This window comes from Actinoplanes xinjiangensis, assembly GCF_003148685.1.
GTDB classification, from domain to species: domain Bacteria; phylum Actinomycetota; class Actinomycetes; order Mycobacteriales; family Micromonosporaceae; genus Actinoplanes; species Actinoplanes xinjiangensis.
Window position 1 is genome coordinate 1 of sequence record NZ_QGGR01000020.1, and the last position, 167,035, is coordinate 167,035.

The 167,035-nt window shown below is 70.9% G+C and carries 177 protein-coding genes, 2 pseudogenes and 1 riboswitch; of the genes and pseudogenes, 88 read left to right on the forward strand and 91 right to left on the reverse strand.

Going from position 1 to position 167,035, the window contains the following annotated elements:
* Positions 1-804, forward strand: a pseudogene (locus tag BC793_RS33765) (glycogen debranching enzyme); the annotation flags it as partial.
* A gap of 69 nt (positions 805-873) precedes the next feature.
* Here the strand turns inward: BC793_RS33765 and BC793_RS33770 are convergent.
* The 3 genes from BC793_RS33770 to BC793_RS33780 form a co-directional block, all read right to left on the reverse strand.
* The gene (locus BC793_RS33770; RefSeq protein WP_146246558.1) at positions 874-1,188 is read right to left on the reverse strand and encodes a hypothetical protein; all 315 of its coding nucleotides are present in this window, start codon (positions 1,186-1,188) and stop codon (positions 874-876) included.
* A 70-nt stretch (positions 1,189-1,258) separates the two neighbouring features.
* A complete protein-coding gene (locus BC793_RS33775) occupies positions 1,259-7,318 on the reverse strand; it encodes a polymorphic toxin-type HINT domain-containing protein (RefSeq protein ID WP_109599981.1) in 6,060 nt (2,019 codons plus the stop codon).
* Between the two features lie 166 nt (positions 7,319-7,484).
* Positions 7,485-8,354, reverse strand: a complete 870-nt coding sequence (locus tag BC793_RS33780) for an SAM-dependent methyltransferase (RefSeq protein ID WP_109599983.1) — start codon at positions 8,352-8,354, stop codon at positions 7,485-7,487.
* Positions 8,355-8,806: 452 nt separating this feature from the next.
* Between BC793_RS33780 and BC793_RS33785 the strand changes: the two genes are divergently transcribed.
* Complete coding sequence (locus BC793_RS33785) at positions 8,807-11,371, forward strand: 3-keto-alpha-glucoside-1,2-lyase-like domain-containing protein (protein ID WP_158319436.1); 2,565 nt, start codon at positions 8,807-8,809, stop codon at positions 11,369-11,371.
* A gap of 336 nt (positions 11,372-11,707) precedes the next feature.
* Entirely contained in the window at positions 11,708-12,493 is a 786-nt protein-coding gene (locus tag BC793_RS33790; protein ID WP_203896446.1) for a metallophosphoesterase family protein, read from the forward strand.
* Here BC793_RS33790 and BC793_RS33795 read toward each other — a convergent pair.
* Positions 12,478-13,302 carry an aldo/keto reductase gene (locus BC793_RS33795; RefSeq protein ID WP_109599987.1) on the reverse strand — a complete coding sequence of 275 codons (825 nt, stop codon included), beginning with the start codon at positions 13,300-13,302 and terminating at the stop codon, positions 12,478-12,480. The genes BC793_RS33790 and BC793_RS33795 overlap by 16 nt on opposite strands.
* Before the next feature lie 129 nt (positions 13,303-13,431).
* Here BC793_RS33795 and BC793_RS33800 point away from each other — a divergent pair, with 129 nt between their 5' ends.
* A complete protein-coding gene (locus BC793_RS33800; protein WP_109599989.1) occupies positions 13,432-14,349 on the forward strand; it encodes an SDR family oxidoreductase in 918 nt (305 codons plus the stop codon).
* On the opposite strand, the gene BC793_RS33805 is transcribed toward BC793_RS33800, so the two are convergent.
* The gene (locus tag BC793_RS33805) at positions 14,340-15,305 is read right to left on the reverse strand and encodes a helix-turn-helix transcriptional regulator (protein ID WP_109599991.1); all 966 of its coding nucleotides are present in this window, start codon (positions 15,303-15,305) and stop codon (positions 14,340-14,342) included. The two genes, BC793_RS33800 and BC793_RS33805, sit on opposite strands and share 10 nt — an antisense overlap.
* Before the next feature lie 87 nt (positions 15,306-15,392).
* Here BC793_RS33805 and BC793_RS33810 point away from each other — a divergent pair, with 87 nt between their 5' ends.
* Complete coding sequence (locus BC793_RS33810; protein WP_146246559.1) at positions 15,393-16,016, forward strand: hypothetical protein; 624 nt, start codon at positions 15,393-15,395, stop codon at positions 16,014-16,016.
* A gap of 113 nt (positions 16,017-16,129) precedes the next feature.
* Positions 16,130-18,283 (forward strand): RCC1 domain-containing protein, encoded by a 2,154-nt coding sequence (locus BC793_RS33815; RefSeq protein WP_109599994.1) that lies wholly within the window; start codon positions 16,130-16,132, stop codon positions 18,281-18,283.
* On the opposite strand, the gene BC793_RS33820 is transcribed toward BC793_RS33815, so the two are convergent.
* On the reverse strand, positions 18,284-19,237 hold the full coding sequence (locus BC793_RS33820) for a pyridoxal-phosphate dependent enzyme (protein WP_109600265.1): 954 nt from the start codon (positions 19,235-19,237) through the stop codon (positions 18,284-18,286).
* A 90-nt stretch (positions 19,238-19,327) separates the two neighbouring features.
* Between BC793_RS33820 and BC793_RS33825 the strand changes: the two genes are divergently transcribed.
* From BC793_RS33825 to BC793_RS33845, 5 genes are all read left to right on the forward strand, one after another.
* Positions 19,328-20,335: an AraC family transcriptional regulator gene (locus BC793_RS33825; protein WP_109599996.1), complete on the forward strand. Its 1,008-nt coding sequence runs from the start codon at positions 19,328-19,330 to the stop codon at positions 20,333-20,335.
* A 140-nt stretch (positions 20,336-20,475) separates the two neighbouring features.
* On the forward strand, positions 20,476-21,039 hold the full coding sequence (locus tag BC793_RS33830) for a class I SAM-dependent methyltransferase (RefSeq protein WP_239170434.1): 564 nt from the start codon (positions 20,476-20,478) through the stop codon (positions 21,037-21,039).
* A 719-nt stretch (positions 21,040-21,758) separates the two neighbouring features.
* Positions 21,759-22,124 (forward strand): hypothetical protein, encoded by a 366-nt coding sequence (locus BC793_RS33835; protein ID WP_203896447.1) that lies wholly within the window; start codon positions 21,759-21,761, stop codon positions 22,122-22,124.
* A 252-nt stretch (positions 22,125-22,376) separates the two neighbouring features.
* Complete coding sequence (locus tag BC793_RS33840) at positions 22,377-22,832, forward strand: RNA polymerase sigma factor (RefSeq protein WP_203896448.1); 456 nt, start codon at positions 22,377-22,379, stop codon at positions 22,830-22,832.
* Positions 22,833-22,843: 11 nt separating this feature from the next.
* Positions 22,844-23,803, forward strand: a complete 960-nt coding sequence (locus BC793_RS33845) for a hypothetical protein (RefSeq protein WP_109599998.1) — start codon at positions 22,844-22,846, stop codon at positions 23,801-23,803.
* Between the two features lie 5 nt (positions 23,804-23,808).
* Here the strand turns inward: BC793_RS33845 and BC793_RS33850 are convergent, their stop codons facing one another.
* Positions 23,809-24,762 carry a serine hydrolase domain-containing protein gene (locus BC793_RS33850; RefSeq protein WP_158319437.1) on the reverse strand — a complete coding sequence of 318 codons (954 nt, stop codon included), beginning with the start codon at positions 24,760-24,762 and terminating at the stop codon, positions 23,809-23,811.
* A gap of 124 nt (positions 24,763-24,886) precedes the next feature.
* Here BC793_RS33850 and BC793_RS33855 point away from each other — a divergent pair, with 124 nt between their 5' ends.
* From BC793_RS33855 to BC793_RS33875, 5 genes are all read left to right on the forward strand, one after another.
* Positions 24,887-26,353: a flavin-containing monooxygenase gene (locus BC793_RS33855; RefSeq protein WP_109600000.1), complete on the forward strand. Its 1,467-nt coding sequence runs from the start codon at positions 24,887-24,889 to the stop codon at positions 26,351-26,353.
* Positions 26,350-27,498, forward strand: coding sequence for a zinc-binding dehydrogenase (locus BC793_RS33860; protein ID WP_109600001.1), 1,149 nt, complete (start codon positions 26,350-26,352; stop codon positions 27,496-27,498). Before BC793_RS33855 ends, BC793_RS33860 begins: the two co-directional genes overlap by 4 nt.
* Positions 27,499-27,973: 475 nt before the next feature.
* Positions 27,974-28,429, forward strand: coding sequence for a hypothetical protein (locus tag BC793_RS33865; RefSeq protein ID WP_109600003.1), 456 nt, complete (start codon positions 27,974-27,976; stop codon positions 28,427-28,429).
* Positions 28,430-28,857: 428 nt separating this feature from the next.
* Positions 28,858-29,643, forward strand: coding sequence for a hypothetical protein (locus BC793_RS33870; RefSeq protein WP_146246561.1), 786 nt, complete (start codon positions 28,858-28,860; stop codon positions 29,641-29,643).
* Between the two features lie 387 nt (positions 29,644-30,030).
* Positions 30,031-31,404, forward strand: a complete 1,374-nt coding sequence (locus tag BC793_RS33875; RefSeq protein ID WP_146246562.1) for a hypothetical protein — start codon at positions 30,031-30,033, stop codon at positions 31,402-31,404.
* A 955-nt stretch (positions 31,405-32,359) separates the two neighbouring features.
* Here BC793_RS33875 and BC793_RS51770 read toward each other — a convergent pair.
* Positions 32,360-33,214 (reverse strand): DUF6188 family protein, encoded by an 855-nt coding sequence (locus tag BC793_RS51770; protein WP_239170432.1) that lies wholly within the window; start codon positions 33,212-33,214, stop codon positions 32,360-32,362.
* Positions 33,215-33,684: 470 nt separating this feature from the next.
* On the opposite strand from BC793_RS51770, the gene BC793_RS49120 reads away from it, so the two are divergent.
* The 3 genes from BC793_RS49120 to BC793_RS33895 all read left to right on the forward strand — a co-directional run bounded on the left by BC793_RS49120 (position 33,685) and on the right by BC793_RS33895 (position 35,917).
* Complete coding sequence (locus BC793_RS49120) at positions 33,685-34,047, forward strand: hypothetical protein (RefSeq protein ID WP_146246563.1); 363 nt, start codon at positions 33,685-33,687, stop codon at positions 34,045-34,047.
* A gap of 472 nt (positions 34,048-34,519) precedes the next feature.
* Positions 34,520-35,152, forward strand: coding sequence for a DUF6928 family protein (locus BC793_RS33890; protein ID WP_109600011.1), 633 nt, complete (start codon positions 34,520-34,522; stop codon positions 35,150-35,152).
* Positions 35,153-35,677: 525 nt separating this feature from the next.
* Positions 35,678-35,917: a hypothetical protein gene (locus BC793_RS33895; RefSeq protein ID WP_109600012.1), complete on the forward strand. Its 240-nt coding sequence runs from the start codon at positions 35,678-35,680 to the stop codon at positions 35,915-35,917.
* A 212-nt stretch (positions 35,918-36,129) separates the two neighbouring features.
* On the opposite strand, the gene BC793_RS52885 is transcribed toward BC793_RS33895, so the two are convergent.
* Positions 36,130-36,375: a barstar family protein gene (locus BC793_RS52885; protein ID WP_109600013.1), complete on the reverse strand. Its 246-nt coding sequence runs from the start codon at positions 36,373-36,375 to the stop codon at positions 36,130-36,132.
* A gap of 287 nt (positions 36,376-36,662) precedes the next feature.
* On the opposite strand from BC793_RS52885, the gene BC793_RS33905 reads away from it, so the two are divergent.
* Both BC793_RS33905 and BC793_RS52890 read left to right on the forward strand, forming a co-directional pair.
* Positions 36,663-38,084 carry a hypothetical protein gene (locus BC793_RS33905; protein WP_146246564.1) on the forward strand — a complete coding sequence of 474 codons (1,422 nt, stop codon included), beginning with the start codon at positions 36,663-36,665 and terminating at the stop codon, positions 38,082-38,084.
* A 253-nt stretch (positions 38,085-38,337) separates the two neighbouring features.
* Entirely contained in the window at positions 38,338-38,508 is a 171-nt protein-coding gene (locus BC793_RS52890) for a DUF6193 family natural product biosynthesis protein (RefSeq protein ID WP_373871273.1), read from the forward strand.
* Between the two features lie 296 nt (positions 38,509-38,804).
* Here the strand turns inward: BC793_RS52890 and BC793_RS33910 are convergent, their stop codons facing one another.
* From BC793_RS33910 to BC793_RS33925, 4 genes are all read right to left on the reverse strand, one after another.
* Entirely contained in the window at positions 38,805-39,359 is a 555-nt protein-coding gene (locus BC793_RS33910) for a hypothetical protein (protein WP_109600017.1), read from the reverse strand.
* 235 nt (positions 39,360-39,594) lie between these two features.
* On the reverse strand, positions 39,595-40,272 hold the full coding sequence (locus BC793_RS33915) for a DUF6891 domain-containing protein (RefSeq protein WP_146246565.1): 678 nt from the start codon (positions 40,270-40,272) through the stop codon (positions 39,595-39,597).
* Positions 40,273-40,334: 62 nt separating this feature from the next.
* The gene (locus BC793_RS33920; RefSeq protein WP_109600020.1) at positions 40,335-41,081 is read right to left on the reverse strand and encodes an SDR family oxidoreductase; all 747 of its coding nucleotides are present in this window, start codon (positions 41,079-41,081) and stop codon (positions 40,335-40,337) included.
* 40 nt (positions 41,082-41,121) lie between these two features.
* Positions 41,122-42,300, reverse strand: a complete 1,179-nt coding sequence (locus tag BC793_RS33925; RefSeq protein WP_109600022.1) for a CobW family GTP-binding protein — start codon at positions 42,298-42,300, stop codon at positions 41,122-41,124.
* A gap of 108 nt (positions 42,301-42,408) precedes the next feature.
* Between BC793_RS33925 and BC793_RS33930 the strand changes: the two genes are divergently transcribed.
* The gene (locus tag BC793_RS33930; protein WP_239170433.1) at positions 42,409-43,623 is read left to right on the forward strand and encodes an MFS transporter; all 1,215 of its coding nucleotides are present in this window, start codon (positions 42,409-42,411) and stop codon (positions 43,621-43,623) included.
* A gap of 11 nt (positions 43,624-43,634) precedes the next feature.
* On the opposite strand, the gene BC793_RS33935 is transcribed toward BC793_RS33930, so the two are convergent.
* A complete protein-coding gene (locus BC793_RS33935; protein WP_158319438.1) occupies positions 43,635-44,327 on the reverse strand; it encodes a hypothetical protein in 693 nt (230 codons plus the stop codon).
* 63 nt (positions 44,328-44,390) lie between these two features.
* Between BC793_RS33935 and BC793_RS33940 the strand changes: the two genes are divergently transcribed.
* A complete protein-coding gene (locus BC793_RS33940; protein ID WP_158319439.1) occupies positions 44,391-45,209 on the forward strand; it encodes a GNAT family N-acetyltransferase in 819 nt (272 codons plus the stop codon).
* Here BC793_RS33940 and BC793_RS33945 read toward each other — a convergent pair.
* On the reverse strand, positions 45,188-45,562 hold the full coding sequence (locus BC793_RS33945; RefSeq protein ID WP_109600030.1) for a winged helix-turn-helix transcriptional regulator: 375 nt from the start codon (positions 45,560-45,562) through the stop codon (positions 45,188-45,190). The genes BC793_RS33940 and BC793_RS33945 overlap by 22 nt on opposite strands.
* A 47-nt stretch (positions 45,563-45,609) precedes the next feature.
* On the opposite strand from BC793_RS33945, the gene BC793_RS33950 reads away from it, so the two are divergent.
* The gene (locus tag BC793_RS33950) at positions 45,610-46,338 is read left to right on the forward strand and encodes a Rossmann-fold NAD(P)-binding domain-containing protein (RefSeq protein WP_109600275.1); all 729 of its coding nucleotides are present in this window, start codon (positions 45,610-45,612) and stop codon (positions 46,336-46,338) included.
* Between the two features lie 19 nt (positions 46,339-46,357).
* Here the strand turns inward: BC793_RS33950 and BC793_RS33955 are convergent, their stop codons facing one another.
* From BC793_RS33955 to BC793_RS33975, 5 genes are all read right to left on the reverse strand, one after another.
* Positions 46,358-46,909 (reverse strand): thymidine kinase, encoded by a 552-nt coding sequence (locus tag BC793_RS33955; RefSeq protein WP_109600032.1) that lies wholly within the window; start codon positions 46,907-46,909, stop codon positions 46,358-46,360.
* A gap of 38 nt (positions 46,910-46,947) precedes the next feature.
* Positions 46,948-47,673, reverse strand: a complete 726-nt coding sequence (locus BC793_RS33960) for an STAS domain-containing protein (protein ID WP_109600034.1) — start codon at positions 47,671-47,673, stop codon at positions 46,948-46,950.
* A 25-nt stretch (positions 47,674-47,698) separates the two neighbouring features.
* Positions 47,699-48,058 carry an STAS domain-containing protein gene (locus tag BC793_RS33965; RefSeq protein ID WP_109600036.1) on the reverse strand — a complete coding sequence of 120 codons (360 nt, stop codon included), beginning with the start codon at positions 48,056-48,058 and terminating at the stop codon, positions 47,699-47,701.
* A gap of 81 nt (positions 48,059-48,139) precedes the next feature.
* The gene (locus BC793_RS33970; RefSeq protein WP_109600038.1) at positions 48,140-48,616 is read right to left on the reverse strand and encodes a macro domain-containing protein; all 477 of its coding nucleotides are present in this window, start codon (positions 48,614-48,616) and stop codon (positions 48,140-48,142) included.
* Complete coding sequence (locus BC793_RS33975) at positions 48,588-49,475, reverse strand: CPBP family intramembrane glutamic endopeptidase (protein WP_109600040.1); 888 nt, start codon at positions 49,473-49,475, stop codon at positions 48,588-48,590. The genes BC793_RS33970 and BC793_RS33975 overlap by 29 nt, the downstream gene beginning before the upstream one ends.
* An 82-nt stretch (positions 49,476-49,557) precedes the next feature.
* Here BC793_RS33975 and BC793_RS33980 point away from each other — a divergent pair, with 82 nt between their 5' ends.
* Complete coding sequence (locus BC793_RS33980) at positions 49,558-50,028, forward strand: nitroreductase/quinone reductase family protein (RefSeq protein WP_203896449.1); 471 nt, start codon at positions 49,558-49,560, stop codon at positions 50,026-50,028.
* A 25-nt stretch (positions 50,029-50,053) separates the two neighbouring features.
* Here the strand turns inward: BC793_RS33980 and BC793_RS33985 are convergent, their stop codons facing one another.
* Entirely contained in the window at positions 50,054-50,800 is a 747-nt protein-coding gene (locus tag BC793_RS33985) for an SAM-dependent methyltransferase (RefSeq protein ID WP_109600042.1), read from the reverse strand.
* Between the two features lie 142 nt (positions 50,801-50,942).
* Here BC793_RS33985 and BC793_RS33990 point away from each other — a divergent pair, with 142 nt between their 5' ends.
* Positions 50,943-51,422, forward strand: a complete 480-nt coding sequence (locus tag BC793_RS33990; RefSeq protein WP_109600044.1) for a YfbM family protein — start codon at positions 50,943-50,945, stop codon at positions 51,420-51,422.
* A gap of 10 nt (positions 51,423-51,432) precedes the next feature.
* Positions 51,433-52,587 carry an alpha/beta hydrolase fold domain-containing protein gene (locus BC793_RS52455; RefSeq protein ID WP_282959003.1) on the forward strand — a complete coding sequence of 385 codons (1,155 nt, stop codon included), beginning with the start codon at positions 51,433-51,435 and terminating at the stop codon, positions 52,585-52,587.
* A 1,360-nt stretch (positions 52,588-53,947) separates the two neighbouring features.
* On the opposite strand, the gene BC793_RS34005 is transcribed toward BC793_RS52455, so the two are convergent.
* Entirely contained in the window at positions 53,948-54,193 is a 246-nt protein-coding gene (locus tag BC793_RS34005) for a hypothetical protein (protein WP_109600046.1), read from the reverse strand.
* A gap of 690 nt (positions 54,194-54,883) precedes the next feature.
* On the opposite strand from BC793_RS34005, the gene BC793_RS34010 reads away from it, so the two are divergent.
* A complete protein-coding gene (locus BC793_RS34010; RefSeq protein WP_109600048.1) occupies positions 54,884-57,622 on the forward strand; it encodes a CHAT domain-containing protein in 2,739 nt (912 codons plus the stop codon).
* 25 nt (positions 57,623-57,647) lie between these two features.
* On the opposite strand, the gene BC793_RS34015 is transcribed toward BC793_RS34010, so the two are convergent.
* From BC793_RS34015 to BC793_RS34030, 4 genes are all read right to left on the reverse strand, one after another.
* Positions 57,648-58,856, reverse strand: coding sequence for a S8 family peptidase (locus BC793_RS34015; protein WP_146246567.1), 1,209 nt, complete (start codon positions 58,854-58,856; stop codon positions 57,648-57,650).
* 21 nt (positions 58,857-58,877) lie between these two features.
* Positions 58,878-59,372 carry a hypothetical protein gene (locus BC793_RS34020; protein WP_109600052.1) on the reverse strand — a complete coding sequence of 165 codons (495 nt, stop codon included), beginning with the start codon at positions 59,370-59,372 and terminating at the stop codon, positions 58,878-58,880.
* On the reverse strand, positions 59,362-59,955 hold the full coding sequence (locus BC793_RS34025; RefSeq protein ID WP_109600054.1) for an RNA polymerase sigma factor: 594 nt from the start codon (positions 59,953-59,955) through the stop codon (positions 59,362-59,364). Before BC793_RS34025 ends, BC793_RS34020 begins: the two co-directional genes overlap by 11 nt.
* 101 nt (positions 59,956-60,056) lie before the next feature.
* Positions 60,057-60,701: a hypothetical protein gene (locus BC793_RS34030; RefSeq protein ID WP_146246568.1), complete on the reverse strand. Its 645-nt coding sequence runs from the start codon at positions 60,699-60,701 to the stop codon at positions 60,057-60,059.
* Between the two features lie 94 nt (positions 60,702-60,795).
* Between BC793_RS34030 and BC793_RS34035 the strand changes: the two genes are divergently transcribed.
* From BC793_RS34035 to BC793_RS49860, 3 genes are all read left to right on the forward strand, one after another.
* Positions 60,796-61,902 (forward strand): phospholipase D-like domain-containing protein, encoded by a 1,107-nt coding sequence (locus BC793_RS34035; protein WP_158319440.1) that lies wholly within the window; start codon positions 60,796-60,798, stop codon positions 61,900-61,902.
* A gap of 183 nt (positions 61,903-62,085) precedes the next feature.
* Positions 62,086-62,868 carry a hypothetical protein gene (locus BC793_RS34040; protein WP_109600060.1) on the forward strand — a complete coding sequence of 261 codons (783 nt, stop codon included), beginning with the start codon at positions 62,086-62,088 and terminating at the stop codon, positions 62,866-62,868.
* 61 nt (positions 62,869-62,929) lie between these two features.
* Complete coding sequence (locus BC793_RS49860) at positions 62,930-63,604, forward strand: lipoprotein (protein WP_109600061.1); 675 nt, start codon at positions 62,930-62,932, stop codon at positions 63,602-63,604.
* 43 nt (positions 63,605-63,647) lie between these two features.
* Here BC793_RS49860 and BC793_RS34050 read toward each other — a convergent pair whose 3' ends face one another.
* Entirely contained in the window at positions 63,648-65,444 is a 1,797-nt protein-coding gene (locus tag BC793_RS34050; RefSeq protein ID WP_109600063.1) for a flavin-containing monooxygenase, read from the reverse strand.
* A gap of 192 nt (positions 65,445-65,636) precedes the next feature.
* Positions 65,637-66,263, reverse strand: a complete 627-nt coding sequence (locus BC793_RS34055) for a TetR/AcrR family transcriptional regulator (RefSeq protein WP_109600065.1) — start codon at positions 66,261-66,263, stop codon at positions 65,637-65,639.
* A 134-nt stretch (positions 66,264-66,397) separates the two neighbouring features.
* Here BC793_RS34055 and BC793_RS34060 point away from each other — a divergent pair, with 134 nt between their 5' ends.
* Entirely contained in the window at positions 66,398-67,558 is a 1,161-nt protein-coding gene (locus BC793_RS34060; RefSeq protein WP_239170435.1) for a sensor histidine kinase, read from the forward strand.
* Here the strand turns inward: BC793_RS34060 and BC793_RS34065 are convergent.
* The gene (locus BC793_RS34065) at positions 67,549-68,091 is read right to left on the reverse strand and encodes a hypothetical protein (protein WP_109600067.1); all 543 of its coding nucleotides are present in this window, start codon (positions 68,089-68,091) and stop codon (positions 67,549-67,551) included. The two genes, BC793_RS34060 and BC793_RS34065, sit on opposite strands and share 10 nt — an antisense overlap.
* 188 nt (positions 68,092-68,279) lie before the next feature.
* Here BC793_RS34065 and BC793_RS34070 point away from each other — a divergent pair, with 188 nt between their 5' ends.
* From BC793_RS34070 to BC793_RS34085, 4 genes are all read left to right on the forward strand, one after another.
* Positions 68,280-68,927: a GOLPH3/VPS74 family protein gene (locus tag BC793_RS34070; RefSeq protein ID WP_109600069.1), complete on the forward strand. Its 648-nt coding sequence runs from the start codon at positions 68,280-68,282 to the stop codon at positions 68,925-68,927.
* Positions 68,928-69,062: 135 nt separating this feature from the next.
* Positions 69,063-70,358, forward strand: a complete 1,296-nt coding sequence (locus BC793_RS34075) for a DUF418 domain-containing protein (protein WP_109600071.1) — start codon at positions 69,063-69,065, stop codon at positions 70,356-70,358.
* A gap of 6 nt (positions 70,359-70,364) precedes the next feature.
* Positions 70,365-71,690: a sensor histidine kinase gene (locus tag BC793_RS34080; protein WP_146246570.1), complete on the forward strand. Its 1,326-nt coding sequence runs from the start codon at positions 70,365-70,367 to the stop codon at positions 71,688-71,690.
* On the forward strand, positions 71,687-72,322 hold the full coding sequence (locus BC793_RS34085) for a response regulator (protein ID WP_109600074.1): 636 nt from the start codon (positions 71,687-71,689) through the stop codon (positions 72,320-72,322). Before BC793_RS34080 ends, BC793_RS34085 begins: the two co-directional genes overlap by 4 nt.
* A 101-nt stretch (positions 72,323-72,423) precedes the next feature.
* Here the strand turns inward: BC793_RS34085 and BC793_RS34090 are convergent, their stop codons facing one another.
* The 4 genes from BC793_RS34090 to BC793_RS34100 are packed head-to-tail and all read right to left on the reverse strand — an operon-like array spanning position 72,424 to position 75,004.
* Entirely contained in the window at positions 72,424-73,206 is a 783-nt protein-coding gene (locus BC793_RS34090) for a DUF4253 domain-containing protein (protein WP_109600076.1), read from the reverse strand.
* Positions 73,203-73,577 (reverse strand): DUF7737 domain-containing protein, encoded by a 375-nt coding sequence (locus tag BC793_RS53030; RefSeq protein ID WP_444978761.1) that lies wholly within the window; start codon positions 73,575-73,577, stop codon positions 73,203-73,205. The genes BC793_RS34090 and BC793_RS53030 overlap by 4 nt, the downstream gene beginning before the upstream one ends.
* A complete protein-coding gene (locus BC793_RS34095; protein WP_109600078.1) occupies positions 73,522-73,710 on the reverse strand; it encodes a hypothetical protein in 189 nt (62 codons plus the stop codon). The genes BC793_RS53030 and BC793_RS34095 overlap by 56 nt, the downstream gene beginning before the upstream one ends.
* A gap of 31 nt (positions 73,711-73,741) precedes the next feature.
* On the reverse strand, positions 73,742-75,004 hold the full coding sequence (locus BC793_RS34100; protein WP_109600080.1) for a WD40 repeat domain-containing protein: 1,263 nt from the start codon (positions 75,002-75,004) through the stop codon (positions 73,742-73,744).
* A gap of 42 nt (positions 75,005-75,046) precedes the next feature.
* Between BC793_RS34100 and BC793_RS34105 the strand changes: the two genes are divergently transcribed.
* Entirely contained in the window at positions 75,047-75,601 is a 555-nt protein-coding gene (locus BC793_RS34105) for a GNAT family N-acetyltransferase (protein ID WP_109600081.1), read from the forward strand.
* Between the two features lie 120 nt (positions 75,602-75,721).
* Here BC793_RS34105 and BC793_RS34110 read toward each other — a convergent pair whose 3' ends face one another.
* Both BC793_RS34110 and BC793_RS34115 read right to left on the reverse strand, forming a co-directional pair.
* A complete protein-coding gene (locus tag BC793_RS34110) occupies positions 75,722-76,873 on the reverse strand; it encodes a molybdopterin molybdotransferase MoeA (protein WP_109600083.1) in 1,152 nt (383 codons plus the stop codon).
* A gap of 152 nt (positions 76,874-77,025) precedes the next feature.
* Complete coding sequence (locus tag BC793_RS34115) at positions 77,026-77,850, reverse strand: SDR family oxidoreductase (RefSeq protein WP_109600085.1); 825 nt, start codon at positions 77,848-77,850, stop codon at positions 77,026-77,028.
* Positions 77,851-77,894: 44 nt separating this feature from the next.
* Between BC793_RS34115 and BC793_RS34120 the strand changes: the two genes are divergently transcribed.
* Entirely contained in the window at positions 77,895-78,725 is an 831-nt protein-coding gene (locus tag BC793_RS34120) for a hypothetical protein (RefSeq protein WP_146246572.1), read from the forward strand.
* Here BC793_RS34120 and BC793_RS34125 read toward each other — a convergent pair.
* Together BC793_RS34125 and BC793_RS34130 are read right to left on the reverse strand one after the other, a co-directional pair.
* Entirely contained in the window at positions 78,660-79,364 is a 705-nt protein-coding gene (locus BC793_RS34125) for a nuclear transport factor 2 family protein (protein WP_158319442.1), read from the reverse strand. The two genes, BC793_RS34120 and BC793_RS34125, sit on opposite strands and share 66 nt — an antisense overlap.
* A gap of 22 nt (positions 79,365-79,386) precedes the next feature.
* Positions 79,387-80,130, reverse strand: a complete 744-nt coding sequence (locus tag BC793_RS34130) for a maleylpyruvate isomerase family mycothiol-dependent enzyme (protein WP_109600091.1) — start codon at positions 80,128-80,130, stop codon at positions 79,387-79,389.
* Between the two features lie 64 nt (positions 80,131-80,194).
* Here BC793_RS34130 and BC793_RS34135 point away from each other — a divergent pair, with 64 nt between their 5' ends.
* On the forward strand, positions 80,195-80,578 hold the full coding sequence (locus BC793_RS34135; protein ID WP_109600092.1) for a VOC family protein: 384 nt from the start codon (positions 80,195-80,197) through the stop codon (positions 80,576-80,578).
* Positions 80,579-80,760: 182 nt separating this feature from the next.
* Entirely contained in the window at positions 80,761-82,485 is a 1,725-nt protein-coding gene (locus tag BC793_RS34140; RefSeq protein ID WP_109600094.1) for a hypothetical protein, read from the forward strand.
* A gap of 262 nt (positions 82,486-82,747) precedes the next feature.
* On the opposite strand, the gene BC793_RS34145 is transcribed toward BC793_RS34140, so the two are convergent.
* Together BC793_RS34145 and BC793_RS34150 are read right to left on the reverse strand one after the other, a co-directional pair.
* Positions 82,748-83,098 (reverse strand): DoxX family protein, encoded by a 351-nt coding sequence (locus BC793_RS34145; protein WP_109600096.1) that lies wholly within the window; start codon positions 83,096-83,098, stop codon positions 82,748-82,750.
* Positions 83,099-83,634: 536 nt separating this feature from the next.
* The gene (locus BC793_RS34150; RefSeq protein WP_109600098.1) at positions 83,635-84,207 is read right to left on the reverse strand and encodes a hypothetical protein; all 573 of its coding nucleotides are present in this window, start codon (positions 84,205-84,207) and stop codon (positions 83,635-83,637) included.
* A gap of 410 nt (positions 84,208-84,617) precedes the next feature.
* Here BC793_RS34150 and BC793_RS34155 point away from each other — a divergent pair, with 410 nt between their 5' ends.
* Positions 84,618-85,691 (forward strand): hypothetical protein, encoded by a 1,074-nt coding sequence (locus BC793_RS34155; protein ID WP_109600100.1) that lies wholly within the window; start codon positions 84,618-84,620, stop codon positions 85,689-85,691.
* On the opposite strand, the gene BC793_RS34160 is transcribed toward BC793_RS34155, so the two are convergent.
* Both BC793_RS34160 and BC793_RS34165 read right to left on the reverse strand, forming a co-directional pair.
* On the reverse strand, positions 85,680-86,459 hold the full coding sequence (locus BC793_RS34160; protein ID WP_109600102.1) for an ABC transporter permease: 780 nt from the start codon (positions 86,457-86,459) through the stop codon (positions 85,680-85,682). The two genes, BC793_RS34155 and BC793_RS34160, sit on opposite strands and share 12 nt — an antisense overlap.
* Positions 86,456-87,364: an ATP-binding cassette domain-containing protein gene (locus tag BC793_RS34165; RefSeq protein ID WP_109600104.1), complete on the reverse strand. Its 909-nt coding sequence runs from the start codon at positions 87,362-87,364 to the stop codon at positions 86,456-86,458. The genes BC793_RS34160 and BC793_RS34165 overlap by 4 nt, the downstream gene beginning before the upstream one ends.
* 79 nt (positions 87,365-87,443) lie before the next feature.
* Here BC793_RS34165 and BC793_RS34170 point away from each other — a divergent pair, with 79 nt between their 5' ends.
* From BC793_RS34170 to BC793_RS34190, 5 genes are all read left to right on the forward strand, one after another.
* Entirely contained in the window at positions 87,444-88,190 is a 747-nt protein-coding gene (locus BC793_RS34170) for a TetR/AcrR family transcriptional regulator C-terminal domain-containing protein (protein WP_109600106.1), read from the forward strand.
* Complete coding sequence (locus BC793_RS34175; protein WP_146246573.1) at positions 88,187-89,284, forward strand: hypothetical protein; 1,098 nt, start codon at positions 88,187-88,189, stop codon at positions 89,282-89,284. Before BC793_RS34170 ends, BC793_RS34175 begins: the two co-directional genes overlap by 4 nt.
* A 30-nt stretch (positions 89,285-89,314) precedes the next feature.
* Positions 89,315-89,599 carry a putative quinol monooxygenase gene (locus BC793_RS34180; RefSeq protein ID WP_109600110.1) on the forward strand — a complete coding sequence of 95 codons (285 nt, stop codon included), beginning with the start codon at positions 89,315-89,317 and terminating at the stop codon, positions 89,597-89,599.
* A complete protein-coding gene (locus tag BC793_RS34185; protein ID WP_109600112.1) occupies positions 89,596-90,162 on the forward strand; it encodes a class I SAM-dependent methyltransferase in 567 nt (188 codons plus the stop codon). The genes BC793_RS34180 and BC793_RS34185 overlap by 4 nt, the downstream gene beginning before the upstream one ends.
* A 218-nt stretch (positions 90,163-90,380) precedes the next feature.
* On the forward strand, positions 90,381-90,899 hold the full coding sequence (locus BC793_RS34190) for a GNAT family N-acetyltransferase (protein WP_109600114.1): 519 nt from the start codon (positions 90,381-90,383) through the stop codon (positions 90,897-90,899).
* A 69-nt stretch (positions 90,900-90,968) separates the two neighbouring features.
* Here BC793_RS34190 and BC793_RS34195 read toward each other — a convergent pair whose 3' ends face one another.
* From BC793_RS34195 to lexA, 3 genes are all read right to left on the reverse strand, one after another.
* Positions 90,969-92,609 (reverse strand): ankyrin repeat domain-containing protein, encoded by a 1,641-nt coding sequence (locus BC793_RS34195; protein WP_158319443.1) that lies wholly within the window; start codon positions 92,607-92,609, stop codon positions 90,969-90,971.
* Positions 92,610-92,736: 127 nt separating this feature from the next.
* Positions 92,737-92,871 (reverse strand): hypothetical protein, encoded by a 135-nt coding sequence (locus BC793_RS52460; RefSeq protein WP_275416271.1) that lies wholly within the window; start codon positions 92,869-92,871, stop codon positions 92,737-92,739.
* Between the two features lie 78 nt (positions 92,872-92,949).
* A complete protein-coding gene (gene lexA / locus BC793_RS34200) occupies positions 92,950-93,609 on the reverse strand; it encodes a transcriptional repressor LexA (RefSeq protein WP_109600118.1) in 660 nt (219 codons plus the stop codon).
* Positions 93,610-93,652: 43 nt separating this feature from the next.
* Between lexA and BC793_RS34205 the strand changes: the two genes are divergently transcribed.
* Together BC793_RS34205 and BC793_RS34210 are read left to right on the forward strand one after the other, a co-directional pair.
* Complete coding sequence (locus BC793_RS34205) at positions 93,653-94,180, forward strand: RNA polymerase sigma factor (protein ID WP_239170436.1); 528 nt, start codon at positions 93,653-93,655, stop codon at positions 94,178-94,180.
* Entirely contained in the window at positions 94,177-94,614 is a 438-nt protein-coding gene (locus BC793_RS34210) for a hypothetical protein (protein WP_109600122.1), read from the forward strand. Before BC793_RS34205 ends, BC793_RS34210 begins: the two co-directional genes overlap by 4 nt.
* On the opposite strand, the gene BC793_RS34215 is transcribed toward BC793_RS34210, so the two are convergent.
* From BC793_RS34215 to BC793_RS34275, 13 genes are all read right to left on the reverse strand, one after another.
* Positions 94,576-95,418, reverse strand: coding sequence for an ABC transporter permease (locus BC793_RS34215; RefSeq protein WP_203896454.1), 843 nt, complete (start codon positions 95,416-95,418; stop codon positions 94,576-94,578). The genes BC793_RS34210 and BC793_RS34215 overlap by 39 nt on opposite strands.
* Positions 95,415-96,302, reverse strand: coding sequence for an ABC transporter ATP-binding protein (locus BC793_RS34220; RefSeq protein ID WP_239170437.1), 888 nt, complete (start codon positions 96,300-96,302; stop codon positions 95,415-95,417). The genes BC793_RS34215 and BC793_RS34220 overlap by 4 nt, the downstream gene beginning before the upstream one ends.
* The gene (locus BC793_RS34225) at positions 96,299-97,363 is read right to left on the reverse strand and encodes a hypothetical protein (RefSeq protein ID WP_109600124.1); all 1,065 of its coding nucleotides are present in this window, start codon (positions 97,361-97,363) and stop codon (positions 96,299-96,301) included. Before BC793_RS34225 ends, BC793_RS34220 begins: the two co-directional genes overlap by 4 nt.
* Positions 97,347-97,883, reverse strand: coding sequence for an RNA polymerase sigma factor (locus tag BC793_RS34230; protein WP_203896455.1), 537 nt, complete (start codon positions 97,881-97,883; stop codon positions 97,347-97,349). The genes BC793_RS34225 and BC793_RS34230 overlap by 17 nt, the downstream gene beginning before the upstream one ends.
* An 18-nt stretch (positions 97,884-97,901) precedes the next feature.
* A complete protein-coding gene (locus tag BC793_RS34235; protein ID WP_109600126.1) occupies positions 97,902-98,579 on the reverse strand; it encodes an RBBP9/YdeN family alpha/beta hydrolase in 678 nt (225 codons plus the stop codon).
* A 69-nt stretch (positions 98,580-98,648) separates the two neighbouring features.
* Positions 98,649-98,861, reverse strand: a complete 213-nt coding sequence (locus BC793_RS34240) for a helix-hairpin-helix domain-containing protein (RefSeq protein WP_109600128.1) — start codon at positions 98,859-98,861, stop codon at positions 98,649-98,651.
* Between the two features lie 14 nt (positions 98,862-98,875).
* The gene (locus BC793_RS34245; RefSeq protein ID WP_109600129.1) at positions 98,876-100,303 is read right to left on the reverse strand and encodes an FAD-dependent monooxygenase; all 1,428 of its coding nucleotides are present in this window, start codon (positions 100,301-100,303) and stop codon (positions 98,876-98,878) included.
* Between the two features lie 199 nt (positions 100,304-100,502).
* A complete protein-coding gene (locus tag BC793_RS34250; protein WP_109600131.1) occupies positions 100,503-101,168 on the reverse strand; it encodes a DUF6882 domain-containing protein in 666 nt (221 codons plus the stop codon).
* 90 nt (positions 101,169-101,258) lie between these two features.
* Complete coding sequence (locus BC793_RS34255; protein WP_109600133.1) at positions 101,259-102,785, reverse strand: alpha/beta hydrolase; 1,527 nt, start codon at positions 102,783-102,785, stop codon at positions 101,259-101,261.
* A gap of 364 nt (positions 102,786-103,149) precedes the next feature.
* Positions 103,150-103,377, reverse strand: a complete 228-nt coding sequence (locus BC793_RS34260) for a hypothetical protein (RefSeq protein ID WP_109600135.1) — start codon at positions 103,375-103,377, stop codon at positions 103,150-103,152.
* Between the two features lie 28 nt (positions 103,378-103,405).
* Positions 103,406-103,618 (reverse strand): hypothetical protein, encoded by a 213-nt coding sequence (locus tag BC793_RS34265; RefSeq protein WP_109600137.1) that lies wholly within the window; start codon positions 103,616-103,618, stop codon positions 103,406-103,408.
* A gap of 306 nt (positions 103,619-103,924) precedes the next feature.
* Positions 103,925-104,242: a hypothetical protein gene (locus BC793_RS34270; protein ID WP_109600139.1), complete on the reverse strand. Its 318-nt coding sequence runs from the start codon at positions 104,240-104,242 to the stop codon at positions 103,925-103,927.
* Between the two features lie 146 nt (positions 104,243-104,388).
* The gene (locus BC793_RS34275) at positions 104,389-105,252 is read right to left on the reverse strand and encodes a LysR family transcriptional regulator (RefSeq protein WP_109600141.1); all 864 of its coding nucleotides are present in this window, start codon (positions 105,250-105,252) and stop codon (positions 104,389-104,391) included.
* Positions 105,253-105,321: 69 nt separating this feature from the next.
* Between BC793_RS34275 and BC793_RS34280 the strand changes: the two genes are divergently transcribed.
* The 4 genes from BC793_RS34280 to BC793_RS34295 all read left to right on the forward strand — a co-directional run bounded on the left by BC793_RS34280 (position 105,322) and on the right by BC793_RS34295 (position 108,480).
* Entirely contained in the window at positions 105,322-106,197 is an 876-nt protein-coding gene (locus BC793_RS34280; protein ID WP_109600143.1) for an EamA family transporter, read from the forward strand.
* Complete coding sequence (locus BC793_RS34285) at positions 106,190-107,176, forward strand: phosphotransferase (RefSeq protein WP_239170438.1); 987 nt, start codon at positions 106,190-106,192, stop codon at positions 107,174-107,176. The genes BC793_RS34280 and BC793_RS34285 overlap by 8 nt, the downstream gene beginning before the upstream one ends.
* 147 nt (positions 107,177-107,323) lie before the next feature.
* The gene (locus BC793_RS34290; RefSeq protein ID WP_203896463.1) at positions 107,324-107,956 is read left to right on the forward strand and encodes a class I SAM-dependent methyltransferase; all 633 of its coding nucleotides are present in this window, start codon (positions 107,324-107,326) and stop codon (positions 107,954-107,956) included.
* A gap of 74 nt (positions 107,957-108,030) precedes the next feature.
* Positions 108,031-108,480: a hypothetical protein gene (locus tag BC793_RS34295; RefSeq protein WP_109600149.1), complete on the forward strand. Its 450-nt coding sequence runs from the start codon at positions 108,031-108,033 to the stop codon at positions 108,478-108,480.
* A gap of 42 nt (positions 108,481-108,522) precedes the next feature.
* Here the strand turns inward: BC793_RS34295 and BC793_RS34300 are convergent, their stop codons facing one another.
* The 4 genes from BC793_RS34300 to BC793_RS34315 all read right to left on the reverse strand — a co-directional run bounded on the left by BC793_RS34300 (position 108,523) and on the right by BC793_RS34315 (position 111,744).
* Positions 108,523-109,119, reverse strand: a complete 597-nt coding sequence (locus tag BC793_RS34300; protein WP_109600151.1) for a TetR/AcrR family transcriptional regulator — start codon at positions 109,117-109,119, stop codon at positions 108,523-108,525.
* Between the two features lie 13 nt (positions 109,120-109,132).
* Positions 109,133-110,635: an MFS transporter gene (locus BC793_RS34305; protein WP_109600153.1), complete on the reverse strand. Its 1,503-nt coding sequence runs from the start codon at positions 110,633-110,635 to the stop codon at positions 109,133-109,135.
* A gap of 44 nt (positions 110,636-110,679) precedes the next feature.
* Entirely contained in the window at positions 110,680-111,093 is a 414-nt protein-coding gene (locus BC793_RS34310) for a hypothetical protein (protein WP_146246574.1), read from the reverse strand.
* Between the two features lie 192 nt (positions 111,094-111,285).
* Positions 111,286-111,744 (reverse strand): NUDIX hydrolase, encoded by a 459-nt coding sequence (locus BC793_RS34315; protein ID WP_109600156.1) that lies wholly within the window; start codon positions 111,742-111,744, stop codon positions 111,286-111,288.
* A 130-nt stretch (positions 111,745-111,874) separates the two neighbouring features.
* On the opposite strand from BC793_RS34315, the gene BC793_RS34320 reads away from it, so the two are divergent.
* Positions 111,875-112,372 carry a hypothetical protein gene (locus BC793_RS34320; protein WP_146246575.1) on the forward strand — a complete coding sequence of 166 codons (498 nt, stop codon included), beginning with the start codon at positions 111,875-111,877 and terminating at the stop codon, positions 112,370-112,372.
* A 421-nt stretch (positions 112,373-112,793) separates the two neighbouring features.
* Entirely contained in the window at positions 112,794-113,663 is an 870-nt protein-coding gene (locus BC793_RS34325; protein WP_109600160.1) for a DUF1963 domain-containing protein, read from the forward strand.
* A gap of 212 nt (positions 113,664-113,875) precedes the next feature.
* Here the strand turns inward: BC793_RS34325 and BC793_RS34330 are convergent, their stop codons facing one another.
* Together BC793_RS34330 and BC793_RS34335 are read right to left on the reverse strand one after the other, a co-directional pair.
* The gene (locus BC793_RS34330) at positions 113,876-114,091 is read right to left on the reverse strand and encodes a hypothetical protein (protein WP_109600162.1); all 216 of its coding nucleotides are present in this window, start codon (positions 114,089-114,091) and stop codon (positions 113,876-113,878) included.
* 130 nt (positions 114,092-114,221) lie between these two features.
* Complete coding sequence (locus BC793_RS34335) at positions 114,222-114,467, reverse strand: hypothetical protein (RefSeq protein ID WP_146246576.1); 246 nt, start codon at positions 114,465-114,467, stop codon at positions 114,222-114,224.
* A 443-nt stretch (positions 114,468-114,910) separates the two neighbouring features.
* Here BC793_RS34335 and BC793_RS34340 point away from each other — a divergent pair, with 443 nt between their 5' ends.
* Entirely contained in the window at positions 114,911-115,933 is a 1,023-nt protein-coding gene (locus BC793_RS34340) for a nitroreductase/quinone reductase family protein (RefSeq protein WP_239170439.1), read from the forward strand.
* A 180-nt stretch (positions 115,934-116,113) separates the two neighbouring features.
* Here BC793_RS34340 and BC793_RS34345 read toward each other — a convergent pair whose 3' ends face one another.
* Positions 116,114-116,689, reverse strand: a complete 576-nt coding sequence (locus tag BC793_RS34345) for a TetR/AcrR family transcriptional regulator (protein ID WP_109600166.1) — start codon at positions 116,687-116,689, stop codon at positions 116,114-116,116.
* Between the two features lie 142 nt (positions 116,690-116,831).
* On the opposite strand from BC793_RS34345, the gene BC793_RS34350 reads away from it, so the two are divergent.
* Positions 116,832-117,557, forward strand: coding sequence for an SDR family oxidoreductase (locus BC793_RS34350; RefSeq protein ID WP_109600168.1), 726 nt, complete (start codon positions 116,832-116,834; stop codon positions 117,555-117,557).
* Positions 117,558-117,605: 48 nt separating this feature from the next.
* Positions 117,606-118,670: an aldo/keto reductase gene (locus BC793_RS34355; protein WP_109600170.1), complete on the forward strand. Its 1,065-nt coding sequence runs from the start codon at positions 117,606-117,608 to the stop codon at positions 118,668-118,670.
* A 104-nt stretch (positions 118,671-118,774) separates the two neighbouring features.
* On the opposite strand, the gene BC793_RS34360 is transcribed toward BC793_RS34355, so the two are convergent.
* Positions 118,775-119,083, reverse strand: coding sequence for a hypothetical protein (locus BC793_RS34360; RefSeq protein ID WP_109600172.1), 309 nt, complete (start codon positions 119,081-119,083; stop codon positions 118,775-118,777).
* A 152-nt stretch (positions 119,084-119,235) separates the two neighbouring features.
* Positions 119,236-119,649, reverse strand: coding sequence for a GNAT family N-acetyltransferase (locus tag BC793_RS34365; RefSeq protein ID WP_109600174.1), 414 nt, complete (start codon positions 119,647-119,649; stop codon positions 119,236-119,238).
* A 44-nt stretch (positions 119,650-119,693) separates the two neighbouring features.
* On the opposite strand from BC793_RS34365, the gene BC793_RS34370 reads away from it, so the two are divergent.
* Positions 119,694-120,239: a chloramphenicol phosphotransferase CPT family protein gene (locus BC793_RS34370; protein WP_170167309.1), complete on the forward strand. Its 546-nt coding sequence runs from the start codon at positions 119,694-119,696 to the stop codon at positions 120,237-120,239.
* Here BC793_RS34370 and BC793_RS34375 read toward each other — a convergent pair.
* Genes BC793_RS34375 through BC793_RS34385 form a run of 3 tightly spaced genes read right to left on the reverse strand, consistent with a single transcriptional unit; the run spans position 120,230 to position 121,721 of the window.
* Positions 120,230-120,787: a histidine phosphatase family protein gene (locus BC793_RS34375; RefSeq protein ID WP_203896456.1), complete on the reverse strand. Its 558-nt coding sequence runs from the start codon at positions 120,785-120,787 to the stop codon at positions 120,230-120,232. The two genes, BC793_RS34370 and BC793_RS34375, sit on opposite strands and share 10 nt — an antisense overlap.
* A complete protein-coding gene (locus BC793_RS34380) occupies positions 120,784-121,536 on the reverse strand; it encodes a CbtA family protein (protein ID WP_109600176.1) in 753 nt (250 codons plus the stop codon). The genes BC793_RS34375 and BC793_RS34380 overlap by 4 nt, the downstream gene beginning before the upstream one ends.
* Entirely contained in the window at positions 121,527-121,721 is a 195-nt protein-coding gene (locus tag BC793_RS34385; RefSeq protein ID WP_109600178.1) for a CbtB domain-containing protein, read from the reverse strand. Before BC793_RS34385 ends, BC793_RS34380 begins: the two co-directional genes overlap by 10 nt.
* A 59-nt stretch (positions 121,722-121,780) precedes the next feature.
* Positions 121,781-121,856: riboswitch (cobalamin riboswitch) on the reverse strand.
* Positions 121,857-121,965: 109 nt separating this feature from the next.
* On the opposite strand from BC793_RS34385, the gene BC793_RS52465 reads away from it, so the two are divergent.
* From BC793_RS52465 to BC793_RS34405, 4 genes are all read left to right on the forward strand, one after another.
* Positions 121,966-123,147: a S8 family serine peptidase gene (locus BC793_RS52465; RefSeq protein WP_275416272.1), complete on the forward strand. Its 1,182-nt coding sequence runs from the start codon at positions 121,966-121,968 to the stop codon at positions 123,145-123,147.
* On the forward strand, positions 123,144-123,632 hold the full coding sequence (locus BC793_RS34395) for a suppressor of fused domain protein (protein WP_109600182.1): 489 nt from the start codon (positions 123,144-123,146) through the stop codon (positions 123,630-123,632). Before BC793_RS52465 ends, BC793_RS34395 begins: the two co-directional genes overlap by 4 nt.
* A gap of 65 nt (positions 123,633-123,697) precedes the next feature.
* Positions 123,698-124,267 (forward strand): TIGR03086 family metal-binding protein, encoded by a 570-nt coding sequence (locus tag BC793_RS34400; protein ID WP_109600184.1) that lies wholly within the window; start codon positions 123,698-123,700, stop codon positions 124,265-124,267.
* On the forward strand, positions 124,267-125,043 hold the full coding sequence (locus BC793_RS34405) for an SDR family oxidoreductase (RefSeq protein ID WP_109600295.1): 777 nt from the start codon (positions 124,267-124,269) through the stop codon (positions 125,041-125,043). Before BC793_RS34400 ends, BC793_RS34405 begins: the two co-directional genes overlap by 1 nt.
* On the opposite strand, the gene BC793_RS34410 is transcribed toward BC793_RS34405, so the two are convergent.
* Entirely contained in the window at positions 125,018-125,845 is an 828-nt protein-coding gene (locus tag BC793_RS34410) for a helix-turn-helix transcriptional regulator (protein ID WP_239170440.1), read from the reverse strand. The two genes, BC793_RS34405 and BC793_RS34410, sit on opposite strands and share 26 nt — an antisense overlap.
* 51 nt (positions 125,846-125,896) lie before the next feature.
* Between BC793_RS34410 and BC793_RS34415 the strand changes: the two genes are divergently transcribed.
* The gene (locus BC793_RS34415; protein WP_109600186.1) at positions 125,897-126,481 is read left to right on the forward strand and encodes a class I SAM-dependent methyltransferase; all 585 of its coding nucleotides are present in this window, start codon (positions 125,897-125,899) and stop codon (positions 126,479-126,481) included.
* Between the two features lie 80 nt (positions 126,482-126,561).
* On the opposite strand, the gene BC793_RS34420 is transcribed toward BC793_RS34415, so the two are convergent.
* Together BC793_RS34420 and BC793_RS34425 are read right to left on the reverse strand one after the other, a co-directional pair.
* A complete protein-coding gene (locus BC793_RS34420) occupies positions 126,562-127,026 on the reverse strand; it encodes a MarR family winged helix-turn-helix transcriptional regulator (RefSeq protein WP_158319444.1) in 465 nt (154 codons plus the stop codon).
* Positions 127,023-128,240: an FAD-dependent oxidoreductase gene (locus BC793_RS34425; protein ID WP_158319445.1), complete on the reverse strand. Its 1,218-nt coding sequence runs from the start codon at positions 128,238-128,240 to the stop codon at positions 127,023-127,025. The genes BC793_RS34420 and BC793_RS34425 overlap by 4 nt, the downstream gene beginning before the upstream one ends.
* A 73-nt stretch (positions 128,241-128,313) precedes the next feature.
* On the opposite strand from BC793_RS34425, the gene BC793_RS34430 reads away from it, so the two are divergent.
* Positions 128,314-128,781: a GNAT family N-acetyltransferase gene (locus BC793_RS34430; RefSeq protein WP_109600192.1), complete on the forward strand. Its 468-nt coding sequence runs from the start codon at positions 128,314-128,316 to the stop codon at positions 128,779-128,781.
* Here the strand turns inward: BC793_RS34430 and BC793_RS34435 are convergent.
* Entirely contained in the window at positions 128,759-129,238 is a 480-nt protein-coding gene (locus tag BC793_RS34435; RefSeq protein ID WP_109600194.1) for an SRPBCC family protein, read from the reverse strand. The two genes, BC793_RS34430 and BC793_RS34435, sit on opposite strands and share 23 nt — an antisense overlap.
* 27 nt (positions 129,239-129,265) lie before the next feature.
* Entirely contained in the window at positions 129,266-130,012 is a 747-nt protein-coding gene (locus BC793_RS34440) for a phosphotransferase enzyme family protein (protein WP_109600196.1), read from the reverse strand.
* Positions 130,013-130,228: 216 nt separating this feature from the next.
* Here BC793_RS34440 and BC793_RS34445 point away from each other — a divergent pair, with 216 nt between their 5' ends.
* Positions 130,229-132,316: a galactose oxidase-like domain-containing protein gene (locus tag BC793_RS34445; protein WP_109600198.1), complete on the forward strand. Its 2,088-nt coding sequence runs from the start codon at positions 130,229-130,231 to the stop codon at positions 132,314-132,316.
* A gap of 1 nt (position 132,317) precedes the next feature.
* Here the strand turns inward: BC793_RS34445 and BC793_RS34450 are convergent, their stop codons facing one another.
* Together BC793_RS34450 and BC793_RS34455 are read right to left on the reverse strand one after the other, a co-directional pair.
* On the reverse strand, positions 132,318-133,019 hold the full coding sequence (locus BC793_RS34450; protein WP_109600200.1) for a GNAT family N-acetyltransferase: 702 nt from the start codon (positions 133,017-133,019) through the stop codon (positions 132,318-132,320).
* A gap of 18 nt (positions 133,020-133,037) precedes the next feature.
* Positions 133,038-133,634, reverse strand: coding sequence for a TetR/AcrR family transcriptional regulator (locus BC793_RS34455; RefSeq protein WP_239170441.1), 597 nt, complete (start codon positions 133,632-133,634; stop codon positions 133,038-133,040).
* A gap of 49 nt (positions 133,635-133,683) precedes the next feature.
* Here BC793_RS34455 and BC793_RS34460 point away from each other — a divergent pair, with 49 nt between their 5' ends.
* A complete protein-coding gene (locus BC793_RS34460; protein ID WP_109600204.1) occupies positions 133,684-134,730 on the forward strand; it encodes a DUF2867 domain-containing protein in 1,047 nt (348 codons plus the stop codon).
* Here the strand turns inward: BC793_RS34460 and BC793_RS34465 are convergent.
* Both BC793_RS34465 and BC793_RS34470 read right to left on the reverse strand, forming a co-directional pair.
* Positions 134,690-135,202, reverse strand: a complete 513-nt coding sequence (locus BC793_RS34465; protein ID WP_239170442.1) for an HAD domain-containing protein — start codon at positions 135,200-135,202, stop codon at positions 134,690-134,692. The genes BC793_RS34460 and BC793_RS34465 overlap by 41 nt on opposite strands.
* Entirely contained in the window at positions 135,175-135,900 is a 726-nt protein-coding gene (locus tag BC793_RS34470; RefSeq protein ID WP_109600205.1) for a class I SAM-dependent methyltransferase, read from the reverse strand. The genes BC793_RS34465 and BC793_RS34470 overlap by 28 nt, the downstream gene beginning before the upstream one ends.
* A gap of 58 nt (positions 135,901-135,958) precedes the next feature.
* Here BC793_RS34470 and BC793_RS34475 point away from each other — a divergent pair, with 58 nt between their 5' ends.
* From BC793_RS34475 to BC793_RS34495, 5 genes are all read left to right on the forward strand, one after another.
* Positions 135,959-136,882, forward strand: coding sequence for an aminoglycoside phosphotransferase family protein (locus BC793_RS34475; RefSeq protein ID WP_203896457.1), 924 nt, complete (start codon positions 135,959-135,961; stop codon positions 136,880-136,882).
* Between the two features lie 175 nt (positions 136,883-137,057).
* Positions 137,058-137,408: an S-adenosylmethionine decarboxylase gene (locus BC793_RS34480; RefSeq protein WP_109600209.1), complete on the forward strand. Its 351-nt coding sequence runs from the start codon at positions 137,058-137,060 to the stop codon at positions 137,406-137,408.
* Positions 137,409-137,410: 2 nt separating this feature from the next.
* Positions 137,411-138,253 (forward strand): hypothetical protein, encoded by an 843-nt coding sequence (locus BC793_RS34485; protein ID WP_109600211.1) that lies wholly within the window; start codon positions 137,411-137,413, stop codon positions 138,251-138,253.
* A 189-nt stretch (positions 138,254-138,442) separates the two neighbouring features.
* Positions 138,443-138,859 (forward strand): hypothetical protein, encoded by a 417-nt coding sequence (locus BC793_RS34490; RefSeq protein ID WP_109600212.1) that lies wholly within the window; start codon positions 138,443-138,445, stop codon positions 138,857-138,859.
* Positions 138,856-139,269, forward strand: a complete 414-nt coding sequence (locus BC793_RS34495) for a hypothetical protein (protein WP_109600214.1) — start codon at positions 138,856-138,858, stop codon at positions 139,267-139,269. The genes BC793_RS34490 and BC793_RS34495 overlap by 4 nt, the downstream gene beginning before the upstream one ends.
* 74 nt (positions 139,270-139,343) lie before the next feature.
* Here BC793_RS34495 and BC793_RS34500 read toward each other — a convergent pair whose 3' ends face one another.
* Entirely contained in the window at positions 139,344-140,078 is a 735-nt protein-coding gene (locus BC793_RS34500; protein ID WP_109600300.1) for a phosphotransferase enzyme family protein, read from the reverse strand.
* A gap of 168 nt (positions 140,079-140,246) precedes the next feature.
* Here BC793_RS34500 and BC793_RS34505 point away from each other — a divergent pair, with 168 nt between their 5' ends.
* Positions 140,247-140,753, forward strand: a complete 507-nt coding sequence (locus tag BC793_RS34505) for an NUDIX hydrolase (RefSeq protein ID WP_109600216.1) — start codon at positions 140,247-140,249, stop codon at positions 140,751-140,753.
* A gap of 153 nt (positions 140,754-140,906) precedes the next feature.
* Here BC793_RS34505 and BC793_RS34510 read toward each other — a convergent pair whose 3' ends face one another.
* From BC793_RS34510 to BC793_RS34525, 4 genes are read right to left on the reverse strand one after another with little or no spacing between them, the layout of a single operon-like run.
* Positions 140,907-141,224, reverse strand: coding sequence for a hypothetical protein (locus BC793_RS34510; RefSeq protein ID WP_109600218.1), 318 nt, complete (start codon positions 141,222-141,224; stop codon positions 140,907-140,909).
* On the reverse strand, positions 141,221-141,652 hold the full coding sequence (locus tag BC793_RS34515; RefSeq protein ID WP_239170447.1) for a MerR family transcriptional regulator: 432 nt from the start codon (positions 141,650-141,652) through the stop codon (positions 141,221-141,223). Before BC793_RS34515 ends, BC793_RS34510 begins: the two co-directional genes overlap by 4 nt.
* Positions 141,652-141,996: a rhodanese-like domain-containing protein gene (locus BC793_RS34520; protein ID WP_203896458.1), complete on the reverse strand. Its 345-nt coding sequence runs from the start codon at positions 141,994-141,996 to the stop codon at positions 141,652-141,654. The genes BC793_RS34515 and BC793_RS34520 overlap by 1 nt, the downstream gene beginning before the upstream one ends.
* Positions 141,996-142,340, reverse strand: coding sequence for a P-loop NTPase family protein (locus BC793_RS34525; protein ID WP_109600224.1), 345 nt, complete (start codon positions 142,338-142,340; stop codon positions 141,996-141,998). The genes BC793_RS34520 and BC793_RS34525 overlap by 1 nt, the downstream gene beginning before the upstream one ends.
* 363 nt (positions 142,341-142,703) lie before the next feature.
* Between BC793_RS34525 and BC793_RS34530 the strand changes: the two genes are divergently transcribed.
* Positions 142,704-144,119, forward strand: a complete 1,416-nt coding sequence (locus tag BC793_RS34530; RefSeq protein ID WP_109600226.1) for a sensor domain-containing diguanylate cyclase — start codon at positions 142,704-142,706, stop codon at positions 144,117-144,119.
* Positions 144,120-144,328: 209 nt separating this feature from the next.
* Here BC793_RS34530 and BC793_RS34535 read toward each other — a convergent pair whose 3' ends face one another.
* Positions 144,329-145,894, reverse strand: a complete 1,566-nt coding sequence (locus tag BC793_RS34535) for a trypsin-like serine protease (RefSeq protein WP_109600228.1) — start codon at positions 145,892-145,894, stop codon at positions 144,329-144,331.
* A 503-nt stretch (positions 145,895-146,397) separates the two neighbouring features.
* On the reverse strand, positions 146,398-147,000 hold the full coding sequence (locus BC793_RS34540; protein ID WP_203896459.1) for an SMI1/KNR4 family protein: 603 nt from the start codon (positions 146,998-147,000) through the stop codon (positions 146,398-146,400).
* A 438-nt stretch (positions 147,001-147,438) separates the two neighbouring features.
* On the opposite strand from BC793_RS34540, the gene BC793_RS34545 reads away from it, so the two are divergent.
* Positions 147,439-147,894: a hypothetical protein gene (locus tag BC793_RS34545; protein ID WP_109600232.1), complete on the forward strand. Its 456-nt coding sequence runs from the start codon at positions 147,439-147,441 to the stop codon at positions 147,892-147,894.
* A 259-nt stretch (positions 147,895-148,153) separates the two neighbouring features.
* Positions 148,154-151,153: a Tn3 family transposase gene (locus BC793_RS34550; protein WP_109600234.1), complete on the forward strand. Its 3,000-nt coding sequence runs from the start codon at positions 148,154-148,156 to the stop codon at positions 151,151-151,153.
* A gap of 82 nt (positions 151,154-151,235) precedes the next feature.
* On the opposite strand, the gene BC793_RS52895 is transcribed toward BC793_RS34550, so the two are convergent.
* Both BC793_RS52895 and BC793_RS34565 read right to left on the reverse strand, forming a co-directional pair.
* Positions 151,236-151,772 carry a DUF2510 domain-containing protein gene (locus BC793_RS52895; protein ID WP_109600236.1) on the reverse strand — a complete coding sequence of 179 codons (537 nt, stop codon included), beginning with the start codon at positions 151,770-151,772 and terminating at the stop codon, positions 151,236-151,238.
* 559 nt (positions 151,773-152,331) lie between these two features.
* Positions 152,332-153,465 (reverse strand): hypothetical protein, encoded by a 1,134-nt coding sequence (locus tag BC793_RS34565; RefSeq protein ID WP_109600240.1) that lies wholly within the window; start codon positions 153,463-153,465, stop codon positions 152,332-152,334.
* A 232-nt stretch (positions 153,466-153,697) separates the two neighbouring features.
* Here BC793_RS34565 and BC793_RS51785 point away from each other — a divergent pair, with 232 nt between their 5' ends.
* From BC793_RS51785 to BC793_RS52900, 3 genes and pseudogenes are all read left to right on the forward strand, one after another.
* Positions 153,698-153,880 carry a hypothetical protein gene (locus tag BC793_RS51785; protein ID WP_239170443.1) on the forward strand — a complete coding sequence of 61 codons (183 nt, stop codon included), beginning with the start codon at positions 153,698-153,700 and terminating at the stop codon, positions 153,878-153,880.
* Between the two features lie 239 nt (positions 153,881-154,119).
* On the forward strand, positions 154,120-154,647 hold the full coding sequence (locus BC793_RS51790; protein WP_239170444.1) for a site-specific integrase: 528 nt from the start codon (positions 154,120-154,122) through the stop codon (positions 154,645-154,647).
* A 152-nt stretch (positions 154,648-154,799) separates the two neighbouring features.
* Positions 154,800-154,958, forward strand: a pseudogene (locus BC793_RS52900) (Tn3 family transposase); the annotation flags it as partial.
* A gap of 114 nt (positions 154,959-155,072) precedes the next feature.
* Here BC793_RS52900 and BC793_RS34580 read toward each other — a convergent pair.
* Positions 155,073-156,563 (reverse strand): S1 RNA-binding domain-containing protein, encoded by a 1,491-nt coding sequence (locus BC793_RS34580; RefSeq protein WP_239170445.1) that lies wholly within the window; start codon positions 156,561-156,563, stop codon positions 155,073-155,075.
* 375 nt (positions 156,564-156,938) lie between these two features.
* Here BC793_RS34580 and BC793_RS34590 point away from each other — a divergent pair, with 375 nt between their 5' ends.
* The 3 genes from BC793_RS34590 to BC793_RS34605 all read left to right on the forward strand — a co-directional run bounded on the left by BC793_RS34590 (position 156,939) and on the right by BC793_RS34605 (position 159,400).
* Positions 156,939-157,367: an NUDIX hydrolase gene (locus BC793_RS34590; protein ID WP_109600242.1), complete on the forward strand. Its 429-nt coding sequence runs from the start codon at positions 156,939-156,941 to the stop codon at positions 157,365-157,367.
* 493 nt (positions 157,368-157,860) lie between these two features.
* The gene (locus BC793_RS34600) at positions 157,861-158,382 is read left to right on the forward strand and encodes a P-loop nucleotide/nucleoside kinase family protein (RefSeq protein ID WP_239170446.1); all 522 of its coding nucleotides are present in this window, start codon (positions 157,861-157,863) and stop codon (positions 158,380-158,382) included.
* A 151-nt stretch (positions 158,383-158,533) separates the two neighbouring features.
* Positions 158,534-159,400, forward strand: coding sequence for an ABC transporter permease (locus tag BC793_RS34605; protein ID WP_109600248.1), 867 nt, complete (start codon positions 158,534-158,536; stop codon positions 159,398-159,400).
* Between the two features lie 256 nt (positions 159,401-159,656).
* Here BC793_RS34605 and BC793_RS34610 read toward each other — a convergent pair whose 3' ends face one another.
* Both BC793_RS34610 and BC793_RS49865 read right to left on the reverse strand, forming a co-directional pair.
* Entirely contained in the window at positions 159,657-161,423 is a 1,767-nt protein-coding gene (locus BC793_RS34610) for an FAD-dependent oxidoreductase (protein ID WP_203896461.1), read from the reverse strand.
* A gap of 55 nt (positions 161,424-161,478) precedes the next feature.
* Positions 161,479-161,634, reverse strand: coding sequence for a hypothetical protein (locus BC793_RS49865; RefSeq protein ID WP_158319447.1), 156 nt, complete (start codon positions 161,632-161,634; stop codon positions 161,479-161,481).
* Positions 161,635-161,715: 81 nt separating this feature from the next.
* On the opposite strand from BC793_RS49865, the gene BC793_RS34615 reads away from it, so the two are divergent.
* The gene (locus tag BC793_RS34615) at positions 161,716-162,075 is read left to right on the forward strand and encodes an ArsR/SmtB family transcription factor (RefSeq protein WP_109600250.1); all 360 of its coding nucleotides are present in this window, start codon (positions 161,716-161,718) and stop codon (positions 162,073-162,075) included.
* 16 nt (positions 162,076-162,091) lie between these two features.
* Here the strand turns inward: BC793_RS34615 and BC793_RS34620 are convergent, their stop codons facing one another.
* The gene (locus BC793_RS34620) at positions 162,092-163,465 is read right to left on the reverse strand and encodes an FAD-dependent oxidoreductase (RefSeq protein ID WP_109600251.1); all 1,374 of its coding nucleotides are present in this window, start codon (positions 163,463-163,465) and stop codon (positions 162,092-162,094) included.
* Between the two features lie 200 nt (positions 163,466-163,665).
* Between BC793_RS34620 and BC793_RS34625 the strand changes: the two genes are divergently transcribed.
* The 6 genes from BC793_RS34625 to BC793_RS34650 form a co-directional block, all read left to right on the forward strand.
* On the forward strand, positions 163,666-164,355 hold the full coding sequence (locus tag BC793_RS34625) for an arsenate reductase/protein-tyrosine-phosphatase family protein (RefSeq protein ID WP_109600253.1): 690 nt from the start codon (positions 163,666-163,668) through the stop codon (positions 164,353-164,355).
* Positions 164,348-165,007, forward strand: coding sequence for an arsenate reductase ArsC (locus tag BC793_RS51795; protein WP_109600255.1), 660 nt, complete (start codon positions 164,348-164,350; stop codon positions 165,005-165,007). Before BC793_RS34625 ends, BC793_RS51795 begins: the two co-directional genes overlap by 8 nt.
* 40 nt (positions 165,008-165,047) lie before the next feature.
* Positions 165,048-165,788: an aquaporin gene (locus BC793_RS34635; protein WP_109600257.1), complete on the forward strand. Its 741-nt coding sequence runs from the start codon at positions 165,048-165,050 to the stop codon at positions 165,786-165,788.
* Positions 165,785-166,399, forward strand: a complete 615-nt coding sequence (locus BC793_RS34640) for an arsenate-mycothiol transferase ArsC (RefSeq protein WP_109600259.1) — start codon at positions 165,785-165,787, stop codon at positions 166,397-166,399. Before BC793_RS34635 ends, BC793_RS34640 begins: the two co-directional genes overlap by 4 nt.
* A gap of 11 nt (positions 166,400-166,410) precedes the next feature.
* A complete protein-coding gene (locus tag BC793_RS34645; protein WP_109600261.1) occupies positions 166,411-166,821 on the forward strand; it encodes an arsenate reductase ArsC in 411 nt (136 codons plus the stop codon).
* Positions 166,821-167,035, forward strand: a 215-nt coding sequence (locus BC793_RS34650; protein ID WP_146246577.1) for an NAD(P)/FAD-dependent oxidoreductase, incomplete at its 3' end; no start/stop codon positions are given. The genes BC793_RS34645 and BC793_RS34650, both read left to right, overlap by 1 nt.

Sequence of the window (167,035 nt, forward strand, 5' to 3'; positions counted from 1 at the left end):
GACGGCCGGCGTCCGATCGCGTCGATCAATTTCGTGACCGCGCATGACGGGTTCACTCTGCACGATCTGGTGTCGTACAACGAGAAGCACAATGATGCCAACGGGGAGGGCAACCGCGACGGGGAGAGTCACAACCGGTCGTGGAACTGTGGTGTGGAGGGGGAGACCGAGGACGCCGATGTGATCGTGTTGCGGGAGCGGCAGAAACGCAACTTCCTGGCCACCCTGCTGTTGAGTCAGGGCGTGCCGATGATCGCGCACGGTGACGAGCTGGGCCGGACCCAGCGCGGCAACAACAACGTCTACTGCCAGGACAACGAGATCTCCTGGGTGGACTGGGACGACGCCCGCAACCATGACGTCCAGACGTCCTTCATCGCCTCGCTGACCGCGTTGCGCGCCGACCACCCGATCTTCCGCCGCCGGCGGTTCTTCACCGGCCAGGAGGTGAACGGCTCCCCGATGCCGGACATCGCGTGGCTGCGCCGCGACGGCGACCCGATGACCGAGCCGGACTGGACCGCGGACGAACCCGGGGCGGTCACGGTCTTCCTCAACGGCCACGGCATCCCGGAATCGAACGCGCTCGGCGAACCGATCACCGACGACTCGTTCCTGCTGTTGTTCAACGCCGCGCCGGAGCCGGCCGACTTCACCCTGCCGGACCAGGCCTACGGCCAGATGTGGGAGACCGTCGTCGACACCGCCGACCCCCTGCTGGCCGACGACCGGGGGAGCCTCAAGGCCCAGCAGCAGCTGACCGTCCCGGCCCACACCCTGCTGGCCCTGCGGTGCCGCTACTGACCGACGGCTGCGCAGGCCGCGATCGTTGATCGACCCCCGCCGGCCGCCCCGGAAGGCGGCCGGCGGGGGTCAACTCGTCCGCAGCAGTTCCGCCACCTCGCCGGGGGAGGCCCCGGCGGGCACCTCGACATCGAACGAGTACATCTCGTCGCTGAACCGCACGGTGATGCCGTCCGGCACCAGACTCCGGTACCAGGCCGCGAACCGTGCGGTCAGATCGTCGTCGCCCTCGAGTGAGATACCCGATCCGTCCGTCGCGGACCAGCCCTCGATGTCCGCCCCGTCCTCGGCGTAGGTCCAGCCCACGTCGCGCTGCCGGGTCACCCCCATCTCCGCGGCCGGCACGAGCGTCGCGCCCGGCCAGTCCGTGGAAAGGCGGGTCATCAGGGTCTGCCTCGGTACGCGCCAACCACCGTCGGGCGTCTCGAAGAAGATCAGGTATCTCATCTCGTTCCTACGGTTTGAGTAGTACGGTGCCGGGGATGTTCATGGAGGTGAGCAGGCCACCGAAGTAGTCGGCACTCTCCTGTGTGTTGGTGACGATACGCAGGCTGGTGAACCTCGTGGTCGGATCGTTGATGACCTTCCCGTACCGCTCCATCTCGTCGAGCAGGTCGGCACTGAGGAACGGCGGCGCCGTACCCGTGTAGGGGCTGCTCGATCCACCGTGGTGGAACTTCGTGTCGACCAGGGTGTTCCCGTCGATGCCGTCGGCCCAGATCTTGGCGCCGCCACCCCGGACCTCGAACTCGTAGAGCCCGGTCTCGGCCCGCTGGTAGTCGTACGCCTGCTGCTGTTTGATCTGCCCCTTGGTGACCGGGTTGTAATTCATCGGTGCGTTGCGGATCCCGGTGATGTCGCAGTTGTGGACCAGCAGCGAGGTGTCGCCGGCGCCCACGTAGTACGTGTGCAGGTCGTCGACGGTCAGGTCGTAGGTGCGGTCGCTGCCCTCGTACTTCTTGACTGCCGACAGCTGGACGTACGTCCCGGCGGAGGTGCGCAGCAGCTCACCCTCGCGCAGGTCGCCGGCCTGTACCCACGCCTCGCGGGTGACCGACCAGAACGGGTGGGTCTCCGTCGCGGTGACGGTGTGTTCCGCCCCGTCCTTCCCGGTGATGGTCAGGTCGACGAAGTTCTTGTCGTCGTCGGTCCGGATGGTGTGGGTGACCTGCCGGGCGCCGGTCTCGCCGGTCTGCGGGTCGGTCGCCTGGACGGTGTCGCCGGGCTCGACCTCCTCGATCGGCTTGCTCGTGCCGCCGGCCAGCAGGACCGGGGTGCCCGCGACGAAGCTGTGCGGAGCCGGGCAGGCCGATCCGTCGCCCGCGGACCTCCTGGTCTTGGCCTTGACCTTGTCGGCCACGGCCTTGGCCTTCTGTGCGGCCTTCTCGGCCGCCGCCTTGGCCGCCCGGTCAGCCGCGGCCTTGGCTGCCGCCGCCTTCTCGGCCGCGGCCTTGGCCGCCTTGGCCGCCGCGTCCTTGGCCGCCTGTGCCGCCTTCTCCGCGCCTTGGAGGACGGCCCTGGCCCACTTCACCTCCTCGAAGAAGGTGAACACGGCCTTGCCGGCCCGGAAGATGGCCTCACCGATCTTCTTGGCCTTGAAGATCTTGCCCCACGGCAGCGCCCCGACGACCATCGTGACGCAGGCGACCAGGTCGCCCTTGAGGCAGTTGATGATGTCGTTGATCCCGAGGAACTCCATCAGGACCTGGCCGCCGGCCTCCAGGATCACGTCCAGGGTGCTCTTGGACTGGATCTGGTTGGCCCGTGCGATCTCCTCCGGCGACGGCCCCTGCACGGCCGACGAGCCCGTGGTGGTCGGCCCGGCGTCCGGCACCGCGCCGGTCGGGTCGGTGTAGACCAGCGGGTTGTTGGACGCGTAGGTGTACGCCGAGGTGGCGCCCTGCGAGGTGGGTTGTGGATCCCGGCTGCTGAACCGGCCGGTGCCCGGGTCGTAGTTACGGGCCCGCAGGTAGTAGTTGCCGTCACCGGACGTCGAGTCCTGGTACTGCCCGGTGAACTGCATCGGGTTCGGCACGCTCTGCGCCGGCAGGTTCTGCCCGGCCAGGGTCGGTCCCTCGCGCGGGTTGCCGAACGGGTCGTAGTCGTAGCCCTTCTCGACCGTGCCGTCCGGCTTCAGCAGGTTGGCGATGCCGCCCAGCCAGTCGTGGGTGTAGGAGTGCACCCCGCTCGCCGGGTCGATCAGGCCGAGTGGCTCGTCGTCCGGCCCGTACGTGAAGCCGCGCTTCTCGACCACCGCACCGGCGCTGTTCTCGACGGTGTCGATGCCGATCTGCGGCAGCGTCCCGGCCACGTCCCACGACCAGTGCTGCCTGGTGGTCTGATTCTGCAACGTCGAGGTCGCGGAGACCCGCAGCCCGTCGGCGTCGTAGTTGAACACCGAGGTCTGGCCGTTGTCGAGGGTCGCCTTGGCCAGGGTGTTGTCGAGGTTGTACTCGAGCCGGTCCCCGCCGGCCTTGATCTGGTTACCGCGGGCGTCGTACCGGTACTCCTTCTCCCGCTCCCAGTTCGGGCCCTCGGTCTCCTCCTCGACCAGCTGGTCACCGTCGTCGTACTCGTACTCGGTGACGTCGTTGCCGGCGGTGCCGCTACGCACCTGCTTGGTCCGGTTGCCGTTGAGGTCGTACCGGTAGTCGATCCGGCCCGCCGGTTTGGCGTTCTTGTCGGTGCAGGAGATCACCGCGTAGCACGCCGAGGTGATCCGGTCGGCCTCGTCGTAGCTGTAGGCCACCGACTCGGCGACCCCACCGCGGGTGGTGACGACCCGGCTCGGGTTGCCGACCTCGTCCAGCGTCAGGTCGTATTCGGAGATCGGATCCTGTACGCCCGGAACCGGCTCGCCGGTACGGTCCGCGCCGATCGAGGTCAGCCGGCCCGCGTCGTCGTAGACCCGCTGCTCGGAGATCCCGGTCGGCCCCGGCAGGACGGTGCTGGTGCGACGGCCCGCGACGTCGTAGCCGAAGCTCCACTTCGCGCCCGCCGCGGTCAGCTCGGTGATGCGGCTGGCCGCGTCGTAGCCGTACGAGATCGTGGTCCCGTCCGGGTACTGCCGGGTCTTGACGTTGCCGCGCACGTCGTAGTCGTAGGTGTAGACCTGGTCGGCCCGGCCCGCCTCCTTGCGGGTGACCGTCTTGATCTGGTCCTCGTCGTCGTAGACCACCGCACGCACACCGGTCGGGTCGCCGTAGGACGTGACCCGGTCCTTGCCGTCGTAGCGCCACTGGTAGACCGGCCCGCCGGTGCCCAGCGTGCGCTGGTCGAGACGGCCGACGATGTCGTAGCTGTCGACCACGGTCCGCTTGCCGCGCTCGGCGGCACTGAGCTCGTCGATCTCCTCGTCGTCGCCCAGGGTGATCGTCTGGATCCGGTTGCCGTCCGCGTCGTACTTCGCGTACGTGTTGCGTTCCAGCGCGTCCTGGCTGCGCACCAGCCGGCCGGCCTCGTCGTAGTGGACGGTGGTCCGGTTGCCCTTCGGGTCGGTGATCGAGGTGAGCGCGCCGTCCTCGCCGTACCCGTAGACGGTGGATTCGTCCTCCGGGTCGTCGACCTCCGGCGTGGTCACGCTGCGCGGCTGGTCGTCGTCGTTGTACGTGTACCGCGTGGTGTGCTTCTTCGCGTCGGTGACCGAGACCAGCCGGTTGATCGCGTCGTACTGCGCCGTGGTGACGTTGTCCAGCGCGTCGATCGACCGGGTCTGGTTACCGATCCGGTCGTACTCGAAGTGCGCGGTGAACCGCTCCTTGTCCGCGCCCTCGACGTTGCCGCGCGGCTCGGTGACCGCGGCCAGCAGACCGTCGTCGGTGTACTCGTAGGTGGTCACCCCACCGGTCGGCGAGATCGTCTTGATCTTGTTGCCGGCCGGGTCGTACTCGGTCTTGGTCTGCGAGCCGCCCGCGTCGGTGATGCCGTTCTGCCGGCCACTGGGGTCGTAGGACAGCTTCGTGCTGCGGCCCAGACTGTCCGTGGAGCTGTTGACCAGGCCGCTGTTGGCCCGGTCGAACTTGGTGGCCTTGCCGAACTCGTCGACGGTCTCGACGCTGCGGTCCAGGTCGTCGACCTTGTAGTCGCGGGTCACCACCTGCCCGTTCGGGTACGGCCGCCGGGTCTGGATGATGTTGTCGTTGTTGTCGTAGACGAACGTGGTGGTGAAGTCCGCCCGGTTCGCCCCCGGCAGGTTGCCGCGCGGCGAGGTCGCCGACTGCACCAGGCCCTTGGCGTTGTACGTCCAGCTCGTGACCAGGTCGGCCTCGTGCTTCATGTCGATGGCCGAGGACGCGCGCCGGCCCGCCGCCGTGTAGGTGTAGAGAATCGTGCGCCGGGCCTCGAAGACCGTCTTGAGCAGCCCGTTGGCGAGGTAGGCGTAGGAGATCACCACACCTTCCGGGCTGACCGTCTTCTTCGTCCGGCCGACCGCGTCGTAGTCGGTCGTCTGCGGGGCGTCCTTGCCCGGCTGCCGGACCGCGACCATGCGGTCCAGCGCGTCGTAGGTGGTGCGGGTGGTGTAGTTCTCCGGTCTCGCCCCGGGTACCGTCCCGCGCGGGTCGGTCACCGTGACCTGCCGGCCCACCTTGTCGTAGCCGTACTCCAGGCGCCGGCCCTCGGCCGAGACCGCGGCCCGCAGCAGACCCGCGTTCGGCTCGCCGTCCGGGATGCTCTCCGAGCGGGTCACCTTGCCGCGCTGATCGGTGACGGTCACCATCAGACCGCGGGCATCGTAGGTGTACGTGATCGCGTGACCCTCGGGGTCGGTCGACTTCACCAGTTCGTCGAACTCGTTGTAGTCGTCGGTCCACTTCCGGCCGTCGGCGTCGACGTGGCTCGTCGGGTTGTTCCGCGCGTCGTAGGTCGTCTTCTCCGAGAACCGGCGCTGCGGCGCGAACTGCTCGACCAGGTTCCCGGCCGGGTCGTAGAACGACTCGTGCTGGTTCTGGTTGCCGTTGACCACCAGGCTGCGGTTCAGCGACCCGTCGTACCGGTGGTTGCTGGTGTCGCCGTTGCCGCGCTGCGAGTAGAGCAGCACGTTGCCCTTGTAGCCGTCCCAGACCACGACGTTGTCCGCGTCGGTGGTCTTCGCCTCCTGCTTCCCGGCGTTCCACACGAACGTGGTGGCCGCCCCGATCGCGTCGACCTGCCGGGTCACCCGGCCGCCCGCGTACTCGTTGGTCAGCGCGACCACCTTGTCCGGCTGGACCACCTGGGTCAGCAGACGGCCGGCGTCGTAGGTGTACTGCCAGTACTCACCCGCCGCGTCGCGGACCTTGGTGAGCAGGCCGCCGGTGTAGAAGTACTGCGTCTTACGGCCGTCCGGCAGCGTGATCGACTCGATCAGTCCACCGGCCAGGCTGGCCACCGTCTTGCGCGCCGAGGCGTCGGTGACGGTGACGCTCGTGGCGGTGTGCGCGAACCGCAGCCCGACCTGGCGCGGGTTGAGGATCGAGAGCAACCGGCCCTGCGCGTCGAAGGAGTACACGAGGTTGTTGCGGGTGACCAGCTCCCAGCCGTCGCCCGCCTTACGCAGCGTGGAGCGCACACCCGGCGGGCGTACGTATCCGTCGCCTTCGGCCTTGAAGATCGTGTCCGAGCCGTCCTCGGCCCGCACCAGTACGCCACCCTCGACCGGGGTGACCTTGAGGTCGTAGATCCACGCCCAGCCGGGCCCGAACGCCGAGGCGCCGGTGTTCAGCGAGGAGTAGGACCGGGTTGAGGTGAACGGGACGCCGAACGACGTGGTCGCGAGGTCCTTCTCGGTCCGGGTGAACGCGCCCGTGCCGGTGTTCACGCCGATCGCCCGCGACGCCTGGCTCGCCCCGGTCATGCCCAGGGCGACGCTGCATCCGCATCCGGCGGCCTGCCGGTCCGGGATCGCCGGCGGGTCGATGGTGGTACGCGGCTGCGCGTCCTCCGACCTCGCCGACGGCACCTCGCCGTCCGGGTAGAGGCCGGTGATCGTGACGAAGTAGGTCCGGGCCGCGTCCAGCTGCCAGCCCTGCTCGGCGCCGAGTGACTTGCAGTACTCCCGCAGCTTGCCGCAGCCGTCGTTGCCCAACTGGTCGCGGCCCAGGTCCACGGATTCCTGCCGGGTCTGCGACTCCGCGTCGTAGAGGTCGATCCGCCAGCGGTCGAAGCCCTGGTCCTTGAGGTTGAAGTAGGTGACCAGCGAGGTGTCGCCGACCACGAAACCGGGCCGCAGCAGCACGTCGACGAAGGCCTCGCCCGGTGCCGCCGCGGCGGCGAACCGTGCCGTGACGGCCTCGCCGCCGGCCTGCACCGACGGCGGCACGACCGGAGGCCGCGACTGTTCGGGGACCGCGGTGTCCGCAGCCGCGCCGGCCGGCAGGCCACGCTGCTGCGGATCCTGACCGGCCGAGACGGTCGGAACCTCACCCGGATCGGCGGAGGCCGGCACATCGGCCGGTGGCGCCAGGGTGATTATCAGTAGGAACGCGCAGGCTGTCGCCAGCCAGCGGATGCGCGCCGAAAAGGCAGTGGATGACATCGATGCTTCCCTCCCGCGGGAGAGCCCCCGCGACAAAGACCCCCAGAACAACTGCGCGCAGGCAAGCATGGAAGTACATCGATGCGCGACCCCGCCCGCCGATATGTCGGCTACGACGTCATTCACGCAGGAGCTGACGCCCCTCTGCCCCGTACGGGCGCAAGGGTCAGGGTTTGCGGCCCACCGCACAGAACTGGTCGATGTCCGGGGCGTCGACCTCGGGGCGCCAGCGGGTGACCGGGACCACGCCGGGCTCGACGAGCTCCAGCCCGTCGAAGAACCGGGCCAGGCGGCCCGGGCTGCGCAGGTGATAGGGCTGGGCGGCGGACTCGTTCCAGATCCGGGCCGCCTCGACGTTGGCCGGGGTGACGTCGGCGCCGTCGTAGACGGCCAGGTAGCTGCCCGACGGGACGGCCTCCATCGCCCGGCGCACGATGCCCTGCGCGACGGCGTCGTCCTCGACGTGCCCGAGAACGCCCATGAACAGCACCGCCACCGGCCGGCTCAGGTCCAGCGTCGCGGCCGCCCCGCGCAGCACCAGCTCCATGTCGTGCATGTCGGCGTCGATGTAGTCGGTGACACCCTCCGGGCCACCGGCGAGCAGCGCCCGCGCGTGCGAGAGCACCAGCGGGTCGTTGTCGACGTAGACCACCCGGCTGGACGGCGCGACCGACTGGGCGACCTGGTGGGTGTTGTTCGCGGTCGGCAGCCCGGTCCCGATGTCCAGGAACTGGCGCACCCCGGCCTCGCGGGCCAGGTAGGTCACGGCCCGGATCAGGTACGCCCGGCTGAGCCGGGCGCTCTCGGCCAGCTCCGGCCGGCTGGCGAGGATCTGCTCACCGACCGCCCGGTCGGCGGCGAAGTTGTCCTTGCCGCCCAGCAGGAAGTTCCAGATCCGCGCGGTCTGCGGAACGCCGGCGTCCAGCGTGGGGGGCAGATCCCGGTCGTTCGGCACGATTGCTCCTATGTGGATCCGGTCGGGAGGGGTAAGCCTAGTCGCCGGTCGGTGACCTCGAGAGAATGGGTTCCGCGCCATTCCCGGAATTGCCCGGTAACGTATTCGGGCACGGTTTCACGCCCGGTCGCGAATGGTGCGCGCCGAGCATGGTGAAGCGGATTCCGCGAATTAGGTCATTCGCGATGAAGGGGGAGCGAACCCGGCCGGCCCGGCGTGCCGGGTGGCGCGCCCGGAAAGCCGGGACACGCAGGTACAACAGGTCTCCACAACGATTCCATATGATCAAGCCCCCGCCAGGACATCAGTGGTCGTCGATCGGGAGTGTAACTCAAAGCAGCGACACTCATCGACAATGACGTGCCAATGCGTATGATGCTCATCAATCAATTCGCTTGCCTTCGAACGGGGGTAATGGGCTCATGGGCTCATTGTGGGGGCGTACTGCGCCCTTTTTATCGCTACTTCTGGCCGCGACGGCGACGACTACCGTTTCCGGAACACCCGCCCACGCCGCGGACGAACCACCGCCGGTGATCGAGGACCACGCCTATCCCGGCGCCGACCGGATCCTGGCCGACCACGGGGTGAAGATCCTCACCGGGGACGGTCGGATCCGGTACGTCGCCGACTGCACCGGCCGCACCGACGTGTTCCAGGTCGAGAGACTCGTCGGCTCCAGCCTCGAGACCCACTGCTTCGAGGTCCTCGGCCCGCGCGGGTTCGTCACCATGGACGTGCCGAACGTCTTCCTGGTCAAGGGCGCGAACCGGACCGTCATCGCCAAGGCCACCTACGACGGCGAGACCGAGACGGTCACCGTGCCCCCCGACGGCTACGAACCGATCGGCGGCGGCGACGCCACCCACGCCCTGGTCGAACTACGCGTCGCGGGCAGTGAGCCCCTGCCCGCCGGCCCGGCCGCCGCACAGCCGTACGTCGCGAAGATCGACACCGGTGGCCGCAGCTGCACCGCCGTGCTGGTCGCACCCGAATGGCTGGCCACCACCAGATCGTGTCTGGGTGCGCCGCCGGAATCCGCGCCGGTGATCGTCGGCCGGGCCGATCTGCTGCGCTCCGGCGGTCAGGAACGCACGATCGCCGAACTGCTGCCCCGCGCCGACCGTGATCTCACCCTGGCCCGCCTCGACCAGCCGGTCACCGACATCACCCCGGTCGCCCTCGGCTCCACCGCACCGGCGGCCGGTGCCCAGGTGCGGAGCACCGGATACGGCCGGGCCGCCGACGGCTGGCCGGCGACCGCCGTACGCACCGGCGGGTACACGGTGTCCGCCGTCGACGGCACCACCCTCACCCTGGCCCGCGCCGCCGGTACCGCCACCAGTACCTGCAAGGGCGACGCCGGCGGTCCGGTCCTGCGCACCGTCGACGGCGGTGTGGAGTTGCTCGGCGTGCAGACCCGGTCCTGGCAGACCGGCTGCGTCGGAGTCACCGAGACCAGGGACGCGGCCGTCGCCGCCCGGACCGACGACCTCGCCGGCTGGATCCGGGAGAACACCGCCGACGCCTGCCAGACCACCGTGGAGAGCGGCTTCACCGCCCTGTACGACGGCCGCTCCGCACCCCGCGGCGCGTGGGCACCGGTCGGAGCCGGTGGCGTCGCCGAGGAACGGTGCACCCTCCGTGCCGACGCCGGCGCGACCCTGCTGCGCCACACCGGCGGGCGCACCCCTTCCGCGTACACCTTGCGCGCCGAATGGAAGGCCACCTCGGACCGGTCCGACGCCGGCGTGGTCCTCGGTGCCCCCGCCGGTGGCGACGCCGCCGCGGTCACCGCGCGCGGCGTGGAGGTCCAGATCAGACCGGGCGGCTCCGGAACGTCGGCGACCGGCGCGATCACCGGCCGCAGCGCGCCGTCCACCGACGCGCAACGCCCGGTCGGATCCTGGAACACCTTCGAGATCACCGTCGCCGAACGGCGCGTGACCGTACGGCTCAACGGCACCGTCGTGAACGAGTACCCGGTGACCGACCCGGCGCTGCTGCTCGCCTCCGGGGCGATCGCGGTGCAGTCGGACCCGGCCGAACCGCCGGTGTGGTTCCGCAACATCCGGCTGCGCACCGACGCCGCTCCTTTCAACGCCGGCACCGTCCCGGTCCTCTACGACTACGGCAGCGGCCTGACCCGGCTGTGGCAGCTGCACGGCGTCGGTGGCCAGCAGCCCGCGGTCACCGGGCGGATCGCCTGGGACTCCGGCACCGGCAACTGGGACGGCGCCCGCAGCCGGCCGGTCAGCGGCGACTTCAACGGCGACGGCCACCTCGACCTCGGTGTCTTCTACAACTACGACGGCGCCCGTACGCGACTGTTCGTCTTCGACGGCATCACCGGCTCCGGCGCGGTCGTCGGCCGGCAGGTGTGGGACTCCGGTCCCGGAACGTGGGACTGGAACCGGATCCGGGCGGTCGCCGGGGACTTCGACGGTGACGGCCGGGCCGAGATCGGGGCCTTCTACAACTACGACGGCGCCCAGACCCGCCTGTTCCTCTTCGACGACGTCGCCACCGGTCTCACCGTCCGCCAGACGTGGGACTCCGCTGCCGGCAACTGGGACGGAACCCGCGCCAAGTACGTCACCGGCGACTTCGACGGCGACGGCCGCGCGGAGATCGGCGGCTTCTACAACTACCCGGGCAGCCAGACCAAACTGTGGCTCTTCGACTCGGTCGGCACCGGCGCCATCACCCGCCTGGCCTGGGACTCCGGCGCCGGCAACTGGGACTGGAACCGGTTCAAGACGGTCGCCGGGGACTTCAACCGCGACGGCCGGACCGAGATCGGCGCGTTCTACCACTACGACGGCGCCCGGACCGGGCTGTTCGTCTTCGACACCATCGCCACCGGCGTCACGGTCCGGCAGTCCTGGGACTCCGGTGCGGGCAACTGGGACTGGAACCGCATCAAGGTGGTCACCGGCGACTTCAACGGCGACGGGCGTACGGAGATCGGCGCGTTCTACAACTACGACAACTCCCTGACCCGTCTGTTCGTCTTCGACGGCGCCGCGACGGTCCGCCAGGTGTGGGACTCCACCCGGGGCGGCTGGGACTGGAACCGCATGATCACCGTCACCTGACCGACGCCCGGTCAACAGCGGGGCGGCGGCAGGACCCACCAACCTGCCGCCGCCCCGCCACCTGCCTGCCTGTCTACCTGTCGCCGGGGACCTTCAGATCTTTCCGGCTGGCCCTCACCGCTGTCTCAGACGCGCTGAGACAGCGCTGACAGCCAGCCCGATCCGCCCGGCTGGTCCTCACCGCTGTCTCAGACGCGTTGAGACAGCGGTGGCAGCCAGCCCGATCTTCCCGGCTGGTCGTCACCGCTGTTTCAAAGGTCGTGAGACAGCGGTCAGGACCAGCCGGGAAGATCGGCGGCCACGCCGGGGGAGGGGGCCGCGGCTAGGATCTCGGCGGTGGGTAACTCTCCGGACCGCATCGCGCTGATCTCCGACGTCCACGGCAACCTCACCGCCCTGCAGGCGGTGCTGGCCGACATCGACTCCCGTGGCATCGACCTGATCTACAACCTCGGCGACTACGTAGGCAAGGGACCCCGGGGCCGCGAGGTGATCGACATCTGCCGCGAACGCTGCGCGGTGAACATCCTCGGCAACTGGGACGACTTCCTGCCGAATCCGGAGCGCACCTTCGACAGCGAGGCGCTGGCGTGGTGGCTGGCCCAGCTCGGCGAGGGGCAGGGCGAGTGGCTGCGTGCCCTGCCGTTCAGTCACGACCTGCTGCTCAGTGGCCGTCGGGTACGGCTGTTCCATGCCTCGTCGACGAGTGTGCACACGCGGGTCCGGTTCGACCACGACGAGCGTGAGTTCCACGGCATGTTCGCCAACACCCCGGCCACCGGTGACGGTCCGGCCCCGACGGTGGTGGGTTACGGCGACACCCACGACCCGTTCTACGAGGTGTCCGGCGACGGGCTCACCCTGTTCAACACCGGCAGTGTCGGCAACTCGATGAACGACCCCACCCCGGTCTACGTGATCCTCGAGGGCCGGCTCGGGTCAGCCGGCCCGGCGCCGTTCTCGGTGCAATTCGTCCGGGTGCCCTACGACGCCGAGGCGGAGATCGCGGCCGCGACCCGGCTGGGCATGCCCGAACTGGACGGCTACATCTCCGAGGTGCGCCGCGGCATCTACCGGGGCGCGATGACCGATCCGGGCAGTCCGCGCTACCACCGCCGCTGACCGTCGAGGGCGGCGAACTGGACGGGGGAGAGCCGCACCGTTGCGGCGGCGAGGTTCTCCTCCAGATGGGCGATCCGCGCGGTGCCGGGAATCGGCAGCATCACCGGCGACCGGTGCAGCAGCCACGCCAGCGCGACCTGGGTGGCGGTCGCGCCGGTCTCGGCGGCCACCGCCGCGAACACGGTGTCCGTCCCGGCCGTGCCCGCGGCGACCGGCCGCCACGGCAGGAACGCGATGCCGGCCCGTTCGCAGGCGTCCAGCACCGGTTCGTGCTCGCGGTCGAGTGCGTTGTACCGGTTCTGCACGGAGGTGATCTCGACGACCGCCCGTGCCTGGTCGAGCTGGTCGACGGTCACCTCGGAGAGCCCGATCAGATTGATCTTGCCGGCGTCCCGCAGTTCACGCAGGGTCCCGACCTGGTCGGCGAGGGGTGTCTCCGGGTCGACCCGGTGCAGTTGCAGCAGCTCGATGCGTTCCAGCCGCAGCCGGCGCAGCGCCTGGTCGACCTGGTCACGCAACACCTCCGGCCGCCCGTCGAGCCGCCACTCGCCGCCCGGGCCGGTCCGGGCGACGCCGACCTTCGTGGTGATCAGCAGCCCGTCCGGGTATGGGTACAGCGCTTCGGCGAGGAGTTCCTCGTTGGCGCCGCCGCCGTACAGATGGGCGGTGTCGATCAGGGTGACGCCCAGCTCGACCGCCCGCCGGGCCACCGCCCCGGCCTGCTCGCGGCCGGGGCCGGGGCCCGGCGCGGTCTCCAGATGCATGGCGCCGAACCCGATCCGCCCGGTGGGCAGCGTCGTCGATGTCATCGGCGCCACGCTAGCAGCGTTTCCGGCGGCGGGTGGGCCCACACCGGGCCCCCGTCAGCCCGGTCATCCCGGCGATCATCTTCGGAAACCAGACGTAGGTTGTCAGGTTTTCGCGGAAGTGTCGTGGTCATGACGACGCAACCACTCACCGGGAAAGTGGCCCTCGTGGCCGGGGCGACCCGCGGCGCCGGGCGGCAGATCGCCGTGCAACTCGGCGCGGCCGGGGCCACCGTCTACGCGACCGGCCGCAGCACCCGGGCGGCCCGCTCCGAGTACGGCCGCCCGGAGACCATCGAGGACACCGGCGATCTGATCACCGAGGCCGGCGGCACCGGCATCGCGGTACCCGTGGACCACCTCGACCACGAGCAGGTCGCCGCCCTGGTCCAGCGGATCGACAGCGAGCAGGGCCGCCTCGACGTGCTGGTCAACGACATCTTCGGCGGCGACCCGCTGACCACCTGGAACAAACCGGTCTGGGAACAGCCCCTCGATCCCGGGCTGCGGCTGCTGCGCCTGGCCATCGACACCCACATCATCACCAGCCACTACGCAATGCCGCTGCTGATCCGCAACCCGGGTGGCCTGGTGATCGAGGTCGGCGACGGCACCACCGACTACAACGCGGCCAACTACCGCCTGTCGGTCTTCTACGACCTGGCCAAATGGTCGGTCAACCGGCTCGCCTTCACCTGGGCCCACGAACTCACCGACCACGGTGCCACCGCGGTCAACGTCACGCCCGGGTGGCTGCGCTCGGAGATGATGCTCGACGTCTTCGGCGTCACCGAGGAGAACTGGCGCGACGCCTGCGCGAAGGAACCGCACTTCGCGATCTCCGAGAGCCCGGTGCTCATCGGCCGGGGGATCGCCGCCCTCGCCGCCGACCCCGAACGCGCCCGCTGGAACGGCAGATCGGTGTCCAGCGGCGACCTGGCCCGCGACTACGACCTCACCGACGCCGACGGCAGCCGCCCGGACGCGTGGCGCTACGTCGTCGAGGTGCAGGATGCCGGCCGGCCCGCCGACGTGACCGGTTACCGATAGAGGTCACCGAGACGGCGCGCGGCGTCGGCGAACCGTTCCCGCAGGGCGGGCGGCTCCAGCACCTCGACCTCCGGGCCCAACCTCAGCATGTACGTGTAACCGACGTCCAGTGACTCCACCGGCAGCCGGGTCCGCACCCACCCGTGCCGATCCGGCTCGCCGGCCACCTCGAGCGCCTCCCGCACCGCCGGCGGCTCGGCGACGAACCGCAGCCCCCGTAGCCCGTCCGGGCTGAGCCGGATGGTGATCGTGGTCCGCAGCATCTGCCGTACGAACTCGGCCGCCCGCTGCGCCCAGAACTCCGGCAGGTCGAACTCCGGGTCACGGGTGAATCCGGCGCCGGTCGGCTCGACACCGGTGATCCGGTCGACCCGGTAGGTGCGCAGGTCCGCATCGACCCGGCCGACCAGATACCAGACCCCGCTCTTGAGGACCAGACCGTACGGCTCGACGTCCCGGCCGACCTCCTCGTCACGCCGCCGGTAGCGCATGGTCAGCACCCGGTCCTGCCACACCGCCCGCGCCAGCTCGGCCAGCTGCTCCGGCGGGTCGGCCCGGTCGAACCAGCCCGGCGCGTCCAGGTGGAACCGCTGCCCGGCCCGCTGTGACGCCTCCCGCAGGCCCGGCGGGAGCGCGGCCAGCACCTTGCGGCGTACCGACTGGACCGGCTCGTCCAGGCCCATGTCCCGCGCCGGGCCCGGCAGGCCGGCCAGGAACAGCGCCTCCGCCTCACCGTGACTCAGCCCGGTCAACCGGGTCCGGTAGCCGCCGACCAGCCGGTATCCGCCGGTCCGGCCCTGTTCGGCGTAGACCGGCACCCCGGCCGCCGACAGGGCCAGCGCGTCCCGGTAGACGGTCCGCTCCGACACCTCGAGCTCGGCGGCCAGCTCCCCGGCGGTGAGCATGCCCCGCGACTGTAGGAGCAGAACCATGTTGATCAACCGGGCGGCGCGCATGCCCCGATTCTCGGCGACCTCACGCCTCAGGGGAATTGCGCCACTTTTTGTTTTGCGGGTCGTTGTAGCAGGCTCGAAAGTGAGGGGATGTTCCCACTTTTCAACTTCCGTGCCCTTTTCGGTGCTGTTGTCGGTGTGGTCGCGGTCGTCGCCGGGATGTTCAGCCCGGTCCGCGGCCACTGGGACGTCACGCTGGCCGGGGTCGCCGGCACGTCCGCGGCCGTCCCGGCCGTCGCCGCGCCCACCATGACCCTGACCGGCTTCCAGGCCGCACCGGTCGTGCGCCGCGGCCCCGAACAGCTGCGCCTGACCCCCGGCAGCCGGGTCGACCTCGACTCCCGCGCCCCGGACTGGGGCGCCGGCGGCTGTGCCGAGCGCTGCGACCTCACCCTCGACGATCAGGGGAGTGGCCTGGCGGAGATCGCCGGCGGAGAGCTGGCCGACAAGTCGGCCACCTACCACTCCTGCCTGGCCGCGAGCGAGTACGGGTTCACGATCACCGCCGACCGCGCCGGCACCGGCCTGGAGGCGTGTGCCCGTACCAGCGACGGCCGTCATGCCGGGATGACCGTGACCGGCGTCGAGAAGAGCGGCGACCGGATCGCCGTGCTGGTCGTGACCCTGACCGTGTGGGAGGCGCCGCCGGTGACGATCGTCCGCACCGACGAGGAGGAGCCGCCGCTGTTCCAGGACCTGCCCGACGATGTGTGAACCCCTCAGCCTGCCCGAACATCGGCTCACTCGCGGTGGGTGTTGACCAACACCGCTCACCCTTGGCGCCGAGAGGCGTAGAACCGGAGGAAGGATCCGATCCGGGAGGGTAAGTGCGGGGATTCGTGACATCAGTGGTGCTGGCCGTGCTCCTCACGACGACCGGCGTGCCGGCCCGGGCCGCGGCCCCGACCTGGACCGCCGTCTCGGCCGCGGACGGCACCTGCGCCATCCGCAGCGACGGCAGTCTGTGGTGCTGGGGCACCAATCACCGGGGCACGGTCGGCGACGGCACCACCACCGGCCGCACCCGCCCGGTCCGCGTCGACGACAGCCGGGCCTGGGCTAGCGTGTCGCGTTCCTGGTCACACACGTGCGCGACCCGTACCGACGGCAGCCTGTGGTGCTGGGGTGACGCCTCCGCGGGCCAGCTCGGGCTGGGTGCGGCCGCCGGCACGCAGCCGCGGCCGGCGCGGGTGGGCACCGACACCTGGAAGTCGGTCAGTGTCACCGGGGAGCGGACCTGCGCCATCCGCACCGATGGCAGCCTGTGGTGCTGGGGCGGCAACTGGATGGGCCAGCTCGGCGACGGGACGGAGACCGAGCGGCGGACGCCCACCCGGATCGGCGCCGCCACCGACTGGACCCGGGTGGCCGTGGCCCGCATGCACACCTGCGGTCTGCGCGGCGACGGCACGCTCTGGTGCTGGGGCTACAACGTCAACGGCGTCCTCGGCGACGGGCAGCCCGGAACCGGCCGGAAGACGCCCGCCCGGATCGGGACGGCCGCCTCCTGGACCGAGGTGAGCGTCACGGAGGAGCGCACCTGCGCGCTGGACCGCGACCGGGCGCTGTGGTGCTGGGGTTCCAACCATCTGGGCCGGCTCGGCGACGGGACCGAGATCGACCGCCCGGCCCCGGTACGGATCGGCGCCGGCAGGTCGTGGGCGTCCGTCTCCGTCGGCGCGGACCACATCTGTGCGGTGACCACCGGCGCCGACGCCCTGTGCTGGGGTGACAACACCGAGGGCCGGCTCGGCGACGACACGACGGTGCACGCCCGAAGCCCGGTGCCGGCCAGTCCCGATCTGGACTGGCGGGCTCTCAGCGCCGGCACCGCACACACGTGCGGGCTGACCACCGGCGGCGAGCTGTGGTGCTGGGGTGACAACGGCGGCAACCAGTTCGGCGACGGCACGGACATCTCCTCACCGATGAGCGGTACCCCGGTACGGGCCGGCACCGCCACCGGCTGGGCCGAGGTCTCCGGCGGCGGCGACCACACCTGCGCCCGCCGCACCGACGCCACCCTGTGGTGCTGGGGCGGCAACCGGGCCGGCCAGCTCGGTGACGGAACCACCACCTCCAGGCCCGTTCCGCGGCGGGTCGCCGGCACCTGGAAGACGTTCGCCACGGACACCGACACCACCTGCGGCGTCCGCGACGACGGCACCCTGTGGTGCTGGGGCGCCCTGCCCCGGAAGAAGACCGTCACCGCACCCCAGCGGGTCGGCAGGCTCGCCACCTGGACCGGCGTCACCGTCGGCGAGTCACACATCTGCGCCCGGCGGGACGACGCCACCCTGTGGTGCTGGGGCGGCAACCACGCCGGTCAACTCGGCAACCGCACCACCACCGTGCCCCGCGAACCCGTGCCGGCCCGCCGGGAGATCAGCGCGTCCTGGGCCGAGGTCACCGCCGGTAGCGCACACACCTGCGGCCGCGACACCGGTGGCCGGGTCTGGTGCTGGGGCGACGACACTTCCGGCCAGCGCGGCGACGCCCGCGGCACCTCACCGGCGCAACCGCTCGTCCTTCCGCCGGTGAGCTCGATCCACGCCCGGTCCCGCGACACCTGCGCGCTCGGCGCCGACCGGAGCCTGTGGTGCTGGGGCGACGACGGGGCCGGCCAACTCGGCGGCGGCGACCCGTTCCGGCAGGACGTCCCCCGGCAGCTCACGACCGACCGGGACTGGACCCACCTGACCCTCGGCCATTCGTTCCTGTGCGGCATCCGCGCCGGCGGAAGCCTGTGGTGCTGGGGCGCCAACGGCCGTGCCGAACTCGGCGACATGACCCGCGAATACAAGACCCGGCCCGTCCGCGTCGGTACGGACACCGCCTGGCTCACCGCGGGAACAGGAAGGGTGCACACCTGCGGTATCCGTACCGACCGGAGTCTGTGGTGCTGGGGCGACAACAGCAAGGGTCAGCTGGGCGTGGTACTCCCCGCCCGGCGGGCCGTGCCGGTGCCCACCGGGCCGTGATCAGGCCAGCAGCTGCGCCAGCCGGGCCGCGCCCACGTTGCCGCCGGACAGGATCACCCCGACCCGCGCCGGTACCGGGCGGATCCGTCCGGTGAGCAGCGCGGCCAGGCCCGGCGCGCCACTCGGCTCCAGCACCAGCTTCAGCCGGTCGACGGCGAACCGCATCGCGTCGCGCAGCTCGTCGTCGCTGACCACCACGATCTCGTCGACCAGCTCCTTGTTGATCGCGAACGTGAGGTCACCGGGAACCGCCACCGCGAGACCGTCGGCGATGGTGTGCGGCACGTCGATCCGGACCGGCCTGCCGGCGGCCAGCGACCGACGGGTGTCGTCGGCGGTCTCCGGCTCGACACCGATCACCCGGATGCCCGGATACCGGCCCTTGGCGGCGATCGCACTGCCGGCGATCAGGCCGCCACCGCTGACCGGCACGACGATCGCGTCCAGTTCGCCCGCCTGCTCCAGCAGCTCCAGGGTGGCGGTGCCCTGACCGGCCACGATGTCCGGATGATCGTACGGCGGGATCAGCGCCACCCCACGCTCCGCAGCGAGCCCGCCGGCGATCGCCGCCCGGTCGCCGGTGTACCGGTCGTAGGTGACGATCTCCGCGCCGTACCCGGCGACCGCGTCGAGTTTCGCGGCCGGGCTGTCGGCCGGCATCACGATCACCGCGGAGCCGCCCAGCTCCCGGGCGGCGAGAGCGGCGGCCTGCGCGTGATTGCCGGACGAGTAGGCCACGATGCCGCGGGCCAGTTGATCGGGGGAGAGGCGGGCGATCGCGTTGTAGGCGCCCCGGAACTTGAACGCGCCACCACGCTGGAGATTCTCCGCCTTGAGATGGACCTGCGCGCCGGTCAGGCCGTCGAGAGTCCGGGAGCGGATCACCGGCGTACGGTGCGCGACCCCCTCGATACGGTCGGCAGCGTCCAGGACATCCTGCAAAGTCACCGTCATGCCCCGATCGTAAGGGGCGCCCGCGGCTCCCGGGCCGTACAACGGTGGTCGGGTGTTGACCGTGTGGCCCCGGTTGCCGAGACTGCGACGATGGCGACCGTACGCGCGGCCGGGATCCGCGGTTTCGACGAGGTGGTCCGTGACCTCGGCGCGGACCCGGCGCCGCTGGTGCACGCCGCCGGACTCGACCTCGCCGTCCTCGACCACGACGACCTCCCGATCGAACAGTCCCGCCTGGCCGCCCTCCTGGAGTCGGCCGCGGTCTCGCTGCACTGCCCCGACCTCGGGCTCCGGATGGCCGCCCGGCACGGCCTGGACACCCTCGGGCCGCTCGCCGTGATGCTGGCCAACTGCCGTACCGGCGCCGACGCGCTCGCCGCCACCCAGCGTTATCTCACCGTGCACAGTGACGCCCTGCACGTCGACCAGACCACCGACCCCGACGGTGAACCCGGTGTCATCGCCCTGCGCTACCGGGGCCACCCGCCGGGCCCGCCGCCGGTACAGGCCACGGACGCCGGAATCGGGTTCCTGCACCGGGCGCTGTGCCTGCTCTTCGGCGACGGCTACGGCCTGCTCGACGTGCGCCTGTCCTACCACCCCGCCGCGGACCCCGGCTGCTATCGGAGCTTCTACCGGGCGCCGGTCCGCTTCGGCGATCCCGAGTCGCTGCTGCGCGTCCGGGCGGAACTGCTGGCCCGGCCGATCACCGGCGCCCACGAGGACCTGCGCACCCGCGCCGAGGCCTACCTGCGGACCCTCCTGCCGGACGTCGACGACATGACCGGCCGCATCCGCACGGTCGTCGACGGGATGCTGGTGTTCGGCGCCGTACCGATGGAGGCCGTCGCCCGTGCCCTCGCCCTGCACCCGCGCACATTGCAACGCCGCCTCGCCGCACAGGGCACCACGTTCGCCCACATCGTCGACAACATCCGCCGGGAACGGGCCCGCCACTACCTGACCGAGACGACCCTGCCGTTCGGTGCCGTCTCGGCCCGGCTCGGCTTCGCCGAACAGGCCACCTTCAGCCGTGCCTGCCACCGCTGGTGGGGCGTCCCACCCCGGCGGGTACGCGCCGTCCGGCGTACCGCGTGAGCAGCGCCGACCGCCGGCAGCGGTACTGGGACACCACGGGGGCGACCAAGACCTTCACCCATCCGGTCCACCGGGAGTGGCTGGCCGGAGTCGACCGGGCCGCCCGCGTCCTGGACTACGGATGCGGCTACGGACGGGTGATGGCCGAACTGAACGATCTGGGGTTCGGCGAGGTGTCCGGCGCGGACGTCTCCACCACCCTGATCGCCCGCGGACGCCGCGCCCACCCGGATCTGCGCTTCGAACGGATCACCTCCCCGCCGGTTCTCGATCACCCGGCGGGGAGCTTCGACCTGATCGTGCTGTTCGCCGTACTCACCTGCGTTCCCGACGACGCCGCCCAGCGCGGACTCGTCGCGGCTGCGCCGGCTCCTGACCGCCGGCGGTCTGCTCTACCTCAGCGACCTGGCCCTCCAGCCCGACGCACGCAGCCGCCGCCGCTACGCCGCCCGGGCCGGTACGCCCTACGGGGTCTTCACCACCGACGACGGTGCGGTCTGCCGCCACCACGACCCCGAGTACCTGCGGCACCTGCTCGCCGACTTCCACGTGGCCGCCGAACGCCACATCGAGGTGCCCACGATGAACGGCAACCGCGCCGCCGCGATCCAGCTGCTGGCCCACCGCCCCTGACCGCCACCCGCCCAGCCCACGCACCGCCGACCACCCCCGGCTGGCCCTCACCGCTGTCTCGAGGGCCGTGAGACAGCGGTGAGGGCCAGCCGGGCAAGATCGGCGGCTTCCGGCATTCATCGGGAGCAGTGACTCACACCGGATGTCGTCGCCCGCTTCGACCTACCGGTGCTCAGTGCCGTGGGGGTGTCTTCGCGGGTCGCGGCCCGGCTGGTCGGCCGGTTAGAGCAATTCCGCATAGGCGGACGATCATCTTCGGCCGATCTGGGCGGCCGCCTGTGGGTTATGGCTGCTTCCCCGGCTCGGGAAGCAACCATGACCCACAGGCGGGCGATCGAGTCCTCCGGGGAGCCCGGCCCCATGCATGGGTCGTTACCGGTGCGCTCGTCCGTGAGAGCGGCCTCCGCTCGCCCACGCGCTCATAGGCCCGGCGCTGGTCGAAGCGATGCGGGCCAGCTATTTCAGTCAGGACGCGTACCTGGCCCAGTGCCCGCGCCTGAACTCCGGCGCGCCGGTAGCCGCGTCACGTTGGTGCGGCGACCGACCGCGTCGGCAGCAGCGCCACGGTCGGTGCAGTGTCCGACCGCGCCGGTAGCCGCGTCACGTTGGTGCGGCGATCGACCGCGTCGGCAGCAGCGTCACGGTGGGTGCAGTGACCCACCGCGTCGGCAGCAGCGCTACCGCTGGTGCGGCGACCTACCGGGACGTGGCCGCGCCACCGCCCGACCGTCCTTGTCGGCCCGGCGGGCACATGGAAGACTCGACAGCATGATGATCACCTCTTGGAGCCGTGGCGCGTAAGCCGCCCGCGCACGTCCGTGCCACCCTGCCCCGGCGGCGGGAACCCGGCGTGCGGATCGCCCTCGTCGACGGGGTCTCCACCAAAGGCCTTGCGCGGATCGCCCACCTCGAGCGCACCCGTCTCGGTCCCGGGGCCGCCGCGGCGGCGCTGAAGTCATGGCAGGAATTCGCCCGCGCCTCGACCGACGAGCGGGCGGACCGCCTCTACTACGGTCATGCGGGTTGCTGCCCCGATCCCCTGGCCGACCGCGCGACCTTGGACCAGGTCCTGCGCGTCCTACCGCCCAGCGACGCAAAGGCCCTCCGTCACCGGATCGAAGCCCTGGACGACCGGATCGGTACCCTCGACGACTGACCCACCGGGGTATCAGGGCTGCTCGGTGAGGCAGCGCACGAGCACCGCGGCCCGGTACGCGAACCCGTCCGGCTCACTCACGTCGATGACACCGAGTTCGACGCGCCGCCGATCGGTTCACACGAATCCGGTGCCGGACGGCGCCAGGCAGAGGGCCAGTCCGTCCGGCGCCCCACCCCGATCGGCCGGCGTGTGATTGTCGTCGAACGCACCCAACCGCGGCGGTCCGGCGAGGGTAATAGGGGTGTGAGTGTGACGTTCGAGGACTGGGTGCGGCCGCATCTCGGTGCGATGGCCCGGCTGGCGGCCCGGCTGGCGCCGCATGCCGACCGGGACGACGTGGTGCAGGAGTCGCTGGCCCGTGCCTGGCTCAAACGCCACCAGTACGACGCGGCGCGGGGCACCCCGGCGGCGTGGCTGCTGGCGATCACCGCTGATCAGGCCCGCAAGGCCGCCCGGCGGTTCCGCGGCACCCGCGCCGAGATCCCGGACGACGGTGTGGCCGCGGAATGGGACGCCCGGATGGACGTCCGCCGTGCGATGCGGCAGCTGACCGGCCGGCAGCGGCTGGCCGTCGACTGTTACTACTTCGCCGGCCTGTCGACGGCCGAGACCGCGGCGGTCATGGACTGCTCGGTCGGCACGGTGAAGTCCACGCTGTCGGACGCCCGGCTGCGGCTGCGCGACCTGCTGGCGGTGACGGGATGACAGGGGAGGACATGACCACGAGAGACCCGATCGACGACCTGCTCACCGCGGCCGGCGAACGCTGGCGCGCGGCCCAGCCACCACCGCCCGAGCCGGACACGAGCCGCTGGGTGACTCCGAAGCGACGGAATTGGCTGGTCCCGGTCGGGGCGGCCGCGGCCACGATCCTGGCGGCGGGCGCCCTGGTGTTCGCCACCCACCGGGCGCCGCCGGAGCCGACCCCGGGTCCAGCAATCGTGGCGGCCGACCCGGCAGCAACGCTGATCGTCCGGGACGGCGACCTCGTCGAGGCGAGCGGCCGGGTCGAGGATGCGCAGATGTGTGCGCCGGCCCCGGTCGCGGGTGACTCCTGCCCGTACGGCATCGATGTTCCGGGGGTCGCGCCCACCGATGGCGCCACGCTGCACGGCCGATGGCACCCGGGGGAGTTGTCGGAGATCCGGCAGATGCCGTATTCGCCCAGCTCCGCCGGTTCGGGCGGTTCGGTCTACGATCTCCCGCTGACGCCGCCGTGCGCGGCACCGCCCGGGGGCTGGCCGGCGGACGAGGAATGGGGCACCCCCGAGGTCGAGGACCCGCTCCGCGACTACCTGCGGGCGCATGCCGACCGGTTCGCGGAGCCGTTCGCCACCCACAGCGGGGACGCCCGCATCCTGGTCGTCCGGGTGGTGGATGGCGACGTCGCCGAGGCCCGTGCCGCGCTGGCCGCCGTCTACACCGCGAACCTCTGCGTGGTCGCCGCGCCCGGCAGCCGTACCATCGCCGCCGACGAGGAGCTGCGGGCCACCGTCGGGCAGGCGGTCGGAGCGCTGATGGACGACCGGAGCCTGGGCATCTACTCGGCCGCTCCGGAGGACGGAAAGATGCGGGTGCAGATGGTCCAGCTGACCCAGCCGCTGTACGACCGGCTCGTCACGATCGGCCTGGACCGCCTGATCCTCGACCCGTGGATCCGCCCGGTCGCCCGGTGACCCGGTCAGCCGTGCCGGCGCCCGGCCAGCTCGATGACTGCCACCAGCGTGTCGCGGCAGTCGTCGGCGTTCGTCATCACGGCGACCGCGGTACCCGACGCCGGCCAGGCGTACGAGAAGCAGCTGTAGCCGGTGTTCTGCCCGGTGTGCCCGAAGCACCCGTCGCCGAGTTCGGTGCCGAGACCGAACCCGCCGGGCACCTGCGGCGTGAGCATCTGTGCGGCCAGTTCCGGCGGCAGCAGCGCGGACGTGCCGGCGCTGGCGCGGCAGATCTCCAGTTCCAGCCGCACCAGGTCGGCCGGGGTGCTCCACAGCCCGGCACCGGCCCGCTCCGGCTGCGTGTGCCAGCCGCCGGGCACCGGAACACCACCGGACCGGCCGCGGGCGGCACGGTCCCGATGCTCGTACGGGAAACCCTGGTCGTAGCTGCTGTCCGTCATGCCCACCGGTTCCAGCACGAGCGCCGCCATCAGCTCGTCGAACGGTGTCCCGGTCACGTCGATCAGGAGCTGTTCGAGGACGGCGTAGTGGCTGCCGGAGTATCGGAACCCGGCACCCGGCGGCAGATCACGCCGGACCGCGGGCGTGTTGGCCGGTGGCTCACCCCGCAGGATCTGGAGCAGCGACGGGACCGGCTCGCCCTCGGCGTACCCGGGGAACCAGTTCTGGGTCAGCCCCCCCGTGTGGGCCAGCACCTGGCGCACGGTCACCGTGCCGGAGCCCGGCAGCCGCCAGGTGGACATGTAGGCGTTGACGTCGGTGTCGAGGTCGATCACCGCGTCGGCGACCAGCCGCAGCGTGCCTAACGCCGCGACGTGCTTGCTGATCGAGCAGGCCGGGAACAGCAGGTCGTCACCGTCGGTGCGGACGTCACCGTCGAGCCCGCCGACCGCGATCCCGGCGGCGGAGATCCGGTCACTCCCGGCGATCAGTTCCCGCCATCGATCCTCGAAGTCCACGGTTGCCGAGTATGCCGCCGGACGCCACCGGGCGCACTCCGGCTGATTGTCGGGCTGGGTCAAGTCTTTCGGGGCGCCTGCCGGGCACGATGCGTGAAACACGCTCGTAACGCGAGGGGCCGCCATGTCGGAAACGCACGTCGACGTGCTGATCGTGGGTGCCGGGATCTCCGGCATCGACGTCGCCTACCGGATCCGGGAACGCTGCCCGGAACTCGGCATCACCATCGTCGAGGCCCGCGACCGCCTCGGCGGGACGTGGGACCTGTTCCGCTATCCCGGCGTGCGCTCCGACTCCGACATCTACACCCTCTCCTTCCCGTTCCGTCCCTGGCAGGGCGAGCGTTCCATCGTCGACGGCGACGAACTGCTCGCCTACGTCGAGGACACCGCCCGGCAATGCCGGATCGACGAGCGGATCGAGTACGGGACCCGCGTGCTCAGCGCCGACTGGAACTCCGGCACCGCCCGCTGGACGGTGACCGCCGAACGCGCCGGCGAGACCCTCACCTACGTGACCCGTTTCCTGGCCGGCTGCACCGGCTACTACGACTACGACCACCCGCACGACCCAGGGTTCGCCGGCACCGGCGACTTCACCGGGACGATCGCGCACCCGCAGTTCTGGCCGGCCGGCCTCGACTACACCGGTAAACGGGTGGCGGTGGTGGGGTCAGGCGCGACCGCGGTCACCGTGGCACCGGCGATGGCGGACGACGCCGCCCACGTGACCATGGTGCAGCGCACGCCCAGCTACGTGCTCGCCCAGCCGCGGGTGGACGCGATCGCCCGTACCCTCCGCAGGTTTCTGCCGCCGGACACCGCGCACCGGCTCGCCCGCACCAAGAACACCGCCGCCCAGTGGGCGCTCTTCCAGGCGTGCCGCCGCTTCCCGAACGCGATGCGCGCGCTGCTGCGCAAGGGCGCTGTCGCCGCGGTCGGCGACGCCGGCATCGTCGACCGGCATTTCCGGCCGCCCTACGACCCGTGGGAGCAGCGGATGTGCATCGCCCCCGACGGGGACCTCTATCAGGCGGTACGCGCGGGGCGGGTCTCGATGGCGACCGGTCACATCGACCGGTTCGTGCCCGAGGGCATCCGCCTGACCGACGGCACCGTCGTCGAGGCCGACGTCGTGGTGACCGCCACCGGACTGCGGATCAAACTGCTCGGCGGTGTCACCCTCACCGTCGACGGCGAGCCCGTCGACGTGTCGAAGACCTGCACCTATCACGGGGCCCTGCTCAGTGGCCTGCCCAACTTCGCGGTCTGCATCGGGTACATCAACCTGTCCTGGACGGTCCGGGCCGACGTCACCGCCCGCCTCATCGCGCGGGTGCTGCGCAGACTCCTCGACACCGGCGCCGACGCCGTCGTGCCGGTCGCCCCCGCCGATCTCGGCCCGACCGGCCCGTTCATGGACATGCGCTCCGGCTACCTGGCCCGCGCCGCCGACATCATGCCGCGGGCCGGGCGCCGCTACCCGTGGGCGTTCCGGCAGAACGTGCTCCTCGACGTCCTCGCCACCAACCGCACCGGCCTCGACGACGGACTCGTCTGGAGCCGCATCCGCAGGGAGGCACACGCGTGAAAGCCGTCGTCGTCCATGACGGGACCCTGGAGGTCACCGAGGTCCCGCTGCCCGTCCCCGGCCCCGGACAGGTCCGGCTGCGGGTCAGCCGGACCGGGATCTGCGGCTCCGACCTGCACGTGCGCCACGACGCCGAGGCCAGCGCCGACGTCGCCGCCGAGGTCGGCTACCCCCACTTCATGCGCCGCTCGCACCGGGTCGTGATGGGCCACGAGTTCGCCGGCACCGTCGACGAGTACGGGCCCGGCTGCCGCCGCCGCTGGCGAACCGGGCAACTCGTGGTCTCACTACCGCTGATCATGCACGGCGACGACGTGCACATGACCGGCATGTCCGAGTACGCGCCCGGGGCGTACGCCGAATATGTGCTCGTCTCCGAAGACGCGACCATGCCGGTGCCCGCCGGCGTCGAGCCGGGCCCCGCCGCCCTCACCGAACCCCTCGCGGTCGCCCACCATGCGGTCCGGCGCGGCGACGTCACCCGCAACGACACCGCGGTGGTCATCGGATGCGGTCCGATCGGCCTGGCCGTCATCCTGATGCTCAAAGCGGCGGGGGTACGACGGGTCGTCGCCAGCGACTTCACCGAGGGCCGCCGGGAGCTCGCCCGCAGATGCGGCGCCGACGTCGTCGTCGACCCCGCGGCCCAGTCCCCGTGGTCGGCCATCGCCGGTGATCCCGGCCTGGTCACGTCGGCGACCGACCTCTACGGCGCCGGCATCACGGCCCTGCGTGACCTGCAGAAGGTGCCGGGTGTGCCGTGGTGGACGGTGATGCGGACCGCCCAGCGGTTCGGGGCCGGTCCCCGGGGTGCCGTCGTGTTCGAGTGCGTCGGCCTGCCCGGCGTCATCGAGGACATCGTCACCCATGCCCCGTTCCGGTCCCGGATCGTGGTCGTCGGCGTCTGCATGCAGCCGGACACGTTCCGTCCCACGATGGCCAGCAACAAGGAGGTCGACCTGCGGTTCTCCTTCTGCTACGACCCGGTGGAGTTCCGCGAGGCCCTCCACATGGTCGCCCGCCGCCGGATCGACCCACGCCCCCTGCTGACCGGCGTCGTCGGCCTGCACGGTGTGGCCGGCGCCTTCGACGAGCTGGCGAAGGCCGACCACCACGCGAAGATCCTGGTCGACCCGTCGGTCTAGCTTCTACAGCGGCACCCGGTAGGCGGAACGTATCGATGATCGGCTCGTCGAGCCGGATCGGCTGCATGCCCGGTTCGCGAGCCGGTTCGCGAACCGCTTCGCGAACCGCTTCGCGAGGGAGCAACCACGGCGGCGGGCTCGGCGGTATCCGTCCGGCTGGTCGCCCGCTTGCAACGGATGGCCACCCGCGGAGCAGGCAACAACTCCTCGGCCTCACCGATGATCTCAATCCGGCTGGCACAGCGACGGCAGCCTCCCGGAATCGGAGCGCGAGGCCTTGTTGAACGCCCGCCTCGAAGCGCGGTGGCTCTCCCTCCGGTGAGCACCCTTCCCCAGCCGGCCGGCGGCCGCACCGCTGCGTCAGGTGCACCCCCGCTTCAGCTCACCCAGGCCTGCTGAAGGCGGCCCCGACCGGTTACGGTGCCGCCCGGCAGGCGGATGGACGGAGCCGTCCTCTGCGAAGCATCATCTGCTGATGACTGAGCGCCCGGTTCCCTCCATCGCCGAAGCGGCGGCCTTGCTGCTCGGCATCCTGCTGTTGTCCGGGAGCCTGGTCGCATTCGCCCTTGCCACCGCCAAGGGTCTCACCCAGGTCGGCCCTTATTCCTACGAGGCCGAGTTCTCGAACCCGATCTGGGTCTGGGCCGGGATGCTTCTCATCGTTCCCGTCTTCCTCGCCGCCCGGCGCCACCCGGGCTTCAAAGGATTCTTCGCGTTGGCCGCCTTGATCCCGCAGTTCATAGAGCCCGCCGTGGAGATGGAGCGGTACGCGGTCGCCGGCTACGGCGAGGGCCTACCGGCTCTGGGCTTCATCTGGCCCATCATGCTGACGCCACTCTTCATCTGGGCGGCGACACGCGGCGGCGAGACCGGCGCCAAACGTAGGGCCGTGCCGACTCTGACGCAGACCCGCTCACCCGCCAACGAATGACCGACGCCGACTCAGGACTCCGGCCGGAATGGCACCGCCCGCCACGAATCGTCTCGGCGGCGCCTCTGACAGCTATCAGCCGGGGATGCCGGGCGGGGTAGTCGGCACTGACATGCCGCCGCGAGCGCGATGGACATCGACCTATGAGATGCATGGCAGCGGTGGTCGCTCGGCGAGAACCTCACCAGAACGCACCCGCTGCCGGAATCCGCATCGCGCCCGCGGACCGACCTGCCAGTTGCCTGGACCGCCCACCATCGCACGTGCCTGCCGCCGAGCGTGCGGAGGCGGCTCGCCGGGCCGTTACCCTCCATGACCGGTCTCGACTGCCGACGTGCTGAACTGCCCATGAGCGGACGTTCAGCGGCGATTCCAGCCGCACTTGCGCTGCTTGTGACGGTGGACCGCGAGCGGCAAGATCATTCGGTGTGAGTCTTCTCGACCGGTATCTCAGTGGCGAACGTGACCAAGTATGGGCGGAACTGCGAGCACTCGGGCCGATCGAGCGTGGCCACGCACAATACGACGACGCCCGTGGCGTGGCCGCGGAGACGATGCGGCGAGTGCGCGGAAACGTTGAAAGGGTGCGGGCACGCCTGATTGACTCCGGATATCAGTTGGCCGCGCAAGACCGGGCTCACGTACCACCGGCTGCGGACGCCGGTGCACAACTCGACGCGTTCGAACGGAGGCACGGGCCGTTGCCGTTGTCTCTACGGGCGTTCTACGAGTTCGTGGGCACCGTGAACTTCATGCAGTCGGCGAACCAGTTGGTCCAGTGGCATAAGCGGGAGAACGCACCCGAGCCGGTCCCCGAGCTCAGCTACGCCGGGGAGTACGACCCCCTGGTCGTTCAGTCTCTGGACAACGAGGACGCTGAGTGGGACCAAAGGCAGGGCAGGTCTGCCTGGTACCTGGCCCCGGACGAGTGCCATAAGGCCAATTACAGCGGCGGCATGAACTATCACGTCCTGCTGCCCGACAACGGCGCCGACTTCCAGATCTACGGGATGATCTGTAACGAGGAGGACCAGTTCGGTGACTGGTTCGTCGACTACCTGAGGGAGACGTTCCGCGGTGGCGGCTTCCGCGGCGGCATAGCCATCGACGACGACGAGGTTGCTGGCCGGGAACTTCCAGACCTCGCGTTCACCCGCCGGCTCGCCGCCGGACTTCAAGAGCTCGGCGACGAGCGAAGCACACCGGAGGGCTGATCACGCACGGCATCGACACGCACCGCCCTTTCCGCACCCTGGCCGGCGGAGTCATTACTTGGAGTTCGTCGGCATCCGGATCTGATGCGACGCGCGTGTACGCGCCCCCGCGCTGGAGTAGACAGGCTTGCCGGCAGCCAACATCTCGGTCCGGCCTTGGCAGGAAGGCCATCGGCAACGCTGGCGAATAGCACTACAGCCGGATTTGCCGCCGGTCGTGTGCGTTCACCAAGAGGATCCTGATCACGTTCCGTGGCCGAGGTGACTGGCACTGACATTCTGCTTTCCGAAGTATCACCCGACGCGGATGGTCGAGCCGCGATCCCGGGGCCCGGAGGCTATTTCGGGCTTCCCCTAGGCTCCTCGGTCATGACCGGGGCCTCCGCGATGTCGATGTTCGCCGCCCTCCTGGACCGCTCGTTCGTCCAGATCAGGGAATCGGCGGCCGATGGCCGCTTCTTCGATCGGGAGAAGGTCATCCAGGTCGCGGACGTCTGGGACAACAACACCTACCCGCTGTTCGGCGTCGCGCTGTGCCGTCCGGGGTGGGTGCGTGAGCGGCGTGCGAGAGCGGCGCTGCGCTGGATGGCAGGGCTGGGATCGCAGCGCCGGGCGTGGATGATCGAGCAAGCCGGGGCCGCCGGGTACGGGCTGGAGCCGCTGCTCGGCCCACCGGTTCCCGAGACGGTGCACCACCGCGACAGCCTGGGTCGGGTTTGGCCTGGTGCCGTACCGGTGACCGAGGCGGTCGCGGCGAGCATCGCGGACGACTACGACCTGACCCGCGCCGAGGTCCGGACCGTCCGGGTGGAACGCGCCGGACAGGACCTGTCCGGCTATCTCGCGCTGACGGCCCCGCGCCGCTACGCCAGCCCACCCGATCAGACGGATGCGGTCGTGCAGGTGATGCTCGATGACGTCCGGGCCGTGCAGTTCGACAGCAGCGACGGGGCCGGCGCGACCTTGACCACCGGTGCCGACGGAGTCGAGGTTCGTATCGGCGCCCAAGGTCACCTTCGCGCCGCCTCTGCCGTCGTCACCTTCGACGACCCGTCCTGGCACCTCTCGCGTCGTGGTCGGGCCGCCGACGCGGACACCCCGAGCCGAAGCACCACCACACGCCGGCCCCGGGAGAGTACTGGGCCGAAACCGCGTGGAGCCGCGTGGGACGCCGCGTTCGTGCTCCATCAGGCGATGCTGGAGATTCGTTCGGTGCGCTACGCGAAGCTTGCCGGCTCGGCCCCGCTGCGGGAGCTCTGCGACGCCTTCGCCGGCGCTGGCGACGGAATACTCGCCGCCGCCGCGCAGCCCCGATCAAAACGTGACCATGCGTTTCGCCGGCTTGCCGAGCAATGGATCGGCGCGAGTCCCGAGCTGGCCCGCAGAATTGCGAGATGGCTCCCGGACGGCCACTGGCTCCATCAGCTGTCGCGGACCGGCCCGCACCGGCCTGCCGCCGCGGGCCTTCCGACACAGGCCCAGCTCACCCTGGCTGGCTACACCGCCGCCCACACCTTGTACGGCACACCACGTGATGCCGCCGCGGTGATCAACCTCGCCGCCCCGGACGATGACAACGGCTGGACGCTACAGGCGCTGGAGTTTTCCCGGTCAACGCGCCTCACGCTGGACGCCGCCGCGTTCACCGCCCCCGACACCGTCTCGGGCATCCCGGACACGTCGCTGATCCTCGGTAACGGCGCCCTTACCGTCATCAGCCACAAGCTCGACCCTCGCCATCACGACACCGAAGCACCATGACCTCACTGCGGGCCAGCGGCTCCCGATGCAGCATCCCTCGTCACAACGCGTAATCAGTACGCCAAGGCTCAACGCCCGGAACTGCCGATGAGAATGCGCTGGTTGGTCAAAGTACCGATGACCCCGGCGGATCGTGCTTAAAACACTCACTTACGCGGAAGTGTCGGGTGCACCCACGGGGGAACACCCCGACAACCGCATGGATTTAATAGATTGCAGGTTTCAAATTTATGCCGTCAATGTGGCTCGAGATGCACAACGTCCGTCAATACGCATGCGGTAGCGTCCATACAAGCCCGTGACTGTCCCTTTGGTGAGGAAGCCGCTGTTGATAGTGCCGGATTTGATAGTGACACCGGTATCAATGTCCCAGAACCGGTAACGAGTGGCAGGTGTGTCAACGCAGATTGCGATCGTGGGTTGGGCACTCCAATACAAGCTGTGGTCTGGTGCGCTGATCACTGCGGTTTGGCAACTAGACTCAAGCGTGGAGACAGTACAGGTAACCGAAGAGGCGGCACTCGCAGGAGTGGCGCTGATCATGGGCCCGGCCACGAGTGCGCACAAGACGGTCAGTGTGGCGGTCGCTCGGCGACGAACGAGAGACATTACTATTCCCTAACTTCCGGCCCAGAAGAAACGACTGACATTTTCGAGCTGACCATAGCTCAGCATCTATCGCCAAGCAAGGTTAGCCGCGTAGCGGTCTAGAATCTTGAGGCGTTGGCGAACGCAGCGACGGGCAACGAGGCGTCACGCCGGTCAGAAATCGCAAGGTCGCCCTATCACAATAAATCGAGTTGACCAAGGTGTGACCTGAAGCTGGCCGCCTGCGGCCATCGCGCTCCGGCGGCATTGTGCACAACGCATACCAATGCCAAGTCGCATGAGGCATTGACCACGTTCCTCGGTTGCCAAGCCGTACCCGACGCACGGATCTGCCGCAGTCCGCGCCTCAGTCTGGGTTGTCGCACCTGACGCCGACGCTGGTGATATCACCGCTGCGTACCAGTTCCCGGATCGCCGCGGTCATCGCCGCAACGCCCGGTTCAGGCACGATGAGCTGGTCGACAGCCCAGAAGTAGCTGCCGTTGGCCACCTCGCCCGTCTCCTTCCAGCGCGCCAACAGGCGCGCAACCTCCTCGACGGTGAAAATCGTCAGTGCCCACGTGGCGCCGTCCGGAAGGTCGACGAACGCGTCAACGTTGGCCACCGACGCCGCGGTGTCCGTGCGGGGATCGAGAAGGAACCGGGCCACGAATGTCGACTCGGTGATGGTCGTATACGGATCGCCGGCGCCCATGACGTCAATCATGAGGGACAGCCTGCAACGTCCGGATCTGCCGCCGTCCGTGCGCGTCGGCCGTCGCCGGGACGGCCAGCGACGGTCCGGGCCATCGATTTCGGGGTTCCAGATCGCGAGATCGCCACCAGGCATGCTCACGATCAGTAGCCCTTGATCGGAGCGCATCTGCCAGGTTTCGTACATCTCGTCATAAGGCACCACGAGGTCGACGCTGCCGAAGGTAACTGCCAACGTGCCGTGTGGATCGACCGCTGCCGCCGTGACTGGGGTGTTCAGCAACTGAATGAGCTGCTCGGCCACGTCGAGACTGACGGGTTCGCCATGCCGTTCGGGACCGTCAGCACGGACGAATCGCAGCGAGCCTTCGATCGTGAGCTCGTGAAAGGCATCGTCGTCGAACTCCAGCCGTACACCTCCACCCATGCGGAAGGCCAGTAGCCGGTAGCCGACGACAGCATGTAGCAGCCGATTGGCCAGATCGGCGTCTTCAAGCGCTGGAGGCACGAGCCGATTATGCCTTCTGCGGCTTACTCAACTGCCGCTGATGGGGCGGACTTACAGCCCATCTGCCGTCGGCAGGGCTCCGGTGCCCAGGAGTTGTCTGGCGCCGATGACCTCCATGCCGAGCAAACGGCCATCGGAGCTGAGGTCCAGCACGATACCGCCTCGGCCGACGTGGTGCCCGACGGTCTCGGCCACGTCTGCCGGTGGTGGGTTGCCGCCCGCAGCAGCGGGCCACCGGACGTCACCGGGTGGGGAACCGCCGGAGGTGTCTCGACGGTACGAGCAGCGCCGGGCGCGTGGAATGCCGGTTAGGGTGCGCGCCGAGTGATCGGACAGCACCATACGATCCGGGTGCCACTCACGGTGCGCAGATCGTTCGAGACCGATTTACCGGTCCCGAACCGCCTGCGAAGGCTTGCTCGTGTCAGCGGCGGTAGGTGCGTTTGTCCTTAAACAGTAACGTACCAAGAGTGGAAGATTTTCGATTGGCTCGGATTTCCGAGGAAGACCGCCACCGTTTGCGTTGCGCGCCGGCTTTTAGGCGTTCGGTTTGGGCGCTCAGGTTGCTGGCTTCACTTCCGGCAACTGTAATAGCGATTTTCGTGCTGGCGATACTTAGGGCTCCGCTGGAGGTGGCGGAAGCGATCAGCTATGTTGCTTTCGTAATTTTCCCTATCGGCGTGGGGATTGGCGTGAGTTCGAGAGCTTCGCTGGAGCGAATGAAGAAGGACGTGCTAGATAAGTATGACTTTAGCTCTTACGAGCGTGCCATGCTTCTGAATGTGATGCTCTTGAGGGCTGCTATTTGGAAAGATCGGGAGTCGACAGCCTGAATCGATGATGATATAGCAACAACCGGAGCGTTGCCCCTGGCGCTATCTTAAATTGGATTGAAGCGGTTCCGGTGGCCGATATTGGCCTGGACTCCCGTTGCCGCCAAGAACTTGTCAAGGTTCTCAGGCAGCCGTCTTTGAGCTGTCACGACACCCACCGTACGTAAGTTTGGGATCCGTAATGCGACGCCGCCTACCCTGCGCGAAGATGCACTCAACTGCCGCGATCCGCTCGTTACACCGTGTCATGGCTAACTTCGGGTCCCTCGGGGGTCCTCCGAGACTGCGTGGCGATCGGTAGCACCAACTGCGGGTCTTCCTACCTCGTGCAACGCGAGTGCCCTGAGCGAGGGCTCGACATGCAGCAGCCATGCCAGCGGAAGAGCCGGGCTTAGTACACGCGAATCCAGCCATGCCGGCCCACGGTCGAACCGTCGCATGCACGGTCCGATCGCCGTTAGGCTGAGATGTCATGGGAGCGAAGACGGCGTTGCTGGCTTTCTCAGACGGCGACCTGCGGCCGGCACTCATCAGCGAGATCCCGTCCCTCCAGACAGAGGCCGAGCGTCTGGTTCACGCCGTTCACCCCGGGCGCGAGGTGACGCCGACCGAAGACGAGTTCCTGACGAGGCTGTCATATCCGCCTGCGGATCGGACGTATGCCAGGGTGTTGGCCGGCGCTGAGATTCTGTGCGACCGGCGACTCGTTCTTGACCGGCCGTCAGAACTGCCGGAGCACCTGCTGAAACTGGGTGAGGGCAGACGGATCCTCATGCATGGCATGCACTCCGTCAATGACTTGCTCTGTTTCGCAGTGTGGGAGAACGGAACATTGATCCGCTCGCTGAGCCTCTCCCCAGACGGTGGAATCACCGAGAACATTGGTGAGCCACTCGTGTTCGAGCACCCCTTCTGGGCTGGCGAACATCCGGTTGAAGCGGATCCGGACTGGGAGGACGAGGAGCCGTACCCGTTGTCGTTCCATCCGCTGGAAATGGGCGAGGAAGCGTTGCGCGCGCTGTACGGCTTCGTCCGCGAGGGCTATCCGCAGCCCGACGACATCAACGCTGATGCCGTCCGCCTGCACGGATTCATAGTTCGATAGCGGACGGCGGAACCGCCGCGATCGTTGCGCGGCGCAGCCGCCGGTCGGCCGCCCGCAGCGGGCCTCGCGATTGGAGACATGCTGACGCCCGCGATCCCCACGACAGATGTCCTGGGGTACCGGGGCTCCTTCACCTCCCGACGTACTGATCTGCCGCTGACAATCACGTTCTGCCCCTGCCCCTTGGCGGCACCCGTGTAGGGCCGGCACCGAGCCGGCCGGAACCCACGGAGTTGTCGGCGGCCCACCGACAACGTAGTGCTGAATTCATTTGAGGAAGTGAGGCAAGTAGCCGAGTAACGCCTGGTAGGAACGTGGCTATGATCGAGTTGGCGACACACGAGGTGATGGCTCGCCGGGAGCTTCTGGCGAGAATCGTTCGAGACGCGCTTGCTGCCGCCGGGCTTCCTGACGTGTCTCCCAATATGAGTCGTCAACTCGTCTACGGAGGTGCGGAGGTGCGGGTCGACAAGCTCGCGGACTGCCACGCGCCGGTTCGCATCGAATGGCACCAGCCATGTACTGATGGACGCCGCCATGGCGGCGGGCGTGGGCACGCCAACATTCGACCACTACATGGTGGTCCTTGAGGGAATGCTCCGCGTCATGAAGGAGATACTCTCCTCGGAGGGCTTCGAGACTCGTGACAGCACCAACGACTTCGCGCCGTTCACCATCGAGGTACTCGGTCGCCAAGACGGCACCACTGCCTGGACGACGGCCGGCTATATAAGCAGCCTCGGCTTCCCAGGCGCAACGCACTGATTTGCCGCAGATCGTGCGTCACGGACCATCACGGCTGCCGGCGGGCGCCGACGCGCGTTGGCGCCGATGTCAGGGTGACCTGATCGAGGGTGACTTCATCTCAATCGTCTGTCGCGTTCCGCTTGCCACCCCAGCGTCACGGCTGACGGCCGTTGGCCGGCGGCCGCTCGTGCCGAGTTGAGGGTGGTTCAGACTGTGGAATCGCTATCGACTCATACTCCGCCGACAGGCTGGTTGGAGTGGTGAACTACCAGCCGTGCCCGGCGGCCCGCGAAGGTGCTCCTTAAATCTCTGACCTCACTGTTCTTTCGAGAAAAGAGGCCTGCCGTTCCATCGACGTGGACAACCAGCGTGTCATGCCGGTCGATCAGGCTGGAGATCCCCCTCGTCTGGATCGTGTCGCGCCAGGCGTCGACGTTGCGCCCGAACCAGGAAGGAAGCTCGCACGGGCCGGACACTCTCGCAAGAGAGACACCTGGCCAGCCTCGCCACGATCATCGGCTCGTACATCACGTCCGCGCCACCCGCCGGACGCGCATGTCCGCCATGGATCGACAACTCCGCGACACGCGATCACCACGCTCCCACCGAGTGGAATCCTGTGAACCGAAATGGGAACGAAAAAGCCGCAACCGCTTTATCCACAGGTCACGGCCTTGATCGTTGGTGCGCCCGAAGGGGCTCGAACCCCTGACCTTCTGATCCGTAGGGCGCTGCCCGTTAAGAGACATTTTCACGACATTGAATGCGCGCGCGCCGTGCCCTAGCCTCTACTCGACGCCGGGGAGGCGCAATGACCATCGAGAGCGATCTTGGTCCGAAATTGCCGGTGATCGGGAAACGTGCCCGGGAGCGATTCGCGTACGACATGCGCAGTGTCGGCGAGCTCAGTGACGACGGCCGGGTGGTTCCCATCGAGGGCGGCCACTACAACTCGACCCGCGCGGGGATGCTGCGGGAGTGGCAGAGACATTTCGAGGACCTGGAGAGCCAGGTCACGACGATCTGCGCCAAGCTGCGCGGATTCTTCCCGTACGACACGCTCAGTCTGCGGCTGACCGCCGGCCTCCTGTCCAGCACGGCCAATGCCGGGCCGCGCAGTTCCATCCAGGTGAACACCGGAACGGCCAGCATCACCGGACGGCTTAACTACGCGTCGGTGAACTATCTGCAGAAGGTCGACGCGCTGGTGCACGAAGGCCTCTGGCGGGGCGACGCAGCCGAGGCGTTCCAGCGGGAGTACGTCTATGCGCTCGGCCAGGCGAACGCTCTGCACACCGGCTATTCCTGGGCGCTGGCGGTCATCGTGCAAATGTTTCACGAGGGTCTGGTGTCGCTGGGGAAAGATCTCAACAACATCGTCGATGCCTGCATAGGCAGGCTGCCATCCGGGTCGACCTGGCAGGGGGAGGGCGCGAGCAACCTGAGTTATGCCAGCCTCGCGGCGGGCGCCATGAGCCTCATCCCGTTTCCTCCGTTGGCTATTCCCGCCGGTATCGTCAGCCTCGGGGCCGGTATCGCCGGAACCTGGCTGGGGCTGAACACCCCGGACGCGGGGCCGAATCACCAACCATGGCCGATCGAGGGCGACAGCGCCATCGAGATCCTCGCGGCGACCCACCGGGCCATCAACGGGGTCGACGAGGCGATGAACCAGATCGACTCCAGGATCAGCCAGGTGATCGATGGCTACCTCGACAACCCGGACGGATTCGCCGACCCGGATCTGGAGGTGCAGAACCCTTCGCTGCCGACCTGGACATCGAAGATCGAGTCCGGCCAGCCGGGTCCGATCGATCAGAACCCCTTGCTGGTGCCGGTCCGCGACCTCTACCACGCGGGCTACACAGTGCTGCCGGGCTTCGCGCAGGAGACCGAGGCCGCGGCCGGCATCTGCGGGACGGCCCGGCTCGACTCCAACCTCGGCGAGTTGTATCCCCGCTCGGTCGGCAACTACGAGGCGGCACGCGCACGGCTGGAAAGGATCCTGAGCGAGACCTCCGACACCGCGTACGCGGTCGGCGCGAAACTGGTCACCATGGTGGACAACTTCGAGATGACCGACGCCGAGAACGCCGAGCTGATCCGTCAGACCGCGGAGTTGACCGTGCCCGTCCCCCGCAGCGAGAGCACCCAGGACCCCGACCCGGTGTACCGGGCCTTCTGACCGGTCACCCCGATCCTTCGCTTCTCCGGAAAGCGGGGCAGCGCCGAGCACCGGACTTCGGGTAGAAACTGCCTAGTGCCTCATCATGCGACCTTGAACGGGTAATCCGGGTGGCTGATCTTGGACTTGGTCGCGTATCCGCTTTTCGGGCGGGCGCGCTGGTTGTGCCAGCGGATGTAGTCACCGATCGCCGTGGTTCTTCCCGTTCCCTACTCACGGGACGTTAGCGTTCTGCCGGACACCTCCGGCATCGTTGCCAGTCTCTCCAGAGGATGCGCTGCCGTTCATCGTCAGCGGCAACCCATACCAGGTCTATACCCCTGGTTACGGCAAGGTTCTGGGTGAGGCCGCCACTCCGGACGAAGCCGTAGCTCTCCTGGCCGCGCATCTGCCGAACATTCCTCCAGCAACAGACCCTGCGTAGTGATCTACCGCGCGTAGGGACGCCCAGCCCGTCCATCAACCCGTCTACCGCGGGCGTAGCGCGGTGCATCATGGAGCGGTGACTGACCAGGAGCGGTGGGCGACGCGGCACGGTGGTACCTAGATGTCGTTGCGCTCGGGAGTGCGGATGATGCCTGGCAGGCGCGGGAACGCGGCGATCATCGCGAAGCCAGTTGGCTGCGCCTGTACGAGAACCACCGCAAAGATCGGATAGAGACGCGACTACAGTCCTTTGTCGCACTGGCCTTCCACGAACCGCGGCTACGCCAACCGCTGCTACTCCATCAGCCCACGAAGTTGCCGCATGCTCTCATCAGCGTCCATCGCCGCTTCGGCAGCCTCGATCTCGCGTTCCCAGGCTGCGATCTGCTCCTCGGTCGGCTCCGTGACGAAATACTCATAGGGACCCACCGAGACGCCCTCACAAACGGATCGCGAAGCGCCCTCCCCGGCATCGAGTCCCAGGTCTTGCGCCGTACGCGATCCGACTGAGAACAGCACAAAGCCCACCTCGAACAAGAAGCTCGACGGCTCGTCCTGTTCGTATCGGTAGCCCTTCGCCGCCAAGTCCGCGACCACGTCATCCAGCAACCGCCAGGTCAGCTGCACGCCGTCGAAAAATGCCTCATCGCCTCGGCCTGCATCGTGCGGAAGCTCAACGAGTTCCACGAGATCGTCGTTTGTATAGGAAATCACCAGCAGCCGGCCGATGTCGTAAACCGCCCGGCTCTGCTTCCCGGGATGCATCGGAAGCCCGAGCCGGCTCTCCACCGCGTCCCGGGTCTCACTGATCCGCGCTACGGCTACACCCTTTCCGGGTTCGATCTCCATGGGGGGATCGTGCCAGAACCTCACCCCACCATTCCCGTAGGGAGGGTGATTCATGACCTTGGTCAAGCCTGGCGCTCCGACGTACTGACCTGCCGCAGGTCGCGCGTCACGGAGCGCGAAGGCCGCCCGCCGTGGTGATGCGCGCTCGTGCCCGTTGAGCGGAGGCTTGACGTCACACGCCCACCCAGCGAGCCGACCATCGGTACGCTCCCGCCGATGAGTGCCGTTGCGGTACTCAGACGTCCAGGGGTGCGTACCAGTGGGCGCCGGTGACCAGGATGCGCTTGGCCTGGTCGCGGTTCCAGACGACCTGCATGCCGTGGTTCTCCAGGGTGGGGAAGACCACGGAGTCCATCAGGTGTTCCAGGTCGATCTGGTAGGCGGCCTGCTTCTCCTCGTCGGAGAGTGCCTCGTACGCGTCCTCGTCGAAGTCCTCCGGCGGGTAGACGCCGTAACCCAGGTAGACCGAGCCGCTCGGGTCGGCGATCAGGGAGTCGGTGTCCTGCTGGTGGTACCAGACGTAGCCGTGCCAGTGCCGGGACTCGTCGCGTTCGTCGTGGATCTCGGCGGATGCGCACGTGCCGCAGCAGCTGAAGTTCTCCCGGGCCAGGACACCCCGCGCGTTGAGGTCGTCGAAGGCCCGCGTCAGGTTGCTGCGGACCTCACCCCACGACCGCTGCTGATCCCGGCGGACGGCGAGGGCCTTCTCGTAGGCCGCGGTCAGCTCCGCATCGGTGAGGCCGTGGCGTTCCTCGTCGTCGTCGAGGTAGTCGACGAACTCGGCCGGGTCGTCCTCGCCCCGGACGATCCAGGTCCAGATCTCCTCTTCGATCTCGGTGCGGGCCGGTCCGGTGATCCGGCCGGGCAGGAAGCTCACACCCTCGGGGCGATCGTTGTAGACCCATGCGTTCATGTCGGTGATGATGACACGGCGTGATCGCGGCCCGGCGAGGGCACCGGGCCGCCCGAAACGGATCAGCGCCTGACAGGCGTACCGCCGAGGAAGTCGGACCACCGCTCGCCGTCGGACCGGTGCGCCGGGGTCAGATGTTCGCCGTTGCGGAAGGCGCGGAACGCGGCGCCCGGCAGGCGGACCGGAACCACCCGCCGGCGGCTGCCGATCCGGTCGAGGTAGGAGCGGAACAGGTCGGGGGCCCGCAGCACCTCGGGTCCGCCGAGGTCCTCGGCGCGGCCGGGGACCGGGTTGTCGACGAGTGCGGCGATGCGGGCGGCGACGTCACGGGTGGAGATCGGCTGGACCGGTACGTCGGGCGCGGGCACGAGCGGGAGGCGTGCGGCGATCCGCGCGCCACCGAGGGCGAACTCGTGGAACTGGGTGGCCCGCTGGATCGTGCCGCCGTAGGTGGCGATCAGGCCTTCGACCTCGAGCTTGATCCGGTAGTAGGGGAACGGGATCCGGTCGACGCCGACGATCGAGACGAAGATGACGTGCGGGTGACCGGCCCGGGCGGCCGCGTCGAGCAGGTTGCGGGTGCCCGGGAGGTCGGTCCGCCCTTGCCGGCGGGTGTCGCTGGCGCAGTGCACGACCGTGTCGACGCCGTCGAGAGCGGCGTCCAGGCCCGCTCCGGTGACGAGATCGCCCTGGTGGGCGGCGCCGGGGCGGCGGCTGAGGCCGCGGACGTCGTGGCCGAGCGAGGTGAGCAGTTCGGCCACCGGGCGGCCGAGGGTGCCGGTCGAACCGGTGACGAGGATGCGCTTCATGCCACCAGGACGGACCAGCCCGCCGGAATGTGACAGCCGTTCACCGGGGCGGGAAGAAATCCCGGAACGGATCGGGCAGATCGCGCCATGCCCCGAACCCGTCCGCCACCTCCGCGTCGGTGAGCAGGCACGACGTGAGCAGGGCGATCAGTGCCGTGTCGTCGAGGTTCAGGCCGATCAGGGCGAGGACGGTGTTCCGGTCGCCGTAGTACGGGTCCCAGGACAGCTCGGCCGCGAACCGCCGCTGGTCGCCGGCTTCGGTCCAGCGGGCGGCGGGCAGCGCGTCCAGCCAGTGCCCGAGGCTGCCGAGGCTCACCCCGCCGCCGGCGGACTCGAACGCGATGACCAGGTCCGGGCGGCTGGCGATCCACAGCTGCCCGCGTCCGCGGACCGCGTCGGTGGTCAGTTCGTCCAGGGCGTCGTGCAGGCGCTGTGGATGGAACGGCCGGCGGCTGCGGAAAACGACGCTCGACGCCGGATCGGATACGCCGACGGCCCGGCCCTCCAGCGCGAGCCCGAGCAGTCCGGGCCGTTGCGGATCGTGCCGCCGGGTGCCGCGGACCAGGGCGGACAGGCCGCCGATGTCGAGGCTGCGGGTGGTTCCGGTGGGCACCTGGACGGCCCACGGCGCGAGCCGGTGCACGAGCGCGCCGAGCCGGTCGACGTGCGCGGGGTCGCTGGTACGCCGGCTCCACAGGATCACCGTGTCGCTGAACTCGACCTGGTGCACGACCACGTCGGCGACCGTGCGGTGGTCGTCGTCGGCGGCGTGCAGTCCCCGGTGGCGCAGGTCGTCGGTGCTGGTCAGGTCGTCGAGGAACCGGTCGGTGTCGACGACGGTGACGTACGAGTCGAACCGAATCCCGGTCATCCGGCCGCAGGCGGCGGCGACGGACTCCGGCTCGATCGTGTGCGGCAGGACCAGCAGCAGGTCGCGTCCGGCCGGTCCGGCGGCGAGGCGGGCCAGCGTGGGTACGACGTCCTCGCGCAGGGTGCAGGCGACGCAGCCGTGCTCGACCCGGATGGTCTCGTGTTCCAGCACCTCGGTCGCGGTACGGACGGTGCGCAGCACGGTCCCGTCGCGGATGCCGGTGATGTCGTGGCTCACCGAGACGAGCCGGTCGTCGGCGAGCAGGAGAGCCTGGGCGGTGGCCCGGACCGCGCTGGGGACGAACCCGGACAGCACGGTGACGGCGGTGGTGGTCAGTTGGACGCTCACCGCTCCATCTTGTTGGAAATGGTTTTCATTGTAAAGCGACTCGCCTCATGGCCGTCGTTCGCGCGTACCGCGAAGAGGGCTCCCCGCCGCGCAGCTATGTTCGAGAACATGTTCACCACCGCAAAGCCGGAAACGGTACGGGCGGCCACCACGGCCACCTACGTCGCGTTCATCGGTTCCGGATTCGCGTTCGCCAGCTGGGCCGCCCGCATCCCGCAGGTCCGCGACCAGCTCGGCCTCGACCCGGCCGCCCTCGGCCTGGTACTGCTCGCCATCGCCGCCGGCTCGCTGCTCGCGCTCCCGCTCTCCGGCCCGGTCGTCACCCGGATCGGCTCGTCCCGCACCGTCATGGCGATGGCCGTCCTGCTCGGCGTCGGCCTGACCACCGCCGCCCTCGGCTCGCTCGCCGGGGTGGTGCCGGTGGTGATCGGGCTGTTCCTGCTCGGCTTCGCCAACGGCGCCTGGGACGTCGGCATGAACGTGCAGGGCACCGTCGTCGAACGCCGGCTCGGCCGGTCGATCATGTCCCGTTTCCACGCCGGGTTCAGCCTCGGCACCGTCGCCGGCGCACTGCTCGGCGCCGTGATGGTCGCTCTGCACGTGCCGGTCGCCGCCCACCTGACCGGCGTCGCCGTGCTGGTCGTCGCCGCGGTCGTCCATCAGGCCCGCCTGTTCATCGCCGACCACGATCTCGACGACACCGGCGCGGGTACGTCCGAGACGGCGCCGCGGGTGAGCGCGCTCGCCGCCTGGAAGGAGCCGCGCACCCTGCTGATCGGCGTGTTCGTGCTGGCCTTCGCGTTCACCGAGGGCGTCGGCAACGACTGGATCAGCATCGCCGCGATCGACGGGCACCACGTGTCACCGGCCCTGGGCACCCTCGCGTTCGCCGGATTCCTCACCGCGATGACCATCGGCCGCTGGTACGGCCCGGCCGTCCTGGACCGGCACGGCCGTACCACCGTCGTCCGGGTCCTCGCCCTGATCGGCACCGCCGGGGTCGCCCTGTTCGTCTTCGCCCCCAACCCGGCCCTCGCCTACGCCGGAGCCCTGCTCTGGGGCCTCGGCGCCTCCCTCGGCTTCCCGGTCGGCATGAGCGCCGGCGGCGACGACCCGGCCCGCGCCGCCGCCCGGGTCAGCGTGATCGCCTCGATCGGCTACTGCGCGTTCCTGGCCGGCCCGCCGGTGATCGGTTTCCTCGGCGACCGGATCACCGTGCTGCGCGCCCTGATCGTCGTCGCCGCGCTGCTCGGCCTGGCCGCGCTGATCGCCGCCGCGGTCCGTCCCCTGCCGCCCGCGGAGCCCACCGTCGAATCGCCCTGACCAGCCTGCCGTCAGCCGTTGAAGAACTCCCAGTCCAGGTTCAGCTCGCGCAGCGGGCGCAGGTGGGCCGGGTGACGGGCGCCGACGTAGATCTCGAACACGCCGGGACCGTTTTCGCTGGGACCGGCCTGCACCACGAGTCCCGGGCCGACATACGTGTCGGTCCGCGGGCTCGGCCAGCGCAACGGCCGCAACGGCACCCGCCGCAGCGGCTCCACCACCTTCCGGAACTGCCGGGCGTCGGCGAACGCCATACCGCCGAACGGACCGTCGAGCGCGGCGCGGGCCAGCACGAACAGCAGAAGGAAACCGTGCAGCGGCTCCCGCTCGGCGACCATCTCCTCGCGGAGGCCCTCGTAGTAGACCGGCGGGTTCGCGCCCGCCTCCTCGAACAACAGCCGGAAGACGCCGTCGCCCTCCTGACCGAACACCACGAGCCCGTCGGCCCGATCACGATCGGTACGCGAGGCCGGGTAGAGGAACACCGACCCGCAGTGGCCCGGCGTGCGATGGAACCGGCCCAGCACCGGCGACACGATGCTGATCTCCTCAGAGGGCCCGGCGTCGGGGAACCAGCCGGCGGCGAACCGCTCCATCGCACCCAGCGGATCGCCGGGAAGCAGGTCCAGCCAGGCCGGATCGGGTGGCACCGGCCCGTCCCCGGCGACCGGAACCGCCCGCGCCGGATCCCCCACCTGTCCCATCTGAAGCACCTTAACGGCACCGCTGTCCGCCTCCCACTCCGCGATACGCCTTACAGTTCGGGCATGGCGGGCTATCGGCTGCGGGCGTTCCGGGACGGGGACGAGGTCACCGAAGAGCTCGCGGCCGCGGAATGGTCACTGGTCGCGGACGCTGCGGACGGGACGGTCGCCGGGTGGGCCTGGTTGCGGTCGTGGACCGAGGACGACGGGGTCCATCTGTTTCTGACCCAGGGACACGTGCGGGCGGCGGACCGGCGGCGCGGGCTCGGCGGGCTGCTGCTCGACGCGAGCGAGGCGGCCGCGGTACGGCTCGCCCGGCAGCGGCGGCTCGGCGGAACGGTGATGCTCGGCGGCAACGCCGACGACGGGCAGGACGACCGGGCGGCGCTGCTGACCGGCCGGGGCTACACGCGGGTCCTGACGATGGTCTGGATGCGGCGGGACGCTTCACCCGTACCGCCGCGGGGGTTGCCCGAAGGGGTCGCGGTGCGGCCCGCGACCGTGGACGATGCCGGTGCCCTGTGGCGGCTCGCGCAGCGGGCGTGGGCCGGGCGGCCGTTCGTGAGACTGCCGCCGGAGGACCGGCTGCGGGACTGGCTGCACCGCTCGGATCGGTCGTCGTTCCTGGTGGCCACGGCGGGGGAGCGGATCGTCGGGTTCGTGGCCGTGCAGGGCGACGAGGTCGAGGACGTCGCCGTCGACCCGGACTTCCAACGGCGCGGGCTGGCGTCGGCCTTGCTCACCCGGGCCCTGGTCGATCTCGGCGGGCCGGCCCGGCTGCGGACCGAGGGGCATGATCCGGCGGGGGCCCGCACGCTCTACGAGCAGCTCGGCTTCCGGGTGGTGTCCCGCCACCACCGCTACCGCAAGCCGCTGCGGTAGGCGGCGCGGGCGGCGGCGATCTCGGGGGCGTGCTCGACCGCCCACTCACCGACGGCGAGGATCAGCGGGAGCAGCGAGCCGCCCAGGTCGGTGAGGGCGTACTCGACGTGGGACGCGGTGGCCCGGCGGCTGATCAGCCCGTCCTCCTCCAGACCGCGGAGGGTACGGGTCAGGATGCGCCGGCTGAGCCCCTCGACCGTACGGTCGAGCCGGTTGAAGCCGGACGGGCCGCCGTCGCGCAGGACGACCAGGATCAGGACGGTCCACTTCTCGCCGACGAGCCGCAGCACGTCGGTGGCCGTGCACGTCTCGCGGGAGGCCGTGGTGACGGGCAGCGGCAGGACCGGTGACATGAATGTGCCTTCTTTCGGGCGCGGCCGGCGGCATCGACGATCCCAGTATGCGCACTGTGGTGATCGCGGGCGGGACCCGCGGAATCGGACGGGCCCTGGCCGACTCTCTCGACGCCGACGTCATCAGGCTGGGCAGCGCCGACGCCGACCTGACCTCGGTGACGGAGACCCGCGCCCTGATCGCCCGCCTACCGGACCGGATCGACGCCCTGGTCCTGTCGGCCGGCTGCTTCTCCCGCAGACGGATCGTCACCGGCGAGGGGCACGAGCGGACCTTCGCGATCGGCGTCCTGGCCCGCTATCTGCTGGCGGACGGCCTGCGCCCGGCCCTGGAACGCGCCCCCGACCCGATGATCCTCAACCTGTGCGGGGTCGGCGGCATCCGTGCCGGGCGCGTCCACTGGGACGATCCGACCCTGACCCGCGGCTACTCCCTGCTCACCGCGACGATGCAGGTGGCCCGGTCCAACGACCTGCTCGGCGCCGGGTTCGCCGACCGCTACCCGGGCAGCCCGATCCGGTATGTCCTCTACAACCCGCTGTTCGTCGACAGCGGCATGCACCGCCACTTCGACCAGCCGGCGCGCGCGCTGGTCGGCGGCGCGGCGAAGGTGTTCGGCATGCCGGTGACGAAAGCCGCGACACCGTTGAAGGCTCTGCTCGACGCCCCGCCGCCGGCCCCGCTGACCGCCCTGCGCCGGGGCGTCCCGGTACCACTACCGGACCCGGCGGACGCCGCCCGCCTCTACGAGCTGATCCGCACCACCGTGTACTGACCCCACCCCGGCCGGCGCCTCAGGGGAGGACCACACACCGCCGGCAACGGGCCTCGTACGTGTACGTCCCGTCGTCGGGCAGCGCCGTCGACGGGGCCAGCTCCCGGATCATCGGCTTGCCGTGCTCCAGCACCTGCGTGTGCGTGGCATCCAGCGACCGGCACACGTCACAGACCGCCCGCCGGTAGATCACCTCGGCCGGCGCCAGCTCGAACAGGGCCCGCACCGGCGCGAACAACTGCCCCCGATGGTCCAGGTCGATCCCGGCGACCACGACCTTCACCCCGGACCGCACCGCCGCGCCGAGGAACGCGATGTCGTCGACGGTGAACATGTGGATCTCGTCGACGCCGATCACCTCGACGCCGTCGTCGGCCGCACCGGCCAGGGTGTGCACCTTCACCGTCTGCAGGCTGCCGCCCGACCGTGACGTCACCGCCGTGTCCCGCCCGTGCCGCGCCGACTGGAACACCCGGTGCGGGATGCCCGCATACTGCAACGGCGACAGCAGGCTGATCATCTCCAGCGACTTGCCGCCCTTCATCGGGCCGAGGATCACGGTCAGGTCCATGCCGCACACCGTGCCATCCCACCCGGCCGGGCTTCAAATCATGATCGGGGAAGGGTGGCCCACACCACCTTGCCGTCGCGGGTGGGATGACTGCCCCACCGGGCCGACATGGCGTCCACCAGCAGCAACCCGCGCGGAGCGTCCGGGTCGGTGGAGGCCGGGCAGGGTAGCCGCGGCACCTCGGCGGAGCCGTCGCGCACGGCCAGCAGCAGATGGCGCCCGCTCAACGTCAGCCGCAGGCTCAGCATCGTCCGGGCGTGCACCACCGCATTGGTCACCAGCTCGTCCGCGATCAGGCCGGCCCGCCCGGTCAGATGCTCCAGGGACCAGCGCCCGCACGCGCCGGCGACCACGTCCCGCGCGCGGCGCGGTGCCCCGCTCACCGGCAACATCATGTCGCTGACCGCCGGCAGGCGCGGCCCCGGCGGGGCGCTCATCGCCGCCTCCACCGAGTCGAACACCGCCATCCGGCCGTGACCGCCGCCACCCAGCAGCCGCGACAGCGCCGGCAACGGAGCCGCGAGCAGCAGCGGCGTGCCCGGCCACACCGCCGCCTGCCGGGACACCGCCTGGAACACCGCCGCGGCGGCCGACTCGGACACACCCATGCCGGCCAGGTCCAGCACGACCGCGTCGGGCTGCTCCACCAGGCATTTCATCAGAGCCATCCGGACCTGCGGCGCCGACGACACGGACAGGTCGCCGGTGACCCGCACCAGCAGCCGCGTGCCGAACGACTCGACGTCGCACCGGATGGCCGTCACCCACCCATTGTCGCTCACCGACCGGCTACGGAACCTCGGTCGGCGCGGTCACCGTGACTCCCAGATGGTCCAACAGGTCGGTGATGCTCAGCACCTGGTGCACGATCGGGGACACGCCCTCCACCGACAGCCCGGCACCGGCCCTCTCGGCGAGCTCCCGGCACTCCAGCAGCGCCCGGATGCCGGCGGAGTCGAGGAAGGTCAGGCCGGTCGCGTCCATGGCGACGTGAGCCGGCGCCCACCGCTCGATCGCCCCGGCGACCGTGCTGCGCACCCGCTCGGTCTCGTCATAGTCCAGCTCCCCGATCAGACGGACCCGGAGCCTGCCGGCGCGGGCCGCATCGGCGACGACGGTGAGCCGGTTGATGGAGTGCGCAGATGTCATCGAGGACCCCTGTCAGGCGCGCGGCGGTAGGCCCCTCGCTGCTGAAGGTGTCACCGCCACCCTACGCCCCCACCCCGGCGGTCAGTCGAAGTCGTAGACGGTCACCGGAATGTCGCGTTCGCACAGCGCCGCCACGATCATCGGCTCGATCCGCTCCCACCTGCCGCCGGCCAGCCCACACCCGATCCGTGGCATGTGCACCGACGCCCCCAGCCGGGCGGCGTGCCCGGCGACCGTGTGCAGACACCGCCCGATCGCCTCGTACCGCACCGGCGGACCGCCACTGCCGGTCCTGATGCCGCGCTGACCGACCATGTTGGCCACCCACACATCCGGCTGCACCTGCACGAGCTGCGTCGCACCGAGCCCGAAGTCGTTGCCGGCCCGCTCCCGGTGCCACTGCCGGAACGCCCGCTCCGGCTCCTTCCAGCGCCGGGAGATCGCCACCACGAACCCCTTGCCCCATCCACCGATGTCGTTCGACACATGCGCGATGATCTTCGGCCCCTTGGCCTGCGGACTGGTCGCATCACCCTTGACGACTCTCAACTCCAACACCCGACGATCTTCGCGTACGGACGGCGAGCACCGCGATCGCCATTCCCATGATCAGTAGGCCCTGCCAGCCGCTGAGCCCGGTCAGCCACCCGTCGATCCGGTCCTCCGCCGCCTTGTCGGCCACCACCACCTGCACGAAGCCGAAGACCACGGTGTTGTTGACCGCATGCCCGACGACCGCCGGCCAGATCGACCCCGACGCCAGCCGCAGCCACCCGAGCAGCACCCCGAAGAACACACAGAACACCGTGAACGGCAGCAGCGGCCACAGCCCGTCCACACCGGCCGGCACGAAGAACGGCAGATGCCACACCCCGCACAGCGTCCCGATCAGGATCAGCGCCGGCCACGTGCCCAGCCGATCCCTCCAGCGGTTCAGCAGATAACCACGCCAGCCCCACTCCTCGCAGAACGCCAGCGGCAGGATCAGCACGAACTGCATCAGGTTCGCCACGAGCGCCCGCACGACGAGGTCCCACGGGACACCGGACCGCCCGGCGGTGCCCGGCGCGTAGGCGTCCCGCAGCGCCGAGAAGCCGTCCAGGTCGGCCGGGTAGACGCCGGTCACCGCGTTCAGCGCCACGGCCGCCGCGGACATCGCGAGGAACAGCACGAACGTGAACCCGCACCAGGCCGCCGTCCGCCGCCACGGCCGTACCGGCGTGATCGACGTGGCCGCCGCGACCCCCTCGGCGGGCCGCCACACATACCGCACCGCCACCCACGTCGCGACCGCCACCGACACCATCGCCGCCCAGAACAGGACCCGCACCCCGGTGACCTGCTCGAACCCCCACAACAGCCAGGGCAGCCCGAACGCCATCCCCAGGAACACCCCGACGTCGCCCCGTGACCTCATCGCGCCAGTATCCCGGCTGGCCCACCGGTGACACAGTGGATGGCCAGGGCATCGCAGTCGACTCCCGTACGAGGTGATCGGTGTGTCAGAGAATCATCGTCCGAAACGCCCGTGGCTTCCGCCGCGCTGGTTCATCCGTACCGCCTGGGCGGTGCACCGGGGCCTCTACCGCGCCACCGGCGGCCGGTTCGCCCTCCAACGGGCCACGCCGGAGCGCTGGGGGACCATGCGGCTCACCGTGACCGGTCGTCGCAGCGGCCGGGAACGTCCGGTGATCCTCGCCTACCGCGAGGACGGCCCGAACCTGTTCACCCTGGCCATGAACGGCTGGGGCGAGGGGCATCCGGCCTGGTGGCTCAACCTGCAGGCCAACCCGGACGCCCACGCCGTCTGGCCGGGTGGCGAACGTGCTGTCCGGGCGCGCGCCGCCGAGGGCGCCGAACACGAACGGCTGTGGGCGTTGTGGCGCGAGACCAGCAAGGACCTCGACGCCTTCGCGGCCGGCCGGTCCACCCCGACCGCCGTCGTCGTCCTGGAGCCCCGGGCCGGGTGACACCCACCCGGCCCGGGGCGTGCGGTCAGCGCCGCTTCAGGGCGAAGACTCCCCAGCCCAGGTAGCGCCGCTGGTAGCGGACGTAGTTCAACGGCGCCGTGTCCAGTTCGGCACGGAATGCCGGGGCCAGCTCATCGTCCGGGTTCTCGTCGAGCCAGGCCCGGACGGTGAACCACTGGGCGGCCACGTACCGGTCCCAGCTGTCCTCGTCGGCTAGCACCATCTCCACCAGATCCCAGCCGAGCCGGCCGAACGACTCCACCAGACCCGGCAGGTCCCGGTAGTCGTCCCGCGAACCGGCACCGCTGCCCTCGACCGCCTGCTGATCCGGTGGGTCGAGCCGCCAGAACGGCTCACCGACCAGCAGCGTCCCACCGGGCCGCAGACTGCGCTCCAGCAGGGCGATCGTGCCCTCGACACCGCCGCCGATCCAGGTGGCGCCGACACACGCGGCGACATCCACCGGCTCCGCGGCGACATGCCCGGAGGCGTCACCATGCGTGAACGTCACCCGCTCGGCCACACCCAGCTCCCCGGCGCGGGCCCGCGCCTTGGCCAGGAACACCGTGCTGATGTCGACGCCGCCGCCGGTGATCCCGTGATCCCGGCTCCACCGGCACAGCATCTCGCCGCTGCCACAGGCCAGGTCGAGCACCGACATCCCCGGACGCAACCGGATGGCCTGACCCAGCGTGGCCATCTTCTCGGCGGTGAACGGGTCGTGGATACGGTGATCCCGCTCGCGGACGGCAAAACTACGAGGCAGATCCACTTCTACGATTCCTCACGTCGGATGTACGGATGACCGAAACGACACCGACGAGGACACGCATAGTAGCCACCCCTTCAGGTAGGACCGTGAGGCCGCCAAGGTAGCCGGATTTTTGTCGGAGGGGCGACCTATTATCGGCGCCATGTTGGGAGTGCACTTCGCGATCACCGCCGAGCAGGAGAAATCGCTGCTCGACGCGGATGGCGACGACGCCGCCGTCAGCGAGATCATCGAGAACCTCGAGGAGGAGTGGACCGACGACACCCTCCAGGTCGAGACCGACAAGGCGTGGGACGCGATCCACCGCTGTCTCACCGACGGCAGCCTCGACCCGGACGCCGGCGATCCGCCCCTCTCGCTGACCGTGGCCGGCGGCCGCCACCTGCACGACGAGATCTATGTGGTGCACGTGACCGCCGACGAGGTGCGCGACGTGGCCGCGGCCCTGCTCGACATCGACGAGCCATGGCTGCGCGCCCGTTTCGGGGACTTCGACGACGACTACACCGGCGCCGCCGACGATCAGGACTTCGTATACACCTGGTCCAACTTCGTCGACGTCCGGGCCTTCTACCAGCGGGCCGCCGCCGCGGGCCGTGCCGTCATCTTCACCGCGACATGAGCGAGGCACCGTGACGAGCTGGCAGATGTCCGTGGTGGCCGCCTTCACCAGGCTCGCCTACCAGCGCCGATTCACCACCGAGGCGGCGGGTCTGCGCACCCTCGCCCGCCCCAAGGGCCCGTCCAGGCCGCCTCCGGCGATCCTCCAGGGGTACGCCGTGAGCACCACCCGCGACCACGGCTTCGACCTGCACCGCGTCCGCCCGCACGGCCCCGACACCGGCGTGACCGTCATCTACCTGCACGGTGGGGCGTACACGAGCGAGATCGTCCGCCAGCACTGGTCACTGGTCGCCTTCATCGCCGCCCGTACGGGTCACGAGGTCGCCGTCCCCATCTACGGTCTGGCGCCCCACCACCACGGCCTGGAGGCCCTGGATTTCGTCACCGCCGTGATCGCCGCCGAGACGGCCCGGGGCCGCCGCTGCTACCTGGCCGGTGACTCCGCCGGCGGAGGCCTCGCCCTGCTGGCCGCCCAGGCGACTCACCGCCCTGTCGGCGCCGCCACAGCCCCGATCGGGGCGCCCACCGACCCCGCCGACCCATCCGCCACGCCCGGCTCCGCATCCAGCCTCGTGTCCGGCTCCGCATCCGGCTTCGTGTCCAGTTCTGCGTCCGGCTCCGCGCCAGCCCGGGTGTCAGGCTCCGCACCCGGATCCGCCGGCTCCGCACCCGGATCCGCCGGCTCCGCACCCGGATCCGCCGGCTCCGCACCCGGATCCGCCGGCTCCGCACCCGGATCCGCCCACGACGGATCCGGGGGAGTGGTCGGGGTGACCGCGATGGCGCCCTGGCTCGATCTGTCGATCAGCAACCCCGAGGTCGACGCGGTGGAACCTCACGACCCGTGGCTGCGCCGCCCAGGCCTGCGCCCGTTGGCAGCCGCCTGGGCCGGTGAGGTACCCCTTCAGGACCCTCGTCTGAGCCCGTTGTTCGGTGACCTGACCCGGCTGCCCCCACTGCAGATCCTGGTCGGCACCCGAGACATCACCCTGCCGGATTGCCGCCTACTCCGCGACCGCCTCCCGCCGTCCGTCCCCCTCACCTACCACGAGGAGCCCGGAGCCGTGCACGTCTACCCGCTGCTCCCGGTCCCCGAGGCCCGCCCCGGCCGTCAGGCGATCATCGACCACATCGCAGCAACTACCACCCGCCCACCCACCTGACCGCCGCCCTCAGTCGAAACGCCTGCAGTCACCATCCGTCCGCCTCTCCGCGACCAGGGCTGCGTCACCGGCAAAAGGTGCTCGCCGTGCCTGCCGTCTTGCCGTGCCTGTCGCACCTGTCGAGTTGCCGGACCTGTCGGATTGCCATGCCTGCCGGACCTGTCGCGTTGCTGTGCCTGTCGCGTTGCCGGAGCTGTCGCACCTGTCGGATTGCCGGACCTGCCGTGTTGCTGGGCCTGTCGCGTTGCCGGAGCTGTCGCACCTGTCGCGTTGCCCGGACCTGCCGTGTTGCCGCTCCTACGGCAACTCGCGCGGTATGGGCACTGCCCACATCCGCCGCTGATTTCGCGGGGATCGACGTGACGCGTGTCGGGGACGGCGGCGCGACAACCTTGGTCAACGCACACAATCGCTTAATGTGGGCTCCCACTTCGTCCTGGCACACATAGACGCACACGATCCGCGGATTGTGTGCGTTGAACCCGGTCATGGCGACGATGGGAACTCGCACAAGCGCTGCGTGTGCTCCCATCGTCCTTCGCAGACCACTTGGGCCGGGGCGATGGAGCCGGAGACCGGAGCCGGGCCGCCCCGCCGCGGGCAGTAACCGTCCGTCGCCGCATCTGTGCGGTTCACTTCCCATCCGTGCCCCGAACCCACACGCGGAAGAAAGCCCCAACTTGATCTTGGGGAGTTCTGCGATGGCGATGCGCCGGAATTCCACAACAGGGTGGGTGGGCGGCATGGGCCCTGACTCCGAAGTTCTCTGTGCTTCAACTCGGTCTCGTAGGCCTGAATCTTAAGCAGGGCCAGCATCCGACACCGCAATTACCGGCATCCGACGCCCGCCAGCGACCGGCTGCGGCACTTGGCGGGCCGTTGTGGGCGACCGCGGCGAACCGACAACCGAACCCGCCGCGATCGGCATGCGGCACTTGGTGGGCCGGCCGTTGTGGGTGAGTGCGGCGAACCGGCATCCGAGCCTGCCGTTACCGGCATGCGGCACTTGGCGGGCCGGCCGTTGTGGGTGAGCGCGGCGAACCGGCATTCGGACCCGCGGCTACGGGCATGCGGCACCCGTGGCCCCGGCCCGGCCGAGCCCGCAGGCTCGACCGGGCCCCCTCGATCTGACCGGGCCCCCCTCGGTCTGACCGATCTCCCCCTGGACCGGCCGGCCCGTTACCGGGCCGGCCGTGCTTTCGCCGGGCGGTTGCCTGGCCGCTTCTTCTGGATCGGCCGGTCCGCTACCGGATCGGCCAGCTGCTGTCGGGCGGTTGCCTGGCCGTTTCCTCTCCTGCCTGACCGGGCGTGGCGTCCTGGACGGACGAATGTGTTGTCTTCGTTCGACTCCGTGGCAGGTTCAGCCGATCGGTGTCATCTCGGCGTCGGCGTGGGCGAGTGAGCGGCGTTTGTTGAAGGCCGCGGTCACCGCGGTGCCGGCGGTCGCGGTCACCGCGACTTCGACGAGTTTCACGACGTCGTCGTGGGAGAGGTCGCCGAGTTCGTCGGCGAATTCCGAGACCAGGTCCAGGACGCGCTCAGAGACGTCCGCGGTCACTCCGATCAGCCCGATCAGGATCTTGTCCATCAGATCAGCGTCGATCACTTCTGCTCCTTGGGAACGGTGAAGGTGATGTGCTCCGGCACGCGATGCCCGGTGGGATGTCGTGGGTGGCCCGGTTTCGCCGGTGGCCTCCCGTCCGCGGTTCGCGGCCGGCCGGAACGCGGGGCGCCGACCGGGCAGGTGGTCACTCCCGGCGCTCCGGCCGGCGGCGAACCGCGGACGGTGATCGGTCTGGTCAGCCGCTGAACCAGCCGCTGACCGGCGAAACAGCCATAGATCAGAGGCGCCGGGTGGAATGACCCGGCCGCCTGGAAGAGGTCACGGTTGAGCCTCCGGGGATCCGCGCGCGGACATCAACGCGAACACCGGCACACTGCCTACGTTGACTCCACCCTGGACCACCGATGTGATGATCCAGTTCGCCTTCTCAACCGGTGTCATGTACAGAAGGAGGGGCCAGTGTCCACCCTGATACATCCGGGGGCCGGTGATTTCATGGCCGATCCCACCCCGCCGACTGACACGACGCCGCCGCTCGGTACGCCCGCTCCGGTCGGCACAGCCCCGCCACTCGGTACCGCGGCGGCGGTCGATACGACGCTGCCCGGCGCCACGGCGCCCGTCGCTACGCCGGTCGGTACGACGTCGGCGGCTGACGTCACGTCGCCGGTTTGCCCGACATCGCCGGTTGACCTGACGCCGCCGGCTGGTTCGACGCCGCCCAGTGGCGCCATGCCGTCGATGGGCGTCACGTCGCTGATCGGGATCATGCCGGCGGCCGATTGGGCGTCGACGGGCGAGCGGGAGCCGAAACCCGGCCATACGGCCCCGGCCGGTGACCCGGTGCTGGCGGACGTGGCGGCGGAAGCGATGCGGCTCGTCCACATCGATCCGCGGGTGGCGAGGGGCCAGGCGTTGCGGCTTCGGGCCGCGGCCCGGCGGGTGGGTGACGCCGGGGCCGAGTCGGCGGCGGAACGGGTGCTCGGGCTGGCGGCCCGGGAGAGCAACCGGATGCGGTCGGCGGCGTTGCACCTGCGGCGGGCGGTCGCGGTGGCCGACCAGGCGGGGCTTCCGGTGCCGGCGGCGCGGGCCCGGATGACGCTGGCGCTGGTGCGGGCCGATCAGGGCGACATCCCTGGTGCCGTACGCCTGGGGGAGGCCGCGTCGGCGCATCTCGAAGGGCTCGAAGCCGCCCGCCTGCGTCATCAGCTCGCCGTCGTCGCGCAGCGGCGGGGTCTTCTCGAGGAGGCGCTGCACGAGTACGGCGGGGCGCTGGCCGTGTTCCGGCGTGAGGGTGACCTGCTGTGGCAGGCGAAGGTGCTCAACAACCGGGGGGTTCTCCAGGCGTACCGGGGGCGCCCCGGCCCGGCGGAGGCGGACCTGCTGCGCGCCGAGGAGTTGTACGCCAAGCTCGGCCAGGATCTGGCGGTCGCCGACGTGCGCTGGAACCGTGGGTTCGCGGCCGGGCGGGCGGGGCAGGTCGTCGCCGCGCTCACGCATCTGGCCGCGGCCGAGGAACACTATGTCCGCAACAATCTCTCCGCCGCTCTGATCATGATGGACCGCTGCGACGTGCTGCTCTCCGCGGGATTGCACGAGGAGGCCCGGGAGGTGGCGGCGGCGGCCGTGCGGGAGCTGGCCCGCCGCCGGATGGCCGCCGACCTGGCCGAGGCCCGGCTGCTGCTGGCCGCCGCCGCGCTGGCCTGCGGTGCGACGGCGGAGGCACGTAAGGCGGCGCGACTGGCGGGGCGGGCCTTCGATCAGCAGGGCCGGCCGGGCTGGGCCGCGGTGGCCCGCTACATGTTGATCCGGACCGACTGGGCGGCCGGGCGACACGGGCCGGACCTGCTGCGGGCGGCGGTGGCCGGTGCCGAGGAGTTACGGGCCGGTGGCTGGGCGGTCGCGGCGTCCGATGCCGCGCTGATCGCCGCCCGGTGCGCGCTGGCGGCCGGCCGGACCGCCGAGGCGACCGAGCTGCTGCGGCACACCGGCCGGGCGCGCGGGGCGGTGAGCCCGGCGGCGCAGCGGGTCAGTGCCTGGCATGCTGAGGCGCTGCTGCGGATCGCCGGCGGGGACCGGCGTGGCGCGGATGCCGCGCTGCGGGCGGGACTGCGTGCGCTCGACGAGCACCGGCTCACCCTCGGCGCCACCGAGCTGCGGGTTCGGGCTGCCGAACACGGGCTGGAGCTGGTGCGTACCGCCTTGGACGTGGCGGTGGCGGACGGGTCGGCGCGGGCGCTGCTCACCTGGGCCGAGCGTGGCCGGGCGGCCGCGCAGCAGGCCCGGCCGGCGCATCCGCCGGCCGACGACGGGTTCGCCGCGGAGATCGCCGAGCTGCGGGCGGTGGCCGCCGAACGCGAACAGGCCCTCGCCGAAGGCCGGGACGCCCGCCGGCACAGTCAGCGGCAGGCCCACCTGGAACGGTCGATCCGCGAACGCACTCGCCGGGCCCGCCCCGGCACCTCGGACGCCACCGCTCTCGCCGGGTCGCGCCTGGCCGAGCGGCGGGTCGGGCCGCGGGCGGCCGGCTGGGACGTGGGTGCGCTGACGTCGTGCCTCGGTGACCGCGCGCTGGTCGAGCTGATCACCGTCGGCGACACGATGTATGCGGTGGTGCTGGCCGGTGGCCGGCTGACCCGGCACGAGCTGGGGCCGGTCACGGCGGTGGACGCCGAGGTGCGCGGGCTGCGGTTCGCGCTGCACCGGATGTCGCTGCGGTCCGGCGGGGGAGAGGCCGGCGGGGAGCGGCTCGACACGATCCTGTTCGGCCCGCTGCGGAGCCGGATCGGCGGTGCCGACCTGGTGATCGTGCCGTCGGGGCGTCTGCACGGCGTACCGTGGCGGCTTCTTCCGGCGTGCCGGGACCGGACGGTGTCGGTGGCGCCGAGCGCCGCGGCCTGGCTGCGTGCGGTCGCCGCCGAGCCGTCCGGCGACGGGACGGTGCTGGTGGCGGGTCCGGGACTGCCGGGCGCGGCCGACGAGATCACCTCCCTGGCCGGGCGGTACGGCGCGACGTCGGCGCTGCTCGGCGCCGATGCGCGGGTCGCGGCGGTGCTGCACGCCATGGACGGCGCCGGCCGTACGCACATCGCCGCGCACGGCACGTTCCGGGCGGACAACCCGCAGTTCTCGGCGTTGCGGCTGGGCGACGGGCCGTTGACCGTCTACGACCTGGAGGGCCTGCGCCGGCCACCGGGGCTGGTGGTGCTGTCGGCGTGTGACTCGGGCATGTCGACGGTGCACCGCGGCGACGAGATCATGGGATTCGCCGCCGCGCTGCTGGCGATGGGCACCCGTTCCGTGGTCGCCACCGTCGCCCCCGTGCGCGACGGTGCCGCCCGCGATGTGATGCTTCGCCTGCACGAGCACCTCCGGTCCGGGAGGTCACCGGCGGCCGCTCTGGCCGAGGCCCAGCGGGAGTCCGGCGACGACCCGGCCGCGGCCGCGTACGTCTGTTACGGTGCCGGCTGACCGATCATCGGAGCATGATGATCGGTCAGGGCAGGGTGAACCCCGCCGGTGCCGCCACGTACTTGCCGTAGCCCGGGAACGACTGTTGCAACCCGCCGATCAGCCGGTCCGCGGCCTCCGCGCATGTCTCCTTCAGTGTCGTGGCGGCCGCGATCTGCGCCGCCACGAACGGTGCCGCGAACGACGTGCCGCTCCATGCGACGGCCCCGGTGAAGTCGATCGGGTTGGTCCCGTAGGTCCAGGTGCCGAAGACGTACGGCGCGTGGACCCGCACCCCCGGCGCGCACGCGGTGATCCAGTCACCGGTGTTGCTGAACGTCGCCGGGACCTCGGCCCCGGCCGGGTCGGTGGTGTCGATCGCGGCCACCGAGATGACCCCGGGCCTGCTGGCCGGGTAGAAGTTGGGTGTGGCCGCGTCCACGTTGCCGGCGGCCGCGACCACGACGGTCCCGGCGGGCAGGTCGTCGAGGACCGCCTTGAGTGCGAGTGGTTCCTCGTCACCCACGTAGGTGCCGCCGAGCGACATGCTGATGACCTCGGCGCCGGCGTCACGGGCCCGCAGAATGCCGGCCGCCAGCGTCCACTCGTCGCAGATCCCGTGGACGTTGAGCACCTGGATCGACGTCAGGTGGGCGCGCCGTGCGTACCGCGCGATGATCCCCGCCGCCGCTGTGCCGTGCCCGCCCATGAGACCGATCCGCCGGATCGCCTGGTTCTCATAGACCGCGTCCGGCTCATGCCGGCCGTGCCGCTGGTGCTGGTAGAAGACCGGAAGCGTCAGCGCCGCCGGGTCGAGGCCGGTGTCGATGACCGCCACCCGCACCACGCGACCGTCCGTGGCCTGGTCGCCCACCTCCGGGTTCGGGGCGGGCGCCGGGTCGGTGGCGGTGCCTCCGTGCAGTTTCGGCTGGCCGCTGATCGGGATGGCGTTGGCGGCGAACACGTGGTTGAGCCCGACCCGGGGGCTGTTGCCCAGAGCCCGCAGCTCGCCCACCACCGTCGGCACGACCGGCGGGTCGTCGCCCGTATCCGGCAGCACGTACCGGTGAACGTACTCGTCGATCCCGTCGGGGGCCTCGCTCCGCTGCGCGCCCAGGCCCCGCATGGCGCCGCGGACCATTCCGGCGTCGTCCGCGGCCACCAGGATCTCATTGGCCATGTAGTAGGTGTTGCCAGTGCGCCGGACTCGTGGATCAAGCGCCCACGGGTTCGGGAAGCTGGTCTCTCCGGGCATCGTCGTCTCGCTTTCTCGCGGTCAGCCGAGCGCCACCCAACCGGTGACGATCGGCGCGGATTCGGTGCCCCGCAGCCGCAGCCGGATCGATCGCACCACAGGCAGGTCGCTGTAGAACCTGCCCGCCGTGTCGATCGGCCGGCGGACGGCTCCCCCGTCGTGGAGCAACTCCGCCTCGGTGTGGCCGGCCGGCTCGACGAAACCGTCCACCTCGAACCCCGACGCGGTACGCGAGAGGCCGAGGTGAACCCGGATGCCGTCCGGCCCGGCCGGGCCGAACACCAGCATCCGCACGTCGTCCGGGCCACGGGTGAGGGCCTCGGCGTCGGTGAGCGAATCCCATTCCAGGTCGGCGAAGTCCTCACCGTCGGAGCGGAACGCGAACGCGGCAACCGCATACCGTGCCACCTCGGGCGGCATGGGATCCACCCGTGCGATCAATGCGCTCAATGCCGCGTCCACATTCATGGCGTCGGCCTCCTCCTCGGACGGCGGCAGGTCTTCGTCACCAGTCATGACCCTGCTCCGCCGGCTCTGATACATCCGCGAGTTTGCGAAGTTTCTCCAGACAACGCCGCCGGGTCGGCCCGAGGTAGCCGATCGGCACCCCCAGGGCGGCGGCCGCGTCCGCGTACGACGGCGCCGGCTCGCCCATCAGGACCCTCAGTAACCGCTGGCAGTTGTCGCCGAGCTGGTTGAGCGCCTGCCACAGCCGGCCGGCCAGCGCGTCGCGGCGGACCTCCTCGTCGGCGGCGACGGCGATCTCCTCCGGCGACTCGTCCTCCCGCGCCGGCCCGATCCACGCCAGGTCGCCGGTCGGGACCATCCGGTTGCGGGCCGCGAGCACCCGCAGCGACTCCCGGCGTGCGGTCGTGGACAGCCAGGCACCGGCGTGACCGGGGTCGGTCAGCTTGTCCAGGGAGCGCGCGAACCGCTCCCAGGTGGTCTGGCTGACGTCCTCGGCGTCGGCCCGGCCCAGCCGGTAGGCTCGGGCCACCGACCAGACGAGACCCGCGTACGCCCGGACCAGGTCCTCCCAGGCTGACGCGTCGCCGGCCGCCGCCCGCCGTACGAGCGCCGCCGTCTCCTCAGGCTCCATCGAGCCCTCCTTCGGTCGTTCCGCGTGACCCGGCCCGCACTGGGAATCCTCACCACAATGTCGTCGGCGTCAGTCGATCAGTATGACGTGGGCGCTCCGGGTCAGTTGCTCCAGTGGTCCCGCGCGCCGGGCATCGCCGCATAGAGGCCGGACAATGCGGTGTCGGACTGGGCGCTCACCCACAGCCACACCCCGCCCTCGCCGTGGGTGCGCAGCAGCTGACCGGGCCCGGAATACCAGCGGACCGGCGACTCCTCGACGTCGATCCACATCGGCAGGTCGGGCAGCGGCACCCGGTCGAAGCCCGCCAGCGCCGGGCCGACCAGCGCGGCGGGCAGCTCGGCGGCGTTGCAGAGCTTCTCGTCGTGCTCCTGCACGACCGTGGTCAGGGCGATGTCGACACAGGCCAGGGACACCCGATCGACGTACGGCTGCCAGCCGCCCCCGGTGTTGACGACGACCGGCGGGTCGTCACCGTCGAGGTGATCGAGCGGCACACCCCAGCACGTGTCGGTGATCTGCGAGTCGGCCCAGTGAAAGATCAGGACGCCGTCCTCGGTCTGCGGCCCCGCCCGGTCCAGGACCGTGCCCAGCGCGTACGCCTCCCGCAGCGCCGCCGGCATCGGCCCGCGGAACGAACGGCCCGTGCCGGACAGGCCCCATGCGGCCGCGAACAGGCGCAGGAAATCCCACACCCCGGCCCGGTCAACGATTCGCGGCCGTAGCTGCGCCGCAGTGTCGAACATGAACCGGATCCTAGAGTGTCACCGGGTCGCTCAGCCGATCGGACGATCCGATCAAACGAGGCCGGCCGGGCGGTCCTGGGCCGACACTGAGGGTATGGGCCTGGACCTGGGAAGTGTCGAGTTCTACGCCGGACCACCCGTGCTCGGCGGGCCGGACGACCTGGACGCCGTGATCCGCGAGTTCATCGACGGTGCGGCCGAGACGCTGCTGATCGCCGTGCAGGAGCTGGACTCCCGGCCGATCGCCGAGGCGGTGCTGGCCGCCAAACTCCGCAAGGTCCGCATCCAGATCATCCTCGAGGGCGACTACCTGCGGGAGGATCCACCGCGGGCCGATCCGTGGGCGGTGAGCGGCGACAACGAGTCCAACCGGGTCATCCATGCCGCTCTGCTGCGCGCCGGCGTGGACCTGATCACCGACCTGAACCCGAAGATCTTCCACCAGAAGTTCATCGTCCGCGATCCGGGGCGCGACACCGCGGCGGTGCTGACCGGCTCGACGAACTTCACCCGTACCGACACCGGCATCAACCCGCCGGACAACCCGGAACAGCGCGGCAACAACCTCAACCACCTGGTGATCCTGCGCGGGCAGACCGCCGCGAACCTCTACCTGGCCGAGTTCCAGCGGATGCGGTCCGGCACGTTCGGCGCCCTCCAGGAACGGGTCAACCCGCGCCCCGCGGAGTTCCGCCTCGGCCGGATCCGGGTGAAGCCGATCTTCGCCCCGTACCACGGCCCGGAGATGGAGATCATGAAGCAGATGCTGAAGGCGGCCGAACGCGTCGACTTCGCGATGTTCACGTTCGCCCAGTCGTCCGGCATCGACGACACCATGGAGTGGCTGCTGCGGGCGGGCATCCCGATCCGCGGCGTCCTCGACCGGGGGCAGGGCTCGCAGGAGTGGGCGGCCACCAAGCGGCTGAAGGCGGCCGGTGCCGACCTCTACGAGAACACCTTCGGCAACGGCGTCCGCAAGGTCCACCACAAACTCATGATCATCGACCGGCGGCTGGTGGTCGCCGGCAGCTTCAACTTCACGGCGCCGGCCAACACCCTCAACGACGAGAACATCGTCGTGCTCGGCGACCTGGAGGAGACCGACCCGGCCGCCGAGACCGCCCAGCGCCGGCTCGCCGCCTACGCCCTCGCCGAGATCGACCGCATCGTCACCGACCTCGCCCACCCGGTCCCGGCCTGAGGGCACCGGCACGGCGACGCTTCGGCGCGGTCGAAGCGGGAGCCGGTCGTGACCTCGGCCGACGGGGTGGCCGGGGCGGTGGGTGGGGCTTCGCCCGAGTGGGTGAAATGTGGAATCGGCGTGCGGGTAATGGTGGTGGATTGTCGTTGCCGAAGTGATTACCCGGCTTGAGATGGGGCGGGTGTGCTGCTCGAATGGCTGGCACTGTTCGTCGGGCCGGCTTCTGGGGTGGCTGTGGGGATTGCTGAGAAGTTCGCCGAGAAGTTCATCTCCGCCATCAATTCCATGACGCCGGATCTGGCGGACATCTACGCGGGCAGCCATCGGCAGGCGATGGGGGACTGGCATGCCAGGCAGGTCGCCATGGTCACCGCCTCCGGGGCCGGGTCGGCGATCCTGCCCGGCTATCACCTGGCCGCGATGGTGGCCGACGTCGCGTTCGTGGTGAACAGGCTCGGTGTGGCCGGGCACGGGGCCGGGGCGATCCTCGGGTATCAGGCGGGGCGCGGCGACATCCTCGGTGCCGACGACATGGCCGCGATCGTCCTCTACTGGGTGGGCGCCGACGACTTCACCGCGGCGATGAAGCAGGCCGCGCTGGGTCGTACGGTCGCCGGGTTCATGCCGTTGGTGGCCGGGAATCCGGTCGCCGTCAACAGCGGTGTGCACACGATGATGGGCGGTCTCGGATATCTGGCCGGGCAGAAGGTGGGATCGAAAGCGGGCGCGAAGGCGGGCGGGAAGCTCGGTGCCAAGGTCGCCGGGCAACTCGCGGCCAAGCTGTCGGCGAAACTGTCCGGGAAGGTCCTCTCCGGTTTCGTTCCGATTCTCGGCGCCGTCGTGGCCGGTGGGGTGAACGCCTGGATCGTCGACGGGATCCTGGACGCCGCGAAGGACTACTACACCGATAAGCTCGGGATCCTCGGTGGTGGGGCAGCGGGCCGTGCCCTTCCGGGCGGCGCCTGATCCGCCGGTGGCCGGTCGCTGACCCCACCGGTGTCGTACCCGGCGTGTAAGTTGCCCGACTGTGAAGACCACGTACACATCGGCGGGCGCCGCGCTGGCGCTCCTGCTCGCCGTCAGCGGCTGCTCCTCCGACGACCCGGCCGGGCCCACCGGGGCGGCGCCACCGGCGAGCAGCGCGCCGGCGACCGGTGCGCCGTCCGCCAGCGCACCGGCGGGGGTGCCCGCCGCGGCCGCGGGCGCGTCGATCGGCGCCAAGGGCACGCCGTGTCAGCTGCCGTTCTCCTTCCAGACGGCCGCCGACTGGAAGGCCAAGGCGGTCGACGTGAAGAAGCTGGGGGAGCTGGCCGCACTGGCCAAGGTCGGCGAGTTCACCGTGGTCTGCGAGATCGACGCCAAACCGGCCGGGAGCATCGGGTTCCTGCGGGTGCACGTGGCCGACGGGCTCAGCGGGGCGCCGGCCGAGCACCTCCAGGAGTTCGTGAAGGCCGCGGTCGGCAAGCGGGAGGTGTCCGGCACCGACATCACCGATGTGCAGATCGGCGGGGCGCAGGCCGCCGAGGCGTCGTGGGAGACCTTCGACAAGGAGTACGACATGCGCAGCAGGTACACCGCGTTCGCCATGAACACGAAGGCGGGCATGGTCGTGGTGCAGCTGGCCCCGCTCGACACCGGGGAGTTCACGTCGATGCTGCCGGCCTACGAGCTGGCGCGGAAGTCCGTGAAGATCCAGGCCTAGGAGCGGATCGTCCCGGGGCGGCCGACCGCCCCGGGACGCACCCTCAGTGCAGGACGGCGTCGATGCTGTCGGCCCGCCACTCACGCAGCAACTCGTGGAAGGCGACCGGTCCCGGCCCGTAGGCGAACATGACCGGCCGCGGGTTGCCTTCGCCGTTGTAGTAGCCGGGGGTGCACTCGGACTGGAACTTGAACGTCTTCGGCGCGGTCTGGAAGATGACCGCCGCCCATGCCTCCTCGTCCTCGGCGTTCGGCTCGATCCAGCGGGCGCCGCGCTTCTCGGCCTCGCCGACGACCGCAGCGATGTGGTTGGCCTGCTCCTGGAGCACGTGCACGAAGTTGACGGCGGCGGCGTTCTGCAGCGCTCCGAGGTGGAACAGGTTCGGGAAGCCGTGGCTGTAGAAACCGTGCAGGGTCCGCGGCCCGTTGCGCCAGTGGCCGAGCAGCGGCATCCCGCCCCGGCCGGTGACCGGCAGGGTGCCGGAGAGCACGCCGGAGACACCGACCTCGAAGCCGGTGGCGAAGATGACGCAGTCCACCTCGTATGCGGTGTCGCCGACGACGACGCCGGTGGCGGTCATCCGGGTGATCCCGCCGTGGTCGGCGGTGTCGACGAGGGTCACGTTGGGCCGGTTGAACGTCTGCAGGTAGTGGTCGCTGAACGTGGGCCGCTTGCACATGTACCGGTACCAGGGCTTGAGCAGCTCGGCGACGGCCGGGTCGGTGACGGTCGCGTCGATGCGCTCGCGGATCTCGTCCATCTTGCGGAAGTCGGCCATCTCGTCGAGGTATTCGCGTTCCTCCTCGGAGATGTTGGCGTCGACGCTGCCGGTGAGCATCTGCCGCTGGAGTTTCGCCGTCGACGTCCAGCGGTCGCCGATCAGGTCCTCCTCGACGTGGCCGCCGGTGACCAGGGTCAGGAAGTTGTCCATCCGTTCCCGCTGCCAGCCGGGCCGCACGCTGTCCAGGACCGACTGGTCGGTGGGCCGGTTGTCGCGGACGTCGACCGTCGACGGGGTGCGCTGGAAGACGTAGAGCTGTTCGGCGGACTCGGCGAGGTGCGGGATCGCCTGGATGCCGGTGGCGCCGGTGCCGATCACCGCTACCTTCTTGCCGGCCAGCCCGGTGAGGCCGCCGGTCTGGTCACCGCCGGTGTAGCCGTAGTCCCAGCGGCTGGTGTGGAACGTGTGTCCCCGGTAGTCCTCGATGCCGGGGATGCCGGGCAGTTTCGGCTGGGTCAGCGTGCCCGAGGAGATCACCACGTAGCGGGCCCGGAAGTCGTCGCCGCGGTCGGTGGTGACCTGCCATTCGGCGTTCTCCTCGTCCCAGGTCAGGCCGGTGACGCGGGTGTGGAACATGGTGTCGGAGTACAGGTCGAAACGCTTGGCGATGGCGATGCAGTGCTGCCGGATCTCCTCGCCCGGTGCGTACCGCCACTTCGGGACGTACCCGACCTCCTCCAGCAGCGGCATGTAGACGGTCGCCTCGATGTCGCAGTGGATGCCGGGGTAGCGGTTCCAGTACCAGGTGCCGCCGAAGTCGCCCGCCTCGTCGATCATGCGGATCTGCTCGACGCCGGCCTGCCGCAGCCGGGCACCGGTGAGGAGCCCGCCGAATCCGCCACCGATCACCACCGCCTCGACCCGGTCGGTCTTCGGATCCCGCTCGGCCCGCTCGGTGTAGGGGTCCTTCGCGTAGTAGCCGAACTCGCCGGCGGCCCGCCGGTACTGCGCGGCGCCGTCCGGCCGGATGCGCCGTTCCCGCTCCACCCGGTAACGCTCGCGCAGTGCGGCGAGGTCCTCGGGCTTGAGGCGGTGGGGGATGGGGGGTGAGGGGGACATGCGGGCCCTTTCGCGGGGTTGATCCTGTGCTGCGACCAAACTCAGAGGGCACAATTTAAAGCACTTGTCTTACCAAAAGCGTGCTCCACCACACGGATGTCCGAAAAATCGGCGTGAACCTCAGCCACACCCCAGATCAAAAGCCGCATATCGTACGATCGGCCGCCCTCAGGCCCCGCGAAAAAGGCGTCGTCAGGTCACCGGTGCGGTGAACATCCCCACGATCGCGTCGATCAGCCCGGCCGCCGTCGCCTCCCACCCCGGCGCCGCATCACGTTCCCGCTGGGCGCAGAAGTGCACGAGCAGGGTGTGCGCCATGTGGGTGCGCTCCTGCCGTACCTCCTCGGGAAGGTCCGGAACGCATCGCTGGAGCCCGTCGATGACCGCGAGGAACCCGGACGCGTTCTGGAATTCCTCGGCCGCCACCTCCAGCAGCGCCGGTTCGGTCATCAGCTGCGCCGAGAACCGTGCATACCAGCTCGGATGGCCCAGATCGATCAGATGGTCGGTGATCGGCCGGACCACACACGTCACCCAGTCCCGCAGGTCACTGCTGCCGGAGTGCACGGCCAGCAGCCGCCGGCGGATCCGTTCGGTCGGCACCGAGTGGCGGCGGATGATCGCCCGTACCAGATCGGTCTTGGTCCCGAAGTGATAGGCGACCGCCGCGTTGTTGGCCTGGCCGGCCGCCTCGCCGATCTGCCGGTTCGAGACCGCGTGCACGCCATGCTCGGCGAACAGCCGCTCGGCCGTCGCCAGGATCAGCGCCCGGGTCTGCTCCGCCTGTCCGGCCCGCCCGCGCCGCCCGCCCGTGCTCATCGTCGAACTCCGTGCCGTGGGGAAAGCGCAAGGATAGGGCCTGCACCGGCCCGGGTGGGTCACCGGAGTCGCCCGTTCACTCCCGTGGGCCGCTATATGCTGCCAGAGTTGTGCAAACCGGACCCTTCCGTTTGTTGGGAACCGGGCCGCGGGCCGCGGCCCGGCAGGCGGCCGTGCTCTTCGTGGTGGCCGGGCTGCTCGCCCTCGTCGGCATCCTCAACGACCCGTTGCACACCGGCCGGCTGCTCGTCGTCGCCGCCTGCGATCTCAGCCTGGCCCTGATCGGCCTGCTGGTCCCGTGGCGGCGCTTCGGCCGATACGGCCCCGCCGTCCTCGGGCTCGCCGGCTTCGGCGTGCTCGGTCTGTCCACCTGGTCGTTCGGCGGGGTGGCGGCCGGCACCGGCCCGTTCCTGGTGCTGCTCTACGCCTGGGCGGCCCTGCACTTCCCGCGCTGGATCCTGGCCCTGTTCGCGATCCCGGCGACCCTCGCCTACCTGGTCCCGCTGATCCTCACCGGGCAGCCGCCCCTGGTACTCGGCAGCGCGGGTGTCCTGATGCCGATCGCGCTGGCCGTCGCCTTCCTGATCGAGGCGCAGGCCCGCGGCCTACGCGACGAACGCGACCGGCTGTCCCGCATCGAGCAGTGGCGCGCCGCCATGATCAACACCCTGGCCCATGACGTACGGGCGCCGCTGAGCACCGTACATCTGGTCCTCGAAGATCTCCAGGAAACCGCGACCGGGCCGTACGTCAAGATGATCGCCGCCGCCCTGCGGCAGACCGCGCGCATCGCCCGCCTCGCCGACGGCCTGCTGGACCTGCACCGCATCGACAGCACCGGGCACCTCAAGCTCGACCGGGCGCCGCATGCCGCGCACCTGCTGGTCAAGGACGCCCTGTCCTATGTCCGGGAGGACGCCGACGTGCGCACCGACGTCGACGAGAACCTGATCGTCCACGTCGACAAGCAGCGCTTCGAACAGATCCTGATGAACCTGATCAGCAACGCGCTGCGGTACGGCCGGGAGCCGGTGATCGTCCGGTTCACCCGCGACGCCACCGGCGACCGGCTCGAGGTGCGCGACCACGGCACCGGCATCCCGGACCATCTGCGGCCCCGGCTGTTCGGCCAGTTCGCGGTCGGCGGCGAACAGGGCGTCGGCCTCGGCCTGTGGATCGTCCGGCAGCTGGCCGCGGCCCACGGCGGCCAGGCGGCCGCCGAGGCACGCGAACCCGGGGTGGCGATGGTGGTCACCTTCCCACCACCGCCCGGAACCCCGTCCGATCAGCAGTAACCCGAGGGACACTCGCCGCTGGCCAACAGCTCGTACTGCCGGCACTTGGGGCACCGCGGCGGATCCGGGCGGGGCGCCGGCTTCGCAGCGGCCCGCGTCTTCGCCGCGGTCGTGCCCGCCGCCTTGGGGACCGTGGCCTTCGGCGCCGCCGCCGCACGGGCCCGCTTGACCGGCGCCGGTTTACCCGCCGCCCGCAGCTCGACCGCCTCGGCGGTGGCATCCAGCAGCGCGTCGTAGTTGTCGTCGATGTAGTCCGCCTGCACCGACACCCAGCAGTCCGGATCGTCCGGGTCGATCACGAACGCACCCGGCATGCTCAGCGCCACGTCGTTGGCCCGGTCGCGGTCGACGGCGAAATCCACCCCACCCGGGTGGATGCGCACCGCCACGCCCGTCTTGCCCTGCGGGCGCACCTGTAGCGCCTTACCCAGTGTCTTCACGTCGATGGTCGCCCGGCTGCGCAACTCCAGCAGCAGGCGTGCCACCGAGGGGGCCGCCCCGACCCCGGCGGAATCCGTACCGTACTCGTCCATCCGACCTCCGCTCCGATGCGACCGCGTGATCCTCTTGCCGTATCGACACGTTCGTGCCGCACGTGAGAGCCGTTGCTCACCCTACGACGCGTTTCCCCGGCCACCTCTCACCGGGCCGCAACCTTGCGGCAACCATTTGCGGATAATCTCGCGGTTCGACACGGACGTCGATCTCTGGGGCTGAGCCGATGACATCGCCGCCGACAGCAGCACCGGCCGACGACTTCTACCTGGCCGCACACGACGGCATAGGTGGCCGCTCGCTGCTGCCCTACCGGGTCCTCGGCGTCGGCCTGAGCGCCGCACTGCTCGGCGAGCTGATGTTCTGGCGGCGCCTGCGGACCGACGGGGACCTGGTGTACGTGTCCGACACCACGCCCACCGGCGACCCGGCCACCTCCGCCGTCCTGCACCGGATGGCGGACAGCAGCCCGTACGGCATCGGGCAGTGGATCGGCTACTTCGCCACCGGCGCCGCGCCACTGGTCGAGCGGCGCCTCGTCGCGGCCGGTGTGCTACGACCGGCGACCCGGCGCCGCCTGCTCGGCCCCGGCACCACCACCCTGGTCCTCGCCGACCCGAAACGTCCCGGCGAACCGGCCACCCGGATCCGCACCCACCTCTCCTACAACGACGACCTCGACATCGCCGATCTGATGCTGGCCGGGCTGATCCTGGCCACCGGCCTCGACGAGTTCGTCCTCGGCACCTGCAACCCGCGCGACCGGGCCCGGCTGTCCGACCAGTTCCGCCGCCGGATGCCGCCACCACTCGCCACCCTGGTCGGGCACACCCGCGCCGCGTCCGCCGACCCCGCCCCGGCCGCCGCCCGTTGAGGCACGCGCCCATGGCGGGCGGGGCGGCGCCGGGCCGCATCGACTGATCGGTTGATGCCCGGCCGGTGGCGGTGGACCTCGCAGGCCGGTGGATCGGTCGATCTGCGGGCGGCCCCGCGGCTACAGGCTGTAATCATGACCCTTCACCGAAACACCGCCGGACCGGTCCGGCTGCGGGACCGGGCACTCGCCCCGGACCTCGCCCGCGGCCTGATGCTCGCCCTCATCGCCCTGGCCAACTCGGTCGTCTACCTGCACGCCCGGCCCTACGGCCCGCGCCAGCACATCGTCGAACACGGCCTGCTCGACCGGATCGTCGGTATCGTCACCGTGACACTGGTCGACGCGCGGGCGTACCCGATGTTCGCCGCCCTGTTTGCCTACGGCATCGTGCAGATCCACCAGCGGCAGCGGGCCGCCGGACTGCCCGATGACCAGATCAGGCGCCTGCTGCGGCGGCGCAGCCGGTGGCTGATCGGGTTCGGGTTCGCACATGCGCTGCTGCTGTTCCCCGGTGACATCCTGGGGCTGTACGGGCTCGTCGGCCTCCTGCTGGTCGCCCTGATCCCGGTCGCCGACCGCCGCCTGCTGACCGCCGCCGGACTGTGGCTGATCGTGGTGGCCGCGGTGCAGGGGGCGGCCTACCTGTCACCGGCCACCGGGGAACGGTCGTTCTTCTGGTCGTTCGAGATCTCCGCACCCTGGACCGCACTGATGCTGCGCCCGGCCGAGTGGCTGATGACACCGCTCGGGGTGATCGGGGTGGGCAGCGCCGTGCTCGTCGGGACCTGGGCCGGGCGCCGGGGCGTCCTCACCGAACCCGGCGCCCATCGGGGGCTGCTCGTGCGTACCGCCGCGGTGGGGTTGACCCTCGCCGTCGTGGGCGGGTTGCCGGCCGGGCTCATGGTCGGCCACCTCTGGACACCGGACGGGGTGCTCGCGCAGTGGGCGGTCAACGCCCTCCACGCCATCACCGGGATCGCCGGCGGGCTCGGATACGCCGCGCTGATCGGGCTCCTCGCCCTGCGCTCCGGTGACCGGCCCGGACCGGTGACCCGCGCGCTCGCCGCCGTCGGCCAGCGGTCGCTCACGTTCTACCTGCTCCAGTCGGTGGTGTTCGTGCTCCTGTTGACGCCGCTGCCGTACAGCCTCGGTCTCGGCGCCGAGCTGGGCACCGCGGGAGTCGCCGCGGTGGCCGTGACGACCTGGCTGGCGTCGGTGTTCCTGGCCGCCGCGATGCGGGCCCGCGGCCTGCGCGGCCCGGCCGAGGTCCTGCTGCGCCGCCTCACCTACCGAACGTCCTCGGCTGAGACGTCCTCGACTGGGACGGCGTCTGCTGGAACGCCCTCCGGTGGGACGGCGTCTCTTGGGGCGGCGTCTCCTGGGGCGGCGGCTTCCGGCCCTCCGCCCAGTTCGGCCGGCGCGCGATGATGGGCGGTGACGATTGTGGACGAGCAGCTGGGCCGGTGGAACCGGGCGTGGGCGCTCGCCCCCTACCCGCTGCTCGCCGTCGCCGCCGCGGCCTCCCTGCTCGGCGCCCACCCGTGGACGTATCGCCTGGTCACCCTGGCCGTCGCCGCGGCCTTCGCGGGCTGGCACTGGTGGTTCGTGCTGGCCCACCCCGAGTGGCCGGAACGCCGGTCCTGGCTCAACGTCGGCTACTTCACCGGAGTACTGGCCCTCAGCACCGTGCTGATGCTGCGCAGCGACGCGTTCCAGCTGCTCGTCCCGGCCTGCTATGTGCTCGCGTTCGTGGCACTGCCCGGCCGGCTCGCCTACGCCGGTGTCGTCGCCGCCAACCTCCCCGGCCTGGTGGTGACCGGCTTCGACCTCGACGGTGCCCTGATCAGCGTCGGCGTCGCGACTCCGCTGGCCGCCCTGTTCGGCGCGATGATCCGCACGATGGAACGGGAGGCCGTCCGCCGCCGCCGGCTCAACGACGAACTGCTGGCGGTCAACGCCGAGAACGCCCGCCTCGCCCGCGCCACCGGCATCGCCGACGAACGGGCCCGGCTGGCCCGGGAGATCCACGACACCGTCGCGCAGGGCCTGACCGGCATCATCACCCAGCTGGAGGCGGTCGCCGAGGTGCCACCGGAGATCCGCGGCCGGTGGGACACCGCCCGGGCGCTGGCGCGCACGAGCCTCGACGAGGTGCGCCGGTCCATCGAGGCGTTACGGCCCGGCCCTCTGGAAGGTGCCCGGCTGAGCGAGGCGATCAGCCACACCGTCACGACATGGAGTTCGATGTACGGGATCCCGGCGCGCTACACGATGACCGGAACCCCGGTCCCCGTCCACTCCGAGGTGGAGGTGACCCTGCTGCGGGCCGTCCAGGAGACCCTGTCCAACATCCGCCGGCATGCTCGGGCCTCGCGTGCCCACGTCACCCTGTCGTACATGGAGGATGTCGTGGTGCTCGACGTCCACGACGACGGTGTCGGCTTCGCCGCCGTTGCCCCCGCACCTTCCCCGCCCACCGACGCCACCGTCACCGGGTCTGGTGATCCGCCGGCAACCGCCGCCGTCTCCGAGCTCGGTCGTCCGCTGGCAACCGCAACCGCAGCCGTCATCGGCTCCGGTGACCCGCCTGGAACCGCGGCGGTCGGCGAATCCGGTGGTCCACCGGTGACCGGCGGGTTCGGGTTGACGGCGCTGCGGCAGCGTGTGGGTGCCCTGGCCGGGTCGGTGGAGGTCGAGTCGTCGCCGGGCGGCGGTACCGCGATCAGTGTCACCGTTCCCCTGATCGGGGCCGGATCATGACCGCGCCGCTGAGGGTGGTGATCGTCGACGACCACCCGGTCGTCCGGGACGGGCTGCGGGGGATGCTCGGCACCCAACCGGATCTCGAGGTGGTCGGTGAGGCAGCCGACGGCACCGAGGCCCTGACCGTGGCCGCCGCCACCCGGCCCGACGTCGTCCTCACCGATCTGCGGATGCCGGAGCCGAGCGGCGGCACCCTGATCCGCCTGCTGCTGGAACGCCTGCCGCAGACCCGCATCCTGGTGCTGACCACCCACGACACGGACTCGGACGTGCTGCCGGCGGTGGAGGCCGGTGCTATCGGATACCTGCTCAAGGACGCGCCGCGCGAGGAACTGTTCCGGGCGGTCCGCGCGGCGGCCCGCGGCGAGAGCGTCCTGTCGCCGTCGGTGGCCGCTGTGCTGCTGGCCCGGGTGCGCCCGCGGCGCCCGGCGCCGGAAGCCACACTCAGCGCCCGCGAACGGGAGGTCCTGGCCCTGATCGCCGAGGGCCGCACCAACCGGGAGGCGGCCGCCGCCCTGTTCGTCACCGAGGCCACCGTCAAGACGCACCTGCTGCACATCTACGCCAAACTCGGCGTCCCGGACCGGGCGTCGGCGGTCTCCGCCGCCCACCGCTGCGGCCTTCTGTGATCGTCGGGGAACCGTCGCGGTCTCCTCGCGCCGCCGTCACTGTCATTGTCGGCGTCGCCGTAACCGTCGGCTCGGCGGTGACGGCTCAACCACCGGCCGGGTCAGTCCCACCACATGCGCCAGACCGGGGCGTTCAGTAAACCGGCGGCCAGGTCGGTGAGGGTCTCGGCGCGGTACAGGTCGTACTCGCCGTCGTTGTACTGCCGGTATTTCCAGGCCAGCGCCAGGGCCTCCGGCCGGGTGAGCGGTGGGCGGGTGACCGTGTAGTCCAGGGCCGTCCCGGTCCAGATCATCGGCTCGGCACCGTACCGGTCGAGCCAGTGCCGCATGATGGCGGCATGCTCGGCCGGGTCGGGATATCCGTTCCAGCCGCCGTAGTGCAGGGTCACCGGAACCAGCCACGGCTCGGCGGCGGGCACCAGGGCCACCGTGATCGCCAGTGGCCGGCCGTTCCCATCGTGGCGCAACCCGAGACCGGGTTGTTCCGGCTGCTCAGGCCATCTACCGTCGCTGGCCAGCTCGGCACGGATCTCCGCCGCGTACTCGGGGGAGTAGTCGCGCAGCGAACGGTCGCCGAACTCGGCCAGTAGCGCGGCCCCGTCGAGGGTGTACGCCTGCGCCAGCGACTCCTCGACCGTCGCGTAGGTGTACGGGTCCTCCAGACACTCGAAGGCGTCGTCGTCCATCAGCAGCGGCCACAGCCCGCTCCGCGGATAGGCGTCGCGCAGCCGCCGCCACCAGTCCGGCCCGGTGTCGCTGTCGGCCGGGAACCCGGTGATCTGCGCCCCGGACGGAGTCACCAGGAGAGGCTCGAGGGGCGGCAGGTCCGCGATCTCGGCGGCGAGCACGCCGAGGCCGGGATGGGGCCGGGCGGGTGTCGTCACGTGAGGGCCTTCAACTGCTTGAGGATCGACGGGTCGGTGATGCGGTCGTCCTCGGACAACAGCAGGACCTTGCTGAGGATCACGCTGGTCATCCGGTCCTCGTCGGCGAACGGCAGGAACAGGCGGCGGTGCGCGGTGGCACCGAAACCGGCCGGGACGACGCACAGGTAGCCGGCCGGTCCGACGTGGATGCTAGCCCGGTGACCTGACGGCCCCCGTTGAACAGGACGAACGTGCCGCGACTGAACGCCCGGTGCGCCCGCGCGACCTCCTGATCCACATCGGGTGGGGAGGCCGGCCGGGACGGCATGCGGATCACCCCGGTCGCGGCCTGGGCACGCAGAGCGTCGTCGGAGAGGAACTGCCGGCACGCCGGATCTGCTCCTCGACCGCGCGGCGGATCAGGTCCCGCGCGGTCGTGCTCTCCCCGGCCAGCCGCACCGGCACCGGCGGCAGGCCCTCGGATGTGCCGGTCACCCGGCTGCGCACCTCGACGTCGACCATGCCGGAACCCTAGAACAGGGGTACGACAAACTCAGTGACGCCAGGTCAGCAGCGCCCCGTCGCGGACCGCGGCGAGCAGGCCCGCGTCCCGGTGGTGGTGCGTGGGCACGAACCCGGGAACGCTGCCGGTGCGTTCGCCGGTGAACGGGTCCCAGATCGTCAGGCCGTCCGCACCGGCCGCGTAGAGCCGCCGGCCCGCGCTGAACAGGGCGCCACCCGGCCCGGCGAAATCGTGCAGTTCCACGCCGCTCGCGGCGTCGAAGATCCGCACTCCCGGCAGCATCGCCTCGTCGTCGTCGCCCAGGCCGGCGACCGCGAGCAGGCTGTCACCGATCCAGCACATCGGCTCGTTCCAGAAGTAGAACCGCTGGCACAACCGCTGGCGGCTGGGCCCGTCGTCGGACTCCCACACGCCGGCGCCGGCCCACCGCCGTAGATCCCAGACGTACGGGATGCCGGCCGGTGCCCACGCCCAACTGTCGTCGGCGATCCAGCGCCCGTCCGGGGACACCCGCAGCTCACCGCGGAACAGGCCGGCCAGGCGCCGCTCGCCGTCGGCCTCGTCACGCGCGGTCAGCAGCCGTCCGGTGGCCGGGTCGCTGATGTCGAGACGGTTCCAGGCCGTCCGGTGTGCCACGAGAGTGCTTCCGCCGTACCGGAAGAAGACGAGGGAGAGGGGGACCTGCTCGCAGTGGTAGTCGCCGCCGTCGATCTCGATCGTCGCCTTGCCGGAGGCCAGGTCGTAGACCCGGCCGAACCTGCCGAAATCGCGGACCACCGCGGCGAACCGCCCGTCCGGTGAGGCGTGCAACCGCAGCCGCGTCCGTGGTGTCGTCTCCTCTGCGGGCAGGCGCACCCGGCAGACCCTCCGGTACGCGCCGCCGGCCGCCTGGAAACGCAGCAGCCATCGCCCACCCTCCCCGAGGACCAGCCACGACGGCTCCCCGTGCGGCGACGGCAGAGGCGCCAGATCCAGCACCGGCCCGGGTAGCGGTGTCACCGTGACCGTGGTGTCGACCGGTTCGGGTCGCTCGCTGACGCCCGGTTCGCCCCGCCACCCTTCGAAGTACCCGGACTCGCCGTCGTCGTAGAGGGCGACGCAGCCCTCGCAGACCACCGCGAGTTCCGGATCGCCGTCCCGGTCGCAGCGGGTGCAGCACAGATCGCCGTCCAGGCCGTTCCCGCTGAGCAGGCGGACGTACGCGACGTCCTCGTTCGCGGCCGGGTCCAGCATGTGCGGGCAGACGCGGCGGCGTCCCGGATGGGCGACGTGGCCACAGGCGAGGGTCTCCACGGCGGCCAGTCTGCCCCACCGGCGCCACGGTAGGATCCGTCGATGTCCGATGCGGTGGTTCTGCCGTCCGGTGTCGTCCTGCGCCCGTTGCGGGAGGACGACGCCGCCGCGATGCTGGACGCGCATCTGCGTAACCGCGAGCACCTGGCGCCCTACGAGTTCCCGCGGCCCGAGTCGTTCTTCACCCTCGACGGCCAGCGTGACCGTATGCGGTCGATCGTGGCGAAGGAGCAGGCCGGGGAGGTGGTCTGCCGGGTGATGCTGCGCGGCGACAAGGTCGCCGGGTTCGCCTGCCTCACCCGGATCACCCCGGTGCCGCTGTGCGGCGCCGACCTCGGCTACTGGATGGACGCCGCCGAGCAGGGCCGGGGCCTGGCCAGCGCCGCCGTCGAACACCTGCTGCGGGTCGCGCGGGAGCGCCGCCTGCACCGGATCGAGGCCGCGACCTCGCCGGGCAACGTGCCGTCACAGAAGGTGCTCACCAAGAACGGGTTCGTCCACTACGGCACCGCCCACAGTCACCTGTTCCTCAACGGCGGCTGGCAGGACAGCGTCCTCTACGAGCGGATCCTCTCCGACGACCGGCCGGCGGTGTGAGGGCGGTGGGCGGAGAGACGCGGAACTACGACATCAGAGTATGTAAGAAGGAAGCCCCGCAGGAGCCGCCCACCGCTGCCGACGATCATAGGAACCGGGCCGCCCGGGCACACCCGGTTTTCAGGGGACGATGAGGGTGACGGCCGGGTCGCCGTCGGTCCAGTCGTCCGGCAGCACGGCCAGGGTTCCGGCGGCCGCGGCGGCGTGCAGGCCCACCGGCCCGGCCGCGGCCAGATCACCGGCCGGTCCGGCCGGGACGATGCGGACTCCGCCGGGCATCAGGGTGGCGGGGCCGGTCACCGTCGCGGTCGGCAGGGACGCCGGCGGGCGTCCGGCGAGGGTGGCCACCAGCGGTTCCAGCAGGGTCAGGGCGGCGACCAGGCCGGCGTACGGGTTACCGGGCAGACTGACGACGAAACGACCGTCCGGCAGCACCGCGAGTGCCTGCGGATGCCCGGGACGGCAGGCCACTCCCCGCACCAGCCACGTCGCGCCCACCTCACCCAGCAGCCGGTGCAGGTGATCGGCGGCACCGGCCGACGACGATCCACTGACCGCGATCACGTCGGTGCCCGCCCCGGCCAGGGCCTCGCCGAGCGCACCCGGGTCGTCCGGCAGCCGCCGCGACGTCGCTAGCCGCCCGCCCGCGCGGGTGGCGATCGCGGTGACCAGCCCGGTGAACGTGTCCCGCACCTGGCCCGGTCCCGGTGTACCCCGGGTGATCACCTCATCGCCGGTGACCAGCATCGTCACCGTGGGCGGCCGGTGTGCCAGCACCTGTTCGGCCCCGGCCTGCAACGCGGCCGCCGCCACGGTCGCGGTGACCGTCCGCCCGGCGGCGGCGATCAGCGTGCCGGGGGAGAGCGCGTCACCGGCCCGCCGGATGTGCCGCCGCGCCCCGACCACCCCGATGACCACCCGGTCGCCGATCTGGGCGCCCACGCCGTCCTCGACCCGGCAGTCCTCGTAGGGCAGCACCGCCTCGGCGCCGGCCGGCAGCAGCGCGCCCGTCCCGATCTCCACGGCCGTACCCGGGGACAGCGGCCCGCCGTCGACGGCGGCACCGGCCAGAACCCGTCCCCGGATCGCCCACGGACCGGCACCGGCCACCGCGAAACCGTCCATGGCCGCGTTGTCGAACGCCGGCACCGGCCGCTCACACCGCACCGCCGCCGCCAGCACCCGCCCGGTGGCCTCGACCACCGGGACCAGCTCGGCGGCCAGCGGTTTGGCGGCGTCCCGCGCGGTGGAGTAGGCGTCCGGCCACGACATGTGCACCGCCCGAGTAGACCCGCCCGCTGTGTCCGCGCCATGCCCACCCTGATGCCGGCGTGCGACCAAGACCTCACCCACTGTCCGCTCCCGTTGTGACCGCTGCCCCGATCCTGCCCGCCGGGACGTCCCGGCGGACAGGGTCGTCCGGCCTACCCCGCCGGGTTCCAGACGTCGCGGGCCACGGCGTCGGCCACGTAGTCGGAGAAGTCCCGGCCCGGCCGGTTCAGGATCCTCTCCACCGTGCCGGTCGGTTTCGTGTCGCCGCGGGCCGCCAGGCGCCCGAAGCCGCCGATCAGCATCTCGATCACCTCGTCCGGGAGCCCGTCGGCGCGCATCGCCTCGCGGTAGCCGCCGGCCGTGCCGTCGAAGGTGATCTCGCGGCCGGTGGCGGCGGCGATCTCGGCGACCGCCGCACCGAACGACAGCGCCCGCGGGCCGGTCAGCTCCACCAGCTCACCGAGCAGGTCGTCGCCGGTCAGGGCGGCCACCTCGACCGCGGCGATGTCATCGGCGTCGATGAAACCCTGCCGGGCGTCACCGACCGGGACGCACAGGCGCCCGTCGATCACCGGTTGCCGGAAGAACGTCTCGAAGTCCTGGTGGAACCAGTCGGGGCGCACGATGGTCCATTCGGCGCCGGAGTCCCGTACCTCCTGCTCGGCCCTTTGCAGGTGATCGAGACCCATCACCTCCAGGCCCCGATCGGAATGCAGCACCACCCGCCGCACCCCGGCGCGCAGCGCCGCCGGAAGGAAGCCCTCCGGCATCGCGGTCTGATCAGGAAGAAGAACGAACATCGTGGGTACGCCGTCGAGCGCGGCCGCCCAGGTGCCGGGATCCGCCCAGTCGAACCGTGGCACGGTATGCCGGGACACCGCCCGGACGTCCCGTCCGGCGGCCCGCAGCCGCGCGGCCACCCGGCTCCCCACCGTGCCGGTCCCACCGATCACCAGAATCGTGTTGTCGAGGCCCATACCCCACGCTAACCGCCGGGCGCTTCTACGGCAGAGTCGACCCGGTGATGCTTCCGGTCGGGGCACTGATCCTCGTGCTGGCGTCGGCGTTCGTCCATGCCCTGTGGAACGTGCTGTTCGCCCGGGCGTCGCGGGGGATCGCCGGGCTCGCCGTCACCAACGCGGCCGGGTTCGTGCTGTGGGCGCCGGTCGCCTTCGCCCGCTGGCGGATCGAGACGCCCGCCTGGCCGTACCTGCTGGTCAACGCCGCCTTCCAGGCCTACTACCTGCTGGTGCTGAACCGGGCCTACGCCCGCGCGCCCGCACACACCGTGTATCCGGTCGCCCGTGGGCTCGGCCCGGTCCTGGTGCTGGCGGCCGCGGCCGCGGCCGCCGGTGGCGTCCACCTGTCGTGGTGGGCGGTCGTCGCGGTCGGGCTGATCAGTGCCGGTGTCTGGCTGACCGTCACCGGGACGGTGGACCGGCGGGTGTTCGCCGCCGCGTTCCCGGTGGCGATCTCGCTGGCCGCGTACCCGTTCGTCGCCGCGCACGGTCTGCGGTACGCCGATCCGGCGACCTACCTGTGGCTGTCGCTGGCGCCACTGACCGCCGGCACCCTGGCGATCGCCCTGGTCACCGCCCGCACCGGCCTGCGTGCCGAGATCCGCCCGGCGACGATCGTGACCGGCGCCGGGATGGTCACGGCCGGCGGTCTCGCCATGGCGGCCCTGGCCATGGCCACCCCGGCCCAGGTGCCCGCGATCGCCGCCCTCCGCGAGACCGGCATCCTCTTCATGGTCCCGCTGTCCTGGCTGATCAGCAGGACCTTCTCAGGCCGGGTCGCGCTCGGGGCGGTCGTGGTCTTCGCCGGGGTGGCCGTGCTCGCCGTCCGCTGAGCGTTCCGACGCCTCGAGCCGGGCCCGCACCCGGGCCACCTGATCGGGGGACGGCCGGTCGCCGGCGGCGTCGTTGGCCACCCGGAGCGGATCGCCGCCCAGGAAGGCGGCCACGACCGCGGCCAGGTTCCGGTCGCTGAACTCGTCGTGGAGGGCGGCGAGCAACGGCAGACGGTCGGCGTCGGGAAACCCGTCCGGGTACGCCCGGCGCAGCGCCTCGACCGACGGCCGCAGATGGTCGGGCAGGAACCGGCGGGCGGGCGGCCGGATCGCGCCCGGCTCGGCGTGCGAGTAGTCGCGGGCCTCCACGACCAGCCCGTCCGGGCCGAACAGCAGCACGGTGCAGCCGGCGACGGTTCGCGCCACACCGCCGGGATGGACGATCGCCCAATACTCCACGGTCGCCGTCTGCCCGGTGACGACCGGCTCCGCGAACCACACCTCGGCGGTCCTGGTGTAAGCGTCGAAACAATCGCGGAGGTACGCACGAAGGCCGTCCCGCCCGCGGTGGTACCGCCCGATCCCGGCCCAGTGGTCGCCGTGCGGCGCGTGGAGCGCGGCGATCGCCTCCACGTCACCCGCCGGCCAGGCGCTCCGCCATGTCTGCGCCCAGTGGCGCGCCCACTCCGCCGTCGTCACCCGGCCGATCCTAGGGGTGGGGCTAACTGACGGCGTAGTTGCGCAGCAGCCGCAGCGCGCTCGCCGCCTCCGGGCCGGTGGCCTCCAGTTTCGTGTCGGCGGGCGACAGCCGCTGAGCGCCGACGCGGCAGAAGTCACCGGCCGGGCCGGTGATCACGTTGCCGGCGGCCGGGTCGCCGAGATGCCAGGTCGAGCCGTCCGGGGCGGTCAGCTCGGCACGCACCGCGACCGGCGGCAGGCCGGCCAGGCGGAACGCGTACGGCAGGGTGCTCAGCCCCAGCCAGGCCACATGACGCAGACGGGCCGTGTCCGGGTAGTCGATGCCGAGCGGGACGGTGATATCGAACGCGTGCGCCCAGTGCTCGGCAAGCCGGGTGGTGGCGAGGGTGCGCGGCTTCAGCGGGGTGGCGACCCACCGTACCGGCCGGGCCGGATCCGCCGCCCGCAGCGCCGCGACCGACTCCCGCCGGGCCACCCGCCACCTGGCGAAGATCTCCGGGCCGTCGCCCCGTTCCGCCTCGACGAGAGCACCCATCGCCTCGTCGACGGTGGCGCCCAGCTCGTGCCAGCGGACCGGGTCGCCCTGCTCGCTGACGGTGGCGGTCACCGCCTCCTCGGTCTGTGCCAGGTGCAGCAGCACGTCGGCCACCGACCAGCCGGCCGCCGCCGACGGGGTGGCCCAGTCGGCCGGGCCGAGGCCGGCCAGCACCGTCTCCAGCTGCTGCTGCTCGGCTTCCAGGTCGTCGAACACGTCGGTGTGCGCCACGGCTGATCCCCTAACCAAGCGACTGTGGAGGACCGGTGCAGCATAGACGGCCTACGATCGGCCGATGGCCGACTTCGCCCAGATCTCCCTCGGTGTCAACGACTGCGAGCGCGCCGGCGCCTTCTGGGCCGCCGCGCTGGGCTGGGTACGGCGGCCACCCCGCTGGGACGGCGACGACTGGATCGTCATCGAACCCCCGCCGGGGCGGCCGGGTGCGCCGATCGCGATGGACGACAGTGGGAGTCCCGCCGAGGAGTTCCCCCGTGTCCACCTCGACCTGCTGGCCGGTGATGCGGGGCTGGACGCCGAGGTGGAACGGCTTCTCGCCCTCGGAGCGACCCGTGTGGACTGGCCGTTCTATCCGGAGCCGGGGGAGCGGCATCCGGAGGAGACGCCGTTCGTGGTGCTTGCCGACCCGGAGGGCAACCGGTTCTGCGTCGCCGCCTGAGCGATCACGACTCGGACATCCCCGTCCCCGTCGCCGTCGCCGTCGCCGTGGCTCCCCGTCTCCGTCGTCGTCTTCTTCTGCCGTTGCCGTTCGGCGTTGTTGTCGTCGTCTCCTTCGGCGTTGCCGTTGCGCCGTTGACGTCGCCGGCAGAATTGTCGTAGGGCGTCGTTAGCATCCGCGGCATGAGTTCAGCCATCGTGACGTCAGCCCGTCGGGCCCTTGACCGGTTCCCCGCCGGTGACGGTTCGGGTGCCTCGGCGGCCGCGGTCGTCTCACCGGCCTCGGTTGCCTCTCCCGCCGAGCGTGCCGCGTGGGCCGACGCGCTCATCGACAGCGGTGATCTGGACGCCGCCGCGGGGCAGGTGATCGCCGCGTTGCGGGTCGATGCGCAGGCTCCCGAGACGTTGCTGACCGTGGTGCGCCGCTTCACCGGCGACCACGCGCGAGCCGTGATGGCCGCCGCCATCGACCACGGGCGGGTCAACGCGGCGTCCAACGACTGGACGCCGAGGCCATCGCCGGCGGGTGCGGTCGCGCACCTCGCCGCGGGATCGGACGACGCCGAGGAGGCGCTGCTGCGGGCGGTGCTCGTGGTCCGGGAATACGAGGACCACCCCACCGCCTGGTACCCCCGCAACCGGGCACACCGCATCGGTGAGGTGCTGACCGTGCTGGCCGGCGCGCATCCCGGCGAGCCGGAACGGCTGGACCGCTGGGCGCAGATCCTCGGTGACGCCGACCGTCCCCGGCTGGCCGCTGCCGCCGCCCTGCTGGCGCCGCTCGGCCTGGCCGAGATCGACCGCCGCTGCGGCGGAGTCGACGACGACACCGCCGGTTTCGAGGCCGTCCCCCTGGCACGCGCCCTCGCCGGGTCCGGCCGGACGACGGAGGCCCTGGAACTGGCCGCACGTCTGGAGCCGGAGTGGCGGCAACAGGCTCTCGTCGCCGTGTCAGAGGTTGTGACGGACGAGCGGGAGGCGCGGGCCGTGGTGGCGGCATTCCGGGCCTGTCCCAAGGCCGGCCGCGAACGTGGCCAGCAGCGGGCACACCGATATCGGCTCGCCCGGATGCTGCTCACGTTCGACCGGATCGACGACGCGCTGGCCGAGTTGACCAAGATGCGCGACCCCCGCGCCGTGGGGCACGGTCCCGCCGAACTGGCAGGAGAGATCGTGCAATGGCTCAGCCGGCGACCCGAGCAGGCCACCGGGGAGCGCCTGCGGACCCTGCTCGACGTGCTGGAATCCCCGCACGTCTTCCACCAGGATCTGGGCGAGCAGGTCACCGCGACCCTGCACCGGGTGTTCGTGCTCGCCGACCCGGCACTGCGCACCGAGATCACCGGCACCCGCGCGGCGGCCCTCCGGGCGAAGTCGCGATCCTACGAGCGGGCGCTGGTCGACGCTGGTCTGGCAGCCGGGCTGCTCACCCACGGCCGGCCGGACGAGGCGACGGCCCTCCTGCGCGGCGCCGTGTCGACGGTACGGGGAGCGCGCCTGCACCGGATGGCGGAAACCCTGATCGGGGCCGCAGCAGACGCCGACCTGCCCGAGCGCGATCCCGGCCTGTTCAACGAGTTCCTCGGCGCGGTCGCGGACCTGGCGTTCGCCGGGCCACCGGAGAGCACCGCGGTGGCCGTCCGTCTCGGTCCCGTGGGCCGCGCCACGGCCACGCGGCTGCTCGACCGGTTCCAGAAGGAATACGTCGGCCGATGGGCCGGATGGCTCGCCCGGGCAGCGGCCGAGACCGGTGACTTCGACACCCTGCACACCCTGCTGGAGAACGCGGTCGACCAGCCGACGGCATTGGCGATCGGCCGCCGGCTGGCCGCCGCCCTGACCCGCAACGGCAACCTGACCGACGCCCACGCAGTGGCCGACGCATACGGCCTACGGCTTCCGGGGTGATGCATACGATCTACGGCTTCGCAGGGTAAGCCGGATCCCGCTGTGCCGGGTCGCCCGTCCCCGGGGCGGTTCGGGCCCCGCAGGGAGCCGGAGCGGGGTAGTCGGGCCGTGCAGTGAGCTGGACCGGCGCAGTGCGAACCCCGCAGCGAGCCGGACCGGGGCCAGTGCGGCCCGGCAGCGAGTCGGCCGGCCCCGCGGCGCCCCGGACCGGCCGCGCCGGTGCATGGCGACGAACGATCCGGGGCGGGCGCCGACTTGGTGGTCAGTAATGGTGCAGGAGATTGACCACCAGGTCGGCGACGACGGTGACGAAGAAGATCGCCCAGCCGACGAGGTTGCGGGACCCGACGCGCAGATGAGCGACGAGTGCGCCGGTGAAGTACAGGACCAGGCCGGCGGCGGCCAGCGTGCCGAGCAGGGGCACCGCGAACCCGATCAGCAGCCCGGCCGTGCCTGCCGCCAGCAGCGAACCCAGCACCGGCACGTACCTGCGGGGGATGCGTTTCATGTCCGCCTGGGACTTCGGATATTCGTGGCCGATCAGGTAGAAGACGGCGGCGCTGCCGGTGAAGAAAGCGGTGACGAGCGTGACGACGGTGTATGCCGTGGACAACGGATCCTCCTCGATGGTCGATCGCAGAGGAGGGACGGGCGGGGCGATCAGAACGTGACAGCTGCGGCGGAATCCGTCGCCGTGTTCGAGTCGCGCCGTGGTCGGCGTTGCGGTCGGCCGATTTGACGGTGGCCGCCCGGGACGGCGCCGAGGCAGGGGAGTGTCCTCGACGACCCGTGGAACCGGGCGGCCACCTGACCTGTGGCGGTCTCCGCCGGGACCGGCGCGCTGCCAAGATCGGCGCGCTGCCGACGGCGCGGGCGTGCCGAATCGGCATCCGGCCGAATCGGCGCACTGCTCCCAATGGCGCGTTACCGACGGCGTGGGGTGTGGGCCCAGCCGAACGGGCGCGTTACCAGGACCGGCGTCCTGCCGACAGCGTCGGCCGGCCTATTCGAGCCCACCCGCCTGATGGGAACGGTGCTCCGGGACCATGGGCCCCGATCGGATCGAGGCCCGACGGCCTGCCGGGCCTGCTCATCGGCGGTCTCCGGCTCATCGGCGGCCTGTGGCTCATCGGCGATTCCCTGCGGGAGTCACCGCTTGCCGACAAGGGTCTGCACGACCGGCCGGCCCGCGTCGGCGACCAGACGGGTCAGCAGCGTGCCGAACGGATCCCGCCGGCTGCCGTCGGGCTGTTCGCGCAGGAGGGGCTGCACCCGCATAGGAGGCTGGCCGCTCGGTTTGAGCAGGTAGGCCGATGTCGTCCCGGCCATCAGGTTGCCGTCCCGGATGACGTGCAGTTCCATGCGCTCCATCTCGAGCCACCGGGCGGCGCGGGCGCGGCCGTTGCGGATGTGTACGAGGCCGTTCTCGTAGGCGTACACCGACTGGCTGCCCCGGAACGGGAACACGATCGCCCAGCCCAGGCCGCAGACTCCGATCGCCAGCGCTACGACCGCCACCGGGATCAGGGGCCGGAAGTAGGTGCCGGCGAGGTAGAACAGTGCGAACGCGACGGCGAACGAGACCACGCTCAGGACCAGCGCGAGCAGGGCCGTCCGGGCCGGGCCGCCGTTGTCGCGATGGCCGACCGGCGCGCCGAGGTCGTGGGCGGCGGCGAGCGCGGCGACCTTCGCCGGGATCTGTGTGGTCTCGTCGGTGTCCATGCTGGTCAGCCCCCACGTGCTCGCCTGTCGGAGAGGGCATCATGCGCGTGATCTCTGTCAAAAATCTTGCAGTGTTATTTCAGCGGGTCTCACGACCTGTCGGCCGTTGGCGCAGCGAGTCCGCCCGGTGGCGATGGTCGGCCGCCCACCCGGCGTCGAAGCGGGGAACAGCGGGAAGGCGGCCCGGGCGAGATGAACCGCGGCCGAGTGCCGGCGGCGGTCGCCGAGCGTCCCGGGAACGGTCTCGTGCGCGTCGTCGTCCGGGGCCGGGTCGTTGCGGTGGGAGGGGGCGTAGACCGTACGAGGGCAAAGGTTTTCAAGGTTTCAACACCTGATACAGCAATGTGTCACCGACCTTTCATCCGCCCTGTTGATCATGAATGGACACTGAACGGAAGGTTGGGCAAAGTATGCCGAAGCGCGTATTCGTGCACATCGGTGCACCGAAAACCGGCAGCACCTATGTGCAGAACGTGCTTTTCGGCAACGCCGAGCGCCTGGAGCGGGCCGGCATCCTGATTCCGGCCACGTTCAGTGCGCACGACCAGGCGATGACCGACCTGCGGCAGGTGCCGTGGCGCGACCCGGACCTGTACTGGACGTGGGACCGGCTGCTGGAGCGGTTCGAGCGCTGGCCCGGCGACGTGGTGCTGACCAGCGAGGGTTTCGGTGCCGCCACCGCCGACCAGGCGAAACGGGCCGTGGAGAGCCTGCGGCCGGCCGAGGTGCACGTCGTCGTGGCGGCCCGTGACCTGTGGCGGACCCTGCCGTCGATGTGGCAGCAGAGCATCCGGGCCCGCAGTACCTGGCGTTTCGGGGACTTCCTCACCGCGGTGGAGGAGGGGAAGTTCGAGGGGTTCTGGGAGCATTACACCGCGAACCGGATGTTTCAGCGCTGGGGCGACCTGGTGCCGCCCGCGCAGCGGCACATCGTCACCGTCCCGCAGCCGGGCGCGCCGCACGATCTGCTGTGGAGACGGTTCGCCGGTGTCCTCGGGGTCCCGGACGGCGTCTGTGAACTCGCGGCACCGGAGTCGAACCCGTCGCTGGGTGCGCCGGAGATCGAGGTGCTGCGCCGGGTCAACGGGGCGCTCGGCGACCTCTATCCGCACCGGCTTCCCTACCAGCGGGTCGTGCATCAGCATCTGCTGCGGGCGGTGCTGCAGCAGCGCGACAACGACAAGCGTTTCGGGGTCGGCCTGGACCGGGCGGAGTGGGTCGCCGAACTCGCCGATCAGCAGATCAAGGAACTGCAGGACTATCCGTGCCACATCGTCGGGGACCTCGCCGAGTTGCGCCCGGGCCGGATGACCGAGTCGGCCAGCCCGGACGACCTCGACGACCGGCAGATCCTGGACGCCGCGATCCAGACCATCGTCGGCATGATCACCCACGCGGAGTCGCTGCGGCAGCAGGTGCCGCAGCAACCCGCGGGGATGATGGCCCGCGTCAAGCGCGGCGTGCGCCGCCGGTTAGTCTCGTAGCCTCCGGTACGCCCGCGCCGACAGCGGAATGAAGATCGCGGCCAGCAGCAGCGGCCAGCCCAGTGCCAGCCACACCGCGTGGTCGGCCAGCACGCCGCCGGTCAGCCCGGTCGGATTGCCGAACAGCTCCCGCGCCGCCGTCGCGGTCGCCGACAGCGGATTCCACGCGGCGACCGCGCCGAGCCACGCCGGCATCGTCTCGGCCGACACGATCGCCGTCGACAGGAAACCGATCGGCCACACCAGCACCTGCACGGCCGCGGTCGCGCCGCCCCCGCGGAACGTCAGGCCCACGAAGATCCCGATCCACAACATCGAGAACCTCAGGAGCAACAGCAGGAGTACGGCCAGAGCGGCCGACCCCGGATCCGAGGTGATGCGCCAGCCGATCGCCAGGCCGCCCACGAGAAGCACCGCGAGTTCGGCCGCCGAGTTCGTCATGTCCGCGCCGACCCGGCCGAGCGCCGGCGACGCGCTGCCGATCGGCATCGAGCGGAACCGGTCGGTGATGCCCTTCCCGGCGTCCGCGGCCATCTTCGTGGCCGTCGTCTCGACACCGAACATCATGCTCAGCGCCATCATGCCGGGCAGCAGGAACGCGATGTAGTCGCCGCCGCCGGGCACGTTGATCGCGCCGCCGAACAGGAACCCGAACACCAGCAGCAGCATGATCGAGAACAACAGTCCGAAGACCGGGCCCCACGGTTCGCGTCGCCAGTGGGCGAGTTCCCGCCGGGTGAGGATCCATCCCGCGCGCATCGTGGTCATCGGATCGCCTCCTTGCTGATCAGCTTCAGGAACGCCTCGTCCAGGGTGGGGCGGCGCAGTTGCAGGTCCTCGACGGTGATGCCCAGGTCGTCGAGGGTGCGGACGATGTCGATCAGGCTGGTGGTGACCTCGACGGTGATCGTCCGGTTCTCCTCGTCGGCTTCCGCGCCCAGCCGGCGGGCGGTCTCCGCCAGGCGGTCGTGCACGGTGATCGTCACCCGGTCGCCGCCCACCTCGCGTTTCAGCTTCTCCGGCGTCCCCTCGGCGATCACCCGGCCGTGGTCGACGACGGTGATCGCGGCGGCCAGCTGGTCGGCCTCGTCCAGGTACTGCGTGGTCAGCAGGACCGTGGTGCCGCGCGCCGCGATCTCGCGGATGGTCGTCCACACCTCGTTGCGGGCGCGCGGGTCGAGGCCGGTGGTCGGCTCGTCGAGGAACAGCACGGCCGGGGTCAGGATCAGGCCGGCCGCGATGTCGAGCCGGCGCCGCATGCCGCCGGAGTAGGTCTTCACCGGCCGGTCCGCCGCCTCGGTCAGGCCGAACGTGCCGAGCAGGTCACCGGCGCGGGTCTCGGCATCGGTCCTGGTCAGGCCGTAGAGGCGGCCGAACATCACCAGGTTCTGCCGGCCGCTGAGCACCTCGTCGACGGCCGCGTTCTGCCCGACCAGGCCGATGCTGCGGCGCACCTGCGCGGCCTGGGTGCGCACGTCGAACCCGGCCACGCTCGCCGTCCCCTCGTCGACGTCGATCAGGGTGGCCAGGGCCTTCACCGCGGTGGTCTTGCCGGCGCCGTTCGGGCCGAGCAGGCCGTGGATGACGCCGGCCGGCACGTGCAGGTCGAACCCGTCCAGGGCGGACAGGTCGCCGTATCGCTTGCGCAGTCCTTCAGCGATCAGGGTGTGCACGGGTGCTCCTTAAACTCCGTATGCCTTACGGAAAATTGTCGCGGGCAACACCGTACACCCCACGGGGTAGATTTGGCACATGGAGAAACCGGATGATCTCGCTCGGACGATGACGCTGCTCTGGCGGCGCACCCTCGGCACCCCGCAGGGAGCCCGCGGCCCGAAACAGCGGGTCAGCGTCGACGAGGTCATCCAGGCCGGGATCGCGGTCGCCGACGCCGACGGACTACCGGCCTTCTCCATGCGCAAGGTCGCCGACCGGCTCGGGCTCAAACTGATGTCGATCTACACGTACGTACCGGGGCGCCCCGAACTCATCGGGTTGATGGTCGACGAGGTCACCGGCGAGATCCCGCACCCGCCGCACCACGGGGACTGGCGCTCCCGTCTGACCGCGGTGGCCCGCCACCAGTGGGACGAATACCACCGCCACCCGTGGCTGCTCCAGGTGGAGAGCAGCCGGCCGTGGATCGGCCCGAACGGCTGCGACCGCTACGAATGGCAACTAGCCGCGGTCGACGGCGCCGGACTCACCGACATCCAGATGGACCAGGTCGTCACCATGGTCCTCGCCTTCACCGCCGGGGCCGCCCGGATGTCCGTCCTGGCCCGCCACACCACCGAGGAGTCGGGAATCTCGGATGTCCAGTGGTGGGACGCCAATGCGCCCATCCTGGAGAAGGTGATGCCGCCGGGGGCGTACCCGCTGGCCGGCCGGGTCGGCACCGCCGCCGGCGAGGAGTACAACGCGGTCAGCGACCCGGATCGCTCCTTCCGGTTCGGCCTCGAGCGACTGCTCGACGGGGTGGAGGTACTGCTGCGATGAGAGTCATGGCCGCGCTGACCGCTGTGCTCGCCCTCAGCGCCTGCAACGGGCAGTCCGCCGAGCAGAAACTCCTCGACGACGCGGCGGTCTCCGGGAGCGCGGCCGTGCTCGGTGATGCGGTCGCGGCGTTCTTCGTGGGCCCGACGACCACCGACCTGACCGGGCCGTTCGGGGAGAAGCACGAACCCGGTTACCTGGTCCTCGTCGGCCCCACCGGCGCCTTCCGCACCATCAGGACCGCCCGGATGGAGTCGTTGCGGCCCGCCTGGTCATCGCACGGGCTCTATTTCGCCGACGAGGACAACGACTACCGGCTCACCTCGTCCGGGCTCACCGTCACGGAGAATCCCAAGACGATCGCGCAGAACCTGATGTTCGCCCTGCCGGACGGCGGCGCGGTCGGCGTCTACAACGGCGGTGGCGGCAACGAGATCAGCACCCCGGACGGCGAGTTGTACCAGGTGGCCGGCAACTACTTCACCGGCGCCGTCTGCGGTGACCAGGTCTACGGCATCGCCGAGGACCCCGCCGGTCAGATGCTCGGCCGCCTCTATCCCTCCGGGCAGGAGATCGCCCGGCAGCCGCTGGACACCACCGCTCCCATCGGTCCGGTGCCCTGCCACGACGGCGTGGTCACCTTCCTCAGCTGGGACCGCGGACCCGGAGTTGCGACCGTCGTCGAGTGGGACACCGGCACCGGTGAGCGCCGGGCCCGGCCGATCACCTTCGGTGACGGCACCTACATCGACGGACAGGACTTCGGGTACGCCGTACCCGACCGTGAGGAAGGCATGCTGCACTGGGTTTACGGCGACGGGCGGGTCTTCGCCACCGACATCGCCACCGGTGCGACCACCGTCCTGTTCGACACCGGGCTGCCTACCGGGGCCGGCCGGGAGCGGTACACGGTCTACGCCTTCACCGGCACCCGCCTGCACACGATCAGCGCCGACCGGAGCACGACCGGTTCCCTCGTGCACATCGTCTTCGACCGTGCCGGCGGCCGCCGGCTGAGTGAGGTACGGATCCCGATACCCAACAGCGGCGTGAACATCTCCAGCCTGGCCCTGACCTACATGGCGGCGCGTGATTGACTCGGGGGCAGACCCGACCCTGGAGGACAATTGATCATCATCGCCGGTGAGCTGCGCGTCGAACCGTCCGAACGGGACCGCTATCTGGCCGGCGTCGCCGACGTGACCCGCCGGGCCCGCTCGGCGGAGGGCTGCCTCGACTTCGTGCAGGCACCCGATCCGCTCGACCCGGCCCGGATCACCGTCTACGAGCGGTGGGAGTCCGACGAGGACCTGCACCGCTTCCGTGACACTCCCGGCCCGTCCCCCGAACTGCCCGCCATCCGGTCGGCCGACGTCCACAAGTACCGGATCAGCGCCGTCGAGCAGCCGTGACCGACTACGACGACATCTACCGGGACGGGACCGCCCCCTGGGAGATCGGCATCGCGCAACCGGCCCTCGACCTCGACGTCACCGGGCCCCGGGTGCTCGACATCGGCTGCGGCACCGGTGCCGTGGCCCGGGAACTGGCGCGGCGCGGGCACCGGGTGACCGGCGTCGACATCTCGGCCGTCGCCGTCGACCAGGCCCGCGCCAGGGCCGCCGCCGAGGGCCTGGACATCGACTTCCGCGTCGGCGACGCCCGGAAGCTGTCCCTGGAGCCGTTCGACGCGATCGTCGACTCCGGGCTGCTGCACAGCCTGCACCGGTACGGCGACGTCGACGACTACCTGGACCTATTGCCTCGGCTGGCCGTTCCCGGCGGGAGCCTGACGATCCTGGCCATCTCCGCGGACGGCGGCCACGGCTGGGGCGTCACCGGTGACTACCTGCTCACCACCTTCGCACCACCGGCCTGGACCGGCACCACCGTCACGCCCGTCGACGTGGTCGCGGTCACCGGCACCCTGCCCGGCTTCCTCCTGCGCACCCGGCGACGTCGTCAGACGTCGTGACCCGTGGATACCAGGCGGGCCGAAATCGGCTCGCGAGCGGGGCGATCCCCGCGTTAGGGTGCGCCTCGTGACCTTCCTCTGCTGCTGCACCGCCGCCGGGCGCACCCGCCGCTCCTGAGCGGCGAGCAAACCGTCGACACCTTGCTCCGCCGCTTCCAGCGTCCCCGGCCCGTACGTGTCACGTACCGGCCTTCGCCGTCATGGAAGGGAGCACCCGCATGCCCGAACAGCCCCGTACCACCGTGCCGTCGCCCCAGATCCGGCCGCTCACACCTGCCGACCTGGACGCGGTCGTCGACCTGTCTCTCCTGGCCTGGGAGCCGGTCTTCGTCTCGTTCGCGAACCTTCTCGGATCGTCGATCTTCGACCTGCTGTACCGCCCGCAATGGCAGGTGGCGCAAGCCGCCGCCGTCCGCAGAACCTGTCTTGCGGACGACTCGGAATCCTTCATCGTGGCCACGGCCGACGATGTCCCGGTGGGTTTCGTCGTCCTCCAGCAGGACCCGGACGAGTCGCTGGGGATGGTGGAGATGATCGCTGTGCACCCCGAACACCAGCGTCGTGGTCACGGCCGAACCCTGATGGAGTTCGCCATCGGGCGGCTCCGCGATCAAGGGCTCAGTCTCATCCACGTGGGAACAGGCGGCGACCCCGGACACGCACCCGCGCGTGCCCTCTACGAGGCGGTCGGGTTCACCGGACTTCCGCTCGTCAACTACTACAGGGCAATCGCGTAACGCAGTGGCGGTCGCGACCGGCCCTGCCCGAAGCGCTCCCGCTCGGGCAGGGCCGGTGGCGGCGTGTACTCAGGCCCCGGCGCGGAGGTGCCGCAGAGCGGTCGCCCCGATCTCACGTAGACCCTTGTCGGTGGCCAGGACCAGGGTGCCGGTGACGGGATCGACGGCCGCGGTGGCGACGGAGCCGTCGACCGGCAGCACGGCGAGAGGCTCGCCGTCGTCGGCCCCGATCAGCAGGACCACACCATCGAAGCCGAGTGCGATCCGCTCGCCGTCCGGGGTGACGCACGGCCTGGTGAACCAGCCCATCGGCGCCCCGACCGCCCGCAGTGGTGCCCGCCTGCCGGTCGTCCCGGCGTCGATCGCACGCCGCCAGATCATCCGGCCGGCGGTGTCGCTCAGCGCCACTTCGCCGCGCCGGCCCGCCGCACGCCGCTCGTCGTCGATGCCGGAGGTCGTCCAGATCACCAGGTGCCGGCTGTCCGGGGTGAACACGGCGGCTGGGATCGTCTCGCCCGCCGACAGGTTGATCTCGGTGAGCGGCTCGAGCCCTCCGCCGGCCGTGATCCGGTCGACGCGTACGTGCGCGCCGCCCTGAAAGGAGCAGGTCGTCGCGAGCAGCGAGCCGTCGGGCGAGAAGTCCACGCAGTCGGTGCGTTCGCCGGCCTCGGCATCGGCGGTGATCCGCCGGGTGTCCAGGTCGAACAGGACGACACGTTCGGGGCCGGTGGCCGCAGCCAGCCACCGGCCGCCGGGGGAGAAGGCCAGGGCGGTGACCTCCTCGAGTCCGTGAAGCGGCTCGGGGCCGGCGAGGTCGTCGCCGCGCAGCTCGGCGGGGGCATCGACGGGCGCGACCGCGATCAGCGGGCGGCGCGGATGAACGGCCAGGTCACCGATCGCGGCGTGCTCGGTCGCGACGATCATCTCCGGCCGTGACAGTCGGTCGAGCCGCCACCGGACCAGGGTCGCGTGTCCGGCGACGCTGAAGGCGCCGCGTCCGTCGCGGCTCCTGCGCAAGGCGCTCTGCGCGCTGCCGGCGACGATCAGGGGATCGGCCGGCTCGGCGAGCGATCCGCCCGCCGCCACCACCAGGTCGCGGACCTCCCGCGGTCCGGGGGAACCGGCAAGGTGGCGCGGGCTGCTGCCCCGGTGATCGCGTACGACCGGGTCGGCGCCCTCCGCCAGCAGGAACGCGACCAGCTCGGTGTCGCCGTCCCCGACCGCACCGTGCAGCGGCGTCCGGCCCTGAGCGTCCCGGGCCTTGATGTCGGCACCGGCGTCCAGCAGGACCCGTGCCTTCGCCACGCCCGCATGGTGCAGTGGCGTCATCCCTCGGTGATCCCGTGCGCCGATCGAGGCACCGCATCGCAGCAGGACCGCCGTGACCTCGCGGTCCCGGGCACAGTGCAGCGGCGTCTGCCCGAATTCGTTGTGCTGGTCGGGCGTACCCTCCTGCCCGGCCCGGAACAACATCCCGGCGATCTCTCCGGTCGCCGCACGGTGCAACGGCGTGTCCCCGTTGTCACGTCGGGCCCGCGCGCCGGCTCCCGCCTCGAGCAGCATCCGAACCGCGCCGGCCGACCCCGCGGCGGCGGCGGCGTGCAGCGCTGTCTCGCCCATCCACCCCCGGGCGTTCACCGCCGCCGGATCCTCGTCGAGCAGCCGGCCGAGCGCGGGTAGATCGCCGTCTCGCGCGAGTGTGATCACCATCGGCTCGTACAACGGCCATCGCCCTGTCGTCTCGGTGAGGTCCGGTCGGTAATCACAGACCATCGCATGTCCACCCGGTTCACCCGGCGCCGCCCCGAGCCTCGGCCGACACCGCTGGACCGCACGCCTAACCCGGGCGCACACCCTCGACCACCGCGGACTCCGGCAGTCCGAGCGCCTCCCGCACCCGGCCGGTCAGCGGGCTGGTGACCGGCACCTTTCCCGCGGCCACCAGGTAGTCGGCGACGAGGTTGCGCTTCATGACAGCGGCCGGTCTTTCCTGGGGCGGAGAACTCGCCTGGCACTGTCGGCAGGCCGCCGCCCGGGTGGAGGAAAGACGTCAGACGCGCCGCAGCACCGAGACGACCTTGCCGAGAATCACCGCGTCGTCGCCGGGGATCGGCTCGTACGCGGGATTGCGCGGCTCCAGGAGGACGTGGCCGCCGCGGCGGTGGAAGACCTTCACCGTGGCCTCCTCGTCGATCATGGCGGCCACGATGTCACCGTTCCAGGCCTCGGACTGCTGGCGTACCACCACGATGTCGCCGTCGCAGATGGCGGCGTCGATCATCGAGTCGCCCTGCACGCGGAGGCTGAACAGGGTGCCCCGGCCGACCAGGTCCCGCGGGAGGGTGAGCAGTTCCTCGGCGTGTTCGGCGGCCAGGATCGGGCTGCCGGCGGCGATCGTGCCGACCAGTGGCACACCGACCGTGTCGGCCGGCTCCCGGCCGGTCTCGGCGGGCTCCAGGAACATCCGGATGTCGACCGGGCGGGACACGGTGCGGCCGCGGCGCAGGAAACCGAGATCCTCGAGGGTACGCAGATGGCGGCTCACCGAGGACGACGACAGGCCCAGCGCGTCGGCGATCTCGCGGGACGACGGGGCGTAACCGTATTTCACGGCGGCGTCCCGGATCACCGTCAGAATGCGGCGGAGACGCTCGGGCAGGACGGATGTGTCGAACTCTTCCTCGGGCAGCACCTGGAGATCTTGCTTCATGACAAACGTGAACCCAAATCGCCGCGCCGTGCACTGTTCTGATGTGACGGATGCGGAGCGGGACGCGCTGCTCGTGGTGCGAGCGCAACTCGGGGACCGGCGGGCCCTCGGTGAACTGGTCGGACACTGGCATCTGCCGGTGTGGCGCTATGTGCGGGCGATGCTCGGCGACCGGGGCCGCGCCGACGACGTCAGTCAGGAGGCGTGGGCACGTGCGCTGCGGGCGCTGCCGGGGCTGCGGCAACCCGAGCGTTTCGCGCCGTGGCTGCTCATCATCGCCCGCCGCGCGGTGCAGGCGAATCTGAGGCAGGAGTACGACGAAGGCCCGGTCGCCGAACCGGTGACCGCCGACGAGGTGACCGGTGTGCTGGACCGCGCCCAGATCACCGAGGGGCTCGCCGGGCTGCCGGTCCGCGAACGGGAGGTGCTGATCCTGTTCTACCTGCACGACCTGGCCCTCGACGACTGCGCGCAGATCCTCGGCGTCCCGGCCGGGACCGTGAAGTCCCGCCTCAACCGGGCCCGCCGCCTGCTGCGCGACCAGATGACCGAGAAGGGATACACGACGTGACCGAGGAACCGGGCTACCGCCCCGAACAGTTGATCCGTCCGGTGTCACGGGGGCTGCTCGCCGCCGGGATCGCCGGGTTCACCGGCTCGGCGCTGATCGCGACACTGTGGGCCACCGAGCCGGCGAGCCTGCCCACCCGTACCCGATGGGCCTTTGCGGGGTTGATCGTCGTCGGGCTCGCCTGGGCCGCGCTGGCGGCCTGGACGTTGTGGCGGCGTCCGCTGTTCGCCGTCGACCGGGTGATCGCCGGGCGGCTCGCGGTCGTGTTCACCACCGCGACCACCCTGGTCACGGTGGTGGTCGCCGGCCCGCTCGCGGCCGGGCCCGGCCTGCTGATGATCGCCGTGGCGGTCGTCGTGCTGGTCCGGGCCCGTGCCTGTCGTGACCGGCTGCGGTCACAGATCGCGGCGCTGGAAGGACACGGCGGCCAGTGACAGCACCAGCGCGGTCCAGATCGCCGCCCACAGCAGGTACACGCCGGTGAGCGGCTGCATGCTCAGGAACGGTGACTCCTCCACCCCGGAGCCGATCTGCGCGAGCAGGGCGGGATCCTGGAAGGAGTTCATCGCGCCACGCCAGAGCCCGTCGGTCGGCAGCAGCATCCGCGACACCGTGCCCACCATGGCGACGCTCGGGTTGCCGAGGGCGTCACCGACCGACCCGACGACCCCGGCGATCCACGTCGCCCCGAACAGGCCGACCGCGACGATCCCGGACGCCATCGGCGAGATCGCCGTGGAGAACAGCACACCCAGCGTGAGCAGCGCCGCGGTCTGGCCGGCGAGCAGCGCCAGCCCGGTCACCGGATGCGGCGGCCAGTAGTCGACGGTCAGGTGCACGATCACGAACTGGGCGACCCCGGCGACCGTCACGAACCCGGTACCGAACGCGACGAGTCCCAGCCACTTCCCGGTCAGCACCTGCATCCGCCGGATCGGGCGGGTCATCACCGCCAGCGCCACCCCCGACTCGACCTCGCCGGACAGCGTCGGCCCGGCCAGGAACGCGGTACCCAGGGCGGCGATCAGACTGAACCCGAACATCACCAGGTTCAGCACCGTCGAACCGGCGACCTTGGCCTCGCCGCTGGTCAGGCCCCCGTAGTCGGAGGAGATCTCGGAGAAGCCCCAGGCGCTCAGCGCCAGCAGGACCGCGGTCAGCACCCCGAGGGAGCGCAGCACCTTGCGCCGCGACGCCTCCTGCAGCGTCAGCGCGGCGATGGTCAGCACGATCGTCACGAGTTCTCCCGTAGTACTTCCAGCAGGCGGTCCTCGAGGCTCATCCGGGCCGGTTCCACCGCGTGCACCCGGACACCCCGTTTGACCAGGTCGGCGACGAGCGCCGGGACGTCCTCCGGCAGGGCGACGGTGTAGACGTCGCCGTCCCTGGTGAACGGTTCGAGGATGGCCGCGGCCTCGGCGGTCACGTCCGTCAACGACAGCCGCAGCGAGCGGCGGCCGAGCAACTCGGCGAGCGTCCCGGAGGCCGCGACCCGGCCGTGGTCGAGGATCACCACCCGGTCGCAGACCCGTTCGACCTCGCCGATCAGGTGCGAGTTCAGCAGCACGGCGACGCCACGGTCCTTCAGCGACAGCAGCAGGTCGCGCACATCGGCGCGGCCGAGCGGGTCCAGCGCGCTGGTCGGCTCGTCCAGCACCACCAGCTCGGGGGCGGCCACCAGCGCCACCGCGAGGCCGAGGCGCTGCTGCATGCCCTTGGAGAAACCGCCCACCCGATCCTTCGCCCGGTCGGCGAGGCCGACGAGGGCCAGGCTCTCCCGCCGGTCCCGGTCACCGATCTTCAGACCCGCCAGCCGTACGTGCAGGCGCAGCACCTCGTCGGCGCTGAGCCACGGCTGGTAGCGGAACAACTCGGGCAGGTACCCGACACGGGCCCGCGACCCGGGGTCGGTGTGCGGGCGCCCGAGCAGCATCACCTCACCGGCGTCCGGCCGGACCAGCCCCAGCATCATCTTGATCACGCTGGTCTTGCCGGCGCCGTTCGGCCCGAGCAGCCCGAGCACCTCCCCGCGGCCGACGGTGAACGACACCCCGTCGACCGCGGTCCGGTTCTTGTAGCGTTTCCGCAGGTGGGAAGCCCACACGGCGGGGGAGTCGGTCACTGGGCCGCCCACCGGATCCCGCCGGCCACCCGCAGGACCTCGTCGGTGCTGAGTGATCCGCCGACCGCGTTGATGAAGCCGTCCTGCACCCAGAACACGATCGACACCGCGCCGCCCTCGGTCGACAGGACGGTGGCCGGTGCCTTGCCGACCCCGGTGGTGAAGCTGGTCTCGCTGCCCTCGTTCACGATCAGCGGCAGTGTTCCGCCCTCGTTCGTGAACGCCTTGAGCTGGCTGGACAACGACTGCGGCAGCCCCGGCAGGGCCAGCAGGTAGTCGCGGGCCGTCTCGAACGGGATGCCGTTGGAGAATCCCTTCGGCGCCACCACCCGGCCGACCAACAGTGCCGGTGCCCCGCTGTTGCCCGGCCACACCGCCGCCAGGCCCGGCCCCGCGGTCAGCCGGAACTCGGTCGTCGCCAGCCCGGCCGGCGGTTCCGGGACCGGGCGGCCCAGCGCCTTCTCCGCCTTCGCCCGGTCGAACGTGAACACCCCCACGACCCGGTCACCGACCAGGAACCGGGGCTGCCCGGTCACCCCGGCGGGCAGGTCGGTGACACGCGGGCTGGCCAGGCCGGTCGCCTCCCGCGCGGCCCGGGCGTCGTCGACGTCATGGATCGCCGGGCGGCTCTCCACCCGCATCGTGCCGAACTCCTCCAGCTCCGGCAGCCGCACCAGGTCGGCCTGGGGGATCGTGATCGGGGTGACCTGTTCGGTGCGGAAGATCTGGAACCAGTTCCCGGCCGCGGCCGCCGACGCCCCGCCGAGCAGCGCGAGGACACCGACGACGGCCACCACCGGGGTACGTTTCAGGTGCCGGCGCTGCCGGACCGGCCGGGGTGCCTCGCCGGCGGTCGCGGCGAGCAGGCGCGACCAGGCGTCGTCGGTGTCGACGTTCACGTCGAAACGCAGCGCGTTCTCGATGTCGGCGGCGTCCCGGGACACCTCCGACAGACGCGACAGGCACGCCGGGCAGTCGTCGATGTGCGAGCGGTCATTGTCGGCCACTCCGTCCGGCTCGTCCAGCAGTCGGCGCAGCAGGCCGTCACCGGGATGACGCATCACGGTTCAACTCCTCACGAAGAGCGGACTCGGCGCGCCGCACGGTGGTGCCGACGCTTGCCGGGGAAAGGTCGAGGGCGGCCGCCACCTCGGCGTAACTCAGGCCGCTGTGCCGCAGGACCAGGGCCACGGCCTGCTTGCGGGGCAGGCGGGACAGCGCCGCGCGTACCCGCTGATGTTCGTCTCTGGCCACGACGGTCTCGGCGACGTCCGGGGCGACACCGGCCGGCACGGACGCCGCCTCCTCCCGGGTGGCCCGCCGCCGCCCGGACCGCCGGTGGTTGAGCGCGGTGTGCGCCGCCGCCACGCACAGCCAGCCGAGCGCCTCACCGGCGGGGATGCTGGTCCGGCCGAAGGCCAGGAACGTCTCCTGGGCGACGTCCTCGGCCTCGTCCCGCGAGCCCAGGACCCGGGCGGCCACGCCGACCACTTTCGGGTAGGCCGCCCGGAAGATGTGCTCCAGGTCGGATCGCACGGAGGCCGGCACGGCGCCCTCCCGCTCCTTCAACAGTTGCTTCACACCAGGTAAGCACCGCCGCTAACCCGAATGTGACAACTTCCTGATCGCCTCCGCGACCGCGTCCGGGTCGACGAGCTGATGCAGGTGCTGGCCCGGCAGGTGCTCGACGGGCCAGCCGCACTCCGCGGCGATTCCGTCGTAGGGCGGCGCGAACAGCACGTAGCCGCAGGTCCGGTCGTCCCAGCCGGGCGGCGCCGGAACGAGCTGTTCGTAGTAGGTCAGCGGCAGCTTCGGCTGCTCCGCCTCGACCGTCCGCCGGGTGCCGGCGTCGGGGAACATCGGCGCCACCTCCGCCTCGTCCCACCACGTGGTCCACGGCGGCAGGAGGCCGTCGTCACCGGCCATGGCCCGCAGGAACGGCAGGAACTCCGGCGAGACCACCGCGGTGGGGCCCGGCCGGGCCGGCACCGCGGCGTCCACGAAGACCAGGGCCCCGACGGTACGTTCGGAGGCCGCCACCACGGCCGGAACGAACAGGCCCGCGTTGCTGTGGGCCACCAGGACCACCCGTTCCCCGGCCGGCAGCCGGTTGATCGCGGTGGCGACGGCCCCGGCGACCGCGGGCCAGAACGGTGGCCCCGCCGCGCCGACGTGGGTCAGCGACGGCACGATCGAGCCGGGCAGGCACCGCGCGACAGGTGCCCAGGTGGCCGGCCCGACCGACGGGCTGTGCATCAGTACATACGTGGTCCCCATCGCCCCACCCTGACCGCCGGCCACGTCGTCCGGCGACCCCGTTCTGCTGACGGCCGATCCGCGGAAGCGTCAATCCGCGAACGTGGTGCCCCGCTCGGCCAGCGCGTCGGCCAGAATCCTGATCGCCCGGGGGCCGACGCCGTGCATCGCCAGCAACTCCCGGCGGCCGCGGGCGGCGACCTCATCGAGCGTGGTGATGCCCGCCAGCAGCAGGGCGCTGGTGGCGGGACGGCCGATGGACGGCAGGTCACCGATCCGGGCGGGAACGTCGCGGGTGCTCACCCGCCCAACCTAGTTCAATCGGCGCGCTCACCGAACCAGCGGGCCAGGTGGTCGTCCAGATCCCGCTGATCGTCGCCGATCCAGGCGACATGACCGTCGGGGCGCAGCAGCAGAGCCGGAACGTCCACTGCGGCGGCCGGGTCCCCGACCCGGTCGACCCGGTCCGGCCAGCCGGCGGCGGTCAGGCTCCCGGTACGGTCCAGCAGCAGGCCGCGGCCGTGATGCAGCAGGTCGTAGAGGCGCCCCTGTCGTACGTCGAGGTCGGGCAGGCGGCGGCCGAGCAGATCGGGGCCGGGACCGAAGTCGTAGCGGATCCCGATCGCGGTGATCTTCTCCAGCAGGCGGCGGTTCACCTCGTCGATGTCCATCAGTTCGGTGAGCAGCCGGTGCGCGGCCCGCGGGCCCGGTCCGTCGGACAGCAGTTCGGTCTGTGCGCGGGCGTTGTCCAGGACGTCCTCGGCGACCGGCCGGCGTTCGGCCTGGTAGGTGTCGAGCAGCGTGGCCGGCGCCCACCCGCGGATCCGGGCCGCCAGTTTCCAGCCCAGGTTGAACGCGTCCTGCACGCCCAGGTTGAGACCCTGCCCGCCGATGGGCGGATGGATGTGCGCCGCGTCGCCGGCCAGCAGCACCCGCCCGGCCCGGTAGCGTTCGGCCAGCCGGGTGGCGTCGCCGAACCGCGACATCCAGCGCGGCGAGTGCACGCCGAAGTCGGTTCCGGCGACGGTGCGCAACTGCTGCCGGAAGTCCTCGAGGGTGGGCGGTGCCGCGCGGTCGCCGGCCGCCGGACCCGGGACGATGACGCGATGGATGCGGTCGCCGAACGGCTGCACGCTGAACCGCTTGTCGGTCCGGCGGACCTCGGTCACCCTGGCGGCGATCTCCGCCGGCGCAACGCCCACCTCCATCTCACCCATCAGCGTCTCGTTGCGGCTCGGCTCGCCGGGGAACCCGATCCCGAGCAGTTTGCGCACCGTGCTGTGCCCGCCGTCGCAGCCGACGAGGTAACGCGCCCGCAGCCGCCGCCCGTCGGCGAGGGTGACGGCCACACCGTCGTGATCGGTGTCGACACCGGTCACCTCGTGCCCGCGCCGGATCTGTGCGCCCAGGGCGCTCGCATGCTCCTCGAGCAGACCGACCAGGACCGGCTGCCGGATGCCCAGCAGAAAGGCGTGCGCGGAGTCCAGGCCCGGTGGCGCCGGCCGGTCGATGGCGGCGAAGTAGGCACCGGCCGGGCGCCGCCGCCCGTGTTCCAGGACGCGGTCCAGCAGACCGCGCATGGCCAGCAGTTCGAGGCTGCGGATGTGCAACCCGACGATGCGCACGATCGAGGTCGGCTCGGTGTCCTTCTCCAGGACGAGTACCCGTACGTCGTGCAGCCGTAGTTCGGCGGCCAGCACCGCGCCGGTCGGCCCGCAACCGGCGATGATCACGTCGAAATCCATGGGTGTTGCCTTTCGGGAGTGCCCTGGTGGTGGGGGCGCTCCCGGCGACGACTACCTCAGACGCCCGACCGGGACGGGAGAGGGAGCACCCACATCGATACAGCGTTCATGGGTCTCACCTCCTCGGGTGGTGTCGCGGTCCGCTGCAAGGTACAAGCCCGGACGGCGTCACGTCCAGTCCTCGTGCGCCGGCGTGGCGTCAGCGCGGCTGGACCTGGCCGTTCAGGTCGCTGATGCGTCCCAGGTGGTCGAAGGTGACCCGCATGTGCGAGCCGTCCGGGTGCCGGCCGAGCACACCGGCCTTGCCGTCGTCGACGCGCCAGCCCTGCTGGCGGAGGAACGACACCACGACCGTGCGGTGGTCGACGGCGAACGACTGGAGCACCTGGCCGAGAACGGTGAACGCCCGCTCCGGTGACACCGCGCCCTGCACCTTCGACGGGAGGTTCTCCAGATGGAAGAAGATCGCACCGCCGTTGTAGGTGCCCCGGTAGTAGGGGCGGCCGGTCAACCCGGACGCGACCAGCGACAGCCGGTGACCGTCGATGTTGTCCAGCCGCAGTGACGGCTCGAAGAACTCCCGGATGCCCTCGGCGCGCCCGTGTTCGCGCAACCAGCCGGCCAGTTGCAGCAGCGTCGGGTCCAGGTTGCTGGCGCTGTTGGCCCAGGCCCACAGCCACGTCCGGTCGGCGTGACTCTCGGTGCCCAGCAACTGCACCGGGTACCGCAGATCGTCGCCGAACGTGACCAGCCCGGCGTTCAGGTCGAGTTGCCAGCCGCGATCACCGAGCAGGTCGGCGAGCGCCAGCTGGCGTGCCATGCCGGTGGCGACATGCTGAGCGAACAGGACTTCGAACGTGGACACGGACCGGCCTTTCGATCAAGGGAGCCGGTGCAGTGTGACATGCCTTTGCGCCGGTGCCGACCCCGCGGGTCGGCACCGGCGGGCCAGACTTCAGACAGCCGGGAACGGAACGGTGTCCTGCGTGCACCGGGTGCCGGCCGGCGGCACCTCGCCATTGATCAGATAGCGCGTGTACCAGCTGGTGACACACGCGCTGTAGCGGCTCGCGTGCCCGAACCCGTCCAGCGTCAGCAACCGTGCGTTACCGAGCTGGCGGGTCATCCGGACCGCGAAGTCGTACCGGGTCGCCGGGTCGTACGTCGGGTTGACGACCAGGATCGTCTGCGCGGTGCGGCGGTTCCACGGCCCGTCGTACGCCTCCTTGACGACCGGCCAGTTGGCGCAGCCGACCTCGCTGAAGGCCTCGGCGCGCCCGAACGTCGGGTACGCCTTCTCGAAGACGGCCGCGAAGCCGGGGTACAGCGCGGGGTTGCGGGGAAGCGGCGCGTCCGCGCAGTTCACCGCGTAGAAGGAGTCGTTGCTGTTGTAGGCGTACGCGTCACCGAGCCAGCCGCGTCCCGGTGGGGCCTTCGGCAGACCGGTGCCGGCCGAGCGCAGCGCCGCCGGATCGCCGAAGACGGCGTCGTACGTGCTCTGCAGCGTCCGTGCCGCGGCCGGGAAGTTGCCCATGTTGTAGAGCTGCTGCCCGATGTACCCGACCAGGGCGTCGATCGTGACGGTGCCCTCGCCGGGAATCTCGGCCGGGCCCTGCCGCAGCCGGTCGCGCAGCCTGTCGAACTTGCCGCGGGCGTCGCCGGAGAACGCGCACGCGGCCCCGGCCTTGTCGCATTCGGCGAGGAAACCGGTGAGCGCCAGCTCGAAGCCGCCGGCCCGGCCGAACTTGTTCGCCAGGCGGTGGTTGGTCCGCTGGTCCGGGTCGACGTTGCCGTCGAGGATGACCGCCCGGACCTTCGACGGGTACAGGTTGGCGTAGGTGGCGCCGATCAGTGTGCCGTAGGAGTAGCCGATGAACGTCAGCCGGGAGTCACCGGCGCCCCGGCGCAGCAGGTCGAGGTCCTTGGCCACGTTCAGCGTGCTCATGTGGGTCAGCAGAGGGCCCATGTTCCTCTTGCAGGCCTCGGTGTACTCCCAGTTCGCGGTGAGCGTGTTGCGGATCTGTTCCCTGGTGATCGGCACGTTGGCGATCCGTTCGAGGACGGCCTCCGCCTCGGCGTCGGTCGGATAACACTGGACGGGATCACTGGCCCCGATCCCGCGCGGGTCGAAACCCACCAGGTCGAATCGGGCCAGGACCTCGGGCGACGCGATCCGGGCCGAGGACCGCACCATGCCCCGCCCGGCGCCACCCGGGCCACCCGGGTTCACGAAGATCGTGCCGATCTTCCGGGCCGGGTCGTCGGCGGGCCGGCGGGACAGGGCGATCGTCGTGGTGGGGCCACCTGGCTTGTCGTGGTCGAGCGGCACCTCGTAGGTGGCGCAGTCGAAGCCCAGCAGAGCGGTCTCGGTGCAGGCGGACCAGGCGATCGACGGCGCGGCGGCGGTCGCGGCACTGGGCACGGCGATCGCGGCGGTGATGAGGGCGAGCGCGGTGCCCGCCCGAACGGCGAATCGGCGCATGGACACTCCTTCCGGTGGGAAGCAGGAACCAGCGCATGCTCTCACGTATCCAGATGTATCGCTGCACCCGTTGTCGACGGTGATCCGCGGCTGCCTGCCGTCGCTGCCCGGCGGGCCACGTCGATGTCGACTTCTGCCTTCTGCGCGCCGTCCTGATCCCAACGGCTTGAGCTGCCCGAACGCGGCACCGCCGGCATCCGATGCGCGTGCGGCACAGCCGGTCGGTGCCGCACGCGCCACTGTGGTCCGCAAGCTTGACCAAGATCTACTCACGGGCGCCTGCAGCCGGAGGGCTGGATACCGGCCGCGGGCGGGGGCCCACGGCCGGATTCTCGGTGGATGGGAAGTGTGCCGGGGCCGGACGTTACGACCCGGCGCGGCGGCGTGCGTGGACGGCGGCCCGCAGCGCCGGCCACAGGCGCAGTCGGCGGGAGCTGTCGCAGGCCGCCAGGAGACGGGCCAGCCCGTCACGTTCGTGCGGTGGGACGAACAGCAGGACGATCACCATCGGCAGCACTGCCGCGACGATCTCGGTCAGGACCAGCAGAGCGACCGTGGTGGCCGCGGTTACGGCGAGGGCGTGCTCGAACACGGGCGTGCTCCTGTCTTCCGCGGCGGGCTCACGAGGTGAACGCGGCGACGGCGACCAGCGCCAGAGCCGCCAGGGTGGTGACGGTGACGACGACGGCCGCCGCCACGGCTCGCAGCAGGGGCCCGAGCGGGGCGAGCGCCCGCCTGAGGGACGCCAGCCCGATGAACAGGCATGCGGTGGCGACGGCCAGGTAGGCGATCGGTGTGTCGAGAAGCGACATCAGAGAGGTGGAGAAGGACATGGTCGACCTCCGATCCGAGCGATGCGCCGGATCCCGACGCATGTGCACCGGTGAGGGCCATGACCCCGATGTCAGAGGTTCCGACGCCCCGTTGTCGTTACCTCTCCGTGACCCTCGACCTGAATATGAGGCCTAATCCACATAAAACGCAATATTAATTGGCAAGGTTGAATGGACCAGCTCCGGTGACCGGTCGGGAAACGGCCGGTTCGCGCAGATGTAACCGCCCGCTGGCGGCCGGACGGGATGACCGCGAATTTCCGGGCGATCGGAGCGGGCACCGGCCCAAAGGCCGCGCGGTGCGGATCAGTGGACGGCGGCCACGTGGAAGTACGCGACCGGTTGCGGCCCTTCGGTGACCACCAGGACCGCGCCCGGCGTGACGGTGAACCGCGGGTCGTCCGGCGGAACCAGCCACGCGCCCTCGGCCAGCGAGATCCACGCCTGCGGGTCGGTGATCCGCAGGACGAAGGAGGCCAGGCCTTCCTCGGCCGACTGCGGCGGGACGTAGGCCGTCGCGGCGTAGTCGCCGGATCCCGCAGGCGGGCCCGACGTCCGGCCGCCCTGCTCGGGGGTCAACCAGACGACGCGACCCTGGAACGGGAACGGCTCACCGCAACGCATAACCGAATTGTCCCTGCGGCGACGGCCTGCGTTCCATCGCCCCCGAGCCGGAGGTTTCAACCTATCTTCCTAGGATGACGTACGGGTGGTGACCCGCCCCGCAGAGCGCAGCACCACTCGGCGGGGGAGCGAACAGACGGTTCGGTTCAGGGCGTGGACGGGGTGTAGGCGGCCCGGCTCAGGCGTACCAGATCGGTTAGGTCCGCCGGTGGGTCGTCGCGCCACCAGGCGAGCCAGACGTCGATGCGGGGGGCCTGGCGCAGCGTCCGGTACGCGACCCCGGGGCGGGGGTTCTGGTTGGCGGTGGCCTCCGACGTGATGCCGACCGCCTGGCCGGCGGCGATCAGCAGGAGCCATTCGTCGACACCGTGGGTGGTGCGCACGTGCGCGGGGCTCGGGCCGGGCGCCCACAGGTCGAGCGTGGTGGTCCCGGTGCGGGCGTCGATGGCGACCGGGTAGCGGACCAGGTCGCGGACGTGCAGGGTGCGGCGCCGGGCGAGCGGGTTGTCGGTGGCGACGGCCGCGCACCGGGCCTCGGTGCCGATCAGCGCCGACGCGAACCGGGGGTCCGTCAGGGCGCGGCGGACGACGGCGACGTCGGCGGTGCCGTCGCTGAGCCCGGCACTGGGCGTGTTGGTGTGCACGAACACCAGCGGCGTCCCCGGATGCAGGGCCGCCCAGGTGCGCTGGAGGCGGCGGGTGTGTTTGCCGAGGGCGGCCCACGCGTACCCGATCCGCAGTTCGCTGCGCCGGCCCTCGGCGAGCCGGCTGAGGTGGGTGACCTCGTCCAGGATGCGGCGGGCGCCGGCCAGGACCTGCGTTCCGGTGCCGGTCAGCGTGACGTGGCGGGTGGTGCGCTGCAGCACGCGGACGCCGAGCGCCGCCTCCAGCGCCGCGATCGACCGGGACACCGCGGCCTGGGAGACGCCGAGTTCGGTGGCGGCGTCGGTGAACGTACCGGTGTCGACCACCGCGACCAGGGCACGCAGGTGACGCAGCTGAAGATCCATGCGCTCAGCGTATAAGTCCCGCACCGGGCGTATTTCTCTCCTCCGTGCCGGGACGCCGACACTCATCACATGACGGTTGCGCTCGAGGACAGAACGGTGACGCGGCGGGGCTCGCGGCTCGCCGGGCTGGCGATGATGATGGGCGGCGCCGCCAGCAACCAGACGGGCGCGGCGATCGGCGCGCACGCGTTCGATCTGATTGGCCCGTCCGGTGTGGTCGCGGTGCGGCAGTTCGTCGCCGCGTCGGTGCTGCTGCCGGTGGTACGCCCGAACTTCCGCCGGTTCACCTGGGCCCAGTGGTGGCCGACGATCCTGCTCGGCACCGTGTTCGTGGCGATGAACCTGACCCTGTACACCGCCATCGACCGGATCGGGCTGGGCCTCGCGGTCACGCTGGAGTTCCTCGGCCCGCTGGCGGTCGCGCTCGCCGCCTCCCGCAGCCGCCTCGACCTGCTGTGCGCGGCCGGGGCGGGCGCCGGCGTGTACGTGCTGGTCCTGCCGTCGGGCAGCAGTGACTGGGTCGGCATCGGCTGTGGGATCGTCGCCGCGTGCTGCTGGGCGTCCTACATCCTGCTGAACCGGCTTCTCGGCCGGCGCCTGCCCGGTCTGCAGGCGACCGCGGCCGCCACGACGGTCGCCGCGGTGCTGACCCTCCCGCTGGTGATCATCCTGGTGGTGCAGGGCCGGATGACACCGGCGGCCCTGGCGTACGGTCTGGCCGCCGGGCTGATGGCGTCGGTCGTCCCCTACGTGATCGACCTGCTGGCGCTGCGCCGGGTGCCGACCGGCTACTTCGGTGTGGTGATGAGTGTCCACCCCGTCTTCGCGGCGCTCGCCGGGCTGGTCCTTCTCGGACAGGTGCTGGCGCTGCACGAGTGGATCGGGATCGCCGTCGTGGTGGCGGTCAACGTGGTCGCGGTCCGGCAGAATGCGGGACGTGGCTGAGCAACTGGTTCACTCGACCGCCAACGAGGTCACCGGCGGCGTCTGGCGGATCCGGCACGGCGACGGCACGGCGATCCGCAAGATCGTCAACGCGCGGCGGGACGGGGCCGCCGCCCATCTCGCGGCCAGCGATGAACCGGGGCATTTCAACTACTGGCGACGCGAACCGCTGGTCTACGAGACCGGGCTGGCCCAGTCGGCGTTCGCGGCCGGCGGACTGCGGGGGCCGGCGCTGATCGCACTGAACCCGATGGGGGACGACGCGATCGAGATGATCCTCGAGGACGTCACGGGCACGGCCGGGATGTCCCTCGGCACCGAGGATCTGGGCGGGTGTGCGTACCAGCTCGGGGTGGCGCAGAGCGGATGGGCCGGGAACCCGCCGCCGCTCGCCTGGCTGGCCCGCGATTTCCTCACCGACTACACCCTCGCGCAGCCGGTGCCGGACGACCTGCGCTGGGACCATCCGGCGGCGGAGGCCGCCCTGCCCGTGGCGCTGCGCGCCGGGCTGCGGCGGTTGTGGGAGCGGCGGCACGAGCTGATCGAGGCGTCGGCCGCGCTGCCGCGCACCCTCTGCCACCACGACGTCTGGCCGATGAATCTGATCGGTTCCGGTCGCGGTCCGGTTCTTCTCGATTGGGCGTACGCGGGACCGGGCGCCCTGGGCGAGGACGCGGCGAACCTCGCCCTCGACACCTTCTGGGACGGCTACGTCGACGTGGCCCGCCTGCCGGCCGTGGTCGAGGCGGTGATCGGCGGTTATGCCCGCGGTGTCGCCGACGTCCTGGCGCCCGGCGAGGTGCGGCGGGCCATCATGGTGACCGGCGCCACCAAGTACTTCTGGCTGCTGCCGCGGATGCTGGCGTCGGCGTGGAGCAGCCCGCACGGCCGTGGTTACGACACCCGGGACTGGGAGTCGATGTTCGCCGGCCGGGCCCCGATGTTCCAGCTGATCGCCGACTGGTCCGAGGCCGTCTGACCGGCTCAGCCGCCCTGCTCGACGATGCGGACCGGATTGCCGAACGGATCCCGCAGGGCCACGTCGCTGGCGTCTCGGGCCCGTAGCAGGCGCCGGTGGAGCAGCTCGGTCTCCCGGCTCACGACGGCTCCCCTCCCCGGTGCGACCATTATCGACATGGATGTGCGGTACGACGAGGTTCTTCAGCCGCTGCGCGAGGCGTACGACAACGGTGCGGCCTGGCGCGACGGGATATCCAAGGAGCCGTGGAAGCTGGTGGAGCGCCAGGCGTTCCGCGACCGGCTGGCTCCCGGTGTGCGCCTGCTGGAGGTGGGCGCGGGCACCGGGCAGGACAGCCTGTTCTTCCAGCAGCAGGGCCTGTCGGTGGTCGCGGTCGATCTGTCGCCGGTGATGGTCGGGCATTGCCGGGACAAGGGCGTCGAGGCGCACGTGATGGACTTCCTGCACCTGGACTTCCCGGCCGGCTCGTTCGACGCGGTGTTCGCGATGAACTGTCTGCTGCACGTGCCCAACCGCGACCTGCCCGCGGTTCTGGCGGCGATCCGGGCGCTGCTGCGCCCCGGTGGCCTGCTGTTCGTCGGGGTGTACGGCGGCGCCGAGAGCGCCGAAGGGCCCATCGAGGGTGACCAGCACGTGCCGCCGCGGTTCTTCTCGCGGCGCACCGACGAGCAACTGGCCGGCTTCGCCACGGACGCGGGTTTCGACGTGGTCGACTTCCATCCGGTCGACACCGGGCGCGGGTTCCGGTTCCAGTCCCTCACCCTCGGCGCCGGCGGGTAGACCGGGCGGGTGATCCGGGCCAGTGCCCGCGCGACGGCCGCGGGACGGCCCGCTGCTCGGGTACGGTGCCTCTGATGGCCGGGCGGGAACGGTGGCTGAGCTGGCTGCGCGGTCGCCGCGGCCTGGTCACCTGGTGGGTGCTGATCAGCTGTACCGCGGTCAACGGCCTGGTGGTCGGCTACGGATCCCTGCACTTTCTCCAGTTCAGCCTGAGCCGGGGTGACCACCTGGTCTCCGGCGGCGGGTATGCGGCCGCCGGTGCCGTGCTGGCGGTGGCCGCGGCCGGTGCGGCCGGCTGGCGGGCACCGGTGTCGGTGGTCCTCGGGTCGGCGGTGCTGGCCGTGGGGTCGGCGGCGTGCGCCGTGTGGTCCTTCGGCGTCGCGGCGCGCTTCCCGCCCGATGCCGGCCGGGACGGCCCCTGGGACGGCGTGGGTGGCGTGCTGGCCGGGCCGTGGACGTGGCTTCTGCTGCTGTGCGGCAGCCTCGGGGTGATCCGGCTCATCGGCCGGCGCCGCGGACCCTGAGCCCGCCGCGAACCGACGGGTGCGCCACGGTGCGGCACCCGGTCAACTCCCGGCTTGCGACGGCGGCCAGGGAAGCGACTCCCACCACTGCGGGTGGCGGGTGAGGTGCAGCAGCCGCTCGGCGACGCGGCGGTCGGCCGGCGTGTTGGTCGAACCACCCCACAGCGGGGCGCTGCTGATGCCGTCGGCGGCGGCGACCACCAGGGCCAGGACGTCCTCGGGCAGACCGTCGGCGGCCAGGGCGGCGTCGATGCGCTCGGCGTCGGCCCTGGCCACCTCGGCGACCGCGGGCAGGGTCATCAGCTGGGTGATCAGGGCCAGCGATTCGCGGGCCTCGTCGTCGGTGCCGGACAGCACGGCCCGAATGTAGGCGCGGGTCAGCCGGCCGGGGGCGGTGTCGGCCGGGTCCAGCTCGGCGTCGATGGCGGCCTGGAAGGCGGCCAGCTCGGTGCGGACCAGCGCCGTGATCAGCTCGTCCTTGCTGGCGAAGTGGTAGATCAGGCCGCCCTTGGACACTCCCGCGAAGCGGGCGATCTCGTCCAGGGAGGCGTGGATGCCACGCACCCGGATCGCCTCGGCGGCGGCCGCCAGCAGCGCCCGCCTCGTCTCCTCCGGTGACCGGCCCGCTGTGCGTCCCACGACGACAACCTACCTACGGCCGGGTCGCGCGCGGCGACGGGATCAGGCGCCACGCCAGCAGGGCGGCGGCGAACGTCAGGACCGCCGCGACCACGGACGTGACCTGCATGCCGGCGATGAACGCGTCGCGGGCACCGTCGGCGGCCGGTGACTGCGGGCCCAGCACCTGAAGGGCGGGGCCGAGCGAGTCGCGTACCGTCGCGGTGTCCTCGGCCGACAGGCCGGAAGGGATCGTCACGGTGCTGCGGTAGACGAACGAGACCAGCGAACCGAGGACCGCGATGCCCAGGACGACACCGAGCTCGTTGGCGGCCTCGGTGATCGCCGACACCGAGCCGGCCTTGCGCGGCGGCGCGGCCGACACGATGGCGTCGCCGGTGAGCGTCATCGCCAGCCCGATGCCCAGACCGATGGGCACCAGGGCAAGACCGAGCCAGAGGTACGGTCCATGGGCGGCCGCCGCGACCAGGGCGAGGCCGCCCGCGGCCGTGGCCAGACCGAGGGCGATCGCCCGGCCCCGCCCGAGCCGGGTCACCGCGACGCCGATCAGCGCGACGACCGCGATCGAGGCGATGGTCGCCGGGAGTTCGGCCAGACCGGCCCGCAGCGGGCTGTGGCCGCGGGCCAGCTGCAGGTACTGGGAGAAGAAGAACAGCAGCCCGGTCAGCGCGAAGATCGCGATGACGTTCGCGGCGACGGCTCCGGAGAACGCGGGGGAGCGGAACAGTTCCACGTCGAGCATCGGCTGGTCGAGACGCCGTTGACGCTGGACGAACAGGACACCCGCGGTCACGCCGGCCAGCACGCAGCCGATCGTCACCGCGTCGGCGCCGTGCCCGGCGACGTGCTTGATCGCGAAGACGAGCGGGACGATCGCGGCCATCGACAGCGCCGCCGACAGGACGTCGAAACGGCCCGGCTCGGGGTCGCGGGACTCCGGCAGCAGCAGCCACCCGGAGATCAGGACCCCGACCATCACCGGCACGTTGATCAGGAAGACCGAGCCCCACCAGAAGTGCTCCAGCAGGAAACCGCCGGCCAGCGGGCCGATCGCCGAGCCGGCACCGAACGCGGTGGACCAGATGGCGATGGCGCGGGCCCGCTCGGTGTCGTCGGGGAACAGGTTGCGGATCAGCGACAGCGTCGACGGCATCAGGGTCGCCCCGGCCACCCCGAGCAGCAGCCGGGCCCCGATCAGCTGCTCGGCGCTGGCGGCGAACGCGGCGAGCAGCGACACGGCACCGAACGCGGTCGCGCCCAGCAGCAGGATCCGTCTGCGGCCGAACCGGTCGGCCAGGTTGCCCATCAGCACCAGCAGACCGGCCAGGGCCAGCGAGTAGACGTCACCGATCCAGAGGATCTGCTCGCCGGTGGGCGCCAGGTCGGCGGTCAGCGCCGGCACGGCCAGGGCGAGGACGGTGTTGTCGATGGCGAGCAGGAGCACGGCCGCGGCCAGGACGGCCAGCGCCGCCCACCGGCGCCGGGGTGGCGCGACAGGGGTCGGTGACAGGAGCATGCCGAAACTGTACCGACTGGTCGGTGCAGTTTGCCAGGGGCTGTTCAGGCCAGGTCGAGCAGCTCCGTACCGCCGTCGTGGACCAGCCGGTCGTCCCAGTAGCCGAGCCGGCCGCAGGCCACGCACCGGCTCGTCACGGCCAGGGCCCGAACCGCGTCGCGGCGCCGGGTCAGGGCGAAGCCGACGGCCAGGTTGAAGTCGTCGCTGCCGCAGTCACAGCCCATCAGGGCGACACTGTCGTCCTGGAAGTGTTCGCCACTGCCGGCGATGAAGTGGGTGCCCTCACAACCGCGGCAGTCGCGCCGCACCGCCTGCTGGGGCAGGTCACCGCGGAGGCCGAAGACCTGACCGCCGCAGTCCTTGCACACACACGCCCGCACCTCGTCGACCGGATAGCCGCCGGCGCCCTGCGCCCGTGCGTACCCGATCAGGTCCTCCATGGTCTCGCCGTTCGTCATGGCTGCCATCATGGTCGTCGCCGCCGAGCGGGGTGGCCCCGGTAGGCCGGTCGCGTCGTCGCGGGAGTCGGCCGCCGCCTGGACCGCCATATGGGAGGCCCCACCGGGCCGACGCGAGCCGGCCCGATGCCGTCGACGATTCAACTAGTTTCCTAGGATGCCTTAGGCGGTGCGGCAAGCCGCACCCTTCAATCAGAAGGACGGCTTCGCCGACAACACAAGATCCAGGCAGCGCTGCTGGTGCGGCGGCAACGGGGGTACGGCCGACGGCTCGAACCAGGCCACGTCGGTCGACTCGTCGTCGTTGACGTGGGCGGTACCGCCGGTGGCCCGGCACTGGAGGCCGATCGCGAGCCAGTGGATCTGGTCGCCGTTGGGGGCCACGGAGAGGTCGAGTGCTTCGGCGGAGAGCAGGCGTTCCACGGTGACGTCGAGGCCGGTCTCCTCCCGGACCTCGCGGATGGCGCCGGCGGCCGGTTGTTCGCCCGGCTCGAGGCAGCCGGTGGTCAGGGTCCAGTCACCGGTGTCGGAGCGGCGTACCAGCAGGACGCGGTCGTGGTCGTCGAGGACGACGGCGATGACGCCGGGCAGGGGGAGTGGGTCGTGCCCGATCTTGGCGCGGAGCGCGACGACGAATTCCGGAATGGCCATGGGCGGCACCCTATGCGGGGCGTGCCACGGTCGGATGATCGCCGATCGGGAGGTGTGGGGTGGTCAACAGGCGATGGTTAGGCTCGATCCGGGGTGGAGCGACCGTTTTGCCGCTTTCTAGGAGAGTCACATGCGATCACCAGCGCGTCTACTCGCGGCAGTGTCGGCGGCTGCCGTTCTCGTCCTCGTTCCCGGACCGGCCGCGGCCCGAGCGGTGCATCCGGACCCGGCCGGCGCCAAGGTCGAGGCGCCGGCCCCGCAACCACGACCCGACCTGAAGGGGCAGCGGGTCCGGTGTGAGGGCGGGCCGGCGACGTTCCTCATCGACCCGGAGGGCTACCGGCGCGGCATCCCGACGGCGGCGGTCGGGACGAAGCTGTTCGCGGACAGCATCAAGATCGAGATGTACGGGTGCGATGCGATCTCGTTGGCCGGTTACTTCAGTCAGGACGCGTACCTGGCGCGGCAGGAGCGCTCGTTCAACCTGTTCCTGATCACCAACGGGGTCAGGTACGGCATCGCGAACGCGGCCACGTTCGACGCGTTCCACTTCGACTCGGAGAAGGTCATCGTGCTGTCATCGGCCGAGCTGAAGCGGATCCCGCTGGCCGCGACCTGGCGGATCTGAGCACACTCCCGCCCTCGCAATGGAGATGTCTTCGGCGTCGAGGTCTGCCGTTTCGTAGAGCTCGACGCCGAAGCTTTCCGGAGGGCCTCGGCGTCAGGGTCCGGTTGCTGCACGGCGCGGGGCCGATTCCGCTCCGCCCGCGCGCAGAGGTGACGGGGATGCGGATGGTCGCCCCTCGCGGCTCCATCGGGGTTCGTCGAGACACTGGCTTGATGCGGGACGACTGGATTCATGTCGGGCGGTTGTGGACCAACGGTGAGCAGTTCCTCGCCATCGACAGCGCCGGGCGTGGTGACTGGTGGGGAGACAGCGACGAGGAGTTCGATCGGACTCTGGAGTTGGCGCCGGAGGAGACAGGGCTTTCGGTCGGCATGCGGGCTGCAGCGGTTGGCCGGCGCGACGGCTGCCACTATGTCCCGTCATGGACTATCATCACGAATTCCGGCAGGCAGCGACCGAACTGGGGGTACCGGAGGACGAGTCGGCCCGGTTCGCCGACCTCATCCGGTTTCGGATCCGCGCAGGCGAGCAGCCTGACGGCATTCGTGCCGGACAGTTCGGCGGGCTGCCTCATCTGCCGGCGGGAATGTCGTGGCCGTCCGTATCGCCGGGTGCGCCCCTGGCGTTCATGGCCTCCCTCGATTGCGCGGCGCTGCCGAGGATTGCCGGCTTCGCCCTCCCGGAGGCCGGCTCGCTGCTCTTCTTCCTGGCACCCACGGCGGCGGTCGAGTCCTGTTCCATTGCCGACGAGCAGAAGCTCGCCCGGGTCGTGCATGTGCCCGCGGACGCCGAGACAGTGGCTGCCGAAGCGCCGGTCGACGAGTTCGACGACGAACCTCTGTTCGGCCCGGAACACGACCTCTTCGCCAGGGTGGAGGCGAACCTGCCGGACTGGCTCGACGGGGCCGAGGACGGGCGATCCGACTTCCAGAAACACCTGACCCGGGACATGCCGCACTGCGCCGAACTCATCGCTCTCGTCCAGCGCCTCTGGCCGGGCGAAAAGACCTGGATCGGCGAGGACTTCCTCGTCGGCGGGTATTCCATCTCGGCGCAGAACAGCCCCGAGACGCAGTTGGCGGAGGATGACGAGACAGGTCTTCCGCCCGGCCCCGAACGCCTCTACCGCTGGGCGGAAGCCGAGCACCGGGTGATGCGCGAGTGGGTGCCGCTCGCCCAGTTCTCCGTGCCGAACGAGGAATACATCAAGGGGCGCTTCCTGATTCGCCACGAGGATCTCGCCGCCGGGCGCTTCGACAAGGCGCTGTCCTTCTGCGAGTTCGCCGAGTGAACGAACCCTCCGCCGCCTCAGCGGCCCACGTCGGCAACCACGTCTGCTCACCCCGTGTATGCCCTCGCCTGGCGCTGAGGTAGTCGCGCAGTTCGCCGGGCGCGGGATGCGGGTTCACCCTCGCCGCTTGACGAGAAACCATAGGGACACTCCCGCGCTGACGGTAGCCGGCCTTCTTCGTGCGTAGCGCCGCGATCCCGGCGGCGAGACCGTCACCGGGGCGGGAATCGTTCGCTGAACCCGGCCTGCCCGTTGATCAGCCAACGGTTGGCCGCAGCGTGGTTCTCGGCGCACACGTAGTTCTGGTAGACGTGGCTGATCCGGCCCCGGGTCAACGCCGGCAACGGATCCACCGACGAGGAGATCCCCTGGACGCCGGGGCAGCAGGTCACCATCGCCGCGCTGGTCAGCTCGTTCCCGGACGGCACCGGCTACGCCGACATCCGCTATCGGTATTGACCCACGCGGTCGTGACCCGGCCAGCGATCCGGGTGACCGCGGCGAGTAGCCGGCCTTCCGAGCAGAGCTTTCCACGTGGTGATTGCCGTTTCTCGAGCTTCAGAGAGGGCTGCCGCGGCCCCCGGGCAGGACGCCGCAGTTCCGGCAGGCTCTCAGCGGTCGCCGATCCTCGTCGCCACAGACGAGGCATCGTCCGGCCGGATCGATCCCCGCGGCGCACGCGTCGAGCACCCGGCCCACCACGACAGGTAGCGGCTCGGCCGGATACTTCTGCGGATCGGGGTAGTAGGCGATGGCGTGGTAACCGTACGAATCCCAGGGATGCAGCGTCGCCGGGACGCGCATGCCCGCACGCTTCTGCAGGCGTCGCCGGGTGGCGAAGGCGACCGCCCTCGGCAGCACCAGAGCACAGGCGATCTCGAGTTCGTCGAGTCCCTGGATCAGCGACGGGGAATCGGTGTCGATGTGACCCGGGATGCGGTAGCCGGCCGCGAGGTGGTTCCAGGTGGCGGCGAAGCCGTAGTCGGGTGACCAGCGGCTTCAGCCCGGCGGTGGCCTCGCGGTCGTGCCCCCGCGCCTGCGTTGCCGGGATCAGGCGGGACGGTCTCGTTTTTCGGCGAGGCAGCCTGGTTCGTACATCCTAGGATGGTTTACAGGTTGTGCGGCAAGCCGCACCCATACAAAAACAGAAGGACGGCTTCGCCGACGAACACAGGGTTCGGTAGGGTGTGGTCCGTGACTGCCGGGTCGGCCTTGGGCCATTACCGAGTGGGGCACCCGGCTGACGCGTGATCGCCGGGCGGCCGCCACGGTCGCCTGTTGCCCGCGCTCGTTCGCCGCCTGATCGTTCGTCTCTTCGCGCATGCCGTCGCGTGCGTCTTTCCGTGCTGCACACGCCGTCCGTGATGGATCGGCTGATCTTCTGCTGCCCGCGCCGGGTCGCGGGTTTCTGTGTGGACTACCGAAAGCTGAGAATTTTGAACGATTTCAACTCTTCTGTCATCGCCGAGTTCCGGGCCAATCAGGGCCGGGTCGGTGGGATGTTCGAGGGTGGCCGGTTGTTGCTGTTGACGACGACCGGGGCCCGAAGTGGGCGGCCGCATACCGTTCCGCTGGGTTATCTGCCCGATCAGGACCGGGTTCTGGTGATCGGTTCGAACGGTGGGGCGCCGCGCCGTCCGGCGTGGTTCCACAATCTGCTGGCGCATCCGTTCGCCGAGGTCGAGGACGGTCCGTTCGTGTACGAGGCGGCGGCGACCGTGCTGTCGGGCAAGGAGCGTGACGACGCGTTCGGGCGGGCCGTGGAGCAGGATCCCGGGTGGTCCGATTATGAGCGGCAGTCCGGGCGGGTGTTGCCGGTGGTGGCGTTGCAGGCGGTTCCGGAGGCGGGGCCGCCGCGGTCGGGGCCGGGTGGGCCGTCGTCTCCGGCGGCGGTGCTGCGGTTGGTGCATGGTGCGTTCCGGCGGGAGTTGGAGCTGATCCGGGCCGAGGTGGTGGCGTCGGGGGCGGTGCTGGGGGCGCAGTTGCGGGTGAACTGCCTGACGTTGTGCGCGAATCTGCACGGTCATCATGTGAAGGAGGATCAGGGGCTGTTTCCGATGCTGGAGTATGCGCATCCGGAGTTGGCGCCGGCGGTGGCGGTGTTGCGGGCCGAGCACGGGACGGTGGCGGCGTTGTTGGGCCGGTTGCGGTCGGTGCTGGGGGATCCGGGTCTGTCGCGGGCGGATCTGCTGGCCGCGGTGGATGAGCTGACCGGTGAGCTGATCGCGCATCTGGATCATGAGGAAGCGGTCGTGGACGGGATTCTGTAGGTCGTTGCGGGACCGGGTGTCGTCCGGACGGCACCCGGTCCCGGTGCCCGCGTGCCATGCAAGGGTCAGGGTTGCGGTGTGCGGTATGTCCAGGTGATGGCGGCGGGGCGGGCGCCGTGTTTGAAGCGCGATGCTGGCTCAGTCGCGCGACGGCCCGGGACGAGTACGGCGGGGATGCGTCTAGCGCGGCCTCAGCCCGTCGACCACGATGGTGAGCATGCGGTCGAGCTGAGCGGAGTGTTCGGGTGCGCCGGCCACGGAGAGTGCGCCGGCGAGGAGTCCTCCGACGTCGACCGGGTCGACGTCGCTGCGGAGTTCTGCTGTGCGGGCACCGGCGTCGAGCAGGGTCTGCAGGATTTGTTGGACCTCGTCGCAGACGGGCCCGGTTCCGAATCGGCCGGTGGCGCTCATGGCGACGAGGGCCTCGCTGATGCCTCGCCGTTCGCCTGCCCATTGCGCGAAGCGTCTCATCCAGGCGTGCAGGGCCTCTGCGGGTTGCCGGGTGGCCAGCAGGGTTTGTGCGTCCTCGCGTAGCGGCCGGATCTGGTCGCGGTAGACCTCTTCGACCAGGTCTTCGCGGGTGGGGAAGTGCCGGTAGAGGGTGGCGCTGCCCACGCCGGCGCGTTTGGCGATGGCATCCAGGGAGATGGCGCGTCCGGAGGCGAAGACCTCGGCGGCGGTGGCGATCAGGTGCTCGCGATTGCGGCGGGCGTCGGCACGCAGGGTGGCTGGTGGTAGTGCCGGTGAAGGTGGCATGAGGTGCGGTGGCCTTCGGTGTCGGCGATCGGGGTTCGGGCGGGGCGATTCGGGGACCTCCCCGCTTCAGTGTACGGTGGGGTAACCGGGGAGGTCCCCGGTTGCCTGCGACACTCCACTCACCCATTCGCAAGAGGTCTTCATGCCCACAGCGCTCATCACCGGCGGCACCACCGGCATCGGCCGCGCCACTGCCGAACTCCTGCACGCCCGGGGCTACCACGTTGCCCTCACCGGCCAGAACCCCGACTCCCTCGCCGCCGCGCGGCGCGAACTGCCCGACGACGTCGTCATCGTGCGGGCCGACGCGCGGGTGACCGCCGACACCGACGCTCTCGTGGAGACCGTCTCGCAACGCCTTGGCCGCCTCGACCTGCTCTTCCTCAACGCCGGGGTCTTCCGCCCCGCGCCCGTGGGCGACGTGAGCGAGGAGTCGTTCGACGACCACGTCGCCGTCAACTTCAAAGGCCAGTACTTCACCCTGCAGAAGGCCCTGCCGCTGCTGAACGACGGCGGGTCGATCGTGCTCACCGTCGGCGTCGGGGCCCGCCGTGGCACTCCCGGCGCCACGGTGGGCGCCGCCACGCGCGGTGCCCTGCTCGCGATGCTGCCCTCCCTCGCCCTCGAACTGGCACCGCGCCGGATCCGCGTCAATGCCGTGAGTCCCGGAGCCACCGACACCTCGCTGTTCGACAAGCTCGGCGTCGGCCCCGCCGGACGGGACGCCTTGCGCGCGACCATCCCGTTCCAGCGCTTCGGATCCAGCCGTGAGGTCGCGGAAGTCGTCGCCTTCCTCGCCTCCGACGCCGCCGGTTACGTCACCGGTCAGGACGTCGCCGTCGCCGGTGGCTACGGGCTCGGTGCCTGAAGTACCGCACCGCCGACCACGTAACCCCTCGAACTCCAGGAGAACCCCGTGACCCTCACCCTCGACACCTACCGCCAGCTCGGGCGTTCCGGCCTGCGGGTCTCACCGCTCGCCCTGGGCGCCGCGACCTTCGGCAACGACTGGGGCTGGGGCGCTGAGCAGGACGAAGCGCGCAGGTTGTTCGACCTCTACGTCGAACGTGGTGGGAACTTCATCGACACCGCCGTCACCTACACCAACGGCACCTCCGAACGCATGCTGGGCGAGTTCGCCCAGGACCGGCGCGACAGTCTGGTGCTGGCCACGAAGTACACGACCCTGCGCCGCCCGGACGATCCCAACTCCGGCGGTGCGAGCCGCAAGAGCCTCTTCGGTGCGGTCGAGACCAGCCTGCGACAGCTGGGTACCGACTACATCGACCTGCTCTACCTGCACGTGTGGGACTCCACCACTCCGGTGGAGGAGATCCTCCGCGGTCTCGACGATCTCGTGCGACAGGGCAAGGTCCTGTACGTGGCCATCTCCAACACCCCGGCCTGGCAGATCGCACGCCTGCAGACCATCGCCGACCTGCGCGGCTGGGCACCACTGGTGGCGCTGCAGCTGGAGTACAACCTGATCGAACGCACCGGGGAACGTGACCTGCTCCCGATGGCCCGGGAGCTGGGACTGGGAACCGTCCTGTGGTCGCCGCTGGCGGGAGGGGTCCTGACCGGCAAGTACAGCCGTGCGGACCTCACCGCGTCGTCGCCGGCCGACGGTGAAAGCGCTCGCAAGAGCTTCAACGTGGCCCTCGGTGGTGTGACCGAGCGCAGCCTCGCCATCGTGGACGTGGTCAAGGAGATCGCCACCGAACTGGACCGCACCCCGGCTCAGGTCGGGCTGGCCTGGACCCTGCAGAATCCGGACGTCACCGCGCCGGTCCTCGGTGCCCGGACCGTCGGCCAGTTGCGGGAGAACCTCGGAGCTCTGGAGGTCGACCTCACTGCGGGGCAGGTGGCCCGGCTGAACGCGGTCAGCGCGATCGACCTCGGCTTCCCCCACGCCATGCTGGCCAGCGACCACATCCGCGTCCAGACCCGCGGCGACCTGAAGATCCAGGCACGCGCGTGACGACACGGCCGGCGGCAGGGGAGGTGCCCCTGGCGCCGGCCGTGCTTCGAAAGAGTCGGCTGCCGCCCGCACCGACGCTCAGGCACTCAACCCCAAGATCACCGCTAGCGCCGGTTTGCGTGGCGATGTTGCTCAAGGCCCTGGTCGGCGATCTGCGGATAGACGGGGTCGAGGAGCGGGCCGAGCGGGTCGGGACAGACGCACGGCCAGGGCCTGGGCCGTGGTGGCAGCAGTTGTTGCGGCAGGATCTGCTGGTCCCACTTCGGCGCGGGCTCGTAGTGCGTGACGACCCGGTTCGACGGCCGGTATGGCGCGATGGTCAGGTCCGGCGGCGGGTCGGCGGCCAGGGCGGCCGCCGGTGTGAGCAGCAAGGCGGCCGCGGCGAGTCCGGTCACGATGGCGGTTCTGTGCATGGGAGACCTCCTGATGGTCGGCGGAAATGCGGTGCCATCGAGAAGGGTGGCCCTGCGTGACGGCTGCGGGGCCGGTTTCGGGGTGGTGTGGGCCGGCCGGTGGTGGTGGTCGGGCCGTGCGGGTGGAGGCCGGCGCTGTTCGGGCGGGGGTGTCAGGGCCGGACGTAGACGGTGCTGAGCCGGGCGGGGCGGAAGCCGTTGGCCTGGTAGAAGGCGGCGGCGGGGGTGTCGCGGCCGGTCAGCAGGTACCAGTGGGTGACGGTCGGCATCTGGGCGGTGAGGTCGGCGAGCAGGCGGGTGCCGATGCCCTGGCGCTGGTGTTCGGTGCTGACGCACATCTCCTGGAGCAGGAAGTGGTCGGCGGATCCGTAGCGTTCGAGGTGGCCGATGGCGAAGCCGGTGAGGGTGCCGTCGGGGGCGGTGGCGTGGGCGGCGTGGGCGCGGGGTGTGGTGAGCATGTCGTGCAGGCGGCGGGTGGCGTCGGGCAGGTGCCAGGTCTCGTTCCACGGCGGCCGGGTGAACGTGTCGACGTAGAGGCGGGCGGCCGCGTCGAGGTGGTCGAGCATGGTCCGAGGGTAAGGGTGGGGTGGGCGACTTGTACGGTCGGGTGGTGCCGGGTCGGATCATTGTGCTCAACGGGGCGTCGAGTTCGGGTAAGAGCAGTGTGGGGCGGGCGATGTTGGGGTTGCTGGCCGATCCGTGGTTCCTGTTCCCGGTGGATGATCTCGGGGCGATGCGGTCGACGGTGCACACGCGGGTTCTCGACGATGCGGGGATCGCGGCGATGCTGACGCGGACGCGGCGGGGCTATCACCGGGCGGTGGCGGGGCTGGCGTCGGCCGGCAATGACGTGATCATGGACTATCCGCTGAGCGAGGCGTGGCGGCTGGCGGACCTGCTCGACGTCCTGCGCGGGTTCGATGTGACGCTGGTCGAGGTGCGGTGTTCGCCGCGGGAGCTGGCGCGGCGGGAACGGGCGCGCGGTGACCGGCCGGTGGGGCTGGCGGTGTCGCAGACGCTCGTCTACGAGCACGGTGACCGGGACATCGTGATCGATACGACGCGGACCGGTGCGCTGGATGGTGCGCGGCAGGTCGTGGCGGCGCTGGACACGGTGGCGGTGCCGAAGGCGTTCGAGCGGTTGCGTCAGAGGTGAAGGGTCCACCCGTGGTGGTGGGTCAGGCGGGTGACCGTCAGTGGGGCGATGGCGAGGCGGTGGGCGTTGCCGGGTGGCAGGTCCAGGGCGGCGGCGGCGATGAGGCGGATGACGAGGGGGTGGGCGATGGCCGTACCCCTGGTGGTGGTCTGTCGTTGCAGCCATGCGGCGAGCCGGGCGCCGGCGGTGAGCAGGGATTCGCCGCCGTGGGGTGCGGCTGCCGGGTCGGTGAGGAATTGTTGCAGGCCGTCGGGGTCGACCTGGTCGAGGGTGCGGCCGGTCCAGGTGGCGAAGTCGGGTCCGGCCAGGGCCGGGGTTTCGGCGATGCCGGGGGCGCCGAGCAGTTCGGCGGTCTGCCGGGGGGCGTGGCCGGGTGCGACGAGCCATGGTCCGTCGTCGGGGGGGAACAGGCGGGCCTGGAGGGTGGGGGAGTCGCGGAGGGCGCGGGTGGCGTTGCGGCCGGCTTCGTCGAGGGGGTCGTCGCCGCCGAACACGGCCCGCCGTAGGGCGGGGGTGTGTCCGGCGGCGATCAGCCGTAGCGCGTTCACGCGGTGGTGACGGGCTCCGTGGCGGTCTGCCGGTGGCCGGTGGTGAGGCGGCTGAGCAGGCCGGCGAAGGTCAGGCCCAGGGCGGTCCACAGGACGGTCTGGGTGCCCAGTGACGAGATCCGGAAGTCCCACAGCAGGGTGGCCGGGAAGTCGGCGGGGACTTCCCGGAACGTCGGCAGCAGCGTGTAGGCGATCGTGACGACGATCAGGAACGCGGCGGTGCCGGCGGCGGCGCGGCGCCACTGGTGTGACTGGGTGCGGGCGGCGAGGACACCGGCCCAGACCGCGACCAGGCCCAGGACGACGACGGCCAGCCAGGCGTACGTGCGCTGGTCGATGGTGTCGGGGTTGCCGACGGCCGGTGGGTTCGGTGGGTATTTCAGGAACGGCACCAGCACGATGCCGGTCAGGGCGGCGCCGGCGAGCCCGAACGCGGCCTGGGTGTCGCTGCCGGTACGCAGGTGGCGGCGCAGGACGGTGTAGGCGGTGGCGAGGATGCCGCCGAACGCGACGCCCATGAGGGCGGTGGCCAGCAGCAGGCCGGCGGTGCTCTGCACGTCACGGTCGACGAGTGGGTCGTCGGTGGTCTCGCCGGCGGGTGCCGCGGCCTCTTCGATGGCGATGGCCGCGTTGATGTGCGGTTCACCGACCAGGTAGGCGAAGCCGCCGGCGAGCAGGCCGGCGGCGAGGCCGGCCAGCAGGCCGCGGAGCAGGAGCTGGATGTAGCCGGGCCGGTGGTTCAGTGGCACGGGACACCGAGCAGGTGACGGCCGTCGTGCATGAGTTCGTGCAGGTACATGCCGCTCTGGGAGAGGGCGCCCTGGTCGAAGGCGACGAGGTAGGCCAGCAGGAGCATGAGGCCGGTGAAGCCGGCGGCGGTGGCGAGGAGCTTGCCGGAGACCGCGGGCGTGGTGAGGGTCTGTGCCTTGGGCATGGTGGAGTGTTCCTCCTACGGGATGACGCGTCCCGATCGATGGGGCCTGCGGCACGTGAGCGTCCTGACTCACCGGCCCCCTGGCTGGGGGCCCGTTCACAGTGGCGCGACCGCACCGGACTCTCACCGGTTTCCCTCACACACCGCAGATTGGCTGTTCTCAACCTAACGGCCGGGGTACCGGTGGCACAACCGGGCACCGGTAGCATCCACGCCGGTCACTGTGGTGCGGGGGTGGTGTTCGGTGCGGGTGTTCGCGGCGGTCGTGGTGGGTGTGCTGGCCGGGGCGGTGGCGCCGGTGGGTGCGGCGGTGGCGGCGCCGTGTCTGGGTGCGGGTGCTGCGGCCTCGGGTGTGCCGGCCGAGCTGCGGGCGTATGCGCCGGCGCGGCTGGCGGGTCTGGCGACCGGTGTCGGGGTGCGGGTGGCGGTGATCGACTCCGGGGTGGATGTGCGTAATCCGCAGCTCAAGGGTCAGGTGGCGGCGGGCCGGGATCTGTTGCACGGTGCTGCGGACGGCCGGCGTGACTGTGTGGGGCACGGTACGGCGGTCGCCGGGATCATCGCGGGCCGCCCGGCCGGGGTGGGTGGGGTGCAGGGCTTGGCGCCGGGGGCGACGATCATCCCGGTGCGGGTCAGTGAGGACACCGATGCCGACGGCCGGCAGCAGACGCGGTCGCGGTCGAGTGCCGATGCGTTCGCGGCCGCGATCACGTGGGCGGCGGGGCCGGCGAACGCCGACGTGATCAACATCTCGCTGGTGATGCCGGATCCGGATCCGGCGGTGCGCGACGCGGTGGCGGCGGCGGTGCGTTCGGGGGTGGTCGTGGTCGCGGCGGCCGGTAACGGCGGCGCCGAGGCGGGAGTGGCGTATCCGGCCGGGTTCCCGGGGGTGGTCGGGGTGGGTGCGGTCACGCCGGACGGGGTGCTGGCCGACTATTCGCAGCCGGGCCCGCATGTGGACATCGCGGCGTTCGGTGATCAGGTGACCGCGCTGGCGCCGGTGCGGGGGCACCGGGCGGTGCAGGGGACCAGTTTCGCGGCGCCGTTCGTGTCGGCGACGGCGGCGCTGCTGCGGGAGCGGTTCCCGGCCGACAGTGGTGCGCAGATCGTGGCCCGGTTGCTGCGGTCGGCGGATCCGGCGCCCGGTGGGGTCCGCAGTGCCCGGTACGGGGCGGGTCTGTTGAATCCGTATCGGGCGTTGACGGAGGAGGCGGGGCCGGTGGTGGCCGCGGCACCGGCGGTGTCGGCGGTGCCGGTGGCGGTGGCCGGGCGGGGGCCGGCGTGGGAGCGGGCCGGGGTGTTCGCCGCCGGTGGTGCCGGGCTGGCGGTGGTGGCGGGTCTGGTGGCCGCGGTGGCGGCGCGGGGCCGCAGGCGGGGCTGGCGGGCTGCCCACGACACCCCTGGTCATGATCAAATGCCGGGATGATGTGGGACACCGTCACCGACGCCCTGAGCCGCCTCTACCCCCGGGCGCAGCCGTGGCACGTGACCTATCCGGCTGAGGGGTTCGCGTTGTCGGCGGCGTCGGCGTATCCGGCGCACGGGCACTGGCATTTCGTGTCGTACGGGCTGGGTGAACGACACGGGTTCGAGTTGACCGTCCGGGTGGCGCGCGGCGCGGAGCAGCAGCCGCCACAGTGGCCGTTCCTGTTGCTCAATCAGGTCGCCGGGTTGGCGGTCGCCGCGGTGGAGCCGTTCGAGGAGGGGCAGTGGGCCGATCTGGGGGCGCCGATCACCGGGTATCCGCACACCGACGGTCCGCCGACCGGGCTGAGCGTGGTGATCCTGGCCGGTGACCCGGAACTGGGTGACCGGTTCCTGCAACTGGTCGGGGTGACGGCCGCGGAGGCGCTGGCCGGTGAGGTCGACAGCGATGATCCGCTGCTGGTGACCGACGTGTCGCGGGCCTGAACCGGGGGTCACCCGTGCGGCGACGGTGCTGGCCTACGACGGGGCCGGGTCCCTAGGGTGGACGGATGTCCACCGAGATCAGTGACCTCCTCGAACGCGCGGTGCCGCCGGTCACCGGCCTGGTCGCCGGGGTCCGTGACGAGCAGCTGCCGCAGGCCACGCCGTGCGCCGCATTCCAGGTCCGGGATCTGCTCAACCACCTGTTCCAGGTGACCCGCAATTTCCGGCTGCTCGCCGGCCGCGAACAGGTCGACTGGAGTGTCACCCCGGACGCGGTCACCGGCGACTGGCGGCAGACGTTCGCCGGTGACGCCCGCACCATGATCGCGGCGTGGTCGGATCCGCAGGTCCTCGACGGGGTCTCCCCGGGGATGGGGCTGCCGCAGCGGACCCTGGGGCTGATGATGGTCGTCGACATGGTCGTGCACGGCTGGGACCTGGCGCAGGCGACCGGGCAGCCGTATCAGGTCGACGAGGCGCTGCTGGCGGCGGCGGCCGAGTTCCTGGACACCATGGGCGACATGGGCCGCACGATGGGCGCGTTCGGCCCGGAGATCACGGTCGCCGCCGGTACCGGCCGGTTGGGGCGGCTGCTGGCGCGCACCGGCCGGGATCCGCTGTGGCGGCCGGTCTGATGCGGCTGCTGATCCTCGGGGGAACCGGTGGGCTGGGCCGGGAACTGGCCCGCCGCGGTGGTCCGCACGTCATGGCGGCGGGCAGCCGCGACGCGGACCTGCGCGATCCGGTCCAGGTCCGGTCGCTGGTACGGCGGGTGCGCCCGGATGTGATCGTCAACGCGGCGTACCGGCAGGACGACTGGGCGGTCACCGCGGACGGGGCCGCGCATGTGGCGCTGGCTGCCGTGTCGTCCGGGGCCAGGCTGGTGCACGTGTCCAGCGATGCGGTGTTCTCCGGGGCGTCCGGCCGCTACGACGAGAGCTGTCCGCCGGTCCCGGCGACGATGTACGGGGCGGCGAAGGCGGCCGCCGAGACGGCGGTGCGGGCGGTGGATCCGGGTGCGGTGATCGCGCGTACGTCGCTGATCGTCGGCGGCCCGCAGACGGTGATCGTCGCCCGCGTCCACGCCGGAGGGGTGTTCTTCACCGACGACGTCCGCTGCCCCGTCCACGTCAGTGATCTGGCCGCCGCGTTGCTGGAACTCGCGGTGTCCGGCCGGGCCGGGGTGCACCATGTGGCCGGCGCCGACGCGGTGAGCCGCTACGAGCTGGCGCGGTTGATCGCCGGCCGCGACGGGCTGGACGTCTCGACGGTGACGGCCGGGACCCGGGCGGGTGCCGGGTTGACCGGCGCCGCCGACGTGCGCCTGGACAGTACCGCCACCCAGGCGGTGCTGAACGTGGTGTTGCGCGGCGCGCGGAGCTTCCTCAGCCCCGCCAGCGGGCGGGGGTGAGGCCGTACTCGCTGCGGAACCGTTTGATGAAGTAGGAGGCGTCGGGATAGCCGCAGCGGCGGGCCACCGTCGCGACCGGCAGGTCGGTGTCCGACAGCAACCGGCACGCCTCCTGCAGACGCCGTTGGGTGATCCACTGCTGCACCGTCCGGCCGGTCCGGCGGCGTACCACAGTGGTCAGGTGACCCGGTGTCAACGCGACCGCGGCGGCGACATCGGCCAGCGACAACACGCCACGGAACCGGTCCTCGATGACGTCGAGGACCGCGGCGAGCAGCGGCTCGTCGGGGGAGCGGGCCGACAGGCGGCCCGCCGCCACCAGCAGCAACGTCACGTGGGCCAGCGCGGCCTGGGGATAGCCGTCGCGGCGGGCCGACAGTTCGGCGTCGAGGTCGGCGAAGCGGCGCAGCCAGTCGTCGCGGTCCGCGGCCGGGACGTGCAGCCGCTGCGCCCGGTCGGCGCCACTGGCGAACGGGAACAGCAGCGGATGCGAGCGCCACGACACCGACGCCGACCGGACCACGTCGGCCGGGAACCACACCACCCACCCGTCGACCGGTCTCGCCTCGACCGCCACCACCTGTCCCGGTGCCAGCACGAACAGGTCACCGTCGGACACCGTCCACGGGCGGTCGTCGATGGTCACGGTCACCTGTGCCCGGTGTGCGTAGAACAGCACCAGGAAGTCGTGGGCGTGGCTGCCGCCGTGAACCGGATGGCCGGGCAGCCGGGCCACCGCGATCGACGGGTGGCCCGGCTGCCGGGGGAACCCCACCAGCGGAACCGAGGATCGTCGCATCATGGCCGAGGATTCACCATAGGGGCCGGTCGGCATGGGGCTGATGCTAGAGACATGACCAAACTTCGTCATACCCCCGACGGTGACTATCTGCCCGGGATGGGCCGGCACTGGCTGATGCCGCTCTACGACCCGCTCAGCCGGCTGCTCGGTGCGGGCCGGCTGCACCGGGAACTCCTCGACGCCGCCGCGGTCCGGGCCGGGCAGCGGGTCCTGGAGATCGGCTGCGGTACCGGCAACCTGCTCACGGCGCTGGCACGGCGTACGCCCGGCATCGACGCGGTGGGCATCGACCCGGACCGGGCGGCGCTGCGGCGTGCCCGACGTAAAGCCGCCCGCGGCGCTCTGGCGATCCGTTACGAGTACGCGTTCGCCGCCGATCTGCCGCTACCCGACGGCGGCGTCGACGTGGTCCTGTCGTCGTTGATGCTGCACCACCTCGACGAACCCGGGCGCGGCCGGGCTCTGGCCGAGGTGCGGCGGGTGCTGGCGCCCGGCGGCCGGCTGCACATGCTCGACTTCACCGGCGACGGATTCGGCGCCGGCACGCTGGCCGCCGCGGGTTTGCGTGACGCCACCGAGACCGGCCGCGGGCGCCTGCACCGGATGCGGTATGTGATCGTGCGCGCCGACCGCTGAAACCGGCACCCGGCCTCGGGAGGAACCGGCAGGACACGAACGCGGCGACGTCCGGCCCTGATCGGTCGACCGTCGGTGAGTCAGAGGGGATCTGCTTCGCGTTCGGTCAGGAGGCGGCGTAGCCGGGCGAGCCGGGTCGCGAGGGCCAGCGCCTCCTGTTCGGTCATGCCGAGGTTGCCGGGTGCGTTCAGCGCGACGATCGCGGGCCAGACGCCGTCGAGGGCATCGCGGCCGGCGTCGGTGACCGTCAGCCGGGACGGGCGGCCGCGGCCGCTGGCGGTTCCGTCGATGAGTCCTCGTTGTTGCAGCTTGTCGACGGTGGCGGTGAGGGCCTGCGGCCGCAGGTGAAGTTGCCGGGCGATGTCCGCCCGCGTGATGCCGGGCTCGTCGTTGACGCACGCCAGCACCCCGAACTCGGGTGTGCTGATGCCGGCGGCCTCGACGGCCCGGTCGACATGCCGGGCGGCGACGCGGGCCGTCTGGTGCAGTTCCCACAGCAGCAGCGTGAGGCCGGGGTCGCCGGCGGACCGGGCAGCGGCGGTCATCGCTGGTCGGCATAGCGCCACGCGCCGCATGCGCCCGCGGCGTCGATCAGGGGGCGGGCCAGGAGTTGGGCCGGTCGATGCCGCAGCGCGTTGATGACGCGCAGGGGACCGAGTGATTCACGTACCGCCGATCGTGCCCGCGGCCCGAGGCGGCGTTGATACCGGGCCAGGACCTCGGCCAGGGGCGCCCCTCGACGGTGGTCGTCGAGGGCCCGGGCGAGGTCGGCGGCGTCGCAGATGGCGGTCGAGGCGCCACGGCCGCCGGTGGGCGGCATCGCATGGATCGCGTCGCCGAGCGCCGTGACGGTGCCGGGCGTCCAGCCGGCGATCGGTGCGTCCGGGTCGGCCGCGCGGAACCGGAACGCCGCGGTACGGGGTGCCTCGGAGCCGGACACCCGCTCGCGCAGCCACGGCGACCAGCGGTCGAGCAGAGCCGCCGCTTGAGGTACCAGCGCTGCGGCCGGGGCGTTGCGGGGCAGGGTGAGGCGGGAGCTTCTGGTGATCGTTCCCCAGATGAGTGCCGGCTCGCCGAGCAGACCCGCGATCGTGGGGTGCGCCGCCGACGGGTGCGGCGGGTGATGAAGCGAGAGGAACACGGCGGTGCCGTCCGGCCCGAACGCCAGGGCCGGGCCTCGCCGGAGGTAGCCGGGCGGCTCGGCGTCGCCCAGCGGGGCCCAGCCGGCGATTCCGGTGATCCCCAGGTCGCGGGTGGGTGACCGGCCGAGCAGCGAGGCGACGACCGCGGAGTCGGCGCCGTCGGCCGCGACGACCAGGTCACCGTCGATCTGTGATCCGTCGGTGAGCGTGACGGCTGCGCCGTGCCGATCCTGTGCCACCGTGCGGACGGTCGAGCCGAACCTGATGGTGGCGGCGATGTCGCGGGCGAGCAGCACCCGCAACACCTGACGGTGCGCCAGGATCCGGTCCTGGCCGGGCGGCTCGGCAGCGACGACGATCGGCCGCAGGCGAGGGTCGGCGATCGTGAACTGCTCGAACGCGGTGCCGGTGTCCGACACCGCACGGATCTCGTGCAGCAGCGCAGCGGGCAGCAGTGTCGCGAGGGCCCGGCAGGCGTCGTCGTTGATGCTGATGCGGTAGCCGCCGGTGTCGGCTGCGGTCGCGTCCCGCTCGAGCACGACGACCTCCGCATGACGGGACAGGGCGTGCGCCAGCGCCAGCCCGCCGATCCCGGCGCCACAGACGACGATCCTCACACCCGCCACGGTATCAACACATTGATACCGTGGCCGGTGTGAGACAGGTGCGGTAGGGCCGCATGATGTCCGCATGGTCGATATCGATGTGACGGTGCGGCGGGCCGGCGACCGCGACGTGCCCGCCCTGGCCGGGCTGCGCTGGCGGCGGGCCACCCAGGACCACGGCTACCAGGGCGACGACCGCGACGCGTTCGTGGCGGCGCTGGGCGAGTGGATGCGCGGGCACCCCGGGCATCGGGCGTTCGTGGCCGAGGTGGGCGGGGAGGTCGTCGGGATGGCGTGGCTGGCCGTCGTCGACCGGGTGCCCACCGCCGACCGGTACGTCCGGCGCGGCGGTGACGTGCAGTCGGTGTTCGTCGTACCCGAGTTACGCGGCCGGCGGGTCGGTGCCCTGCTGATGTCGGCCGTGCTGGACGAGGCCCGCCGTCTGGAGCTGGAACACGTGACGGTGCACTCCAGCACCCGGGCGGTGGCGTTCTACACGCGTAACGGCTGGAGCCACGATCCGCAGTGGCTCAGCTGGGCGGCCGGGCACTGACCGGTGCGCCTGCGGTCAGGGTCTGCAGGTGCGCCGCCCGCCGGCGCAGCAGCCGCCGCAGGTACGGGGCCAGCACCAGCCGGGTCACCACGGCGCCGAGCGGGCCCAGCGGTGCGGCGATCGTCATCCGGTCGGTCATCGTCGTGCCCGTGCCGGCCGGGGTGAACAGGTGCTCGTGGCGCAGCAGCCGGAACGGTCCGTGGACCTGCTCGTCGACGAACCGGTGCGGCCGCTGGTAGGCGGTGATCCGGCTGGTCATGCGCCAGCGGATCCCGAAATGCCGGGCCCGGAAGGTGACCTCGTCACCGAGCAGCAGCTGCCGCCGGCCGTCGCGGGTCACGGCGCTCTCGTCGCTGTCGTGCTGGGACGCGGCGTGCACGTCCACGTCGAGTTTCAGGTCGAACACCCGCGGCGGGGCGGCGCCGACGGTCGAGACGACCTCGATGGTGACCGGCATGCACCGCAGACTACGGGCCCGGCCCGGTCAGGACTTGCGGTGGTCGAGGTCGCGGGTGTGGGCGGTGATCCAGCGGGCGTCGCGCCGGTACAGCAGCACGTGGTCGGCCAGGTGCGGGCTGTGGGTTTCGGTGAATACGGCCAGGTCGTGCAGCCGGTCGACGGCGACGCGCAGCACCTCGGCCGGCTGCGGGCCGCCGGCACCGTAGGTGTCGCACAGCAGCCGCAGCCGCCGGGCCCGTTCGGTGATCCCGTTGTCGACGGCCTCGGTGTTGGCCGGATCGGTCAACGGCACCAGCCGGTACGCCAGATAGGCCAGATCCCACACCCGTGGCCCGGGTGACGCGGTGTCCCAGTCGATCACCCCGGTCAGTTCGTGGCCGGTGAAGACCATGTTGTACGGGGCGAAGTCGTTGTGGCACACCACCTCGGCCGGTTCGTGGACCGGGATCCGCCAGATCGCGCCGGTCAGGTCGAACCCGGCGGTCACCGCGTGCAGCTCGGCCATCGCCCGGGCCGCGGTGACCAGCACACGATCGGCCCACACCCAGTCCGGCAGGTCCGCGTTCAGGACGGTGCCCGGCAGGTAGGACACGCTGTCGCGGCCCGCACTGTCGGTACCGAACGGCTCCGGCACCCAGGTCAGGCCGTGATCGCGCAGGTGGCGCAGCAGCCGCTGCACCGTGGGGGTCCAGACGCCGCCGGTGCGGCGCACCGTGTCACCGGCGCGGACCGCGCCACCGAAGTTCCCACCGGACAAAAGCTGCTCAGACATCGGGAAAGTATCGCCGAAGCGACAGCACGCTGGCCGAACGGGTGAGCGTTGAACCCGGAAGTGCCATCGGTGAATATTGAAGGACAACTTAACGAAGGGTTATGGTGACCGCATTGAACATTGACGGGGGCGGTACACGACAAATCCACGGGGAAGCAAAGATCAATTCTGCAGGTGAAGTCCCGGCCCCGGTATCGGTGAAGGGACGACAATGCCATGCGCACATTTCGCGCATTGATAGCGGCTTGCCTTTTTTCGGTCTCATTTCTGGCCGGCGGCCCGGTCTCCGGTGCGACGGCCGCCCCGCCGCCACCGCACGATCACCGCGCCCACGGGCACACCGCCGCCGAGGACGACGCCGAACACCGGGCGCAGGACCTGGTCGGGATGCCGCTGCGGGAGATCGAGAAGACCACGGCGCAGAACGCCGAACGCATCGAACGCCAGACCGGCCTGCGGCCGGGCCGGGCCCGGGCCGGTGCCCGCGCCGACGCCGACCCGGGCGTGTCCGGCCGGTGGAGCCCGGTGGTCGACACCACCGTGGTTCCGGTGTTCACGGCGGTGCTGCCCAACGGCAAGGTCCTGATCTGGGACTCCGTCGGGGACAAGCCCGCCGAGACCTATCCGGCGCACGACTTCACCCGGGCGATGGTGTGGAACCCGGTCGACGACACCCAGAAACGCGTCGACCTTCAGGGCACCAACCTGTTCTGCGCCGGGTTCGCGCACCTGCCCGACGGCAACATTCTGGTCGCCGGCGGGAACGCCAACGCGCAACTGGCCGGCACCGTGCGGACCTACGTGTTCGACTGGCGCAGCGAAACGTGGACCCGCGGCCGTGACATGGCCGCCGCCCGCTGGTACCCGTCGGTGACGGAAATGGCGAACGGTGAACAGGTCATCATCGGCGGCGGTCCGGCGACCGCCGAGGTCTACCAGACGAACGGCGTTATTCGCCCCTTGCCGAACTTCACCAAATACAGCGCGCGGATCTATCCGTTCATGATTTCCCGGCCCGACACACAATTGGGCCTTTTCGGTCCCACCAACCCGGGATATACGATCACCACGACCGGGAACGGGGCGATCACCGGAACTGCCGCCCGCGATTCGATCAATCGTGACTACGGCAGTTTCTCGACCTTCGACATCGGCCGGACCCTGGTCGTCGGCGGGGGCAGCATCACCGAGGACGGCGTCGCGAAACGGCCCACCCGTACCGCGGTGATCCTGGACGCCACCAAGGGCCTGACCCCGGCGGTCACCACCACCGCGTCGATGTCGGCCGGCCGCCGTCAGCACAACGCCACTGTGCTGGCCGACGGCTCGGTGCTGGTCACCGGCGGCATGAGCAGTACCGCCGTCAACGGCCTGGTCGACCTCAATGCCGCCGTCACCACCGCCGAACTGTGGAACCCGGTCACCGGCCAGTGGACGGTGCTGTCCGCCGCCGACCGGATCCGGCAATACCACTCCACGGCCGCGCTGCTGCCCGACGGGCGGGTGCTGACCGGCGGCGGCGGGATCTGCGCGGCCTGCATGAGCGCCGGCTACCTGGAGAAGAACGTCGAATACTTCAGCCCGCCCTACCTGTTCAAGAAGGACGGCAGCGGTGAACCCGCCGACCGGCCGGTGATCAGCGCCGCCCCGGCGAGCGTCGGGATCGGTGCCGCCTTCACCGTCACCAGCGCGCAGGCGGCGTCCATCGCCAAGGTCGGCCTGGTCGGGTTCGGCGACGTCACCCACAGCGTCGATCAGGGGCAGCGCTACATTCCGCTGAAGTACACGGTCTCCGGAACCACCCTGACGGTCACCGGCCCACCGACCGGCGGGGTGGCACCACCCGGCCACTACATGCTGTTCGTCACCGACACCGCCGGGGTGCCGTCGGTGGCCCGCACGGTGCAGGTCGCCAAGGCGCCGGCCCCGCTGATGAGCCCGCTGAAGAACAGCACCGGCAAATGCGTCGACATCCCCGGTTCGGCGTTGACCGCCCGCACCTACCTGCAGACCTACACCTGCAACAACAGCAAGGCGCAGGCGCTGACCCGGTTCACCGACAACACGCTGCGGGTGTTCGGGATGTGCGCGGACGTGCCGAGCAGCAACTACGTCAGCGGGCAGCGGATCTGGCAGTACGGCTGCAACGGCACCGGGGCGCAGCGCTGGCAGTTCGGTGCCGACGGCACGGTCCGGCCGGTGGGCAACACCGGTCTGTGCCTGGCCGCGGCGGCCACCACCAACGCCGCGCAGGTCACCATCGTCACGTGCAGCGGGGCGGCGCTGCAGAAGTGGACGTGGTGACCTATTCGGTGAGGATCGGCGGCCGGGTGTGCCAGGTCGCCATCCGTACCACCGCGAAACCCAGCGACTCGTAGAGAGGGCGGCCCGCCTCCGTCGCGACCAGCGTGAACACCTGGTCGGGGCGGGCCGCGATCGCCGCCGACAGCACCGCCCGGCCCAGACCCCGCGACCGGTGTTCGGCCAGGGTGGCCAGCCAGTACAGGCCGGTGGCGTGCCCGTCGTCGTAGGTGTAGGCCGCGGCGGCCGGGGCCCCGTCGTCGTAGGCCAGCCACACCCGCCAGCCGGGCAGCCGCAGCACCCGCGGCGGCAGCGCCTGCCCGCGGACCCACGGTTGCAGCTGCGGGAACGGGAAACCGTCGACCATGACCCGTTCCGCGGCGGCCAGCGTGTCCGGGTCGCGGACCTCGACCACCGGCACCGCCGGGGCCTTCAACCCGCCGGGCGGGCGGTCCATCACCGGCATGCACACCGCCCGCGAATTCGGGAACACCGGCGGCGCGTCCGGGCTGGTGAAGACGTCCTCGACGACGACCCGGCTCTGCAGGGCCATGCCGGCGACCTCGGCGACCGTCGCGGTGGTCGGCGGCTGCCGCAGGATCACCCGGGTCGAGCCGGGCCGGTCCACCCGCAGCAGCCGCTCGTCGAGGCGGGCCGTCGGGAACAGAGCGGTCCACATGGCCGCGGCATTCCGCAGGTAGATCACGACCGGCAGGGTAGCCGATCACACTGCCGTGACGAGCCCGATGATCCGGTCGACATACCGTCGGCGTAGCTCCGGGGTGCCCGGCACCAGCTCCGGGGTGGCGTGGGCGAGCTGCGCATGTCCCAGGTAGGTACTCACCGCGATCAGCGCACGGTCGGCGGCTTCGTCCGGGTCGAGACCGAGACCTTCGAACAACTGCGCGGTGTACGCCAGGCGCCGCTGCGTCACCCGGGCCAGTACCGGGGCGACGTGCGGGTGGTCGGCGGTGGCGAGCATGGCCAGTTCGATCGCGTCGGCGCCGGGGATCGCCGTCGACTCGATCACCGCGCCGATCAGGGTCCGCAGTCTGGCCTGCGGATCCGGTTCGGCCTCGACCATGGTGATGACCGCGTCGGTGTGGTCGGTCTCCCAGCGTTGCAGCGCTGCCTCGATCAGCGCGTCGCGGTTGGCGAAATGCCAGTAGAAGCTGCCCTTGGTCGCCCCGAGCGCCGCGGCCAGCGGTTCGACGGCGACGGCGGCCAGACCGCCGCGCGCCATCGCCTCCAGTGCGGCGCCGGTCCAGTCGGCGACAGTGAGCCTGGTCGCTGGGGGCTTGCGGGCGCGGCGTTCAACCATCTCCATACGGTACGGTACGGCGAAACATACGCCACCGTATGGAGGGGTCATGACCGTCATCGACAACACCCACCAGCGCCTGCTCCCGGCCCCCGCCGCCGACGTCGGCCGCCTCCTCGACCGGATCGGCCGCCCCGGCGACCCCCTCTGGCCGTCGCCGACCTGGATCCCGATGCGCCTGGACCGGCCACTGTCGGTCGGCGCCGGCGGCGGCCACGGTCCGGTCCGCTACCACGTCAGCGACTACCGGCCCGGCCGGCTCGTCGAGTTCACCTTCGACCCGCGGATCGGGCTGACCGGCACCCACACCTTCGAGGTCATCGCCCACGGCGACGACGCGTGCATCCTGCGGCACCGGCTCGTCGCCACCCCCGCCGCCCACATGCGGCTGCTCTGGCCGGCCCTGATCGGCCCCTGCCACGACACCGTCCTGGAACACCTACTCGACAACGCCGAACACGCCGTCACCGGCACGGTCACCGACCCGGTGCGCTATCCGTGGCAGGCGCGACTGGACGTCCGCCTCTTCAGCGTCCAGGTCAACGCGACGGCCGTACCGGACAACGCCCTTCTCCTCAAAGCCGCCCTGCCGCCCGCCGGCGACCCGGTGCCCGGCCCGGTCCCGCCGGCCGCACCGCGGCCGGACCTGGCCGACGCCTACACCGCGCGGGTCCCACCCGGCGCCCCCACCGACCCGCAGACCTGGGCCGACGCGATCTTCGGCAACCCGCCGCCCGCCGTCACCGCCCTGCTCCGGCTGCGCAACGCCCTGGTCACACCGTTCGGCATCGAACGCGGCGACCGGTCCGCGTTCGCCACCATCACCCGCACCGACCGGGAACTGCTTCTCGGCACCGACGCCAGCCACCTCGACTTCCGCGCCTCGGTCCTGGTCGAACCCGACGACGACGGCGTCAGCGTCACCCTGTCCACCCACGCCGTCGCCCACCACCGCACCGGCCGCCTCTACCTGACCCTGGTGCGACTGTTCCACCCGCCGGTCGTCACAGCGATGCTGCGCCGCGCCGCCGCGGAAACGGTACGACCGCGCCCGGTCAGGCCGCCCGCCCTGCCAGCCACGACCCCACCGCGGTGAAGTCGGCGGCGGTGAGCCCCGCATACGGATCCACCCGGTGCAGCAGCGCCGCCCCCGGGTGGAAGTCCTGCACCCAGTGACGATCGATGTCGGTGAGCTCGTCGTCCAGCCACACGAACGGCCGGCCGGCCGCCCACGACACCAGACTGATCGTCTTCCAGTGCAGAGCACCGGACATCCGGTCGTCCTCGGCGAACGCCACGACCGGCAACGGCGGCAGACCCAACCGTGGGCCGACCAGCTCGTTGGCCGTGTCCATCCACGTCGTCGCCCACACCAGCGAACCACCGAGCGCCAGCAGCCGGCCACCGTCGGCCGGATCGAGCCGGTGGATCAGCGGATGCCCCGACGGATCCGGCGCCACCGCCCCGGGCGGTGTGCCCGGCCGGGCCCGCAACGGAATCAGCGGCCCGTCCACGTCGAGGAAGATCACCGGTGGGGGACTCACCGCCAGCGGGCCCGCAACCCGCACGTCAGCATCGGCAGCACGAACTCACCGTCGGCCGTCTCCGGCCGCCCGGCCAGGAACTCCCGGATCCGCCGCAGCGTCGCCTCCCGCTGCGGGCCCGCCATGACCAGCAGCCCCGCCCGCGTCGCCAGCGTCGCCACCAGCGAATCCGCGGTCCGCACCTGCCCGTGCGCGAACTGCGCGCGCTGCGCCGACGCCGACAGCAGCCCGGCGGTCGCCGCCCGCCACGCCGCCGGAGTGTCGCGCGGCCCGACCACCGCGGCACCGGCCACCCGCGCCAGCCCGGCCACCCAGCCGACCCGGTCGTCCAGAACATTCCACAACCCGGCCAGCACCCCACCGGGCACCAGCACCCGGGCGATCTCCGGCCCCGCCACCGCCATGTCGAACCAGTGCAGGGCGTTACCGGCCACCACCACATCCACCGACGCGTCCGGCAACGGAATCGACTCCGCACTCCCACCGGCCGCCCGCACCTGCGGAAACGCCACCCGCAACTGCGCCAGCATCGCCGGATCCGGCTCGACCGCCGTCACGTCGGCACCGGCGGCCAGCAGCGTGGCGGTGAGCTTGCCGGTCCCCGCACCCAGATCCAGCACCCGCGAACCCGGCGCCGCCTCGATCGCCCACCGGGCCGCCGCGTCGGCATAGTCAGGGCGATGCCGGGCGTACGCCGCCGCCACCGTACCGAAGACCTCCATCCGGGCACCCTATAACCCGGTGGACGAAACCGGGCACCGGACGGCAGGCTTACCGACCGTGCCGGACACCGAGGTCAGCAAACTCCACGACGACGAGGTCGACATCGACACCACCCTGGTCAGGCGGCTACTCGCCGACCAGTTCCCCGCATGGGCGCACCACCCGGTCCGCTACGTGGCCGCCTCCGGCACCGACAACGCGACCTTCCGCGTCGGCGACGAACTGTCGGTACGCCTGCCCCGTACCGCACGCCACACCGGCCAGATCGAGAAGGACCTGACCTGGCTGCCCCGGCTGGCCCCGCACCTGCCGCTGGCCGTCCCCGAACCCCTGGCCGCCGGCACCCCCACCGACGAGTTCCCGTTCACCTGGGGCGTCTACCGCTGGCTGCCCGGCACCACCTTCGACCCGGCGCGACTCGCCGACCCGCAGGCCACCGCCCGCGACCTCGCCGACTTCCTGCACCACCTGCAGCAGATCGACACGACCGGCGCACCCACCCCACCGGACGACCCGTTCAGCCGCGGCACCCCCCTGGCACCGCGCGACCAGCTGTTCCGGGCCGCCGTCGAGGAACTGCGCGACGACTTCGACACCGGCCTGGTCCTGGCCGCCTGGGACCAGGCCCTGGCCGCCGACACCTGGACCGGACCGGCCCGCTGGATCCACGGCGACCTGATGCCCGGCAACGTCCTGATCGCCGACGGCCACCTCACCGCGGTCATCGACTTCGGCACCGCCTGGGCGGCGGACCCCGCCGCCGACATCCTCGCCGCCTGGCACCTGTTCGACGGCGACTCCCGGCAGGCGTTCCGAGACGCCCTCGACACCGACGACCAGGCCTGGGTACGGGCCCGAGGCTGGACCCTGTCCCTGGCGATGATCGCCCTGCCGTACTACCGCACCCGCGACCCGGAGTCGGTACGCGACACCGTCACCTTCATCAACGACCTGCTCGCCGACTTCACCGCCGGCCACTGACCGTCCCGCCGGTGCGAACCCGGCCGACCGGGCAGGTACCGCTCGCCCGTTCCGGGTGCCACCACCCCGTCCCCAGCGGCGAAAAGCCACCATTCGACCGGCTCGCGAAGGCCCGCCACCCCACTACCGTCGCTCAGGCAAATCGGCTGACCTTCGACGAGAGAACCCCGCCTTCGTGTCTTCCTACACCGACCTCGCCCCGGGCATCCACCGCCAGCGCCTCGTGGTCGAGGGCTACCCCACGTTCACCATCACCGACCAGCACATCAAGAAGTACCTGGCCGAACTCTCCGACGTCACCCGGATGACCACCCTGATCGAACCGGTGACCCACATCAGCGACCGGTACGGCTGGGCCGGCTGGATCCACTGGGAGACCTCCGGCGCGCACTTCTACTCGTGGGAACGGCCGATCTCGTTCTTCAGCGTCGACATCTACACCTGCAAGGCCTTCGACCCGGCCGACGTCGTCGCGTACACCCGGCGTTTCTTCGCCGCCACCGAGATCGTGGCGAAGGAGTTCTGAACGTGACCGTCGGCTACCGCCTGCCGGCCGAACAGATCGCCGCCACCAGCCGCGCCTTCCTGACCGGCCCGCCCCGGCCCGCACAGCGCCCCGGACGGCCCGGCCGGTTCGTGGCCGTGATCGTCCGCGACGGTCACCCCCTCGCCGACGTCGGCCGCGCCGTCGAGACGGCCGTGTTCGAACCGGCGTTCGGCAACGACGCCACCGTGATGAGCGCCGAATACGGCCCGTACGAGAACCGCAGCCTGTTCTTCGTCGTCCTGGACCGCCGCACCGGCCTGCCCGCCGGCGCCACCCGGGTGATCGCCGGCGTCGGGGCCGAGGTCAAGACGATCGCCGACGCGCCCGCCCACATCGGCCGCAGCGCCGACGAGATCGTCGACGCCCACGGCATGCGCGACCAGACGGTGTGGGACTTCGCCACCGTCGCGGTGCTGCCGCACTACCGGGGCACCCGGTACGGGCTGACGGTCAGCTCCCTGCTGTACCGCGCGTTCGCCGTCGCCGCCACCCACGCCGGCGTCGAACACGCGGTCGTGATGCTGGACGTACGCGCGTGGCGCAACATGACCCTGATCGGCAACCGCCTGTACCCGCTGGCCGGGTCGGCGCCGTTCGCCTATCTCGGCTCGGCCGACACCCGGGCGTTGTACGCGCGGATCCCCGACTTCGTCGCGGACATGACCCGGCAGGCCGCGGCCCTGCGCGGCTTCGGCACCGGGTATGCGGGCCGGATCCCCGGCCGTGGCTGGCGCAAGCTGGTGGCCCGGCGCGTCGCCGCGAACGTCTCGCACCGCCTCGCCACCGGCGACACCCTCGACCAGAACATCGTCCACGCCATTTAGCCGCCGTCCAGCTACGACCTGCGGCCCGTCGGCCGTGGCGATACTGCAACGTCGTCGACGCCGGATCCGGAGCATCCCCCGCCGCGCGGCCCGATGATTGCCGGCTTCCCGCGCGGCCGGTAGGAAGGGTTCACCCGGTTCGCGTGCGACGGCGACCCGGTGGATGCAGCGCGAGGGGAGACGACAGCGATGGCGACCGCGTACGGACCGCACGGAACCCTGGTGGCACGGTTCCTCGACGAGGTACGCACGAGACAGGTCGACTGGGCCGCGCACGCGGTACTGGCGGACCACCCCGGGACGTCGCCCGCGATGACGGCGATCGCCGAGCTGCACTGGACGGACACGGTCCTGGATGCGCTGGACCGGGCCGGGCTGCGGGTCTTCGCCACGCTGGGACTGTCCCGCACCGACTTCGACGACCCCCTCGCGCTGGGGGACGTGAAGGTGAGTGTGTCGTCCGCGGTGAAGGCGATCGCGGCCGGCGACCGGCTCGCGATCGAGCATCGACGGGCACTGCTCGAGCCGTTCGTGGCGGCCGGATTCGAGTCGGCCGCCACCGCACTGCGCGACGACCACGAGCCGCGGTCGCAAGGGCACCGATGAGCGACGCGTTCGGAGTCCACGGTGCGGTCGTCGCACGGTTCCTCGACCAGGTTCGCCGGGCCTCCACCGGCGACTGGCGCCGATACCTGGAGGCGGTCGCCGGGCAGCCGCGGGGCGCACGGCGTGAGGTGCTGCGGACCCTGGAGCCACGACTCGGTGCCGCCGTCGAGACCGCGGTCGACCGGGCCGCGGACGAGGCCCACCGCAGCCTGCGGCTGTCCAGCGACCGGTTCCCCGGCGTGGAGGCACGCTTCATCGCCCTGCACACGGACGTGATCACCGCGGCGCTGGTCCTCGCCGCCGGCGACACGCTGGGTCCGCACGCGCGGCAGGTGCTGTTGCAGCCGTTAGCCGACGCGGGATTCGAGGCAGCCGCGCACGCGCTGCCGGGGTCCGAGCCTGCCGCGTAAGCGCTGCGCGACAGACCGGAGCGGAGCCATCCGCGACCGCCGCGCACCGTGGCGGTCGCCGGGAGCGGGTGCGCTCAGACGGCGCGGACCTCGGCGAGCCGCCTGACGGCGAACTCGTCGCCCCAGCAGACCGCGGCCTCCCACGCGGCCGACGCTTGCGCGGCGATGTCGTACGTCCCGTCGTCGAGGCCGGCGGCGTTGCCGGGCAGCACCAGGTCGAGCTCGGGAACGTCGACGTGCGACTCGTCCCAGTCGATCAACGCGACCCGGTCCGCGGTGACCAGAACGTTGCCGGCGTTGTTGGGATCGCCGTGCACCACGCAGGTCCGGCGCCCGGCCAGCCGCGCCCACGCCGCCCGGCATCGGGCGACAGCCTCCGCGGGCATCGCGGCGAGGTCGACCCTGGTCCCGGTGCCGGCGTGCAGAAGGTCGGCCGACGACCGCCACCCCGGGCGCTGCGGCCAGCCCCGCGTCAACCGATGCAGCTCCCGCAGTGCGGCGGCGACACGCTGCCAGTCGGCGTGCGTCTGCGGTGGCCCGCCCTCCAGGTGGGTCATCACCACCAGACCGTCGACGAACAGCCGGCCGTCGCTTGCCGGAATCGGCACCGGCACGGTCAGACCAGCACGGTCGAGGTGGTGCAGCAGCGCGGTCTCCCACGCCAGATCGGCATCACTTCGGGTACCGAGACGACCGACCGCGAGCCGCCCGCCGAACCGCACACTCCACACGTCGTTGGCGACGCCACCGGCGAACCGCTCGATGCGGACGGCGTCCTCACCCCACTGCCCGAGCGCCTCCCACCCCACGGCCACATCGTACGGTTCAGCAACCGCACCGCCCCGGCGCGCCCGGCAGCTCGCACCGCCCCTCACCCTCACCGGGAATCTCCCGGTTCAGAGTCAGCGTTCGATCTGTCGTTGATAGCCTGCCGCGGTGCCGACCATCACCCGCCCCGCCGCCTCGTACGACGCCTCATGACGCTGAACCCCCGCCGCGCCGTCCGCGCGATCATCCTCGACGAGGACGACCGGATCCTGCTCTGCCGGTTCGTCTTCCCTCATCCGGCGGTACCGGAGCAGGCGAAAGTCGTCTGGGCGGCCCCGGGCGGCGGCATCGAACCCGGTGAGGACCGGTTGACGGCGCTGCGCCGTGAACTGCGTGAGGAGACCGGGCTGGTGGTCACCGCCGAGCCACCGCATGTCTGGCACCAGGAAGTCATCGCCGCCGACGTCGCACCGGGCTTCGACGGCATCGTCAACGACTACTTCCTCATCCGCACGACCCACTTCCAGCCCCGCGGCGAGTTCACCGACGACGAACTCACCGCGCAGGAGAACCTGGCCGGATTCCGGTGGTGGTCCCTCCCGGAGATCACTGACTATGAGGGATCCGAGCTGTTCTCACCCCGCGACCTGACCACACCCTTGACGGCGCTGCTCACCACCGGGACACCCGCCCGGCCGGTCCGGCTCGGCCTCTAACACCCCGCGTGCGTTTCGGGTCGACTGCTCAGGCGGGCGCTCCCGGAGCGACCGGCCGGGAGGCGATCGCCCATGCGAGTGTCGCGGCGACGGCGATCTCCCGCGCTCTCGCGGAACACGAGAAAAGCCGGGCCTACCTGGAAGCCATGCCGGTCAGCAGCCGCATCCGCTGCCGGCGCACCCGCAGCCCGCTCCGCCCGCACGCTGGGCGGAGCGGCGCCGGTGCAGCCACCACATGCCCAGCGCCAGCACGGCGAGGCCGGCGGCGACGGCGAGCAGAGTCTGCTCCAGGATCGCGGCGCCCGCGCCGGTGAGCACCCCGGCGGCGATCAGCAGTGGCAGGGCGCAGCAGGCGGCGCAGGCTAGGGCGGCGAGCCCGCCGGTGACCTTGCTGCGCCGCGGCGGCGCGTTGTCGATCTGCACCGGCGCCGGCTCGGCGGTGCGGGTAGGCGGGGTGGCGGGCTGGCTCATGCGGGCGCTCCGTCAGGTCGGGTCGTGGCAATGGTCAGGTACGGGATCGGGCAGTCGGTGCAGGTGCAGTTGGTGAGGCTGTCGCAGCGCGCGTCGACGACCTCGGTGAGCGTGCCGCGGATCGCGGTCAGGTCGGCGATCTTCCGATCGATCTCGGCGATCTTGTCGATCGCCCGTTGCCGCAGATCCGCACTCGGGTGCCGGCGGCTTCCGGCATCGAGGAGGCCGGCGACTTCGTCGAGGGTGAACCCGAGCCGTTGCGCCGCCTTGATCACGGTCAACAGGGCAACCGTGTCGGCTGGGTAGAGCCGATGCCCGCCGTTGGACCGGACCGGTTCGGTGAGCAGGCCACGGCGTTCGTAGTAGCGCAGCGTCTGGATGTTGACGCCGGCCCGTTCGGCGACCTCGCCGGTGCGCAAGCCCTCCATCATGACGCCCGCGCCGCGGTGCGGGCGCCCTCGAACGGCAGCCCGGCCTGCGCCCAGTCGGCTTTGCCACCGTCGTAGACCCGGACGTCGGTGTAGCCGAGCCGCTCGAATACCACCGCGGCCGTCTTGGAGCGTGTGCAGAACGGTCCGGAGCAGTAGGTGACCACGATCCGGTCGCGGTCCGGTACGAGCTGGGTCGCCAGGCCCACGGTGAGTTCGCCGGGCAGATTCACCGCGCCCGGCAGATGGTCCGCCTCGTAGTGAGCCGCGGGCAGGGCCTCGACGACGGTGACGGCACCGGTGTCGAGCAGGGTGAGCAGGGCGTCCCGGCTGATGCGCTGCATCAGGCGATCCCGGTCGCGACGGTGCTCGCGCGCTGGGCCAGCGAGGCGAGCACGTCGGCGTGTTGGGCGGACACCTCGATGTCGAGGACCACGACCTCACCGTCCGGCGCCGGCTCGGTGGCGATGGTGAAGGCGAAGAACGAGCAGCACTCGGTCTCCCGCGCTGCCAGGTCCCGCACCGTGGCCGCGAGCCCGGCCGGGCCGGCCATCCGCAACCGGGCGTGCGTCGTGTCCATCTGCTCCACCTGACGCACCGCGGTGGCGAACAACGCGTCGAACTCCGCCAGCCGCAGCGGCTGCGCCGCTGTCGGCAACGTGCAGGCATCCGGAACCAGGAAAGACATGCTGGTCTCCTCAAACAGGGCGCCATCCGCGCCGTCCGTCAGACGGTAAGCCTGTACCTGGGTACCGCATGCAACCCCATCTTTGGAGTCAGCGGCGGCAGCCCGCCGACTGGCGGATCTCACATTCGTGCACGCTTTCCTCAACTGCTGCTCGCATCGACCGCTGGACACCGCGTCGGCCGTGTACAGAGGGAGACACGCTGATGTCGTGGAAGCCTGCCCGCAATTGCGGCGATCGCTGGCGAGACCCACCGTCGCCAACGTCGGCCAAGTCCCGCCGGATTGCCGGATTTACCGAATCCCGTCTGTAGCAGTCCTCAAGGCGAGGCTTACCGGGCCGATTCGTCCCTCATGACTCGCCGGATGCTCACCTCCTATCTCGCCCTGGCCGGGCTCGCCGCTGTGGCGGCGGGTGTGACGTCCGGAAGGCCGTACGGCGATCTGCTGTACTTCGGCGCGTACCTGAGCATCGTGGTTGCCGTCTGCTGGTCGGCAGTGAGCCGGCGCCGTAGCGGGGACCGGATGCCCTGGCTGTACGTCGCGGTGGGGCAGGTCGCCTGGCTGGCCGGGGACGCCGTCTACCCGATCAGCACCCTGTTGCAGCGCGCCGAGGACGGGTCGGCCTCGGCGGTGCTGTGGACGATCGGCTACCTGGCGTACGGTGCGGCGCTGGTCGCGATGGCGCGGCGCAGGGCGGGCCGCTGGCTGCGGCCCGCCGTCCTGGACATGCTGACCCTGACCGTGGCGTCCTCGATCGTGATCTGGGTGGTGTTCGTCTCGCCGTACCTGGCGGAGCTGGCCGCCGATCCCCTCGGCGCCTACCTGTACGTGATGGCCCCGCTGGGAGACATCGGCATCGTCGCCGGAGTGCTGCTACTGGTGCTGTCACCGGGCCGGCGTACCGGTGCGACACGGTTGCTGTTGCTGTCGGCGGTCCTGCGGATCGTGGCTGACCTGGGCGGTAGTTTCATCCCGTCGATAGAGCTGGCGATAGCGGTCAGCACGGGTGTGATCCTGCTGAGCAACTCCCTGCTCGTCGCCGCTGCCCTGCACGTCAACAGCAATGAGTTGACCGTCGCGGCCCGCCAGGCACCCACCTTGCATCCCGCCCGGGTCTGGTTCCTCGGCGTGGGCCTGCTGACCGCGCCGGCGGTCCTGTTCGCCCGCCACGAATACGTCGAGGCCGAACGTGTCCTGTTGTTCGCCGCCACGCTGGCGACCGCCGCGTTCATCCTGGCCCGGTTCGCCACCGCGCTGCGGTCACTGGAACAGGCAGAACGCACCCTCAGCTACCGCAGCCGCCACGACGCACTGACCGGGCTGCTCAACCGGACCGCGCTCGGCGACGAACTCGACGCGTGCCCGCCCGGCTCGACCGTGCTCTACCTCGATCTGGACGGTTTCAAGACGGTCAACGACACCGCCGGGCACGCCGCCGGTGACACGATCCTGCAGACGGTGTCCCAGCGGCTGAAAGCCGCCGTACGCGAATGTGACCTGGTCGCACGCCTCGGCGGCGACGAGTTCGTTGTCGTCCTGACCGGCCTCGACAGCGCCGACGGCATCCGGGTCGCCGACCGCATCCTGCACGACGTGGCCATGCCCGTCGAACACGACGGCGCCTGGTACACCGTCGGCGCCAGCATCGGCATCGCCAGCCCCGCCACCACCGACACCCCCTGGCGGCCCACCGCCCTGCTCCGCGCCGCCGACACCGCCATGTACCAGGCCAAACGACTCGGCCGCGGCCAATGGATCCTCGCCGACACGCCCGCTTGACACCGCCGGCCCCGAACCAGGGAAGCTGTCGAAATCAGAACGGTCCAGAACGGGCGCCCCAGTGAGTTCCTCGCGATGCCCGCTGACCGTAGAGGAAGCGACGTGGCCCGCGCCGCCCTGCCCGAGCACCTCGGCCGGCGACCCCCGAGCGGGAGGCCCGCAGCCAGGGCTGCGGGCCTCCGTTCACGAGCTTGAACCGGTAGACGGCGTCAGAGGGTGTTCAGGTCGAACTTCTCCCACGAACCGCCGACCGTGTCCCGGTTGGCGATCAGCGGGCTGGCGCCGGCACTGTCTGCGGTGACGAACTTGCCGTTCGCCTCCGCCTTGAAGCTGACGCTGCCGTCGGCGTTGCGCACGAGCAGGAACTTCTCCCACGTTCCGCCGACGTGATCGCGGTTGGCGATCAGCGGGCTGGCCCCGGCGCTGTCGGCCGTGACGTACTTGCCGTTGGCGTGCGCCCGCAGGGCGATGACGCCGTCACCCAGCTCGTAGCTGTCGAACTTCTCCCACGAGCCGCCCACGGCGTCCCGGTTGGCGATCAGCGGGTCGGCCCCGGCGCTGTCCGCGGTGACGAACTTGCCGTTGGCCCGGGCGCGCAGGCTCACCGACGTCGCCGGGGTGACCGACAGGACCCGGAACGCCGTGCCCTGGAGGCACTTGCTGACCCCCAGCAGGTTGTAGCCCGTGATGCTCAGTTTCGCGCCCACCTTGACGACGGCCGGATCGCCGCCGATCGGGCGGTACGTCACGCCACCGGAGGACAGCAGCAGGCACCCCTCGGCGCCTTGCGTCACCGTTCCGAGCACGGTCGCCACGGCGTACGCCTGTGTGACCTGGAACCGGACCCCCTGGGTGCAGGAGCCGGCCGGGCCCGGGGCCCGGTAGCCGTAGACGTGGACCTTCTGACCGGCCTTCACGATCGCGGCGTCGCCCCCGGCCAGTTGATAGGTGGTGGTGCCGTCGTTGACGACCAGGCAGCCGGTTCCGCCGGCGGCCTCCACGCGGCCGGTCACCTCGAACTCCTTGAGCTGGCCGACCCAGTCGGCGAGGCCGTCGACCCGGGTCGCCGTGGCGTCGCGCCGCGTGCTCGTCTCGGCGAGACACCCGCCCTGCCACGAGGTGCTGAGCACGGCGACCAGCTGGGCCGTGCCGTCGCTGTTCTCGCGGATCACCGGGCCACCGGCGTCGCCCTTGCAGATCGTGGCGTCAGCGAGCGGCATGATGCCCAGGCCCGTCGCCGAGACGTCCTGCACCGAGATCTGACCGGTGTGGGGCAGGGCCGGCACCCATGCGGTCGCGGTCCGGCCGAAGCCGAGGACCCGCAGCGTCTCGCCGGCGGCCGGAGCGGAAGCCGACACGGGAGCATTGCCCTGCACGCCGATCACATTCTTGGCCAGATGAGCGACGACCAGGTTCCGGTCGTCGCGTACGTGCAGGTAGTCGACCGCCACGGTCTGCGCGGCCGACGGCTGGTCCGCGCGGGTCGTCACGGTGCTGGTGACCGGCGGTGGCCCGGTGACCGGCGCGGTCGACCCGACGGTGAAGCATTCCTTCGACGTGGCCACCAGGTAGAGGTCCACCAGCACCCCGGTGCAGGCGCGGTCGCCTCCGACGCCCACCTTGACGACGTACCCGTAGGCCGCGTCGGCCGTCGGTGACGCACCGGCTCCCGCGACCGCCTGATCGGCCGCGGCGAGACCGGCCAGACCGATGGCCGAGGCTGCCAGCAGCGCCATTCCCCGGCCGCCGAGCAGTCTTCGTTTGATTGCAACCATGACTTTCCCCCGTTGAGAATCGGACTGAATCCATACCGGACAGTAGTGGCAGTCATCGATCTCCGGAAGGAACGACCGGGATAGTTGGCATCCCGTTTACCGGGCGGCGCGTCGCGCTCTGAGGGGCCGGTCGACCAGGTGGCCCTGAGGCCGTTGCCCTCAACGCCGCCTCCTCGTCGTTCGACCGGGACGACATGAACGAGTTCGTACGGCGACTCAAGACCTGACTGGCTCTCACCCGGGGGCGGGTGCCGGTAGAAACGTGTCACCGGCCGCGAACAAAGAGTTGACCGTTGGGTTGACGCGCGATCGGGGGCCGCGGGCAGCATGCCAGGCGGGTCGCCGTGATGATGCCCGGCGTTGGATTCGGATGAGTTGGACGCTGCTGGACGACGAGCGTGAGCTGATTGCGGGCAAACGCGGGCCGACCTGCTGCCGGCGTGGGTGGTCGGGTGCGGGGGACGGGTGCCGGGCTATCGGTGGCGGGGCTCTGGTGTCCGCGATCAGGTGAGGCCGACCGGTGCCGGGCGCAGCGGCTCGCCGTCCAGGTCGGACGTGCCCGGAGGCGCCCACCACAGCGTGTCCTCCGGCGTCAGGTACGGGAAGCAGTACCGTCCACCGTCGGCGTACCGGCTGGTGCCGCCACCGTGCAGGAGTGCATCGGCCGTCGCGGCCAGGTAGGCGCCGAGGCTCGGCCACGCGTCGCGGAAGGTGCCGCGGTCGTCGTGGTAGGCCCAGCCCAGCCGCCCGTGGCCGGGGCCCGGTCGCAGGTCGATGATCTGCGCGTCGCCGTCGATCTCGGCGAACGGGATCCAGAGCGGGTGCCACCACGGCTCGCGGCCCTCCTCGGCCGGCTTCCGCCCGTCAGAGTAGCCGGCAATCTCCATGCACATTTCGTGATGCGCGACGATCTGAGCGACCTGGAGCGGGGGCTGCCCGGGGAACGCGTTGTCCCACCCCCACCGGCTCAGCCCGTCGTGGCGGCGCAGCGACTCGACCAGTTCGGGCGGCAACGCGACCCGGAGGCGGGCCTCGGCGGCGGCGATCTCGGCCGAGTCGGCGGGGCCGGCCAGCAGCTCCGCGCTCCGCGGTGCGTGTCTCGCCATCCACCTCTCGATAGCCGACCAAGCGTCGGTGACCTGTCCCATGGTCGGGACAGTAGCGCGCGGCCACCCCCGCCGATACCGGCGTCTGGCCCGGAAGCGCGCCGCGGCCACGTCAGACCGGCGCGGAGCCGGGCGGTCGCTTCGCGGGACGTCCGAACTCAGCCAGCTCCAACAAACGCCCCACGGCGGCGTTACGTAGAAATCTCGACCCACCGCACCAGCATCCGGGGGAGGACGCGGCGAGTAACCGCGAGGTGACCTCAGTGAGGCGGAACCCGTCCGCTAATTACTGAATTACTAATAACGGCAATCCAGTAATAGCCTCAGAGGTCAGAAACGGACATAACCGGCGTACATCATAAGGTCCGTTATGGGCGGGGAAAGAGGTTGCGCGAGCCGCCGGGTGACCCACCTTGTGCGACGGCTACCTTCTGCGGCATGAACTACACGTACTTCGCCGCCCGGTCCGACGCGGTCGCCGCCGCGGTGCTGAACTGGCCCGCGGGTCCCTACGAGCCGCCGACACAAGCCGGCGCCGCGGGACTGCTCAGCGAGGCGATCGACGGAGTCGGGTTCTCGCAGGAACTCGGCCACTACGCCCGGCTCGTCCTCGGCCCCGGCAGCGACATGGACCTCGAAGACTGGGAGCACCGCATCGCCGCCACCAACGACGAGCGAATCGTCGTGCTGCGGCTGCCGCCGGCTCTGGTCCGCGCCGTCGCCGACAGCGACCTCGACCACCTGCACGGCCTGGTCCCGGTCTGGGCGCAGTACCCGTACTTCGCCGACCCGGACCCCGCCCAGCGCCTGCACGCCTTCGCCACCGCCCTGCACCGGCTGTGCCGGGCGGCGACCGAGAACACCGGCGGCGTCTACTGCTACGGCTGGGCCTGACCACAACCCGTCACTCGACCGGGGGTGATGAGCCTCAGCGCGCGGCGCCGGGTTCGAGCGGTCCGCCGGGTCCGTGGTGGCGCGGGAGGTCACCGTCGGGTACGGCACGTTCGGAAATCCTGTGGGCTGAAGTCGCATATCGGCCTGCCCGTAGTTTCCAGCCCAAAAACAACGGTAAGAACTGAGGGTTGATCAAGGTCTGCCCCGCGCCCTAGCGTGCCGTCCGTTTGGTGACGGTCGATGCTCAGGCGGTGGGTTCGTGGCAACTCAGGATGTGTTCTCGGCGCAGGAACTGGCGCGGCTTCGGGGCTTCCCGGAGATCAACCGGGCGGAGCTGATCCGGTACTTCACATTGACCGGTGCGGACGAGGCGTTCGTGCGCCAGTTCCGCACCGGCCGCAACGTGCTGGGTGTGGCGGTTCAGTTGTGCTCGCTGCCGTGGCTCGGGTTCGTACCCGATGAGGTAGCGGCGGCGCCGGACGCCGTGGCGGGCCGGTTATCGCAGCGGCTCGGGATCGCGATGGGTGAGTTGCGCGGGTACGGCGAGCGGGAGCAGACCCGTACGGATCATCTGCGGGAGGTGGCCGGCTACGCCGGCTGGCGGTCGATGGACACCGCCGAGTGGAAGGACCTCGACGAGTTCCTGTTCGCCCGGGCGATGGAGCACGACTCGCCGAAGCTGCTGTTCCGGCTGGCCTGCGAGTACCTGCTGTCGTCGCGGGTGCTCCGGCCCGGGGTGATCCTGTTGCTGCGGCGGGTGGCAGCGGCTCGGGCTCACGCGAGGTCGGAGACCTGGGCGCGGGTGAAGCACCTGCTCTCCGACCGGCGGTGCGCCGAGCTGGATCTGCTGTTGGTCCCGGACGCCTACCTCGGCCGGACCCCGCTGGCCTGGCTGGGTGTGGGGCCGACGTCGTCGAGCCCGGCCGCGGTGAAGGCGGAGTTGGAGAAGCTGGCCTACCTGCGGCGCCTCGACGCGCACACCGTGGACCTGTCGATGCTGCCGGCGGAGCGGCGCCGGTTCCTGGCCGGGGTGTGCCGCCGGTTGACCGGGCAGGCGTTGCAGCGGCGCGAGCCGGAACGCCGGTACCCGATCCTGCTGACTTTGCTGTCGCAGTCGGCCGTCGACGTGCTCGACGAGACGCTGCTGCTGTTCGACCAGGCGATCAGCGGCCGGGAGGCGGCGGCGAAGCAGAAGGTCGCCGAGGCCCTGGCCGAGCGGGCCAAGGGCGGCGAGAACCGGCAGGCGCTGCTGGACGAGATCTTGACCATCGTGCTCGACACCGGGGTCGGCGACGAGCAGATCGGCGGCATGCTGCGCACGAGCATCGGCCTGGACCGGATGCGCGCCGCGTGGGCCGAGCGCCGCGAGCGGCTGCCCCGCGACCATGGCCAGCTCAGCATGCTCGACGCGTCGATGTCGTACCTGCGCCAGTTCGCCCCGGCAGTGCTCGCCGCGGTGCAGTTCGCCGGCGGCCCGGGAACCGAGCAGCTGCTGCGGGCGGTGAGCATCCTGACCGGGCTGTACGCCACCGGCGCCCGCAAGGTCCCGGCGAGCGCCCCGGTCGGGTTCGTGCCGACGAAGTGGGCCGGCTACCTGGTCGCCGCGGAGCAGGCCGGTGACGTCACCGCGTACCGCCGGTACTGGGAGCTGGCCGTGCTGGTCGGCCTGCGCGACGGGTTGCGCTCCGGCGACATCTTCGTGCCGGGCTCGCGCCGGTACGCCGATCCGGCGTCGTTCCTGCTCACTCCGGAGGCGTGGGCGCCGCAGAAGGTGGAGTTCTGTCATCTGGTCGGCAAGCCGGTCGAGGCCGTCGACGCGCTCGCGGCCGCCGACGACGAGCTGCACACCGCCCTGGCCGACCTGGAGACCCAGCTGGCGAAGGGCAACCCGGGCGAGGTCCGGCTCACCGACGACGGCGAGCTGATCATCCCGCCGCTGACCGCGGAAGACGTGCCGGCCGAGGCCGACGCGCTGCGCGCCGAGCTGGCCGCGATGCTGCCACGGGTACCGATCGCGTCGGTGCTGGTGGAAGTCGACGCCCGGACCGGGTTCACCGACCACCTGATGCACGCAGGTGGGAAGGTCGCCCGGCCGGCCGAGCTCAAACGCAACCTGATGTACGTGATCATCGCGGAGGCCACGAACATGGGCCTGTCCGCGATGGCCGAGTCCTGCGGCGTGCCGTACGACGTGCTCGCCTGGACCGCCGAATGGTACTTCCGACCCGAGACCCTGGAGGCCGCGAACGCCGCGGTGGTCAACTACCACCACCGGCTCCCGCTCACGAGGGCGTTCGGCTCCGGCACCCTGTCGAGCTCGGACGGCCAACGGTTCCCAGTCAAGGGCAAGAGCATCACCGCGCGGCACTTATCGCGGTACTTCGCCCGCGGCCAGGGCGTCTCCACCTACACCCACGTCTCCGACCAACACTCCACCTTCGACACGAAGGTCATCGTGGCGACCGCGCCGGAGTCGCACTACGTGCTCGACGGGCTGCTGGGCAACGAGACCGACCTGCCGACCTTCGAGCACGCCACCGACACCCACGGCGCGACCCTGGCCAACTTCGCCCTGTTCGACCTGGTCGGCAAGCAGCTCTCCCCGCGGATCCGGGACCTCGGGAAGATCACTCTGTACCGGACCGGGCCGCGCGCCGACTTCCTGGACCGCTACCCGCGCGCCGGGGCGCTGCTGACCCGACGGCTGAACCTGGACCTGATCACGGACATGTGGGACGACCTGCTACGCGTCGCTGCCAGCGTGCAGGGCGGGCACGCCACCGCGGCGCTGGTCGTCGGCAAGCTGTGCTCCTCGAAACGCCAGCAGAACGCGCTGAGCAGCGCGATCAAGGAGTACGGAGCCCTACGGCGCACGGTCTACGCCGCTCGCTACCTGGCCGACGAGACCTACCGGCGCCGGATCGCCCGGCAACTCAACAAGGGCGAGAACCTGCACGCCCTGCGCCGCTCCCTCGCCTACGCCGGCGAAGGCGCGCTGCGACGCCGGCACCACGAACAGCAGACCGAGCAGCTGTGGTGCCTTACCCTGGCCACCAACGCGATCGTCTGCTGGTCGACGGAATACCACGGCCTCGGCGTTGCTGCCCTGCGCCGCGTTGGCCGCCAGGTCGACGATGAGGTCCTGGCGCACATCTGGCCGACCCACCACGAGAACGTGCACTTCTACGGCACGCACTCGGTCGACATCGACGGCTACCGGCCGCTGCGGCTGGCCGAAGTCGCCGCCGTGAGCCGCTGATCGCGCCACAGCCGAACCAGTTGGTCTGAGCCTGCGGTCAACGTCCGGACCGCGGGCATGGTGCTGGTGGCGAGCGAGATCCTCAGACGTCGATGCGATTGCTGGGATCCGGAGGCGGAAAATCTACCGCTTTTTCCTCGAACTTTCTAACGGTAATAGGACATTCAACCCATACGCGAGAGACTTCATGAATCTCCCACCTACCGCCTTTTCCTTTACATCTTTCACAAAGCACCTCAACCGGGATAAGCTTCGTGTTCGAGCGAGGCCCGATTCTCCTAGGTGCTGGCGTACGACCGTTCTTGGCCCGGTAATACCAAACCAAGCCCCAGAGGCCGGAAGTTGTCACAGTCAAAATCAAGTGGACGGCATGCTCAAGTCCGTTGATCGACTGTGGAAACGGACGAGTCATGACGGGACTGCGACCTGGAATCAACTTGGTACGTGAAGTCCACCGATGGCCATCCCACCAGCGCATATACCCGCCAGAAAAGTCGTCGTACCAGCCCGGATCCGGCAACTGCCCCCGGTCGCTCACTACTGATGCCCCCTCGTCCAACGCAGGAACACCCTGCACCGTCCGAGATTTATACCCTGCGCACCCCGGTCCATCACCCATTTTCTCTAAAGAGATCGACCGCGACCGTTGCGCTGACCGGCCGGGTGCCCCGATGATCGACCAAGCCCCACAAGCCCTGTTCGTGGTAGCACAGCCGCATCCGCCTGACCGTGATCGCGCTGGTCGGCTGCCCCTCCGCGTTGAGTTCCGCGGCCTTGGCAGCTTCCCGGTCGCGCAGGCTGTGCCGCGCTGGATCGTCGGGTTCCCGCGGCCGGCGAACCCGGCGGCAGGCTTGCCGGTCGACCGAGTACCACGGGCTCGGCGTGGCCGCCCTGCGCCGCGACGGCCGCCAAGTCAACGACAAGGTACTGGCCCATCTGGCCCACCCACCCACGAAAATGTGCACTTCTACGGCACCCACTCCGTCGACATCGATGGAGAACTCGCCCAGCTCGACACCGACGGCTACCGGCCCTTGCGGCTGGCCAACGTGGCTGCGGCGATCCGCTGATTGCTTACAACCAAACGGGGGCGGGCTGCACACCAAACCTGGTGTGCAGCCCCACCGCGTTGAGCCGCGTCTGCTGGAAGGTTTGGTGCTTCTCTTGCCAGCCGATGATTACGACGGCATGGCAAAGCTGGACTTGGTGATCCCACGCTCCCACCAGCGAATCTTGAAGGATTCGCCTTTGGCCGCCGTCACAGGGAAGAAGCCCCAGGTTTTGAACGTCTGATGCGCCCTGACTGCCACCACGGTGTTGCGGGGCACCCGGGCGCATCGTCCATCCGTCATCAACACGACGCGGTTCTCGAACACCAGGGCGCTGTTACCGGTCTTGCTTGGGCAGGCCAACTCGAGCGTGCGGTTGGTGCGGTTCTGATAATCGATATCAGCGCGGATTCCACCATTGACCGCCCGCAGTTGAACTAGTTCCAGTTTGAAGTCCTCGTCGCGGTACATCAACCCGGTGCTTTGTGGCCGCGTCTCGGTGCTTTGGGCCCGTACTAGAGGCAGGCCGAAGGGGATCATCGTGGCGATCGCCGCCACGACCGCCACGACCGCGGTGAGCTTGGCCCGGCTCGCGCCGGCGGTGAGCGCGACCGTCTCGATGAGCGACAAGACGATGACCGATACCAGCGCGCCCATCTTGAGGAACGCTTTCAGCGCTTCTGGTCGCAGGTCAGCCGTCGGGAGAGCGCCGTCGAGGAGGTACGCGGCGACCGCGCCCAGCGACGAGGCCAGTGGCGCCAGCAGCGGGTGGACTTCGCTTACTCCGAATGTCCACCGCAGACCGTGAAAGAGCAGCGGCAAAACAATCAGCGCGCCCCAGAGGATGAACGGGTAGACAAGCAGGAAGCTGCCAGCGTCGCCCTTAACGTCGTTCTTCTCGACGTAGTAAGCGAAAAGAAAAATTAGGGTGATGACCAATGGGGGGACGAGCCCTCGCAACATGACCGGGAGCACCGCGGCCCGTGATGTTGTGTCTGGCCGGCCCAGGATGGCGTACACCGCGGCCGCTACGGCGGCGATGACGCCCGTGGCTCCGAACCCAATCAGAGAGTTGTTGATCCGGTCGTTGGTGAAGTCAAATCCAGACAGGTACGGGAGGCTCAGCACGAAGATCGCGACCAGGCCGACATACGCGCGGGCGGTCGAGAGCCGCTGGAAGGGCTTGGTCTCATCCGCGCTGCGGGGGCGGTACGCGTACCGTGCGAACTTCCAGGGGACGAGGTAAGTGCTCAAATCGGCCATCGGACTCCTTCGCATCGTCCGTGACCGAAAACGGTAGCGAGAGCGAACAAATGTGAAGACGATCATCTTCCTCGGCAGCCAGCGGAGATGACGTCGTTCCTCTGTGACACAGAATCTCGTATTCTCTGTTACAGTGCCGATGAGCCACCCATCGCCACCTGCGGGACGCCGTCACCGCGGCTAGGGCGACTCGGCCACATTCTGTGTCACATCACCGGAAGGGGCCGCTGAGGTGTCCGTGATCCCGTTGCCGACCGCCCGCCGCCCGGTGGCGCTCGTGGTCGCCGTCGACGCGTTCCTCGACCGATTCCGCGACGACCCCGGTACCCGCGCCACCTACACCGAGACACTGCGCCGGCTGCGCGAGATCGCCAGCGATCAGCTGCCGGTTGCCGCGCTCACCCCGGAGATCTAACGAGCAGACGATGGCCCGCTGGGACGAGCGGGCCGCGAACACCTGGAACAAGCACCTGTCCGCGCTCACCTCGTTCACCGCCTACTGCCGCCGTCAGGACTGGCTGACCACCGACCCCGGCCGGCGCCTGGAACGCCGCAAGATCACCCGGACCCGGGACAAGGCCATCCCCCCGCGCCCGGCTCGATCGGCTGTTCACCGACGACCGCAACCCGCTGCGCGAGCGGGTCCTCTGGCGGATGCTCTACGAGACCTGCGCCCGCGCCGAAGAGATCCTCAGCCTGAATGTGCCCGACCTCGACATGGAGTTCCGCCGCGCCCTGGTCACCGAGAAAGGCGGCGACCGCGCCTACGTGCACTGGGAAACCCCGACCGCCCGCCTGCTGCCCCGGCTGCTGGCCGGCCGCACCACCGGGCCGGTATTCCTCGCCGACCGGCGCGCACCCGCCGCCGGACGTCGCGCCCCGGCCCTGGGCGACATCTGCCCGGACACCGGCCGCGGCCGACTGTCCTACCCGCGCGCCGAATACCTGTTCAAGCAAGCCTCCACGCTCCACGACCCGCACGGCGCCGGGTACACCCTCCACCAACTGCGCCACAGCGGGCTGACCCATCTCGCGGCCAAGGGCCGCAGCGCCGCCGAACTCCAGGCCAAGTCCCGCCATCGGCACCTCGCCACTCTGGGTATCTACGTCCGGCTCGGTGAGGAGACCTCCGCCCGCATCACCGCCGAGAACGACGAGCACCACCGACGGCACCGCCGCTGACCTCGTATCTCACTTACCGGGATCATGGAAAACGGCGAGACGCCATCCGGCAACCCGGCCGTCTTGAGGCAGTCACCCCAGGTACGGGCCTAGATCAACTGCTTACCGTTGTTTTTGGTCTGGAAACTACGGGCGGGCCATATCGCGGGGTTGGCGACATCATGCAGCCCTACCTGGCCGGGCAGGAGGATCAGCTCGGCGCGGTCGGGCTCATGCTCAACGCCGTGGTGCTCTGGAATACCCGCTACATCGACCTGGCCGTCAACGTGCTGCGCGGCCAGGGCTACCCGGTCCGGGACGAAGATGCGGCCGCGATGGGGGTCGGCTCGGAACCCTGGAGCTCGACCTGTCGGGTCACCCGGCCTCCGGCGTCGACCTCGAAGGAGAACCGGATGGCTTCCTTGCCCAGAAGCACCGCATCGACGTCACCGGTCGGCCTGCCTCTGTGAAAGGGCGATGCGGCGCCGCACGAGATCGACATCCATGATCTTTACGGTGAGGGCGTCGCCGACCTCGATGACGTCCTGTGGCGATTGATCCAGTTCGTCGGTGTGGACGAGGCCCTCAAAGCCGTCCTTTCGGTCTTCGATGCGGACGAAGACACCGAACGGCACGATCTTGGTGACCGGCCCTGTGACCACCTGGCCGATCCTCTGCGCCACCTGCGGCCACGGGTCTTCCTGTACTGCTCGAAGCGACAGCGGCACTCGCTCCCAGACCATGTCGACGTCGAGGACCTCGGCTGTCACCTGCTGGCCGACGCTGACGACGTCGGACGGGTGGTTGATCGGACGCCAGGACAGCTCCGGAATGTTGATCATCGCGGTGAAGCCGCCGATGTCCACGAAGGTGACGCCGAAACTGGCGATGGTCGTCACCGTGCCGGTGACGACCTGGCCGCGCCGCAGGGTCTTCAGGAACGCCCAGTCCCGGTCGCTGGGTGTCGGTTCGGTCTGCCAGCGCGCGCGGAGTACCCCGTCGCTGTCGGGCAGTACAGCGGTGAACAGCGGGAGATCTTCACCGGCGTACTGGGAAACGACGCCGGCAGCACTCGCGCCGGCAAGCTGGGAGGTCACGTCCTCGAACTGGGTCTCGTCCACGACTGTGCTGGTGATCTGCCCGTCTTCGTTCTCCCAGATGATCTTCACCAGCCCTTCGCCGGGCAGGGCGGCCACGGCCGTGTCGACGTCGGTGAGCAGGTCCGGCCAGACGGACAACTGTGCGCGTGGGGCCAGCTGGGAGCGCACGGTCGTGATGTTGTCGCGGCTCAGGCGGTGCCATCGGGAGGCGTTGACGGCGAAGGTCTCCTCCAGGAACGTGGCGCGGTGGGCGCTGACGGTCCAGCCGAGGCGGGCCCAGAAGTCGGCGTCGGCAGGGCGCTGCACGTATGCGGGGTCGTCGGGGGCGAAGTCGTACGGCGATGCGTCCAGGCGTTGCGTGAACAGGCCGAGTGCCCGGGTGCGGGTCAGCGCGGCTTCGCAGGGCCGGCTGCTGCCGAGGTAGAGGTACTGGTCCCAGCCGACGTGCACCGTGAACTCTCCCTCCGCTTCCAGGCGGCACCAGGCGCCGTTGTCACGGAGCATTGCTCGGACGAGCTCCACGCCGACACCGATCGGCACCAGCGCCCCGTCGTGGAACCCGGCGGCGCCGGCGGGGAAGAGGCCGGCCAGGCCGTAGCCGTCGACTGGTGGTTCCAGGCCGAAGTGGGCGAAGCCTCCGAGCTGCGGCTCGCGGATGGCCAGCTGGTCGACGCCGCTGTCTTCGGCGAAGGCGGCGACGGCCTGCAGGTAGGCGGTCTCGACCGGCCCGTGGTCACTGGTCGTGTCCTCAGTGCCGGCGTAGTGGCCGTGCTGGTCGCGGTCGGCGGGGTCGTACTTGGTGACCTGATAGACGTAGGGCAGCACGTCACTGCCCACCGGGAGTCGACGGCGTGGCCGGGTTCTGGTGGCGTTCAAGGACGCGGTGGACCGTGAACTCGGCGAAGGTGGCCAGGGTGTTGAGGAACATCTTGCCCATCGGGTCGGCGGGGTCGTGGGGCGTGCCGCCGCGGATCGCCGCGAGGGCCTGAGCCGGGCTGGGCCGGTCGCGGTTCGTTGCGGTCAGACCGTGGCCCAGGTAGATCCGATCATCATCGTTCGTTGAGGGTTCGGCAAGCGGACAAGATCATCTCTACCGCTGACCGCTCACCCCGTATCGGGACGCGAGCGGGCCGCGGTGACGGTGCCGCCGTGGTGGACCCGGGAGGGGTAATGCCCTTGAGTTCGTGGTGGCTCGCGCGGTGGGATCCTGCGATGGACTTCATTGACAAGATCGCCTGGATTGAGGTGCGCGACGGCGCGATCCTGAGCACCCGGTCGGTAGGGCGGGACGTCTACTACCTGCCGGGCGGTAAACGTGAAGCCGGGGAGGCGGACGTCGACACCCTGGTGCGGGAGGTCCGTGAGGAACTCAGCGTCGCGATCATCGCCGCCGGTGCGGTGCACGTGGGCACGTTCCAGGCGCAGGCGCACGGGCATCCGGACGGCACGATCGTGCGGATGACCTGCTACACCGCCGGCTTCGAAGGGGTGCTGCGGGCGGACCACGAGATCGAGGAGATCGCCTGGCTGACGTACGCGGATCGGGAGCGGGTCTCGCCGGTGGATCAGATGATCTTCGACGAGTGGTACCGGACGGGGCTGCTGCGCCCCGCGACGACGGGTGGGCCGGTTCCCGGTTAGGGTGGCCACATGGGTTGCTTCTCCTGCATGCGGACTCGCGCTGCCGCTTAGCGGCGGTGTCACGGTTCTCGTCGAGCCTGCCCCTGCGGGGGTGACCGCCGGATCGGTGTCCGTCCGGCAGCCTTGTCATGTTCTCGTCGCGCTGCCGGATCGTTGTGGGAGATCCGGGGAGCAATGCTGTGTCACATCATCGAATCATCGTCGCCGAGCCGGTCGCGTTGTCGCCGCGGGCGCTCGGAGCCACCGGCCGGCACCGGCTTCCTGAGCCGCCGGGAGGGCCGGTAGCCGACTCGGGATTCACCATCGGTGGGCGCCGCCGCAACCGCGGCCCGGGACGGGACTCCGGCGGTCGTCACGGCGCCGACGACGCCGGGGGACAGCCACTGACGGCGGGCGGTGACCCGTACGTCCGGGTGTTCGGTGCCGAAGTGACGCGCGCGGGGGCGGGTCGATGACGGGGCTGCGGCCGGGCGCACCCGGGAGGCTGTTTCTGATGGTCGGTCTTCCCGGCGCCGGGAAGACCACCCGGGCCCGGCAGCTGGCCGTCGCGCATCGCGCGCTGAGGTTCACCCCGGACGAGTGGATGATCGCGTTGTTCGGTGATCCGGAGGCCGGCGGGCGGCGTGACGTGCTGGAGGGCCGGCTGATCACGGTGGCTCTGCAGGCGGTGCGGGTGGGTACGAACGTGGTGCTCGACTTCGGGTTGTGGGGCCGTGACGAGCGGTCGGCGCTGCGCTGGCTGGCGGCGTCGGTGGGGGCGCCGTGCCGGGTGATCTATCTGCCGGTCGCGCCGGACGTGCAGCGGGCCCGGGTCGCGCACCGGCAGGTGGTCGCGCCGCACACCACGTTCCCGATGGCCGATGCCGACCTCGATGCGTGGCGGTGCCAGTTCCAGGAGCCGGATGCCGCCGAGTTGGGCGGGGCGGCGATTCCGGCGCCGCCTTCGGGATCGGCGGGCTGGGCGCAGTGGGCGGCCGGGCGGTGGCCGTCGCTGTCGGCCGGCGAGAGGGCCTGATCGGCGGCCGGCTGCGGTGCCTCCGGTCGAGTGGTGTTTCTCCACCCGTCTCCCGTCGGTAGCGTGAGCGGTGACCGACGGCCGGGGCCAGCCGTCGTTCGTGCCCGTGTCACGAACGACGGCTGCCTGTTGATCACGAAGGAGACCGCCGATGTCCGAGTCCGGCGTCATCCATGACATCGGGTACCAGCGGTACTCCGGTCCGCGGCTGGGTCGCCTCGCGATGCAGCGGGCCCTGTTCGTGCACGGGCTGCGCGCCGCGTTCGGGTTCGGCCGCTCCGCCAAGGCGAAGATCTTCCCCTGGCTCGTGGCCGCCATCATGCTGCTGGTCGCCGTCATCGTGGCGGCCGCCCGCTCGATCACCGGACAGGTGTTCTTCACCTACTTCGAGTACGCCGACCAGACGAGCCTGCTGATCATCTTCTTCGCGGCGATCGTCGCGCCGCAGCTGGTCTCTCGGGACCTGCGGGCCGGGGTGCTGCCGCTCTACTTCAGCCGTCCGTTGCGGGCCGCCGACTACGTGATCGCCAAGGTCGCCGCGATGACGGCCGCGGTCTGGCTGCTGTTGGGCGTGCCGCAGTTCATCATGTTCCTCGGCGCCGCGTTCACCACCGAGGCCGGCGTCCGCGGGGTGGTCGACGAGCTCGGGGATCTGCTGCCCGGGTGGGCCTACAGCCTGCTGTGGGCGGTGATGTTCGCCGGTGTCAGCCTGCTGATCGCGTCGCTGACCGGCAAGCAGGCGTTCGCCGCCGGTGGTGTCGTGGCGGTCTTTCTGATGACCGTCCCGGTTGTCGGTGTGCTCGCGTCGCTGCCGAGCACCACCGCCAACAGCCTGTCGGGGCTGGCCAGCCCGACCTTTCTGATCGGAGGGGTCGGCGAGTGGCTCACCGATAGGGAGAGCCAACTGGACGTGGGCGTGGGCCGGTTCGGTCCGATCTACGGCATCGAGGCGGCGTGCCTGGTCGTCTCGTGCCTGCTGCTCCTGCTCGCCCGCTACCGGAAGATCGCCTCGCTGTGACCGCCTGACAGTAACGCTGTCGAGGAGCCTCGGAACGGAGACCTGGCGTAGTGATGATCTTGGAAGGCGGATGGGCTCCTCCACGTTCAAGGTACGCCGGTCGTCGGGCCGATCGGGTTCGATGTCTCGTAGCGTTGCGGCCTGGGCGAAGTAGCGGGCGCCGAACCCGATCGGCTGGCTGATGGCGAGGTCGGCCACCAAAGGGGGCGGCGATGCCCGCCGACGGTTACGTCAGCGGGCATCGAGGTGGAGGGGTTCACGCGCAGCAGCTGCCGCCGGCTGACGGGGTGAGGCTGATCAGGCCGGTGACGGTGGGCAGGGCGCCGGGCTGTTCGGTGAGCGCGGCGATCTGCAGGGCCGTCTCGTGGTCCAGGCCGATCTCGTCGGCGGCGGCACGCACGGCGTCGCTGGTGCTCGCGGCGCCGGGCAGCAGGGCCAGGGTCGCGGTGGCGAGCTTGACCGGCACGTCCGGGGCGAGGCCGAAGCGGGCGGCGATCTCGCGGGCGGCGTTCTCCGCCCCGAGGTTGGAGCTGCACACCCCGGTCTCGGGCAGGTCGAGCTGGACGTCGTCGGCGGCGTCGAAGTCCCCGACCAGCGCGGCGCCGATCGAGCGGACCTGCTCGTAGCCGGTGGCCATCAGGAACGTGGGAGCCCGGCCGTAGGACTTCATGCCGACGGCGTAGTAGTTCGGCTCCGGCTGGCCGAGCTCCCGGTAGCCGTGCGGGGCGACCGAGCCGCAGGAGTGCTCGTTAGGGTCGATCAGGTCGGCCAGGGTGCGGGTGCAGCCCAGGATCGGGTCCAGGTCGAGGCGCAGTTCGGTGGCGAAGGAGTGGTCGGGCCGGAACCCGGTCGCCGACACCACCCGGTCACCGGTGATGGTGCGCCCGTCGGCAGCGACCAATTCGATGCCGGTGCCGGTGCCGGTGCCGGTGCCGGTGCGGCGCACGGCGTGCACCCCGAACCCGGTCACCAGGGTGATCTTGCCGGTGTCGACCAGGGCGCGCAGGCCGCTGCCGAGCGCGCCACGGGCGGGCAGTTCGTCGGCGTCCTCACCACCGAACGCGCGTTGCGCGGAGCCGCCGCGTACCGCCCAGGTGATGCGGGTGCCGGTAGCGGTGTCGGCGAGCCGTGCCAGGTCGAGCAGGGTGTTCGCAGCCGAGTGCCCGGACCCGACGACGATGGTGTGGGCGCCTGCGTGGGTGTCGCGGTCGGCGCCGAGCACGTCCGGCAGGGCGTGGTTGATCAGGTCAGCCGCCTCGGGCTCGCCGTGGGCGGGCAGGCCGTTGACGCCGAGCGGGTTGGGGCTGCGCCAGGTGCCGGACGCGTCGATGACCGCGCTGGCGGTGATCTCGGTGCCGTCGGCAAGGCGCACGACGAACGGCAGGTCGACACGGCCGGCGGTGCGGACCCGGTCGACGCCGACGCGGCTCATCGCCACGACGCGGGCGCCGAAGCGCAGGCGCGGCGCGATGGCGGGCAGCTTGGCCAGCGGCTGCAAGTACTCCTCGACCAGTTGCCCGCCGGTGGGCAGCGCCTCGTCGTCCGGGGCGGCCCAGCCTGCGGCGTCGAGCAGCCGGCGGGCGGCGGAGTCGATGTTGTAGCGCCACGGGCTGAACAGGCTCACATGCGCCCACTGCCGCACCGACGCCGCGGCGCTGTCACCGGCTTCCAGGACCAGGAACGGCACCTGCCGCTCGTGCAGGTGCGCGGCGGCGGCCAGACCGACCGGCCCGGCACCGATTACCACGACCGGCAGCTCCCCGGGCTGGTCGCCGCCGGTCGGCTGAGGCCGGGCGGCCGGAGTCGGGAGCACCTCGTCGGTGGTGCCGGCCGGGGCGCAGCAGCCCGCCTCAGCGGTGTCGGTGGCCTGCGGCTCGGGGGCGCAGCAGCCGTCACCGGCGGCGACCGCCTCGTCCTTGGCGGCCGGGGCGCAGCAGGCGTCCGCCTGGGCGGCGGCCTCAGCAGTGCCGCAACACGGGTCCTGCTCGACGATCGGGAGCGAAGTGCTGGCGTTGCTGGTCATGACGAGGACTCCTTGGTGAAGGCAGAATGGGCCGGGTGCGGCGTCGGGCCGACGGTCAGCGCAGCCCGTAGGTGGTGGTCAGCGCCCTCGTGCGGGCGGCCGAGAAGTGGGTGTCGGCGCGGCACGCTGCGGTGCACACCTGGGAGCAGGAGTCGCAGAACGACACGGTCGCCAGCGTGGCGGCCCGGTTACGACGCAGGAAGCGGAACATCAGCCAACCCCTTGGTTAGGTGTTCGTCTAAACAACGAAGCCCATGTTGCCTTCTGCTTAGACGAGTGTCAACCTAGACTCATGTCGAAGTCACCCGCTCCGGTACTGATTGCCGAGTCGTGCTGCCCACCACTGACGGACGCCCGAATCCCGGCCGACACCGCGCTGGCGCTGGCGCCGGCATTCAAGGCCCTGGGCGACCCGGTGCGGCTGCAACTGATGTCGATGATCGCCTCAGCCCCCGACGGGGAGGCATGCGTGTGCGACCTGACGCCCGCATTCGACCTGACCGGCCCCACCATCTCCCATCACCTGCGCACGCTGCGCGAAGCCGGCCTGGTCACCGCGGAACGGCGCGGCACGTGGGTGTACTACCGCGCCCAGGCCGGGCTGATGCGGCAGCTCGCCGGTCTGCTGGCCGTCGACGCCCTGGTCAGCTGACCAACACAGAGCTGTCTTACTTCTGCCCGTCGGCTGACCAGCGCTGGGCGGCGACCTGGACGGCGTCCCACGGGCTGCCCAAGGGTGGGGTGTAGGACAGGTCGAGGTCGCTGACCTGGTCGACGCTCGCACCGTGGTGCAGAGCGGTGGCGTAGATGTCGACGCGTTTGGCGACCGACGCGTCGCGGTGGCCGACTAGCTGGGCGCCGAGGAGCTGGTCGGTGTCGGGGTGACCGGTGACGGCGATGCTGATCGTCCGGGCGCCCGGGTAGTAGGCCTTGTGATCGTCCGCGGTGGTCAGCACCGTTCGGGAGGCGAGGTTGCGAGCGGCGGCGTCGCGGTCGCGTAGGCCGGTGCGGGCGGCGACCAGGTCGAAGACCTTCACCACCTGGGTGCCGAGGGATCCGGCGAAATAGCGTTCGCCGCCGGCGGCGTTCTCCCCGGCTGCCCGGCCCTGCTTGTGTGCGGTACTGCCCAGCGGCATGTACATGTTCACCCCGAGCAGCCGGTGATACGTGTGCACGCAGTCCCCAGCGGCGTAGATGCCCGGGATGTTGGTGCGCATCCGGGAGTCCACCGCGATCGCCTGGCCCGCGCCGAGAGTGACGCCCGCAGTCCTGGCCAGCGCGGTGTCCGGCCGCACTCCGACCACGACCAGTAGCAGATCGGCGGCGAGCGTCACGTCGTCGCCGGCCTGCCGGCCGGTGATCTCCAGGCCGGTCGCCCCCTTCGCGACGCCGGTGACCGTGGTGCCGGTCAGCACCGTCACGCCCCGGCCGATCAACTCGTCCTCGACCAGGGCGGCCAGTGGCGCGTCGAGGGTGCCGAGGACCTGCGGGAGCTGCTCCACGACGGTGACGGCGACCCCTCGGGCGGTCAGGGCTTCGGCCATCTCCAGGCCGATGTAGCCGGCCCCGATGATCACCGCGGTGGCCGGGTTGCGGTCCAGGGAGGCGGTGAGCGCGAACGTATCGGTCATCGTGTGCAGCAGGTGCACCCCGTCGTCGGCGCCCAGCCGGTCGAGGCCGCCGATCGGGGGCCGGACCGGGGTGGCGCCGGTGCCGATGACCAGGCTGTCGTAGGGCAGGCCTTCTTCGCGGCCGTCGGCGCCGGTGACCGTGAGGATGCGCGCCTGCGGGTCGATGCGCCGGGCTCGGGTGTCGAGCTGGAGCTGCAGCCCGGCCGTGTCGAGGTCGGCGCGGGTGCGATGCGCCAGCGATCGCCAGTCCGGGACCTCACCGGACACGTGGTACGGGATGCCGCAGATCGAATAGTTCGGGAAGGCGTCGGCCACCAGCAGCAGCGGCTCCACCCCTGGGTCCACCTGCCGGGCCCGCAGACCGGCACTGATGCCGGCGTCACTGCCTCCGACGATCACCAGACGACTCATGTTCCACCCGTTTTCCGTGGGAGAGGGATGTGACGGCACGCGACCCTGATCCGGCAGACCACCGGGGACGACGCCGGCAGATGAACACCGCGTGGCGCCCCGGCCGAACGGTTCCGGGCCCGGCGGATGTCTGCTGCCGTGGACAGGAGTTCACCTGGGCTCGCTTGCGCCCACGCTAAAGCTCAGTCATCATTGAGTCAATGAACGCTGAATCTTTGTCGTTGACGGCGCGGGCCCGAGTCCACGCGGCGCTCGGCGACCCCGCCCGCCTCGCCATCGTCGACGCGCTCACCCTCGGCGACGCCTCTCCCGGGGAGATCGCCACCGACCTCGCCATGCCCACCAACCTCGTCGCCCACCACGTCAAGGTCCTTCAAGAAGCCGGTCTGCTGATGCGCAGCCGCTCCGAAGGCGATCGCCGGCGCACCTACCTGCAGCTGGTCCCGGGCGTGCTGTCCACGCTGAGCGCACCACGGCTCGACGCCGGACAACGCGTGGTGTTCGTCTGCACCCACAACTCCGCCCGCTCCCAGCTCGCCGCCGCCCTGTGGCGGAGGCGGATCGGCGGCCAGGTCACCTCCGCCGGCACCGTCCCCGCGCAGCGGGTGCACCCCCGGGCGGTGCGGGTCGCCCACTCCCACGGTCTGATCCTCGACCCGACCGGCACCAACCACGTCGACGACGTCGTCGGTGACGGCGACCTGATCATCGCCGTCTGCGACAACGCCCACGAAGACCTCACCGGCGGTATCCGGCCCCGGCTGCACTGGTCCGTGTCCGACCCCGTCCGCGTCGACACCGACGAAGCGTTCGAGGCCGCCTACACCGACCTCGCCGACCGCATCGACCGGATCGCGCCCGCCCTGACCACCGGAGCCGACCATGGCTGACCTGACCCACTCCGACCTGCGCGACCTCTCCGTCGACCAGGACCTCGCTCTGCGGACCGCCGCGGTGCGGCTGGCCGCCGAGTTCGCCGGCCTCTACGGCGCGGAAACCATCGAACGGTTTCTGCACACCAGCTACGACCAGTTCGCCACCGCCCACACCGTGCCGAACTACCTGCCCCTGCTCGCCGAACGCTTCGCCCGCCAGCGCCTACAGGCCCTGGCCCGGGTCGAAGGCCACCAACGCGACGGCAAACCGGTCGTGCTGTTCCTGTGCACCCACAACGCCGGCCGCTCCCAGATGGCCCTCGGCTTCTTCACCGCCCTCGCCGGCGACCGGGCGGTCGCCTGGTCCGGCGGCTCCGAACCCGGCGCCACCATCAACCCGGCCGCGATCACCGCGATGGGCGAACGCGGCATCGACATCACCGGCGAGTACCCGAAACCCTGGACCGACGAGATCGTCCGCGCCGCCGACGTGGTCATCACCATGGGCTGCGGCGACGCCTGCCCCGTCTTCCCCGGCACCCGGTACGAGAACTGGGAGGTCGAAGACCCCGACGGCCTCACCGGCGAGCAGGTCCGCCCGATCCGCGACGACCTCGAACGCCGCGTCCGCACCCTGCTCGACCAGCTCGCCATCCCCGCGCGCTGAACCCACTTCCACCGACACGACCCGGAGTCACACCACTCTCATGCACCAGACAACTTTGTGGCGGCGGCTGCTCGCCGAGTTCCTCGGCACCGCGCTGCTGGTCACCGCCGTCGTCGGCTCCGGCATTATGGCGGTCGAGCTGTCACCCAACGACGTCGGCCTGCAGCTGCTGGAGAACTCGGTCCCGACCGCGTTCGCCCTCGGCGCGCTGATCCTGACCTTCGGCCCGGTCTCCGGCGCCCACTTCAACCCGGTCGTGTCGGCCGCCGACTGGTTCCTCGGCCGCCGCCACGGCACCGGCCTCACCCTCACCGACCTCGGCGGGTACGCCGTCGCGCAGACCCTCGGCGCGATCGCCGGCTCGATCCTGGCGAACCTGATGTTCGACCTGGCCCCCATCACGATGTCGACGAAACAACGCGCCGACGGCCACCTGTGGCTCGGGGAGATCGTCGCCGTCGTCGGCCTGCTGCTGCTGATCTTCGCGCTCGTCCGATCCGGCCGGGCCTCCGTCGCGCCGGCTGCGGTCGGCGCGTACATCGGCGCCGCCTACTGGTTCACCAGCAGCACCAGCTTCGCCAACCCGGCCGTCACCGTCGGCCGCGCCTTCACCGACACGTTCGCCGGCATCGCCCCGGCCTCCGTGCCCGGCTTCGTCGTCGCCCAACTCGTCGGCCTGCTGCTCGGGGTCGGCCTGGTGCTGGCGCTGTATCCGCACGCCGGCGAGAACGCCGACGCCGTCGTCGTCCCGCACGACGCCGACCCGGTCCGCCGCCCGTGAGCACCGACATCCCGGCGCTGCTCGCGGGCACCACCCGCGAACTGACGGACCGCTTCGACGGCGTCCATCCGGCCGACACCGTGGCCCACTACGTCACCGACTCCTACGTCGCCCTTCACCGCACCGCCTTCGCCGACCCCCGGCTGCCGGAACTCACCGAGCGGTTCGCCGTCGACCGGCTCACCGCACTGGCCCCGGCCGGCGGCGCCGACCGTACGCCGTCGGTGCTGTTCATCTGCATCCACAACGCCGGCCGTTCCCAGATGGCCGCCGCCCTGATGCACCACTATGCCGACGGGGCGGTGCGGGTGCATTCGGGCGGCTCGCAGCCCGCCGCGACGGTGTCGAAGTCGGCCGCCGCCGTGCTGGCCGAACGCGGGCTCACCCTCGACGACGCCTACTCCAAGCCGATCACCGCCGAGATCCTGGCCGGCGTCGACGTGGTCGTCATCGCTGGCGGCGGCGACGCCGTCCCGCGGCTGCCCGGACCTCGCTACGAGACCTGGGATCTGCCCCACCCGCCCGGCGACGACCTCGACGGTGTGCGCGCCGTCCGCGACGAGATCGACACCCGGGTCCAAGCCCTGCTCAGCCAGCTCACCACCCACTGATAGGAATCACCATGAGCGACACCAAGCCCACCGTCCTGTTTGTCTGCGTCCACAACGCGGGCCGCTCCCAGATGGCCGCCGGCTGGCTGCGCCACCTCGCCGGCGACAAGGTCGAGGTCCGCTCCGCCGGCTCCGAGCCCGCCGAGACGATCAACCCGGCCGCGGTCGAGGCGATGAAGGAGGTCGGCATCGACATCACCGACCAGACCCCCACCAAGCTCACCTGGGACGCCGCCAAGGAGTCCGACGCCATCATCACCATGGGCTGCGGCGACGCCTGCCCCGTCTTCCCCGGCAAGCGGTACGAGGACTGGAAGCTGGAGGACCCCGCCGGCAAGGGCGTCGACTCCGTCCGGCCGATCCGCGACGAGATCAAGGCCCGCATCGAGGTGCTGCTCGCCGACCTGCTCCCCGCCTCCTGATGGAGTCGATCCGCGATCTGATCATCATCGGGTCCGGACCGTCGGGCTACACCGCGGCGTTGTATGCGGCCCGGGCGAACCTCAATCCCCTGGTGATCGAGGGTGTCAACTCCGGTGGTGCCCTGATGACCACCACCGAGGTGGAGAACTTCCCGGGGCACCGGGACGGCATCATGGGTCCCGAGCTGATGGACAACATGCGGGCCCAGGCGGA

What these genes read in the sequence shown, in the direction of transcription:
- BC793_RS34400 (WP_109600184.1), top strand. Translation starts at nt 123,698, where the DNA reads ATGTCCACCGAGATCAGTGACCTCCTCGAACGCGCGGTGCCGCCGGTC.
- BC793_RS34490 (WP_109600212.1), top strand. Translation starts at nt 138,443, where the DNA reads ATGGCGACCGCGTACGGACCGCACGGAACCCTGGTGGCACGGTTCCTC.
- BC793_RS34055 (WP_109600065.1), bottom strand. Translation starts at nt 66,263, where the DNA reads ATGAGCACGGGCGGGCGGCGCGGGCGGGCCGGACAGGCGGAGCAGACC.
- BC793_RS33805 (WP_109599991.1), bottom strand. Translation starts at nt 15,305, where the DNA reads ATGCGCGCCGCCCGGTTGATCAACATGGTTCTGCTCCTACAGTCGCGG.
- BC793_RS34460 (WP_109600204.1), top strand. Translation starts at nt 133,684, where the DNA reads ATGACCGTCATCGACAACACCCACCAGCGCCTGCTCCCGGCCCCCGCC.
- BC793_RS34440 (WP_109600196.1), bottom strand. Translation starts at nt 130,012, where the DNA reads ATGTCTGAGCAGCTTTTGTCCGGTGGGAACTTCGGTGGCGCGGTCCGC.
- BC793_RS34255 (WP_109600133.1), bottom strand. Translation starts at nt 102,785, where the DNA reads ATGCGCCGATTCGCCGTTCGGGCGGGCACCGCGCTCGCCCTCATCACC.
- BC793_RS51795 (WP_109600255.1), top strand. Translation starts at nt 164,348, where the DNA reads ATGGCTGACCTGACCCACTCCGACCTGCGCGACCTCTCCGTCGACCAG.
- BC793_RS33845 (WP_109599998.1), top strand. Translation starts at nt 22,844, where the DNA reads ATGACCACGAGAGACCCGATCGACGACCTGCTCACCGCGGCCGGCGAA.
- BC793_RS33820 (WP_109600265.1), bottom strand. Translation starts at nt 19,237, where the DNA reads ATGACGGTGACTTTGCAGGATGTCCTGGACGCTGCCGACCGTATCGAG.
- BC793_RS49865 (WP_158319447.1), bottom strand. Translation starts at nt 161,634, where the DNA reads ATGTTCCGCTTCCTGCGTCGTAACCGGGCCGCCACGCTGGCGACCGTG.
- BC793_RS34430 (WP_109600192.1), top strand. Translation starts at nt 128,314, where the DNA reads ATGGTCGATATCGATGTGACGGTGCGGCGGGCCGGCGACCGCGACGTG.
- BC793_RS33945 (WP_109600030.1), bottom strand. Translation starts at nt 45,562, where the DNA reads ATGTCACCGGTCCTGCCGCTGCCCGTCACCACGGCCTCCCGCGAGACG.
- BC793_RS52460 (WP_275416271.1), bottom strand. Translation starts at nt 92,871, where the DNA reads ATGAAGCGCAACCTCGTCGCCGACTACCTGGTGGCCGCGGGAAAGGTG.
- BC793_RS34245 (WP_109600129.1), bottom strand. Translation starts at nt 100,303, where the DNA reads ATGGATTTCGACGTGATCATCGCCGGTTGCGGGCCGACCGGCGCGGTG.
- BC793_RS34160 (WP_109600102.1), bottom strand. Translation starts at nt 86,459, where the DNA reads ATGACCACGATGCGCGCGGGATGGATCCTCACCCGGCGGGAACTCGCC.
- BC793_RS34025 (WP_109600054.1), bottom strand. Translation starts at nt 59,955, where the DNA reads ATGGAGCCTGAGGAGACGGCGGCGCTCGTACGGCGGGCGGCGGCCGGC.
- BC793_RS33940 (WP_158319439.1), top strand. Translation starts at nt 44,391, where the DNA reads ATGGCGGGCTATCGGCTGCGGGCGTTCCGGGACGGGGACGAGGTCACC.
- BC793_RS34615 (WP_109600250.1), top strand. Translation starts at nt 161,716, where the DNA reads ATGTCGAAGTCACCCGCTCCGGTACTGATTGCCGAGTCGTGCTGCCCA.
- BC793_RS34275 (WP_109600141.1), bottom strand. Translation starts at nt 105,252, where the DNA reads ATGGATCTTCAGCTGCGTCACCTGCGTGCCCTGGTCGCGGTGGTCGAC.
- BC793_RS34150 (WP_109600098.1), bottom strand. Translation starts at nt 84,207, where the DNA reads ATGGACACCGACGAGACCACACAGATCCCGGCGAAGGTCGCCGCGCTC.
- BC793_RS34525 (WP_109600224.1), bottom strand. Translation starts at nt 142,340, where the DNA reads ATGTCTTTCCTGGTTCCGGATGCCTGCACGTTGCCGACAGCGGCGCAG.
- BC793_RS34070 (WP_109600069.1), top strand. Translation starts at nt 68,280, where the DNA reads ATGACATCGCCGCCGACAGCAGCACCGGCCGACGACTTCTACCTGGCC.
- BC793_RS33770 (WP_146246558.1), bottom strand. Translation starts at nt 1,188, where the DNA reads ATGACCCGCCTTTCCACGGACTGGCCGGGCGCGACGCTCGTGCCGGCC.
- BC793_RS34625 (WP_109600253.1), top strand. Translation starts at nt 163,666, where the DNA reads ATGAACGCTGAATCTTTGTCGTTGACGGCGCGGGCCCGAGTCCACGCG.
- BC793_RS34050 (WP_109600063.1), bottom strand. Translation starts at nt 65,444, where the DNA reads ATGTCCCCCTCACCCCCCATCCCCCACCGCCTCAAGCCCGAGGACCTC.
- BC793_RS34345 (WP_109600166.1), bottom strand. Translation starts at nt 116,689, where the DNA reads ATGCCACCTTCACCGGCACTACCACCAGCCACCCTGCGTGCCGACGCC.
- BC793_RS33955 (WP_109600032.1), bottom strand. Translation starts at nt 46,909, where the DNA reads ATGGACCTGACCGTGATCCTCGGCCCGATGAAGGGCGGCAAGTCGCTG.
- BC793_RS34105 (WP_109600081.1), top strand. Translation starts at nt 75,047, where the DNA reads ATGTCCGATGCGGTGGTTCTGCCGTCCGGTGTCGTCCTGCGCCCGTTG.
- BC793_RS34170 (WP_109600106.1), top strand. Translation starts at nt 87,444, where the DNA reads ATGGAGAAACCGGATGATCTCGCTCGGACGATGACGCTGCTCTGGCGG.
- BC793_RS34590 (WP_109600242.1), top strand. Translation starts at nt 156,939, where the DNA reads ATGGACTTCATTGACAAGATCGCCTGGATTGAGGTGCGCGACGGCGCG.
- BC793_RS34270 (WP_109600139.1), bottom strand. Translation starts at nt 104,242, where the DNA reads ATGCGTTGCGGTGAGCCGTTCCCGTTCCAGGGTCGCGTCGTCTGGTTG.
- BC793_RS34540 (WP_203896459.1), bottom strand. Translation starts at nt 147,000, where the DNA reads ATGGCGAGACACGCACCGCGGAGCGCGGAGCTGCTGGCCGGCCCCGCC.
- BC793_RS34395 (WP_109600182.1), top strand. Translation starts at nt 123,144, where the DNA reads ATGATGTGGGACACCGTCACCGACGCCCTGAGCCGCCTCTACCCCCGG.
- BC793_RS34305 (WP_109600153.1), bottom strand. Translation starts at nt 110,635, where the DNA reads ATGCTCCTGTCACCGACCCCTGTCGCGCCACCCCGGCGCCGGTGGGCG.
- BC793_RS34280 (WP_109600143.1), top strand. Translation starts at nt 105,322, where the DNA reads ATGACGGTTGCGCTCGAGGACAGAACGGTGACGCGGCGGGGCTCGCGG.
- BC793_RS34190 (WP_109600114.1), top strand. Translation starts at nt 90,381, where the DNA reads ATGCCCGAACAGCCCCGTACCACCGTGCCGTCGCCCCAGATCCGGCCG.
- BC793_RS33990 (WP_109600044.1), top strand. Translation starts at nt 50,943, where the DNA reads ATGTTGGGAGTGCACTTCGCGATCACCGCCGAGCAGGAGAAATCGCTG.
- BC793_RS34225 (WP_109600124.1), bottom strand. Translation starts at nt 97,363, where the DNA reads ATGCGTCATCCCGGTGACGGCCTGCTGCGCCGACTGCTGGACGAGCCG.
- BC793_RS34410 (WP_239170440.1), bottom strand. Translation starts at nt 125,845, where the DNA reads ATGATGCGACGATCCTCGGTTCCGCTGGTGGGGTTCCCCCGGCAGCCG.
- BC793_RS33950 (WP_109600275.1), top strand. Translation starts at nt 45,610, where the DNA reads ATGCGCACTGTGGTGATCGCGGGCGGGACCCGCGGAATCGGACGGGCC.
- BC793_RS34520 (WP_203896458.1), bottom strand. Translation starts at nt 141,996, where the DNA reads ATGCAGCGCATCAGCCGGGACGCCCTGCTCACCCTGCTCGACACCGGT.
- BC793_RS34065 (WP_109600067.1), bottom strand. Translation starts at nt 68,091, where the DNA reads ATGGACGAGTACGGTACGGATTCCGCCGGGGTCGGGGCGGCCCCCTCG.
- BC793_RS33875 (WP_146246562.1), top strand. Translation starts at nt 30,031, where the DNA reads ATGTCGATGTTCGCCGCCCTCCTGGACCGCTCGTTCGTCCAGATCAGG.
- BC793_RS33810 (WP_146246559.1), top strand. Translation starts at nt 15,393, where the DNA reads ATGTTCCCACTTTTCAACTTCCGTGCCCTTTTCGGTGCTGTTGTCGGT.
- BC793_RS33895 (WP_109600012.1), top strand. Translation starts at nt 35,678, where the DNA reads ATGGACGCCGCCATGGCGGCGGGCGTGGGCACGCCAACATTCGACCAC.
- BC793_RS33780 (WP_109599983.1), bottom strand. Translation starts at nt 8,354, where the DNA reads ATGGCGCGGAACCCATTCTCTCGAGGTCACCGACCGGCGACTAGGCTT.
- BC793_RS34315 (WP_109600156.1), bottom strand. Translation starts at nt 111,744, where the DNA reads ATGGCCATTCCGGAATTCGTCGTCGCGCTCCGCGCCAAGATCGGGCAC.
- BC793_RS34530 (WP_109600226.1), top strand. Translation starts at nt 142,704, where the DNA reads ATGCTCACCTCCTATCTCGCCCTGGCCGGGCTCGCCGCTGTGGCGGCG.
- BC793_RS34155 (WP_109600100.1), top strand. Translation starts at nt 84,618, where the DNA reads ATGCCGAAGCGCGTATTCGTGCACATCGGTGCACCGAAAACCGGCAGC.
- BC793_RS34140 (WP_109600094.1), top strand. Translation starts at nt 80,761, where the DNA reads ATGAGTTCAGCCATCGTGACGTCAGCCCGTCGGGCCCTTGACCGGTTC.
- BC793_RS51790 (WP_239170444.1), top strand. Translation starts at nt 154,120, where the DNA reads ATGCTCTACGAGACCTGCGCCCGCGCCGAAGAGATCCTCAGCCTGAAT.
- BC793_RS34360 (WP_109600172.1), bottom strand. Translation starts at nt 119,083, where the DNA reads ATGCACAGAACCGCCATCGTGACCGGACTCGCCGCGGCCGCCTTGCTG.
- BC793_RS34015 (WP_146246567.1), bottom strand. Translation starts at nt 58,856, where the DNA reads ATGCCCGGAGAGACCAGCTTCCCGAACCCGTGGGCGCTTGATCCACGA.
- BC793_RS33855 (WP_109600000.1), top strand. Translation starts at nt 24,887, where the DNA reads ATGTCGGAAACGCACGTCGACGTGCTGATCGTGGGTGCCGGGATCTCC.
- BC793_RS34620 (WP_109600251.1), bottom strand. Translation starts at nt 163,465, where the DNA reads ATGAGTCGTCTGGTGATCGTCGGAGGCAGTGACGCCGGCATCAGTGCC.
- BC793_RS34010 (WP_109600048.1), top strand. Translation starts at nt 54,884, where the DNA reads ATGCCGTCGATGGGCGTCACGTCGCTGATCGGGATCATGCCGGCGGCC.
- BC793_RS34445 (WP_109600198.1), top strand. Translation starts at nt 130,229, where the DNA reads ATGCGCACATTTCGCGCATTGATAGCGGCTTGCCTTTTTTCGGTCTCA.
- BC793_RS34035 (WP_158319440.1), top strand. Translation starts at nt 60,796, where the DNA reads ATGGGCCTGGACCTGGGAAGTGTCGAGTTCTACGCCGGACCACCCGTG.
- BC793_RS34320 (WP_146246575.1), top strand. Translation starts at nt 111,875, where the DNA reads ATGCGATCACCAGCGCGTCTACTCGCGGCAGTGTCGGCGGCTGCCGTT.
- BC793_RS34415 (WP_109600186.1), top strand. Translation starts at nt 125,897, where the DNA reads ATGACCAAACTTCGTCATACCCCCGACGGTGACTATCTGCCCGGGATG.
- BC793_RS34195 (WP_158319443.1), bottom strand. Translation starts at nt 92,609, where the DNA reads ATGGTGATCACACTCGCGCGAGACGGCGATCTACCCGCGCTCGGCCGG.
- BC793_RS34020 (WP_109600052.1), bottom strand. Translation starts at nt 59,372, where the DNA reads ATGACTGGTGACGAAGACCTGCCGCCGTCCGAGGAGGAGGCCGACGCC.
- BC793_RS34350 (WP_109600168.1), top strand. Translation starts at nt 116,832, where the DNA reads ATGCCCACAGCGCTCATCACCGGCGGCACCACCGGCATCGGCCGCGCC.
- BC793_RS34295 (WP_109600149.1), top strand. Translation starts at nt 108,031, where the DNA reads ATGGCCGGGCGGGAACGGTGGCTGAGCTGGCTGCGCGGTCGCCGCGGC.
- BC793_RS34265 (WP_109600137.1), bottom strand. Translation starts at nt 103,618, where the DNA reads ATGTCCTTCTCCACCTCTCTGATGTCGCTTCTCGACACACCGATCGCC.
- BC793_RS33910 (WP_109600017.1), bottom strand. Translation starts at nt 39,359, where the DNA reads ATGGAGATCGAACCCGGAAAGGGTGTAGCCGTAGCGCGGATCAGTGAG.
- BC793_RS33975 (WP_109600040.1), bottom strand. Translation starts at nt 49,475, where the DNA reads ATGAGGTCACGGGGCGACGTCGGGGTGTTCCTGGGGATGGCGTTCGGG.
- BC793_RS34470 (WP_109600205.1), bottom strand. Translation starts at nt 135,900, where the DNA reads ATGGAGGTCTTCGGTACGGTGGCGGCGGCGTACGCCCGGCATCGCCCT.
- BC793_RS33830 (WP_239170434.1), top strand. Translation starts at nt 20,476, where the DNA reads ATGGCCGAACTGAACGATCTGGGGTTCGGCGAGGTGTCCGGCGCGGAC.
- BC793_RS33965 (WP_109600036.1), bottom strand. Translation starts at nt 48,058, where the DNA reads ATGACATCTGCGCACTCCATCAACCGGCTCACCGTCGTCGCCGATGCG.
- BC793_RS34645 (WP_109600261.1), top strand. Translation starts at nt 166,411, where the DNA reads ATGAGCGACACCAAGCCCACCGTCCTGTTTGTCTGCGTCCACAACGCG.
- BC793_RS33920 (WP_109600020.1), bottom strand. Translation starts at nt 41,081, where the DNA reads ATGAAGCGCATCCTCGTCACCGGTTCGACCGGCACCCTCGGCCGCCCG.
- BC793_RS33775 (WP_109599981.1), bottom strand. Translation starts at nt 7,318, where the DNA reads ATGTCATCCACTGCCTTTTCGGCGCGCATCCGCTGGCTGGCGACAGCC.
- BC793_RS34565 (WP_109600240.1), bottom strand. Translation starts at nt 153,465, where the DNA reads ATGGCCGATTTGAGCACTTACCTCGTCCCCTGGAAGTTCGCACGGTAC.
- BC793_RS34310 (WP_146246574.1), bottom strand. Translation starts at nt 111,093, where the DNA reads ATGACGAACGGCGAGACCATGGAGGACCTGATCGGGTACGCACGGGCG.
- BC793_RS34085 (WP_109600074.1), top strand. Translation starts at nt 71,687, where the DNA reads ATGACCGCGCCGCTGAGGGTGGTGATCGTCGACGACCACCCGGTCGTC.
- BC793_RS34385 (WP_109600178.1), bottom strand. Translation starts at nt 121,721, where the DNA reads ATGCCCAAGGCACAGACCCTCACCACGCCCGCGGTCTCCGGCAAGCTC.
- BC793_RS34495 (WP_109600214.1), top strand. Translation starts at nt 138,856, where the DNA reads ATGAGCGACGCGTTCGGAGTCCACGGTGCGGTCGTCGCACGGTTCCTC.
- BC793_RS34235 (WP_109600126.1), bottom strand. Translation starts at nt 98,579, where the DNA reads ATGGGGACCACGTATGTACTGATGCACAGCCCGTCGGTCGGGCCGGCC.
- BC793_RS34075 (WP_109600071.1), top strand. Translation starts at nt 69,063, where the DNA reads ATGACCCTTCACCGAAACACCGCCGGACCGGTCCGGCTGCGGGACCGG.
- BC793_RS34515 (WP_239170447.1), bottom strand. Translation starts at nt 141,652, where the DNA reads ATGGAGGGCTTGCGCACCGGCGAGGTCGCCGAACGGGCCGGCGTCAAC.
- BC793_RS34420 (WP_158319444.1), bottom strand. Translation starts at nt 127,026, where the DNA reads ATGACCGCCGCTGCCCGGTCCGCCGGCGACCCCGGCCTCACGCTGCTG.
- BC793_RS34095 (WP_109600078.1), bottom strand. Translation starts at nt 73,710, where the DNA reads ATGGTCGACGTCGAGGTGCGCAGCCGGGTGACCGGCACATCCGAGGGC.
- BC793_RS34635 (WP_109600257.1), top strand. Translation starts at nt 165,048, where the DNA reads ATGCACCAGACAACTTTGTGGCGGCGGCTGCTCGCCGAGTTCCTCGGC.
- BC793_RS34135 (WP_109600092.1), top strand. Translation starts at nt 80,195, where the DNA reads ATGGCCGACTTCGCCCAGATCTCCCTCGGTGTCAACGACTGCGAGCGC.
- BC793_RS34505 (WP_109600216.1), top strand. Translation starts at nt 140,247, where the DNA reads ATGACGCTGAACCCCCGCCGCGCCGTCCGCGCGATCATCCTCGACGAG.
- lexA (WP_109600118.1), bottom strand. Translation starts at nt 93,609, where the DNA reads ATGAAGCAAGATCTCCAGGTGCTGCCCGAGGAAGAGTTCGACACATCC.
- BC793_RS34510 (WP_109600218.1), bottom strand. Translation starts at nt 141,224, where the DNA reads ATGAGCCAGCCCGCCACCCCGCCTACCCGCACCGCCGAGCCGGCGCCG.
- BC793_RS33825 (WP_109599996.1), top strand. Translation starts at nt 19,328, where the DNA reads ATGGCGACCGTACGCGCGGCCGGGATCCGCGGTTTCGACGAGGTGGTC.
- BC793_RS52895 (WP_109600236.1), bottom strand. Translation starts at nt 151,772, where the DNA reads ATGGGTGATGGACCGGGGTGCGCAGGGTATAAATCTCGGACGGTGCAG.
- BC793_RS34175 (WP_146246573.1), top strand. Translation starts at nt 88,187, where the DNA reads ATGAGAGTCATGGCCGCGCTGACCGCTGTGCTCGCCCTCAGCGCCTGC.
- BC793_RS34455 (WP_239170441.1), bottom strand. Translation starts at nt 133,634, where the DNA reads ATGGTTGAACGCCGCGCCCGCAAGCCCCCAGCGACCAGGCTCACTGTC.
- BC793_RS34405 (WP_109600295.1), top strand. Translation starts at nt 124,267, where the DNA reads ATGCGGCTGCTGATCCTCGGGGGAACCGGTGGGCTGGGCCGGGAACTG.
- BC793_RS34030 (WP_146246568.1), bottom strand. Translation starts at nt 60,701, where the DNA reads ATGTTCGACACTGCGGCGCAGCTACGGCCGCGAATCGTTGACCGGGCC.
- BC793_RS34535 (WP_109600228.1), bottom strand. Translation starts at nt 145,894, where the DNA reads ATGGTTGCAATCAAACGAAGACTGCTCGGCGGCCGGGGAATGGCGCTG.
- BC793_RS33930 (WP_239170433.1), top strand. Translation starts at nt 42,409, where the DNA reads ATGTTCACCACCGCAAAGCCGGAAACGGTACGGGCGGCCACCACGGCC.
- BC793_RS34435 (WP_109600194.1), bottom strand. Translation starts at nt 129,238, where the DNA reads ATGCCGGTCACCATCGAGGTCGTCTCGACCGTCGGCGCCGCCCCGCCG.
- BC793_RS33915 (WP_146246565.1), bottom strand. Translation starts at nt 40,272, where the DNA reads ATGAACGCATGGGTCTACAACGATCGCCCCGAGGGTGTGAGCTTCCTG.
- BC793_RS33865 (WP_109600003.1), top strand. Translation starts at nt 27,974, where the DNA reads ATGACTGAGCGCCCGGTTCCCTCCATCGCCGAAGCGGCGGCCTTGCTG.
- BC793_RS33890 (WP_109600011.1), top strand. Translation starts at nt 34,520, where the DNA reads ATGGGAGCGAAGACGGCGTTGCTGGCTTTCTCAGACGGCGACCTGCGG.
- BC793_RS34365 (WP_109600174.1), bottom strand. Translation starts at nt 119,649, where the DNA reads ATGCTCGACCACCTCGACGCGGCCGCCCGCCTCTACGTCGACACGTTC.
- BC793_RS33795 (WP_109599987.1), bottom strand. Translation starts at nt 13,302, where the DNA reads ATGACATCGACGACGCTGCCCACCGGGCGGATCGGGTTCGGCGCCATG.
- BC793_RS33905 (WP_146246564.1), top strand. Translation starts at nt 36,663, where the DNA reads ATGCGCGCGCGCCGTGCCCTAGCCTCTACTCGACGCCGGGGAGGCGCA.
- BC793_RS34545 (WP_109600232.1), top strand. Translation starts at nt 147,439, where the DNA reads ATGAACTACACGTACTTCGCCGCCCGGTCCGACGCGGTCGCCGCCGCG.
- BC793_RS34325 (WP_109600160.1), top strand. Translation starts at nt 112,794, where the DNA reads ATGGACTATCATCACGAATTCCGGCAGGCAGCGACCGAACTGGGGGTA.
- BC793_RS34610 (WP_203896461.1), bottom strand. Translation starts at nt 161,423, where the DNA reads ATGACCAGCAACGCCAGCACTTCGCTCCCGATCGTCGAGCAGGACCCG.
- BC793_RS33800 (WP_109599989.1), top strand. Translation starts at nt 13,432, where the DNA reads ATGACGACGCAACCACTCACCGGGAAAGTGGCCCTCGTGGCCGGGGCG.
- BC793_RS34605 (WP_109600248.1), top strand. Translation starts at nt 158,534, where the DNA reads ATGTCCGAGTCCGGCGTCATCCATGACATCGGGTACCAGCGGTACTCC.
- BC793_RS34335 (WP_146246576.1), bottom strand. Translation starts at nt 114,467, where the DNA reads ATGCGCGTCCCGGCGACGCTGCATCCCTGGGATTCGTACGGTTACCAC.
- BC793_RS34600 (WP_239170446.1), top strand. Translation starts at nt 157,861, where the DNA reads ATGGTCGGTCTTCCCGGCGCCGGGAAGACCACCCGGGCCCGGCAGCTG.
- BC793_RS34110 (WP_109600083.1), bottom strand. Translation starts at nt 76,873, where the DNA reads ATGTCGTGGCCGGACGCCTACTCCACCGCGCGGGACGCCGCCAAACCG.
- BC793_RS34115 (WP_109600085.1), bottom strand. Translation starts at nt 77,850, where the DNA reads ATGGGCCTCGACAACACGATTCTGGTGATCGGTGGGACCGGCACGGTG.
- BC793_RS33935 (WP_158319438.1), bottom strand. Translation starts at nt 44,327, where the DNA reads ATGGGACAGGTGGGGGATCCGGCGCGGGCGGTTCCGGTCGCCGGGGAC.